General features: G+C 35.7%; 193 protein-coding genes and 11 pseudogenes (2 of these 204 running past the window's edge). 113 read left to right on the plus strand and 91 right to left on the minus strand.

The features are described 5' to 3' along the window. From J3D55_RS11445 to J3D55_RS11460, 4 genes are all read right to left on the minus strand, one after another. A protein-coding gene (locus tag J3D55_RS11445) for a hypothetical protein (protein ID WP_259131188.1) crosses the window boundary here: on the minus strand, positions 1–764 show its 5' portion. The gene continues 571 nt to the left of window position 1, outside the view; only the first 764 of its 1335 coding nucleotides appear in the window; its start codon is at positions 762–764; its stop codon lies off the left edge, out of view. Then, positions 736–2196: a DNA phosphorothioation-dependent restriction protein DptG gene (dptG, locus tag J3D55_RS11450; protein WP_259131191.1), complete on the minus strand. Its 1461-nt coding sequence runs from the start codon at positions 2194–2196 to the stop codon at positions 736–738. Before dptG ends, J3D55_RS11445 begins: the two co-directional genes overlap by 29 nt. Next, entirely contained in the window at positions 2193–3926 is a 1734-nt protein-coding gene (gene dptF / locus J3D55_RS11455; RefSeq protein WP_259131193.1) for a DNA phosphorothioation-dependent restriction protein DptF, read from the minus strand. Before dptF ends, dptG begins: the two co-directional genes overlap by 4 nt. 87 nt (positions 3927–4013) lie before the next feature. Beyond that, positions 4014–4271, minus strand: coding sequence for a helix-turn-helix domain-containing protein (locus J3D55_RS11460; protein ID WP_259131195.1), 258 nt, complete (start codon positions 4269–4271; stop codon positions 4014–4016). Positions 4272–5058: 787 nt separating this feature from the next. Here J3D55_RS11460 and J3D55_RS11465 point away from each other — a divergent pair. From J3D55_RS11465 to J3D55_RS11480, 4 genes are all read left to right on the plus strand, one after another. Continuing rightward, positions 5059–5553, plus strand: coding sequence for a carboxypeptidase-like regulatory domain-containing protein (locus J3D55_RS11465; RefSeq protein ID WP_259131197.1), 495 nt, complete (start codon positions 5059–5061; stop codon positions 5551–5553). 482 nt (positions 5554–6035) lie between these two features. Then, complete coding sequence (locus J3D55_RS11470) at positions 6036–9047, plus strand: SusC/RagA family TonB-linked outer membrane protein (protein WP_259131199.1); 3012 nt, start codon at positions 6036–6038, stop codon at positions 9045–9047. Positions 9048–9057: 10 nt separating this feature from the next. After that, complete coding sequence (locus J3D55_RS11475; protein ID WP_259131201.1) at positions 9058–10437, plus strand: RagB/SusD family nutrient uptake outer membrane protein; 1380 nt, start codon at positions 9058–9060, stop codon at positions 10435–10437. Next, positions 10427–12889 (plus strand): alpha/beta hydrolase family protein, encoded by a 2463-nt coding sequence (locus J3D55_RS11480; protein WP_259131203.1) that lies wholly within the window; start codon positions 10427–10429, stop codon positions 12887–12889. The genes J3D55_RS11475 and J3D55_RS11480 overlap by 11 nt, the downstream gene beginning before the upstream one ends. A 31-nt stretch (positions 12890–12920) precedes the next feature. Here J3D55_RS11480 and J3D55_RS11485 read toward each other — a convergent pair whose 3' ends face one another. From J3D55_RS11485 to J3D55_RS11495, 3 genes are all read right to left on the minus strand, one after another. Continuing rightward, positions 12921–13196 carry a DUF6520 family protein gene (locus J3D55_RS11485; RefSeq protein WP_259131205.1) on the minus strand — a complete coding sequence of 92 codons (276 nt, stop codon included), beginning with the start codon at positions 13194–13196 and terminating at the stop codon, positions 12921–12923. A gap of 28 nt (positions 13197–13224) precedes the next feature. After that, a complete protein-coding gene (locus J3D55_RS11490; protein WP_259131207.1) occupies positions 13225–13821 on the minus strand; it encodes a hypothetical protein in 597 nt (198 codons plus the stop codon). A gap of 88 nt (positions 13822–13909) precedes the next feature. Next, positions 13910–14758: a MauE/DoxX family redox-associated membrane protein gene (locus J3D55_RS11495; RefSeq protein ID WP_259131209.1), complete on the minus strand. Its 849-nt coding sequence runs from the start codon at positions 14756–14758 to the stop codon at positions 13910–13912. 818 nt (positions 14759–15576) lie between these two features. Here J3D55_RS11495 and J3D55_RS11500 point away from each other — a divergent pair. From J3D55_RS11500 to J3D55_RS11510, 3 genes and pseudogenes are all read left to right on the plus strand, one after another. Next, entirely contained in the window at positions 15577–17169 is a 1593-nt protein-coding gene (locus tag J3D55_RS11500) for a helix-turn-helix domain-containing protein (RefSeq protein ID WP_259131211.1), read from the plus strand. 46 nt (positions 17170–17215) lie between these two features. Then, positions 17216–18061 (plus strand): RteC domain-containing protein, encoded by an 846-nt coding sequence (locus J3D55_RS11505; protein WP_259131213.1) that lies wholly within the window; start codon positions 17216–17218, stop codon positions 18059–18061. Between the two features lie 164 nt (positions 18062–18225). Beyond that, a pseudogene (locus tag J3D55_RS11510) lies at positions 18226–19252 on the plus strand (rod shape-determining protein). Positions 19253–19558: 306 nt separating this feature from the next. On the opposite strand, the gene mobC reads toward J3D55_RS11510, so the two are convergent. The 4 genes from mobC to J3D55_RS11530 form a co-directional block, all read right to left on the minus strand. Beyond that, entirely contained in the window at positions 19559–21568 is a 2010-nt protein-coding gene (mobC, locus tag J3D55_RS11515; RefSeq protein WP_259131216.1) for a conjugal transfer protein MobC, read from the minus strand. Positions 21569–22340: 772 nt separating this feature from the next. Next, a complete protein-coding gene (locus tag J3D55_RS11520) occupies positions 22341–23138 on the minus strand; it encodes a T9SS type A sorting domain-containing protein (protein ID WP_259131218.1) in 798 nt (265 codons plus the stop codon). Continuing rightward, positions 23101–23904 (minus strand): fibronectin type III domain-containing protein, encoded by an 804-nt coding sequence (locus tag J3D55_RS11525; protein ID WP_259131220.1) that lies wholly within the window; start codon positions 23902–23904, stop codon positions 23101–23103. The genes J3D55_RS11520 and J3D55_RS11525 overlap by 38 nt, the downstream gene beginning before the upstream one ends. A gap of 19 nt (positions 23905–23923) precedes the next feature. After that, positions 23924–26566: a T9SS type B sorting domain-containing protein gene (locus J3D55_RS11530; RefSeq protein WP_259131222.1), complete on the minus strand. Its 2643-nt coding sequence runs from the start codon at positions 26564–26566 to the stop codon at positions 23924–23926. Between the two features lie 261 nt (positions 26567–26827). Between J3D55_RS11530 and J3D55_RS11535 the strand changes: the two genes are divergently transcribed. The 4 genes from J3D55_RS11535 to J3D55_RS11550 all read left to right on the plus strand — a co-directional run bounded on the left by J3D55_RS11535 (position 26828) and on the right by J3D55_RS11550 (position 30425). Next, entirely contained in the window at positions 26828–28468 is a 1641-nt protein-coding gene (locus J3D55_RS11535) for a helix-turn-helix domain-containing protein (protein WP_259131224.1), read from the plus strand. Beyond that, positions 28465–29145 carry a hypothetical protein gene (locus J3D55_RS11540; protein ID WP_259131225.1) on the plus strand — a complete coding sequence of 227 codons (681 nt, stop codon included), beginning with the start codon at positions 28465–28467 and terminating at the stop codon, positions 29143–29145. Before J3D55_RS11535 ends, J3D55_RS11540 begins: the two co-directional genes overlap by 4 nt. A gap of 46 nt (positions 29146–29191) precedes the next feature. Further along, the gene (locus J3D55_RS11545) at positions 29192–29596 is read left to right on the plus strand and encodes a hypothetical protein (RefSeq protein WP_259131227.1); all 405 of its coding nucleotides are present in this window, start codon (positions 29192–29194) and stop codon (positions 29594–29596) included. 211 nt (positions 29597–29807) lie between these two features. Beyond that, positions 29808–30425: an SDR family NAD(P)-dependent oxidoreductase gene (locus J3D55_RS11550; RefSeq protein ID WP_259135094.1), complete on the plus strand. Its 618-nt coding sequence runs from the start codon at positions 29808–29810 to the stop codon at positions 30423–30425. 109 nt (positions 30426–30534) lie between these two features. Here J3D55_RS11550 and mobB read toward each other — a convergent pair whose 3' ends face one another. After that, on the minus strand, positions 30535–31818 hold the full coding sequence (mobB, locus tag J3D55_RS11555; protein ID WP_259131230.1) for a conjugal transfer protein MobB: 1284 nt from the start codon (positions 31816–31818) through the stop codon (positions 30535–30537). Between the two features lies 1 nt (position 31819). Continuing rightward, a complete protein-coding gene (gene mobA, locus J3D55_RS11560) occupies positions 31820–32257 on the minus strand; it encodes a conjugal transfer protein MobA (protein WP_259131232.1) in 438 nt (145 codons plus the stop codon). 656 nt (positions 32258–32913) lie between these two features. On the opposite strand from mobA, the gene J3D55_RS11565 reads away from it, so the two are divergent. The 3 genes from J3D55_RS11565 to J3D55_RS11575 are packed head-to-tail and all read left to right on the plus strand — an operon-like array spanning position 32914 to position 34716. Continuing rightward, the gene (locus J3D55_RS11565) at positions 32914–33681 is read left to right on the plus strand and encodes a ParA family protein (protein WP_259131234.1); all 768 of its coding nucleotides are present in this window, start codon (positions 32914–32916) and stop codon (positions 33679–33681) included. A gap of 4 nt (positions 33682–33685) precedes the next feature. Then, a complete protein-coding gene (locus tag J3D55_RS11570; RefSeq protein ID WP_259131236.1) occupies positions 33686–34081 on the plus strand; it encodes a DUF3408 domain-containing protein in 396 nt (131 codons plus the stop codon). 11 nt (positions 34082–34092) lie between these two features. Further along, entirely contained in the window at positions 34093–34716 is a 624-nt protein-coding gene (locus J3D55_RS11575) for a hypothetical protein (RefSeq protein WP_259131238.1), read from the plus strand. A gap of 381 nt (positions 34717–35097) precedes the next feature. On the opposite strand, the gene J3D55_RS11580 is transcribed toward J3D55_RS11575, so the two are convergent. Continuing rightward, positions 35098–35976: an SDR family oxidoreductase gene (locus J3D55_RS11580; protein WP_259131240.1), complete on the minus strand. Its 879-nt coding sequence runs from the start codon at positions 35974–35976 to the stop codon at positions 35098–35100. Between the two features lie 31 nt (positions 35977–36007). Next, complete coding sequence (locus J3D55_RS11585) at positions 36008–36370, minus strand: DoxX family protein (protein WP_063970937.1); 363 nt, start codon at positions 36368–36370, stop codon at positions 36008–36010. A gap of 118 nt (positions 36371–36488) precedes the next feature. Here J3D55_RS11585 and J3D55_RS11590 point away from each other — a divergent pair, with 118 nt between their 5' ends. Beyond that, complete coding sequence (locus J3D55_RS11590; protein WP_063970936.1) at positions 36489–36851, plus strand: winged helix-turn-helix transcriptional regulator; 363 nt, start codon at positions 36489–36491, stop codon at positions 36849–36851. 73 nt (positions 36852–36924) lie between these two features. Here J3D55_RS11590 and J3D55_RS11595 read toward each other — a convergent pair whose 3' ends face one another. Both J3D55_RS11595 and J3D55_RS11605 read right to left on the minus strand, forming a co-directional pair. Continuing rightward, positions 36925–37467 (minus strand): PDDEXK nuclease domain-containing protein, encoded by a 543-nt coding sequence (locus tag J3D55_RS11595; RefSeq protein WP_259131244.1) that lies wholly within the window; start codon positions 37465–37467, stop codon positions 36925–36927. A gap of 245 nt (positions 37468–37712) precedes the next feature. Next, positions 37713–37901 carry a DUF1016 N-terminal domain-containing protein gene (locus J3D55_RS11605; RefSeq protein WP_259131247.1) on the minus strand — a complete coding sequence of 63 codons (189 nt, stop codon included), beginning with the start codon at positions 37899–37901 and terminating at the stop codon, positions 37713–37715. Positions 37902–38090: 189 nt separating this feature from the next. Here J3D55_RS11605 and J3D55_RS11610 point away from each other — a divergent pair, with 189 nt between their 5' ends. The 10 genes from J3D55_RS11610 to J3D55_RS11655 all read left to right on the plus strand — a co-directional run bounded on the left by J3D55_RS11610 (position 38091) and on the right by J3D55_RS11655 (position 47036). Then, a complete protein-coding gene (locus J3D55_RS11610) occupies positions 38091–38396 on the plus strand; it encodes a DUF4134 domain-containing protein (RefSeq protein WP_259131249.1) in 306 nt (101 codons plus the stop codon). 11 nt (positions 38397–38407) lie between these two features. Further along, positions 38408–38740, plus strand: coding sequence for a DUF4133 domain-containing protein (locus J3D55_RS11615; protein ID WP_259131251.1), 333 nt, complete (start codon positions 38408–38410; stop codon positions 38738–38740). After that, entirely contained in the window at positions 38737–41244 is a 2508-nt protein-coding gene (locus tag J3D55_RS11620) for a TraG family conjugative transposon ATPase (protein ID WP_259131253.1), read from the plus strand. The genes J3D55_RS11615 and J3D55_RS11620 overlap by 4 nt, the downstream gene beginning before the upstream one ends. Before the next feature lie 25 nt (positions 41245–41269). Continuing rightward, entirely contained in the window at positions 41270–41902 is a 633-nt protein-coding gene (locus tag J3D55_RS11625; protein ID WP_103231221.1) for a DUF4141 domain-containing protein, read from the plus strand. Between the two features lies 1 nt (position 41903). Next, positions 41904–42896, plus strand: a complete 993-nt coding sequence (gene traJ / locus J3D55_RS11630; RefSeq protein ID WP_259131254.1) for a conjugative transposon protein TraJ — start codon at positions 41904–41906, stop codon at positions 42894–42896. A gap of 12 nt (positions 42897–42908) precedes the next feature. After that, on the plus strand, positions 42909–43532 hold the full coding sequence (traK, locus tag J3D55_RS11635; protein ID WP_259131255.1) for a conjugative transposon protein TraK: 624 nt from the start codon (positions 42909–42911) through the stop codon (positions 43530–43532). Positions 43533–43817: 285 nt separating this feature from the next. After that, positions 43818–45101, plus strand: coding sequence for a conjugative transposon protein TraM (traM, locus tag J3D55_RS11640; protein ID WP_259131256.1), 1284 nt, complete (start codon positions 43818–43820; stop codon positions 45099–45101). An 18-nt stretch (positions 45102–45119) separates the two neighbouring features. Continuing rightward, positions 45120–46022 carry a conjugative transposon protein TraN gene (gene traN / locus J3D55_RS11645; RefSeq protein ID WP_259131257.1) on the plus strand — a complete coding sequence of 301 codons (903 nt, stop codon included), beginning with the start codon at positions 45120–45122 and terminating at the stop codon, positions 46020–46022. Between the two features lies 1 nt (position 46023). Further along, positions 46024–46584, plus strand: coding sequence for a conjugal transfer protein TraO (locus tag J3D55_RS11650; protein WP_259131259.1), 561 nt, complete (start codon positions 46024–46026; stop codon positions 46582–46584). Positions 46585–46595: 11 nt separating this feature from the next. Beyond that, positions 46596–47036, plus strand: coding sequence for a TraQ conjugal transfer family protein (locus J3D55_RS11655; RefSeq protein WP_259131261.1), 441 nt, complete (start codon positions 46596–46598; stop codon positions 47034–47036). Positions 47037–47138: 102 nt separating this feature from the next. Here the strand turns inward: J3D55_RS11655 and J3D55_RS11660 are convergent, their stop codons facing one another. Further along, the gene (locus J3D55_RS11660; RefSeq protein WP_259131262.1) at positions 47139–47492 is read right to left on the minus strand and encodes a winged helix-turn-helix transcriptional regulator; all 354 of its coding nucleotides are present in this window, start codon (positions 47490–47492) and stop codon (positions 47139–47141) included. 118 nt (positions 47493–47610) lie between these two features. On the opposite strand from J3D55_RS11660, the gene J3D55_RS11665 reads away from it, so the two are divergent. Beyond that, on the plus strand, positions 47611–48576 hold the full coding sequence (locus J3D55_RS11665) for an aldo/keto reductase (protein WP_259131263.1): 966 nt from the start codon (positions 47611–47613) through the stop codon (positions 48574–48576). A gap of 332 nt (positions 48577–48908) precedes the next feature. Here the strand turns inward: J3D55_RS11665 and J3D55_RS11670 are convergent, their stop codons facing one another. The 3 genes and pseudogenes from J3D55_RS11670 to J3D55_RS11680 form a co-directional block, all read right to left on the minus strand. Continuing rightward, positions 48909–49352 carry a JAB domain-containing protein gene (locus J3D55_RS11670; protein ID WP_259131264.1) on the minus strand — a complete coding sequence of 148 codons (444 nt, stop codon included), beginning with the start codon at positions 49350–49352 and terminating at the stop codon, positions 48909–48911. 59 nt (positions 49353–49411) lie between these two features. Beyond that, positions 49412–50486, minus strand: a pseudogene (locus J3D55_RS11675) (DUF932 domain-containing protein). Positions 50487–50528: 42 nt separating this feature from the next. Beyond that, on the minus strand, positions 50529–50939 hold the full coding sequence (locus J3D55_RS11680) for a single-stranded DNA-binding protein (protein WP_259131265.1): 411 nt from the start codon (positions 50937–50939) through the stop codon (positions 50529–50531). Between the two features lie 399 nt (positions 50940–51338). Here J3D55_RS11680 and J3D55_RS11685 point away from each other — a divergent pair, with 399 nt between their 5' ends. From J3D55_RS11685 to J3D55_RS11695, 3 genes are read left to right on the plus strand one after another with little or no spacing between them, the layout of a single operon-like run. Continuing rightward, positions 51339–51785: a DNA-processing protein DprA gene (locus J3D55_RS11685; RefSeq protein ID WP_259131266.1), complete on the plus strand. Its 447-nt coding sequence runs from the start codon at positions 51339–51341 to the stop codon at positions 51783–51785. Then, on the plus strand, positions 51769–52014 hold the full coding sequence (locus J3D55_RS11690) for a DNA-processing protein DprA (RefSeq protein ID WP_259131268.1): 246 nt from the start codon (positions 51769–51771) through the stop codon (positions 52012–52014). Before J3D55_RS11685 ends, J3D55_RS11690 begins: the two co-directional genes overlap by 17 nt. Next, entirely contained in the window at positions 52004–52612 is a 609-nt protein-coding gene (locus J3D55_RS11695; RefSeq protein WP_259131271.1) for a type I phosphoribosyltransferase, read from the plus strand. Before J3D55_RS11690 ends, J3D55_RS11695 begins: the two co-directional genes overlap by 11 nt. A gap of 813 nt (positions 52613–53425) precedes the next feature. On the opposite strand, the gene J3D55_RS11700 is transcribed toward J3D55_RS11695, so the two are convergent. Beyond that, positions 53426–54337 carry a helix-turn-helix domain-containing protein gene (locus J3D55_RS11700; protein ID WP_259131273.1) on the minus strand — a complete coding sequence of 304 codons (912 nt, stop codon included), beginning with the start codon at positions 54335–54337 and terminating at the stop codon, positions 53426–53428. Positions 54338–54374: 37 nt separating this feature from the next. Continuing rightward, positions 54375–55121 (minus strand): hypothetical protein, encoded by a 747-nt coding sequence (locus J3D55_RS11705; protein WP_259131274.1) that lies wholly within the window; start codon positions 55119–55121, stop codon positions 54375–54377. A 194-nt stretch (positions 55122–55315) separates the two neighbouring features. On the opposite strand from J3D55_RS11705, the gene J3D55_RS11710 reads away from it, so the two are divergent. The 7 genes and pseudogenes from J3D55_RS11710 to J3D55_RS11735 form a co-directional block, all read left to right on the plus strand. Further along, positions 55316–57634: an outer membrane beta-barrel family protein gene (locus J3D55_RS11710; RefSeq protein WP_259131275.1), complete on the plus strand. Its 2319-nt coding sequence runs from the start codon at positions 55316–55318 to the stop codon at positions 57632–57634. A 120-nt stretch (positions 57635–57754) separates the two neighbouring features. Further along, positions 57755–58054, plus strand: coding sequence for a zinc-binding dehydrogenase (locus J3D55_RS11715; RefSeq protein ID WP_259135096.1), 300 nt, complete (start codon positions 57755–57757; stop codon positions 58052–58054). 58 nt (positions 58055–58112) lie between these two features. Beyond that, complete coding sequence (locus J3D55_RS22540; RefSeq protein WP_374759521.1) at positions 58113–58421, plus strand: oxidoreductase; 309 nt, start codon at positions 58113–58115, stop codon at positions 58419–58421. Positions 58422–58774: 353 nt separating this feature from the next. Further along, positions 58775–59053 (plus strand): hypothetical protein, encoded by a 279-nt coding sequence (locus J3D55_RS11720; RefSeq protein ID WP_259131277.1) that lies wholly within the window; start codon positions 58775–58777, stop codon positions 59051–59053. A gap of 445 nt (positions 59054–59498) precedes the next feature. Next, entirely contained in the window at positions 59499–59759 is a 261-nt protein-coding gene (locus J3D55_RS11725; protein ID WP_259131280.1) for a helix-turn-helix domain-containing protein, read from the plus strand. A gap of 23 nt (positions 59760–59782) precedes the next feature. Beyond that, positions 59783–60115 carry a hypothetical protein gene (locus J3D55_RS11730; RefSeq protein WP_259131283.1) on the plus strand — a complete coding sequence of 111 codons (333 nt, stop codon included), beginning with the start codon at positions 59783–59785 and terminating at the stop codon, positions 60113–60115. Between the two features lie 838 nt (positions 60116–60953). Continuing rightward, positions 60954–61221: pseudogene (locus tag J3D55_RS11735) on the plus strand (IS982 family transposase); the annotation flags it as partial. 447 nt (positions 61222–61668) lie between these two features. Here the strand turns inward: J3D55_RS11735 and J3D55_RS11740 are convergent. Then, on the minus strand, positions 61669–62088 hold the full coding sequence (locus J3D55_RS11740) for a winged helix-turn-helix transcriptional regulator (protein ID WP_259131288.1): 420 nt from the start codon (positions 62086–62088) through the stop codon (positions 61669–61671). Positions 62089–62216: 128 nt separating this feature from the next. Between J3D55_RS11740 and J3D55_RS11745 the strand changes: the two genes are divergently transcribed. From J3D55_RS11745 to J3D55_RS11765, 5 genes are all read left to right on the plus strand, one after another. Beyond that, positions 62217–63329, plus strand: coding sequence for an alkene reductase (locus J3D55_RS11745; protein WP_259131290.1), 1113 nt, complete (start codon positions 62217–62219; stop codon positions 63327–63329). A 402-nt stretch (positions 63330–63731) separates the two neighbouring features. Next, a complete protein-coding gene (locus J3D55_RS11750) occupies positions 63732–65867 on the plus strand; it encodes a catalase (protein ID WP_259131292.1) in 2136 nt (711 codons plus the stop codon). Positions 65868–65973: 106 nt separating this feature from the next. After that, entirely contained in the window at positions 65974–66585 is a 612-nt protein-coding gene (locus J3D55_RS11755; RefSeq protein ID WP_259131295.1) for a hypothetical protein, read from the plus strand. 134 nt (positions 66586–66719) lie between these two features. After that, the gene (locus J3D55_RS11760) at positions 66720–67232 is read left to right on the plus strand and encodes a TetR/AcrR family transcriptional regulator (RefSeq protein WP_259131296.1); all 513 of its coding nucleotides are present in this window, start codon (positions 66720–66722) and stop codon (positions 67230–67232) included. Positions 67233–67285: 53 nt separating this feature from the next. Further along, complete coding sequence (locus tag J3D55_RS11765) at positions 67286–68725, plus strand: MFS transporter (protein WP_259131298.1); 1440 nt, start codon at positions 67286–67288, stop codon at positions 68723–68725. Positions 68726–68919: 194 nt separating this feature from the next. Here the strand turns inward: J3D55_RS11765 and J3D55_RS11770 are convergent, their stop codons facing one another. The 13 genes from J3D55_RS11770 to J3D55_RS11830 form a co-directional block, all read right to left on the minus strand. Next, positions 68920–70377 (minus strand): serine hydrolase domain-containing protein, encoded by a 1458-nt coding sequence (locus J3D55_RS11770; protein WP_259131299.1) that lies wholly within the window; start codon positions 70375–70377, stop codon positions 68920–68922. A 139-nt stretch (positions 70378–70516) separates the two neighbouring features. Then, on the minus strand, positions 70517–71260 hold the full coding sequence (locus J3D55_RS11775; RefSeq protein WP_259131300.1) for a helix-turn-helix domain-containing protein: 744 nt from the start codon (positions 71258–71260) through the stop codon (positions 70517–70519). A gap of 517 nt (positions 71261–71777) precedes the next feature. Beyond that, complete coding sequence (locus J3D55_RS11780; protein ID WP_259131301.1) at positions 71778–72374, minus strand: Crp/Fnr family transcriptional regulator; 597 nt, start codon at positions 72372–72374, stop codon at positions 71778–71780. Between the two features lie 341 nt (positions 72375–72715). Beyond that, positions 72716–73561, minus strand: a complete 846-nt coding sequence (locus J3D55_RS11785; protein WP_259131302.1) for an oxidoreductase — start codon at positions 73559–73561, stop codon at positions 72716–72718. 21 nt (positions 73562–73582) lie between these two features. Further along, complete coding sequence (locus J3D55_RS11790) at positions 73583–74170, minus strand: alpha/beta hydrolase (RefSeq protein ID WP_259131303.1); 588 nt, start codon at positions 74168–74170, stop codon at positions 73583–73585. A 258-nt stretch (positions 74171–74428) separates the two neighbouring features. Continuing rightward, a complete protein-coding gene (locus tag J3D55_RS11795) occupies positions 74429–75385 on the minus strand; it encodes a polysaccharide deacetylase family protein (protein WP_259131305.1) in 957 nt (318 codons plus the stop codon). A 70-nt stretch (positions 75386–75455) separates the two neighbouring features. Then, entirely contained in the window at positions 75456–75935 is a 480-nt protein-coding gene (locus J3D55_RS11800; protein WP_259131307.1) for a nuclear transport factor 2 family protein, read from the minus strand. A 402-nt stretch (positions 75936–76337) separates the two neighbouring features. Continuing rightward, a complete protein-coding gene (locus J3D55_RS11805; RefSeq protein WP_259131309.1) occupies positions 76338–77711 on the minus strand; it encodes an alginate export family protein in 1374 nt (457 codons plus the stop codon). Between the two features lie 34 nt (positions 77712–77745). After that, positions 77746–78108, minus strand: coding sequence for an MBL fold metallo-hydrolase (locus J3D55_RS11810; RefSeq protein WP_259131310.1), 363 nt, complete (start codon positions 78106–78108; stop codon positions 77746–77748). Then, positions 78080–78754 (minus strand): MBL fold metallo-hydrolase, encoded by a 675-nt coding sequence (locus J3D55_RS11815; RefSeq protein WP_259131311.1) that lies wholly within the window; start codon positions 78752–78754, stop codon positions 78080–78082. The genes J3D55_RS11810 and J3D55_RS11815 overlap by 29 nt, the downstream gene beginning before the upstream one ends. A gap of 25 nt (positions 78755–78779) precedes the next feature. Next, positions 78780–80549: an amidohydrolase gene (locus J3D55_RS11820; RefSeq protein ID WP_259131313.1), complete on the minus strand. Its 1770-nt coding sequence runs from the start codon at positions 80547–80549 to the stop codon at positions 78780–78782. Between the two features lie 275 nt (positions 80550–80824). Beyond that, complete coding sequence (locus tag J3D55_RS11825; RefSeq protein ID WP_259131315.1) at positions 80825–81835, minus strand: alpha/beta fold hydrolase; 1011 nt, start codon at positions 81833–81835, stop codon at positions 80825–80827. A 31-nt stretch (positions 81836–81866) separates the two neighbouring features. Continuing rightward, the gene (locus J3D55_RS11830; RefSeq protein WP_259131316.1) at positions 81867–82655 is read right to left on the minus strand and encodes an alpha/beta hydrolase; all 789 of its coding nucleotides are present in this window, start codon (positions 82653–82655) and stop codon (positions 81867–81869) included. Between the two features lie 234 nt (positions 82656–82889). Between J3D55_RS11830 and J3D55_RS11835 the strand changes: the two genes are divergently transcribed. The 6 genes from J3D55_RS11835 (at position 82890) to J3D55_RS11860 (ending at position 90414) form a co-directional block, all read left to right on the plus strand. Next, complete coding sequence (locus tag J3D55_RS11835) at positions 82890–85142, plus strand: tetratricopeptide repeat-containing sensor histidine kinase (RefSeq protein ID WP_259131318.1); 2253 nt, start codon at positions 82890–82892, stop codon at positions 85140–85142. A gap of 6 nt (positions 85143–85148) precedes the next feature. Then, a complete protein-coding gene (locus J3D55_RS11840; RefSeq protein ID WP_259131321.1) occupies positions 85149–87080 on the plus strand; it encodes a sigma 54-interacting response regulator in 1932 nt (643 codons plus the stop codon). Between the two features lie 180 nt (positions 87081–87260). Next, on the plus strand, positions 87261–88013 hold the full coding sequence (locus J3D55_RS11845) for an SDR family oxidoreductase (RefSeq protein ID WP_259131323.1): 753 nt from the start codon (positions 87261–87263) through the stop codon (positions 88011–88013). A 75-nt stretch (positions 88014–88088) separates the two neighbouring features. Beyond that, the gene (locus J3D55_RS11850; RefSeq protein ID WP_259131325.1) at positions 88089–88670 is read left to right on the plus strand and encodes a TetR/AcrR family transcriptional regulator; all 582 of its coding nucleotides are present in this window, start codon (positions 88089–88091) and stop codon (positions 88668–88670) included. A gap of 194 nt (positions 88671–88864) precedes the next feature. Then, positions 88865–89992, plus strand: coding sequence for a lysophospholipid acyltransferase family protein (locus J3D55_RS11855; protein ID WP_259131329.1), 1128 nt, complete (start codon positions 88865–88867; stop codon positions 89990–89992). Between the two features lie 98 nt (positions 89993–90090). Beyond that, positions 90091–90414, plus strand: a complete 324-nt coding sequence (locus J3D55_RS11860) for a hypothetical protein (RefSeq protein ID WP_259131331.1) — start codon at positions 90091–90093, stop codon at positions 90412–90414. A 298-nt stretch (positions 90415–90712) separates the two neighbouring features. On the opposite strand, the gene J3D55_RS11865 is transcribed toward J3D55_RS11860, so the two are convergent. The 11 genes from J3D55_RS11865 to J3D55_RS11915 form a co-directional block, all read right to left on the minus strand. Continuing rightward, entirely contained in the window at positions 90713–91534 is an 822-nt protein-coding gene (locus J3D55_RS11865) for an alpha/beta fold hydrolase (protein ID WP_259131333.1), read from the minus strand. Between the two features lie 180 nt (positions 91535–91714). Then, positions 91715–92098, minus strand: coding sequence for a DsbA family protein (locus tag J3D55_RS11870; protein WP_259131336.1), 384 nt, complete (start codon positions 92096–92098; stop codon positions 91715–91717). A gap of 7 nt (positions 92099–92105) precedes the next feature. Next, complete coding sequence (locus J3D55_RS11875; RefSeq protein ID WP_259131337.1) at positions 92106–92231, minus strand: thioredoxin domain-containing protein; 126 nt, start codon at positions 92229–92231, stop codon at positions 92106–92108. 281 nt (positions 92232–92512) lie between these two features. Next, positions 92513–93205: a YoaK family protein gene (locus J3D55_RS11880; protein ID WP_259131339.1), complete on the minus strand. Its 693-nt coding sequence runs from the start codon at positions 93203–93205 to the stop codon at positions 92513–92515. A gap of 5 nt (positions 93206–93210) precedes the next feature. Next, complete coding sequence (locus tag J3D55_RS11885; RefSeq protein ID WP_259131341.1) at positions 93211–94254, minus strand: cupin domain-containing protein; 1044 nt, start codon at positions 94252–94254, stop codon at positions 93211–93213. A gap of 769 nt (positions 94255–95023) precedes the next feature. Beyond that, positions 95024–95572, minus strand: coding sequence for a putative antibiotic biosynthesis monooxygenase (locus J3D55_RS11890; protein ID WP_259131343.1), 549 nt, complete (start codon positions 95570–95572; stop codon positions 95024–95026). Between the two features lie 41 nt (positions 95573–95613). Then, positions 95614–97821, minus strand: a complete 2208-nt coding sequence (locus tag J3D55_RS11895; RefSeq protein WP_259131345.1) for an ATP-binding protein — start codon at positions 97819–97821, stop codon at positions 95614–95616. Positions 97822–98215: 394 nt separating this feature from the next. Beyond that, on the minus strand, positions 98216–98911 hold the full coding sequence (locus J3D55_RS11900) for a LytR/AlgR family response regulator transcription factor (RefSeq protein WP_259131348.1): 696 nt from the start codon (positions 98909–98911) through the stop codon (positions 98216–98218). 69 nt (positions 98912–98980) lie between these two features. Further along, entirely contained in the window at positions 98981–99454 is a 474-nt protein-coding gene (locus J3D55_RS11905) for a Dps family protein (RefSeq protein WP_259131349.1), read from the minus strand. A gap of 379 nt (positions 99455–99833) precedes the next feature. Beyond that, positions 99834–100721 (minus strand): hypothetical protein, encoded by an 888-nt coding sequence (locus J3D55_RS11910; RefSeq protein WP_259131351.1) that lies wholly within the window; start codon positions 100719–100721, stop codon positions 99834–99836. Positions 100722–100737: 16 nt separating this feature from the next. Beyond that, entirely contained in the window at positions 100738–101985 is a 1248-nt protein-coding gene (locus J3D55_RS11915) for an NHL repeat-containing protein (protein ID WP_259131354.1), read from the minus strand. Between the two features lie 669 nt (positions 101986–102654). Between J3D55_RS11915 and J3D55_RS11920 the strand changes: the two genes are divergently transcribed. Genes J3D55_RS11920 through J3D55_RS11945 form a run of 6 tightly spaced genes read left to right on the plus strand, consistent with a single transcriptional unit; the run spans position 102655 to position 109949 of the window. Beyond that, positions 102655–104127 (plus strand): hybrid sensor histidine kinase/response regulator, encoded by a 1473-nt coding sequence (locus J3D55_RS11920; RefSeq protein WP_259131356.1) that lies wholly within the window; start codon positions 102655–102657, stop codon positions 104125–104127. 5 nt (positions 104128–104132) lie between these two features. Then, positions 104133–107744 (plus strand): response regulator, encoded by a 3612-nt coding sequence (locus tag J3D55_RS11925; RefSeq protein WP_259131357.1) that lies wholly within the window; start codon positions 104133–104135, stop codon positions 107742–107744. A gap of 15 nt (positions 107745–107759) precedes the next feature. Further along, positions 107760–108122, plus strand: a complete 363-nt coding sequence (locus tag J3D55_RS11930; RefSeq protein WP_259131359.1) for a response regulator — start codon at positions 107760–107762, stop codon at positions 108120–108122. A gap of 3 nt (positions 108123–108125) precedes the next feature. Beyond that, positions 108126–108956, plus strand: a complete 831-nt coding sequence (locus J3D55_RS11935) for a CheR family methyltransferase (protein WP_259131361.1) — start codon at positions 108126–108128, stop codon at positions 108954–108956. A gap of 12 nt (positions 108957–108968) precedes the next feature. Next, complete coding sequence (locus tag J3D55_RS11940) at positions 108969–109541, plus strand: chemotaxis protein CheB (protein ID WP_259131363.1); 573 nt, start codon at positions 108969–108971, stop codon at positions 109539–109541. Positions 109542–109577: 36 nt separating this feature from the next. After that, positions 109578–109949 (plus strand): response regulator, encoded by a 372-nt coding sequence (locus tag J3D55_RS11945; RefSeq protein ID WP_259131364.1) that lies wholly within the window; start codon positions 109578–109580, stop codon positions 109947–109949. Between the two features lie 261 nt (positions 109950–110210). Here the strand turns inward: J3D55_RS11945 and J3D55_RS11950 are convergent, their stop codons facing one another. Then, positions 110211–110429 carry a hypothetical protein gene (locus J3D55_RS11950; RefSeq protein ID WP_259131365.1) on the minus strand — a complete coding sequence of 73 codons (219 nt, stop codon included), beginning with the start codon at positions 110427–110429 and terminating at the stop codon, positions 110211–110213. 267 nt (positions 110430–110696) lie between these two features. Beyond that, complete coding sequence (locus J3D55_RS11955; protein WP_259131366.1) at positions 110697–110963, minus strand: hypothetical protein; 267 nt, start codon at positions 110961–110963, stop codon at positions 110697–110699. Between the two features lie 239 nt (positions 110964–111202). On the opposite strand from J3D55_RS11955, the gene J3D55_RS11960 reads away from it, so the two are divergent. Further along, the gene (locus tag J3D55_RS11960) at positions 111203–112426 is read left to right on the plus strand and encodes a PQQ-dependent sugar dehydrogenase (protein ID WP_259131367.1); all 1224 of its coding nucleotides are present in this window, start codon (positions 111203–111205) and stop codon (positions 112424–112426) included. A 243-nt stretch (positions 112427–112669) separates the two neighbouring features. Here the strand turns inward: J3D55_RS11960 and J3D55_RS11965 are convergent, their stop codons facing one another. The 6 genes from J3D55_RS11965 to J3D55_RS11990 all read right to left on the minus strand — a co-directional run bounded on the left by J3D55_RS11965 (position 112670) and on the right by J3D55_RS11990 (position 121879). Then, a complete protein-coding gene (locus tag J3D55_RS11965; RefSeq protein ID WP_259131368.1) occupies positions 112670–113575 on the minus strand; it encodes a helix-turn-helix domain-containing protein in 906 nt (301 codons plus the stop codon). 16 nt (positions 113576–113591) lie between these two features. Further along, positions 113592–114599, minus strand: coding sequence for an aldo/keto reductase (locus tag J3D55_RS11970; protein WP_259131370.1), 1008 nt, complete (start codon positions 114597–114599; stop codon positions 113592–113594). Positions 114600–114998: 399 nt separating this feature from the next. Further along, complete coding sequence (locus J3D55_RS11975) at positions 114999–117176, minus strand: TonB-dependent receptor domain-containing protein (RefSeq protein ID WP_259131371.1); 2178 nt, start codon at positions 117174–117176, stop codon at positions 114999–115001. 96 nt (positions 117177–117272) lie between these two features. Beyond that, the gene (locus tag J3D55_RS11980) at positions 117273–118322 is read right to left on the minus strand and encodes a serine hydrolase domain-containing protein (protein ID WP_259131372.1); all 1050 of its coding nucleotides are present in this window, start codon (positions 118320–118322) and stop codon (positions 117273–117275) included. Positions 118323–118732: 410 nt separating this feature from the next. Next, on the minus strand, positions 118733–119539 hold the full coding sequence (locus J3D55_RS11985) for a DUF4249 domain-containing protein (RefSeq protein ID WP_259131373.1): 807 nt from the start codon (positions 119537–119539) through the stop codon (positions 118733–118735). 3 nt (positions 119540–119542) lie between these two features. Next, entirely contained in the window at positions 119543–121879 is a 2337-nt protein-coding gene (locus tag J3D55_RS11990; RefSeq protein ID WP_259131374.1) for a TonB-dependent receptor, read from the minus strand. A 239-nt stretch (positions 121880–122118) separates the two neighbouring features. On the opposite strand from J3D55_RS11990, the gene J3D55_RS11995 reads away from it, so the two are divergent. Next, a complete protein-coding gene (locus J3D55_RS11995; protein WP_259131375.1) occupies positions 122119–123285 on the plus strand; it encodes a cytochrome-c peroxidase in 1167 nt (388 codons plus the stop codon). A gap of 383 nt (positions 123286–123668) precedes the next feature. On the opposite strand, the gene J3D55_RS12000 is transcribed toward J3D55_RS11995, so the two are convergent. Together J3D55_RS12000 and J3D55_RS12005 are read right to left on the minus strand one after the other, a co-directional pair. After that, complete coding sequence (locus tag J3D55_RS12000) at positions 123669–126251, minus strand: fibronectin type III domain-containing protein (RefSeq protein WP_259131376.1); 2583 nt, start codon at positions 126249–126251, stop codon at positions 123669–123671. A 25-nt stretch (positions 126252–126276) separates the two neighbouring features. Then, entirely contained in the window at positions 126277–128157 is a 1881-nt protein-coding gene (locus J3D55_RS12005) for an FIDD domain-containing protein (protein WP_259131378.1), read from the minus strand. 1111 nt (positions 128158–129268) lie between these two features. Between J3D55_RS12005 and J3D55_RS12010 the strand changes: the two genes are divergently transcribed. After that, positions 129269–129730 carry an Lrp/AsnC family transcriptional regulator gene (locus J3D55_RS12010; protein WP_259131381.1) on the plus strand — a complete coding sequence of 154 codons (462 nt, stop codon included), beginning with the start codon at positions 129269–129271 and terminating at the stop codon, positions 129728–129730. Positions 129731–130024: 294 nt separating this feature from the next. Here the strand turns inward: J3D55_RS12010 and J3D55_RS12015 are convergent, their stop codons facing one another. The 8 genes from J3D55_RS12015 to J3D55_RS12050 all read right to left on the minus strand — a co-directional run bounded on the left by J3D55_RS12015 (position 130025) and on the right by J3D55_RS12050 (position 141647). After that, on the minus strand, positions 130025–131053 hold the full coding sequence (locus tag J3D55_RS12015; protein WP_259131383.1) for a heme-binding protein: 1029 nt from the start codon (positions 131051–131053) through the stop codon (positions 130025–130027). Positions 131054–131287: 234 nt separating this feature from the next. Then, entirely contained in the window at positions 131288–132094 is an 807-nt protein-coding gene (locus J3D55_RS12020; protein ID WP_259131385.1) for a hypothetical protein, read from the minus strand. A 451-nt stretch (positions 132095–132545) separates the two neighbouring features. Further along, positions 132546–134096 (minus strand): peroxidase, FMP-type, encoded by a 1551-nt coding sequence (locus J3D55_RS12025; protein ID WP_259131386.1) that lies wholly within the window; start codon positions 134094–134096, stop codon positions 132546–132548. 29 nt (positions 134097–134125) lie between these two features. Further along, positions 134126–135613, minus strand: a complete 1488-nt coding sequence (locus J3D55_RS12030) for a ferritin-like domain-containing protein (RefSeq protein ID WP_259131387.1) — start codon at positions 135611–135613, stop codon at positions 134126–134128. Positions 135614–135618: 5 nt separating this feature from the next. Then, a complete protein-coding gene (locus tag J3D55_RS12035; protein WP_259131389.1) occupies positions 135619–137682 on the minus strand; it encodes a GMC oxidoreductase in 2064 nt (687 codons plus the stop codon). Then, entirely contained in the window at positions 137679–138125 is a 447-nt protein-coding gene (locus J3D55_RS12040; protein WP_259131390.1) for a sugar dehydrogenase complex small subunit, read from the minus strand. Before J3D55_RS12040 ends, J3D55_RS12035 begins: the two co-directional genes overlap by 4 nt. 438 nt (positions 138126–138563) lie before the next feature. Then, a complete protein-coding gene (locus tag J3D55_RS12045; RefSeq protein WP_259131392.1) occupies positions 138564–139931 on the minus strand; it encodes a T9SS type A sorting domain-containing protein in 1368 nt (455 codons plus the stop codon). Between the two features lie 360 nt (positions 139932–140291). Further along, positions 140292–141647, minus strand: a complete 1356-nt coding sequence (locus tag J3D55_RS12050; RefSeq protein WP_259131394.1) for a helix-turn-helix transcriptional regulator — start codon at positions 141645–141647, stop codon at positions 140292–140294. Between the two features lie 725 nt (positions 141648–142372). Here J3D55_RS12050 and J3D55_RS12055 point away from each other — a divergent pair. From J3D55_RS12055 to J3D55_RS22680, 17 genes are all read left to right on the plus strand, one after another. Next, a complete protein-coding gene (locus tag J3D55_RS12055) occupies positions 142373–143089 on the plus strand; it encodes an NUDIX hydrolase (RefSeq protein WP_259131395.1) in 717 nt (238 codons plus the stop codon). A 16-nt stretch (positions 143090–143105) separates the two neighbouring features. Continuing rightward, positions 143106–144590: a xylulokinase gene (locus J3D55_RS12060; RefSeq protein ID WP_259131397.1), complete on the plus strand. Its 1485-nt coding sequence runs from the start codon at positions 143106–143108 to the stop codon at positions 144588–144590. A gap of 115 nt (positions 144591–144705) precedes the next feature. Continuing rightward, positions 144706–146034, plus strand: a complete 1329-nt coding sequence (gene xylA / locus J3D55_RS12065; protein ID WP_259131399.1) for a xylose isomerase — start codon at positions 144706–144708, stop codon at positions 146032–146034. Between the two features lie 93 nt (positions 146035–146127). After that, the gene (locus J3D55_RS12070) at positions 146128–148998 is read left to right on the plus strand and encodes a SusC/RagA family TonB-linked outer membrane protein (protein WP_259131400.1); all 2871 of its coding nucleotides are present in this window, start codon (positions 146128–146130) and stop codon (positions 148996–148998) included. 12 nt (positions 148999–149010) lie between these two features. Then, positions 149011–150954 carry a RagB/SusD family nutrient uptake outer membrane protein gene (locus tag J3D55_RS12075; RefSeq protein ID WP_259131402.1) on the plus strand — a complete coding sequence of 648 codons (1944 nt, stop codon included), beginning with the start codon at positions 149011–149013 and terminating at the stop codon, positions 150952–150954. 103 nt (positions 150955–151057) lie between these two features. Next, complete coding sequence (gene uxuA / locus J3D55_RS12080; protein WP_259131404.1) at positions 151058–152236, plus strand: mannonate dehydratase; 1179 nt, start codon at positions 151058–151060, stop codon at positions 152234–152236. Between the two features lie 75 nt (positions 152237–152311). Next, positions 152312–153124, plus strand: a complete 813-nt coding sequence (locus J3D55_RS12085; RefSeq protein ID WP_259131405.1) for an SDR family oxidoreductase — start codon at positions 152312–152314, stop codon at positions 153122–153124. 180 nt (positions 153125–153304) lie between these two features. Further along, the gene (locus J3D55_RS12090; protein ID WP_259131407.1) at positions 153305–154996 is read left to right on the plus strand and encodes a glycoside hydrolase family 43 protein; all 1692 of its coding nucleotides are present in this window, start codon (positions 153305–153307) and stop codon (positions 154994–154996) included. Positions 154997–155019: 23 nt separating this feature from the next. Then, the gene (locus J3D55_RS12095) at positions 155020–157545 is read left to right on the plus strand and encodes a glycosyl hydrolase 115 family protein (RefSeq protein WP_259131409.1); all 2526 of its coding nucleotides are present in this window, start codon (positions 155020–155022) and stop codon (positions 157543–157545) included. Positions 157546–157587: 42 nt separating this feature from the next. Further along, on the plus strand, positions 157588–158637 hold the full coding sequence (locus J3D55_RS12100; protein WP_259131411.1) for an aldose epimerase family protein: 1050 nt from the start codon (positions 157588–157590) through the stop codon (positions 158635–158637). 12 nt (positions 158638–158649) lie between these two features. Next, on the plus strand, positions 158650–160359 hold the full coding sequence (locus tag J3D55_RS12105) for a GH35 family beta-galactosidase (RefSeq protein ID WP_259131414.1): 1710 nt from the start codon (positions 158650–158652) through the stop codon (positions 160357–160359). A gap of 77 nt (positions 160360–160436) precedes the next feature. Beyond that, positions 160437–162350: a sialate O-acetylesterase gene (locus tag J3D55_RS12110; RefSeq protein WP_259131417.1), complete on the plus strand. Its 1914-nt coding sequence runs from the start codon at positions 160437–160439 to the stop codon at positions 162348–162350. 104 nt (positions 162351–162454) lie between these two features. Next, complete coding sequence (locus J3D55_RS12115) at positions 162455–163897, plus strand: MFS transporter (protein WP_259131419.1); 1443 nt, start codon at positions 162455–162457, stop codon at positions 163895–163897. A 10-nt stretch (positions 163898–163907) separates the two neighbouring features. Further along, the gene (locus tag J3D55_RS12120; RefSeq protein WP_259131421.1) at positions 163908–165017 is read left to right on the plus strand and encodes an endo-1,4-beta-xylanase; all 1110 of its coding nucleotides are present in this window, start codon (positions 163908–163910) and stop codon (positions 165015–165017) included. 54 nt (positions 165018–165071) lie between these two features. Next, complete coding sequence (locus J3D55_RS12125; protein ID WP_259131422.1) at positions 165072–166037, plus strand: glycoside hydrolase family 43 protein; 966 nt, start codon at positions 165072–165074, stop codon at positions 166035–166037. Between the two features lie 109 nt (positions 166038–166146). Continuing rightward, the gene (locus tag J3D55_RS22675) at positions 166147–167430 is read left to right on the plus strand and encodes a hypothetical protein (protein WP_310466918.1); all 1284 of its coding nucleotides are present in this window, start codon (positions 166147–166149) and stop codon (positions 167428–167430) included. Further along, a complete protein-coding gene (locus J3D55_RS22680) occupies positions 167333–168184 on the plus strand; it encodes a hypothetical protein (RefSeq protein ID WP_310466920.1) in 852 nt (283 codons plus the stop codon). Before J3D55_RS22675 ends, J3D55_RS22680 begins: the two co-directional genes overlap by 98 nt. Positions 168185–168313: 129 nt before the next feature. Here the strand turns inward: J3D55_RS22680 and J3D55_RS12135 are convergent, their stop codons facing one another. Then, a complete protein-coding gene (locus J3D55_RS12135; protein ID WP_259131425.1) occupies positions 168314–168910 on the minus strand; it encodes a hypothetical protein in 597 nt (198 codons plus the stop codon). A 160-nt stretch (positions 168911–169070) separates the two neighbouring features. Between J3D55_RS12135 and J3D55_RS12140 the strand changes: the two genes are divergently transcribed. The 7 genes from J3D55_RS12140 to J3D55_RS12170 all read left to right on the plus strand — a co-directional run bounded on the left by J3D55_RS12140 (position 169071) and on the right by J3D55_RS12170 (position 174915). Next, complete coding sequence (locus J3D55_RS12140; RefSeq protein WP_259131428.1) at positions 169071–169943, plus strand: AraC family transcriptional regulator; 873 nt, start codon at positions 169071–169073, stop codon at positions 169941–169943. A 437-nt stretch (positions 169944–170380) separates the two neighbouring features. Then, complete coding sequence (locus J3D55_RS12145; RefSeq protein ID WP_259127825.1) at positions 170381–171139, plus strand: IS5 family transposase; 759 nt, start codon at positions 170381–170383, stop codon at positions 171137–171139. An 83-nt stretch (positions 171140–171222) separates the two neighbouring features. Further along, on the plus strand, positions 171223–172023 hold the full coding sequence (locus tag J3D55_RS12150; protein ID WP_259131430.1) for a Cof-type HAD-IIB family hydrolase: 801 nt from the start codon (positions 171223–171225) through the stop codon (positions 172021–172023). A 360-nt stretch (positions 172024–172383) separates the two neighbouring features. Then, positions 172384–172974, plus strand: coding sequence for a Crp/Fnr family transcriptional regulator (locus J3D55_RS12155; RefSeq protein ID WP_259131431.1), 591 nt, complete (start codon positions 172384–172386; stop codon positions 172972–172974). 74 nt (positions 172975–173048) lie between these two features. Beyond that, positions 173049–173234, plus strand: a complete 186-nt coding sequence (locus J3D55_RS12160) for an NAD(P)H-dependent oxidoreductase (protein WP_259131433.1) — start codon at positions 173049–173051, stop codon at positions 173232–173234. Further along, positions 173224–173634 carry an NAD(P)H-dependent oxidoreductase gene (locus J3D55_RS12165; RefSeq protein WP_259131435.1) on the plus strand — a complete coding sequence of 137 codons (411 nt, stop codon included), beginning with the start codon at positions 173224–173226 and terminating at the stop codon, positions 173632–173634. Before J3D55_RS12160 ends, J3D55_RS12165 begins: the two co-directional genes overlap by 11 nt. A 174-nt stretch (positions 173635–173808) precedes the next feature. Continuing rightward, complete coding sequence (locus tag J3D55_RS12170; protein ID WP_259131437.1) at positions 173809–174915, plus strand: alkene reductase; 1107 nt, start codon at positions 173809–173811, stop codon at positions 174913–174915. A 77-nt stretch (positions 174916–174992) separates the two neighbouring features. Here the strand turns inward: J3D55_RS12170 and J3D55_RS12175 are convergent, their stop codons facing one another. Beyond that, the gene (locus J3D55_RS12175; RefSeq protein WP_259131439.1) at positions 174993–175571 is read right to left on the minus strand and encodes a YciE/YciF ferroxidase family protein; all 579 of its coding nucleotides are present in this window, start codon (positions 175569–175571) and stop codon (positions 174993–174995) included. A gap of 646 nt (positions 175572–176217) precedes the next feature. Here J3D55_RS12175 and J3D55_RS12180 point away from each other — a divergent pair. From J3D55_RS12180 to J3D55_RS12195, 4 genes are all read left to right on the plus strand, one after another. Then, complete coding sequence (locus J3D55_RS12180; RefSeq protein WP_259131441.1) at positions 176218–176625, plus strand: hypothetical protein; 408 nt, start codon at positions 176218–176220, stop codon at positions 176623–176625. Then, a complete protein-coding gene (locus J3D55_RS12185) occupies positions 176516–176929 on the plus strand; it encodes a TNT domain-containing protein (RefSeq protein ID WP_259131443.1) in 414 nt (137 codons plus the stop codon). The genes J3D55_RS12180 and J3D55_RS12185 overlap by 110 nt, the downstream gene beginning before the upstream one ends. Before the next feature lie 9 nt (positions 176930–176938). After that, positions 176939–177358 carry a hypothetical protein gene (locus J3D55_RS12190; RefSeq protein ID WP_259131446.1) on the plus strand — a complete coding sequence of 140 codons (420 nt, stop codon included), beginning with the start codon at positions 176939–176941 and terminating at the stop codon, positions 177356–177358. Between the two features lie 236 nt (positions 177359–177594). Beyond that, entirely contained in the window at positions 177595–178878 is a 1284-nt protein-coding gene (locus J3D55_RS12195) for an epoxide hydrolase family protein (protein ID WP_259131449.1), read from the plus strand. Between the two features lie 69 nt (positions 178879–178947). On the opposite strand, the gene J3D55_RS12200 is transcribed toward J3D55_RS12195, so the two are convergent. Further along, entirely contained in the window at positions 178948–179364 is a 417-nt protein-coding gene (locus J3D55_RS12200) for a hypothetical protein (protein WP_259131450.1), read from the minus strand. A 583-nt stretch (positions 179365–179947) separates the two neighbouring features. On the opposite strand from J3D55_RS12200, the gene J3D55_RS12205 reads away from it, so the two are divergent. After that, complete coding sequence (locus J3D55_RS12205; RefSeq protein WP_259131452.1) at positions 179948–181531, plus strand: Na+/H+ antiporter; 1584 nt, start codon at positions 179948–179950, stop codon at positions 181529–181531. Here the strand turns inward: J3D55_RS12205 and J3D55_RS12210 are convergent. Further along, complete coding sequence (locus J3D55_RS12210; RefSeq protein WP_259131456.1) at positions 181517–181849, minus strand: hypothetical protein; 333 nt, start codon at positions 181847–181849, stop codon at positions 181517–181519. The genes J3D55_RS12205 and J3D55_RS12210 overlap by 15 nt on opposite strands. 576 nt (positions 181850–182425) lie before the next feature. Next, complete coding sequence (locus tag J3D55_RS12215) at positions 182426–183073, minus strand: DUF1349 domain-containing protein (protein ID WP_259131458.1); 648 nt, start codon at positions 183071–183073, stop codon at positions 182426–182428. A gap of 94 nt (positions 183074–183167) precedes the next feature. Here J3D55_RS12215 and J3D55_RS12220 point away from each other — a divergent pair, with 94 nt between their 5' ends. The 8 genes and pseudogenes from J3D55_RS12220 to J3D55_RS12255 all read left to right on the plus strand — a co-directional run bounded on the left by J3D55_RS12220 (position 183168) and on the right by J3D55_RS12255 (position 191260). Beyond that, on the plus strand, positions 183168–183929 hold the full coding sequence (locus tag J3D55_RS12220; RefSeq protein ID WP_259131461.1) for a response regulator transcription factor: 762 nt from the start codon (positions 183168–183170) through the stop codon (positions 183927–183929). Between the two features lie 220 nt (positions 183930–184149). Then, on the plus strand, positions 184150–185409 hold the full coding sequence (locus tag J3D55_RS12225) for an aminotransferase class I/II-fold pyridoxal phosphate-dependent enzyme (RefSeq protein ID WP_259131463.1): 1260 nt from the start codon (positions 184150–184152) through the stop codon (positions 185407–185409). Positions 185410–185420: 11 nt separating this feature from the next. After that, positions 185421–186050 (plus strand): TetR/AcrR family transcriptional regulator, encoded by a 630-nt coding sequence (locus tag J3D55_RS12230; RefSeq protein ID WP_259131464.1) that lies wholly within the window; start codon positions 185421–185423, stop codon positions 186048–186050. A 99-nt stretch (positions 186051–186149) separates the two neighbouring features. Then, positions 186150–187236: pseudogene (dnaX, locus tag J3D55_RS12235) on the plus strand (DNA polymerase III subunit gamma/tau). Between the two features lie 284 nt (positions 187237–187520). Next, entirely contained in the window at positions 187521–187859 is a 339-nt protein-coding gene (locus tag J3D55_RS12240) for a DUF8439 domain-containing protein (protein ID WP_510185689.1), read from the plus strand. Positions 187860–188384: 525 nt separating this feature from the next. Beyond that, a pseudogene (locus J3D55_RS12245) lies at positions 188385–189465 on the plus strand (chorismate mutase). Positions 189466–189600: 135 nt separating this feature from the next. Then, a complete protein-coding gene (rsgA, locus tag J3D55_RS12250; RefSeq protein ID WP_259131468.1) occupies positions 189601–190527 on the plus strand; it encodes a ribosome small subunit-dependent GTPase A in 927 nt (308 codons plus the stop codon). A 316-nt stretch (positions 190528–190843) separates the two neighbouring features. Then, positions 190844–191260: a nucleoside-diphosphate kinase gene (locus tag J3D55_RS12255; protein ID WP_259131470.1), complete on the plus strand. Its 417-nt coding sequence runs from the start codon at positions 190844–190846 to the stop codon at positions 191258–191260. Between the two features lie 102 nt (positions 191261–191362). Here the strand turns inward: J3D55_RS12255 and J3D55_RS12260 are convergent, their stop codons facing one another. Further along, complete coding sequence (locus J3D55_RS12260; RefSeq protein ID WP_259131472.1) at positions 191363–193108, minus strand: alpha-L-fucosidase; 1746 nt, start codon at positions 193106–193108, stop codon at positions 191363–191365. A gap of 595 nt (positions 193109–193703) precedes the next feature. Here J3D55_RS12260 and chrI point away from each other — a divergent pair. Then, complete coding sequence (gene chrI / locus J3D55_RS12265) at positions 193704–194189, plus strand: chryseobasin maturation helper ChrI (RefSeq protein ID WP_259131474.1); 486 nt, start codon at positions 193704–193706, stop codon at positions 194187–194189. A 229-nt stretch (positions 194190–194418) separates the two neighbouring features. Here chrI and rpe read toward each other — a convergent pair whose 3' ends face one another. Both rpe and chrP read right to left on the minus strand, forming a co-directional pair. Then, on the minus strand, positions 194419–195069 hold the full coding sequence (rpe, locus tag J3D55_RS12270) for a ribulose-phosphate 3-epimerase (protein ID WP_259131476.1): 651 nt from the start codon (positions 195067–195069) through the stop codon (positions 194419–194421). 114 nt (positions 195070–195183) lie between these two features. Further along, positions 195184–196261 (minus strand): annotated as a pseudogene (gene chrP, locus J3D55_RS12275) (chryseobasin maturation metalloprotease ChrP). 51 nt (positions 196262–196312) lie between these two features. On the opposite strand from chrP, the pseudogene J3D55_RS12280 reads away from it, so the two are divergent. Continuing rightward, positions 196313–197018, plus strand: a pseudogene (locus tag J3D55_RS12280) (DUF4294 domain-containing protein). 36 nt (positions 197019–197054) lie between these two features. On the opposite strand, the gene J3D55_RS12285 reads toward J3D55_RS12280, so the two are convergent. Both J3D55_RS12285 and mnmC2 read right to left on the minus strand, forming a co-directional pair. Beyond that, positions 197055–197471, minus strand: a complete 417-nt coding sequence (locus J3D55_RS12285; RefSeq protein ID WP_259131479.1) for an NUDIX domain-containing protein — start codon at positions 197469–197471, stop codon at positions 197055–197057. 125 nt (positions 197472–197596) lie between these two features. Then, on the minus strand, positions 197597–198271 hold the full coding sequence (mnmC2, locus tag J3D55_RS12290) for a tRNA (5-methylaminomethyl-2-thiouridine)(34)-methyltransferase MnmC2 (protein ID WP_259131481.1): 675 nt from the start codon (positions 198269–198271) through the stop codon (positions 197597–197599). An 84-nt stretch (positions 198272–198355) separates the two neighbouring features. Between mnmC2 and J3D55_RS12295 the strand changes: the two genes are divergently transcribed. The 8 genes and pseudogenes from J3D55_RS12295 to J3D55_RS12330 all read left to right on the plus strand — a co-directional run bounded on the left by J3D55_RS12295 (position 198356) and on the right by J3D55_RS12330 (position 206654). Then, the gene (locus tag J3D55_RS12295) at positions 198356–199426 is read left to right on the plus strand and encodes a branched-chain amino acid aminotransferase (protein WP_259131483.1); all 1071 of its coding nucleotides are present in this window, start codon (positions 198356–198358) and stop codon (positions 199424–199426) included. A gap of 728 nt (positions 199427–200154) precedes the next feature. Then, positions 200155–200664: an FKBP-type peptidyl-prolyl cis-trans isomerase gene (locus J3D55_RS12300; RefSeq protein WP_259131485.1), complete on the plus strand. Its 510-nt coding sequence runs from the start codon at positions 200155–200157 to the stop codon at positions 200662–200664. 81 nt (positions 200665–200745) lie between these two features. Beyond that, positions 200746–201784: pseudogene (locus J3D55_RS12305) on the plus strand (peptidylprolyl isomerase). Between the two features lie 178 nt (positions 201785–201962). Further along, positions 201963–202538, plus strand: coding sequence for a hypothetical protein (locus J3D55_RS12310; RefSeq protein ID WP_259131488.1), 576 nt, complete (start codon positions 201963–201965; stop codon positions 202536–202538). A 132-nt stretch (positions 202539–202670) separates the two neighbouring features. Further along, positions 202671–203375 (plus strand): hypothetical protein, encoded by a 705-nt coding sequence (locus tag J3D55_RS12315; RefSeq protein ID WP_259131490.1) that lies wholly within the window; start codon positions 202671–202673, stop codon positions 203373–203375. 7 nt (positions 203376–203382) lie between these two features. After that, on the plus strand, positions 203383–204993 hold the full coding sequence (locus J3D55_RS12320) for an ORC-CDC6 family AAA ATPase (RefSeq protein ID WP_259131491.1): 1611 nt from the start codon (positions 203383–203385) through the stop codon (positions 204991–204993). Positions 204994–205073: 80 nt separating this feature from the next. After that, positions 205074–206234, plus strand: a complete 1161-nt coding sequence (locus J3D55_RS12325; protein ID WP_259131493.1) for an aspartyl protease family protein — start codon at positions 205074–205076, stop codon at positions 206232–206234. A 3-nt stretch (positions 206235–206237) separates the two neighbouring features. Beyond that, positions 206238–206654 carry an NTF2 fold immunity protein gene (locus J3D55_RS12330; protein WP_259131494.1) on the plus strand — a complete coding sequence of 139 codons (417 nt, stop codon included), beginning with the start codon at positions 206238–206240 and terminating at the stop codon, positions 206652–206654. A gap of 111 nt (positions 206655–206765) precedes the next feature. On the opposite strand, the gene J3D55_RS12335 is transcribed toward J3D55_RS12330, so the two are convergent. The 7 genes from J3D55_RS12335 to J3D55_RS12365 form a co-directional block, all read right to left on the minus strand. After that, positions 206766–208121, minus strand: a complete 1356-nt coding sequence (locus tag J3D55_RS12335; protein ID WP_259131496.1) for a M20/M25/M40 family metallo-hydrolase — start codon at positions 208119–208121, stop codon at positions 206766–206768. A gap of 1 nt (position 208122) precedes the next feature. Beyond that, on the minus strand, positions 208123–208620 hold the full coding sequence (locus J3D55_RS12340) for a M28 family peptidase (RefSeq protein WP_259131499.1): 498 nt from the start codon (positions 208618–208620) through the stop codon (positions 208123–208125). Beyond that, positions 208556–209527 (minus strand): M28 family peptidase, encoded by a 972-nt coding sequence (locus J3D55_RS12345; RefSeq protein WP_259131502.1) that lies wholly within the window; start codon positions 209525–209527, stop codon positions 208556–208558. The genes J3D55_RS12340 and J3D55_RS12345 overlap by 65 nt, the downstream gene beginning before the upstream one ends. Before the next feature lie 52 nt (positions 209528–209579). After that, positions 209580–210824, minus strand: a complete 1245-nt coding sequence (locus J3D55_RS12350) for a DUF1015 domain-containing protein (protein ID WP_259131505.1) — start codon at positions 210822–210824, stop codon at positions 209580–209582. Positions 210825–210827: 3 nt separating this feature from the next. After that, complete coding sequence (locus tag J3D55_RS12355) at positions 210828–211793, minus strand: D-2-hydroxyacid dehydrogenase (RefSeq protein WP_259131508.1); 966 nt, start codon at positions 211791–211793, stop codon at positions 210828–210830. 123 nt (positions 211794–211916) lie between these two features. After that, positions 211917–212981 (minus strand): 3-phosphoserine/phosphohydroxythreonine transaminase, encoded by a 1065-nt coding sequence (gene serC / locus J3D55_RS12360; RefSeq protein ID WP_259131510.1) that lies wholly within the window; start codon positions 212979–212981, stop codon positions 211917–211919. A 126-nt stretch (positions 212982–213107) separates the two neighbouring features. Next, a complete protein-coding gene (locus J3D55_RS12365) occupies positions 213108–213458 on the minus strand; it encodes a 4Fe-4S binding protein (RefSeq protein ID WP_259131512.1) in 351 nt (116 codons plus the stop codon). Between the two features lie 59 nt (positions 213459–213517). On the opposite strand from J3D55_RS12365, the gene J3D55_RS12370 reads away from it, so the two are divergent. From J3D55_RS12370 to J3D55_RS12385, 4 genes are all read left to right on the plus strand, one after another. After that, positions 213518–214552 carry an aldehyde dehydrogenase family protein gene (locus J3D55_RS12370; RefSeq protein WP_259131513.1) on the plus strand — a complete coding sequence of 345 codons (1035 nt, stop codon included), beginning with the start codon at positions 213518–213520 and terminating at the stop codon, positions 214550–214552. A 42-nt stretch (positions 214553–214594) separates the two neighbouring features. After that, a complete protein-coding gene (locus J3D55_RS12375; protein ID WP_259131514.1) occupies positions 214595–215041 on the plus strand; it encodes a peptidylprolyl isomerase in 447 nt (148 codons plus the stop codon). 69 nt (positions 215042–215110) lie between these two features. Continuing rightward, positions 215111–215572 (plus strand): peptidylprolyl isomerase, encoded by a 462-nt coding sequence (locus J3D55_RS12380; RefSeq protein WP_259131515.1) that lies wholly within the window; start codon positions 215111–215113, stop codon positions 215570–215572. Between the two features lie 32 nt (positions 215573–215604). Next, positions 215605–216291, plus strand: a complete 687-nt coding sequence (locus tag J3D55_RS12385; RefSeq protein WP_259131517.1) for a Bax inhibitor-1/YccA family protein — start codon at positions 215605–215607, stop codon at positions 216289–216291. 208 nt (positions 216292–216499) lie between these two features. Here J3D55_RS12385 and J3D55_RS12390 read toward each other — a convergent pair whose 3' ends face one another. From J3D55_RS12390 to J3D55_RS12405, 4 genes are all read right to left on the minus strand, one after another. After that, a complete protein-coding gene (locus J3D55_RS12390) occupies positions 216500–216748 on the minus strand; it encodes a DUF6952 family protein (protein ID WP_027375263.1) in 249 nt (82 codons plus the stop codon). 2 nt (positions 216749–216750) lie between these two features. Further along, positions 216751–217056, minus strand: a complete 306-nt coding sequence (locus tag J3D55_RS12395) for a thioredoxin family protein (RefSeq protein ID WP_225686233.1) — start codon at positions 217054–217056, stop codon at positions 216751–216753. A 131-nt stretch (positions 217057–217187) separates the two neighbouring features. Next, positions 217188–217820, minus strand: coding sequence for a peroxiredoxin (locus J3D55_RS12400; protein WP_259131521.1), 633 nt, complete (start codon positions 217818–217820; stop codon positions 217188–217190). Between the two features lie 230 nt (positions 217821–218050). Beyond that, positions 218051–218296, minus strand: coding sequence for a bacteriocin-like protein (locus J3D55_RS12405; protein ID WP_259131523.1), 246 nt, complete (start codon positions 218294–218296; stop codon positions 218051–218053). Between the two features lie 345 nt (positions 218297–218641). Here J3D55_RS12405 and J3D55_RS12410 point away from each other — a divergent pair, with 345 nt between their 5' ends. Next, positions 218642–219463 carry a GLPGLI family protein gene (locus J3D55_RS12410; protein ID WP_259131524.1) on the plus strand — a complete coding sequence of 274 codons (822 nt, stop codon included), beginning with the start codon at positions 218642–218644 and terminating at the stop codon, positions 219461–219463. 32 nt (positions 219464–219495) lie between these two features. On the opposite strand, the pseudogene J3D55_RS12420 reads toward J3D55_RS12410, so the two are convergent. Both J3D55_RS12420 and J3D55_RS12425 read right to left on the minus strand, forming a co-directional pair. After that, positions 219496–222436: pseudogene (locus tag J3D55_RS12420) on the minus strand (M16 family metallopeptidase). A gap of 252 nt (positions 222437–222688) precedes the next feature. Then, on the minus strand, positions 222689–223882 hold the full coding sequence (locus J3D55_RS12425) for a pyridoxal phosphate-dependent aminotransferase (RefSeq protein ID WP_259131529.1): 1194 nt from the start codon (positions 223880–223882) through the stop codon (positions 222689–222691). Positions 223883–224029: 147 nt separating this feature from the next. Here J3D55_RS12425 and J3D55_RS12430 point away from each other — a divergent pair, with 147 nt between their 5' ends. The 5 genes and pseudogenes from J3D55_RS12430 to J3D55_RS12450 all read left to right on the plus strand — a co-directional run bounded on the left by J3D55_RS12430 (position 224030) and on the right by J3D55_RS12450 (position 229285). Further along, positions 224030–224848 (plus strand): GLPGLI family protein, encoded by an 819-nt coding sequence (locus tag J3D55_RS12430; RefSeq protein WP_259131530.1) that lies wholly within the window; start codon positions 224030–224032, stop codon positions 224846–224848. Positions 224849–224947: 99 nt separating this feature from the next. Further along, positions 224948–225584 (plus strand): annotated as a pseudogene (gene rsmG / locus J3D55_RS12435) (16S rRNA (guanine(527)-N(7))-methyltransferase RsmG). 61 nt (positions 225585–225645) lie between these two features. Further along, on the plus strand, positions 225646–226053 hold the full coding sequence (locus J3D55_RS12440) for a hypothetical protein (protein WP_259131531.1): 408 nt from the start codon (positions 225646–225648) through the stop codon (positions 226051–226053). Between the two features lie 4 nt (positions 226054–226057). Next, positions 226058–226594: a DUF922 domain-containing protein gene (locus J3D55_RS12445; protein WP_259131532.1), complete on the plus strand. Its 537-nt coding sequence runs from the start codon at positions 226058–226060 to the stop codon at positions 226592–226594. Beyond that, a pseudogene (locus J3D55_RS12450) lies at positions 226591–229285 on the plus strand (PD-(D/E)XK nuclease family protein). The gene J3D55_RS12445 and the pseudogene J3D55_RS12450 overlap by 4 nt, the downstream one beginning before the upstream one ends. Before the next feature lie 74 nt (positions 229286–229359). On the opposite strand, the gene J3D55_RS12455 reads toward J3D55_RS12450, so the two are convergent. Both J3D55_RS12455 and J3D55_RS12460 read right to left on the minus strand, forming a co-directional pair. Beyond that, on the minus strand, positions 229360–230538 hold the full coding sequence (locus J3D55_RS12455) for an acyl-CoA dehydrogenase family protein (protein WP_259131535.1): 1179 nt from the start codon (positions 230536–230538) through the stop codon (positions 229360–229362). A 120-nt stretch (positions 230539–230658) separates the two neighbouring features. Next, a protein-coding gene (locus tag J3D55_RS12460; protein WP_259131537.1) for an NUDIX hydrolase crosses the window boundary here: on the minus strand, positions 230659–230686 show its end. It continues 761 nt past the right edge of the window; only the last 28 of its 789 coding nucleotides appear in the window; its start codon lies beyond the right edge, outside the window; it ends in the stop codon at positions 230659–230661.

Genomic DNA, 230686 nt, shown 5'->3' on the forward strand with positions numbered 1-230686 from the left:
TCAGGCAATATCTCCTTAAGTTCCGTTTCCGGTTCGTCATCTTGAAAAATTGCTTCTATTCTTCCAAATAGTTTATAATTTTCCTGAATATCAACGTCTACCTTTGTCCCCTTTGTAGCTAGTTCTTCGTGAGGAAATAAACCGATAGTTTGAAAATCAACCGTATCAATTGTTCCTTTTTCTAAAATTTTTATAACAAATTCATAGTCGAAAACTGAATTGTTATCTTCTAATATGTTTTTCGTTTTATAACTGAGAACTGCTTTTAGAATTTCTTTTTCGTGGTGTTTTAAAGTTTTATTTGCATTAATATCTTTTTCAACTCGCTTGCGAAAACTTAGGTAATGAAGGGGCATTCCGTCTTTTTCCAAATTTTCACTTCCCCCGGATATACTTTCTAGTTTTTGACTGTAAATGATTAACATTGCAGTGTTTTCAAAACCTAAAGCTTGTTGGGAAACATTGTTTCTTAACATAGTGAAATAGTCTTCGGTCGCATTTTCACTTGAAACCACCAAAACCTTCGTATCGTTAATTTTAATTGTAAACGATATGAAAGGAACACTGCCCGATGGATGTTGATAAGAGAATAACTCTATATTCAAAGCATTAATCGACCGAAGAGCATCGAACAATTGTTGTACATAAGATTTTTCTTCAAGATATAAATTATATCTGTCTCCAGGCCTGATCTGTTGATCTATAAAAAATTCAACGATTAATTCTGATATATATTTATAAAGAGGATTTAATGTATTGTGCATCACCGCTGTCGCTTTTTTTCTCGATTAGATTAATTCGTTCAAATAACTTAATAACTTCCAATTTAGAAGTTTCATCAAATGTGATCCCTCGTTCCTGAAGTTTTTCCCAAAACAATTTTAAACGAATTTTTTCTCTGTTTCCCACACATAATTTGGTTAGGAAAAGTAAAATTTCTTGAGATAAGACCAATTTACTCCCCAAACGTCCTCCTGATTTTGTAAAATTTTCTTTACTGAAGCTGCTTAGCCACAAAGCATAATCCTTGTAGGGTTTATTACGTTTTCCGTTCTCAAATTGGTAACGTATTGTATACCATAATGAATAGATCAGTGTTGTAATCTCTTGATCAAAACTCTTTAAATTAAGATTACTCTGGCATTCTTCCCAGCTTGCAGGAGGATTTAGTGTCCTTACTTCATTTTTATAAAATTCGAGCAACTCTTCTAAACAAGTTTTAAATTCTTCTTTTTCTGATTCTTCAAAAGAGTTAAATAAGTTGGTAATCTCATCATAGTCGCCTATCAAATTATTGTCGACTTGGATGTAATTAATCAATTCTAATGCATTGGCGTGCGCAAAAACACGTTCATAATGTTTAGAAACCTCTTTCCATCCGGTCTTATGGAGCTGTAATCTTGATTCGGATAAGTTTTCCCAATCCATTGAAAAATAAATTGGTTTTATATTGTAATCCTGCTGTCCAAAATTATCTAGTTTAAAAGCTAGTTGTGTAAAGTAAAAGAAATAGTAATATTTGAAGAATAATTCAAAATTCTCCAAAAAATAATCTCTATTACTCATTAAAAAATCAAAATCTTTTTGAAATATTTCAGTAACAGTAGAAATCATATTTCTGAAAACCTGCTTGTCGCGTTTACCATCTTTTTTATCAATATGATTTGGCAAGCATTCTGAAATAAGTTGATTCAGAATGTTTTTACTTTCGTTTTCAGAAAAGAGAGCTTTAAACCTTTCATTATTTTGAATAAAAACGTCAGAAATAAAGACAGGAACATCCTTTATCGCATTATTGTTATTGATGAAGTTTTTGTAAGAGATTACATGGAAATCATACTTAAATAATGAGTTATCAGGTTCAAAATACATCTTATTGATAATATCTTCCAGTTGTTTTTTTTCACTAGTCTCAACTTTTTCAAGAACATTTTTGAGAATAGTTTGTTTTAATTCAGTTTTATAATTCGCAGTGTCCTTGAATTTATTTAATTCGGTGTTGTTGGATAAGCGAATAACTTCACCCAGAATGCCCTGAAAAGATAAAAAGTCATTTTTAAATACATGTCCTCCAGGTTGTGTTTTAAATGGAAATATGTTGATCTGGTAACCAGTGTGGTGCTGAAACGTATTTGCTTTTAAAAGTCTTCCTTCCAAGCCAGATTTTCCAGCCTTTAATAATTCTATTTTCCTCATGATACAAATTCAAATTTATAACCTCCAAAAGGATTTTTAGTCAATTTGTAGTCAATTGGTTTTCCTACATTTACTTCATCAATATATAAAGTGCTGTATTGATTTCCTTGAATTACTTCATTTATAAAATAGACAAAGTATATGAAATTGTTATTGTCTTTCTTGTTAGGGCGGTACCCCTTATTGATCATTTTCAGCGTTTTAAATAAACTGTAGTCTATTGCTATTCTAATATCTTGCTCGTTTGGAATTGGAGATGCATAACATACAGTGAATTCCTGCACAAATTGATATAAAACTTTATCTTCAGAATTATTTGGTATGTACGGTTTCGGAGTTAAGGAAAAATCTTGAAACGCCCGATATTTAGTTTGTCTCCTTCCTAGTCTTACAACAACTTTATCACCTTTCTTTGGATCACCATACCATTTTTTTACGGAATTTTCTACCAAGTTGTAGATTTTGTTTAGATAGGTTGGGTTGCCTTTATTAAAATGATAGAGCCACGTAATGTATTCTTGGAAGTTACTATTCTCTAAAACGTTTCTATATTGAAAGAAATTGAGTCTTAAGAAAAATCTTGAAACAAGATTTCTATCGACTTCATCCATTTTAATTTTTTTAAGCATTTCGCTATATAATTCTGGCTGAAGGTCAGTGGCAAATAATTCTGATGGGTTGTCAATACTTTGTAATTTCAGTAAATTCTCGTCTGTCTCATCACTTCGTACATTGCAGGGGTCCAATTCAGCAAGTCTTGCAAACAAATTCGATAAGTCTGCATGCTCAAAAATATAATTCGGAATTAGACAATTTAAAAGCTCAGAATCGGAAAAATTACGAACAGCCTTTAGTTGATCGATATCAGCTAACGAAGACAATTGTACAGGAACAATCAAGTCATAAATAAAATTGAGTAGGGATCGCACTGAAACTATCTCTTTATTTTGAGCAATAGATTGGATTAGTAGTTGCTCAATCAATTCTCTGTTTTCAGAACGAAATAGGAATTCATAGTTGTACTTTACCGGGCATCTTGATAGCTCAGCCACCTCTTTGATCTTTTCATATGCTTTGTGTATAAGATTACTTTCAGAAGGAGTAATAATTCTACACAACAATTCTTTAATTATATTAGATACGGGACCATTTTCTGTTAGCGAATATAGATGGTAATCTGTAAAATTTATTTGATGAAAATGGCTGTCAGGGTTAAAATCTTTAGAACTAACTAAGGTATTATCCAAAATGGATTCGTTCTGGATAAATGTTCCTAATTTCTGAAATTTAGAGCCACATTCTTCCATAAACTTGCTCAAAGTGCCCAGATTAATGGCAAGGATCAGTTTTGCATTAGATTGAGTAATATTTTCATCTGTAAAACTATTTAGAATTCGGAGTAGGGTATCGTTTGAAGATTCATTTGGGTTATGGGATTCTGTAGCATCATTATGGATTTGGAATTTCCCAATCTCATCTGGTATTTCATTATGCAAATAAGATAAGATGTGCGATTTTCCGTCTCCCACATTTCCACAAACGAGCACAAGTTGTGAAGTGGTTAGCTTGCTACTTGAAATTGTGATCTGCTTTAATTTATTCTCAACTTCTCTTTCAATATGTAGAAATTTCTTGAAATCATCAATATCATAGCTATTACCTTGTGCGATAGCATATCGAGAAGATTCCTTAAGTTTCTGCAGTTCATCAATTAATATATGATTTCTCATAATTTGCTTTTAAATAGTTCATGGTAGAGTTTTTTTTCAATGGATTTGCTGGTTTTTTTTGGTTAAAAAACCAACTCTTATAGGCTTTTAATCTGGAATATTTATTCCCTTAGCAATTTCAAATTCCTTAAAGAATCTTTCCAAGGAATATTGTTCGTGTCTAAGTATATTATAAATTGTTGACATTGGAATATTATAGCCTTCGGGTAATTTTAATTTTGAAATTGTAGAAGAAGTTATTCCACAGAATTTTGCATACTCATTTTGTGAAATTACTTCTCCTTGTTGGTTGCGATATTCACGTAAAAATTTGCTTTCAATAAAATTGCATAAATGCTTATTCACGAGCGTATTTTTTCTATTAAGAGTCTCCTTATCTGGCATTCTATTTTAATCTTTATCAAAAGAAAAGATTAAAATGAAAAATACTGTTCGTTATAGCGAATGATTTAAGTATTTTTATTATATTTGTAAGATAAGTTACAGAAATGTAATTTTGCGATACTTCAAAGAAATATTAGAAGCTATTGCTTAGAATCTCAATTCGAAAACTGGTAATTTTATGACACGAGATGATAAGCAGAAAGCTCACGACCTAGGCGTGGGCTCTCTTATCTGTGTCAAATGGTATACCAGTGCCTCGAATTGGATAATGTAGAGTTCCACGCTGTTTTTTTCCAATGTTGTCCGATATTCTCTCTACACCCTAAGCTGCTTTCTAAGAATATAATAACAGACTGCACGATACAATGGGGTGTACAACTCATTGCGGCTTTTAAGCTACACGGGACACAAATTTCATTCATATTAATTTTTTAAGATGTGCTGGGGCAGGAGGTCTTGCTATATCCTTACTGAGGCTTCCTACCGAGCATCATCGAAATACAGTATGTTAATGCTAAAGAAAATATTGATTTTTAAGAAACAGAGAGTATAAAGAATAACTAACCATAGAAACAAGAAAGCCCTCTTAGCACTATAAGTATTGTGGAATTTACGCAGTGCAGAAGAGAGCCTAAAATTTAACGAATTAAATCTTTTCAAAAGTATGAAAAAAAACTTTTGCAGCCTGAGTCATATCCAATTGGCTTTTGGCTTCACCTTGCTCGCCTCCGGCGTAGCAATAGGGCAGATGCGTGTGATCACAGGCACTGTTACAGATAATACTAATAATAAACCCATTTCAGGGGTAAGTATATTTCAGGAGGGCAGTGATACGGTTGCTACTACCAATAGTTCTGGTATTTATAGGGTTCAGGTGTCGGGTGAGAATCCTGTCCTTGTCTTTAAGCATCCTATTTATCCTGAACGAAAAGTTTCTTTAGGAGATAGAGTATCTGTTGATTTATCATTGGGTAATGAGAATGAGAATGAAAAACAGAATGGGAATGGGATTGGGAATGAGAGAAAGAATGAGAAAGCAATAGAGGAGGTTATTCTCAATGCAGGCTATTACAAGGTTCGGGATAAGGAGAGAACTGGTAGTATTTTTGGGGTGTCAGCAAAGGATATTGAAAACCAGCCTGTCACGAATGTCCTTGCTTCAGCGCAGGGGAGAATGAGTGGGGTTTCCATTACTCAGAATTCGGGAACACCGGGAGGTGGATTTGATATTCAGATCAGGTGAAAGAGCAGCATCCGTCGTGAAGGGAATGAGCCTTTGTATATTATTGACGGGGTGCCTATCCTTTCTGAATCGTCATCTTCTTATCTTGCGACAATCCTTCCGTATAGATAGATAAGTCTGCTCAATGCAATCAATCCTAATGATATTGAGATTTTTGAATATTGAAAGATGTCGATGCGATGTCGATTTACGGGAGTCGTGGAGCAAATGGGTCATTATTTACAAATCCTTACATGTGGCGCAGATTTCATTCATAGTATATTCTTTCCGGTGCCCTAAAAGTCACTGCTTACAGAACCTCACCAGTCTTTTTCATACCAAAGGGCATCAGGAAAGTTTTACCAAAACAAGATCAAAAAACTACTCAACTTAAAAATAGAAGAAAAAAGAAAGCCCCTCCCCATACAGTTTGCAGACCTAAGGGAAAGAGCGAAAATCAGAAATAAGTAATTAATAATAATATTAAAAACCTTTACAAATCTATGAAAAATTCCTATTACCATATAGGAGGCATTTTCTTTGGGCTTATGTTGACTGCGGTAAGCAGCAACACACAAGCCCAAACACGCACCATTTCCGGTACCGTTACTTCGTCCGGCAAACCTCTTTCAGGAGTAAACATCTCCGAAGAGGGCAGCGATCAGGTAACAACCACCAGCGAAAACGGAACCTACCGATTGGAGGTTACAGCAGAAAATCCTATCCTATTGTTCAGACACCCTGATTATGCCGAAGAAAAAGTTTCAGCCACTAATCAGACCGTCGTCAATATCAGCTTAGAACAACAAGTAAAGGGAATCGAAGAAGTTATTCTCAATGCCGGCTACTACAAGGTTAAAGACAAGGAAAGAACCGGTAGTATCGCCAAAGTTTCAGCAAAAGACATTGAAAACCAACCTGTCACCAACGTGCTCTCTGCATTACAGGGACGAATGGCAGGAGTGAATATTACCAGCACCAGCGGTAACAATTCCGGAGGCTTTGATATCCAGATCAGAGGCCGTAACAGTTTGCGCAATGTCACCAACAGCCTGATCAACGGCAATGAGCCGCTGTATGTCATCGACGGTATTCCTGTTGGGGGACAGCTCGCTACCGGTTATACGGTCGGCTTTGAGCCAATGCGTAACATCAACCCGCTCAATGCCATCAACCCCAACGATATTGAAAGCATAGAAGTCCTTAAAGATGCCGATGCGACAGCAATCTACGGTTCACGGGGCGGGAATGGTGTTATTCTCGTTACGACTAAAAAAGGGAGTGCGAAAGAGGTAAAGTTCAGCCTCAACACCAGCTACAGCCTCAGCAGGGTAGCCAACAGGCTGGAAATGATGAGCACCGAACAATATTTGCAGATGAGGCAGCAAGCCTTCGTGAATGACGGGATCGCCACATTACCTGCTACCGCGTACGATATGAATGGGCGATGGGACCGGTTCCGATACACCGACTGGCAGAAGACCCTTATCGGCACTACCTCAGAAAATTCACAAACACAAATGTCCATCAGTGGCGGTGGCAACCGTTCCTCCTTTCTGATCAGTGCCTCTCATCAGGAGCAGGGAACCGTTTATCCGGGGAGTTCCGGATACAAGACCAATGCTCTTAACAGCAATTACAGTTACAACAGTACTGACCGTCGCTTTTCGCTAACGGCGTCCAACTACCTTACTTTACAGTCCAACAATGTGATGAACAGTGATTTTACAAGACTGGCATTATCGCTTGCCCCCAATGCACCTGCATTATATGATGCTGAGGGAAACATCAATTGGCAGGAAAATACGTTCAGCAATCCTTTGGCAGCTCTCAACGGAACCTATGAAGCAAAAACCCTAAGATTGAATCAGGACATCAGTGCTGGATATGCCCTCTTAGATAATGTAAAGCTAAAGCTTAACGGCGGTTTCAATTACTGGAGCTTACAGGAAACCACGCTTTCCCCCAACACCATGTTTAATCCTGCATTTCCGGCAGGTGCGAGTCCGGCCAGTTCTACATCAGCCGTTAATAATTCAAACTTCATCTCTTACCTCTTGGAACCGCAGCTTACATGGAGCAGAAATATCAGCAAGTCCAAAGTAGAAGTATTGGCCGGAGCTTCCTATCAGGAAACCATTTCCAAATCATTGGCCGTCCGGGGGACGGGTTATTCCAGCAATGCCCTGCTTCATAATATGGCCGCTGCTTCAGTGATCAATATTGAAGGCCTGAATGAAAGCGAATACCGTTACGCAGCTGTGTTCGGAAGGATCAACTGGAACTACGATAAAAAGTATATCCTTAACATTACCGGCCGTCGGGATGGTTCCAGCAGGTTTGGCCCTAATAAGCGTTTTGCCAATTTTGGGGCATTGGGCGCTGCATGGATCATATCCGAAGAACGTTTCCTTAAAAATAAAAGCTGGCTGAGCTTCGCAAAGCTAAGGGCAAGTTATGGTATTACAGGAAGTGACAGGATAGGGGATTACCAATATTTGAATACCTATTCAGTCACCACGTCGCCTTACAATTCTGTTTCTGGCTTCGCTCCTTCCAAACTTTTCAATCCTGATTTTTCGTGGGAGAAAACAAAAAAGCTGGAAACCGCATTCGAAGCATCCTTACTGAAGAACCGCATTAACCTTACGGCATCATGGTACAGGAATCGCTCGTCCAATCAGCTGGTCGGCGTGCAATTGCCACTCATCACTGGTTTCTCTTCCGTACAGGCGAATCTGGATGCCACCGTAGAGAACAGCGGATGGGAGCTTGAACTCAACGCCCAGATCATAAGAAGTTCTCACTGGCAATGGAGTTCAGGATTCAATATCTCATTTCCGAAAAATAAGCTCATTTCATTTCCAGGTTTGGAAGGCTCCCCTTACGCCACAACGTATGCCATAGGACAGCCGACCACGATCCTCAAACTTTTGGAATACCAGGGCATTGATCCGGCAACAGGGCAGTACCGCTTTAAGGATGCCAATAATGACGGTAAGATCTCGATTCTTGACGATGCGCAGACGGTAGAGAATATAGGCGTAAAATTCTTCGGTGGCTGGCAGCATGAAATAAAATACCGCAATCTCTCATTTTCATTCTTGCTTCAGTTTGTCAAGCAAAGACAAACCAACTATTACAGGGATATGAGCGTACCGGGAACGCTTTCCAACCAACCCGCTGTGTTTACGAATGTGTGGTCAGCAGACAATCCCAACGGAATCATTATGCCTTATTCGTCAGGAAGCAACCCTGCGGCTGCCACCCTGACCACTTACCTCAAGTACAGTACTGCTGCTGTTAGCGATGCATCCTTTATCAGGCTAAAGAATATCCAGTTGAATTACAGTATTCCATTACAGGGAAAACTATTGTCGGAAGCTAAAATATTCCTGCAAGGGCAAAACCTCCTGACATGGACTAGTTATTTCGGAATCGATCCCGAATTCCTTCTGACCGGCTATACGCCGCCTTTAAAAACCTATTCTATAGGTGTTCAAATTACTTTTTAAAACAATTATTATGAAGAATAAAATAATAAAAAACACAATTCTTACCGTAACAGCATTGCTCTGTTATGGTTCTTGCGAAAAGATGGTGGAAGTTGATTTTCCGATCAACCAACTTACGACCAGCCAGGTATTCGAATCCACCAGTACCGCTGAAGGTGCGCTGTCGGCATTATATGCCGAAATGCAGTCCTTCTCTGTTATAGCGGGCGGTTCTACGGGCACAGGCGGCCTGTTGGGAAGCTATGCAGACGATTTGGACGGATACGATATATATTCCAACAATGCATCGATGGATTTGTTTAATAATATCCAAAACCCGTCCAACACCACGGTAAAGCTCGTATGGGGCAACGCTTACAGACAAATTTATATGGCTAATGCCATTGTCGAAGGGCTGGAAAAATCTTCAGGTATCGGAGAGAAAGATAAAAACAGGATCAAAGGTGAGGCTATTTTTATCCGCTCATTGATCTACTACTATCTTACTGAGATTTTTGGCGATGTCCCTTATGCAACCTCTACAGATTATTTTATCAATCAGTCGCTCTCCAAAACACCCTCTATTGAGGTTCTGCAGCATCTATCCCAAGACCTTTCAGCGGTAAGCCCTCTTTTAGACATGGACTATCGCAATACGGAACGGATTTATATCAACCGAAAAACAGTTGACTTATTGTCATCGCTCCTATATCTCAGGTTAAAACAATGGAACTTGGCAGAAGGGTTGCTTGGCGGGATCATCACATCGCCTTTATATGGTTTTCCTCTGGATCTTTCAAAAACCTTTAAGAAAGACGGAAAGCATATCTTATGGCAGCTCAAGCCTATGTACGCCAATACTGCTACCCCTGAGGCATCCCTGTACAATTTTTCGTCCGGCGTGCCAAGGTATTACGCCGCATCGGAAAATCTGCTTGCCGCCTTTTCAACGGCAGACCAAAGGAAAGCAGCCTGGCTGTCTCCGGTGGTGAGCGGTCAGAAAACCTATTATAAAATCAATAAATACAAAACCATTACCGCCAATACCGATGAGTATTCCATAGTATTCAGGCTTCAGGAAGCTTATCTGCTGATGGCGGAAGCCCTGGCACAGCAAAATAGGGTACAAGAGGCTGTCAATTACCTTAATGCCATCCGTCATTTAGCGGGATTAGCAGATATTTCGGGAAGTATTTCAAAAGAGGATTTACTCGAGGAGATCCTTGCAGAAAGCAGAAGGGAATTCTTCTCGGAAAGGGGCATCCGTTTCCTACACCTGAAGCGAAGCGGAAAACTGGACCTCTTACACCAATCCAAGCCTAACTGGAAAAACTACCATTCATTATGGCCGATCCCCCTATCCGAATTGGCACTTAACCCATCACTAAATCCTCAGAACAATGGTTACTAATCTCAATATAAATTTTTTTTTACTCCTGATACTTTTGCCATTGACAGTATGGGCTCAGGGAAATATGACAGCAAATCAAATTCCTGACGCCCTTAAAAACCATCAGTTTGGTATTTCTGCACTCCAGTTATCACCTGACGGCCGGTTTGTAATTTTCAATAAATCGTATGAACAGAATAGGGATACACTGGCAGTAGTTGATAGCAAGGATCCCAAAAACATTATACTTCAGGTGCCCAATAGCCATTCAGTCCGTTTTACGAAATCGGGTGACTTATTCTTTTGCAGCGGGGATGATGCAGAGCTGATGAAACTGCCATCTAAGAAGAGCAAAAAATGGAAAGGGGTGACTGCTGCACATTATTTAAGAAAGTTCAACCATCTGGCAATAGCAAGGAATGATTCATTGATTATCAATGATGAGCACGGCAATATGATACGGGTTATACCCTCAATTGTCAGTAGTAGATTGACAGATGGAGAAATTTTTTATATGTCCAAAGACAAAAACCTATACCGTCTTTGGTGCCTGGAGAAGGACGGTTCTTTGTTATTACACAGTTCGACTCAACCTTTACTAATTGGAAAGAGGATATCTAGAAACGCATTTATCATTTATGAGAAGCACCATTCAGGATTTAAGATCTTTTACCGGAATGCTTCTGGCCATACAACGAAAGAATTCAGGTATGACGATGCAAAAGGTATAAAGTCAGCAGCGATGACACCTGTTGAAATGGATGACAAAAATATTTTCCTTACCCTCAACTTCTTCTCAGAGCCAAGAGATAAAAGCCAAGTAGAATTATGGTATGGCAATGACAAGAAGATCGATCAAAGATTTTTTGATGATGCTGAAAATAAAGTACTTATTTGGAACCATGTTACCGGAAAGGTTACGGAAGTGCAGGATAAGGAACACAGTCATTTGGTATATGTGGGTAACCCGACGTACTTACTCTCGTTTGATCCTTATCAATATAAAGATTACATCAATGAAGCTTTCCCTATCGCAATTTTCAAATACGATATCGCTTTAAAAAAACATGAGTTTCTTGTAGAAGCGGGAGGGGCTATCTATACGGATCCTAAAGGGAAATTTCTTGTAACCCCTAAGAATGGGCAATGGATGATGTTAGATATAAGTAGCGGAGAGAAGAAAATGCTACCGGTAAATTCGTCCCGGCGCGTTTATTTTTCCCAGGACGCTGAAAAACTTCTCTTTGAGAATGAGGGAAGCCTTGATATATATGATATGGCATCAGGAAAACATCAAATTGTGAAGCTTCCTCCTGGTTTTAGAAGCAAACTGATCAATGGCGACCAACTTCCAATAAGCCCGGGTTTTCCTATTTACAAAGCCTCTTTTACCAATGAAAAAGATGTTTTGCTTCATCTTTGGAAAAAGGAAGATAATATGAATTCCATAGCTTCTTTCAATGGAAAAATACTTAAAACAATAATACCTCCTACGCAAGATTATATTTCTGAAATGTTCGATTATTCTTCAAGGTCACAATTTTTATTTGTATGCAGCAATATCAACAAACCACCAAGTATATGGCTGCAAGGGAAGGTTGAAAAAATGCTTTACAATAGTGTAGGTCAGGATATCAAAGCCTTGAAAATTAGATCAGAATGGATCACATCTCGAAATGAAAAAGGGGTTGAATTAAAAGGGGTACTGATGTATCCTTTACACTTTGATAAAAATAGGAAGTACCCCATGGTGGTTTCCATTTATGAAAGCCAGCGATCCGAAAGCAATCAGTATCTCGTTGATGGAATGTTTGGGAGCACGGAAGGAATTAACAGCAGGTATCTGATTGAAAACGGGTATTTTGTTTTCTTGCCTGAAATTGTCTATGATGATAGGGGTGCGGGACGATCAGCTTTGGACTGCGTTGAGAGTTCGTTTAAAGTATTGAAAAATAATATTTCTATTGATTTTTCAAAAGTCGGATTGGTCGGGCATTCCTACGGTGGCTATGAAAGTAATTTTATCGCTACACAATCTAAGTTGTTTGCAACCTATGTTGCAGGTGCAGGCAATAGTGATTTGGTAAGATCATACCATTCATACAATTATCTTTGGAATGGGCCTTTTTACTGGCAATTTGAAGGCGGTCAGTACAGAATGCCGGGTAGCTTTACAAACTATAAAAGCTTATACATTGACAATAGTCCTGTCTACCACGCCGATAAGGTCAATGACCCGATTCTTTTATGGGCAGGCAAAAAAGATGAAAATATTGATTGGCAGCAATCGATGGAATTTTATTTAGCATTGCGCAGGAATAATAAACAGGTTATTGCCCTTTTTTATCCTGATGATGACCATAGTTTAAAAAAATTGGAAAACAGGGTCGATTTGTACTCCAGGATTTATCAGTGGCTGGATTATCATCTTAAAGATAAGCAGGTGGAATGGATAACAAGAATGAAGAACTAAAAAAAGGATGCCTGTAGGCATCCTCTTTTTTTTAATTAGCTACGCTGTGCGTTAGTATATTAGGGCAGCTTGTGCCGTTAAAGATGCGCAAAGCCTCTGTTCCCGGTCCTGAAACCGTACAATCGAAAGCTCCATTATTGTCACAAAACTTTGATACGGGCTGACATTGTTCCACTTCATTGGGTCGGAACAGGTATCCTTGAATATCAACTGAATTGGTATTCTTTTTTGTTGTAGAGGCAAATGCACTTCCTACACCTACTGTAGCAATTACCAGTGGTAAAATTGCTGATCTTAGCTTTTTCATAATATTTTGATGTTTTAAAAATTTTTGCCTACTCTGTTTTATGGTTTTTCGGCTTACCCCCATTCATCCCATCAGTTAGTGGTTTTCTTATTTTGTAACGGATGAGATCATTTCCGACCAGAGCGAAGAAGTACTGATCGGTGACAAGCATATGAGACAGGGATTTACCGCCGCGGTGCTGTACATAAAAACTGCCCCAGTATTGATAAGGATTAATTTTGTAGACATCAATAATTGATGATGACTTCCAACTTTCTCTAAATTCATGTTTTCCCATTAAGCCTGATCTGTTAAATATAAGCCCATTATGTAAAGTTGTTGATTGATTAACTACTTGGGAGGGTTTACTCATTTTAATTGTACCGTCCTTTAACTTCACTGTTTCTATAGGGGAAACTGAAGTGGTATCAATGGTCTTTACTGTACCTATAAGATCAAGATCACTATTCATCCTTACGATTTGATTTCGGTAGAAATAGATATAATACAGCTCGTTCAAGTTATGGTCGAATAGAAGTTTTCCATCTGTATCAAAATTATTTTGGCTCTTGGACGAAAGAATATTTTTATTTAGTTTGACTTCCGGTCCATCTTGAATAGTCAATAGCCCTAAAACGTTATTCATGCTAGAACCTTCCTTTGTCCTTAAAGCAAAGTGTAGAGAGTCCAAAACGAGGATCTGGCTGAAGAAAGCATCCTGATGACTAATGGTTCTAAGTTTTATTTCGGAAGCTTTTACAGAAACCGCAATAAACAACAGGAACGCTACCGTCAAAACCAAATACCTTATCGCCGAATACCTCATAAGATAAAGACTTAAACGTAAAATGACCTTCCGGAATAATCTTAACCTGCTTGGCTGCTGTTAATCCTACATCAACCTTTAGAATTTGGAAAGGGGATGTCTTATTACCTAAATAGATTGAATCTCCATGATTTCCAGCAAAGTAATAGGAATCAACTCCAAGATGTAAGATATTTTCTTGAATGATAGGATGAGGTAAAAATCTCCTTGTAAAGTTATTTTCTTTCTTGATAATATATTCGGATGAAAAGAAAAGGTAGACTACTATTGCTGAACTGAAAATACCGCTACCTGCCATAAGCCACAGTCGGACAGATATTCTTTTAAATGCTATGTAATCAACTTTTGAATTTCTCATAATGAGAAGCGCGCATCCTGCTATTAAAACTGTGGTAATGTTGAAAATCAAATGTGTTGTCCAACCCATATTTTCCAATATACCACCACAAGAACATGGAACAAATTCGCTATAATAAAGAATTAGATAGATATAAACACTGAAAGCAATCATCAGGCTGAAAGATGCAAAGAGACCAAGCATTCTACTTTTATGTATGCTAAGCAATCCAGCGATTGTCAATTCCACGATAATAACGGTGTATGATATACTACTGGCATATGCACTGAGTAACGGAGACTGTGCTAATTGCACTTGAAATTCTTCAAACTCCAACAACTTACTTACACCTGCATAGATGAACAATAAGATGAAGAAATAAGATATCATGGTAACAAAAGTCGTTGTATAATCTTTCATGGTTCTGATTTGTAGTTTTTAACAGGTAATGAGTAGTTTCCAATGGGTCTTCCTTCCGCAATAGTCTGGCATCAGTTCGCCTTTACATAGGGTCACTGTTGTTCTGAAATTCCCCATACTTTCCCAAATGCCGCTTGCCGGACATGGTAAGCCTGTGACAGCTGATATGGTAGTACAGGGAATCATAGGTTATTTCTATCGGTCAATTATTTGAACTGGGCGCCAATTGTCTCCGTCTCTAACCGGAGGGTCAGGCTCAGGATCTGAAATCTGTTCCGGTGATTTTGTAGAATCCTGACGTATTAGTAAAGTTTTTTGTACGTCGTCAGGTCGATCATGACTTGACGTGATATCTTCATCTCGATTGCTGCAGCTTTGCATACAAACTGAAGCTATTGTTATACTAAAAATGGGGATAAACTTTCTCATTTTAATTTTTTTTAATTGGGTTATCCCGGCCGGATTGAATTAGAATTCTGAAGTCAAAGTTATCGGGCTGACGCCTTGAAAAAAACTGCTTAACGGCACAATTTTAAAATAGATACGTCTCAATTTTAAAATTGAGACACAGATAAAAACTCCTTATGGTATTATATATCAATGATTTGTGAGTTTTGCTCCCTGAAAGCTTCCCCTTCCTTGAAAACGGCTATATGTAGAGGTAAAAATGTTTAATTTTGATATGGTGAGGTTCTAATAATCAGTATATGAAAAAGTTAAATTACTTTCTCGTCCTATTTTCTGCATTTTCGCACCTGTTATTTTCGCAGCAAAAAAAGGAAAAGGATTTCAGTGAGATCAGAAAAAACTACGAAAAAATGACCATCGACGACATGGATGCGATGCCTTATGTGAAATTGTATATCCAAAAAGCGAAAAAGGAAAATAACATTCCCAAATTAATTCAGGGTTATAGGGACGGAAGGCAGTTTGATTACCGTAACAAGTGTAAATATGCTGACAGTGCCATAGCGATTAGCTTAAGGCATGGAACAAATGATGATATCAGCAAAGATTATTTAAGCAAGGGAATCATCTACTATTTCTATCAAAAAAAATATAAACTGGCGTTGGACGAGTACCTGAAAGCCTATGAATATTCAAAAGGATCGGAAGACGAGTACCACCATCATAAGGTCATTTATCATTTAGGCATTGTCAAAGAACATTTGGGATATTATGAGGAAGCCCTGGAACACTTTCAGGAATGTGTTGCTTTTTACGGCTTAAAATCAAAGCAGAAACTTCATGCGAATGAGCAGTTTAATTACAAGAAAGCGTATGTAAATAACCTTCATCAAATGACGGTCATTAACAGGTATCTTAAGAACTTCACCAAAAGTGACAGTCTTGGCAAACTAGGATATCAACTGACGTTAGATGATCATGATTTTACGCTTGAAAACAGCTATTTTCTTAAATGCATCGGCATTTCAAAATTTCTTAAGAAAGATTATCCTGGGGCAAAGAAAGATCTGGAAAGATCATTGCCTGTTATTTTAAAACGAAATGACTTCGCGTGGGCTTCCGTAATTTATTACTATTTAGGCAAGGTTTCCGAAGCTCAAAATGATTCAGGTCAAGCCATCCATTATTATAGTAAAATAGATACAATCTTCAAAAAGCATGAATTTATACTGCCGGAGGTTTACAGGAGTTACAATTATCTCATTGATTATTATAGGAATAAAGAGGTAAAAAAAGAACTTTACTATACTAATCAACTCCTTAAGGCTGATAGTCTGATCTCCAAAGACTATTCTTATCTGTCTTCTAAGCTTCATAAAGATTACGACCGTAGAACATTGATCGAGCAGAAGGAGGATCTTGAGAAAGCCAGCAAAAGAAAAATTAGGCTTGCCCAGATCCTGATATTCTCAGGAACCATTGTTCTTATTTTTTTTGCTGTACGTTATAGCCAGGACCGGAAAATAAAAAAACAGTATCGTTTACTTCAAAAAAGGATATCGGAAGGAACATATAATGTCAACGATATTATACATGAAGAATCTACTGAATACAACTTAAGAAAAACTTTTTTGACCCCGGAAATGACCCTGGAAATCCGGGAAAAGCTAGCCAAGTTCGAACAGGAAATGCAATTTAAAAAGAAAGGCCTTACCCAGAAGAGTATTGCCAACAAGTTGGGTACGAATTCCCACTATTTATCCATATACATTAATGAAAATAAAGGGATGAACTTTAACAAGTATATGGCAGAATTGAGGATCAACTACATTACTTATCTGCTCAATACCAATAACAAATACCTCCATTACACAATCGAAGCATTGGCAGAGGAGTGCGGGATAGCAGCCCGTCAAAATTTCTCCAACCTGTTCTTTGAGATCAATGGGATACGACCGACCGATTACATCAAGAAGCGGAAACAGGAACTGGGGATCAGTTGATTATGGTATCAATACGCGAATTTTTGTAAATTTCTAAAAAAAGGACATGGTAACAAAAACTATTTTTAGAAAAGTCACACAATTACATGACGACTTAGAGTTGAAGATCAATGAAGCGTACGACGATAATGGGGATATGATGAAAGTAGCAGAAAAATCCTTACTACTGATCGATGAATCCATTAGAACGTTAAAGGAAATGATATCAACGCACCATTTTGAGAATCTCGCTCAAGAGGTACATTTTTTTAAAAAACTCAAGCCTCAGTTTATTTCAAAATTTATTTACTATTCCACCATTTTGGATATCGAATCCCATAAGCCGAATGCAGGGAACAAGGCCTTAAAAAAGTACTATGAGGCCGAGCAGGAGAAACTGAAAGTCTTTTACCTCGAGCAGGCAGAGTTTTACAGTTATTACCGAAGAGAGGCGACGTACCTTGACCATAAAATATTTGTAAGGAATTCTTACGACCTGAAAATGAAATTATCATTCGGGTTCTACAATTTTGATACGAGCTTTACTACTTCGCACGATCATGTGATCGCACGATTCATTGCCAATCAGCAATTGGGACAATATTTAAAAAAGCAGATCGAAAATTTAACAGACAATATTACTGCAAAGGCTTTATCTCCTCTGGTTTGGTCTTCATCTAAAGTAGGCTTAATTGAATTGGTTTATGCGCTGTATCATATGCGTTGTTTTAATGGCGGAAATATTGAGTTAAGTGAAGTTATAAAATTTGTAGAGAAATCGTTGGATACTGATCTTGGGAACTTTCATAAAACCGTGTTTGAAATCAGAAACCGTAAACAGGGACCTACTAAGTTTTTACAGTTAGTCAGCGATAATCTTAACCAATTTTTTCAAAGTACTGAAAGCGAATGAAATAATGCAATGGCCCAGGTTTATTTTACTTTTTTGTTTAAAATCTCGATGTCTTTTGTTGGGGAACGATCCTTTTAACGAATGTTTAACTTTCTGACCAATTTATTTAGGACGATATATAAAAGTAATAGACGTACATTTATCACCTATTAAATTAATGAAAGATGGGGATATTTGATATGTTTACGCAAGAAATTGCAATTGATTTAGGAACTGCTAATACCCTGATAATACATAATAATAAAATCGTTATTGACGAGCCCTCGATTGTAGCTATTGACCGCTTGACAGGAAAAGCCATTGCAGTTGGGACACAGGCAAAACTGATGCAGGGTAAGACTCACGAAAATATTAAAGTAGTTCGGCCGCTAAAAGATGGTGTTATTGCAGATTTTCATGCGTCTGAGCATATGATAAAAGAATTTATCAAACAGATTCCTCAAATAAGAGGCAAATTTATACAGCCCACACTTAGAATCGTAATATGCATTCCCTCAGGAATAACAGAAGTTGAAAAAAGGGCAGTCAGAGATTCTGCTCAAAAAGTAAATGCAAAGGAAGTGATACTCATTTATGAACCTATGGCAGCAGCCATTGGGGCCGGTATTGATGTTGAAAGCCCGGAAGGGAATATGATTGTAGATATTGGAGGGGGAACCACTGAAATAGCTGTTATAGCATTAGGGGGAATCGTGGTCGACAGATCGTTAAAATTAGCGGGTGACGTTTTTACCAATGATATTTCTTACTTTATCAGATCCAATTATAATTTAGATATTGGTGAAAGAACAGCTGAGAGGATTAAAATTGAGATCGGTTCCGCATTGGAAGAATTAGATTTTACTTTGGATGATATTTCAGTTCAGGGAAAAGATCTTCTTACCGGCAAACCAAAAGAAATTATGGTCAGCTATAAGGAAATTTTTAAAGCCTTGGATAAATCCATTATGAGAATTGAAGACGCTGTTATGGAAACACTTTCCATTACTCCGCCGGAGCTTGCAACAGATATATATAAAACAGGTATTTTTCTTGCAGGAGGCGGTGCGCTTCTGAATGGATTAGCCGATCGAATTCATAGAAAAACAGGATTGCCGGTTTTTGTAGCAGAAGATCCTTTGAGAAACTGTTGTTCGTGGGACAGGCATTGCTCTTAAAAATATCAATAAGTTCAGGTTTCTTATGAAATAAAATGATGTGAAATAAGTGCTGACTTTAAATAAAATTGTGAAGAATCAAGATACATAATATTCATAGATAGATTAGGATCTTATTTTATTTGAGAAAATTTTGTACAGTCCGATCAAGTTTGTACATGCAATTAAATGACTGCATGAAATTATAAAGGGATTACATTGGTTTTACTCTTGAATAATCAGGTAAAAGTCAGCGGAATAAAAACCCATATAATAAGCGATTTCAGATACTGAAAGATTGATGCTTGATCATATATATTTTGCCGTTTCAATGAACCAGTTATGTTGTTGTGTATTAATATTAAAAATTATTGTTCTGATTGATTAAATGTTGCAGATCCGGATCGTTTTTAATGCGTCCCATTTCACTTTCAATAATCAAAACAATATCCTTCTTAACCTGTTTATAATTAACTTGGATTTCCTGCGTCGTCATGTCTTCTCCCTGCTCATCCTTAAAAGACAGAATCTCAGGGATCTTCTGATAATTTTTAGTTTCAGCAGTTACTTTTTTATTATCTACTACGATTTCGGCGTGAAACATTTTCTGTTTAATACGTTCGTCAAAATTATCTGAAACAGCACCTACGAAAAACCCTTGTGTTAGCGTTGATATCTTTGATGCCGGAATCAGGCTATCCAACTGCGTCGAAATGGAAGTTGAAGTATCATTTCGATTGATGGATATACTTTGCCTTCGCTGTAAAACTTTACCAAACCTTTCCGATAGCGCTTTTGCGGTTTCGCCAACAACTTGCCCGCTGAAAATGTTGCCGACCGTGTTTTGAATCACCTTGCTTTCTTTATCGCCATAGTCCCTTGCCAGTTGAGAAAAATCCTGGAATCCAAGACATACGGAAACCTTGTTGCTTCTGGCGGTTGCGATCAGATTATCCAATCCTCTGAAATAGATGGTGGGTAGCTCATCAATGATAATCGAACTTTTCAGCTGACCTTTTTTATTGATTAATTTGACAATTCTTGAATTATAAAGTCCCAATGCAGCAGAATATATATTTTGCCGATCAGGATTATTCCCAACACATAATATCTTGGGCTCCTTCGGATTGTTAATGTCCAAAGAGAAGTCATCTCCTGTCATCACCCAATAGAGTTGGGGAGAAATCATTCGTGACAAAGGAATTTTTGCCGAAGCGATCTGCCCCTGCAACTGATCCTGCGCGCCGCCCTTCCAAGCATCCATAAAAGGGGAGAGGTAGTTTTCCAGGTCGGAATAGGAAGTCAGGATGGTAAATACATCCTCATATTTTTTATTCAGCAGTTCGATGGCATGCGGAAAAGTACAGTATTTGCCGTCCCTATAGATCTTTAAAAACCAAATAATTGCCGCTAAAAGGATAATTGGGCTTTCCACAAAAAAGTCACCCTGCTTTTGTATCCAGCTTCGGTTAAGATTCAACATGATCGTGTAGGCTGCTTCATAGGCATCAGAAATGTCCGTCATAAAATCAGGATTTAACGGATTACAGCGATGGCTTTTTCGAGGATCATCAAAATTGATGATATAGAATCTGGGTTTTACAGTGTAACCCTCTGAATGATTTAGCAGATGGTTGTAAGCGATGGTAGAAAGGTCATCGAACTTGAAATCGTAGATATACATGGAGAACCCTTTCTCAATATGTTGTTTTATATAATTATTTACTACAGCGTATGATTTTCCTGATCCCGGAGTACCCAGGACAATGGTGGCGCGAAAAGGATTTACAACGTTGATCCATCCGTTATGCCATTTCCCTTGATAATAAAATTGGGTTGGCAGATTAACCGAATACTCGTTATAAAGTAGCTTTCTCTCTTGTTGAAAGCTTTCATTTTCATTGTTGAAGACATCATCCATCAAATTATGTTTTAGAAGCCGGCTCATCCAAACACCGGCCATCATCAAGAAAATATAACCCGAGCCTGTTGAAAGAATATAAAAAGTAGCTGCGAAATCTACTGACAGTTTTAATAAGGGTGTATTAAAAAAGAATAAGGCAACGCCAAAACCTAAAACAACAAGTATCTTCCGCCATGTAATCTTTTCATTTTTCACCCCTTTCGTTCCAAGACAGCTCAAACCGAGCAATACCCCTGCAAAAAATTTTGAATACAGCGGATTGCCAAATAATCCTGTTGTCCTGTTAAAGTTCTGTAGGATCTTATTGACAAGCTCTAAGCTCCATCCTCGCTCTGCGAAAACCCCATAACAAAACCAATATAAATGAGTGATAATCAGTATAACACTGACCGCTCTCATAAATGCCATTATTTTGGCAAGCCCCCTTAGGTCGTCTTCTCCCTGCATGCTGTGAATTTTTAATTCTCGACAGTGAATTTACGACCTGTAATGACGGACTAATTGAATGTGGCAGGTAAGCGCTCAAGGTGGCAGTGTTTTTCTTACGCTATTTTTTCAAGTTTCTTTTGGTCAAAAATGATTATCATTAATCCAAACCTTACTTCAATCGTTAGGAATTTGTAACTTGGTTTCGTTTATACTAATCAGTAAACAATAGAAGAATTTTACCATTAAAGCTGTTTAAACAAATAAAAACTTAACCGCAAAAGAGGCAAAAGCTATTAGTAATGTGTTATTATTTTACTTATTGAGAAAACAAAAGGTAATAAAAGAATAAAAATCAAAGATTTTTAAAAGCTATTGTGTTCTTATTTTACTGTTTAGTAATGAACTTAAATAACCGATGTGGTAATCTTTTGTGGTAAAAATAAAAGTTTAAACAAGTTTAATAATTAAATACAATATAACAATTAAAATTTGAAATATGAAAAACATTATCGAAGTGTGCTTTATACCGTCAAAAAATTGAAAGCTGGCTCATCTGGATAATTGTAATCTGTAAAACAACTGCTATTACTTAATTTAAATCTATTTTAATGATGTTTTTTATCTAGTATGCCAAATTTTGTAAATATCATAAAAAAACAGGCTTGTTTGAGCCTGTTTTCTAATTTTATTTTAAACTTCTTTCGAGCAAGGAAACTATTTTTGATACAAAATTAATATATTCTTATGCTACGTTTTATTTGCTTTTTATCGTATAATTCAACTCCAGTTTTTACTTTTTAAACATCTTAATACTCTGATTCTTTCCATTATAATATTTTACAATAAAAATATATAGTCCTAAGTTGAGATCAGAAAGGTCTATTTCTGTTGAGATCTTACGGATTTCTTTTACTATTTGCCCTGAAGCGGTAGTGATAATGATTGATTTTATATTACTTGTATCTGTTAGATTCACGACATTTGTGAAAGGATTAGGATACACTTTGAATAATGTGTTGGAAGAAACCTCATTGGCAGAAAGTACTGATGCTGTTTCCCAAAAGATATCGTCCAAATAATGTGATGCGTTTGTGGTACCATTATTTCTGATTGCCAATCTTGCGTTTGACGGAGCAGAGGCAGGTACAACTACTGTAAAGTCAGCATAAGTTGTAGAGGGAGTAATGGTTTGGATATTCACAAATGATGAAGCACTTGTAATATTTGTCACATATCCAATATCTAAGGATCCTGTACCTGTTGTCACTTTAGCTTTCATTCTTAACTGATTTGTTCCTGCACTTAGATTATTCAATTCTGGTAATATAGCAATTGAAAAATTGGCGGCACTTGAAGAGGTCATGGAAATGCTTCTTGATCCGGAGGCTGCGTTGGAATTGCTGATGGTTTGGGCGCCAGCCTGTGCCCCCATAATACGGTTCCAACATTTTGGGACGATATTTCCCGTAGTGTAACTATCAAAATTTTCAAATAAACCTGATATTGGTGCGCATTCTGTTGCAAAACTACCTAAAGCTGACCATGGGCTTTTATCTGTAGAAACTACACAAAGAACGAACCCAAACATTATATGTAGAGCTTGGCTGTAATAATGACAAGTTAGCTGAGGTTGTCGCAGATGATCCTGAAGGGGTTGCAGTACTTAATGGAGGCGTACTGTATAATGAATAATAATATTCATAACCGTCAGACGGCAATGAGGAGGGAGCCGTCCAATTGATGGTTGCCGTAGTAGTTGTAACTGCAGCAGACGTGATATTACTTGGCATATAGCATGTTGCTGTTTGGGTAAGATTAATGTCGTCAACTGTTAAATACCAATCGGCGGTTCCTGAGGGAGGTGTTGTTTTAGTTCCAGTAATTCTGAAACGGAAGTCAGAATCTAAAGGAACATCTCCCGCGGGTATTGTTGCGATAAATGCAGTACAATTAGTCTCTGAAGTGAAATTTATCTGATTTCCAATAGTATTCCATGTATTACCTCCGTTTACAGAATACTCCACAAGCATATTCCCGTAGGTGACATATACACTGTTTGATTTTTTTGCAGAATAATTGAAGCTTACAGAAATGGCGTTACCATTCGAGCTAGTATTGGAATACATCAGATAAGAGGTCATTGTGGAAGCAAGGGTTCCGTTCAGTTTTTTCCAAGCTGCCGCATTTCCGTTACAAGGATATCCTGCTGTAGTAGTTCGGGAAAATGGGCTGACGGCAGGATAAGACCATCCTGCAGAAGGAAATGTAGTAGATTCGAAACCCTCAGAAACTAAAATCTGTGCGTTTATAGCGATTGTAAAGAGGCTAAAACACCAAAATAAAGTCTTTTTCATTTTATTTATTTTTATTTAATTATTTGTTTTTCACCAGAACCCAACCTGAATATTTAACTTCGGTTCTTTTTAATTTTGATTCTGTCCAGCTTATAGAGTACCAGCATGTGCCGGTAGATAGTTTTCGTCCATTATAGCTACCGTCCCATTTATAACCGTTATTTTTAGAGGCATCAAAAACTTTTAATCCGTACCTGTCATAAACAGAGAACTTAAAGTTTTCTTTATGAGCTAAAGCACTGTAATCCAATATGTCATTGATTCCATCGTTATTGGGAGTAATTGCATTAATGAGGTTAGGAATCGTAATTTCTACAGATACGGAAGTACAATCATATGCATCTCTCACGTATACAATTCCGTTTCCTCTAGGTACTTTTGTAAAAACATTCGAATCTTGCCAGTTAATGTTATCAATAGAGTATTTGTATGGAACTGTTCCCCCTGTTGCATATACGGTAACTGTATTGGCATTAATCTCAATACTTGTGATTACCGGCTGTTCTGAAGAATATACTTTTACAGTTTGTTTTGTCCAGCATTCACCGGTTTTTAGTCTTACCCAATAAGTACCCACTGTTACATCAGATATTGTTTGTGCTGTCACTCCTGTACTCCATTGGTAACCATCAAAGGTCGGTCCTGCATCTAATGTGGTTTTGTCTTCCATGCAAATTACCTTATCTATTAATACTGGTGATGTAACAGGCGGAAATACAATAAGGGTAACCTGGGCAACTTTATAGCAGCCGTATGCATTTGTTACTTTTACATATGCTACACCGCTTGGTGCAATATAATTAGTTGGGTTTAAAATTTCATTCGTCCCGTTTATAGCATCAGTTGGTGAAGGATAGTATTTTTTTGTTGTACCTACTTGTGAAGACACAGGAGCTGTAGTAAGATTAAATAAACCTGTAACAATATTATTTTCGAGAAAACATGTTCTTAAAACAGCATCACTCACAATAGGACTTTCTATCATATTTAGGGTTAAAGTTACCTGCTCACAATCTGTAAAAATAGGATCATTTCCGCAAAACCTGTACACAATCGTATCTATACCCACATATCCTGAGTTTGCCATATAATTTATAACTCCTGTTACTGGGTCAATCGTTGCTGTTCCATACTGAGGTGGAGACGTAATTACTACAGAGTTTGGGAGATATGATTGGGTAGAATATGTAAAATCAGGAACAATAATTTGAGTATTATAGCAGACATCTATTGCTTTTGTAGATTCATATTGACATGAAGCATCTTCTGCATAATAACCACTGTACCCCAAAAATATACTTCCTCCTATGATTTCTGCACTTACAGGTTTATCTGAGTCTATTTTCACATTACCTGATAGTCCCATTAATGAGTAGGTTACCCAATAAGGATTTCCCGACACAGAATAAGGTCCTTCAATTACAGTCGGAATAATACCATTCACAGTCAAATTGGCGCCGGCCTGAGTTAAAACATTTAACTTTGTGCTTAATAATGGTAAAGGAACAGTGTTACTTACCCTTGGAAGATCGTCAACTTTAGGAATTTCATCAATTTTTTTTGACTGAATACATCCGATAGGAGGAACAAAGTTGAAACTGCCGGTTGCATTGCTGCCTGCAACGCCAGCAACGAGGTGGTAGACATATGCATTCTTACTCGTTCTGATATACATATTAAAGTGGTCATTCCCTTGGTTAATATAATTGGCTGCAGTAACTCTGTAGAACTGACCTTCGTTTAAAGTAACAACAGAAACAGTATTATTATTAATAAAAATCTGTGTATTATCTTCAGTTGCCACTATAATAGCTCCTTCTGTTTCTTTTGTAATATTTCCCATACCTTTTACAAGGACGTACTCCTTGCCCAAACGTTCTACAGGAACAGATTGGTCTAGGGTAATATCGGGTCCATCAAAAATCGTGTTGTTGGGTAATGAATATTGTCCCACAAAATTGCCATTGTTTAAAGATATAGGCTTGTCAGCAGTTATTTTGGCTCCTATGAATCCAGCTCTGTTCGCTGCGACATTAGAACGCCCTTCTATAATATACGATTGTCCTTTATTTAGAAAGAAAGTAATTGTGGGATTAGTTGCTCCTGTCATTCCATTGGAAAACTGCACAGAAGGGTCATAACCAGAAACTGTAACCGAAGTATTATCTTCCGTGGCTAATATACCACAAGTAAAATTATGCGTTGTCGTAGTTCCGCTACTGATATTTGTGATGGGAGCGTAAGCTGCATAAAATTTTTTGCCTATCCCCGATTTTCCTTTGGAAGTGATAATTTCTCCGTGTCCGACATCCGAAACCCTTAAATCTGCCATGAAAGGAACATCTGCCTTAGCATGAAGTCCTCGAGAAGTAACTTTGAATACTTCAGATTGTTGGTAAGCAATAATTAGATCTACAGGAACTACAAAAACACCTGGATTCCCATTACTGATCGTAATAGTACCAATAACAGCATTGTTGTTGTAAATCGTTACAGGAAAAGGGGTTGTTGAATCCGTAGAAAAGTATAAAGCCTGTCGGTTATTACTCGAAGATAAAGAGTTCCTGCTCATCATGGGAGCAAACCAATGTTCCTTATTTTTTTGTGCAAAAACACTATTAACGGTTAGAAAGAGTAAAAATAAAAGTAGACGTTTTATCATTATTATTATTTATCATCAAAGAATATTTAAGGTGAGATTTTGAAAAGCCAGTTATTGTTAATTTGTCTTCTCTTTTCATAAATTATTTCTTAATAATCTGAAATTATTTTCATACTATTGTGTTCAACAATATTAGTATTATATCAGACATAATTTTAGTTGTAGGCTTGCATTTTTATATAGATTCGTGTAAATTTACAAGAATTAATTTTTTAAATAACTGAAATACAATAGTTTGTAATTTAGTTTATATTAATTGAAATGGAATTACCCGTGCTTATATGTAAATCTTTTCCAAATATTTTTTTAAAAATTATTAAAAAAAGTAACTGTTTCTTACTTCTACTTTCCATTTGTCCTATTTTTTTTTTAGCACAAACCAATAAAGATTTTGAAATACTAAAAGACAAAGCTTTTCAAAAACTTTATGAAAATCCTGAAGATTGTATTCACTATACTCAAAGCTTGTTGTTAAGTGAAAAGGAAAAAGACAATAGGATTATCCTGCAAAAGATAATTTCACAAGCGTATATCTTAGAGGGAAATTATGTACAGGCAATATCTATATATAATCAAAGAGGAAATGAATATGAATCTGAAGGCTTAGCTTATTTCGTTCAACTTTTCGATAGTTACAACTTGGCAGATATTTATCAGGATCTGAAATTATATAGCCAATCGCAAAAAATTATTTCTCAGGTTTTAGAAGACCGAAATCTTTTAAAAACTACAGATGACAAAGTGAGATCAGTAGTTGCAAAACTCTATCAGCTTCAGGCAATAAATGCCGCTATCAGCAAAAACTATGAACTGGCAATTAAAAGTCTAAAGCAAAGTGATCAATATCTTGATATTAATACCAAGGAGGCAAGATTTCTAAAGCAAGAGAATGTAGTTTTCCTGAGTAGTTTTTTAATGCGTTTAAATAAACTAGATGAAGCCAAGCAATTTTTAGAAAAGATCATTCCGCAAATTGAGGTACATGATAAAAGTCCTTTCCTTCTGGCTTATGCGTATCAGAATTTATCAAAATGTTATTTTCAGAAAAAAGAATATACCATAGCGATAGAAAAACTAAAAATAGGTTTTCAAAAAATTGAGGAACTTCCATATAATGGAATGAAGCTGATTTTTTATGATTTATTTTCAAAAAATTATCTGGCTTTAAAAAACTATGAAAAATATGTTTACTACAATCATTTATATGACAGTACCAAAAAAATATTGGAAACCAACAGAAAAGAAGGAATACAATATAGTATAAAATTATTAGAAAGCCAACAGAAGGAAAATTATATATTCAAAGACCAGTTGCATAAAAGCACTTTCAAATCTTTAATCCAAATTTGTGTTTTTCTCATTTTAGGGTCGCTTATTTTTTGGTTTTATCAATTTAAAATAAGTAACAATCTAAAAAAACAGATTTTGTTTTTTCAAAAATTAGCAAAACAAGGCACAGTCTTTATTAAACAAAAAGCAACGAATGAAGATAAAAATTTAAAAGAGCAAATTTATGAGAAAGAGATCACAAACAGTTCAAAGGAAAGAGATTTAAAAATTCTAAAAAATATAGAAGAATGGGAGAAAACAGATAGTTTTTTAAATAAAAATATGTCTTTGACAGTTTTTTCACAACAGATAGGTATTAATAAACAATACTTGTCCGAATTTATCAATACTAATAAAGAAAAAAATTTCAATACTTATATTAATGAATTGAGAATCAGTCATATTGCGAATTTGTTAAAAAATGATCCTTCTTACCTAAATTATAAAGTGAGCTATCTTGCCGAATATGCAGGTTTTTCGTCACACGGCGCATTTTCTAACGTTTTTAAGTCAATAACAGGAATGTCACCAAACACTTATATACAACAAATTATTAAATCTAAATCTCAATGAAAAGGAACACACTTATTATCTTTTTTATGATGATATTGATTAATTTTTCTTGTTTTGCTCAGCAAATCAATGATGACAGTCTTTTTAAAAAAGCCAATCAGGAGTTTTACAATAATCCCAACGAATCGATCCAAATTGTGAAAGAACTCCTTAGAAAAGAGAAAAACAAAGATAAAATAATAAAACTATATCTTATAATTTCCTCCGCAGAACTCACAAAAGGAAACTCTGATGCCTCACTACAATATTTGTTAAAGGCACGTGAATTGGTACTAAGATCTAATGATCCCAAAGTACAAACAACTTTTTTTATTACTGTCGCCTTACAGTATGAGCAAATGGAGCTGGATTCAAAAACTTTGGAATCTCTCGACGAAGCTGAACAGTATTTAGCAAAAATTCCCGATGATACCTACTATAAATATTTTGAGATAGGCAGAGTAAATCTAGTAAGAGGGATGATTAGTAAAAAACAGAATAATCCAGAAATTGCACTTCAAAAATTTCAAATAGCAATAAAATCTTTCGAAAAAATTAAGGAAGCTCGCAAAACCTATTACAATCAAAGTATTTTATTTTTTTATATTGGTAATTGCTACTTAGATTTGGGAGTTCCCGAAAAAGCAGAAACCAGCTTTTATAAAAGCACACGATCTAGCAACTATTACAGCTTCTAACAGTTTAGAAGCTTTTGCTCTAAAAGGATTGTCGCAAATAAAAAAAATGAATCATCAAAATTATCAAGCATTACAATATTTAAAGAAAGCCGAAGAAAGAGGCAAAAAAACCGATGATTCTCTCCTTTTAGAAGAGATTTACAAGGAAATGGCCGATAATTATCTGGCTATGGGTGAACAAAATTACTATCAGTTATACAATAAAAAGCTCCAAGAATTGCAATTTAAAAGGGAACAGTTAGAATTAAGCTCTATAAATGAAACGATTAATATTCAAAATAAAAATTCTTCAATTAAAATACAGGAACTCGATTCTAAATACAAAAATCTAATTATTATTGTAGTTGTTTTTGCCTGCTGTATTTGTTTTAGTATTCTTTTTGCTGCATTTATATTGATGAAATACAATAAACAAAACACCAAAGAAATCCAAAATATATTAAGATATTAGAGTTTACAATGTTATGAGCTCAAAAAGACCTACAGAGATTTGACAATCGAGCTCTGATACTTTGTATTCTTTGATGCGAATTCTTCAATAAAACGCCAACTCTTCTTCAATTTTACAACGAGAGAATATCATGTAATGACTTGTCCAGATGAACTGAGCCTAGATTGGTTTTGCTTACAAACTCCCAGTATTTAATGTAACATGTCGACAAATTTCTTCGTTATCTGATATTATAAACAAAAACTTTCTGGTTCTGAAGGTTGATCTGACAGACGAAAGATCAATAGCAATATCCATGGAAGAAACCAATAATATGTTTGGAAGGATCGATGTGATCGTAAATAATGCAGGTTATGGGATTGGCGGAGCTATTGAAGAATTGTCAAAGCAAGAGATCAACGATAATTTCAATATCAATTTTTTTGCTGTCGTTAAAGTTATCCAACATGCATTACCTTATTTCAGGAACCAACATTCAGGGTACATCATCAATATTTCCTCTATTGCCGGTTTTGCATCAGGACTTGGTTGGAGCATTTATTGCGTTGCTAAATTTGCAGTCACAGGTTTGTCAGATGCTTTGTCCAATGATCTAAAGCCATTGGGAATCAATGTGAAAGCAATTTTGCCTGGCTGGTTTCGAACTAATTTTGCAAAACAAGATTCCATTGCTTTTAACAAAAAACAAATTGGCGATTACAGTTTTTTGAGAACGGCACATCAAAAAATGAATGAAATTGACGGCAAACAGCTAGATAACCTCAATAAGGTCGCTGACGCTTTCATTGAATTTGTGGACAGTCAAAATCCTCCTACACTTTTATTTTGAGGAAGCGATGCTCATCAAAGAGCCACGGAAAAAATGGCTCAGTTATCACAACAAATTGAAGAATGGGAAAATCTTTCAACCTCAAAAGATTTTGAACCATAAAGGAAGATTACTTTTTTATCTGCCTTCTTTTTTTCTTCATTCTGTCTGCAAAATTTTCTTCTTCGTGATCTTCACCTGATACCAATGGTAAGAAGCCACCAATGGATTCAATTAAACCATTTTCGTATTTATTAGATCTATTTACTAAGTCAAATAAAACCTCTGATCCTTTTGTAATAGAATCCCCATCATCTGCTCTGGATTTTTTTTGCTGTTGTGCAAAAGGTTCTTTAATCTCCTTTTTGATGTTATTATTCCAACAATCATTAAAAATATTTGCAGAACATTCTTTTCCCAACCGTGATCCGTTCCAGACCGTTTTAGATTGCTGATCAATAAAAGTTATTCCATAGATCCTACCGTTTTCATTTTTGCGGACTATAGTGTCAATTCCTTCTTTTTTCAATTTCTTTTTAAAAACCTGCTCATCTTTTGATGATTGAAGGGCTTCCGTAATCGATGTTCTTAGATGTTGTTTGAGTAGGGGATCATTATTTTTATGTATGTAGCCAGTAAAGTGGTTTTCGATAGCATTAATTCCTGCATTTTTCCCAAATAAGGATGCTTTAAAAGGATTTCCAGCTTTTTTGCCTTGACTATCTAGTGGAAAATATAGCAATCCTCTTTTTAATTGACCATGTAATTCTCCCTCCACTTTCTCCACAGTAATATTAAATAGTGAAAGCAGCGCATTGTACTCCCCAAGAGATTGAAATTGATAGTAGCTTGGAAGGCGCTTTATAACCGATCCAATCTGGCTTTTGATATTTCCATGTATGTAATCGACCGGTTGAAAGATCTTATGATTTTGCTGACCTTGTTTTTCTGTTGCCGAGATCAGTTTAAATTTCTTTTCCAGTTCCCGGCAGATTTTCATAGAACGGATCTTTTCATATGTATCGGAGATCTTCTTTCCATTTTCATCCACAGCAACTGAAACAATATGGATATGACTCCGGTCGATATCAGTATGTTTAAATACTACAAATGGCTGATCACCGTAACCCATCTGATCCATATAAATCTGTGCCATTTCTTGATACTGCTCATCAGAGACCTTGTCTTTAGGATCAGGATTCAGGGAGATATGCAAAGTGTGTTTTTCAGTCTTTCGGTTTGCCAAAAGATAAGGTTCAAATGATCTCGCCAATTGAGTAACAGAATACTTCCTGTCAGCTGTTTCAATAATTTTGTTGGTCATCAGAATTTCTCCTTTATCCTGTTCCATTTTTGAATTATTATAGGACAGTGTGCCAATAAGATTACTGCTTCTACCAATTTTTGCGATCATTTTATTCCTGATTTTTCAAATGCTTTTGATCAAATTCTTCTGTCAACTGCATTACTTTCTTGAAGATATCGACCATTTCTACGGTCTGTTTTTCCAATTTGTAGAGTATAGCTGCTGCTTTTTTCTCAGAAAAATTAATATATAACAGTTTAACCATCTGATTATAATTGACCCCAACAGCGCGAAACTGGCTGTGAAATGAGGTCAATCGCATATAAAAATCTACTGTTCCTTTGTCAACTTTTACGGTCTTAATCGTCTTTTCAAAAATGCACGATGTGATAAAATGTGCCTTCACTTTCATTTCCGACTGATCAAAAAGTTCGAGAAAGCGGGAATGCTCTACTTCATTAAATGAGATCGTATACCGAATCTTGGCCGGATCCGCCTTTGGACGGCGGCCTGTCTTTTTCTGTGGTTTACCATTATGTTCATTCATAATCCATCCATTTTAATTTACAAAACATCGACTTCGGAGATTGTTTCTGCCCCCTGCAAGGGCAAGTTGTTTTGAGCATCCGAAAACGTTTCGAGATGCTCAAAACACAACTTGCCCCTTTCGGGTGAAAGGTCAATCCCATTATACAGGAGATTTAGTCCGGAATACCGGAATCTCAAGATCTGAAAAGATCAAGATCTACGGCCTGGCAGTCTCGTTGAACAAAGTAAACCACAATGTTTCACAGATTCTCTGAAATTGAGAATGCCAAACAAGACCACCACAAGCCAAAGACAACCATTCAGATGCTGACTAGAAAAGGGTTTTATTTATTTGTGCAAGAAGGTCAGCAGGACTGATGTAAGGCAAAATTGTTTGACATCTTGAAGGCAAACATTCCTGCCTTTAGGAATTCAAGCTTTCAGGACATCCTGAATTCCCACAGGATTAAGATCAGTCAGGAATTATAACCTGACGGAATTACAGGATCCTTTCAAGAAAGACCAACTGAATGAGTGAAGTCTCGCCTTAAGGTTAGAAGGCAAAAGTGCTTTCAACGCATTCAGATTCCTGGAGAGCTGGATATAGTTCAAGACTGCTTGCCAACTGACATTACTGATGTACAACGACCAATGTTAAATAATAAAATCAAAAAAATGGAAACAAAAAAACAACCATCAATTATTGTCTTTTCCACTCAAAAGGGAGGGGTAGGAAAAAGTACTTTCACAGCACTTTTGGCAAGTATTCTTCATTATCGCTTAGGGTATCAAGTCGCAGTGTTTGACTGTGATTTCCCGCAGTACAGTTTGATACAGATGCGGGAGAGGGATCTTAAGACCGTGATGCAAAATGAGGTATTAAAAAAAATGGCGCATAAGCAGTTCACCAGCATCAATAAAAAAGCCTATCCTATTTTCCAGAGCAAGACCGATACGGTTTTGCACGAACTTGAAGAATATCTTGCTAATGACGATGTCCTACCGAGCGTCGTTTTTCTGGATCTGCCAGGTACGGTCAATACGCCAGGTATTTTAAGTACACTAGCAAATGTCCATCATATTTTTTCTCCTATCACGGCAGACCGGGTTGTTCTTGAAAGTACCTTGAGTTTCACGGATGTTCTTACCAATATATTGATGAAGAAAAAGCATACCGAGATCAAAAGTATTCATCTTTTCTGGAATCAGGTCGATGGCAGGGAGAAAACGTCATTATATAATAATTATGAAAAGGTCATCAAAGATCTTGGTCTTCAACTGATGAAAACTTCCATTACAGACAGCAAGAGATTTCGTAAAGAAGGGGAGACGGTCGCAAAAACCGTTTTCCGTTCGACATTATTGCCGGCAGACCCTAAGTTGATGACCTTATGCCGACTCGATCAGTTTATGGATGAGTTTTTAAATATTGTAAAATTGTAAAAAGATGGACAGTGATAAAAAGAACAACGAAGACAAAAGCATCGACGAACAATATCTGATGTCCATTATGGCGGGCAGCACAAAGAAAGAGCCTCCGAACCAGGAACCGGATTCCCCACAGGAAAAACCGGAGGTGAAGCAAAAAATAAAAAACAAAAAAAATGTGGAAATAACTTATGCCGAGCAGTTTCTGACCCATCACACGATGACCAAGCGTGGTGATAAGAGTATCTACATCCGTCCCGAATACCATGAGCGACTTTCCCGGATCATCCAGATCATTGCCGACGACCAGATCCCTCTGTACGCTTATCTCGACAATGTATTAGCGCATCACTTCGAAACTTTTGAAAAGGAGATCACCGATGATTTCAATAATAAATACCGTCCAATCTTTTAATCTATCATCTTATGGAACAATTTATCATTATAGGGCTATTACTAATTATCATCCTACTACTGTGGGATAGGAAGTTTATAAGTAAGAATCCTAAGCAAAAGAGTACTGAAGCTCAACTAGCTATACCCTCTGTTATGGGAAAAACAAAGATAGAAGAGAGAAGACCAGTGCCATCTGATGTCGATCAAGGCCAAGAAGAATCTATCGTGCCTAAAGCAGATAATTTTGATTCAGAAACCAAAGAGGAAGTAATTGAAAATACGACTTCAAACAAAGAACTTGACGAGATACTGGTCAAAAATAATGATGAGGAAGACGAGGAAGAAGACTGGCAGTATCAGGATGATTCTAAAATAGAAAGCGGGTTTGCCACAGGGGTTACCTTTCAGGAATTGAGTACTGCGGGACAGTTGCTTCAGCAAGATGTGCTGGAGCCTGACTTAGAACAACAAGCAGTTCACATCATTCAAAAAATTCACGGAACCGAGCTTTTTGACCTTTTAGAAAATTCGTTGGACGACGCTTCAAAGCGAGTTGCTAATTTGCTGAGCCAGAGTATTTCGAATGAAGATGGGGGAATTTCGTTTAAGCGTAAAAATGATGCAGATGGTTTCGATATTGGGGAATTTGTTTAGGTAAATTCCCCTTTAATATTTTGATAAGATAGAAAATAATTTTATAAGGATAATGATCCTCAATTAGATATATTTCATTACAACAAGTTTAAAACTCAAAACCATTCTTATTTCTCCAGTCTATTTCCTCCTGCGTTGCCGGTAGAAGCTTGTCCAGTATTTATACTGCGCCAGTCTGGACTTCTTCTATGAATGGTCTTAGATCTCTGTTATATTCTTCAAAAGCCAGTTAAAAATTACCATTGTTCTTTTCAAAATATCCGCCAAAGCTGTCGTCCCCGATGATAGCCAGCGAACCTCCCATTCCAGCTGCCGGCGCAGCGCAATAGTCGATCAAGTTAATATTACAACGACCCATTTTTAAAATTTAATTTGCGATAACTAACTGTAAACCTTTTCTATAAATTGACTTACAGAAGTTGGTTTTCTATCTAAAAAAGTTGACAAAGTATCATCTTCTTTGTCCATTGTCTGTTGCTTTAGAGCAGTACTCCACATCGTAAACATACCGATGTATATTTCTGGAACACCCGCCTTTTCCAGAGTAGTTTTAAACTCATTGATATCAGGGGATTTGTAGTCAATTTTTTCACCTAATACTTCCGAAATATTCTGAGCTATGGAAGTAAAATCAACAGATTCAGTATTGGTTAACGTATAGGTTTTGTTGATATGATCTTTTGTGATTAAAACGTGGGCAGCAGCTTCGGCCAATTCTTCACGTAGTACCCAGCTTGCTTTTCCTTCGCCTGCTGGAAACAGAATAGTTTTAGTATCAGCAACTTTATCACCCAGAAAAGCAAGTATCATTTCGGTATAAATACCATTTTGAAGAATCGTATAACTCACTCCACTTTCTTTCAAATACTTTTCCGTCTCAACGTGAGAATTTTGAAAATCTGCAATGGCTGAATCTTCATATCTTGGTTTTCTTACAAAGGAAGTATAAACAATATGGTTTACTCCCGATGCTTTTGCAGCTTTTATTGCGTTTTTGTGATGCTCTGTACGGTTCTCAATTGCTTCTCTATTATTACTTGAGACTAATAATAATTTATCTAAACCTTGAAAGGCTTGAACCATCGAACTATGGTCAGTATAATTGCCTTCCTTTATATGTACGCCTTGTTCCTTTAGACTTGTTGCTTTAGTGGCATCTCTAACCAAAACGGAAATCTCAGAAGGATTTACTCCTTTTTTTATTAAATGTTCAACTACTTTTGAGCCAAACTGACCGGTTGCACCTGTTATTAAAATCATAATTTTTATTTTTCAGATTTATTAATAATTACTATTTGCTTCTTTGAAGTTTGTCATTGCTAATATAAGATGCAATTAAAATTACAAGAAAAACCACTCCTGCTATAATTTTACCATCAGGATCGCCCACCATATAGTGAGCTAATGAAGCTGAAGCAAACATAATTGCGAAACCAATGTATGCTGTCTCTTTTAACATGCGTAAAGGCAGCCAAAGCAAAACTGCACCGATAAGCTTTGTTATTCCTAATTCAATTCTGAAATAATCTGGAAACCCAAGATGCGCCATCGATACTTTTACTTCAGGTTTTGTAAGGGTCTCAAACGCAATAAATACCATCATAGCGGAAATAATTCCTGTTGTAACATAATACGTTATTTTTATTGTTTTCATTTTATTTGTTTTAACAATTTGACATTGCGAAATTATGTATATTTACTAACCAAAATAGAGTAGTTACCGAAATGTAAGTAGTAACTTTTTGGTTAGTTGATTAGAACAAAACGAAGGTATGCCAACAAATAAATTAGAATATTCACCTGTACAATGCACAAATCGTCTATTAGCAACTGAAGACGCTTTATATGTTCTTGGCAGTAGGTGGACAATACGAGTGATGATTGGAATTCTAGGCGGACATAGAAGATTCAATGAATTGCAGCGAGCCGTAAAAGGTATTTCTGCAAAAATGTTGTCAAGCGAATTGAAAAAATTAGAAGAAAATCATTTAGTTGAAAGAACAGTGTTTGCCGACCAAATTCCCGTAATTGTAGAATATATTCCTACCGAATACAGTGAATCCTTGAAGGAAATTATTACTGCTTTGTCTAAATGGGGTGCAAATCACAGAAAGAAAATTACAACCGATAATTAGTATAGGGCAAAACCCAATTTTGATAAAATATGAATTAAATCATACAAAGCATTTAAAAAATATAAGGCATTAACTATTCTCTGTTATCAAACAACTGATGTAGTTTCTGTTGAAGAAGCGTTTTGTCGGGAAGCTCTGTCTTGTATTCAGAGACCATAGTTGGTGACAAGCTCCGGCTTAGTGCATATTCTACAACCTCACTGTCTTTGTCCTTGCAAAGCAATATCCCAATGCTTGGGTTTTCGTTCTGACGTTTGACATCTCTATCCAGCGCCTCCAGATAAAAGTTGAGCTGCCCCAAATGTTCAGGTTTGAATTTGTCTACTTTCAGTTCAAAAGCGACCAGGCATTGCAGACCATGATGGAAGAATAAAAGATCGATGAAGAAATCCGAATTGCCTACCTGAACTTTGTACTCTTCACTGATAAAAAGAAAATCTCTGCCCAATTCCAGGATGAAGTTTTTCATCTGCTGTATCAGACTTTTTTGGAGATCACTTTCATTGAACGTTTCAGGCAAATTCAAAAAGTCAAAGATATAGCTGTCTTTAAAGGTATTGGCAATATCTGCATTACTTTCTCTCAACGCTGTTGAGAGTTTTGAATTCCGGATCATGGTTCTTTCAAATTGGCTGCTCGATATTTGCCTGTCAAGTTCACGAAAGCTGTAATTCTCCTGCTTAGTCCGTTTGATGTAAAATTCCTGTTCTTCAATTGTTTTGCAACGTTAAAAGATAGCCAGATTGTGAGACCAGCTGATTTCTCTCAACAGTGTTGAGATTTTTTGGAAATGTTTTATAGGTTTCATAAAACTGTTTCATTCTCCACAGGTTTTTATCTGAAAACCCTTTAATATCAGGTTCATTGGTCTGGATATACAAAGAGAGTTTCTTTGACCACAGATTGTCCCCATTCACTTAATTCCACCTTTTTGCTGATATGTTCACCAATATTCCAATATAAATTGATCAATTCTGCATTGACTGTTTTTATAGCATTGTTATGAGATTGTTTGATGAGTACAATAATATCCGCAAACCTTTTATCCATAATATCCTTTTTTGAAGTTCCTTACAAATTTACCATTAATTACAAACGAACGTAATCCGATAGAATGTCAGTTCACAGCCAAAAGATTCCTGACGAGGCTATCAGCTTAAAAAGAGTCCGAGGCTCCGACATCTTTGTCTCATAGTTCCGCAAAGTGCGGCGCACCTAACAAATTGATGTGTTTCAATTATGAAAAAACAAAGAAAAAAACTACGGGTATTAGGTCTGACCCTTATCGCAGTAACAGGTGTCTATGCCCAAGGCAATGGTACCGCAGGAATCAACGAGGCTACCCAGATGGTCACCTCATATTTTGAACCTGCCACCCAGCTCATCTATGCCATCGGAGCAGTCGTTGGACTGATAGGTGGCGTAAAGGTTTATAACAAGTTCAGCAGCGGTGACCCCGACACCAGTAAGACCGCTGCCAGCTGGTTCGGAGCGTGTATATTTTTAATTGTCGCTGCTACGATCCTCCGATCATTCTTCCTTTAAAAATTATTGTTATGAATACTTATCATATCAACAAAGGAATCGGAAGAACGGTAGAGTTCAAAGGACTCAAGGCGCAGTATCTATTCATTTTTACAGGCGGATTATTGGGGATACTCGTATTTGTGATGGTCATGTATATGGCTGGTGTCAATACCTATCTCTGCCTTACGATTGGCGGAGCAAGTAGTGCCATTCTGATCTGGCAGACCTTCTCACTGAACGGAAAATACGGTGAACACGGCTTGATGAAATTAGGAGCTCAAAAGAAGCATCCCAAATACATCATCAGCCGTAAGTGCATTTATCGTTATCTGAAAAGTAACCGTCAAAAAGCTGCAGTATGAGAAATTCCTCTAGAGCCGCAACGCTGGAGAGTAAATTCCCACTGCTTGCGATTGAGAACGATTGCATTATTTCAAAAGATGCGGATGTCACGGTTTGCTTCAAGGTCAGACTTCCAGAATTATTTACGGTAGCATCGGCAGAATATGAAGCGATCCATTCAGCCTGGTTCAAGGCCATTAAAACCTTACCAGATTTTACCGTCGTCCACAAACAGGATTGGTTTATCAAAGAAAACTACAATCCTGATCTGTCCAGAGAAGACCAAAGTTTTTTATCAAAATCCTTTGAAAGACATTTCAATGAGAGACCATTCTTAAACCACTACTGTTACCTGTTCATTACAAAGACCAGTAAAGAAAGAATGCGGATGCAGAGCAACTTTTCGTCCCTCTGCAAAGGCAAACTGATCCCTAAGGAGATCAAAGACAAAGAGATGATCAGCCGCTTTATGGAAGCTGTTGACCAGTTCGAAAGAATTATGAATGACAGCGGTTATATTCATCTGGAAAGAATGACCGAAGATGAGATCTCAGGAACCGAAAGCCAGTCAGGAATATTGGAGCAGTATCTGACCCTGTCAAGAGAAGCCAATCCATCGCTACAAGATATCAAACTCGGATCAGAAGAAATGCGCATCGGCAACAACCGTATCAGTATGCATACTTTATCCGACACCGATGACCTGCCCGGGACTGTCTCATCACATAGTCGATATGAAAAGTTAAGTACCGACAGGAGTGACTGCCTATTGTCTTTCGCATCTCAGGTAGGACTTTTATTAAGCTGCAATCACATTTATAACCAATATCTGTTCATTGACAACAGCGATGAGAATCTATCCAAGTTTGAAAAGTCTGCCAGAAACATGCACTCGCTGGCAAGGTATAGCAGGGCGAACCAGATCAATAAGGAATGGATAGAAAAGTATCTGAATGAAGCTCACTCATACGGTCTGCCATCCATCCGTGCCCATTTCAATGTGATGTCATGGTCGGACAGTGCTTCTGAATTGAAACAAATAAAGAATGATACAGGCAGTGCTTTAGCCTTGATGGAATGCAAACCACGCCACAATACCACGGATACGGCAACATTATATTGGGCTGGGATTCCTGGCAATGCGGGTGACTTTCCAAGCGAAGAAAGCTTTTACACGTTCATCGAACCGGCTTTGTGTTTCTTCACCGAAGAAACCAATTATCAGGATTCACCATCACCGTTCGGGATCAAGATGGCGGATCGGCTGACCGGAAAACCCATTCATCTGGATATCTCCGATCTTCCGATGAAGCAGGGGATTATTACCAACCGGAACAAGTTTATTTTGGGACCTTCAGGAAGTGGTAAATCCTTTTTCACCAACCATATGGTCAGACAATATTATGAGCAGGGTGCTCATGTTCTATTGGTAGATACCGGAAATTCCTATCAGGGCTTGTGCGAACTGATCAAGGGCAAGACAAAAGGGGAGGACGGCGTGTATTTTACCTATACAGAAGACAATCCGATTGCTTTCAATCCATTCTATACCGATGACGGTGTCTTTGATATTGAAAAACGGGAAAGCATCAAGACCCTGATCCTTACTTTATGGAAAAGGGATGATGAACCACCAAGCCGTTCAGAGGAAGTGGCCTTGTCCAATGCCGTGAGCGGCTATATTGAACAGATCAAACACAGTGGTAAATTTCCATCATTCAATGGATTCTATGAGTACGTGAAAGATGACTATCAAAAAGTCCTTGAGCAGAAGAAGGTCAGGGAAAAGGACTTTGATATTGCCAATTTTCTGAATGTTCTCGAACCTTATTACAAAGGCGGCGAATACGATTATCTGTTGAATTCAGAAAAACAGCTTGACCTGTTGTCGAAACGTTTCATAGTATTCGAGATCGATGCGATCAAAGACCACAAGATCCTGTTCCCGATCGTGACCATAATCATTATGGAGGTCTTCATCAATAAGATGCGAAGACTGAAAGGAATCAGAAAACTCATCCTCATTGAAGAAGCCTGGAAAGCGATCGCTAAAGAAGGCATGGCAGAGTACATCAAATATCTTTTCAAGACAGTCAGGAAATTCTTCGGGGAAGCCATCGTGGTGACCCAGGAAGTGGATGACATCATCCAGTCACCGATCGTCAAAGAAAGCATCATCAATAATTCAGACTGCAAAATCCTGTTGGATCAGCGCAAGTATATGAACAAGTTCGATGATATCCAGGCGATGCTTGGCCTCACGGATAAGGAAAAATCACAGGTGCTTTCAATCAATATGAACAACGATCCGAGAAGATTGTACAAAGAGGTCTGGATCGGATTGGGCGGAACGCACTCTGCGGTCTATGCCACCGAAGTTTCCACCGAGGAATACCTCGCTTATACCACCGAAGAAACTGAAAAAATGGAAATCATGAATTTGGCTTCTGAACTTGACGGCAATATGGAACACGCCATCAAGAGGATCTCTCTCAGAAGAATCAAATCAACTAAGAACAATTAATTCAATCATTTAAAATTTTACAACAATGAAAAATTTGATCATTAAAACAGCAATGGTAGCCATTTTTGCTACCGCAACTTATGCGAAGGCTCAATTCGTAGTGACCGATCCGGCGAATCTCGCTTCAGGAATTCTGAACTCAGCCAATGAAATTGTGCAGACCTCATCAACCGTTTCCAATGTCGTCAAGAACTTCAACGAAGTCAAGAAGGTGTATGAACAGGGAAAAGAATATTATGACAAGCTGAAAGCCATCAACAATTTGGTCAAAGACGCCCGAAAGGTGCAGCAGACCGTTCTGATGGTAGGCGACGTATCAGAAATATACGTCACCAATTTCAGCAAGATGCTCAACGATCCCAACTTCAATGCGCAGGAGCTGACGGCCATTGCGAACGGCTATTCAGCACTACTGACCGAAAGTACGGAACTTTTAAAAGAACTGAAGGAGATCATCACAGCCAATGGGCTTTCGCTCAATGATAAAGAAAGAATGGATGTGATCGACCGTGTATATAAGGAGGTCAAAGAATACCATAATCTGGTGCGCTACTACACGAACAAGAATATTTCTGTCAGCTATCTCAGAGCGAAAAAACAGAACAATACAAAAAGGGTTCTAGATCTTTATGGTACTTCAAATCAAAAATACTGGTAAGATGGAACCTACTAATCTACACGAAGTACTTCGTTCGGTCTATGATGAGATGATGCCATTGTGTGCCGATATGGCTGCGGTAGCAAAAGGGGTTGCCGGATTGGGTGCACTGTTCTATGTAGCCATCAAGGTATGGCAATCGCTGAGCCGTGCCGAACCGATCGACCTGTTTCCGATGCTCAGACCTTTTGCCATTGGTATCTGTATTATGTTCTTTTCAACATTGGTATTAGGCAGTGTCAATGGCGTGTTAAGTCCGATCGTTCAGGGAAGTCATTCGATGTTGGAGGATCAGGTTCTGGATCTGAACGACCTCCAGCAAAAAAAAGATCTTCTGGAGCGGGAAGCCTTGCTCAGAAATCCCGAAATGGCCTATCTGATATCGGATGAGGAATTTGACAAGAAGCTTGATGAGCTTGGATGGTCTCCATCAGACTTGGTGACCATGTCCGGGATGTATATCGAAAGGGAGATGTTCGATATCAAAAAGCAGATCAGGGATGGATTCCGCGAGTTTCTGGAGATTCTATTCCAGTCAGCAGCTTTGGTCATTGATACAATAAGGACCTTTTTCCTCATCGTCCTTTCCATATTGGGACCTATCGCTTTTGCCATTTCAGTATGGGATGGTTTTCAGACCACACTAACCCAATGGCTGACGAGATACATCAGTGTCTATCTGTGGCTACCGGTTGCTGATATTTTCAGTTCAATCCTTGCAAAAATACAGTCGCTCATTCTGGAGCGGGATATTGAGATGCTGGCAGATCCGAACTTCATTCCTGATACTTCCAACACCGTGTACATCATCTATATGATCATCGGGATCATCGGATATTTTACGGTTCCAACCGTTACCGGATGGGTCATTCAGGCAGGAGGTGCCGGTAACTTTATGCGCAATGTCAACCAAACCGCTACAAAATCAGGAAATATTGCGGGAGCAGCAGCAGGCAGTGCAACGGGTAATATCTCAGGCAGATTATTAAAATAAAAATACAATTTAATGGAATTTAAAACTTTAAGAAATATTGAGAGCAGCTTTAAACAGATCCGCTTATTCACATTCGTCTTTGCAATACTCTGTTTTGCAGTGGTGGGCATTGTCGTTTTTAAGTCTTATCAGTTTGCAGAAGAACAACGACAGAAGATTTATGTACTGGATAACGGCAAATCGCTGATGGTGGCGCTGTCACAGGATATGTCGATCAACAGGCCTGTAGAAGCCAGGGAGCATGTAAGGCGTTTTCATGAGCTGTTCTTTACAGTGGCGCCGGATAAAAATGCCATTGAAAGCAATGTTAAAAGAGCTTTCAACCTGGCAGACCAGTCGGCGTTCGATTATTATAAAGACCTTCAGGAGAAAGGATATTATAACAGGATCATCTCAGGCAACATCCAGCAGAGGATAGAGGTTGATAGTGTTGTCGCCGACTTTAACAATTACCCATATCCGGTCAAGACCTTTGCAAGACAATTCATTATCCGGTCCAGTAATCTGACGATACGAAGTCTGATCACCAATTGTTCATTAGTGAACTCCGTTAGGTCAGACAGCAATCCCCAGGGATTTACCATTGAGAAATTCAATGTCATTGAAAATAAAGATGTTGAAACTGTTGAACGTTAAAATCAAAACAATGAAAAAAATAAGAGATAAAATAGAACACCATATTTTGTGTACAGACAGAAAATGGAAGGCGCTTCCAGAGAAGCGGCAAAGGTTCTTCACCAAGCTATTTTTTACATGCTATACGGTAATTACCATACTAGTACTGATCACCATCTGTATTTCGACTGGGAATAAAACCAATACGATGTCGATCGATCATATCAGCAGTATTTCAGACCGCCCTACAGTGGAAAAACTTGCGAATGACAGACCAGCAAATGTCCCTCTTAAAAAAATAACGCGATGAGAGGTTCAGATAAAATCAAGATCACTGAAAGTGAAGCACCCCCATTAGAACAGGAATCAAGGGGTCTTCAAAATTTGCAGTGGGAGCGAGTAAAGAGACCGATGATTTATTTTTTGATGACAGCGGTATGTGCGGGCTGTTTCTACCTCATCTTCAAACCAAAGGACAATAAGATTACTGAAGATACCGGATTTAATGCAGGAATACCACAGGCAAAGGACGGTCAGTTGCAATCTGATAAACAGAAAGCGTATGAGCAGCAGCTGTTGGAACAAAAAAATGAAGAGAAAAGAAATGCAATAACCACCTTGTCAGATTATTGGACTGACCAAAACAATCTGAACCAAAATTCGGGTCAAGACCAGTTAAGAAATGATACTAACGGTTTAGCCGAGTCCAATCAGAGTGCAGTCAACAGCTATCGAAATGCACAGCAAACCCTTGGCTCTTTCTACGGCAGGGATGAGCAGGAAGTGAATAACCTCAGGAAAGAAATATCCAGATTAAAGAACGAAGCTTTACCGAGCAATACTGCTCCTGCCGGGCTTGGAGTCAATGACCAATTGGAGCTGATGGAAAAATCTTACCAGATGGCTGCGAAATACCTTCCCCAAAATAATAAGCAGGAAGAACCTGTATCAAGAGAGGATGATGTGAGGCAGCCTTCTGGAAATAAAGTAGTGCTCACAGCAGTAGAACCAGCCCATTTAAATGTTGTTTCGTCATTGTACAGGGAGCTATCAGACAGTGCCTTTCTGGCTGGTCTGAATGATAGCAGAATGTTCGGGACTAAAACTACCGAGTATTCTAAAAATGCGATCAAAGGTATTGTACAGGAGACCAAGACGATGACTACTGAAAGTACATTGTCGATCAGACTCTCTGAAGGTATGCGGGTTGGTCGCACTGAAATCCCCTCTGGAACTTTACTTAAAGCTACTGGTAAATTTCAGAACGGGAGACTGCAGCTTGTCATTTCATCAATCGAATATAAGGGAAGTATCTATCCTGTAGAGGTCAATGTTCATGATAATGATGGGCAGCCGGGGCTATCGATTCCGTATTCACCGGAACAAAATGCAGTGACCGACATTGTGGGAAGTATGGGACAAACGTCAGGAACCAACATTATGATGACGCAGTCGGCAGGTCAGCAGATTGCGGCGGATTTAAGCAGAGGAGTGGTGCAGGGCTTGTCGGGCTATTTTCAAAAGCGGGTCAGACAACTAAAAGTAATAGTAAAGGCAGGTCATCAGGTGTTTCTTGTGCCCAAAAAGTAACCAATTAAATAATAAAAAATGAACAAAATAAAAAGCCATTATCTATTGATAATCGTGTTTATGCTTTCGGTGAGCAGACTGTCTGGTCAGGATTCTATTTTAACTTATTTACCACTTGAAGAGGCAAAGTTAGAACCTTACCAAATACAGGTGACCTACAATAAGACCTCACATTTACTGTTTCCCTCGCGTATTCGCTATGTTGACCTGGGGAGTGATCTGTTGATTGCTGGTAAAGCAGAACCTGTCGGGAATGTCCTTCGAATCAAATCGGCAGTTAGGGGTTTTGAGGAAGAAACCAATTTTTCGGTGATTACCGAAGACGGGAAATTTTACAACTTCGATGTGTATTACAGTGCTTATCCGTACATATTGAGTTATGATCTTTTACAGCAGCAAAGAAGAATGGAACAGCAATATTCTACGGATGTCTTGTTTGAAGACCTTAAAGGAAGTTCGTCTACTCTGACGGAACTTATTATGGAAAACCTATATGTAAAAAGCAACAGGACCATTAAACATATCTCATCGAAAAATTATGGGATACATTTTTCAGTCCGGGCTTTGCATGTGAATGACAACAAATTTTATTTCACCTTACAGGTTAGAAACAGCAGTAATGTGTCGTTCGATGTTGACCTGATCAATTTTAAAATTGTCGATAAAAAGAATTTAAAAAGAACCATTGTTCAGGACAAACTGTTGGAGCCGTTACGGGTCTATACTCCAGTGACAACAGTACCGTATCATTCCGACATAGTAGGGGTTTATCTATTGGATCAGTTCACCCTTCTGAAAGATCAGGTTTTGGAAATCGAAATTCTGGAAAAAAATGGCGGACGGCATCAGAAGGTTCAGCTTGAAAATAAAGACCTCCTCAATGCCAAACTAATTAGCGGTCTAAATATAAAAACGAAGTAAGATGAATAGGATATTTTTAACAACTGCGTTGCTGCTCCTAACGAGTAGTGCATCTTTTGCCCAGCAAATGATCCCTAAGCAAAAAGGTTTCGAAATTTTATATTCAGTATTTCCGCAGGCTCCTGAAAAATACAATTATGCTTTTAATGCAGGACTTATTTCATACGCTAGGAATGGTAATTATATTTTCGGAGTGGCTGAATACAGTAGAAAATATAATGAATATATCAATTATGATATTCCGATTGATACTTTCTTATTCAATGGGGGTTACAGTCTCTATCTGTGGGGAGATCTGATGCGAAATGTCAATATCAATCTGGGTATAGGCGGGCTAGTAGGCTATGAGCAGATCAATAGAGGAACTGAAATGATCTATGATGGCTCTATTATTAATGCAACCGGGAATTTTATTTATGGCGCTAATGGTAAACTATCCATAGAAAGTTATCTGACAGACCATTGGGTCTTTGTGGTCAACGGGCAGCTACGCTTTTTAAAAAACAGCCAAACTGGTCAGTTTCATTCGTTGTTTGGTTTGGGAATACGATATAATTTTTAAAAATATTTAAAATGAAAAATGGGATTAGCAATAAAGTCTTGGCATTACTCAAGTTTTCGATGGCAATTTTATTAATCAGCTTTGTATTTAATGCCTGTCAGGACAACAATCTGGAAATTCAGCAGGACTTTCCATTCGAGGTTGAAATAATGCCTGTTCCTGGAAAGATAGCAGAGTATGAAAAAATAGAAATTCGTATTTCTCTAATTACCCCTTCTAATTTTAACGGCACAACATACAATGTTCGTTATTTTCAATATGAAGGAGCTGGTCAACTTCAATATGACAACGAACCGCCATATCTACCGAATGACGAGTATCCATTGAAGCAAAAGCAATTCAGGCTTTACTATACATCTCAAGCTTCTGATTCCCATCAATTCAGTATCTGGATAAAGGATAGTTTTGGAAATGAAAGAAGGGTAGATTTTGAATTTGACAATGCATCTTAAAATTTGTCATTGACTTCGGCTTGGTTTTATACCAAGCCGCTTTCTCATAAGGACATTCTATGCTAGCATAGAACCATTGGTTTTTTTTGCAGAAACAAATTTTTAAATATTGATCTGAATTAATTTCTCCAGTTCTTCACGGTGGTCCTCACCCCATTGAGCAGTAGATTTAATTGTGGGAATTAATGATTTTCCCAATTCGGTCAATTCATATTCAACTTTTAGAGGACGTTCGTTATAGTTTATTTTAGTTAGAATTCCGTGATCTACCAACTGTTTTAATTGGGTGTCTAAAACCCGTCTGGATGCTTTTGGCATCTTACGCTGCAGTTCGCCAGGACGTTTTATACCAGAATAAACACACCATATCAGACTGATTTTCCATTTTCCATTGATGATCTCCATAAAAAGGTGCAGTCCGCAATCCAGTGAAACCGGTAATTTCTTCTTGTACATTATCTATTAATATGATTCAAATGTAAGTAATAAAAAAATAATTCTGATATGGGTAAATTTAGCCGTACTTGTATGTTATATCTGCTGCATTTAATTTTGTACAATAATTAGTAAGAATATGAAGTATAATTTATTTGGAACAACAACCGGATTGTATGCAAGCGAAATTATCTTGGGTGCAGCAAGTTTTGGAACAAGAAGCGGGTATGGAACCGAGCCAGAAAATGCTAAAGAAATATTAACTGCATATGCAGATGCTGGAGGTAATTTTATAGACACATCCGATGCTTATCAATTGGGTCAATCCGAAGAGATCGTAGGAGAATTTATAAAAGATCAACGCAGCAATTTTATCATTTGTACAAAGTATACGCGAAGCAGTGAGGCCAATGCTTCTATCAGTAACTTTGGCAATCATCGCAAGGCAATGAGACAGGGGATAGAATCCAGTCTCAAAAGATTGAAAACCGATTATATTGATATTTATATGCCACATTACGACGATGGTATCACACCGATTGATGAAATCACAAGAGGTCTGGAAGATCTGGTAAGCAGTGGCAAAGTTTTATATACAGGACTGACAAATTTTCCAGCCTGGAAAGCTTCTGCGATTGCATCTTCTATAAAATTATCCGCCATACAAATTGAATATAATTTGCTACAACGCACTGCAGATAGAGAGTTTATTGCGATGGCAAAACATTTTGGTCTCGGCACAATGATGTACTCTCCCTTAGCAGGAGGACAGCTTACAGGTAAATACAGAAAAGGAGAGACAGGCAGAATAAATCGCAATTCGAATGAAGATTATCAGGAAAATGAAACTGTAGAAAAAATTATTAACGAACTTTTTGTAATTGCAGCAGAACTGGAAGTTACAGCAGGACAAGTGGCTTTAGCATGGGTATTATCAAAGGGTGGTTTCCCTTTGATCGGAGCTCGGAGTATTGATAATTTTAATGATGCTTTAAAGTCAACCCCTATAAAATTGTCTGATGATCATATACAAAAATTGAATAGGCTAAGTGCAATTTCTTTAGGCTATCCTCACGACCTTCTTAAGAATGTTAGAGGATTTTAATCTTCACGTAAAATCATTGTCTTGGAGTGTAGACGAAGCTTTTATGATCAGGTATTATATCACTTAGCAAATGTTTCGTCAAATTTTTTAGTACCAGGAAAATGTGTTAACAATTACTAAATAGATTGATCATTTAATAAAACATTAAATCTACACAGGCTCACAACTTTTATGAAGCAGGGAGGTTTTGTGAGGCATAACATAAGAGTTGTATCCCTACTTTTTGCGAAAAGACGTTTTCGACCACCGGAAGGAATTGTCTTTTCGCCCGATTTTGAAAATACACGACAATAAAAATATTGCCGTGTATTTTGTTATTATTATGAATTCATTTATAAATGACCTTCGTCGGCAAATGATAAATGATCGGTTGATGTCAGAATGCAATGGTCCAGTAATTTAATGTTTAAAAGTTCTGATGCACTTTTAATGCTTTGCGTAATTTTCAGATCTTCCGCAGAGGGATTTAGATTCCCGGATGGATGATTGTGTGCCAATATTACAGCTGAAGCGTTACAAAGCAGTGCCGCCTGCATGATGATACGAACATCGACAACCGTGGAAGAAATTCCTGATTCAGAAATTTTCCTGATCCCTAAAACTTTGTGCGCCTGATTTAAATACAATGCAAAAAAAGATTCTCTGTAATCCATTTCATCATGGTCGAAATGCTGACGGAATACATCAACGGCATCCCTTGAACTACCGACTAGTTTTTCAGAATTTCCTTTTCTTGAATAGCTTAATTTTATCTCGTTGACAATATTATATTTCATAGGTATTGCTCTCGTACGGCAGAGACTTAAATTTCCCGTACATAGTTTTTAAGAAAGAGTTAATTCATGATCATAGTTTCTGCGCCAAATCGGGCAAAATTTTCACACAGATCAAAAGCCTTTTGAGCCTTTAAGTGTGCAGTTCCTCCCAAAACGATGGACTGTAGTTTTGCTTCATTATCCTTGTAACTTCTGACATTCTGAAAATATCCTGTAACAGCATTGTAAGCGCCAAACAAAGTTCCTTTGGTTGTATCCATTTGCTGACTTTCGCTGATCATTGCGTAGGCAAATGCATCATCAACGGTGTTTTTAAAAACTGTTGAAACGTCATCAAAATTTCCTTTCTGCAGATGTTGTAAGGTTTCTTTATTGGGACAAAGTGCCAACTGAATTAATTTTTTCATTTCATGATCACCCACCGTAATTTTTGCCCAATGATTAAAAGTGCTTTCCAATTCATTACTCAGTTTATTCGCTAATCCCATGGCCTTGTGGGCATCGTCCAAACGATGTTTTGCTCCTGCGGTATGTCTGATTCTTACAACATTGCTCATATTTTTGAGAGAGGCATTCAAAGTATTTTGACAGACAATACGAACAGGGGTAAATGCGGCGGTAATGCTTCCGCTCCCATCGTGGGAGGTGGTGAGAAATATATATTTCTCGGTAATATCGTCACCGTTTCCAACACGGATATATTCGGGTAGTTTGGCGGTAATAAAAATGCGTTCTCCATTTCCCAAAGCTCCTGCAGTCTCGTATAACATTCCATCTCCACCGCCTACAATAGAATCAAAAAATGAAAAGGCTTCACGGTTTTGTACGATCTGGTAATCTTTTCCCACTACGCCTAAGACTGTATTTGTTATCCGTTCGGATATTGGCAAAGTAGTTGGGAACTTCCAATTCTGAATCGATCATTTCTATTAGGTTGTTATTTTCGATAATGCCTGCACCTTTTGTAAATAGGGGAGACTTTTCGACCTCGTAGTCAAGCCCTGCAAATTTGATGGCTTCTTCACTTGTAGGGTATTCCTGTACGATCTGCCCCAAGTTGTGCCATGCTTTTTCCTTTACGCTGAAAAATGAATATTTTCCTGTTCTGTTGTTGAAATTTAAATTATGTGCCATGATATTGATATTTTGATTGTTGGAAAATTGCATTTGATGGTTTTAAAATGGGAGGTCATCATCCTTGTCGCTGGAATTAGGATTAGAATTAGAAATTTCTTTCTTAGCTGTTTTATTCGGCTCAGTATACTTGTTTTCAGTTCGCTTATTACTGCTGTGAACCTTAATCTGTGAGGTGTGGAAATTCAGACCTGCATGGGGTTCTCCATCTTTTCCTAACCATGCAGAGGTGTAGGCTCTTCCGCTTAATTCTACCAAAGTCCCTTTTGTTAAAAAGTCTGCAACTTTTGGAGAGATCCAATAGGCGCATTCAAAATAGGTGGTGTGTTCGATCCGTTCGCCCTGTTTGTTGCGATAATTGTCATTCGTAGCAATTGAAAAATTAACTACCTGTTTTTCATTTGGCAAGTTGCGCACTTCCGCATCCCTTGTCAGTCTTCCAATAATGTTCATAACCGTAGGTTTTTAAAGATTGTACATTTTGATCTGTTCTCAATCTCTTCTCCGTCCTTTCTCTGAAAGCCCTTTGGGCTTCGCTGAATATTTTTCAAAAGAAAAACCGGAAAAAAGAAAGCAGATAATTTTAGCGGGCAAAGGGGAAAGCCAAAAGGAAACGGAATAATTGGAGGGTACCTTCAGGGAGGAAACCGTTTATGCCGTAGTCTTTTGGTTGGACGTAGCGATGGATGACCGATATACCTTAGCTGCCTTTTTACCGGTTTTTTATGAAAAAGATCAGTTGTATGTAATATTTAATAATTCTCCCTGATGGTTAGTTTTAATGTTTTTCAATTTGTATTTTACACACTAAATACACTATATTTACATTATTCATTTAAATCTTGAAGACCTATGCAGATCAATGCTTTTAACGAATACTACGATAAGCTTACTACCGTTGAGAAGAAAAACAGTCCCAAAGAGTTATTTTATAATGGGGACTTTTCGTTATTGGAAAATGGAAGAAGGGTAGCCGTCGTTGGTTCCAGGAAGGTTTCTGAACTGGGTATAAGAAGAGCAAGAAAGATCGCGAAGCTTCTGGTTCAAAATGACATTACTGTGGTCAGTGGTTTAGCGGAAGGAGTTGACTCAATCGCCCATAAAACAGCCATTGAATTTCATGGCCGCACTATCGGAGTTATTGGAACACCTCTTGATAAATATTTCCCTGCTGAAAATAAAGACCTTCAGGATTTTATTGCTGAAAATCACCTGCTGATCTCGCAGTTTCCCGGAAAACTATCCCGTAACACCAAAAAGTTTCCCTATCAGAAACCGAACAATGGCATTGATAAGTGATGCGACGATCATTATTGAGGCCAGTGAGAAAAGCGGCACAAAACATCAAGGTTGGGAAGCGCTTCGTCTAGGGAGACAACTGCTGATCATGGAAAACGTCCTCAACGATAAGATCTCATGGGCAGAAGAAATGCTAAGCTATGGTGCACAGGTATTGACAAATGATAACTTTGAATTTTTAATTGAAAGTATTCCTTATCTAACAACAAAGAAAGAGTATGTCTTTTGAGTTCCTTACATTCTTGGCATATTCTCCAAGAGGCAAGTCCGAGATTGAAATTTCTTCTAGGACGGTTGCCGGTTCCTGTAAAAATGGAGATGTAAGCTTCAGTACGAGATTGAGCCAGAGAATAAAAGAAGCCGATCTATCGGAATATTTTGCAAACTCAGCTTTAGTCCCGGTACCAAGAAGTACACCTTTGGTTGAAGGAGCTGTTTTTCCTGCAAGGATCATTTGTGAAACACTTCTCAGTAATGGATTAGGCGAAAGTGTTGCCGATTGTCTTAAACGTAAGTACGCAATCCCCAAATCAAGTGGACAATTTCATGCCGATACCAGAAATACGGTGCAGGCACATCAAGACAGTTTAGTAGTAACTCCGGTACTAATCACCGAACCCACTATTATTGTAGTCGATGATATTCTAACGTTAGGCAGAACATCTATGGCCTCAGCATTAGAACTGCAAAAAGTTTATCCTGATAAGGAGATCAAAATCTTCTGCGCTATTAGAACGAGAGGTTGGAAAGAAGTTGATAACATAATTGATATGAGCAGAGGGATTATGCAACTGGCCGCAAATGGAGGTGTTCAATTACCTGATTAGAGATTACATCTATTTTTTCTATAATATTATTTAAATTCAAATCAATAACTCTTTTCAGTGTTTTTAATTACGGATTCCCGTAAATCACTTTCAATGTTATTATCTAAATTTGAGGACTAATTTTCGAAAGCAAAAAATACTTATGATAGCTCAAATATTTGAAGACAATAATCACGAATTACAAATATTTTGTTGATTTTGCATAATTCGTTAATTTTTTTTTTTAGACAAAATCAACAACCATATTTTACTATATTTCCGATTCTGCCTTTGGATCAATTGCAGGTTTTCTTTTTGAGTTTGAAAAGGCTCTTGTATTATTAGCCACCCTTGACAAAACTATGGACTATCTTATTCTTATGATGATTTTATTTCAATTTCCTTGTAATTATTTTGTAAATCCTAGCAAAAAATCACCCCAATATTATTTTTCAAGACTATTTTTTAGATGATCGATAATTATTGAATCAGCATCTGAAATTTCGCAATCATTTTTATCTTTTTAACGGATATCCATCTTTATGTAATTTATCTTTTAATAATTTTCTACCTCGGAAAAGAAAGATTTTTATTGTTCCTAAAAAATCTTTTGATTTTCTGAATTTCCTTAATATTCAGTTAAGCCAAGTGATATAGCATAACCTATTCTGTATTGCAAGGGAAGCTCACGAATTAGTTTATTTAGTTAGTCCTCATCTTTTTGCCAATCAGCTTAGACTCCAGTGTTTTTGTAGAGACTTGAAAATTAATCCCATTATATCCTAATTTAGGTCATTTACATTAAGAATCATTATTCAAAAGGTCGGTAGCACACTACACGATCTGATATTCCTGTTTAAGAGTACGGATTAAATCTGTTGGCCTTACACCATTGATATCAAAGAAAAGATCAGAGAAATTTTTTCTGGATGCAATGCCGCATTCCTGAGCCAGGGTTTCCACGCTATACTTTAAAAATACTTTATTGCTGTGCAGTTGTTCTGTGATATAGCGTATCCTCAAGGTCCCAAGGTATTTGTTGAAATTGCTACCCTTACGATCGTTGATCACCTGGGAAAGATAATTGACGTTGGTTTGTAATTGAGATGCCAGTTTATGTTGTGTCAGGCCTTTCTGTAGAAAACCTTTCTCTTTTTCAAATGCCTCCAGTCTCAGTAAGATATGTTCTGTAACTTCATTGGGGATCTGGGGTTTGGATTTTGTTTCAGGAGTTGAATCTTTAATAGAATGAAGTTCAATCTCTAACTTCTGCAACTGATTTTTTAATGTAAAATATTCCCGTTTAGCATTGCGATGCCCCAGCAATTTATAAATGCCAAATATGACTGAGATCACCAATAACGTGGCGGTAAAAACCAATATGTAAAATGTTCTTGCCTCTTTTTGTGACAACAACTGTTGCTGTACTTCCAGTGAATGTCTGTCGTATTCTTTGTGGATTTTACCTGAAAGGTATTGAAAATTTCCATTCAAATTTTCATCTACTTTTAACAACTGTCTTGTGTAATATAATTCTTTTTTCACATCGATATTATCCTTCTGTTCTTTCAAAAGATATTCGAAGGCAGGGCGGGTCTCGGGCAGAACAAACTGCTGTTTATTAAAAATGGAATCTATTTTTTTAAAGGATGCTAAAGCTAAGCTTTTTCGGTCTGTTTTCTCAAAAAGAAGACCTTGGTAAAAATGAATGATAGAAATATTGATGAAATCATCGTGCAATATCAATTCAGGAAGAGCTTCTTCGAAATAGTTCTGTGCTATTTTATAATGGCCTTCTTTCAGTTTCTGATATGCCTTTTGATTGAAAAAAGTAACTTTTTTGTAATTTCAGATCTGGTTGTTTTACTATGAGCTGAAGTGCTTTGTTGAGATAAATGTCAGCTTCTTTGAAGCGATCCAGTTTTTGAAGGCATACTATGGTCTGATGAAGGCTGTTAAGATAATCTTTTGAGGAATAGTACTTATTCTTATCATGGTTACCAAAGAAAGTCAGACATTTCTTGAACGTGAGCATTGCCTCTTCATTATATCCCAGATAAGCTTTCATCTCTGCGATATGATAAAAATTTTGGTAGGTCAGGGTTCTGTTTTTTGAAGTTTGCAAATATTTATAAGCCAGGAGATATTGGGTAAGGGCTTTTTTGAATTGTCTGAAGTTATAATAATAGACAACACCTTTCTTTAGATAAGCATTGCCTATAGTGTCCTTATTTTTAGAAATCAAGGCTGCCTTGATTGCTTTATTGGCAAAATATAATTTCTGGGTTTTATCATTGGTGAAAAATATGGCATCATCAAAGCCCTGCGCGAGCATTTCGTGATTCTTCTCTTTTGTGGCCTTTGTGATAAAAGCATCCAGACCATTCTCGAAAGCTGCACGGTCATTTTCCTGTAAATAACGATATTGTTGTCTCAAAGAGTTATAATCTTTTTCCGGAACTGCTTTTTCCCAAACCAAACCGAGGACTAAAAAGGAAAACAACACCAGGGACCTGTTGAGTAATTTCATCTTTTAAAAGTTAATTCACACAAAAATAAACTATTTTTTCAAGGAAGTTCATCTGCTATTTATAAAGCCATCTGTAACTATTCTACAAATTGATAAATCAGGACGTTAGAGTGGTATCAATTCATCAATTGGGACGTAGATTGTTTTAGAGATTTTCTATCCTGCGCTATTTTTGGCAAAAATTTAACGCTAACATGAAAAGCATCATTATCTTTATATGCCTGTTTTCGATTGGTCTCTCGGGGCAGAATCATTTCATTATTTTCGGTGAAATTGTAGATCAGAAAAATCAAAGCCTGCAGCTACTGTCTGAAGTTAATTTAATTGACGAACAGAATAATATTGTCAGAACCACTGTTTCAAAAGACGGTACATTTGAATTCAAAGACGTTGATACAAATACTTATCATATACAAATAGTCAGCCGTGCGAAGGTACAGAATGAACTGCCCTTTGCTTTAAATACAGATTACAGAATCAAAATAATTTTCAATTCCGATCTGACAGAGCTTGAAGAATTGAAGATCGTTAAAAACAGAAATGCGGTTAAGGTAGAAAATGGCAATCTAAGCATCAATATTGCTGATTCTGCTTTGAGCAAAGTAGCAAATCCTACCGATCTTTTGTCCAGGCTCCCTTTTGTGAGAATAGACCCTAATGGTGAAAATCTCTCTTTTGTCGGCAAAGGCACACCTTTGTTATATATAGATAATCAGCGGGTGGATTTTTCTGTCATGAGTGCGCTTTCCGTAGATGATATCAAGTCGGTAGAACTGATCAGAAATCCATCCATCAAATATGAAGCGGAAGGAAAAGCCGTTATAAAGATCAATCTAAAAAAAAGCAAAAAGGACAATCAAAAATTAATACTTACTGAAACTGGAATTTTTCAAAAAAAGTATAGCAATCATCTTTCTGCAAATTTCCAGTCGAAGAAAAATAAAACGGAATGGAAGCTAAATGCCTCCTACAATCAGATCAGTCATTGGGAAAGTAACGGCTTTGATTACAAGGTCGACACAAAATCAATAGCATCCGATTATGTTATAAAGTCTTTAACAAAGCGCCCACAATTGATCTTTGGGGCCAATTTTTATCGGGAAATTGATGAGGAGGGTGATTATATATCTCTGGCCGTCAACAGCAATTTAAGGCCGGACAAAGGGGATAACAACACAGTTACGAACTATTCAGAAAATACATTGCATACCAACGTACAAACTTTGAACAAGCAGGACAGAAGCCGGTCAACAGTGAATGCAGTATTCAATTTCAATAAAAATCTTCCAAAGTTGGAAGCCAATATTTTCACAGGCTTCCAATATAAAAGAGAAAATGATAATGTCACTTATGATTTTTACGATAATAAAGACTTTTCCGGTTACGAATTCAGTCAGTTCCGGTACCAACATTATTCCGGTAATATCTACTCCGGGAGGATAGATATAGAAAAAAAGTTATCAGAACCATTTAAGTTGGAGTTAGGAGGAAGTTTTAACAGTGCCGAAACGTTTACGGATAATACGATTCGGTTTGTCAATAGTCAGGAGCCGGACCTTTTGGAATATCTGTTCAAAGAATCAAATTTAGCAACATATGCCAATCTGGATCTCAATTTGAAAAAATTTGGCATAAAGGCGGGTGTGAGAATGGAGAGTACGAAAACGAAAGGCGATAACAAAACCTCCTCTGTTGACGATATATCACGGAATTACAATGATTGGTTTCCTTCTGCGCAATTGAGTTTCGAGCCCAATGAGCACTTCAACTACAGCCTTGATTACCGAAGAAGCATCACAAGACCCAGTTACAGCAATCTGGCATCAGGAGGCTTGTATGGAAGTCCATACGTTGAATACAAAGGGAATCCATTACTGCTGCCATCCTATTCAAACACATTAACACTGAGTGTCAAATTAAGGAAATTTTCACTTACGGCTTCTTATTATCAAGATAAGAACCCTATGGGCTATACTTTGGTATTTGACGAAGCAAAAAATATATCAACATTTACGATTGTCAATTTTGATAGGGAAATTGGAAGTAGTCTTGGCGTAGATCACGAGTTGATCTATAAAAAATGGACATCTCAGAATAACCTTAGTCTTAACTATAGCAAGATAGAAGATCCTTTGGCAACCTCCAAAAAAAGCACGCCGTACGTCTATTTTTCAACCAACAACAGTTACGCTTTCAGGAAAAATCTTAGTTTTTTACTTGATGCCTCGTACATCACCAATCGTTCTCAAGGTATTTTCAGGTACAATGGAATGTGTCTGGTAAACATTGGATTGAATGCAAGTTCCGGTAAATTTGATTTTACAGCAAGATATAATGATGTCTTCAAACAAATGGACTATATTCAGGAAGTGACCTATAAAAAGATTTCTTCTAAGGGAACTTTTTATGGCAATACACCAACTATTCTGCTGACTTTAAAATATAATATCGGGAATTTAACTAAATCAAGTTACAAGGAAAAAGTCGTCAATGAGAACTCGGATCGATTGTAAAAGGCAGAAAAGATTAGTAAATTTTTAATCTGATGGATTTTTACCTTGTTAAAATACTTAAAAAACGTAATAGACTTAAGGAGAAATAGTTAAAGGTTTGTATAGACAATAAATGCAGAAATCACTTTTACGAAGGATGAGCTCAAACAGGCCAAAGAATTAGGAGCCGATGTTACCGCAAATGCTAAAGAAAATGACCCGGAATCATTCCTAAAGAAAGAGACCGGCGGTATGCACGGAATGTTGGTGACAGCACCCTCGACAACTGCGTTCAATCAGGCGCTCAGTGCACTTCGACGCAAAGGCGTACTTTCCTTAAACGGGCTACCTTCAGGTACCTTTGACCTCTCTATATGTTCTTATCTTCTCCTGATGACTTCTTTTTACTTTCGGAGAATTCCTTCCACTCAGGTCTATTGAAGTTTTTAGCAGAGTAATCTTCACGATAAAGTCCCTTGACTTCGATATTGTTGCGTATATCCATTTATGTGAAGCCGATTGGGATGATGCACCCCAAATTCCGATAGATTTCAGAAAAGATCTGAGAGCAAATTTTAAAAATACCATTATTGCAACAGGAAATAAAGAACCGGAAGAAGGTGAGATACTTTTGCAAAATAATATGGTCGATATGATCGGGTTTGGAAGAAAATTCTTGACCAATCCTGATTATCCTGAACGGGTTAACAAAATGCACCTCTCAACGAAATCTCAGATAACCATACGCTGTTCTGCGGAGGTGACGCGAGAGGTTATACCGATTACCCCTTTATGGAGTAATAGTTGAAGTAAGATAGTAAACATTAGTAAGCAGTTTTTTAAACAATTGCTGATCTGATTTTTTCTATTCAAAGCATGTTTTGCCAAGAATTTATCGGTATCATAAATTTGATAAATTGTAGACCATATTAAAGCTAGGCCAAATCTGATTGCTAAAAAACCTAACTTTAACAGACTAAGATTGCATGTTATATAGAAAAAATCAAAATCAATTGGTCCAGGCCTTGTTAGCATACATTATTGAAATTTTATAAAAAATGTTTCTTATCTTCTAATCTTAAAATTAATAAAATGAAAAAATTACTTATCGCTACAGTTTTAATGTTCAGTGCATCGGCTTTTTCACAAATGTAGAAAGAATTGATCGGAAAATGGAAATTAGTAAAGCAGACACAAAACGGACAAGTTACAAATCCAAAAGATACCTATCAGGAGTTTATGCCGGGAAATATTTTTGAAGGTACCAGGGAAGGTAAAAGTAGAAAAGGCACTTGGAAACTTTCTGAGGATAACAAAACCCTGACAATAGGGGTAAGTGTCATAAAAGTTAAATATGACATTATTTATTTTGATGCGACCAAAAGAACCATTAGCAATCCAGAGCTAGGAACATTAGAATATGAAAAAGTAAATGAATAAAAGACTTTTGGCATATTTGTCAATATGCTCCATAACACTTCATACTATAAAGTCTGCATACTTAAAGCTTCTTATTAGTGCTTCTTAAATGTCTTTTTTAACCTTTATTTTTAGATGATCTATCAATCTGCATTATATATAGAAAGCTCTGCTAGTTTATTCAGATCCTCTAGAAAAGTGTTCGAAAACTGCACTTCTGGGGTCGGCTCGTGATATTGATCTCATCAAAATCACTGTCGGTTGAAATTAGGAAAGGAGAGTGTCCTAAATTGAATTAAGGAAGTGATTAACTATGAAGAGGACTGCCAAATTATTCCATTAATAGCTATGTCGTCCTATCAGAGATTTTCTGACTTATTTTTAAAGAAATTTCTTTATCGATCGTTAAAAATTAAATGTTGATATAGAATTTTATCCTTAAAAAGGTACAAATTAAAAATTAGTTATGGAAGTAAATATCATTACCCAGGAAGACCTTCATGAATTCAAATCCGAATTGCTTGAAGATATTAAAAATCTGTTTAATAGCAAAATTTCTGAACAGAAATTATGGTTACGCTCGTCAGAGGTGAAAGAACTTTTGAAAATCTCTTCCGGAACATTGCAAAACCTTCGTATCAATGGAACTCTATCTTATACTCGTGTCGGAGGAACTTTATATTACAATTACAGAGACATCGAGAAAATGTTAAATGGCAAAGTATAATTTATTAGTTCAAAATAATCAACATGAATTACATAAAACATCTCACAGGTTTTTATGAAAAGGTAGCTCAGGACAGTACACTTAATCCTACACACATCAGTCTATATTTAGCGTTATTCCAGTTTTGGAATTTCAACCGTTTTAGGAATCCGATTAGTATCTCCAGAGATGAAGTTATGCGGATAAGTAAAATATATTCAAGAGCGACATATCATAAATGCATCAAGAATCTACATTCATTAGGATATATTGTTTATCAACCATCTTATAATCCATTCACAGGAAGTCAAATTTTTATGCTGGATTTCACAGAGGAATTAAAACCTCATCTGAAGCAACAAAAAATAAAAAAATAGGTTGTACTATGCTTATTGAAATATGGATTTTGAGGCATTGATTATTATTTGAGTAAAATTTCATTTGATGCAAAAATCATTTTTAACAAATAACTTCAAATCGTAAATACAGATTTTCTTAAATATATAATTTATCAGGTCTTGCAGCTAAGTATTAAATTACGAAACACCGTCTCATAATTTAATACTTTGAGATGTTTGAAACTGAGTAATTTTTTTAAAAAAAATTGCAAATTCGAACAAAAATTTCTACTTTTACTACGTAAAATTTTTATAATGGATTTTACCGCTTTTTGCAAATGTCCTATTTAAGGCCCTTCACAAGATGCTACAGCGAAATGCTTATTAATAAAGGGATGAGGGGAGGTTACAAAATCCCTCTCTCTCCGCAACTATACAATAGGGAATCTCTCTAAAGCGTGGAAAAAGCTGATAAAGCCTGCAATTTGAAATTGCAGGCTTTTCTTTTTTTGCAGGAATCGCTAAGATTTATATAAGTATCCATAATTTTCCTGGCAGGATCGTGGCACTTTTATTTTTCAAAAAAAAAGCGCCACGGAATTCAATGTAAAGTGCTGTAGGTCAATATGGAGCACCGTTATACTGATTTGGATGAAGTCACTCATTAGGGCAGGACTTTGATATCTCTGTGAGATTTTATATTCTTTTAAACCAGACATAAAAAAAGCGACAATTATATTGCCTAATTCTGTTCTCATATTATTATCATAATTATTTGATAATGATATATCTGTTGTGCATTTAGTCAATAATGAAAAAAAGATTGCTCATTTGGATAAATAGATTTTATTTAATTAACTATCAGTATATTAAATATATGCACAATCTTATTCAAAACTATGAAATTATTTTAAAAGAATTGACAAAATCTTGTGGCGATATTCAATCTATAAAACAAATTAGAGTTCCAAAACGTTCTGATTTAGAACTTATTGCGTTTAATATCACTGCAGAGTACATGTCGATAAACTCTGAATTGCAATTGTTTAGATCTATTTCTGGAACTGATATGGATGATAAAGTTGAAAAAGCTTTTATAATACCAAAGAAGGAATCTTTTTCCTTTTATTGAAAAAATAAGAGATCATCCGAAAGAGCTGCTGACAATAATGAAATTAAATGCGTGAGACCTTTATCTTTAAAAAATAGTAATTCACGTCTGAATACTATCAGATTTTTAACTTAGAGCCTGTTTAAATTTTATATCATAAACTTTTGTAACTCTTGTTTGAAATATGATTTTTATATTTTCTTGAAACTGAAAGTTGTATCAAAACACTTAAGGTCACTTTCAAAAGGAATTTGTTATTCTTTTTAACGCAAAGATTATATTTACATTCCGCATTATTTTAGAAGGCAAAGGCAAATAAATTTGCTTCGCGAAGCGTGAAAACAAGACTTCATCAAATCAACTTGTTGATTCATCTTTGCTCACTTCAATTAAATAATATTGAATTAAAGCTTTGCGTTAAAAAAATTAGTAGTGTTTTTTTTAATTTTTAAATCAAATTTAAACAGGCTCTTAATAAAATTTATTTTTTTTGCTCATTATTATAATCGGATAAATTTTGACAGGCTGATTTTGAGGTTTGCGTAATCTTAGGATTCTGTGAGATAACATCCTCTAGAAAAGATCGGTTAGTATCGCCCCACAAATTCATTGCATCAATAATAGGCATCAATGACCAGCCGATTTCCGTCAAAGAATATTCTACTTTAGGCGGTAATTGATGGTAAATTTTCTTTTCTATCATCCCATGATCCTCGAGTTCTTTTAGCTGTACATTCAGTACGCGGCGTGTTGCATCGGGCAAAAGTCTTAGGATTTCGCTAGGACGCTTTACGTTCATAGAAATAGCATTAAGAAGCGCAGGCTTCCATTTACCATTGAGTACTTCTCTGGTCAGGTGCAGACCGCAATCAATAGTAAGAGGGATTTTCCTTTCGTACATAAGATTTTATTTATACAAAAATACGCATTTTGAAGAAAGTGTGTATAGGGATAAATTTATCCCTACGACATTAGTTTTCCCTATATTGTTTTCCTATGAAAGATGTCGGAAATTTGCATAAAAAAATAATGAAACATACAGCACAACCTTTATTAGAAAAATATCAATTAGGTGATTTACAGTTGAAAAACAAGATCGTGATGTCATCACTTACCCGCGGTCGTGCCACCAATGCAGAACTTATACCTACCCCTTTGATGGCTGAATATTATGCACAGCGAGCTTCCGCAGGATTAATTTTGAGCGAAGGCACATGGGTTAATTCCAAGTCTATAGGATTCATTAATGTTCCGGGAATTTACACGGAGCAACAGGTAGAAGGATGGAAACTGGTAACCAAAGCGGTACACGATAATGGCGGTTTGATTTTTTCACAGTTAGGTCACATTGGCTCGGCATCTCATCCGGATTTCTTTAATGGTGAATTGCCTGCAGGTCCATCGGCGATCAATCCGCAAACCCGTTCTTTTACTCCCGAAGGTTTTAAAGATTCTTTAACGCCGCGTGAGCTTACAATTGCTGAAATTAAACAAACAATACAAGATTATAAACACGCTGCAAAAAATGCTAAACAGGCAGGTTTTGACGGTGTTGAAGTACATGCGATTGTAGGAATGCTGATTCCGCAATTTCTAAGCCCTGCTACAAATCAACGTACCGATGAGTATGGTGGAAATATCGAAAACCGTTCCCGTATCGTATTTGAGATCTTAGATGCCATTATTGAAGTTTGGGGAAGCACGCGTGTTTCCATTAAGTTCACTCCGGTAGCATTGAGTAATGTAGGCATTATGACGCCGGATGAAGAAACCATTCCAACTTTCAAATATATTTTAAAGAGATTGAGTGAGTATAATCTGGCTTATCTGCACATTGTAGGACCGTCGGAAGATTTAAGCGGAACACCCGTAGCGGACTTGCAGGATAATTATTTCAGTCATTTCCGTCAAAACTATAGCGGCAGATTGATGGCTAATCTTGGTTTTACGCAGGAAAGCGGAAATGCAATATTGGAAGAAGGTACAGCCGATTTGGTATCTTTCGGGGCACCATTTATTGCTAATCCCGATTTGGCAGAGCGTTTTGCGTATAACATTCCATTATCAGAAAGCATCCAGGAAACCATCTATACCGGTGGTGAAAGCGGATACGCCGATTATCCGAAAGCTGAATTAGTATAATTTAAACAAGTTTTACATCATTTTTATTAAACTTTAATTAATTCGATTACGTCTTTTTAAAACAGGTAAGATATTAATATAGAATTAAATAAGGTTCGACATTTACCAATTGATGTAAATCTTCCATAAAAATTTCAAAAACTCTATTGCAAAGTCATACACAACGTCATTAGAATCTATTGGCGTTGTTTTTTTGTGTGCTAAATTGTTGTTTATTAAAATTTTATTTAAAAATAAAGAATCCTTTTTACAAACTTATTTTCAGATGGATTCAATCACAAGAATCTTTATCTTTTTTCTAATAAATAGTTGATTTTTCCAATGAAATCATTTCTCGCTTTCCTAATAAAATTTTGGTCATGTTATTGCATTAACTCTTTCACACCACAAAAATTATAAGATATGAAAAGCAAAGAAAATCAAAACGAAAAGTTAGATCAGTTAAATTCTTTAAGCACATCTAACGAAAACGAAAAACTGACGACCAATCAGGGCTTGAAAATCAATAATAATCAGGATTCTTTAAAATCAGGCGAAAGAGGTCCGAGTTTATTGGAAGACTTTATTTTAAGGGAAAAAATCACACATTTTGATCATGAAAGAATTCCGGAAAGAATCGTTCATGCCCGTGGTTCAGGCGCTCACGGAGTTTTTAAACTTAACAAAAGTCTTGAAAAATATACCAAAGCAAAATTTTTAAGCGAAGTTGGAAAAGAAACTCCTGTTTTCGTAAGATTTTCTACTGTTGCAGGAAGTAAAGGAAGTACCGATTTGGCAAGAGATGTAAGAGGTTTTGCTATTAAATTTTATACAGAAGAAGGCAATTATGACCTTGTAGGCAACAATATTCCTGTATTTTTTATTCAGGATGCCATGAAATTTCCTGATCTGATTCATGCCGTAAAACCGGAGCCGGACAACGAAATTCCGCAGGCTGCGTCTGCTCACGATACTTTTTGGGATTTTATTTCATTAATGCCCGAAAGCATGCACATGATTATGTGGGCGATGAGCGACAGAGCCATTCCTCGAAGTCTGAGAATGATGGAAGGTTTTGGAGTTCATTCATTTAAATTTATTAATGATGAAGGAGCGGTTCATTTTGTGAAATTTCATTTTAAGCCGAAATTAGGAGTTCATTCCGTAGCTTGGGACGAAGCGCAGAAAATTTCGGGTGTCGATTCTGATTTTCATAAAAGAGATCTTTGGGAAGCCATCGAAAGCGGCAATTTCCCTGAATGGGATTTTGGAGTACAAGTAATTCCTGAAGAAGATGAAAACAACTTTGATTTCGATCTTTTGGATCCTACCAAATTAGTTCCTGAAGAGCTTGTTCCTGTACAAATCGTCGGAACGTTAACTTTAAACAGAAATCCCGACAATTTCTTTGCAGAAACTGAGCAAGTAGCTTTTCATCCCGGTCATCTCGTTCCCGGAATAGATTTCAGCAACGACCCTTTGTTGCAGGGAAGATTATTTTCTTATACCGACACTCAATTATCAAGACTGGGTTCTCCTAATTTCCATGAAATACCGATCAACAGATCAATCAACACGGTTCATAATAATCAACGGGATGGACATATGAGACAGCAGATCGTGAAAGGAAAAGTGAGCTATGAGCCCAATTCCATCGGTGGTGGATGTCCTTTTCAGGCGATGATGAAGGATGGCGGATTTACGTCTCAGGAGGAAAGAGTTTCGGGTACAAAAATAAGAGCCAGAAGCGAGAGTTTTGTAGATCATTATTCTCAGGCAAAATTATTTTACAATAGCCAGTCAAACCCTGAAAAAGAGCATATTCAAAAGGCTTTAATTTTTGAATTATCTAAAGTTGACATTCCGGAAATCAGAGAAAAAGTAGTCGGTCAACTTGCTTTTATCGAAATGGATCTTGCTGAAAAGGTGGCAGAAAAATTAGGTTTAAAAGTTAAAAAACTTAAAGAACCGAATCAGAGTATTCCTGCAGATGCCAATCCTGCGAGTTTACAAAGCAAAGAAAGAGATCCGAAAGTAAAAATATCTGAAGCTTTAAGCATGAAAAATACGGTTAAAGATACTGTTGCAAGCCGAGTTATCGGATTTATTTTAGCAAATGGAGTCGACGCAAATGCCATCAATACTTTAAAAACAAAACTCGAAAAGCAAAAAGCAAGAGTAGATTTTATTGCTCCAAGTTTGGCACCCGTGAAAGCGAATGACGGAAGTTTAATAACTCCAAAACATACGTTGACGAATACTTCAAGTGTTTGTTTTGACGCACTTTATATTTGTTCAGGTGAAAAATCTGTTAAAGAACTTTTAAATCCAGAAAATAAATATACTGTTCTGAATTTTGTAAACGAAGCTTATAAACATTGCAAAGCCATCTATTTCGGAGCAGAAACAGATGCAATTTACAAGGCAAGTAATGTCAACAATAAAAAACATGAAGATCCTGCAATCATCACTTCTGACAATAAAAAAGGAGATGATGAGTTTATAAAAGCAGTCGCACAACACCGTGTTTGGGAACTTGAAAAAGAAAGAAATAGCTAGGCAAGAAATGCAGAAATCTGTGAAAAGGTATTAATTCTATCGGGCTTCGCGAGAAAAGTTCTCCGAAGCCTGAACCTTTTCATTCATGATGAAAATTAAAATAATTATGAAAGCGAAATCAATTCCCGGTGTTCCTAAGCAAATAAAAGGAGGTTTTCACGATACGGAAACCCGTAAAGATTGTAACGATCCTGAAATCACAATGCAACAATTTGCAATTTTAAAAGAAAGGTTTTTCTGCGTTAATGAGTGGATTAATTTCTGTGGTGAAGGCTTTGCAGATTTTAAGCTTTATGATTCACAGGGAAATTTTAAAAATGATACATTACAACCGAAAGATTTCATAAGAATTGATATTCCCGGTCCCGGAAATTTTGAAGCAAAAGGTTTTGACTGGGTTGAAATTATAAGTATTGAAGAACAACAATACGATGATATATTGGAGTCTTACGTAATGACTTGCCGACCTTCAAAAGATCCTTTCAACCAATCGAATTCTCATATCGCACACTTTTATTCTTACAAATCTACATCCACATTTATTATTTATCGAGGTAAAAATTTTATAAAAGCAGGAATTTACGGGCGAAATGAAATGCCGAATTTTAATGCGGGTTTCTTTGATAAAGTAAGGAATTATGTTACTTCAGTAGGCGGAATGATGGGTATTTCTAAAATCCAGTGGAAGAGGCTTACAGAGGGTTTATTAGATTTTTAACTAATGGGCGCTTAGAGAATGTCTAACGATTCAGAGGTAGAATTTCTAAATTAAAATATTTCTTTTCTTATCAATAAATAAAGTTTTAAAAAATAAATAGACAATTCTGTCTATTTATTTTTTATCTTTGCGTCATGAAGCAAAGAGGGCAGGTCGTATTCGACAAAATATTAGATACAGCTGATAAATTGTTTTATAAGCAAGGTTACAGTAATACAGGTATCAATCAGATCATTGAGGAAGCAGATATTGCAAAAGCATCTTTATATAAACATTTTGAAACAAAGACGGATTTATTGATTGCGTATGTTCAGCGAACGCACGAGCTATGGTTTACAAGATTGGAAGCTTCGGTAAATAAAGTTACGGATCCCAAAGAAAAAATATTGGCAATTTTCGATCATCATACACAACGGCAGGAAATCAGGCAATTTGGAGGTTGTCCTTTTATTAAAGTTAATGATGAAGCAGGAACTGATGATCCACGTTTTTTGAAAGAAATACAAGCAACGAAAATTCACAGCAAAGAATTTATAAAAATGTTGGTTGGAAATTCTGGTCATAAAAAAGTATTGTCCGATGAAGAATTAGCAGAAACAATTTATGTAATGCTGGAAGGTTTCTATCGTTACCGCTTCTGTTTTTAAGAGAGCCGACGAAATACAATCTGCAAAAAAAATCATCGAAAAACTTATCTGAAATGAAGGATTTAAAAAATAAATGGCTGGAGCTCATCATCGTATTATCCGCACCGTTGCTTTCTGTGATCGATGTATTTATCATTAATGTAGCCATCCCCACCATCAAAAAAGGAGTTCACGCTACAGATGGCGAAATGCAGCTGGTAATTGCGGGATATCTTCTTGGTTACGCCGCATTTCTCATAACGGGAGGTAGAGCTGGAGATCATTTCGGACGAAAAAAAGTCTTCTTTTGGGGAATGTTTGCCTTTACTCTCGCATCGTGTCTGTGTGGATTGTCACAAACCGCTTTCCAGCTAAATATTACCCGACTTTTCCAAGGATTAAGTGCCTCATTCATGGTTCCGCAGACTATTGCATTTATTCAGATTTTGTTTACCGATACAAAGGAACGAGCAAAAGCATTCGGCTTGTACGGGATTACATTGGGAACAGCAGCCGTAATCGGACAAGTTTTGGGTGGTTATTTATCTGATACGCATTGGTTTATAGAAGGTTGGAGATTGGTTTTCTTTATTAATTTACCAATAGGAATTGTAACGCTTTGGGCGACACACAAATATGTCACGGAAACAGCAAAACATCAAAGTACAAAATTTGATTATACAGGAACCTTGATCCTCACAACGGCTTTATTTTCTCTCATTTACCCATTAATTCAGGGGCGTGAAGCAGGATGGCCGTTATGGAGTTTTGGGTTGCTTATTTTGTCGGTCTTGCTTTTTGTATTTTTCATTTATAATCAAAAAATTAAACTTTCCGGAAACGGTAATCCTTTAATTGATGTCAGATTATTTAAAATAAAAGATTTTAATATAGGCTTGGTTGCGGTATTATTTCACTTCATGTTGCATACCGCTTATCTTTTACTGAGCGCGGTTTATCTTCAAAACGGGCTTGGAATTTCGGCATTGGATTCCGGATTGTATTTTATTGTTCCCGGAATATTATTTATTATTTCTTCTGTGATGGCTTCGAGATTAATTATTAAATTCGGGAAAAGAGTATTACAGGTCGGGGTTATCATTTTATTAGTGGCATTTTATCTTCAAATGACCCTTTGGAAACCGGGAATCAACACATTGTTAATCGTTGGATTAATGGGAGCTTGGGGATTCGGAAACGGATTGGTGCTTCCTTCATTATTAAATATAGCATTGAAAAACGTTCCTTCGCAATACGCAGGTGCGGCTGCAGGAATCTATTCAACCTTTCAGCAAACGGCTTCCGCATTGGGGGTAAGTATTATCGGTGGGGTATTTTTCTACTTTTCAAAAGATGGTTGGCAAACAGCGTATCATTTCGGAATTATTTGTTTATTAATTTGTGTCGTAATCGTAGGATTAATGCTGCAATTACTTCCAAAAACAAAAACAGCATCTGAAACGGCAACAAAATTATCAGAACAAAATGGAAAACCAGAAACGGTGGATATATAAAACATCTCGTCACCAGTCGGATTGTTCATGATTATTGCTTTTGGTATATAGTGAATTGAAATAAAGCTAAGCTGTCTGTAAAAGTAAGAGGGGATAAACATCTGATACTTTTACAGACAGAAAAGCAATTGAAATACGTAAGGAATAAAAGAAAGACATCTGAAATTCCTCTTGATTTTAAAGAGACTGTGAAGTTATTTTGCTTTATTAATGATTTGAATTGTGGTAGTCAAATCATCTCTTGTTAAGGTAACATAAGTTGGTTTTCCATCTTTGAAATCGAATTTCAAAAGGTTAGGATAATCAATAATTTTAAATGAACCATTTTTCAAATACACCAACTCATTGTCATTTTTTCCTTTAAAATGTTCCAAAATTTCAGATTCTACATACAGACGATTATTTTTTTCTACTATTTTCGTTTCCATTTTTTGTCCGTAAAGGAAATCATCATACGTTCCGATCAATTTTTCTTTTAAATCTGAAGGTATTTCCTGGTTTTTTTCATGATGAAAATCTCCTTGCCAATTCATCAATTTCAAAATTGTTTTCTGAGTTTGCCCCATCACAGGAAAGCGGTTTGGTTTTTCACCATTGGCAAGAAATGCAAATCCGTTCCCGTCTTTCATTGTTCCCATTACGTTTCCGCCAACTCCGGTGTTTGAGCCATTACACGCAAACCAATCATAATTATCATAGCCAAAAGACTTTTGCCATCCGTAGCTCCAACCACCCACAGCATTTTTTAAAGCCGTTACTTCGGTCACTTTTTTTGCCACATTGTGAGAAATCACTTTATTGTTTTTGTTGCGCAAAGCATTTTGAATTTCTATAGCAATCAGCGCTAATTCTTTCGGTGTAGACCACATTCCGGATGGACCAACTTGTGGCGTTATCGGCAAACCTGTTTTTATCACTTTTCCATCTTTATCATGAACCAACGCAACATTGGTAAGAAATCCTTTTTCATTAGGTTGAATCATCGTTGTATTCTTTAATCCCAGTGGAGAAAAAATATATTCTTTTGCCAATTCTGCAATAGGTCTATTAAAAGTGTCTTCTAATGCCATTTGGATGATTGTGTAACCGCCACCGCTGTATTGCCAACTCGTTCCCGGAGTGAAAAGGAATTCAATTTCTTTATCATATCTTGGGATTTTACCCAAAAGACTTTCTTTTAAAGTTGGGATTTTTTCGCCTTGATAATGATCTTCAAAACCGTCCTGAGTCGTTCCTGCCGTATGATTCAGAAATTGTCTCCAGGTTGGGTTGTTGTTTTCTGTGAATTTGCTTTTTGGTAAATGCCATCTTTTTAGAGATTGATCGATCGGATTATCTAAATTGATTAATCCTTTCTCTTCCAATAGGTAACAAAGTAAAGCCGTGATCGGTTTTGAAATAGATGCTGTAGAAAAAGCCGTGTTTTCATCAATCTTTTCCGGAGAATTTGCCGATTTTACTCCAAATTGATGAGAATAGACAATTTGGTAATTTTCAAATACAACGACACTGAATCCCGGAAGTTTGTATTTTTCTAATTGCTGTTCGATTTTCAGGCTGTCTGTAAGATAGCTGTAATCTTTTTTCTGTGCAAAAATCTGGCAGCTTGTCATTAATAAAAGAAAGTAGAGGGTGTTAAAAAAAGTTTTCATTGTATCGTTATTTAATGATTAATAAATATTTCGATACAAAGATGCGGATGCACTCCATCTTATGCGACCGAATAAGTGTATTCGGGCGAATTGGAGACAAATAATTGGTATGAATAATTAAAACAAGAAGTACGAGTAATTACAAAGTGTTGATTTGTAATGTTTTGCGGTATTCGGTCGGCGTGTTTCCGGTGTGTTTTTTAAAAGCAGTATTAAAGGAAGATTTTGAATTAAAACCGACTTCATACAAGATTTCCAGCACGGTAACCTTAGATTTTGATGAATCTTTCAAGATTTCCATTGCATTTTCGACTCTGTACGTATTTACGAAATCATAAAAATGCTGTCCTAATTGATGATTAATTAAAATCGATAATTCCCGAACCGGAACATTGATTTCTTTCGAAATATCCTGAATCGTCAAAGCCGGATCAAGAAATGGTTTTTCATCAGTCATATATTTTTTCAACTTCAAAAGATCTTCATTCAGAATTTCCGGCTCAATTTTTTTCTCCTCTAAAATTAAATCAGAAACGAGTTTTAATTTGGAGTCAATATTTCTGAAAAGCCCGGGATCGTTCAAAGCTTTATACAAATACCAACAAATGATGAAAGGTTGCAATATGAGAATTCCAAATTTTATCCAATCTGAAACGTAGACATAATCGGAAAATTTAAAAATATTTTTTACAATGGCACACGAATATAAAACAGTGAGTACAATGGTAAACTGAAACAACCAATTATAAGAATTGATACTTGTTGTACCTGCATTATTTTCAAGATAAAGCTTTTTCGCCTTTCTCAATAATAGAAAAACCGCCGTAAAATAAAATAAAATTTGAAGATGAAGAAGCCAATGAATGAATTTTAACTCGATCATATTCTGACGATTAACGATGAAATTAATCTTAGAACCTAAGTCGACCGAATAAAACCGAGGTATCAAAACAAGATTCGCCATCAAAAACGGAAGGAGATGAACGAGATATTTCGGTTTCCACTTAAAATCGGAATAACAAACCGACAATACATAAAGATAAAAAGCCGGAATTTGCAAAAAAGCAAGCGTAGTTCTAAATATGCCAAGATTTGATGGACCATCTGTAAATTGACTAATCAACGGTTTCGCTCGTATCAATCGCAGTAATGAGCAGGAAAAAAGCAAAAAGACGGTTGCTGAATTTGTGTTGTGTTTTAACAGTCAACAGGAAAAATGCCAAAAAAAATGAAATGAACAGGGAGATGACCGATACAATACTTAATAAATTATCCATTCAATTAATCTTCTTTTATTTTTATAGCTTTTTGTTCGGTAAAGATAAATGAATTAAGATTCTCTGCCAATTTCATTATTCAGGAAAGGACAAAAGAATACTTCTATTTTAAATGGAGTTTAACTAATAAAATATTTTACCATTTTCAATTTTTAAGACTTTTTCATTTTCTAATTTTTTTACATATCTGATTACAGTTTCTATCCGAAGTCCTGTAAGATTAGCCATCTGTTGACGGGTAAGAGGAAGCTGAAATGAGTAGGGTTCATTATGGATATTATAATCCTTAAGGTAGTTCATCAATGATTTAATTTTAAATAAAGGATCATTAGAGGATACATTAAAAAGCATCAGATACTTGTAATACAGCCTGTCTGATAAACATTTGAATAAATCAAATGACGTTTTGGGATTCTGGCTGAGTAAGCTTAAAAAATCATTTTTGGAGAGTTTCAGAACACTGCAACTCGTTTTGGCAACAGCACTCATTGGATAAGGTCTGTCGTTGAAAAGTAAAGATTCTCCCAAACTTTGTCCATTAGAAAGGATGTTTTGGGTAAATTCTTTTCCGTCTTCATGGTAATTGTTTAATTCTACAGTGCCGGTTACAATCTGAAAATAAAATCTAGGTAAACTGCCTTCATGAAAAATGATTTCGTTCGATTCATACATTTCATATTCGGCGCCATAGGCAAATAATAAATCTTCAGAAATTATCATAATATAAGTTTTATGGTTGAAAATAAATATTTAATAAATTGGCAAAAATTGGAATACAGAAAGCGTACCAGATTTACTTTTTACATACCACATAATTATAAAACTTTATTTATGCTTATTTAGCAATTCTAAAATAATGAATAGAAAGCGTTTTTAGAAATTAAAAACTTTTAAACAGACCCATCTGAAATTGGAATTTTTAATGTCCATCTGATCGTCAGAAAGAAAAATCAATCTGATAATAGTTTATTCACAAATACGAAATAACGCCACTGAACAATCATTGGCGTTATTTTTATTTAATATTTTGCTGTTACATAACGAAATGAACACCTCATCAATTACTCCTTAAAATCCGTTGAAAAAGTAAGTTCTTTATTGGCTTCGATTTCATTTTTCAGCGAATCGATCTTATAGTTTGCAAATCCATAAGCATCAGATCCCGTCAATAAGCGAAGAGGAGGTTCCGGATTCTGAGTCACTTGAAAAATGAGATCTGCCACTTTATCAGGATCTCCCAACTGTTTACCGGGAATATCATTTTGATGAGCGTCGACACCATCGCGAATACTGGTGTAAGAATCAATAGGATTGGCTGCGGCTATAAGCGACGTGCTGTTTAAGAAATTGGTTCGTACATAACCCGGTTCTATAATGGTAACATGAATTCCGAAAGGTTTAACCTCCTGAGAAAGGGCTTCCGAAAGTCCTTCTACGGCAAATTTGGTACCGCAGTAAATTCCCCAACCTGCTCCTGCAATTAAGCCAAAAACAGAGGAGAGATTAATGATATGACCAAATTCTGCCTTTCGCATATAAGGCAATACGGCTCGGGTTACGTTCAGTAATCCAAAGACATTCACGTCAAAATTAGCACGAACTTCAGTGTCTGAACTTTCTTCAATGCCTCCAATTAAGCCATATCCTGCATTATTTACTAAATATTCAATGGAACCAAATTGCGCAATTGTATTTTCTACAGCTTGTTTGACACTGTTTTCATCAATTAGATTAACTTCTAATGGAAGAAACTGCGGCGACGAAATTCCGACTGCCTTTTTTAATGTTTCAATATTTCGGGCGGTTGCGGCTACATTATATCCTTTTTCCAGTAATTGCTTTACCAGAACAAGTCCGATGCCTTGAGAAGTTCCTGTAATGAACCATGTTTTTTCCTGATTTTTCATTTTCTGATATTTATTTATAATTTATTTTAAAGCTGAATTTGCCGCATTCTCAATGACAGCTGCAACTGCCGCTGGTTGAGAAATAAACACGACATGACTTCCTTTAATTTCTGTAACCTTTGCATTGGCGCGTTTTGCCATAAAACGTTGACCGTCCGGTGGAATAGTCTGATCCTGTGAAGCCACAACGTACCAACTTGGTTTTGTTTTCCAGGCTGCTTTAGTAATGGTTGCCTGAAAAGCTGAAACCGCTACAGGAACTTGTGAGTCAAACATAAAGGCAGCTTTTTCGGCACTAAGATCGGCACAAAAACCTGAATGGAATTTTGCTTTATCATACCATAAAAATCCGCTTTGAGGAGGCAGAATACCCGAATTTGGAGACGGCGGTCCCGATTGTGCAAGCTGCATCAACGATTCTCCTGTATCAGGAACGAAAGCGGCAACAAAAACAAGTCCGACCACGTTTTTTTCTAAGCCTATTTCCGTAATGATCGCCCCTCCGTAAGAATGTCCTACCAAAATCGTAGGGCCGTCCTGACGTTCCAGAAACTCTTCTGGTTGCTTCAGCATCATCAGCAAGTCCGGTATCAGGGTTTCCGACAACACTTACATGATAACCTTTTTTTATGAGTATTTTATAGACACCTTCCCAACCGGATCCATCGGCAAAAGCACCATGTACCAAGACAATATTTTTAACTTTTTGCTGTGCATTTAATGGAGTAAATGAAGCAAAAAACACGATCATAATCAGAAAGGTAAGCCAATATGAACCGGTTGATTTTCTTGTTTTTAAAATGTTTTTCATAACTATAGTATTTAAATATTAATTTCTTATTTTTTTTGAATGCATTACAGCGATAATTATTCTCTGATAATGGTTTTATCACTTAATGTCATTTCTGCAATTTCATCTTTACGTTTAAAAGCAACTCCTTTATGCTCCTGAATATATTTTATTAAATCTGCCGTAACTTTCACCATTTGAGGAGTTCCGCCAATCCGGTCATGAAAGCTGATGGAGAGTTGTCTTCTTTTGCTTTCACTTTCTTTGTATAATTGATCAAATTCTGCTTTCACCTGATTAATAAACTGATCCACAGAAAAATTTTTACCTTCTATGAGCAGAATATCATTGCAACGCACTGTATAAGGCACAACTGCAAAGTCTTTATTGTTTACTTTGATAATAAATGGCTCATCCCGACTGAGATCATCAATATGATATTTGAAGCCGAGTTCCTGTAAAATTTTAATGGTATTTTTACCTCTGCGAAGCCAGTTTGCATTATATCCGACAGGAGTAAAACCTGTTGTCTTTTTAATGGCATCGGCGCCGTCTTTTATAAATTTCTTTTCTTTTTCGTAAGGTAAATTATATTGTGTGCTCCAGCTCATTCCGTGGGCAGCAGCTTCATGACCTCTGTCTACGATTTCCTTTGCCAGAGCGGGATTTTTCAATACTGCAGTTCCTACCATATGCGATGTTACTTTAATGCCAAGTTGATCCCAATTATCCAGCATACGCGGAATTCCTTCTTTGTATCCGTATTCGTACCAAGTGGAAGAGGGCAAATCTACATATCCTTTCTCCATATTTCTGGGAAACGGACTTTCTGCATTGTCAGGTTGACCACCGGCTTCAAACTGCATCGAAACAGAAACCACCAAACGAGATCCATCTGCCCATTTAGAGTTTTCTACTTCTGTCTTCGTATTTTGTTTTATCTGAAAAGGTGCTGCAAAGGTTGTGATCGGATTTACCAATCCTGCAATCCCGATTAAACTGCTTTTTTTAATGAAATCTCTTCTGTCACTCATCTTATTTAATTTTTTTTGAGTTGAGGTTATTTATGTAATGATTTGAAACAATGCAGTAGCAATTAAGAATTTATTGAAATGCTTTCTCTATAATTAAAGTCTCCTCATACATCGCAAACTGACTGATAAGTTGATCTTTAATCGTCATATGCATGGCAAATGGCATCTTAAAATGCTTTCCGGTTTTCTTTACCGTTCTTTCCACAAATCCGAAAACGGCTACTTCATTTCCTCGTAATAAGAAAGATTGGGCTTCGAATTTATCCGAACCTTCAACAAAATAAGTGAAGAGGGTTTTGAAAAGTTCTGCAATTTCTGCTCTCTTGCTACGATGTCCCGTCCACGGCATATATTTAGATTCGAAAATATACCAGTCTACTTTTTCAGCGATTACCGAAGAAATTTTTTCAGGATCTTTTGTTCCGACATATTCAAAAAACTTTTCTGCGGTTTGTTTGGTTTTGATTTCCTCTTCGGAATAATTTTGTGCCTGTATTTGTGCAGAAAAACCAAGAAATAAGAGGATGATAATTAATTGTATCGTTTTCATGACCGTTGGGTTTTAGTTTTAATTATTTTTATTGAATTAGAGCCTGTTTAAATTTTACATTACAAATTTTTGTATTGAAAGACTTGAAGCTTCTTTCAAATGGAATCCTTTATTATTTTTAACGCAAAGATATTTTTACATCCCGCTTTATTTTAGAAAGCAAAGGCAAATAAAATTTGCTTCGCAAAGCATGAAAACAGTGCTTCATCAAAATCAACTTGTTGATTCATCTTTGCTCACTTACATTAAATTAATAGTGAATTAAAGCTTTGCGTTTAAAAATCTTTAATTTTTGTTCTTTTATTACCTTTTGTTTTCTCAATAAGTAAAATAATAACACATTACTAATAGCTTTTGCCTCTTTTGCGGTTAAGTTTTTATTTGTTTAAACAGCTTTAATGTTTAAAAATGAAGCTGCATCGTAAGTCCCGTAAAGAATATATTTTTACCCATTCCTGAAGCTTTTATATAATTTTTAGCCTGAAACCATGTTCCTTCCAATCTGAAATAAAGAAACTGATTCGGTTCCCATATAATTTCGGTTTCAAACTGATTTCCGATTTTCTTATCTGTTGTCGTATTTCCGGGATAAATTAATGAGGTGTTCGGCGCATAAATTCCATCGTTGCTGCTGTATCTCCAAAACATATCGTAATCAAGTACCCAGTCGATGTTTTTCGTAATTTCAAAGCTTAATGAAGGATGAAAATCAATAAGATTTGAAGGTCCGATCACAGAAGCCAATCCAAAATAAGCGCCTCTCGGAAAAAGGGGATTAAAAGTCTGCAATTTCGAATCGCCTTGTGTTTTATCACCACTTATGACCTCCGTTTTAAAACCTATTTCCGGATGAAATTTTACCGAATTAAAACGGTATCCCGCATTAATAGAAGCGGTCCATGCACTGATATTTTTATCTGCAACATCCCCAAACTGATAAACAGCTTCTCCGTCGTAGCGCCAGTCTCCGGATTTTCCCCAAATTCTTGTTCCCAGCGAATGGCGGATTTCTTTTCCCGTCGCATCATCAAAATTAGCGTTGGCTCTTTTATATCCTAAATAATAAACATCAATATTTTTTATAAACGGTACTTTGTTAAATACCAAATAACTGCCCCAAAATTGACGATCCTGATTCGATTGATCGTCAAAAATACCATCACGTGCTACAACATAATGTGTATAAAACAAATCTGCGGTCATATTTTCTTTTCCGGTCATCACTTTTACCCCGTCAAAAGACTGTCTGTTGTTCGGGCCTTCTCTTACAGCCGCCAAACGCTGTGATCCGTAGGAAAGTTCTTGTCTTCCGGCTCTTACAATCAATTTTTTGCCGCCTTCATTAATGATAGTAAAATCTGCAAAAGCCTGATGCAGATCCAGCGAATTCTGATCTACAGGACTCGGATCGATTCTTCCGTCTGCCAAACTGCTTTGCGCCTGAACAAACGCTCTGAAATATTTTCCGGCATGAAAATCTGCATGAAATAAATATCGTGACAATATATAACCGTCACTATCTTGCGGTCCGTCGCCCCAGTTTTCATTGTTAGCATAGAAATATTGAAATCTTATATCGCCCCCGAAACTTAGATACGTGCTTTTTGACTCATTTAATGGCAAAAATTTCATGGTTTTGTACCAATTATCTTTTGTAGAATCTTTTTTAAGAAAACTGTAATCTTCATCATACCGAAGCGACTTAAAAGCCGGATATTCCTGTGCATAATATGATAATGAAATCAATAAAGGCAGTAATAACAGTTTATTTTTCATGATCGTTTTTTTAATAATTACCTATTACAGATACCTACTTGCTCTCATTTTGTTTAATGTCTTTATAGGCATTCGGAATATTAAAATTGAAATGCAGCCAGTTGAAAAGTTCATATCCTTTATCAAATTCTTTCATCGTTACAGCCGCTTTTGTTTGTTCCAAAGTGAGTCCTTTTTTTACGGCATTTTCTACATTAGTCTGCAAAGCTGTCACGTAATCAATGGTATATTTAATTCCTGCTTTGTTGGTAATTCTGCCGTGTCCGGGAACTACAATGTCTTTATCAGAAATCATGTTATAGATTTTGTTGAGGTTTTTTACGGGTTCTAAAAAATAACCGTCAAACAACCACGGAATAGCCGGACTTTCAGCAATAAAAGGATTTCCTGCCCACAAAACATTTCCCGAAGGCGATTTCAGATAGACAAAAAGATCGGCTGGAGATTGTGCAGTTTCCAACATTAATGACCTCCACGATATTTCCTTTTCCCATGTCAATTTTCATGGTCTGATTAATGGCAATCGTAAGATCTGCAGGACGATACACGCTTTCTTCTATTCCGCGTCCTTTGCCGAAAAGAGCGATCATAAACTGTTTGATATTATCGTAATTTTTAGCAAGATTTTCTTTGCAGAATTCATTCTGAATCACAATAGTTTCTTTCGGTAGCAAATAATTTCCAAAACAATGATCGCCGTGATCGCTTGTATTGATCGCATAAACAATAGGTTTTGGGGTGACAGATCGTATCAGTTTGTAAAGTTGATCGTACAATCCTTTGCTCAACATCGTTTCGATCAGTAAAACACCTTTATCCCCCACAATAAATCCGGCAGAAGTTGCCTGTGGAATTCCTTTTGTGGTTTCGGTTTCAGTTGTATTGGGTGAAACGGCGTAGACATTTTCTGAGATTTTATGCAATTTTAAAGTGACTTTATTGGCATCCCAAATCGGTACGTGATCGGGCATCGCAAACTGTGCGTAAGTTGTATTGCCGAAAAAAAACAAGATCAGTAGTAAAATTATATTTTGAGTTTTCATAAGGTATTTATTTTTGAATTTCTTCTTATTTTTTTGGAATATAACCGCCAAAGTATTTTACAGGCGACCATTCCGGAATTACAGGATCTATGGCTGGATCGAGTGATTTAAAATCTCTTGCGCCGTAAACAACTTTCCCATTCACAACCGTTAAATCAGATTCGATATTTCGGACTTTATCATTAGGAAGAGTGAAATAATCTTCCGATAAAATGGAGAAATCGGCATACATTCCTTTTATTAATTTGCCTTTGTCTTTTTCTTCACCAGAAAACCAAGCGCTTCCTGAAGTGTACAATTGAAGAGCTGTAAACTTATCCAAAATCTGATCTTTTGGCCAGAACTGCATTCCGCCTAATGTTTTTCCTGTAATCAGCCAGTGCATTGCCATCCACGGATTATAGGTGGAAATTCTGGTTGCATCGGTTCCCATTCCGACAGGAATTCCCATTTCCAGCATTTTTTTAATAGGAGGGAGCTGAGTTTTTGGCGCGCCATACATTTTTTCATACAATTCTCCCTGAAAATACATTCTGAATTGAACCGCAATTCCACCATTCAGAGCTTTTACTCTTTCTAATTCTTGAGGTGTAATGGTTTCGGCATGATCGAAAAACCATCGTAACCCATTAAATGGAATTTCTTTATTTACTTTTTCAAAAACATTCAGCATTCGGTCAATCGATTCGCCGTAAGTCGCATGAAGTCTGAACGGCCATCTGTTTTTAACAAGAAGTCTGATAATGGGTTCTAAATCTTTTTCCATATCATCGGAAAGAACAATTCTTGGCTCTAAAAAATTTTCAAAATCCGCAGCGGAAGCCACGATATTTTCTCCTGCGCCTTCTTCGGTATAACCATTCGCGACCAAAAGATTGTCATTTTTATTGATCACTGTTTCGGCAACCCATTTTTCGTAATCCTGAAGCTCTTTTCCTTTTTGTTGCGCAAATAAATAATAGGAAATTCTAAGATTCAGCTTCCCTTGTTTTGCCAATTCCATTGAAGTTGTATAATCTGCAGGGAAATTTTGAGAACCTCCTGCAGCATCAATCACAGAAGTCAATCCAAATCGATTGAGTTCACGATTAAACTGAAGCGAACTGTTAATTCTTTCTTCAGGAGTCAATTTTGTAGTTAATCCTAAAGTCGTATAAATGGCTTTCGGAGTTTCTTTCGCAAACATTAATCCGGTTAAATTTCCGTTTTTATCCTGCTCAAGAACACTACCTTCATAATGTGTGTCTTTGGTATAGCCCAAAACTTCGATTCCTTTTTTGTTTAAAAAAGCTTTACCATATAAATAGGTGATGAAAACAGGTTTGTCGGGAACTGCTGCATTTATTTCGGCGATTGTCGGTTGTCTTTTTTCCTCAAATCCGAATTCATTCCAGCCACCGATCACTTTAATCCAGACTCCTTTCGGCGTTCTTGCTGCCTGTTCTTTCAGCATTTCCATGGCTTTTTTTAAGGTTTTTACACCGTCCCAACGCAATTCGGAATTATAATTTAAGCCTTCACGAATCACATGAATATGACTGTCATTTAACCCAGGAACAACCGTTTTTCCTTTAGCATCAATGACTTTGGTTGTTGCAGTTTTATAAGTGTTTAAAATATTTTTTGAGGTTCCTGTTGCCAGAATAATTCCGTCTTTTGTGGCAATCGCCTGAACAAATTCGTCTGATTTTTGCATCGTTGCAATTTTTCCGTTGAAAACAATCAGATCTGCTTTTTCCTGAGACTGTATCAGCAGACCAAAGAAAAATAGTAGGAGTAGAGATATTCGTTTCATTTTTTTAGGTTTAACTGGTCTGTTTCTTTAAAGTTTTATTAAAGAATAAGAGAAGGTTTTTGTTGGGATCGCAAAGACGCAAATTTTTACTATTATTGAGCTTTTAAGGAGTTAGAACACTTCGACAGGCTCCATGTGACAAAAGATTTTCAGCTATTTTTTCGGGGCAAAATTTTAGCATACATACAATCTTTTGCTTTAAAAACAGTTTTAATAATTTACGCTTTGCGATTTCCAACGGTAAAAGGGGAGTGAATAATTTTTATATCGGGATCTTATTTTGCAAGGAAAAATGCCAATAAATCTTTTTGAACCTGAGGTGTATTTTCCTGAACCAACCAGTGACCGGAACCTGCAATTTTAGCCTCTGTTACATTTTCAGCCACCAATTTTGAATGGTCTTTAAGGAATGCTGCTGCAAAATATTCTCCGCCCATTGCCAGTAAAGGCATTTTAAGTTTTGTTTTTGCGAAAACCAGATTGTCTTTCCCGTCCTGTGGGAAATTTCCGAACCATTTGAAGCTTGATTTTGCAGCGTCTTTAACGGCATAAGCTCTTACGAATTCAGCTGTTTCTTCTGGTGTGAAAGGATCTTTTACGTGTCCTACCATTGGCCAGAAATTAGTTAAAAATTCTTTTTCTTTTCCTTTAACGATGTCTCCTGAAGCCGGCCATGCAAAAAATCCGAACCACCAAGCCGAAGCCGAAACTTTAGACCAAACGGGTTCTATACCCGGAAGTAAAGCATCCATTAAAGCTACTTTTTTTACTTCGGTTCCGTATTGTGCGGCGTACGCGTAAGCAACCATCAATCCGATGTCGTGTCCCGCAAGATTGATATTGTTGTAGCCTAATTTTTTTACCAATTCATGAATGTCTTTTGCCATGTTTTTCTTGTCGTAACCTCCTTCTGGTTTGTCAGATTCACCAACACCTCTTAAATCCGGTGCGATCACGGTGAAATGTTTTGAAAGCTCAGGAAGCAAACGATTCCACATATACCAGTTTTGCCCAAAACCGTGGATCAATACAAGAGGTTCGCCTTGTCCTCCGATTACATAATGGATATTTACACCATTAACTAAAGCCGTCTGATGTTTGAAATTTGCAGGCGGATCTGCCGGTTTTGTTTCAGATCCTACAACAGGCTGTTCCGTTGACTGGGCGTCAGATTTTGCAGGTTCTCCTTTTTTATCACATGCAGTCAGCATTAAAAATACCATTGCGAATAGGCTTACGAAAAGCATTCTGCTTTTTTGCCCGATTTTTTTTGAAATTGATTTCATAATTATTAATTTAAATATGTTATTGATTATATTAATTTTTCTGTTTTTGAAGCCATTCTAAAATGTAAACTGCGATTTCCTGCCATCCCGGCTGTCCTAAAACGAAGTGGTTTCTGCCGGGGAAAACTTTATAGTCGGTTACCGAATTTTTATCGGTGTATTTTTTATAGTTATCATGATTCAACTGAGACGGAATGGTATGGTCATTATCACCTGCAATCAATAATATCGGATTGTGCGGCGTAGTAAAATCTACTTTCGCAGCTGCCGTTATCGTGTCGCGAACAACAAGCTTGGATTCCGGAATTGCGAGTTGTTGATAGCCTTTTTCCTGCCACTCAACAGGGAGTCCATTCGCAAACGCATATTGCCACTGTGAAAAACTCATGAGAAACGTTTTCTTAGTCGAGGTAAAAAATCCGAGCGGTCCCCAACCAGCTTTAAAAAAAGAAAACTTAAAGGTCATGATCCCTTGCGGAGGAACAGAATGAATGGCAACAATGGCAGAAGCCAGTCCTTTTTGATTTAAGATTTGGGCAATAAGACCACCAATTGAATGACCGATGATAATGGGTTTTTCAGGCATCGATATTGCAATTTTTTCGTAATGTTCAATGAGCTGTGTTAGTCGGATAGAAGCCACTTCCGGATCTGGATGTCTTTTTCGGAGCACTTCGGGTGAAGCATCTTTAAAAGGCCAAGCCGGAGCAATGGTTTTGTATCCTTTATTGTCAAAAAAATCTCCCCATTCGTTCCAACAGTCGTTGCTGACGAACGCTCCGGTTATAAAAAGGATTGTTTTTCGGTTATCAGTTTGCATATTTGAGTGATTAGGTTGTTATGGATGATAACAGACAAAAATCGGGCGTAGTTTTTAATTCATTAATAATCAATTATTTGTATTAAATTCATAATATTTTAGCCAACTATATTTCGTCGTAAAACGAAAAAAAGTAATTGGTTTTCGTTGTATAAAAAATGTAATTTTTTTCTGATCAACAGATGTGTTGCAGAGGATTAAATCGTAAATTAGTCTAATATTTTACCCCTGAATATGGTACCTCAAAAACTAATACGACCATGCTTCTATGTAAGCAGATATATCCTTACGTATATTTTCGTTTTGGCTCCGTTATTTGTGGGTGCGCAAAGTATTTTTAAGACCAATGAAGAGGCTTTTTCTGCAGAGCGACGTTTGAAATCAGATGAAGATGATAAAGATAAAGTCGATTTGTTTTTGTCTTTAAGCAATTACTATTATGAAAGAGATAAATACAATATTGAGCCGGTTTCAAAATCAATAGTATACGCAAAACAAGCTTTTACATTAAGCAAAACACTTAAATATACAAAAGGTATAGGTGCATCTTATCTGATACTTTCTATGCTCGAACAGCATGATAATCATTTCAATAAAAGCTATTCATACGCGTCTGCTGCGATAAATATTCTGGATGGCAGTGAAGAATATGATCTGCTCGGAGAATCCTGGGTGATGATTTGGTCCAGCAAAACGCTGATGGGAATGAAGTATGAAGACCGTATTTTTTACCTGAAAAAAGCTGCTGAATATTTTGCGAAATCAAACAATAAAAGACGTCTGGGAGATTGTTATAAGGAAATGGGTGACATTTATCTTTTAATGGGAAACGGAAAGGAAGCATTAAACTGTTTAAAAAAAGCGTTACCCTTTTACCAGCAATCACATTATAAAAAATTAGATGGCATCTATGATCTTCTGGGAGCTACCTATATGTTTTTGGGAGATTACAAGGAAGGATTGAAGTATGGGTTTCTTGCTCTTGATACCGCTGAAAAAATAGGTGACAAAAAGACATTTTTATGTACAATTTACAATAGAATTGGCTTGGCTTATGAAGAAATGAATGATTATCAAAATGCATTACAGTATTACGAAAAATCATTAAAAGTGGCTGAAGATTTTAATAATATTAAAGACATTCGAGCTATCGTAGGTAATATTTCCCGTGCGTTGCTTAAAAATGGAGAGTATAACAAGGCTTTAACATTAATAACAGATATAAAAAAGGAATATCCGAAAATCGATACGACGAATTCCTTTAAGCTCGATTGTACATTAATCAGGATTTATGTTCATAAAAAGCAGTATGGAAAGGCGTTGCCGTACCAAACGAAAATAATTTCGAAGATTGAGGAAGTTCATGATTATGATATTTTGGTTTTTATTTATACGACTTTAATTGATTTAAATCTTGCTTTAAAAGACTATGAAAAGGCGGTTTATTATAATAAATTGCACCTGAATGTCTGCAAAAAACTCAATAAAGACAGTTATTATGCCGATTATAACCTTTGGGAATTTAAAATTGATTCAGCGAAAGGCTATCTAAAACCTGCATTGATGCATTATAAGGAATATGTGAGGTTTAATAAAAGATATTTTGACGAAAAAAAATCAAATGAAATCAATAAGCTGAATGTACTCTACGAAACCGAAAAAAAAGACAAATACATTACCAACCTAAAAAGCGAATCTATCATCCAGAATGGCAACCTTGAGAAAGCCTCTTTGATCCGGAATATCATGTTTGCAGGGTTTGTGATTCTTTTGGCTTCTATTTATTTTCTGTACAGAGCGTATCAGTCAAAGCAAAAAAATAATCTTATTCTTAAAGAACAGCAAGATCAAATCAGACAAAGTAATATTTCGTTAAAAAATGCCATTCATGAGAAGGAGTGGCTGTTGCGAGAGATTCATCACCGGGTAAAAAATAATCTGCACATGGTGGTAGGATTATTGGCAAGTCAAAACGAATATTTACAGGGTCATGAAGCGATTGATGCCAATTTGGAGAGCCAGAGAAGGGTAGAATCGATGTCGATGATTCATGATAAATTGTATCAGTCGGAAAACCTTTCGATGATCGATATGCCGTCGTATATTCTGGATCTTACGTATTATTTATCCGATTCATTCGATGTGAGAAAGCAAATCAGATTTTCGCTTGATATTGAAAAGGTCGATTTTCCGTTGTCACATTCTGTTCCTATTGGTTTAATTTTAAATGAAGCCGTTACCAATTCCATAAAATATGCTTTTCCCGAAAACAGACAAGGTGTTGTGACGATCATTTTGAAGAAAGAAGAAGAACGGTTTCATCTGACGGTTTGGGACGACGGAATAGGAATTCCCGAAACAATTAGCCCTGAAAACAGCAAATCTTTAGGCTTAAAACTAATGAAAGGACTGAGCGAAGATATTCTGGCGGATTTTAAAATCTGCAATGAATCGGGAACAAAAATCGAATTAATTTTTACAATTTAAAAAAAAATGGACACCAGTACGAAAATCCTAATCGTTGAAGATAATTTTGTGGAAGCCAATCATTTAAGATTAATGCTGAAAAATGCAGGCTACACAGTTTTAGGAATTGCGCGAAGTGTAAACGATGCCAAAGAAAACATTATCAAAGAAAAACCCGGTTTGGTGCTTCTGGATATTTTCCTGATGGGAAAAGAAACCGGGATTGATCTGGCAAAATTTTTAAAAGAAGAAAACATAGGCTTTATTTATTTGTCGGCAAACTCGAGTGAAGATATTCTGAGTGAGGCAAAAGCGTCTCATCCTTATGGGTTTCTTGTGAAGCCATTTCGGGAAAAAGACTTGCTGATCATGATGCAGATTGCAGGATATCATCAAAAATATAATATTGAATCTTCCGTCCGAAAAGAACAGCTTTTTCAGAGACAGCTTAAAAATCTGATTTCAAATTTCGGAACATGGGACGAATATCTGCATCAAATGTGCAATGCATTGCAGCCGATTATTCCGTTTGATCTGATGATTTCCAGCTATATGACCGACGAACGTACAGACAGCATACTTTTCGGTTTTTTGCGGACGGGTTTTAATGAATATCAGAAAATTACATTAGAAGGTTTTCAGGAACTGACTGATTTAAAGCTTCATGAATTGGAAGCTGTTTTAAAAAACACAACTACCGAAGACAACATCTGCATATACAATGGTAAAGATTTTCAAAAGAAAATAACGGAACCTGCACTGCATAAAATCACGGCAAATTATTTGGGTATGAAATCCAATCTTACCTTGCCGATACCTTTGTCTATCACTAAAAAAGGGAAATTTACATTTTCATTTTACAGCAAAAATCCATCGATATTTGATGAAGAACATCTTGAGATTTGCAAAAGATTGCAGGATAATTTTATTTATAATGTAGAAAATATCATTGCCAGACAAAATGATAATTTGAAGAAACCGGAACCTTTAAACTCCTCAGAAACCGGATTTGAAGGCATTATGGGTAAAAGTCCGTTATTGCTCAGCGTTTTTGATTTTATAAGTCAGGTTGCGCCTACCGATACTACTGTATTAATAACGGGTGAAAGCGGTACCGGTAAGGAAAAAATTGCCAATGCAATCCATACATTATCTTCAAGGAAAGATCAGTGTTTTATAAAAATAAACTGTGCTTCATTGCCTGCAAGCTTGATCGAAACCGAACTTTTCGGGCATGAAAAAGGATCTTTTACAGGAGCAATAAACCAACATATCGGGAAATTTGAACAGGCTCATAACGGAACTTTATTTCTGGATGAGATAGGAGAGATCCCTTTGGAAATTCAGGTTAAATTATTACGCGTTCTGCAGGAAAAGGAAATAGAACGCATCGGAAGCCACAAATCTATAAAGGTTGACATCCGTATTATCGCAGCAACCAACCGTAATCTGGAGAAAGAGGTTGCGGAAGGAAAATTTCGTCTTGATTTATATTACAGACTGTGTGTTTTTCCGTTGCAATTACCTGCTTTAAGAGATCGAAAAGAAGATATCGGAATTTTGGCTCAGCATTTTATCAAGAAATGTTGCGAAAAACTAAAAAAGAATGAGTTGCATTTATCCTCAGAATCACTGAAAAGTCTCCTCAATTACAATTGGCCCGGAAATATACGCGAACTGGAAAATCTTATCGAGCGAAGTGTCATTTTAACGAAAGACGATAACATCAATATCATCCCGTTGCCGGTTGCGGTGAATATAAAAAACAGCGATAAAGACGAAGATCTTCTGCAAGATAAAACCATTGAAGAGAACGAAAGAATGCATATTCTCAACGTTTTGAATAAATGTGGTGGCAGAATAAGAGGCGAAGATGGGGCTGCCAAAATTCTTGGAGTTCCGCCTACAACTCTTGCTTCCAAAATGCTGAAATTGGGGATTAAACGGAATCATTATTAAAATTATCTGCATTGTTACAAAAAATGAAACCTTCAAGGTTTTTAAAACCTTGAAGGTTTAGATAAATCACGAGTAAAAATTTAACGAAAAATTAACATTTATTATTTTGGAACGAACGTTCCGTTATTATATCTTTGCACTATAAAATTTCAATATCAATAATTTAAAACAATTTAAAAAATGAAAAATTTAGAAAACAAAGTAGCTATCGTAACAGGAGGAAATAGCGGAATCGGATTTGCAGCAGCAGCAGAATTATCAGCTCAAGGTGCAAAAGTAATCGTAACAGGAAGAAACAAAGAATCTCTGGAACAAGCCGAAACAGAATTAGGTGTAACAGGAATTCAGGCAGATCAGACCGATTTAAAATCAATCGACAGTTTTGTGGAGCAGGTTTCATCTCAGTTCGGGAAAGTAGACATCGTATTTTTAAATGCAGGAATCGCTGCTTTTGCACCGGTAGATTCAGCTTCAGAAGAACATTATGACAGCATTATGAATGTTAATGTAAAAGGAGTTTATTTCACAGTTCAAAAATTATTACCAATCCTGAACGACGGTGGTTCTATTATTTTTAATACTTCAGTAAATGCGCACCTTGCAATGCCAAATTCCAGTGTTTATGCGGCAAGCAAAGCAGCGTTATTATCTATAAACCGTGTTTTGGCTGTAGAATTAGCTTCAAGAAAAATCAGAGTAAATGCAGTTTCTCCCGGTCCTGTTGAAACACCGATTTATGGTAAATTAGGATTGGCGAAAGAAGAAGTAGACGGTTTTGGTGCAGCTTTAGGAGAGAAAATTTTATTAAAACGTTTCGGTCAAGCCAACGAAATTGCAAAAACAGTTGGTTTCCTTACTTCGGAGAATGCATCATTTATTACAGGAACAGAAATCATTGTTGATGGTGGTTTAACTGTTAATCCGGTAGTATAAAAATTTTTTCTCAAATTTCGGAATGAATGTTCCTGAATTTTATTATCTTTGTGTAGTAATCTAATTTTGAAAATCATGGCAAGAACAAAAGAATTTAATGAAGATAAAGCTTTAGATAAAGCGATGGAGATCTTTTGGCACAAAGGTTATAACGGCACCTCGGCGCAGGATCTGGTGACACATCTCGGGTTGAGCCGCTCTAGCCTGTATGATACTTTTGGGGATAAGCAAAAATTATTTGCACAATCTTTAAAAAAATATCAGAAACAATCACAAGATCAGGTGGTACATCTTTTTGAAACTTCTGAAAATATAAAAGAGACATTGCATGATATTTTTAAACAGGCAGTGATCGAAAGTTTAGAAGATCGAATCACAAAAGGATGTTTCATGGTTAATTCCTCCATCGAACTTGCCATGCATGATCAGGAAATCGCAAAGATTGTACAAAATAACGGACAAACGATGGAAGATGTTTTTACAAAAGCCGTTCAGAAAGGTCAGGATTTGGGACAGATTTCAAAAAAACTGGAAGCCAGAGTTTTGGCACGATTTATCTTTAACAATTACTCAGGAATCAGAGTATTGGCTCGAAGCGGCGAAAAAGATAAACAAGTATATGACGACATTGTGAAAACGATGCTGTCTGTACTATAAAATAAGATCATAATAAAAACCCTCAATTACATGCTAATTGAGGGTTTTTATGATTAGAACTGTTTAAACTTTAATTCTAAAAGTTTAAACGGTTCTTTTATTAATATGCACAAAAGAGCAATTATAACATCCATTATCAGATGTAATCAATAATTTTTTGTTCTTTTGCAAATCTTTTAATATTAAATAAGAATATGTCGAAGTTTGATGAGATCAGGCCTTTTTACGATCATGAAGTTAGGGATGCTTTGCAGAGTATAACGAAACATCCGATGATGAAGGCATTAATGCAGTTTACTTTTCCTGATCGTGACGAGGAATTTTGGCTTAATGAGTTTAAAAATGTCAATTCGATAAGCGATTTTCAGCATCGTTGTATTTCGCAGACCATCCGTCAGATTCTGAAACAGAGCTCTGAAGGCTTAACGACGTCGGGATTTGACGAACTCGATAAAAATACAGCTTACCTGTTCATTTCCAATCACAGAGATATTGTTTTAGATACTTCACTGCTTAATTTAGTGTTGCTGGATCGAGGATTTATCATGACTTCTTCCGCAATCGGAGATAATCTTGTTCATAAAACATTTCTGCACGTACTGGCGAAATTAAACCGTAACTTTTTAGTTCAGAGAGGATTGTCTCTTCGCGATCAGTTGAATAGCTCAAAAATTATGTCTGAGTATATTTATAGTTTATTACAGCAAGAAAACCGTTCTGTATGGATTGCGCAGCGTGAAGGTCGTACCAAAGACGGAAATGATGCCACACAACAAGGCGTTTTGAAGATGTTGGCGATGGCAGCAGGAGATCAGTCATTAACAGATTTTTTTAAGACGCTCAAAATAGTTCCCTTGTCCATTTCATATGAATATGATCCCACCGACGTTCTTAAAATGCCGCAGGTAATCGCAAAATCTAAAAATGAAGTGTACGTTAAAGATCAGGATGAAGATTTTAAAACAATGCTGAGTGGAGTATTGGGACAAAAAAAACGTATTCATTTGCATGCAGGTAAGGTCTTAGATATTGAGTTTGATGAAATTGCATCGAATATTGAAAACAAAAACAAACAATTACAGGCAATTGCACAGTTAATCGACGATTCTATTATTCAGAATTATAAGCTTTGGCCAACCAAGTTCATCGCTTATGATATATTGAATGAAACCAATAAATATTCCGAACATTATACAGAAGACGAAAAAATGCTGTTTGAAAGAAGAATGGAAATGCGTATCGATATTTCAGATGCCGTTTTAAAGCAGAGTTTTTTAGCCATGTACGCTAATCCGGTGATTAATAAAATGAAATACCAATAAACTTTTTTATTTAAAAATGTGGTACTGATAAGGTGCTTACAACGTTTATTCATTTTTTCGTGGCAAGCAATTTGTTTGTTTTAATCTAAATAAACGGTATGAATAATAAAGTAAAAGTAGCATTAGCTGTAATCGCAGGCGGGACTTTGATTCTTGCAGGTTTAAGAAGAAAAAAGCGTGAGAAACTAAAAACGTTTACCGCGCCCGATGGAAATACGTATAAAGAAAATCAGATTTATCGCACATTTGACAATAAGCTTTATAAAAACGGAAGACCCATCCATTTTGAGACACCGGAAACAGAGCCGGAAAATCATTCCTCCAATAATTATTACAATGGAAATACGGGAAATTTCTCTAAGAATAATCTGAACCATAATAAAAACGCCAGTTACCACCAAAAAGGCAGCCGACATCAATAAAATACAAAGGGCTGAAGCTTTTAATCCGGCTTTTACCTTTACACAAAAACAGCATCATTAGATTTCTAGTGATGCTGTTTTATTATATTTTTGATTAGCCTGTTGTGTAATTTGAATCTTTGCTTTTATTTTTTTTAACGCAAAGGCAAATAAAGTTTGCTTCGTGAAGCGTGAAAACAGTGCTTCATCAAATCAACTTGTTGATTCTTCTTTGCTTACTTCATAGTAAGTGACATTGAATTAAAGCTTTGCGTTAAAAAAATAAGCAGTGTTTTTTTATTTTTTTTTTGAATCAAATTTAAGCCTCAATAAACTCCAAAAGATCTTTATTAATCGTTTCCGCTTCCGTAGTCGGCATTCCGTGAGGGAAACCGGGATACGTAATTAGCTTACCGTTTTTCAATAATTTCGCAGATTTTACACCAGCATTTTGGTAAGGAACAATCTGATCATCTTCACCATGAAGAACCAAAACCGGAATATCAACCGCTTTCAGATCTTCTCTAAAATCAGTTTCAGAAAATGCTTTTATGCCCTCGTAATGAGCAACAATTCCACCCATCATTCCTTGTCTCCACCAGTTTCTCTGGATTCCTTCTCTCACATTCGCGCCTTCTCTGTTGTAGCCGTAGAAAGGAAAAGTCAGGTCGATATAAAACTGTTGTCTGTTGTTCAAAGTCTGGTCTCTGATGTTGTCAAAAACAGAAATCGGAACCCCATCCGGATTGCTTTCACTTTGCACCATAATCGGTGGAACAGAGCTTATTAAAACAGCTTTTTTGGCTCTGCCATTCGCATATTTATTCACGTATCTTATCACTTCACCGCCACCTGTCGAGTGTCCAATATGAATGACGTCTTTCAGATCAAGAAAATCTACCAATTCCGCAGCATCAGAAGCGTACGTTTCAATATTGTGACCGTAAATATCCTGACTCGATCTTCCGTGACCTCTTCTGTCATGCGTAACCACTCTGTATCCTTTTTGAAGGAAAAATATCACCTGTGCGTCCCAATCGTCCGATGATAAAGGCCATCCGTGGTGAAACATCAATGTTTGCCCTTTGCCCTGATCTTTGTAGAAAATTTCTGTTCCGTCTTTTAATTGTAGTGTACTCATTTTGTTCGATTTTAATTGTTATTAATTGTATGTTGTTGATTAATTTTTATTTTTTTGGCAGCTTTTTCCGTCTTCCGCTCCCAATCTTTTTTGCCAGCGCTTTTGCCTTCCCAAAAAAGGATTTCCGCTCAAGCCGGGCTGCAAAGGATTCCGTTGGTAAGATTTGTTTATTAAAGAAAATCAGACTGCATTTTGCTTTAAAAGCTGAAGCAGATCTTCCGCACCGCCGTTGAATTTCTTATCATTAATAAAGAAAGAAGGCGTTCCGTTTACTCCGCTGATAATCCCGCTTTTAAAATCGGAATCTATCTTTTCCGCCAATTCAGGTTTTTCAAGATCATCTTTAAATTGTGGAAGATTTAAGTTTAATTTTTCTGCCAGTTCGAAAAGAAATTTTTCATTCAGATATTCCTGATTTTCATAAATAGCATCGTGCATTTCCCAGAATTTCCCCTGTAAAGCTGCTGCTTCAGCTGCAAGCGCCGCTGGTTTTGCAAATTGGTGCATTTCAGAAAGTGGAAAATTTCTAAAAACAAATTTCACCTGACTTCCGAATTCGCTCATCAGTTCTTTAAGAAACCGGATAAGCCGCTCCACAATACGGACATTGATAATCTCCATATTCTACGATAACTAAATCGGCATCTAAGTTGCCTTCTGCGTGGTCAGTTTTGCTGACGTTGGGTTGTAGTGACATAATTATTTTGTTTTTTAATGTTATTTGATTTGAATATTTGTTAACTTCAGTTAGAGATAAGAAAGTCTCACACATCTTTTAAACGCTATGCGCGCAAAGTTTTTTTAATTAAACTTGAAAACATTTTCGTTCGCAAGGGCGTTTCACTCAGCTAAAATCGCAATGAGCCTTTGCTGAACAGAGTGCCTTTGCGACCGGAAAAATAAATAGTAACCATCAATAGAACTTTGCGTGCATTGCGTTTAAATTAATTTTTAGATATTAAAACAGGTAATCATATTTTAAATTTTAATAGACCAGATTTCCATCAATATGGCACCAATCAGTAATAAAGCTGCAGGAAAAATCAAAGTCCAGTTTCCTGAAAGATCGAGTAGGAAAGGAGCGATACATGCACCTGATAAAAACCCCGTCCACAATAATAAAAGATGAATTGCGTTGGATTTATATCCTTCTTTTTCTGCCTTATCATTGGTCATACTGTACATTGCGGTGTTTCTCGCCAAGCTGTTTAATGTTCCAGTTACAAAATCAGTATTTACTTTTTGGTTTCCGACCGAAGTCACAATTGTATTCATAATTCCCATTGAAAAACCGATGATGGCTATTGAGGAAATGGTATTAATGTTATAAAAATTAGATAGAACCGTATAAAAGATCAGTATTCCTGAAACGATGTAAAATGGTAAGGTTTTACGCTGTAATTTTTTCCATAATGACAAGCAAGTTCCCGCATAAATTCCGATTAAAAAAGAAGCAATTACTGTAACCGATGTAATGATAACACCTGATTTACCGGTAGAAAGAGCCGCTCCCAGTTGCGTGGTATTTCCACTCATAAAGGAAACGTAGGTTTTCCATTGGATAAGACCTGTTGCGTCGATATAACCTGCAATAAAAGCCAGAAATATCGCTAATCTTTCCTGTATTCTGATGTCATCAGACGATACAGAAAGTTTTGATTCCGATGGCAAAATGCTTATTTTTCAGGTTGAATAAATACTTTCTTCGCAGGGAATTTTTCTATTTCACCTTCTTTCAACCCAAAATTGGTTACGACCACATCTTTAGGATTTCCAGCCAACCATTCGCTTAAATCGATCGATTCATAAACTCCGTTATTAAATCCGATTAAAACTTTACAAACCGTATTTCCTGTATTTTTGATGTAATGTCCCGCTCCCATGGGAACATAACCGACATCACCTGCCTGAAACTGCTCTGTAACCACCGTTCCTTCGGCTAAGAAAACCGACATTTCTGCCTGTCCGGAAATAAAATACTGCCATTCGTCCGCATTCGGATGCCAATGCATTTCTCTTAAAGCTCCCGGTTGCAGCTCAAGAACAGAACCTGCCATTGTTTTGCTGATTGGGAATTCTTTGCTCGTCACCAATCGCTGCAAACCTCCTCCGGGAATGATTCTCGGCTGTTGAGAATGCAAAGGATAACGGTGAAAACTGGTTAATTCAATATCAGATTCTTCAGGACGGGCAGAAGCGGTAAATGATAATTCGTCCGGTACAACACCCGCTGCGAAATAGGCTTCTTTCTGCGGTAATGCAGCCACTTCTTCAAGCGTTAAGCCTAAATTCTGGGCAACAATTTCAGGAGGCATACTCGATACAAAATCGGTCACGCTGAATGTGTGATCTTCAGAAAAATTTCCGTTATCGAAAATCAAAATGAAATGACATTCTTCCGTTCCTGTTGCCTGAATTGAATGTCCGTAACCTTTTGGAAAATACCACACATCACCCGGTTCAAAATTATCTATATAGCTGTGTCCATCGGGATGAATGATCGTTGTTCTCACCGTTCCTGAAATCACGTAAGCCCATTCTGCGGCGTTCGCGTGCCAATGCAATTCTCTCATGCTTCCCGGCTGCAATCTCATAGAAACTCCCGCAATGCCTATGGAAGCTGGGAATTCTTTTACAGAAGCACCTCTTGTTGTTCCGCCGTCATTGGTGCGTGGTTCTTTTTTTTCTAACTCGTATTTAAAGCTTAATTCAGTTTTCATAATATTATTTTTTAAGGTTGATAGTAGGTTTTGTTTTTATTTCTATTGTAAAGCTACTTCAGAATCAGGGGTTTTTGAGGTGTCATTCGGTGAATGGGCAAAATGACTCGGTGAGTTTGAAAAAGGAATAGATGATAGGCTGAAACAGGTTGTTTTAATTCAAAGTAAAAGTTATTTTAATTCAAACAGTTTGTTTTAAACCAACGTAAAAATTATTTTATTCCAAACAAGTTGCCGGAAACAAAATGCAAAGTTGATTGGTCTCAAACAGATTGTTTTAAATCAACGTAAAAGTGGTTTTGTTTAGAACAAGTTGCGGGAAACAAAATACAAAGTTGATTGGTCTCAAACAGATTGTTTTAAATCAACGTAAAAGTTGTTTTGCTTAAAACAGGTTGTTTTGACGAAACTAAAGAAAGTAACAATGAATTTATGATATTTAAAATAAATCTCATACATAAAGTTTGTCATTCCGCAGGAATCTCAACGACGTATTTACAAGGATAACTTAGATTCCTACGGAACGACAAAAACTGAGAAATAAAGTTATTATAAACAAAAAAATCACTGAAATATTCCAGTGATATATAGTTTTTATATTATCCATTTTTTAAGCACGAAAGCGCTTCGATAGACTCAATGTGACAAAAGATTTTCAGCAAATTTTACGTTGTTAAATTTTATCACAGATAAAATCCTCGCGCCTTAAAAATCGTATTATAGATATTATTTTGCGCCTTTGCGATTTCCAACTATCTATAAATTCCAATCATTTATACAGCCATTTCCGAATCAGTTTGGTATAATTCGGCATTACGGCAAATACCATCAGAAAAACGATGAAACCTGAATTAATTAAGCCATCAAAATAATGATTGACAGGAATTTTTAAGAACCTTAAAAAAGGCAATACAAATAAAGGAATTAAAAGTGATAACGGATAAATTGCCGACCAAGTCACCAGAAATTGTTTCCAGCGAACGGGAACTTTGGTTTCACTCTCGGATTCGAAAAGAAAATCGAGACCGGATTTTATTTTATAATTATCATTTTTCCGGAATAAAGGATTTGCTTTTTCAATCATATTTCTTCTGTCGTCAGATTCCATCCAGTTTTTAAGATAAATAATGGTGTCGAATCGGATAATAACGGTATAAACAAAGGTTAAATCAGGAATCGGACGTACAATCTGCAGATCAATAAAACCTTCCGAATGTTTCGTGACAGGAACGATTTCGTTCAACCATTTTTCGTATTCCTGCTGTTTTCCATCCAAAATATGGTGTGTGATAACAACAGATGCGCCTTGATTTTCCATATTAATATTTGTTTTTTATTGATGAAAATGCGATGAATTTCTTAAAGTGATTTTAAAAATATTTCCGCTTCGGAAACCGCCTGTAAAATGATGTTTTTTACCTCTTCTAAGATTTTTTCTATTGTTGAATTCTCTTCAGTTGTCATTTCAAGGGCATCCAGTTTTTCTTGCAGCAACGGAAGCAGTCCCATGATCGCAACACTGGATTTGAGGTCATGTGCGCGTAATTTTACAGTGGTAAAATCTTTGTTTTGATAAGCCGTTATCAACTGTTGAAGATGTTCAGGAACATTATCAATAAACTGCTGACTGACAATTTTTTCAAAACTTGTATCACCGCCGCTTACAGATTGCATATAAGTAAGGTCGATGTACTGATAAACAGGAGCTTTCTCTTCTGTTTTTGTCTCTTTTTTATTGTCTTCTTTCAACCCGAAATTTGAAATCAGTTTGAATAATTCTTCCTCTTTTATCGGTTTCGAAATATATTCGTTCATTCCGCGGCTCAGGCATTTTTCTCTTTCTCCCGCCAAAGCGTGTGCAGTCATTGCGATAATGGGAATATTTAATTTTAATTCTTCGCGTATTTGTTGGGTTGCTGCATAACCGTCCATTTGTGGCATTTGTAAATCCATCAAAACGAGCTCACAATCGTTGTTTCTGAGATATTCTACAGCTTCTAAACCGTTGGAAGCCGTTTCAAAATTGATATTCCATTGTAACAGCAAATGTTTCATCAGACTTTGGTTAATCGCGTTGTCATCGACCACCAAAACACGCAAAGGCGTATTCGATTTATCTTTAAAATAATGAGTGTCAACAGCCGGAATTATATTAAGCTGTTCTTTCGCAATCCCGTAAGGAATGTAAAAATGGAAAGTCGTTCCTTTTCCCTGTTCGCTGGTAACTTCAATATTCCCGTTTTGCAGCAATATCAAGCTTTTTACGATGGATAAACCTAATCCCGTTCCGCCGTAATTTCTAGTGGTGGAATCTTCGCCCTGATTAAATCTTTCAAAAACTTCATTCAGTTTTTTTTTATCAATCCCGATTCCGGTATCTGAAACTTTGAAACCAATAGTGACTTCGTTTTCAAATTGTTGTTTGTTATAAATCTCAATACTGATATTTCCCTGATGTGTAAATTTGATCGCATTTCCGATGAGATTGACTAAAATTTGAGTTAATCTCGTCGCATCGCCCGTCAATGTATCTGGAATTGATGAATCTACTTGACTGGAAATCGTCAATCCTTTTTCTTTTGCACGTTCTACAAAAAATGTTTCTACAGAATTCAATAATCCATTGATACTGAATATTCCGGGTGTGATGCGCATCATTCCGGCTTCGATTTTTGATAAATCCAGAATGTCGTTGATAATTGCCATCAGATTTTCTCCCGACCGCTGAATTGAGGAAACAAATTCTGTGGAAGTTGCGTCCAAAGGTCTTTTTTGTAATAAATTCGTAAAGCCTAAAATTCCACTTAAAGGGGTGCGGATTTCGTGGCTCATATTGGCGAGGAAATTTTCTTTGGTTTGTGCAGCAACGGATGCTTTTTTTTCTGCAACATCCAATTCCTGTATCAATATTCGTTGACGTTTAAACTGACGTAGAATGTGATAACCGACAATAGCGCCGCTTAATATTAATAAAATCAGTAAAGAAATGTCGTATAATCTCGCTTTTTGTCCCATTTCCTCGCTTCTTTTGCTGAGACCAACCATATGCAATCGGCGGCTTTCATAGATTTTGGCGGTAATGGTGGTGATTTCGTTGGAGATCATTCTTGCCCGCGGATTTGCAATCGAAGTATTATCGTCCATATTTCCCAAAGAAAAATACCGGTTCAGTAGTTTTTCTTTTGTTGTTTTCTTTTCCATCGCAAGAACGCTGAGACGGTGTATCAATCGCTCTTCTTCGGCATCTGTATTGTCTTTGGAAAGAGAATCGAGAAAATTTTCTATTTGATTGATTTTTTGGTCGATACCTTCCAGGTGTGTGGTGTCGTTGGTGGCAATGGATGCTCTGATTCTGCTTTCAACACCCAGAATATCACGGTCGATTTCTCTTAAATGATTGCTGGAACGGAGCTCACTTAAAAGTCTGTTGTTGTTTTGGATAAGCTCTTTCGTGTTTTTAGCTGAATTGATCTGAACCGCGATCAACAGAAGAGAACCCGCAATAAAAGTGAGTATGATAAAATAACTGAATCGTTTGTTGCCCATTACTGAAGATATTTTTTTCATAAATGAATAGGTGCTTATTGTTACTGTTTTTTAACGCAAAATTCGCAAAGATTTTTATTCTTTATTGAGAATGTTTTTAATTTCGCAAAGGCGTTTGACTACGTCGAATCTGCGATTTCACTCAGCTAAGAATAGACATAAACTTTGTCATTCCGTAGGAATCTAGACCCATTTTTAGAGATTTGATTTTAAATCATTGCTTAGATTCCTACGGAATGACCAATATTATTTTTATGTTGTCGTTTCTTATCTGCCGAATATGCAGCCCGGCTTGAGTGGAGCTCTTTTTTGTTATTGCGATTGCTGAAAAGTTCAACGGATTGCCTTCCTTCGCTCGCAATGACAAAAAAAGCGGGAACGGAAGACGGATTAAGCTGCCCAAATCAATAATTACTTAAAAAACATTCATTCTGGTGTTGAGCGCCTTTCGATAAGCATCCGCAACGGGAATGAATTTTCCGTTAATCATAATTCCGCCGTCCTGCAACGTGTCGATCTTGCCTACAGAAACGATGTAAGAGCGATGAACTCTGATAAAATGGTCTTTCGGAAGACGTTCTTCGGCAGTTTTCATCTTTCCGTGGATGGCAAACATTTTTTCCCGTGTATAAAATTTCACATAATCGCCCATTGCTTCGGCGTAAAAAATATCGTCCAGCTTCAAACGCCTTGTAATATTGGAATCTCTGACGAATAAAAACTCATCTTTGGTGACTTCCACCTCTTCTTTTCTGCTTTCCAAAATCGACTGAGCTTTGCTCACTGCCTGTAAAAATCTTGCAGGCATCACCGGTTTCAGGATGTAATCTGCAATATTGAGTTCGAAAGCTTCGAGCGCATATTCTTTGTTGGAAGACGTGAAAATGATGATGATATCTTTTCCCGAGAGGTTTTTCGTGAGTTCGATTCCTGTCATTTCCGGCATTTCGATATCCAAAAATATCAGATCTACCTGATTGGTCTGCAAATGATTGTAAGCTTCTATCGCATTGGAATATTCGTTGACAATTGTAAGATTCGGAACCTGTTTTGCCAAATGTGCCAACGTTGTTCTTGCAATATCATTGTCATCAACGATTAGAGCTTTCATAGGGATAGTTATTTATGGTTGACACAAATATAATTATTCCTTTTTGTTTTTTTACGTTTTTAAAGTTGATTATCTGAAGTAAGAACGTATCATCCACGCCATTTCTTCGTGGGTTTCCATTAAGCCTGTAATGAAATCGCTGGTGCCGTAATCTTTGTATTTTTCTGCGAAAGGAGTGATATTTCCGCGTAGAAATTCGATGATGCTTTCGTGATCGGTAAGTAAGTCTTTCATAAAACCAAGACCATCGTTTGTTCTTTCGCTGTACTCGGTAAGGTGCGTTAATTCGAGATAAATCTTCATTGTTGCGGGTGCAAAATGCCCGATTTTACGCATACGTTCGGCAACGCTGTCGATTAATTCATCCAATTGTCTGTATTGTTCTTCGAAGAAAATATGATTGGCGTGGAAGTTATCACCAGTCACATTCCAGTGTGCATTTCTGGTTTTGGTGTACAATAAAAATTCGTCGGCTAATAATTTTGCTAATTGTTCTGCCACTGCCTCAGTGTTTTGTTCTGTGATTCCGATTTTTGCTTTCATAATGATAAGATTTTAGTTTTTAAGCATTATTGCTTTTTTCTGATGTAAAGGTCAGTAAGAATCCTATAAAATGAATTGAATTTTCGGTGAATGGGCAAAATGAATCGTTGAATGGGATGAAATTTTCTGGTTTCTTTTAAAATGGCTTTGAATTAATTTTAGACTTATTTACACTTTTATTTACCGCCAAAGAGGCAAAAGATTAACACATTAGATGTTTTTAAGATTATTATTACACTGCAAATAAGAATACATTAGATTTTAAAAATCTTATTTTTATTCTGTAAACTTTTGTTTAAACTAATAAAATAGGAGGGTATTTAAAATCAATAAATTCATTTTAAATACCCTCCTGATTATGATGGATGTAGAGTCTATTTTATTCCGGTTCTGCGATACCTAGAAAAATCACAACGCCATCTCCACCTGGATTGTCTAATACGTCTACAATCGCGGAAGGTTTCCAGTTATTCATACACCAAAGATTTCCCGCTCCGTCAATATTGGTTGATGTTAAGCGCATGATTGGTTGGTAACAATGCATCTGTACGGGTTCATGTTTAGATTCGTGTAATTTGGGTTTTGGTTGTGTGCCATAAAGAGGAAATCCGTTGGCTAAAGTTACCTCAGAACCTCCTGTCGGAACAGTAAGCAACATTGCCGTTTCAAGTTTTGAAGGGTCTCGAAGCATAGTTACTCCAAAAGGTCCTTGTTCATCCAATGGTAAGTTTTCGGAAAAATCGGTATCATGTCCGAAATTGGCTAGAAAAACGGTTTGTTTTTTATCGATTTTCACTCCCCACGGCGCATAAGTATTTACATTATAATAACCTTTAATTGTTGAAAGATCATTGCTAAGTATCGTTGCCTGATTGCTGCTTACACCAACCACAACTACATCGCCATCGCCGTTAATTGTTATTTGACGAAGAGATTCATAGCCTTCCTGACCATTCGCACTGCCGGAATAATTACTAAACCAACTGTTTTTTACCACTAATTTATTGTCTTCGATAGCAACTTTGTAAACCGCAGAAAATGCACAATTATCAATATTATCTTTATCATAATTTCCGATGCAGGAAACATAAGCATTCCCTTTATTATCGGGAGTAACATCAAATATTTTGAGGTAAGATGTTTTTGTAAGCTCTGGATCTGAATCTGGTGATTTTTTTACAGGAAATTCATTGCAAATTAAAGTAAGTTCGGGAGTCGGTCCTTTTTCTATATCTTCTTCTTTTTCAGGTTTTAAATAGACAACCACTGCGCTTGGTTCACTTTCAAAGGGATAAACACCGATTTGTGAAGGTGCAAATGGTTCCTGAGAAACCTACCGAAGCCATCCAAAGATTACCATCGTTATCATATTCCATACCTTGTACTCTCGATAATCCCAATGTATAACCGTTCGAAGGGCTTATCGGTCTTCCGTCTTTATAGTAAAATCGGGAAATACTGCCTTCCTGTGGATTATTAAGTTCCGGACCCCAACCAAAATTACCAAAGGATATATATTTTTTATCGGGACTCACCGCTACTCCAAAGGCAACACCGAGCAATCCACCACCTTGTATGGGAGAAAAATCTGCAGGTGTGGCATCATATTTATAAACCGGACAATGTGTTCCGGAAAGCGCCGAACCCGCACGGAAATTATTAGCAATCCATGCATTATCATCTGCATCAAAAACTACGAAGGCGAAACCACTGGGAATGAAATTTTTAGCTCCTGAAGAATTGCTTTTTAAAGTAAGCGTCCAGTTATTTGGTGCTCTTTGATCATCAGAGACATTTTTCATAGAAACTAGCGAATCTTTGTAAATCTCTTCCAGACCGACAAGCATCTGATAAATATTCCCGGCATTGGTAAAAGGATCGTGTAAAATATTACGAATTGCCTGTAGAAAATTATTATTGGGTTTATCTGCTTCATGCCAAACGTAATCTAAAAACTGGTCATAGAAAGGTTTTCCGGTGTTTGCAATAGGATTTGTTAAGCAGTAATAGTACAGGTTGCATAAAGAATTAAACATCGGATAACTATTGGTCTCAAAACCATTGGGCGATTTGCTGATCATATCTCCGATGCTTCCTTCAGTCTTGTAAAGATTCTGCTTCATCCCGTATGCAATTTTCATATTGCGCTCGGTTCCTTTCATATGTACTTTTCCATGATCTGATACTTCCGTCATTCTGGCAAACGTATAGATAGAAGCAATTGATGATTCCGGCGACACTTTTACCACGTCATTTGCATCAGGTAAATAAAGTGTAGCTAATAGATTTAACGGTTTTTCGTTAATGGTGTACGTAATTCCGTCAAGAATATATTCGTTAATAAAAACGGTGACGGAGTAGTACTGAGATTCATTTTCTTTAATTTCGGCACTGAAGGTGTTGTTCTGAAATGAAGTTTTGTTGTTCACTGCACCAACATATTTTTCAACGATACCAAAGACCTGAAAACTGCCCGAAGTGATCTGCATATTATTCACTTCTACACTGAATTGAACTGTTTTTGTAGACATAAAAATAAATTGAGTTTTGGTTATTAATAATATAATGAATACACCTAAAAACGAAAAAGACAATCGTGAAATCAAAATTATCAGGCTCTATTTTGTGTGGTGTATTCGGGGATTAAATATATAGATAATGTTTTATTCCTAAGTAGGGGAGAAATTATTTTTTTGATACTTAAAATTATACAGTATCGTAATCGTATTTAGATTATTTTACGAAAGTACTTTATTGTATTTCCCACAAAAAAATCCCCGACTTGCGACGGGGATTAAAAACTAATAACCATGAAAACTCAAATTAAATATGAGAAATTCGGTGCAAATATATAAACTATAAACGAAACCCCTGCAAAAAATAGGGGTTAAATTTTAAAATATATTTAAATGAAGAAATTGATGAGGCCTTTATATTCAAACACTGTACCGTGAATAATTTTGTAAAAAGAAAATTTTAACATAAAAAATAATTCATGATTAATTTTTTACTATTAAAGTCCTGAATTAGTGTAAGAAATTTGTAAAACCTTCAAAAGAAAATTTTTCCGGAAAAATAATTAATTAGTTCATAAATGTGGTATGTGCATCTATAATAGTTAAAAAATGACTGTTTTTCGAAATATTGTGAGTATTTTTGAACTTAAAGTAAGTATAATTAATTATTGATTTTACGTTTCTATGATCTTAATTGTTGATGATAACCAAAACAATCTTTATTCCTTAAAAAAATTATTGGAGTCTAAAGATTTTCAGGTAGATACGGCTGATTCCGGAGAAGAAGCTTTAGGAAAAGCATTGAAAAATGATTATGCCCTAATTATTTTGGATGTGCAAATGCCTGATATGGATGGTTTTGAAGTTGCCGAGACATTAGCTGGTTACAGCAAAACAAAGGAAGTTCCCATCATATTTTTGTCTGCCGTAAATACGGAAAAAAGATTCATAACGCGTGGTTATGCTTCCGGAGGGAAAGATTATGTCACAAAGCCTGTAGATCCCGAAATTCTTATGCTGAAGGTGAAAACTTTCTACAATCTTCAGGAACAGAATATTGCGATGAAAAAAACGCAGCAAAGTCTGGAACTTGAAGTAAAAGGAAGAAGAGAATCTCAGGTGACGATGAAATCTCAGATCGATCATTTTCATTTGATGCTGGAATCTTTGCCGCAAATCGCTTTTACATTAAATGAAGAAGGAATTGTAGACTTTGTCAATGTAAAATGGTTTCAATATTCAGATTCTGAGCAGGATTTTCCGGAAACTCATCCCGATGATCTTCATATTAAAGAAGAATTTGAACGTTGCAAGAAGAAAGGAAAAGCCCTTGAACTGGAAATCAGGATCAAAAATATTGAGACCGGAGATTACCGTTATCATTTGCTTCGGGTAACTCCCGTTCGTGAAGAAAATACGATTAAAAACTGGGTCGGAACTTTTACAGATATTGATGATCAGAAGAAAGTTGAAAAGGAAAAAGATGAATTTTTAAGCATTGCCAGTCATGAGCTGAAAACTCCTTTAACGAGTATTAAAGCTTATGTTCAACTACTTGAAAGAAAATTAAAGCTGAATAAAGAAAGTGCAGAAGCCGGATTTGTAACGAAAGTTCAGGATCAGATTGAAAAACTGAATACGTTGATCACAGATTTACTGGATGTTTCTAAAATTGAAAACGGTAAGCTGAAAATCAATAAAAAGCCAACCAACCTTGGAAATGTCATTAGCAATGCAATCGAAACCATATTGCAGACTCATGAGAATAAAGTAAAAATAAAACATGACGGAATTATATCTGATATTTTAATTCCGCTTGATGAAATCCGGATTGAGCAGGTTTTGATTAATTTTTTAACCAACGCGATCAAATATTCCCCTCAAAACAATCAGGTCATCGTAACGACTTTTGTAGACGAAGAAGAGCAGGAAGTAAAGGTAAATGTTACCGACTTCGGAATCGGAATTCCCGATTTTAAACAGGAAGCTGTATTCAATAAATTTTATCGTGTTGAAGAATCTTCTCTGCAGTTTCAGGGAATGGGAATCGGGTTGTTCATCTGTTCCGAAATCATCAAGCAACACCACGGAAACATTGGAGTTTCCAGCAAAGTAGACGAAGGTTCTACCTTTTATTTCACCTTACCTTTAAATTAATTTCTATGCCGAAAAAAATCATAAGAAATCTCCAGATTGGAGTAGGACTTTCGCTGTTGATCTTAATTGCAAGTTCAATTGCCTCTTATTTGAGCATTCAGAACCAGATGGAGCATCGCGAAAGCTTATCTCAAAGCCGACGTTCCATCACCGCTGTAAAAGATGTATTAATTTCCCTTTTGGATGCCGAAACAGGAAACAGAGGATATCAATTGACTGGGAAAGAAAGATTTCTTGAACCTTATAATCGCAGTTTAATCGAATATCCAAAAGTATTTGAAAGGGCAGAAGCGTTACATATTCAAGACAAAAATCAGGTCGAGCGTTTGAATGAGCTGAAGAAAAATGTTGATAGTAATATCAGCAATCTGAAGTATTTTGTAGAAAACAGACGAAACGGAATCGTCATGACGCAGCAGCAGGTTTTACTCAGTAAAACTTTCATGGATAAATGCCGACAGATTGTTCGCGATTTTGTGCAATACGAAGAAAGTCAGCTTGCTATAAAGAATAAAGATCTTAATCGCTCTTCCGATACAACGGTTTTATTTATCATTTTTTCGGCAATTGCAGCGATTGTTGTTACCACGTTTTTCTATATCAAATTAAGAGCAGATCTTATCCGAAGAGACAAACTGGAGAAAATGCTTAAGGCAAAAGATCTGGAAATCAGCAGACGTGTAAGTGCAATTCAGCAGATTGCAAACAGGGTGGCAAGTGGTGATTACAGCCAGAAAGTGATAGATAATTCAGAAGATGATCTTGGCGATTTGGTAGGTTCACTAAATCATATGACCGAATCCCTTAAAAATTCTTTTGATACCATTAATAAAAGCGATTGGCGCCAAAAAGGTCTTGCCATTTTGAATGAATCTTTAGTTGGAAACAAATCGGTGAAAGATGTTTCGGAAGAGTCTCTAAATCAATTGGTTGAATATGGGAATTGCATAAACGGATCATTATATCTTTATGACGATGGAGTTTTAAAATTAAATACCGCTTTTGGTCTGGAAAGTAATATGAAAAAGACTTTCGAACCGGGAGAAGGAATGGTTGGTCAGACTTTTATTAATGAAAAAATACAGGTTTACAATAATCTTCATGAAGATGATTTTGTGGTAACTTTTGCGAGCAGCACGATAAAAATTTACGGAATATTATTAATTCCGATCTTTTCTGATGGTCATAACATCGGTGTTTTAGAATTGGGATCTACTTCTAATTTTGAACAAGACAGAATTGATTATTTCGAAGAATGCAGCCGAAATATAGGAATCGCTTTAAGTGCAGCAAAAGGCCGTGAAAAAGAACAGCAATTGCTCGAAGAAACTCAGGCGCAATCGGAAGAATTACAGGTGCAACATGCTGAATTGGAGAACTTAAATACCGAACTGGAAGCGCAGACCCAAAAATTGCAGGCTTCTGAAGAAGAATTAAAAGTTCAGCAGGAAGAATTGATGCAGGCAAATGCCGAACTGGAAGAGCGTTCAAGATTATTGGAAGACAAAAACCACTTGATCGCTGAACGAAATAATGAGATTCAGAAAAAAGTAGAAGAATTGGCTTTAAGTACAAAATATAAGTCCGAATTTCTGGCAAATATGTCCCATGAATTGCGTACTCCATTAAATTCAATTCTTCTTTTATCCCGTTTGATGTCGGAAAATCCTGATGAAAATTTAAATGAAGATCAGGTAGAATCTGCAAAAGTGATTCAGAGTTCCGGAAGTAGTTTATTGACGCTAATTGATGAAATTTTAGATTTAGCTAAAATAGAATCAGGGAAAATGACGCTTGAATATCAGGATATTACCATTGATGAAATTGTAAAGGATTTGAAAAGCTTATTTAATCCTGTTATTCAGGAAAAAAGGCTTCAGTTGAATATTCAGATTGATGATGATGTTAAAAAATCGATTGAGACCGACAGACTTCGTGTAGATCAGGTATTGAGAAATTTATTGTCAAACGCGATTAAATTTACGGAAGAAGGAAGTATTAATTTAAATATTAAAAAAGATCCGAAAAAAGCTGATTTCATCGTGTTTTCAGTAAAAGATACGGGAATCGGAATTGCGGAAGATAAGCAGAGAATTATTTTCGAGGCGTTCCAGCAAGCAGATGGTTCTACACGAAGAAAATTCGGTGGAACAGGGTTAGGATTGTCGATAAGCCGTGAAATCGCAAGATTATTAGGTGGAGAATTAGTGCTGAAAAGTAAGGTGAATGAAGGAAGCGAATTCAGTTTAACGATTCCTGTTAATGCAATTTCCGAGATCGATCATATGGAAACAGATCAGGATTTGGTGGAAATTATTCGCGAAGATGTTGAAGAAATTCAGAACATTTTGGAAGATGGAGAAATTGAAATCTCCCGATCAACTAATACGTTGGAAATTCCGGAAAGTGTAGCCGATGACAGAAATTATATTAATGAAGGCGATAAAGTAATTTTAATCATTGAAGATGATACGAATTTTGCCAAAGCTTTGTTGAAATATGCTCATTTACAAAACTATAAAGCAGTTGTGGAAGTGAGAGGAGATTACGGTTTGCCTGCAGCGTTGAAATATCACCCGCAAGCCATTTTACTGGATGTTCAGTTACCGGTAAAAGACGGTTGGCAAGTAATGGATGAATTAAAATCCAATGCTGAAACGAAACATATTCCGGTTCACATGATGTCTGTTTTGCACGTGAAAAAGGAAAGTCTGATGAAAGGCGCGATCGATTTTATCAACAAACCTGTTGCTTTGGATCAAATGACCGATGTTTTCAGAAAGATTGAAGAAGCCTTAAAAAAAGGACCTCAAAAAGTCTTAATTGTTGAAGAAAACGCCAAACATGCGAGTGCATTATCTTATTTCTTAAGCAATTTTAATATCTCATTATCAGTTGAAAATAATGTGGAAGACAGTGTAAAAGCATTAACGACAGATCATGTAGATTGCGTAATCCTGGATATCGGAGCTTCAAAAGGTGATGAATATCAAGTAATTGAATCTATAAAAAGCAATGACGGGCTGGAAAATCTCCCAATCATTATTTTCACAGAACATAATTTATCTAAATCTGAAGAGCTGAAAATCAAGCAATACGCAGATTCTATCGTTGTGAAAACGGCGCATTCTTATCAGAGAATTTTGGATGAAGTGGGCTTATTTTTGCATTTGGTTGAGGAAAAAAATAATTCAATTGAAAATGTAAGAAGTAAAACGTTGGGGTCTTTAACGGAAGTTTTAAGTGGTAAAAAAATCTTAATTACCGATGATGATGTCCGTAATATTTTCTCTTTAACGAAAGCTTTAGAAAAATATAAAGTAGAAGTTGTGGTTGCGATGGATGGAAAACATGCGCTTCAGCAGATTAAAGAAAATCCTGATGTAGACGTTATTTTGATGGATATGATGATGCCGGAAATGGATGGCTACGAAACGATAAAGCAGATTAGAAAAATGCCGATGTTTACAAGGCTTCCAATTATTGCGATTACAGCAAAATCGATGATCGGAGAGCGTGAAAAATGCATTACGGCAGGAGCTTCGGATTACATTTCAAAACCTGTGGATATCGACCAATTATTGTCCTTACTTCGTGTTTGGTTATATGAAAGTTAAACAGCTAGAATTCTGATGAATAAGAAAATTTTAATAGTGGACGACGATCCACGTAATATATTTGCTCTAAAACTGACCTTAAAAGCCCGTGGTTATCAGATTGAAAGCAGCACAATGGCGCAGGAAGCGATTGATATTTTAAAGAAAGACAATCAGTTTACTGCCGTTTTGATGGATATGATGATGCCTGAAATGGATGGGTATGAAGCGATAAAAATTATAAGGAATACGCCGTCTATCAGCGGGATTCCTGTAATTGCGGTGACAGCACAGGCAATGCCGGAAGACCGACAGAAATGTCTGGATGCGGGAGCTCAGGATTATGTATCAAAACCGATAGATGTGGATCAATTAATTAATGCCATCGAAAAACTGTAGTGGATGCTGGAACCGAGTATTGTAAAGGATGAAGAGGTAGAATATTTAATCAAAGATGTTCATGAAATGTATGGCTATGATTTTTCCGAGTACAGCAGAGCGTCTTTTAAACGCAGGGTGAATCGTATCTGTCTGATTGACAGGTTTACGAGCTTTGCCGAGTTGCGATATACCATCCTCAATGATCCGGAATATCTGAAACGTTTCATCGAAGAAATTACAGTGAATGTAACGGAAATGTTCCGCGATCCGCAGTTTTTTAAAACGTTAAGAGACAAAATTTTGCCACAATTGGGCACTTATCCTTTGATCCGGATTTGGGTTGCAGGTTGTTCAACGGGTGAAGAAGCTTATTCGATAGCGATTTTATTGAAAGAAGCGAATTTGTATCATAAATCATTGATCTACGGAACAGATTTGAATCCGTCTGTTCTGGAAACGGCAAGAGCAGGAGTTTTTCCTCTCCAGCAAATGAAAATATACTCTGAAAATTATATGTTATCGGGTGGTAAAAAAGATTTTTCCGATTATTATACAGCGAATTATGACAGTGTAAGATTTGATAAAAGTCTTCAGGAAAAGCTTATTTTATCGACTCATAATCTGGTTTCAGACAGTTCTTTTAACAGTTTCCAGTTGATTATCTGTCGAAATGTTTTAATCTATTTTGACAGAGATTTGCAGGAAAGAGTTTTCCGTCTTTTTGATAACAGTCTGGAAAATTTAGGTTTTTTGGCTTTGGGTGCAAAAGAAACGTTAAGATTTTCTAAATTAGATAAAAATTTTCATCAGGTTGACGAACAGAAAATCTGGAAGAAAGTAGATCATCATTAAACTAATTTTGCCATGAAAATAAAAACCACAAATACAGAATTAATTGTGATAGGCGGCTCTGCGGGAAGCTTACAGGTAATTTTGGAGATGATAAAAAAATTAGATGATGGGCTCAACTTTGCTATTGTGTTGGTGGTGCATCGTAAAGCAAACTCTACCAATATTTTACAGACGTTGCTTCAGCAGTTTTCGCCGATGGAAGTGATTGAAATTGAGGATAAAGCGGAAATTAAGAATAATAAAATATATATTACTCCGGCAGATTATCATTTATTATTTGAGGACAAAAAAATAATGTCTCTCGACAGTTCGGAAAAGATGAATTATTCTCGTCCGTCAATTGATGTTACGTTCCGATCTGCGGCAGAAATTTATGGTGAAAATATGATCGGTGTATTATTATCCGGCGCCAATGCCGATGGAGTGGAAGGTTTAGCATACATCAAAAAAAATAAAGGAAAAGTATGGATTCAGGATCCCGAAACAGCGGAGGTGAATTATATGCCGAAACACGCTGTAAAAGAAATTGATTATGATTTAATCATTACACCTGATAATTTGGCGAATTATATTAATCAATTATAATAAAAATAAACCCCTAACTAAGTTAAATATACCTATATGAGCAAAAAGAAAATTTTGATTTTTGATGATGATACAGCTATTTTGGAAGTGATCAGCATCATTTTTGAAGAGAATGGTTATCAGGTCGAAATTTCAGAAACCTCGCATGATATTTTGGAAAGAGTAGAGCGGTACAGACCGGATGTTATTCTGATGGATAACTGGATTCCCAAAATCGGCGGTGTGGAAGCAACAAAGCTTCTGAAAAATCATGAGGAATTTAAAAATATTCCGGTGATTTATGTGACGGCAAATAACGATATCGTAGCTTTGGCAGAAGAAGCTCAAGCAGATGATTATGTGGCAAAACCATTTAATTTAGAAGATCTTGAAGACAAGGTTGCAAAGTATATGCAAGAGCAAATCTGAAATTAAAATATTCTTTTAGAGTAAAATCCCTGCAATATTGCGGGGATTTTTATTTTACTCTTTTGTAATTTTTGCTTTTTTAAAATAGGTTTAAATTTTATTTTGAATACATAGAAATCGAAAATGCTGGAATAATATTTATAACGATATTTTTATCATAGAATGTACCAGCGGGGGGGATTAATTTAGGTAACTACATACCACTTTACACAAAGGTTGGGAAGAGGAAAGAAAGCCTCATTATAAAGATGGGGATTCTTTTTAGAAAATAATAATTTCAGTCTCTTTGTCTTTAGCTAATTTGTAGTTTTTGAGAACTTCAGTACTAAATATCACTTCACTTTTTTCATCTTTTAAAGTAACAAATTCTATTTTGCCTTCAAGACAATAATTAATTTCTTGCCAAGCAGAATTAGCTTCTTCTTCATTTAATTTGAACGTGTGATTTTCTAAATCATTTTTAATTGTAATTAGGTACATTATTGTAATTTTTAATTGATTAATTACTTAAAGATAGTGAATATTAAATGTAATAAGAATTTTTGATGACTATTGGCAATGCGCTAAAAAATGAAAAATGCTGTAATTTAGCTATTATAATAAAACAAGAGCCCCCTTTGCTTGCGCGAGTATCTTGCTCGTGCACACAGTCATAATAATTCTATAATTACAAATTCAAATCTTAGAATCACGAGCTGGAAGCTCGCGTTAGTGTTGAATTTTGTGAAGGTAATAATTGTTTGATTTCTAAAGAGTTTTTAGTTGATTTTTTATAAAATCTGTATCACAATTTCCGTTATTAATTTGTGAAATAATTGAGGTGAGGAACATTTTGATAATTGGATGGGAAAGTATTTTATCCGAAAAAGTAGCAGCAATAATTGTTCTTTTGGAAACAAGATTTTCTGCAAAAGCATATTCGCCTTTCAAATCTATATTTAAGTTAAATTGTTTCTGAACACTTAAGCTTAAATAACTGTTTATTAATTCTTTATTTTCTAAAATATTTTCCATCTCAGTGTTTCAATACTTACATTAATATCTATGCCAAAACACGATTTATAGAAGACTATTTTAATTAAATTTCATGATATCCAAATCGCTATTAAACTAAGCTCTTAAATAAATACAAAATTAATGATTCGTGCAACCGATTGAAGAATACTTACAAAAAACACACAAAAGTGAATTATGGCAAATAATTTGTTGTAAAAACACTGACTTTAGTTATCAAATCACCAAAATTTTGAAATATGAAAATAAGAACTCATCATCTAATAATTGTATCGTCTATGCTTTTCGCGAGTTGTTCGGATACGATTGATGACAATGGAGGAAACAATACACTTCCTCCGGTTGAAAACAATGCTGCCAATACCAATTATCAACCTGCATTTCCTGGACAAACCAGAGCGAATGGTGTTAAAACATCAACACCTTATGTTTCCGAAGTGGTGACTTCAGCATTATCTGCGCCTTGGGGAATTACCAGTTTACCGGACGGAAGATTATTAATCACAGAAAGAATGGGAACAATGCGAATCGTAAGCAATACCGGAACTTTAAGCAATGCCATTACAGGAATTCCGGCTGTAAATTCGGGAGGACAAGGCGGATTGTTGGGAATTTGCGTCGATCCGCAATTTACATCCAACAGAATGATATATTGGGTTTTCTCTGAAAATGTAGCAGGAGGAAACGTAACTTCCGTGGCAAAAGGCAGACTTTCAAACTCTGAAACAACGGTAGAAAATCCGGGGGTCATTTACAGGGCAAATCCTTCTGCGAATGTTGGAAATCTGCATTATGGAGGACGAATTTTATTCGACAGCACAGGAAATCTATTTGTAAGCACAGGAGAACGCTCGGATCTTTCCACAAGACCTTTGGCGCAATCTGCAACAGCGGCTGTCGGGAAGATTTTAAGAATTACAACGAGCGGTCAACCGGCTCCGGGAAATCCAGCTTTCACGCAATCAGGAGCATTGCCGGAATTGTATAGTATGGGTCACAGAAATCCGCAGGGAATCGCGATTCATCCAATAACCGGAGAGTTGTGGCAAAGTGAGCATGGACCGAGAGGAGGTGATGAAATTAACCATGTTCAGGCAGGTCAAAATTACGGTTGGCCAACCATCACTTACGGAATTGAATACAACGGAGCGACAATCGGTGACGGAATTCAGCAAAAAGCAGGAATGGAGCAGCCGGTTTATTATTGGGATCCCGTAATTTCTCCAAGCGGAATTACATTCTACAAAGGAAACAGTATTCCGGAATGGCAAAACAATCTTTTCGTAGCCTCATTAAGCGGAATGCATATCGCAAGACTGGTTCTTGACAACAATAAAGTGATAGGAGAGGAAAGGCTTCTTGCCAGTGAAAACCAGCGTTTCAGAGATATTACGCAAGGTCTGGATAATGCGTTGTACGCAGTAACGGATGGCGGGAAATTATATCGTATTCGTAAACAGTAATTGAATAAATTTTATTTAAAACATAAAACCACCGTAATTTGGGTGGTTTTTTATTGATTTGAAGCTAATATTTTATTTTAAAACTGATTGAAATTTAAATCATTAAGGAAAATTAAGGAGTTAAGATTGATATAAGAACAACATTAAAAATGTTTATGAAGCATAATGTTTATTACTTGAAAAAATCAGACTTCTTAATTTTTCTTAACTCCTTAATTATATATCTTAATGGTTTAAAAAAAGCTAATTAAATTTAAACTTCGCCCTGAATTCCAGCGGAGCCATATTCGTTTTCTTTTTAAACAACGTACTGAAAGACTGTGCATGTTCAAAACCTAAAATATAAGCAATTTCACTTACAGATAACTGGGTTGATGAAAGCTTCTCTTTTGCTTTGCTGATGAGCTTTTCATGAATATGCTGTTGCGTATTTTGTCCGGTATGAACTCTTAAAAGATCACTTAAATAATTCGGTGAAAGATTCATCGCTTCGGCAATTTGGTGAACAGTTAAAAGTCCGTTTTTTGCAGCTTGTTCCTGATTAAAATAGTCATTTAAAAATTGCTCAAACTTCGCCAATAACTGATGATTATTGTTTTTTCTGGTGATAAACTGTCTTTCATAAAACCGTTTGGAATAATTTAGCAGCAAATCAATTTGTGACAAAATAATTTCCTGCGTATGTCGGTCGATATGTTGAGATTCTTTGTCGATTTTGTGTAAGATTTCAATTAAATCACGCTCTTCATCTTCGGATAAATGCAACGCTTCATTCACAGCATAAGAGAAAAACCCGAAGCTCGAAATGGTTTGCGCTAAAGGATGTTTTAATAAAAAATCTTCATGAAAAATCAAAAGATGACCTTTACTGTCACAATCCATCGTTCCTAAATCCAACGAATGCACCTGATTGGGAGCTGTAAAGCTTAAAACTCCTTTGTCATAATCATAATGTTGCTGTCCGTATCTTATTTTTCCTGTGGCTTCTCTTTTTAAGGCGACACAGTAAAATCTGTTCATAAAACCTTTCCAGACGTCGTCTTCCAGAAATATACTTTCTGATAAATTGATGACGCTTACCAAAGGATGTTTCGGCTCGGGCAGGGAAAGCAAACGGTGAAAAGCGGAAACAGACTGGATCGTATTCATACTGTAAATGTAAAATTTAATAATCTAAAAGTCCCATACTGAATTCGTCGTAAGGCGCTCCCGTATCGGTTCCTAAAGGTACGATACTTTCCAGTTTTTGAAGGTCGTTTTTGCTTAATTGAATGTTGGCTGATGCAATATTCTGTTCCACATATTTTCTACGTTTCGTCCCCGGAATCGGAACAATTCCCTTGCTCATAATCCAAGCCAAAGCCAATTGAGAAGACGTAACCTCTTTTTCTTTTGCCATATTTTCGATAGCTTCCACCAGTTCGATGTTTTTCTGAAAATAATCTCCCTGAAAACGCGGAATTCCTCTTCGGAAATCATTCTCCGGAAGATCATCGACTGAACGGATCTGTCCGGATAAAAATCCTCTTCCCAACGGTGAATACGCCACAAAACCAATTCCTAATTCGTTTAATGTTTTTAAGACTCCTTTTTCTTCAACTGTTCTTTCAAACAAAGAATATTCGCTTTGTACAGCTGTGATTGGGTGAACTTCATGCGCTCTTTTTACGGTTTCAGAAGACACTTCCGATAATCCGATGTATTTTACTTTTCCTTCTTTTACCAGATCGCTCATGGCGCTTACAGTTTCTTCGATCGGTGTATTTTTATCGAGACGATGCATGTAATAAAGGTCGATGTAGTCTGTTTTTAAGTTTTTCAGAGATCTTTCGACTGCTTTTTTTACATATTCTTTCGTTCCGTTGATTGCCCAGGTTACTTTGTTATTGTCATCGATTTCCCAACCGAATTTTGTTGCAATAATGTACTTGTCACGATCGTTTCCGATGGCTTTTGCGATGAGTTGTTCGTTTTTTAAAGGTCCGTATAAATCGGCAGTATCGAGAAAATTTCCTCCCAATTCGAATGAGCGGTGAATGGTTGCAATCGCTTCATTTTCATCGGCTTCTCCGTACATATTGGCTTCTTCAAAACCTGTCATTCCCATACAGCCCAAACCGATTTTTGGAATTTCTAATCCCTGACTTCCTAATGTAATGTGTTTAAAATTCATATTCTTGATTTTATTGATACAAAATTCAGCAGAAATAATGGAGTTGATGTATGCAAAACGATGAAGGTTGTATGTAAATTACGGATGGGTTTTATTACAAAAGTTTTTAAATTTAATTCTGATGGCTCCTTCTTTATGTTTAATTATTATATGATTATGATTTTCCACAAAGTTTGTCATCCTGAAAGGATCTAGGCACGAATCTTTCCAAACTATTTTCTAATACTACGCTTAGATCCTTCCAGGATGACAAACAGAGCGTTGAATTGATTGTGATAGGTTGAAAAAACGAGAAAAATTCTAACTACACCACGACTTTATTTTGTGAAATTTTAATAGCAAAAAAAACGGACAATGAAAATCAATCCATCATCCGCTTTCATATTTAACATCAAAAAATTATTTTCCGCCGCCGCCATTTTTCTCGACATCGGTTTTGGTATTTTCTTTTACTTTTTGGTTTCCGAAACGTTTTACGAATGAGATGGAAGCTCCGTACCAATCCCATTTTGAAGCACTTCTCACATATCCTCCTGTATTGTAAGTGGTGGCATCATAATTTGGTCTCTGGAAAATATTCATTAGTTGTAAGCTGACTTCCATTTGTGTTTTTGGGAATATTTTGGTAACAGAAATATTATGAAAAACATTCGCTTTATTGGTGGTAGAATTTCCGTTATTCTGATTGGAAACTTCAACCCATGCACTCAAATTAATATTTTTATTAAAAAGATTGGTATACGAAAGATTGGTGGAAGCGCTAAGATAACTGATATAACTACTGCCTTTAAGGTCATTCTTTTGATTGAAATCACTATTGTCGATATAATACCATCCAAGACCCATATTTACGGTAAATTTATTTTTGAAAAATGTCTGATTGGTATTTGCATAAAGATAGTATTTATGCACTTTTCCGCTAAAATTGGAAGGCTGCGTAATGGTGATTTTTTTAGTCGTTGTACCATCTGGAATTTCTCCCTGTATATAATCTGTCCAATAATCTTGATCCGTAAATGAATATCTTGCAGAAATAAAATATTTCTTCAGAATTCCCAGTTTCATGTACAGTCTGTCGCTTGGATTGGGCTCCAGATCGAGGTTTCCACGGCTGTAGATTCCGTCTGTATTAGGAGTCATAAAAGGGTTGAATTCTGCGTACCACGGTCTCCAGAGATTTCGGTTGTATGTTAAACTCAAATCATATTTGTCGGAAAAACTATATTTTAATAATAAATTGGGTAGGAAAGTCCCGTAAGAATCTTTTCTTGAAGTTCCGGCAACATCCTGACGCATTTTATAATCGATATACTCGTAACGGACACCGACTCTCGTCTCTAATTTCTTAAAGAAAGTTTTGCTGTAATTGGCGTACAACGAACTGATATTATCCTCATAATGAAAGGTGTCATTCGGACTTAGCCCGCTCAACATATTTCCGTATAAATTATTGGGAACAACGTTATTATTAAGGTTAATTTTTCCTCCGACTTCAAAAGTTGCGCCCGATTTCCCCAAAGGCTGAGTGTAGTCTACTTTTAAATAATAATTTCGGTTTTCTGTATCAGAAAGAACACCTATATCCTTTGTTGAAGCCCCATCAGTAGCGGAATTGATATTATTAACAAAATAACTGTCTTCCGACTGACCGTAATAATTTGTTCCTACATTTACATCCAGAATTTTATTCTTTTCCTTATCATACCATTTATAAAAAAGGTTGGTTCCCAAGTTACGGTTAAGCCCCGTTGAATTTTGATTTTGCTCAGAAGAGCTGTCGAAAATACTGTTGATATGGTCTATTCTGCTCGCTTCAGAGTTTGAGGTAGAATTGCTCTGGTAATATTCTAAAATAACCCCGAATGTATTTTTATTATTGATTTCAAATTCTGAAGTTGATGAAAAAGAAGGGCTCTTGCTTCTGCCTGTCACATAGCTGTCGATCTGGTTGGTAGAATTATCTTTATACCAATTGTACAAACTGGAGCTTCTCTGAACGTACGTGTTATCGCTGTAACTTCCGATGAATGTCTGTGTAAAGTTTTTCTTATGGTAATTGAGATTTAAATTCGTGTATTGCGAGTTTTTGGTATTTTGTCTGTTGTTAAAAGTCACGCTTCCTTTCATTCCTTCATCATCTCGCTTCTTTAAAACGATATTAATCACCGATCCTGTCGCTTCATAACGTGAAGACGGACTGGTAATTACCTCAATTTTCATCAGATTATCGGCAGGAATTGTTTTTAGATATTCTTTTAATTCTTTACCGGTAAAAACGGTTTTTCTGTCGTTGATATAAACGGTAACGGTTTCTCCTTCAGCTTTTATGGCATCATTGTTATCGATACTTACCAAAGGTGTCATTCTCAAAACATCCCAAGTTGTATTTCCGGCAAGGATCGAACTGTTGGAAACATTGAAAACCGTTCTGTCGGCTTTAGATTCCACGGTTGGTTTTCTTACCGTAACGGTAACTCCTTCAATTTCCTTTTCTTTTGATTTTATGGTGTCTTTTTCTGCTTGTGCAAAAGTAAAAATGCTCGCGAGTAAAGCGATGGGTATCAAAATATTTTTCATTTAAAAACTATGTTTCATATATAAGACACCGAACGGTGGGTTTTTGTTACATCAATAGAATTAATTCTATAAATAATTTTTTTTTCATGCTTCATATTATTTTCCGGTATTAATAAATTTATCCATTCTTACAGCGAATTCTCCCAGTTTGCATCCCGCCATAAAATAAACAAACCCGACTTTAGGTTCTTTATAAATTTGAAATAGAGAATTATAACAGTTTCCGTTGCTTCCGCCATGAGAATATTTTGCGCCATAAGGTGTATTTTCTACAAAAACACCTAATCCCATTGCGATTTTAAGATTAGGATCCATGTCCGCTTCGTGGATTTCTATCTGCGGTTTTGCCATCGTTTGGAAAATGCTGTTTTTGATCTGACTTTCTTTCATTAATTCGATCACAAATTTTGCATATTCTTGTGGTTCAGTATATAAAGAGGAAGCGACGTCGGGTTGTAAATAAGGTTCATTTCTGCCTCTTTCGCCATTGTCTCGTATTCCATCCAATAGATTTTTATTAACCTCTTCATTAAAAGACATGTATGAATTTTTCATTTTTAATGGTTTGAAAATATATTGCTGCATCACCTCGTCTATTTTTTTACCGGTAAGATGTTCAATAACTTTTGAAAGATATTCATAACCTTCACCCGAATAATCGAATTTCGTTCCCGGAGTAAAGTTGATAGTCAGTTTATTATTTTCTCTTCTGTTGGGAAAACCCGATGTGTGGTCGAGAATCATTTTTGCTGTAATCAGTTTGTAACGCTCGTCATCGGCAATATCTTTGTAGGGGAGGTATTTGTAAAGTGGAGTGTCTAATTCCAGAACTTTTTCTTTTACAAGCTGATGAACGGTATACGCAAACATAGGTTTTGTCATCGATGCCGCTTCAAAAAAAGTATGGTCATTTATCTTCTCCTGTTGAGAGTTTTTAGTTCCGAAAGCCTTTTGATAGACGACTTTGTTGTTGTTAATAATGGCAATTGATAAAGCCGGAATTTGCAGTGAATCCATTTGTTTCTGAAGAAATGCATCAATTTCTGCGGGAGATAAATTTCCTCCTTTCACGGTTTTTATTTGTGAATATACATTTTGACTGATGAAAATGCCTGTTAAGAATAAAACTAACTTTAATTTTTTCATTTTTATTTAAGATTTGGTTGAATATTTACATGCTGTTTTTAATAAAGACAATATTTGTTTTCATTTTGTTACAGTATTGAAAATTATTTTACTTAAAAAGCTTGTTCCTTTTTTCTTCTCAACTTGATTTAGGATTCCATAGAGGCAATCCAAGAGTTATAGTAGTCTATTTTACCTCATGATCTTCCACAAGGTTTGTCATCCTGGAATGATCTAAGTATAGTATTAGAATATTTGGGGGGAAGAGATTCGCATCTGAAGCCTTGTCAAGGTTCAAAAAACTTGACAAGGCTCTTTAGATTTTTAAAACCTATAAGGTTTTAATTATTAATCTGTAAATCAAAATGGTAAATAAAAAAAGCTATTCCGGATGTACCAAAATAGCTTTTCTTGTATGTTAAAATTTTCTTTTATTGAATCACTGTGGTTCTTGTTCTCACCGTATGCGCTGAGAAATATCCCAAAGCTCCGTTGCTGATATTACTCGGAGGATTTGTAGGAGTGACTCCGCCGCCGGGACCGCCGTCTGAAAGCTGCAGAAGGGCAGAGTAGTAGGTGTATACTTTGTCGTCTATACATTGCATTTCTACGTGAATCGCATCGCCCACAACTACTTTTATGTCATCTACATCTTCGTCATCATTAGGAAGTAATAAAGGTCTTTGGTTAGGCATTCCGTTATTTACATTATCCGAAAAGTCTGAAAAGAATTTCTTAGGATTATTATTCACGGTATAAACGAAAAGATAACGATTTCCTAAAGGCGATGGATCTGTAAAAACAGGTAAAAGCGTATAACTCGTTTCGCCTCCGACCATGAAAGAATCCTGATCCAAACCATCAAAAGAAACGGCATTTGGCATCGTGCTTTGTGCGGTGTATTGTTTGCCTTCCGCATTGATGTTCAACGTGTAGGTTCTTCCGGATTGTCCCACGAAAGTTGATGTTTTATATGTTCCGTTTCCTACATATTGAAGCGTTTCTGTCTGTCCAGTATTGTCAGTTAAAACTACTTGTGCATTTTCTATCGCAGGATATTGATTGGCTTCTGTAACAGCTACAGATTTTGTTATTTTCACAAAATAAGGTCCGGCTTGGTCGGTTACATTGGCTTCAATGACGATTTTCCCGCTTTGATCTTCCAAATCAAGATCAATTTCTTTTTCACAAGACGTTACTAAAAACAGCGATAATATGATTAAAAATATATTTTTCATGAGTTAAAATTTGAAATTATAAGTGATGTTGGGAACCCAACGGAAAAGTGAAGTCTGCATGGCTCGCGTCGTTCCCGGTTTGTCGGGATTGTCTTCAAATGTAATGGTGTAAGCATTTTCTCGTCCGTAAACATTGTAAATTCCGAATGACCAAGATCCTTTGAAACGCTTACTGGTAACCGGTTCATACGTTGCACTCAGATCCATTCTGTGATAAGCGGGCATTCTGTCGGCATTTCTGTTGCTGTACTGGAAAATGGTTTGCCCGTTCAGTTCATATTTCCCAGTCGGGAAAGTGACTGCATTTCCTGTGCTGTAAAGGAATAATCCTGAAAAAGACCATTTCGGATTCAACTGATACGTCGCAACAATCGATAGATCATGCGTTTTATCGACTCTTGAATCGTACCATTCGTTATCATTAATTCCGTTGATTTTTCTTTCTGTTTTAGACAAAGTATAAGAAATCCAGCCCGTCAGTTTTCCGCTTTTCTTTTTGGCGATTAATTCCAAACCATACGCTCTTCCTTTACCGAATAACAATTCACTTTCTACGTCTGCTGCAGTATCGAAGCTAATTTGTGCTCCGTTTTTATAATCAATCTGATTTTGCATTGATTTGTAATAAATCTCCGCATTCAGTTCATAATTATTATTGTTGAAATTTCTGCTGTAACCGACACTTACCTGATCTGCAATTTCCGGTTTTACGGTGTAACTGCTTCCAATCCATTGATCGGTAGGATTTCCGCTTCCACTGTTGCTTAATAAATGGAGATTTTGAGTGTTTCGTGAATATCCTCCTTTTACACTGCTCACTTCATTCAATCTATAATTGGCTGTAATTCTAGGTTCAAGATTGACATATGTTTTCCCGAATTTTCCTTTTTCTAAAAATTCAGAACCTACAAGATTTCCGTTTTCATAGCTGTTAAAGGTATCTCCGCCTAAAACGCTGAACATAGAAAGTCTTAAACCATAATTAATCGTCAGTTTTTCAGTGGCTTTAAAATCATCATTCATATAAACTGCATTTTCCCAGGAATCTCTGGAATTTCTCGGAAAACTGCTTACACTTGTTCCGGAAGCACTGCTTGGCGTAATCGTATGATAGATAGACTGTAAACCAAAACGGACAGAATGTTTATTTCCTGCAAACCATGTAAAATCCTGCTTCAGATTCCAGTCTTCAATTTTTGAATCTAATCCAAACGTATTATTGTTGCTGCTCAAGCTTACATTATAGTTGTAATTGCTGTAAATTAATGAAGTATTCGAGAATAATTTACTGCTGATAATGCTGTTCCAACGTAAAGTAGCCGTTGTATTTCCCCAATCTGTCGAGAAAGTATCGCCCAATCCCAAAACATCTCTCCCGAAATATCCCGATAAATATAAACGGTTATTATCGTTGATTTGATAATTGGCTTTTAAGTTTAAATCATAAAAATATAACTTACTGTCTTTGAAATCATCCGTTCCTTTTAAAAATAAATCGGCATACGTTCTTCTTCCTGAAACGATAAATGACGATTTCTCCTTTTGAATAGGGCCTTCCACACTCAACCTACTGCTGATTAAACCAATTCCTCCGTTGACGTTGTAATCTTTATTGTTTCCATCCTTCATTTTAACATCCAAAACAGAAGAAAGTCGACCGCCATATTGAGCCGGACTGTTTCCTTTGATGATGCTTGCATCTTTAAGGGCATCACTGTTGAAAGTACTGAAAAAACCAAGCAAATGCGATGCATTATAAACTGCCGCTTCATCGAGCAAAATAAGATTCTGGTCGGTTGCACCGCCTCTCACACTGAATCCGCTGCTTCCTTCACCGTTGCTTTTGATTCCGGGTAAAAGCTGAATCGTTTTCATCACATCTTTTTCACCGAATAAAACGGGAAGTTTTTCAATGTTTTTGATGCTCAACGTTTCCGTTCCCATTTGAGCGGAAGTAAGATTTTTATCTTTTTTAATTCCGGAAATCACAACTTCATCTATTTTTCCCGTTCTTTCTTCCGTTTCTCCTGAATCAAGCTGTAAATCCTGCTTAATATTATCTTCAACATTAATACTTTGCTGAAAATCTTTAAAACCGGGATTTGAAATGATGAGATTGTAAGTTCCTTTTGGAAGCGAAAGAGAATAGAAACCATATTCGTTGGCGGCTACCGAAATTGTAGGATCTTCAGCCACTCTTACTGTGACTCCGATTAATAATTCTCCGTTCTTCTTATCTTTTACAGTGCCGCTTACCGAGTATTTTTGTTGCGCAAAAACAAATGTGCTGAAACAAATTGCGGCTGCGGAAGTGGCAATTTTCAAGGATAATGTCTGCATTTAAGTTTGTTTATTATTTGAATATAAAAGTTTAAAGATAATTTATTAAATCCCAATTATTTGAAAAGAGCGTGAAATTTTGTGGTATGAAATGTCAAATTATAGCTATTCATCGTAATTAGGTCAATGTAGTAACGGGGTATGAAGATTTTTATTTGATTAAATATTTTTAATACAGAAAATTTCACGATTAATAAAAATTAAAAAATGTCATACTTTTGCTGAAACTCCGAATGACCATGAAGAATGTTTTAAGTTGGATTTTGGTTTTATTTCTTTTAGTTTCTATCTTAAACAACTGTTTAAGTAATTCGGTACAAAAGGAAGCCCGCCAAAAAGTTGCTTTTATAGAAAACCTGAGAAAATTGTATTCTTCAGGCGATTCTTCGAAGTGGCCAAAACCAATTTTAGACCCGGAATCTGCGCCGTCTTTTTTGGAAATCGGTCATTTGCCAAACGTTCAGTTTCCTGATGATAATCAATATTCTGCGGAAAAAGAATTGTTGGGAAAAACACTTTTTTTTGATCCGAGACTTTCAAAATCAAACCAAATTGCGTGTGCTTCCTGTCACGATCCGGAATTGGGTTGGTGCGACAACAGAACGTTTTCTTTCGGTCACGACCGACAAATAGGAACGCGAAACGCCATGAGTATTCTGAATGTTGCCTATGCGAAATCTTTATTCTGGGACGGTCGCGCCAAATCGTTGGAAGAGCAATCGCAAATGCCGATTCAGGATGAAAGGGAAATGAGTGAACATATCGACATCGCAGCCGGAAAAATTTCAAAAATAAAAGGCTATGAAATTTTATTTGAAAAAGCTTTTGGAGATAAATTGGTAACGAAAGACAGAATTTCTAAAGCTATTGCCACTTTTGAAAGAACGGTGAAAAGTTCTTCAAGCAAATTTGATAAGTTTATTGGCGGAAAATCAGACGCTTACACGAACGATGAATTGATGGGCCTTCATCTTTTCAGAACGAAAGCGCAATGTATTAATTGTCACAATTCGGGTTATTTTTCTAATAATAAATTTGAAAATGTAGGAACTTCTTTATTGGGTGAAAAAGGGGAGGATCTGGGAAAATATTTGGTTACGAAAAATCCTGAAGATGCCGGGAAATTCCGTGTGCCGAGTTTGCGTGAAGTATCACGAACAGGACCTTGGGAACACAACGGATCCATGATGACTTTAACGGAAGTTATTGAATTTTACAGCAAAGGAAACCCTGAATATTCTCAAAAAAGATCAACCGTTTACGAAGGAATTACTTTACATTCACAAAAATCCGGAATGGTAAGAATGCTGGAATTATCGGACGAAGAAATCTCGCAATTAGAAGCTTTCCTCCGAACTTTATCAACCAAACCGGAAAGAATTTCTCTTCCTGAATTACCGAAATAAAGCCTTTGAATATTTTTAGCCTTAAAATTTTAACCGCAAAAGATGCAAAAGCTTATTGTTGAATGATTTAAATCGTTTTTGAATACAAAAGCTAACAAAATATTGACTGAAAGCATTTTGTTTATATAAATTATTTTAAACACGATGTCTGCAACGTTTTATTGATGGAGAGTTTTTGTTTCTCGTTCGCAAAGGCACTCTGTTCAGCAAAGGCTGATTGCGACTTTAGCTGAGTGAAACGCCCTTGCGAACGAGAAATATTTTCAAGTTTAATTGAAAAAAACTTTGAGGACGTTGCGTTTAAAAGATGTATAAGTCTATAAAAAAATGGCAGCCGCATAAAATGCAGCTGCCGGTCAGCAAAATATAAATCTAATATAAAATTAGTTTTTAATGGCTTTTACAGTGAATTGAGTTCCATCTTTAAGACGAAGTGTCACTAGATATAATCCGGAATTTAAGAAACTTAAATTGATTTCTTTTGAAGGATTGTCTATTGTTTTCACCACTCTTCCTGAAACATCACTGATGGTTACTGATTTTACCTTTTCGATTTCAGAAATATTTAATACATCTTTGAAAGGATTAGGATAAATCTTGATATTATTTTTGGCTATTGAAACGTCACTTGTCGCTAAAACAGGATTTTGCTTCACTTCTACGTTATCAAGTAGTAAATCGTCGTAGAAATAACCATTACCATTCACATTTTTGTCAACAGTAAATCTTACCTGAATCGTAGCTCCGATGTAAGAAGATGCCAAAGGAACTCCTACCGTTCTCCATAGATTTGAGTTTGATGTATCCGACCAAACAGATACCCAACCGCTTCCGTCATTCACTTCTACTGTAAGTTTGTTATTGTCATACGTTGACGGGCTTACCGTTGTAGATGTTGATGTAGAATGATTTTTAAACCAATCAAATGAAATATATGGAGAAGTTAATCCTGTTAAATTGATGTATGGAGTTAGCAATTGTACAGTATTAGAACCCGCTCCGGTATATGGCGAACTTGCATCTACCCATGCATAAGTACCGGCTGGTCTTCCGTTATTGGCAAGATTTGCTCCGTAATCTGCACTTCCTGTAAACTTCCAAAGAAGAGTTGCACTTGTACTTCCAGGGTTTGTATTCGTCCAACAGTTAGGAATTGCTGCGTTATCAAATGTTTGTGCGAAAGGAGCTGCTAAAGTTGCACATGCAGTAGTAAATGTAACAGATCCGAACCAAGTACTTTTATCAGAAGTACTGCATGCTGATCTTATCCAAACATAATAAGTGGTAGCAGGAGTAAGCCCGTTTATAGTAGTTGATGTAGCTGTACTTGTTCCTAATGCTGCCGTTGCAGATGTAGGAGCAGTGCTGCTTGTAGAATAATAATATTCATAGCCGTTTGCAGGTGCTGAAGCAGGAGCTGTCCATGCAATATTTGCTGTATTTGCTAAAACATTAGATGAAGTTAATCCTGAAGGTGCAAAACAACTAGGAGTCGCTTCCCAATATACATCGTCCCAATAATAAGATTTTGCATCTGCTGTATTTCTAATTGCCAGTCTTGCATTTGCAGGGACAGAAGAAGGAATAATAACGGTGTACTCAGAACCTGCCGTTGCATATACCGTATTTGCGATGCTTACAGCCTGTAACTGAACAAAAGTTGAGCTATTCGCAGGGTCGGTTACATATCCTACATTTAATGTTCCTGTTGCAGTGCTTACTCTTGCTTTAAATCTTAACCAATTTGTTCCTGCATTGATGTTACTGAATTGAGGAAGAACAACAGTCGTAGGATTTTGTGTAGTTGAGCTATATTGATAAATTTGTCTTGTTCCTGAAGCTACCGGAGTCGCAGAAGAGATAGTCTGGCTTCCGTTTGTATCAATAATTCTTGCCCAGCAATCCGGTACGATACTACCCGTTGTATAAGAATCAAAATTCTCAGACAGAGAAGTCATAGGTCCGCATAAAGTCTTAAATGTACCAAAGAATGACCATGCACTCTGGCTTGTTCCTGAGCTACAGTTTGCTCTTACCCAGTAATAATAATTGGTATTTGGGTTCAAACTAGGAATTGTCGTAGAAGTTCCTGTAATTCCGGGAAAGTTAGGAGTTGTACTGCTTGTTGGAGCGGTGTTGGTTGTGCTGTAATATACATCATAACTTGCAGGAGTTGTTCCGCTTGGAGATGTCCATGAAATAGCTGCAGAGTTAGGAGTAAGTGTCCCTACCGCATTCAATGTCGGAGGTACACAATCTGAATAAGCGTCTGCTGAAAAAGCAAAAACATTCGTATAACCCTGAGCTGTTGAAGTCTTAGTAATGGTTACACTTTGAATTGGTTTTGCCTGATTAGCAGCATCAATATTTAATACAACTTGATACAATCTTGGGTTTGTTGCGTTTCCGGATTCAAGAGCGTTGGTATTTCTGTTGATTCTACCAAATCCCTGAATTGCAAATCCTGTAGCATCATACCAGTCTGCAACCGTTACTCCTGTAATAGTCTGCGAAGTATTGTCGGTGAAATTTACGGTTGCCGTTACTGTTGAAGCCCCACTTCCGCTTGTTGCAAGCATGTACAGTTTAAAAGCCGGAGTAGGTGTCGAAAAAACGATCGTTCCTGTATCATTCTGACTGGCTAATCTCAAAGAGTTATTAGAGTCATAACTTGCCAGTTTATAGGTTAATCCCGGTGTCGTTGCCACTACACTGTTTACAAGTCTGTCGATAGGCAAACCATAGGTAAGTGCTGTACTTGAGGAGGTTGCCTGAAAATCTTTTGAGATAAATGCATAGGAAACACCATCCACATCTATCGTTGTAGAAGCTAACGCAGATCCGACTCCGTTGGCAATTACATCTGCTGTAAGACCCGATGAAATAGGCATTTGCTGGAAGTTTTGTGCAGCTATCGAAGAAGCTGAAAGGAGAGCCATTGCTCCAAAAAATATTTTTACTTTCATATTTATAAGGGTTTATAATTAATACTTACTCTCTATTTTTCACAAGAATCCACCCTGAGTATTTTACAGGTGTATTTTTCTTATCATTTTCGTTCCATGAAACGGAGAACCAGTAGCTTCCGGTGGATATTTTTCTGCCGCCAACAGTTCCGTCCCATTTGTATTTGTTGGATTGGTCTGCCTGATGGATTTTCGCTCCGTATCTGTCGAATATATTGAATACAAGATTCTGTTTTCCTGCCAAAGCCGAATAATCGATGACATCATTGATTCCGTCGCCATTTGGCGTAATTACGTTGATCAAATTCGGAACGATCACAGTAATGATGATCGGTTCGCAGTCGTAATCGTCTTTCAGATATATTTTTGAATCTCCTCTCGGTACGTCTTTAAATTCGTTTGAATCCTGCCAGTGAACTCCATCCATCGAATATTGGTAAGCCGGAGTTCCGCCTACAGCATGCACTGTGATGGTGTTGTTTGAAATATCAATACTTGAAATGACAGGTTGCTCTGAAGCATATACTTTTACGTTTTGAGTCACAACGCATTCTCCTGTTTTAAGTTTTACCCAATACGTTCCGACTCCTACATTGTTGATTGCCTGTGTTGTCGCACCTGTGCTCCATTGGTAAGTTGTAAATCCGGGACCTGCATCTAAGGTTGTTTTATCTTCGATACAGATAATTTTATCTTCCAGAATATTAGAAAAAACCTGTGAAATCACCTGTAAAGTAACCTCAGCAATATCAAAACATCCGAAAGTATTGCTTACTCGGATGTAAACCACTCCTGTCGGTGCGATATAATTAGCAGGATCTGCAATGGCATTGGTTTGATTCTGAGCATCCGTTAAAGACGGATAATATTCTTTGGTAACTCCCGATGTACCGATTACCGAAGCTGTCGTCAGGTTAAATAATCCTGTTGAAGGTTTTGTTTCAATAGGGCAAGACCTTAACGAAGCATCTGTGGTGGTAACTGTCGGAGCAACTTTTAAAGTAATGGTAGCATCATTGTTATCACACAATACCTGTGTCGGATCTTTGATAATTACCGAAACCGTTGTATCGGTAGTGTATTGATAATTGGTAGGATTGGTAATCGGAGCTCCTCCTGTAAAATAAGTGAAGTTATAGTTAGTGGGAGTTGCCGTCAGTTGAGAATTTAATAAAGTTAAATCCACAGTTGCCATTCCCGTAAGATCTGGACAGATATTTTTTGTAATCGCACCCTGTAATAATGGGATTTTATCTACAAAAACTTTTACATTTTTAATGGAATGTCTTGATCTTGCTCCTCCTGTAGAAGCTGAAAATCCAAAATATCCTACTGTCATTGCCGCTGCTGCACCTGAAGGAGCAAAAGACTGGTTGCAGATCAATGCACCGTCGAGAGTGATTTTTATGATCCAGTTTGCGGGAGCTGCAGGATCTACTTCTGCTGTTACTTCAACGTGTTTGTAGGTCGTTCCCTGAAAAGGATGGGCAACATTGATATCCGGAGAGTGGAAAGAGCTTCCCGGAACATTGAAGAATTCTACGTTGTTGGTATCGGTGGTGTTGGCAATTTGCCCGTAACCGACATGCACTTTGCTCATTCCAGAGCTTCCTGAGGCGTTGTTGTAAGAGTCAAAACCTACAACCAAGCCGATTGCATTCTGGGAAACACCGATTCCTGAGCCCAAAACACTTGCAATTGGCGGATTTTGAAGATACCAAAAAGCGATTCCGTCACCGTTATACGTTTGGTTGGAATCCATTCTGAAATCGAATTCTACTCTCCATTTGTCACAATATTTTAGGTTGATGGGTTCATTCAAACGAATCGATCCGGAATTATCGTTAACATCGGGAGTCAATTGAATAAAATCTCCACCTGTTCCCACGACTGTAGGACCCACCATCGTCCAACCCGTCGTGTTGATGGGAAACTCCTGTAAGCTGATAAGTTTGTGAATAAAATCGAGTCGAGAGAGAGAGTAAAATAATGAAAAATAGAAAGGGGTAGTTTTTTTTCATGAGAGAAAGTTTAGTTTGAATCTTGTTTATTATAAATACTATTCGAAAAGATCCAGTCTAACATTTATTTTGCAGTAAAAACGGTAATCGTAAAATGACTGAGTAATTCAATTACAATCCAATACCTGTGTTTACAGACTCGCAGCTTCATTATTCGGCTACAGTAATCATGCTGCTTCTTGGTACAATTTTTATATTCAAGAAAATAAACTTTAACGATCAACTTTTTTATGAATATTATTTCAGTTGATAAAAGCTCCTACATTATTGCGAATAAATAATTCATAAAAATTATATCATGTCGCAAATACATTCATATATTTAACCAGAAATAATTAAGAAAACGTAATTAATATATGGTTATTTATTTTGCATAAAAATATATATAAAGAATAAATTAACGATAATTACTTAGTAAAAAAGTGAATTAAACTTTAAAATAATTCCAATAAAGGATATAATTCTTTAATGTTAATTAAATTTAACAATTCATAGAATAATATTCTGTTTGTGAACAGGAGATTAGAGAAGGATTCATTTAAATTTATCCAAAAAAAGACAAAAAAGAAGATAAAAACTCTTTAAATACTATTTTAAAAGTTGTTAACCAATACTGTCAAAGAGTGAAATGCTTAAAAACAAAAAGCAGCCATACATTTGTATAGCTGCTCTCCCTAAGATTATTTAATTAAGTAAAAACTTTTTTAAATTTATTTTTAACGAAAATATTTTTTGAATGTTTAAATACTTATTTTTAAGTTTAAAAATGAGACCACTCACTTGGAGTGATCCCGATATAAAATATTCCCTTTTACTTTATTTCAATTAATATAATTTGTATCATCTGTGTGTTTCGATTGATGTAAAAATAGAAATAAAGAATAAATAAACAATAATTTGGTTATAATTAGGTGAAATAAACTTTAAAACTATGTTTATGAAGAATAAAATTCTGTATCTTTGAGTAAATATTACTGCTTAAAAGAATATTATTCTATGGAACACCTCGACAATAAAGATTTGCAATTGCTAAGATTGCTTCAAACGGATGCAAAACTTACCGTAAAAGAACTTGCTAAAGAAATTAACCTTTCTCCATCTCCTGTTTTTGAAAGAGTTAAAAGGCTTGAACAAGAAGGATATGTTAAAAAATATGCGGCTATTCTTGATGCCGAAAAGCTTAATCTCGGATTTACCGTGTACTGTCAGCTAAAATTGAAAAGCAATGACAGCTATCTTGCGGTAGAATTTGAGCAGGAAATTATGGAAATTGAAGAAGTTGCAGAATGCTACAGTATTTCCGGAGATTTCGATTTTCTGCTGAAAGTCTATGTAAAAGATATGAAGCAATATCAGAATTTTGTTTTCAATATATTAGGTTCTGTACCTTCGATCGGAAGTACTCATAGTACATTTGTGATGGCGCAGGTGAAAAATATACATGGATTAACGATTTAAAGATATCAAATAGAATCCGTTATTATTTTTAACGCGAACATTGAATTTACATTCCGTATTATTTTAGAAAGGAAAGGTAAATGAAATTTGCTTCACAAAGCTTGAAAACAGCGCTTCATCAAATCAACTTGTTGATTCATCTTTGCTCAATTAAATTACTATTGAGTTAAAGCTTTGCGTTAAAAAATTAGCATTGTTTTTTAATATGTTTGAATTAAATTTAAACAAGCTCTCAATATATTGATAAAAAAATAAAACCTCCAAATTCAATCTGGAGGTTTTTGTATGTAAAAATTATATATCACTCGTTGTCAGTCCTTCTGTGGGATCTAAAGTATCTAAACTTTTAAACTGCATCTGAGTTTCCGGTCTTTTTCTCATCGTATTGATGGTAACGTGAGGCCAATTGATAGGTTGCGCCGATCCTGTCGCAGGGAAAACTAAATTAATAGTTTGTGAATACTGCAAGATCTGATCTGCGTTTCCGTTGCTGTCTATAAGGTCTTCAATCCAAAAAGTGGCATCCATTTTTGTGGCGTTCACATTGGTCTGGATAAACGGAATATTCAAAATTCCTGCGTTGGCATCAGGAGTGCTGGTCGACATTTCGATAACGGTCATATTGGTAACGCCGCCTGTAGTTCCGACTAAACTTTCTAATGTAGATTGAAGAAAAGCATTAGGATTTATCTGGTTGAATGCCGCAAACTGTGGATTCCCAATGATCTGATCCGAATATCCCAGTTGATTGATTCTGTCTCCATTCAACATGGTAGGAATTGAAGACGCGGGACTGAAAAAAGTTGTTCCTGGATTTTCTGTTTCAAGTGAACTTCCAAGAGCTAATAACGAGTTTCCGTGGGGAATTGTAGACATACGAGCGATTGTGTAACCGCCGTTTGGATTTCCGAGATTTAAAAATAATCCGGTTTCTACGTGAATAGTCGAACCTTGAGGAAAGCCACGTTCGTTGCAAAAATCGGTGGTACATTCGCTTACGATTTGCTGTTCATACAACAGACCAAAGATCATTTGTTCAACTTGCTGTCCGTTTACCACCGGTCCACGATTTCCCGCCTGTACGACAACAGGATTGAACGTTAATGTTTCTGAATAAGGAATTACTTCGAAAACAAATCCCTTATCCTGTCCCGGAACCGAAATGGTATTCCATCCGGATGGAGTTTCACTATCTGGAATTTGGATGTTTTCCCAAACGCCTACTAATGGTGCCAAAGCTCCAAGATCTGCTGCAGAGACTTTGCTTAGAGGAAGAACTTGGGCTCCAAGTGTTAATCCTCTCATTTTACTTTCTAAATTCATGGTTTTTAGTTTTTATGGTTAAAGTTTTTAGTTTTGTTTACTACAAAAGATTTAAAATATTAACACATTAGATATTTTAAGATCATCATGATACTGCAAATAAGAACACATTAGTTTTTAAAAATCTTTTATTTTTTTTCTTTTTATCAACTTTTGTCTTCATTAATGAGTAAAATCGGTATCAATAAATAATATCTTTTGCTTCTTTTGCGGTTAAGTTTTTATTTGTTTAAATTAAATATAATAAGCTCTCGTCTGAATCGCGGCCGGAGCAGACATACTTGTGCGAACAGCAAAAGCCGGAGTATCACCGATCAGGATTTCCATATCTGTCTTCATTTGATGATCGGAGTTTCCGTACGTCATTTTTACACGCTTCTTGCTTTGTTCTTTTGTTAAAAAATGAAGTTTTGTCGGTTGAAGAATATTCCAACGGCAGCCAATTAATTTATTATCAAATTGTCCGTATTCTGTGATAGGAGAGAAGGCAGACATTTCCGGGATAAGATCTGCAACATCCGCAACGCAAGTGAAAATTGATTCTTTGCTGTCTTTCGGATCGTTGCAGGTTATCGTCCATTTGTTTTGTCCGGGAACGTTTAAAGAAGGAAGATTGGTAGTGAAAGTTGTTTTAAATTTCGGTTCTCCGAATAATTCTATTCCTGCTTTTATGGCGGGATCTGCATCACAAGGAACGTGAACACGTTTGTGTCCCATTAATTTTGTCTGTTCTTCTCCGCGAAGATATTCTTCAGCGGTAACGAAAGCGATGTTATCTTTTTGAGATTCAGGATAACAGACGATGTTGAGTTCGATTTCCTGTGTGGTGCTTGCTCCGTCGGGAAACTGTCCTGTATAATTTTGAAAATTGAAGCTTACCAATGCTTTTCCTTTGAAATCTGAAGCGATAAGACCTGTATTTTCAAGGTATTTTAATACTTTTTTTCTGTCTGTTAAAAATGCGACCTCGATATTGAATAATGTTGCATAATAAAAGGGTAATCCAAATCCTTGCGGGATTGGAGGTAATTGATTTTTCATGGTAAATAGTTTTTAGTTTTTTAAATTATTTTTACTTGTTTAAGCTTTTTATATTTCAGTTATGTTTTTTCCAGTATGTTTGTCATGCTGAAATCATCTAGGCTCGAATCTTTTCAAACTTTTCTAATACTACATTTAGATTCTTACAGGATGACAAGCTTCATAGATATTTTCAAATGGTTAAATAAACGACTGAAATCCTAGCCCTGATTGAAACGACATCCTTTTTGGTTGCGGCCGGAGCGAAGCGTAGGCCGTAACTAAAAAGATAAAGTGGAAAGCAGGAAAAAGCTCCTTAAAAATAATAAAAAGCACATTTCAAGGAAGTTAAAAAGCTTAAAATAAGAAAAAAATAAAGTTAATTTTTTTGATTGAAAACCTTCCAGGTTTCTGAAGCCTAGAAGGTTTAGGAATGATATTATCACAATGTAATAATATCGTATTAATCATTTTAACCTTTGTGATAAGGGCAACCTGCAGGTGGATTTACGCTGTCACTAATTGAAGCAGGTGTTGTCATACTCATTGCAGAAGGCGCATTAAAGAACTGTTCTTCAATTATTTTTCTCTGATCTGCAGGAATATCCTCGATTTTACGAAGCGTATTTACCTGAATGTGAGGCCAGCTTGTCGTTCCACCATCATTTCCGAAATCAAATTCGAAAAATATAATCTGCTCGTACTGCAGCTGAAGAATTTCTTTTCCATCTTCAATGACGGTTTCGATCCAAAGACGGAAATCTACTTCAACGGTCGGTGCAAAACGGTTCACAAAAGGAACATTTAAAATTCCTCCCTGTGCACCGGTTTTCATTTTTGATGACATTTGAATAAGAACGTAATTCGCAACATTTTGTCCGCTCAATGTATCTCTTAATCTCATATCGGGACGTACGGAATACGGATACAAATCGTCTGCAAGGATTCTCTGCGTATAGATTTTGTTTGATCCGGGGTCATTTTGGTCATTTAATGTTTCGTGTACCCAAGCTGGAGCGGGTTCGTCAAGATTTATCGGATGTGCTACACTTGCTCCGGCTCCACCCATTGTAGGCGAGATGGCAAGGTAAGGAGGATTCCAAGTTGCATCACCATAAGGGAACTGTGGTGAACCGCTGATTAAATAATTAGATCCGCTTGGCGCAATATCTCCCAATAAAGTAATGGTGCTTCCGTGAGGAATAACGCCGCTTCTTGAGATAGAATAATCTGGAATGAAATAAGGTCCTGTAATTCCGTCCATTGGCTTTATTTCCTGTGCAGGAATGATTTCGTAATATGGCTGTCCTTCTTTTAATTGGCTTAAAAGAATGTATGAAGAAGTACCGTTTTCGTCTTTTACTTCTACCAACGGCTCGTTTCTGTATTCTCCTTTATAGCCGTAATCTTTGTAGTCTTCATCAGAAAAAGCGTGAATTCCACGGTCTCTTTTGATGGTTTGTTCAGTTGCAGCGTAATTGTAAACGTCACTTAGCCAAAGATACATTCCGTTTTCTTCGTGAATACCGGCGTATTGTAAATCAGGGTTTCCTTCTACTTTATTTACACTTTTAATGGTTTGATCATATTTTACAGCTCCACAAAATAATTCGGTTGCACCACCACGGTTACGGACACCACCGGGAACGATTTCGAAGGTTAATTTTTCAATATATTCTTCACTGTCAAAGGTAAATTTACCCGGAATTGTATTTTGATTAGTACCTGGAGAAGGCATAATCGTGGTATGGATTCCGCTTCCTAATGACGGTCTGTCTATGTTTTTATTGTAATTGGCATTGTAGCTTACCCAAGTTCCATTCAGTGCTGCTAAAACACCATAATCTACATTATTCGCTATATCGTTTAGATTCTCTTCTCTAAAAGGTCTTACCGGATCATCAATTAAAAGTTTTGAATAGCCATCCATCAATTGTGCTAAATAGCCTTTTTGTTCTTCAGGTGAAGCTTTTAATAATCTCGCATTAAGATCTTGAATGATTTCTTTTTTTCTTTTTAACATGGTAGATAGTTTTTATAAGTTTGTTTTTATTAATTAGCAGGATATTCAAAAGTTGGTCCTGCGTTTTGTTGTGCATTTAACGGTTGTTTCATCAGTTCCACGGCTTGTTCTTTCAAAGCGTACATGTACATGATCGATTTTTCCAGCTCTCTCGCATTTCCTTCTACTGCTGCCTGAATAGCATCCAATAAATTTTTATAAGTTTGATTAAATGCTTTTCCCTGAGCAAACAATTGCGGATTGGATTGATAATCTGCCATTTTCGGATTCGGTTTCATAGGATAAGCCGCGCTCCAGTCAACCGGAAGTGCTTTCCCAACCGGTGGAGTAGTGACAGGCATCATTCCGTTTTCATCCATAAAAGGTTCGTAGTTTCCGCCAACATAAAAATGCTCATGGAAAACTTCTTTAAATCTGAAATAATGCGCCAATTCCGCACCTTCTTCAAACTGCGAAGGATCAACATCAAAAATAGAATCATCTGCACCTTCACCTTGTCCTTTAATTTCCTGAAAAACCGCAATTACTCCCGCTAAAGCTTCTACAGCGTGTAGTTTTCCACCGCTTCCGTAATATTGTTCCGGACGGATCTGTTTTGCAGGATCTCCCGTAAAAATTCCTCCCGTATTTAATTCTTTGAAATTTTGAGGAAGAGTTCCGTGTTCTTTATAATAAGCAATGATTTGGAAAACAACGATATAGAAGAATAAAACATCATAATATTCACCGATGGTGTGAACATTCTGCATCATAAAATCTTTCATATTTTCTAAAGTCCAGAAGTTATTTTCCTGAACAGCGCTTTTTGAAAGCAATCCGGAAGAGGTAATTTCGTGATCGTATTTCGGAGCTTTTACCAAAGGACTGCTCGGACTTTCAATCGCAATAAAAGTAGCGATACTGTTGGAAGAAAATGTTTCTAAACCTACGAAGAAATCAACATTCATCGGAAGTTTCATCGGGTAACTCGGGTAATTCTGAGGTCTGTTTACCGATGGTTGAATACTTACCGCATTCATCACATTACAAACCATAATCATATGAAGCATTTCTTCTACAGCAACACTTCTTATGATTTGTGAAGCCAGAATATTGGTTCCGTCTTTAATGGAATATAAAGCCGTAAGATAAGGTGGAATCGTAGAATGCTCAATCAAAATTGCCGTTTGCAAAAGATCCTGTAAAATCGGACGGTAATCTAGATTTTCCAATCCGTTTTTTAAATCAGAAGTATTTTTTACAGATAGCTCTGAAATCGGCTTTATTTCTGAAATTTCAGCTTTGAATTGAGCGCTTAAATACTTGTTAAATTCTTCAATTTGATCATTTAATAATAAGCTCGTTAATGTTTTGCTGTGGTGTTTTAATCCTTCAATCCAGTCTTCTTTGCTGATTTTGGAATTAAATAATAATGACTGTAATGAAATGGCATCTTCAACGATTGTATTTTTAGCAAAAGCACTTCTTAATAAATTATTATCTTGAGGTTCTGCTTTATTGATAAGTCTTTGTCTCATTGGTTTTATTTTAAAATGGTTTCCAGATCCTGCAGAATAGATTCTACCGAACGAATTGTGAATGCTGATAAAGTTAATGTAGGATTCGAAGTTCCCAAAGTGGTCATATTTCCTGCTCCTACGATGTATAAATTCGGGTGATCCCAAGATTTACAATAGCTGTTCGTTACAGAATCGGCAGCGTCGTGTCCCATTCTGTGGGTTCCCACGATGTGTCCCGCTCCGTTGTAAGAATATCTTACATTGTTGTAAACGAAAGTGTTGTTGTCTGTCGCATTGTATTTCGTGAAATCTTCTATGCCTAATCTTTCAAACATCTGGTCAGAAGCCAGTTTAGCCTGTTCCATTGCTTTCATTTCGTATTCAGTCAGTTCATAATTAATAACAGGACGCGGAATTCCCAAAACATCCAGATATTCATTATTAATCGTCACTCGGTTGTTCGGATTGGGTAACTGTTCAACTTCAAAATGAAATAAAACCTGTCTCGAAAGTCTGTACGCCAAAGCTTCTTTTAATTCTTCACCAAAAAGACTCTGTCCTAAAAATTCTGAAAGATCTGATCCGGGAGAAAAAGTAGGCCAGCTCCATCCCCAATTGTCAAGTGGAGAAATCCATGCAGAAAATTCACTTCTGAAATTTCCGTCACGGAAAGACGAAATATTGGTGGTAGAACCGGGACCTCTGTAAGAATAAATCGGATCTGGGAACAATCCCCAAGTCAGCATTACCATATGATCCATCAAGTTTCTTCCTACCTGATCGCTGCTGTTGGCAACGGTTTTCTCTACTTTTTGTCCGTTTTCGATAACGGTATATTTTGAATTTAAAAGGATTTTAGGATTTTCAAAAGCGTTGGCTGCAAGAATCACCACTGAATCTTTTGTATCGATAACTTCTTCAACAAAATCCGTTTTTTCTTTAGAAATATATCTTCTCAAATGAACTTTTGAGATTTTATCTTTATCCGCCTCATCTACACTTAATCTGTAAACAACGCTCTGCGCCTGAACCTGAATGTGAGGATTTCTTTGCAGATTTTCGTTTTTATTAACTTTATAAAGTGCTTTTTTCAACGTTTTCAAGGCATTATATTTTGCCTGAACCGGACAAATCGGAACGCAAGAAGCATTTCCTTCGCAACGTTCTCCCATGTAAGGATTCCAGACTGCGCCCAATGCTTTGTATTCTTCGTTTTCGATATTATTTAATGATAATTTATATCCTGATTCTGAAGGTTCTGCCTTAATTAATTTTGCTTTTCCGTAAGCGATATTCGGCGTAGAATTTCTTCCTTGTGGCGAAGGAACCATCATCAATGGGAAATTTTCAAAATTTAACTGAACCGAAGTTCCCGTCAAGCCTTTAATAATTTGCTGATCCATATAACTTTGAGGAATTTCATCCATCGGAAAAACATAATCTTTCCCATAGTATTCTTCCATACTTTCCTTAATCGGATATTCCTGTGCGGCAACATTCCCTGAAACGCCGATTTCAAATTCAGCCATTTCATAATAAGGCTTCAGAGTATCGTAATCAACCGGCCAATCCATTCCTCTGCCGTATCTTTCCTTTAATCTGAAATCATTCGGAAGCATTCTCGGCGTCGTTCCCAACCAGTGAAGCGTCGTTCCGCCTCCAACTCTGATCGCGTCACTCGCAAAAGGCATCGGACCAAACTGTACCAAATATCCTTTTTTATCTGGAAACGGCGGAATAATAGGTTCCATATCCAACACATTCGGTGAAGGAGCTTGTTTCAGATTCGGATAAGGTGAGTTCGGAACTTTTGCTTCTTCCATATAGAACTTACGGATATATTCGTTGTAAGTTGTCATCGAAGTTGCAGAATCCAGCTCCAGTCCGGCTTCCAATCCGGCTTCGTACATTAATATAGATAATTCTTTATACGTTTTTGAGTCATCCATTTCGGTACGGTGGATCATTTTTCCTTTTTCCGTATCAAAAACGTGGTCTGTCAGTAGTTTTGCAATCAAAGATCCGGCAATTCCCGTTCCTACGATGATTACATCTTTTTTTGGCTGTAATTTGTCTGTCTGGTTCATGCGTTGCTGTTTACAGGTTTCACGCCCCAAGATTTAAAGCCCGGCTGTTTTGCTCCCGGTGGATGCGCGTGCATAACGGTCCAAACCAATCCTTCTTTGTAAGAAAGATCGTTTACGTAAGCGCCTTCCCAAGTTCCCAGATACCAAAGTGTGATAATGCTGTTCGCAATATCCTGAGTTGCGGCGTTGGCAAGAATATCGGCGGAAATAGCATTGTTTAATTGATCTTTGGTATAAGAATTTTCAAGAGCATTTTTAGAAACATTCAAGAATTCTGTGAAGGTTGCGGCTTCCATATGATCGAGGATATGCCTGTAAAAAATCTCGGCTAAGCCTGTAGATTGCAGTTCGTTCACGGAAAATCCGGTGAGGGATTCTGAGATCCCCATGAACACGTCGAAGTAGTAATCACTGACGTTGGTGATGATTTTGTTGATAATCATTTCGTTGAATTTTGATGGTTTAAAGTTTTTAGTTTTTCGGGGGTAGTTTTTAGTTTTTTATTTTGTCATGCTTTACTTGTTTGATTAATTGATGATAAAATTAGATATTTTTCACATTGGTTTGAATAAATATTATTTATTTAGAATCTTTCAAAAGAAAATGCTAAATCCAAAAATTATGATAAAAAAATACGTTTATTGTTTTGAATTTTTAATGATGTTTCAAAAAATGTGGTAGGTAAAACGCCAAAATATATTATTTGTTAATTTTTAATGAAGAAATGATGAACGGTAAAAAATTAACTAAGATTGTTAATCTCCAAAAAATTGTCGTAAACCATTACTAAAGCCTTTAAACAAAAAAGCTTGAGAACTTCAAATGAAATTCCCAAGCTTACCCTAACTTTACTAATGGACTCTATACTCTAATCAATCATTTTACTTTTTAATTATTTTTTTAACTGAATTTTTTCCGTTTTCGAAGGTCACTTTCACGAAATAAATGCCTTTTGGAGCATCCGTAATATCAATCTTCTGATCTGTCATTCTTGCATTAATGATTTGCCCGACTGCATTGGTAACTTCCGCCGATTTTATTTTTCTTTCATCTTTAAAATAAATGATTCCGCTTGTAGGATTTGGATAGACTCCGAAGCTGTTATTATTTTTAATATCATTTACAGAAAGCGTATTCAGAGAGATTCTTTTCACTCTTGTTCCGCTTTGAGTATAGGCAACGACAAGATAATTATTCACAGGATCAACTGCGATATCCGTAAAAGTGGTCGCTCCGTCTGCAACAAAATCTCCGCCTACTTTTGACCAGCTTCCGCTTCCTGAATTAAATTTATAGACAGAATTTTTCCCGTGATTGGCATTCGAACTGTCCCAAATACTCGCCACAACATAAGGAATTCCGTTCGCTCCAACGGTAATTGCGGTATTATTGACAACCGTATCAGAAAAATTAGCTGCCCCAATCTGAACCCATTTATTTCCGTCAAATTTTTTCACATTCAATTTTCTTCCTTCCGCCGTGCTTGAAACATAGACTACATAAGGATTATTACTGCTGTCCAAAGCAATATCTGTGAAGGAGTTATCAGAAGTATATCCGTTTCCTAAAGCTGCACCGCCAAGTAACGTCCATGAATCTGTACTTGATGCATTAGCGCTGATTTTATAGACTTTTACGCCACTCGCAATCTGACAAACGTAAATGGTATTATCCGAACCAATCACCATTTCCGCAAAAGTAGATCCACCCGCAAAACCGGCTGTTCCCACTTGTTCCCAAGCTCCGTTTACATATCTTCTCACCGTTCCGGATCCGTCCGATCCGTAAGCAAAAAGAGTATTGGAAGGTGAAACTGCGGTTGCCTGATAATTAACACTATTTGAGGTCGCATTCGGTAATAACGACCACGCTCCGGAACTGTATTTTCTGACCTCCATTCCCGTTCCCGGATAACCGATCTGGTTGCTGTAATAAATGCTTCCTTGTGTATCAATCGTCAAAGAATTGTAAGTCGCCGTTCCTGTTGTAATTCCTGCAGCACCTCCAAGATACGACCAGGAATTCCCGTCAAATTTCTGTACAGAACCTTTCGCGACAGAAACATCATAATAAGAAAGGAAATAATTTCCCGAAGCATCAACTGCTAAATTATTATAGCTTGTTCCTCCCGCCGAAACGATAGAAGAAGCACCTACATTGTCCCACTGTTGAGCGAAAGCAAAAACATTCAGACCAACTCCACAAACTACAAGAGCTTTTCTGACATTAAAAAAAGAGTTATTTTTCATAATAAAAGAATGTTTAAAAAAGGTTGAAATTTTTACGAATTTTCAGTTCTAATAAAGTGTGATTTTTGGTAGAATTCTTTTGGTGAAGAATTATCAACAAATTTATCAGTTACATGAAATAAACACGCTTTTAAGTTGGGAATTATCAAAAAATGACATACTCATTACATACTTTTTGATGTTTTTGAGTGTGAAATTTATGAATTTTATAAAATTGAGAAAAAGAATTCGGAATTTTTGAGAGAAAAAAACAGAGGTGTAATACCTGTTTGAATCGATATTTTTTATTGTATAATTAATACGTATTCAATGTGAATTTTAAAATATTAATAATTAAATTAAAATGTAAATTGCAGTAAATTAAAGACCATCAATCCAGTTATAAATGTCAACCGACTGCGGAATTTCAAACTTTTTTCGGAGTCTGTATTTTTTATTCTGAACGGTTCTTGTTTCTATAAATGTATATTTTGCGATTTCTTTGGTCGTTAATTTTAATTTCAAAAAGGCGCAAAATTCGATCTCCGATTGTTGAAGTTCAGGATTGAGTTTTAATAATTTATCGGAAAACTCAGGAAAAGCATTTTCAAAAGCAAACATAAAACTTGGATCATGGTTTTCAATAAGATTAATTAAAGTTTTATAGGTTTCATGAAGGTTTTGATTGATTTCTATAATCTTTTTCTTTCTAAATTTAAAATAGAGAAATAACGAAGCTCCAATGAATAAAACCAGAGAAATCCCCCAAAGAAGAAGGCTTCTGTCGGACAATTTGCTTTGTTCCTGTTTGTCTTTACTGATGACTTCCTGCAAAGAATTGTACTTGCTTTGAAGCATCTGCAAATCATACTGTTTTAGTTTGTTTTCATAGAAATCGGCGCTGTCTTTTTGATTGTTTTGCTGATAAATTTCTTTAAGAGATTTATAAATATTATTGATATTCAGTTCAATCCCAATCCGTTTGCTGATTTTTAATGCTTTGTGGAAATTTTTGACTGAATTTTCATCATCTTTTTGCTTCTTGTAATATTGCCCGATCACCGTATAATTGTCGATCATCGATTTGTCTTCCGAAATATCCGAAGGCTTTATATGAATTGATTTTTGAGCGTAATAATAGGCAGAATCTAAGTTGTATTGCGCATAAACATTAGAAATATTAGAATAGTTCAGGTATTGAAAACTTGCAAATTCTTTAGGATCTTTCAGCTCGTTTCCGCTTTTTATTTCTTCGAGAAGTTTTTTGGCTGCATTTTTTGGTTCGTTTTTATCTAAATAAATATTAGAAAAACTACTCAGAATATTGGCTTTAGCATAGAAAATTTTCTTGCTTTTCGATTGATCTCTCTGAAGGATTTCATAAGCTGTATTTAAATGAAAAATAGCTTTATCATAAAATTTATTCACCGAATACGTCTCTGCGATGTAGATATTTGCCATTGCTTCATAATACACATTATTATATTCACCGGAAACTTTTTGTAGCTGTTCAGAAGAAATAATAAGACTGTCGACCTGATTTTTATTATAAAAATACCGGCATTTTTTTTCCAGCAGTTTCATTTCCGAAACAGAATCTTTCAGTGTTTTTGATTCTTTGATAAGATTATTGAGCTGCGAATAGGCTTGGTCGATATTCGTATTAAAAAGTGCAGCGTTCGAAGAAACCTTATCTCTGAATTCTTTCCTATTTTCCTGTGATTGAGAAAATAGCAACGAACAAAAAAATAAGCTGGAAAAACACATCAATCGAGCAGCTCTTTCAATCATTAGCAAACGGTACGGCTTTGAAAATTAAATATGAATGGTGAATTATTACGTAAAATTAACAATATTATCAGTAATTGCTTGAATATTTAAAGATAAATGCATAAAAGTATTGAATGAAAATAATAATAACGAATATGGAATACTCAAATGAATTTCAATTTTAAATCAATCATTTTTCAAATAGCTGATTTTGAGTTTGTTTGAATAATATTCTTCTTCGTTTTATGGGAAACGGAACGATTTCTTCAAATCCATGAATTTTCCGCTACGTTTTTTCATATTTATTTTCTCTTTTTGATAAAATCGGTAACTGAGTATATAAAATGGTTAAAATTTCATCTTAATTTTATCGGTTTTTTTAACTAAAAACATTGTTTTTTTATATTATTTTAAAAAAAAATTAAGAAAGTTTCTGTTTTTTCTTATCATGTTTTTAATGATTAATAAAATTATTTTTTTTAATCTTTTTTTTTGCTGTAAATGTCTCTTTCTGAATCTTTTCAAAAAATAATATCATTGGTTTTACGATAACCTTATCATAATTTTAATGAAATAGTTATCATTAAAAATCGATATGTAATCTATTGATAAGCAGTGTGTAATGTTTATTTTATTTTTTTTATTCAACTGAATTTTTATATTTGTGATGTTACGTAAATGTTAACGCTGTAATGAGTCCGAATTTTATACATACCTATGTTTCTGTCGATTGTGTCGTTTTTGGTTTCGACTATGAAAACAGACTGAATATTTTATTGGTAGAGCGCCATCTTGATGCGGAAAGACAGATAAAGCTTCCCGGAAGTTTGATCTTGAGTGATGAAGATGTAGATGATGCCGCAGAAAGAGTACTTCATGAGCTTACAGGAATTAAGAAAATGGTTCTGAAGCAATTCAAGTGTTTTGCAGATCCGATGAGAGCAAGCGGTCAAGACGACATCAAATGGATGGGAATGGAGTACAAGCATCATATTGACAGGATCATTACGGTGGCTTACCTTTCGCTTTGTAAGATCGATCACAAGATCAACAGTACAAAGTACGACACGGTAGATTGGTGCCCTATTGATAAATTGCCATCGTTGCCGTTTGACCATAATAAGATTATCAATGAATCTTTGGTGGAGATCAGAAAATGGATAGAATCAGATTTTTCGATTATTTTCGAACTGCTTCCTAAAAGATTTACAATCAGGCAATTGTATCAATTATACGGTGCGTTAAGTGAAAAATATATTGATATTAAAAATTTTCATAAAAAAATATCTTCGTTCAACTATATTGTTCCGTTGGATGAGATTGAAAAAAATGTATCACACAGAGCAGCAAGATATTATAAGTTTGATGCTAAGATTTACAAGAAAAATAATACTAAACTAATCAAATAATACCCTTTTTTGAATTATGTACTTACTAGGCTATGATATTGGCAGTTCTTCTGTGAAAGTTTGTCTCATCGAGGCATCCAGCGGAAAAGTGATCGCATCAGAATTTTCTCCTAAAAAAGAGATGAAAATCACGGCGATAAATCCGGGTTGGGCAGAGCAAAATCCGGGTGATTGGTGGATCAACCTGAAACTGGCTCACGAAGCTGTCATGCATGAATCGGGGGTACATCCAGAAGACATCAAAGGAATTGGGATTACGTGGCAGATGCACGGTTTGATTTTGGTAGATAAAGATCAGAATTTATTGAGACCTTCGATTATTTGGTGCGATAGCCGCGCTGTTCCTTATGGAGAGAAGGCTTTTAAAGCAATCGGAGAAGAAAAATGTTTGTCACATTTATTGAATTCACCGGGAAATTTTACCGCTTCAAAATTAGCTTGGGTAAAAGAACACGAACCGGAAATTTTCGAAAAAATAGATAAAATAATGCTTCCGGGAGACTACATCGCCATGAGACTTTCAGGCGAGATCGGAATGACGATTGAAGGGTTGTCAGAAGGTATTTTCTGGGATTTTAAAAATAACTGCATTTCAGAAGATGTGATTAATTATTATGGAATTCCTAAAAGCTTTTTCCCTGAAATTGTACCAACGTTCGGAATTCAGTCGACAGTTTCTGCAACAGCAGCTCAGGAATTAGGCTTAAAAGAAGGAACTCCGATCTCTTACAGAGCAGGAGATCAACCCAATAATGCATTGTCATTAAATGTTTTCAATCCCGGAGAAATTGCTTCTACAGCAGGAACTTCAGGCGTTGTATACGGCGTTTTAGACAAGCTTGAATATGATAAATTATCAAGAGTAAATACTTTTGCCCACGTTAATTATACACCGGAATTAACAAGATTGGGAGTTTTACTTTGTATCAACGGAACAGGAATTTTAAATTCTTGGTTAAAGCACAATTTCGCTACTTCATTGTCTTCTTACGGAGATATGAACGATTTGGCATCACTTTCACCGGTTGGAGCAAAGGGTTTGAGCATCATTCCATTTGGAAACGGAGCAGAAAGAGTGCTGGAAAATAAAGAAACCAATTGTTCGATCCACGGAATTAATTTTAACATCCACTCAAAAGGAGACATCTTGCGTGCAGCGCAGGAAGGCATCGTGTTTTCTTACGAATACGGAATGAATATCATGAGAAATATCGGGATGGATATTCAGGTGATTCGTGCCGGAAATGCCAATATGTTTTTAAGTTCGATTTTCAGAAAATCACTTGCCGGAGTGAGCAATGCTGTGATTGAGCTTTATGATACCGACGGAGCGGTAGGAGCAGCGAGAGCAGCAGGAATGGGAATCGGTTTTTATGCAGATTCTAAAGAAGCTTTTGCTTCTCTTGAAAGAATTGCCGTGATAGAACCTCAATTAGAAAAACGAGAACAATATTTAGAAGCTTATTCAAGATGGAAAAGTCATCTTAACGAAATAATCTAAACCAATCCAATCTACAAAGGAGTTTTCCATTGTACTTATTGACCTTTCCAGATCAATGAGCAGGGAATTTTTACGCTAAATTTTAAAACAAATTAAAAAATTAAAACAGATAAATATGAACACTTTAACAGGTACAAAAGAGTTTTTTACAGGTATCGACAAGATTCAGTTTGAAGGAAAAGAAAGCAGAAACCCATTGGCTTTCAGATATTATGATGCAGAAAAAATCATCATGGGAAAACCGATGAAAGACTGGACGAAATTTGCAATGGCTTGGTGGCACACGCTTTGTGCAAACGGAAGCGATCCGTTTGGCGGACCTACAATTCATCATCCTTGGGATATCGGAAATGACGCAGTAACCAGAGCGATGCACAAAATGGATGCAGGTTTTGAATTTATGTCTAAAATGGGCTTCAATTACTACTGTTTCCACGATATCGACTTGGTAGATCCAGCCAACAACTGGAAAGATTATGAGAAAAATCTTCAGGCAGTTGTAGAATATGCAAAACAAAAGCAAGCTGAAACAGGAATTAAGCTTTTATGGGGAACAGCGAACGTTTTCACGCATGAAAGATACATGAACGGAGCTTCTACCAACCCGAATTTTGATGTGGTGGCTTGTGCAGGAACTCAGGTTAAAAATTCTATCGATGCAACCATCGCTCTTGGTGGTGAAAATTATGTTTTCTGGGGTGGAAGAGAAGGTTATATGAGCCTTTTAAACACAGACATGAAGCGTGAAAAAGATCATTTGGCACGTTTTCTTTCAATGTCCAGAGATTATGCGCGTCAACAAGGTTTCAAAGGAACTTTCCTGATCGAGCCAAAACCGATGGAACCTACAAAACACCAGTACGATTACGATTCTGAGACCGTTATTGGTTTCTTAAGACATTACGGATTAGACAAAGATTTTAAATTAAATATTGAAGTAAACCACGCTACTTTGGCTGGTCACACTTTTGAGCACGAACTTCAGGTTGCGGTTGACGCAGGACTTTTAGGAAGCATCGATGCAAATAGAGGAGATTACCAAAACGGTTGGGATACAGATCAGTTTCCGGTGGATTATTATGATATGGTTCAGGCTTGGTTGGTGCTTCTTCCGGCGGGAGGTTTAGGAAATGGTGGAGTTAATTTCGATGCTAAAATCAGAAGAAATTCTATCGATGCTGAAGATTTATTTATCTCTCACATTTCAGGAATGGATGTTTTTGCAAAAGGTCTTTTGGCTGCAGCAGATATTTTGGAGAATTCAGATTACAAAAAATTGAGAACAAACCGTTACGCTTCTTTCGACAACGGAAACGGAAAAGCTTACGAAGAAGGATCTCTTACTTTGGAAGATCTTCAGAGAATTGCCCACGAAATCGGCGAACCTCAACCAAAAAGCGGCAAGCAGGAATTGTTTGAAGCCATCGTAAACATGTATATCTAAAAAAATAAAAAGGCTGCTAAACACTAAGGATTTTTACAAATTATAATTATTAATAGCCTTTTATTCAACCCTAATATTTAAAAAATAATAATTATGAGCCGATTTTATTTTGGTAGTAATAAAGCTGCATTGTTCTTTGCAATGGCTTTGTTACCTTCAGGCATAGTTTATTCCCAGGTTAAAAAAGATACTGTAGAAAAAGAGAAGAAGATAGATGAGGTTGTGATAATAGGCTATGGAAAGCAGAGAAAAGAATCAGTAACGGGATCAGTAGCCTCTGTAAAAGGTGATGTGATAAGAGAAGTACCATCTTCAAACGTAAGTCAGGCTTTACAGGGCAGAGTTGCGGGTGTTGATATATCGCAGACTTCCAGTAAACCGGGCGCTCCGATGCAGATCAGAATCAGGGGAACACGTTCTTTAACGGCAGATAATGACCCGTTGATCGTATTAGACGGAATTCCTTTTCCGGGATCATTGGCGGATATCAGTCCGAACGATATTCAGAGTATGGATATCCTGAAAGATGCTTCAGCAACGGCAATTTACGGATCGAGAGGTGCAAATGGTGTTATTTTAATTACTACTAAAACAGGTAGAAAACGCCAAAGAGCAACATTCAGTTATAATACGTATACAGGCATTACCACGGTGTTTGCAAAATATCCCATGATGAGTTCCGACAAGTTTATCAAGCTTCGTCAGGATGCCGGACTTTTTGTAAATAACATCGATGAATCTAATAATGTAAATACAGATTGGCAGGATCTGATGTATAAAAACGGGATTCTTACCAACCATGACATTGGTCTTACAGGAGGTACAGATAAAGGTTCTTATAATTTTGGGATGAGCTATTACAATGAGCAATCGGTGCTTCCCGGACAAAATTTTGAAAGATTCAATATCAGAGGAAGTGTAGATCAGGAATTGGGACAGTATTTCAGAGTCGGAATTACCACAAACAATGCATATACGGTAAATAACGGGAGTAATTTAAGCCTTTATAATACCTTAAGCAATACGCCGATTGCCAATCCTTACAATGCAGACGGAAGCTGGAAACAGCGTGTTGTGATGGCTGCAGATACGCAATATGTGTATTCAAGAGATGTTATTAATAATTTGGGTGACGCTTGGGTGGATAAAGCAATTGCTTTCAGTTCTTATAATAATTTCTTTGGAGAATTTAAATTTCCTTGGGTAAAAGGCTTAAGTTTCAGAACGAATGTTGGTTTAAACTTTAAAACTACAAACACAGGAAGCTACACAGGAAAAGGTGTTTTCAGCTCAGAACCAAACAATTTATCTACCGCGGCTATAGGAAATTCTTTAACAACGCATTGGGTAAATGAAAATATTCTGACGTATGACAGAACTTTTGCAAGCAAGCATAAAGTAAATATAGTGGCTTTGCAGTCTCAGGAACAGAGAAAATTCAATAGCTCATATATTACGGCAAGAGACATTCCTTCGGATGCATTTCAGTTTTATAATTTAGGTCAGGCTCAAGGTGAAATTACGATTAATCCGGCAAGTCAGGGATATTATCAGAGAGGATTAAAATCTTGGATGGGACGTGTGATGTACGAATATGACGGACGTTATATGTTTACAGCTACCATCAGAGGAGACGCTTCTTCTGTTCTTGCTCCCGGATATCAATGGAATATTTATAACGCATTTTCTGCAGGTTGGAATATTTCAAAAGAGAAATTCCTTAGAGATTCTAAGGTCGTTAATAATTTGAAATTCCGTTTTGGATACGGAGAGACGTCTAATCAGGCTGTAGCACCTTATTCTACATTAGGTCTTTTGTCTACTTCTCCGTATAATTTTGGGAATCAGAATGCGATAGGATACTATGTGTCTAATCTTCCGAATCCAAAATTAGGCTGGGAATTTTCTGAAACATTAAATTACGGTTTAGACTTCGGATTTTTTAATAACAGATTAACAGGTACAGTAGAATATTACACAACAAATACTAAAAATCTACTTCTGAATGTAGGTTTACCTCCAACTTCCGGAGCAGACAGCTATTTGGGAAATGTAGGTTCTACGAACAATAAAGGGATTGAAATTTCATTAAATTCTTCAATTATCGACAATCCAAATGGTTTTTCATGGGATTTTGGAGTTAACTTTTATTCAAACAAAAATAAAATTACTTCTTTATCAGACGGAGCAACCAGAAATGCCGGAAACTGGTGGTTTGTCGGGCATTCTATTAATTCAATTTATGATTATCAGTATGTTGGATTATGGCAAGCCGGAGATCCTTACCAAAGTATTCTGGAGCCGGGAAATCCTAAAGATGTAGTAGGTTCGATAAAAGTTTTATATACAGGTGGTTATAATCCTGATGGAACTCCGGTAAGAGCAATTAATTCGGACGACAGACAGATTATGAATGCAGATCCTGATTTTCAGGGAGGTTTTAATACAAGATTGGCGTACAAAAATTTTGATCTGAGTATTGTCGGAGCTTTCAAAAGCGGAGGTATTTTAATCAGTACTTTATACGGAAATACAGGATATCTGAATATGTTAAGCGGAAGAAGAAATAACGTAGATGTAGATTACTGGACTCCGGAAAATACAGATGCTTATTATCCGAAACCGGGAAGTCTTCAAAGTAATAACAACCCAAAATACGGAAGTACATTAGCTTATTTTGATGCGTCTTATCTTAAAATCAGAACGATTACATTAGGATATAATTTTACGCAGGGCTTTTTCAAAAAAGCAGGGATTAGCAAGTTAAGAGTCTATACTACGGTTACCAATCCGTTTGTATTTTTCTCTCCATATCATAAGGCATCAGGAATGGATCCTGAAACGAATTCTTATGGTAACGAAAATCAGGCGGTATCAGACGTTTATCCGTCAAGATTTTTGACGATAGGTACCAATACGCCTTCTCTTAGAAATTATATGATTGGTTTAAACTTAACATTCTAAAAAATTATTCACATGAAAAAGTTCAGAATAAATACAACAGCAAAAATTTTGTTATGTACTGTAATGCTTTCCAGCTGTTCAAATCTTTTAGATGAAGAACCTCGCGGTACTTATACACCAGAATATTTTGAGACCGAGGCAGGAGTTTTAGGCGGGATTACGTCTATGTATGCGCATCTACGATACATTTACGGAAACGGATATTGGCTGAATGCCTGTGAAACAGGTACAGACGAATACACTTACGGTCATGCCGGTGACGGAAATTTTAAAGATATGGATATGTCCGGAGTTGGAAATCTAACAGCTTCCTCCAGTCGTGCCGATGTCCTTTGGAATAATGCTTTCCGAAATATTAATACCGCAAACGGAGTGATAGCAAAAGGTTCAGGAGTCGGTGTTTCTGATGCGATCATTGCAGAAGCAAGGTTTTTCAGAGCGTTCGATTATTTTATGTTGGCTCAGACATTTGGTGGTGTTCCGCTAGATTTGGGTTCAGGAGAATTACAGTTTAATATCAGTACATATAGAGGTTCTAAGAGAAATACAGTGACTGAGGTGTATTCTAAAGTTATATTTCCCGATTTGGTAAAAGCAGTTGCAGATTTACCGACAGCACCTCGTGTAACGGGAGGAATTACTAAGAATGTGGCAAAATTATTTTTAGCTAAAGCTTATCTTACCTACGGATGGTGGCTTCAGAATCCGAACAGTATTCCCACTTACCCTCAAACAGCAAGAGTAGATCCAAACGGACAAACCGCACAATGGTATTTTCAGCATGCTTATGATATTGCTTTAGAAGGTATCAACACTCCGGGAAGTTATGGATTACAAGCCACATATTATGATGTGAATCTTGCGCAGAATGACAGAAATAAAGAAATGATGCTGTATGCAGATCACACAGAATCAAGCGAATATTACGACGGATCAAGCCATTCTTACAACACGGGTTCATCCCCTGGAAATTTTGCGGTATGGATGACAACTTGGGATTATACCTTCCTTGAAAGTTCTCAAAATGCACAATGGACAGGCTCTCCAGTAAGAACCGTACAAAGAGAAGCAGCTCAGGCTTACGGAAGACCATGGAAAACGATGGCTCCGACCATTGAGGTTGTAAAGAATACATTTGCCGACAAAATAAACGATTCAAGATACGACGGAACTTTTGTAACGACTTTCCGCGGAAATTGGAACAAAGCAGGAATTACGACATCTACATTATACGGAGCAAACGGATTACCAATACAGGTAGGAAGTGCTATATTGACTTTCCTAAATGATGATCCGGCTCAGACAATAGATTATTCTAATGCTACTTATAAAAGCAACGTTGGAGCAGGAGTACTTCCCGGAAGAGCAGATTTTGTGATTTCTCCAAGTGGAATCAGCAGATATGCCTATCCGAATCTTTGGAAAATAGGAACCTACAGAACCGATAACGGAACAGGTCTCGGTCAGCCAAACGGAGGAATTACACGTCCTTTCCCGGTTGCCAAATTCTCAGAATTCTATTTCATTGCAGCAGAAGCGGCAGTAAAAGGGGCAACAGGAGCAATGACTGCGAGAGATTTGATTAACGTAATCCGAGGACGTGCCGGAAAATGGCGTTGGGACAACAACGGAAATGTAGCTAAAATTCAGGATAACAGTGCTGCGATGATTGCTTCGACTCCAACGGCGATTACTGTTGATTATATTTTGGCAGAAAGATCAAGAGAATATTATGGGGAAGGACAGAGATGGTTTGATTTGGTGAGAACCCAACGATGGACCGATCTTGCTAAAAATTACACAATTGGCGGAACAGTTGCCGGTGCTCATACACCGCAGACATTTACCAGAAATATTCCTAATTATTTATACTTGAGACCAATTCCTCAGGATCAAATAGATAAAATGCAGGGAACTCAGGCAGAATTAGCAGCCTATCAAAATCCGGGATATTAATCTTATTAAATAGTAATTGATTATTTTTCACATTCATATTTAAAAGATAAAGTGGGAGATTCAGCCCTCCCGCTTTATTTTAATTTAAAATTTTAAGAATATTATGGAAAAAACATGGCGTTGGTTTGGTAAAAAAGACAAGATTAAATTAGATATGCTTCGTCAGATCGGGGTTGAAGGCATCGTTTCAGCACTTCATGACGTTCCGAACGGAGAAATCTGGTCTTTGGAAGCCATTAATGAGTATAAAAATTATATCGAAAGTTTCGGACTTCGCTGGTCGGTTGTAGAAAGCCTTCCTGTAAGTGAAGCGATAAAATATGGTGGTGAAAATAGAGATCAGTTAATTGAAAACTATAGTAAAAGTCTCGAAAACCTAGGAAAAGCAGGAGTTACAACGGTTTGTTACAACTTTATGCCTGTTTTAGATTGGGCAAGAACAGATCTGTATTTTCAATGGAAAGACGGTTCGTCATCTTTATATTTTGATAAAGCAAAATTCGCGTATTTCGAAATTCATATTTTAGAAAGAAAAGGGGCGGAAAAAGATTATAATGATGAGGTTCTTACAAAAGTTGAAGAGCTTAAAAAGACCATTACCGAAGAGGAAAAGAATGATTTAATTGATTCTATTATTGTTAAAACCCAAGGTTTCGTTAATGGAAATATCAAAGAAGACGATCAAAATCCGGTAGCTATTTTTAAAAGTTTACTGGCTTTATATGATGGAATTGATAAAAATCAGCTTCGTCAGAACATGCAATATTTCCTCGAAAAAATAATGCCTGTCTGCGAAAAATGGAACATCCAAATGTGCGTTCATCCCGATGATCCGCCGTTTTCATTATTAGGCTTACCAAGAATTGTGACGAACGAAGAAGACATCGACTGGTTTTTGAATGCCGTAGACAATCCCCACAACGGACTGACTTTTTGTACAGGTTCGTTAAGCGCAGGATTACAAAACGACGTTCCAAAATTGGCTCAGAAATTTGCTTCCCGTACAAAATTTGTACATCTCAGAAGTACCAATGTTTTTGAAAACGGAGATTTTATCGAGGCTCATCATTTAGAAGGCAGAGGAAAAATTATCGAGGTTGTCCGAATATTCGAAAAAGAAAATCCAACCCTTCCGATGCGTATCGATCATGGTCGATTGTTGACGGATGATATTGATAAAGGCTACAATCCGGGATATTCATTTTTAGGAAGAATGCTCGCTCTCGGACAAATCGAAGGCGTAATGGCAACCATCCAAAACGAATTATCAAACAAAAAATAAAGTTCCGAAGGAACGACTTAAAACAATCAACCAAAAACAATCAACCAAAAACCATCAACCATCAACAAAAAACCAATGAACATATTCAGCATAAAAGATAAAGTAGCCGTCATTACAGGAGCTTCAGGCGTTTTAGGCGGAAGTTTAGCCAAAAGTTTCATCGAAGCAGGAGCAAAAGTGGTTGCTTTAGGAAGAAATCAACAAACTTTGGATGCCCGAATTAAGGAATTAACCGAGTCAGGAGGCGACGCATTTGCCGTTGAAGCCAATGTCATGAATATCGAAAGTCTGGAAGAAGCTTCCAAAAAGATCCTTGAAAAATATGGTAAAATTGATATTTTATTAAACATTGCAGGCGGAAATATCCCTTCTGCAATGCTTTCTCCAGAACAGTCTTTTCTTGATACGAATTTGGATGGATGGGATGAGGTGACCAATCTCAACATCAACGGAACGGTCTATCCAAGCTATGTTTTCGGAAAAGTAATGGCACAACAGGGAAGCGGAAGTATTGTAAATATTTCTTCAATGGCTGCTTATTCTGCGATCACAAGAGTGGCGGGTTATTCAGCGGCGAAATCGGCGATTACCAATTTTACCCAATGGCTCGCTTCAGATTTAGCTTTGAAATATGGTGATAAAATCCGTGTCAATGCCATTGCTCCAGGATTTTTCATTGGCGATCAAAACCGTGCAATTTTATTAAATCCGGATGGATCATTAACCGACAGAAGCAAAAAAGTTATTGCAAAAACACCGATGGGGCGTTTCGGTGACGCAGAAGAACTAAACGGAGCAGTGCAGTTCCTTTGTTCGGACGCAGCAAGTTTTATCACAGGTGCTTTACTTCCTATTGATGGTGGTTTTAGTGCATTTAGTGGTGTTTAAAAAGGTACAATCATTTTATATAGTTAGTCACAAGGTCTTTCATTATTTGCTTGACTAGACCTTGTTTTTTTAGTTTGAATTAAATCTACATCATAAAGTTTCTCTGTAAAAATGAAAGGTTATAGAAGAAATAAATATTTTTTAAATTAAAATTCCTTTACCCCAATCACAAAATATTATATGAGAAATACGATCAAAAAATCTTTATTTGCAGCAGCAGTTTTATTTTTATTTGAAAATAATTCGGCTCAGATTTTCTCAGATTTTAAATACAAAGGAAACGATAAGATCTATGCAGAAAATCCTCTGAAAGACGATGAATTCTACTCGCCGATTCTCCAGGGTTGCTATCCGGATCCGAGTATTACGAGAAAGGGAAATGACTATTATCTGGTAAATTCTTCCTTTGCGATGTTTCCCGGTGTTCCGATTTTTCATTCTAATGATTTGGTAAATTGGAAGCAGATCGGTCATGTGTTGGATAGACCTTCACAGCTTAAAGTCGATAAAGCCGGATTTTCAGAAGGAATTTATGCTCCCGATATTAAGTACAATAAGTTTAACGATACTTTTTATATGGTCACGACTCAGATTGCAGGTGGAATCGGAAATATGATCGTAAAAACCAAAGACCCGAAAAAGGGGTGGAGTGAAGTTCAGAAATTAAATTTTGAAGGAATCGATCCCTCAATTTTCTTTGATGATAACCGAAAAGCTTACATCGTTCACAACGACGCACCACCAAAAGGAACCGAACAATACAGCGGTCATCGCGTCATTAAAATCTGGGAGTACGATTTGGAAAAAGATCAGGTTGTTGCAGGTTCAGATCAAATTATTGTCAACGGTGGAGTAGATATTACGCAAAAACCAATTTGGATCGAAGGTCCGCATTTGTACAAAAAAGATGGGAAATATTTCCTAATGTGTGCGGAAGGCGGAACTGGAGGCAATCACAGCGAGGTTATTTTCATGTCCGATTCTCCGAAAGGTCCGTTTGTTCCGGCTGGAAATAACCCGATTCTCACGCAAAGATATTTTCCGAAAGACAGAAAAGATAAAGTAGATTGGGCAGGTCACGCCGATTTGGTGGAAACGCCCGACGGAAAGTATTACGGCGTGTTTCTGGCAATTCGTTCCAACGAAAAAAACAGAGTCAATACAGGTCGTGAAACGTTCATTCTTCCTGTGGATTGGAGTGGAACGTATCCTGTTTTCCAAAACGGATTGGTTCCAATGAAACCGAAATTAAAAATGCCGATGGGTGTTAAAAATCAAACCAACGAAAATGGCTTTTTCCCGAATGGAAATTTCACTTTTAATGATAATTTAAAGAATTCTCAGCTCGATTATCGATGGATTGCCATGAGAGGAGCAAGAGAAAATTTTATAACAACTACTAAAAACGGGTTAAAAATTAATCCTTTTTCAACCAATATTAAAGCAAAAGCGCCTGTTTCTGCATTATTTCAAAGACAGCAACATTCGTCTTTTGAAGCAATGGTTTCTTTAGATTTTAAACCAAAATCAAAAAAAGATTTAGCAGGAATTACTTGTTATCAAAGCGAAAATTTCAACTACGTTTTCGGAATTACCAAAAAAGACAAAGATTTCTACATTGTTTTGGAACGTACTGAAAAAGGAAGTTCAACAACAGTTTCAAGTGAAAAAATTTTAATGTCAAAAAATATACAGCTTCAGGTTGTGGCAAATGGAGATGAATATCAGTTTAATTATTCTATGGACGGAAAAGACTTCAACAATCTTGGCGGAAAAGTGTCCGGTGATATTTTGTCAACAGACGTTGCAGGCGGTTTTACAGGAAGTTTAATCGGATTATATGCCACTTCTTCAAACGATAGTAAATGGTAAACTAAAATTTTAAATCAGTACTAATGAATACTTTATTAAAGTCAGTTTTAATGGTCATTTTCATCTTCAGTTTCGGATTGAAGGTAAAATCTGCACAACCGTTCATCACGACTGAAAAAAGTTCTGATGTCCTTACTGTAAAGGAAAAATCGGTAAAAATTTCATTATTTATAGATCCGTCAATTGATAAAGGGATTTTAAGAGCCATTAGTAATCTTCAAACTGATTTTCAAAAAGTAACGGGCGAAATTCCGGCTATTTTAAACCAAATTCCAACTTCGAAATCACCATTAATCATCATCGGAACGATCGGAACAAATTCGATTATTGATGAATTGATTAAACAGAAAAAAATTAATGAAAAAGACTTAAAAGGTAAAAAAGAAAAATTCATCATTCGAAATATCAAGGATTTTAAAGGAATTTCAGATGTCATCATCATTGCAGGAAGCGACAAACGTGGAACAATTTACGGAATCTACGAATTTTCAAAGCAGATTGGCGTTTCTCCGTGGAATTATTGGGCAGATGTTCCCGTAAAAAAATCTGAAAATCTCTATTTCAAAAAAGGAATTTACACAGACAACGAACCAGCCGTAGAATACCGCGGAATTTTCCTGAACGATGAAGAACCTTCGCTGGGAAGTTGGGCAAGAGCAACTTTTGGAGGAATTAATTCTAAATTTTACGAAAGAGTTTTCGAACTGATTTTAAGATTAAAAGGAAACTATCTTTGGCCTGCAATGTGGGGAAAAGCTTTCTACGACGATGATCCTCAAAACGGAATTTTAGCCGATGAAATGGGAATTATTATGGGAACTTCTCATCACGAACCGATGGCTTTGGCGCAAACAGATTGGCATCGATATATCAAAAAGAATAATTTACCAAATATTTGGGATTATAATAAAAATTCTACCGTGCTTCAACAGTTCTGGAAATCAGGAATTGAAAGAAGCAAAAACTGGGAAAAACTCGTAACAGTCGGAATGCGCGGTGATGGCGATGAAGCGATGGGCGACAAAACCAATATCTCTCTATTAGAAAACGTTGTAAAAGATCAGCGAAAAATCATTCAAAATGTTACTGGGAAAAACCCAAACAAAACACCTCAGATTTGGGCTCTGTACAAAGAAGTTCAGGATTATTATGATGAAGGAATGAAAGTTCCGGGCGATATAATTTTGCTGTTCTGCGATGATAATTGGGGCAATGTACGCAAGCTTCCGGATTTGTCGAAACCGTGGCACAAAGGCGGATACGGGATGTATTATCATTTCGATTATGTGGGTGGACCGAGGAATTCTAAATGGATCAACATAAGTCCGATTCAGCGGGTTTGGGAACAGATGAATCTGACGTATGAACACGGCGTTGACAAAGTTTGGATAGTAAATGTTGGTGATCTAAAACCGATGGAATTTCCAATAAATTTCTTCATGGATATGGCTTGGAATCCAAAACAATTTAATACGGATAATCTCTTAGAATACACAGAAAATTGGGCTTCTCAACAATTTGGACAGCAATATTCAAAGGAAATTGCGAGAATGATTAATCTGTATGCAAAATACAATCGAAGAGTTACGCCCGAAACATTAAATAGTAAAACTTACAGTCTTGAAAATTACAACGAATTTGAAACCGTTGTGAACGATTACAGAAAATTATCTCTTGATGCAAATAGGCTCTACAACGAGATTCCAGAAGAATATAAAGATGCGTATTTTCAATTGGTTTTGTATCCGATTGATGCGTGCAGCAATTTGTATGAACTGTATTTTAATGTGGCAAAAAATCATCAATTAGCAGCAAAAAAAGATTTGAAAGCCAATGAATATGCCGATAATGCAAAGGAAAATTTTGAATATGATTCCATTCTACAGAATAAATATAATAATGAAATTTCCGGTGGAAAATGGCAACATATGATGGATCAGACAAGAATCGGCTATGAAAACTGGCAACAACCGGAGAAAAATATAATGCCTGAATTGATGTATGTAAAAGAAAATAAAGCTTCAAAAACCAGAATTTTTAAAGAAAAAGACGGCTATATTTCCATCGAAGCAGAACATTTTTCACGCAAAAATAATTCAGATAAAATGGAATGGAAAATCGTTCCCGATTTGGGAAAAACTTTATCGGGAATCACCACTTTTCCGCAAAATATTTCTCCCAAAGACAATGAAAATGTATCTCTTGAATATGATGTTGATTTCACTTCTACAGGCAAATTCGAAGTTCAGTTATTGTTGGCTCCAACGTTGAATTTTAATTCTAATAAAGGGCTGCGATATGAAATTTATTTTGATGGTGAAAAACCACAGATTGTCAATTTTAATGGGAATTATCGTGGAGAATTGGGACAATGGCAATCCGAACATATTATTAAATCCAATACAAAACATACGATTTCAAAAACCGGAAAACATACGTTGCGTTTCCGTGTTTTGGATGCGGGAATTGTTTTAGAAAAAATATTGATTAATACAGGTGGGCTCAAAGATTCATATCTCGGAGCTCCCGAAAGTGATTTTGAAAATTAACCTGATATTTTTGAATAATTAAAAAAAGACCAATACAAAAAAATGAAAAATACTCAGATTTCTGATTTTGGAATAACGGCAAATGGCGATCGAATCAGAAAATATACACTCATCAATAAAAACGGAATGAAGGTTGAGATCATCAACTTTGGCGGAATTGTGACCTCATTGACAGCTCCAGACCGCAATGGTAAGTATGAGGATATTGTATTGGGATTTCCAAAATCTAAGGATTATTTTGAATCAAATTCATATTTTTTCGGAGCAATTATTGGAAGATTTGCCAACAGAATTGCGGAGGGAAAATTTAGTTTAAATGAGAAAAATTTTCATGTAAATAAGAATAATGGCGAAAATCATCTTCACGGCGGAAATGAAGGTTTTCATACAAAAGTATGGGATTCAGAATTGCTGAATCCTCAAAAAATAAAACTTTCATACGTCAGTAAAGATAATGAGGAAGGGTATCCCGGAGAATTGGCAGTGACGGTTTTTTATACTTTAACAGATGAAAATGCTTTGGAAATTTCTTATGAAGCAACGACAGATCAGCCAACGATTATTAATTTGACGCACCATTCTTATTTCAATCTTTCCGGAAATTTTTCACAGGAGATTACCGATCATGAGCTTCAGTTGAACGCCGATCAGTTTATTCCGATCAATGAATTTTCTATTCCGAAAGAGGATTTTGAAAATGTGGAAAAAACACCTTTTGATTTTAGAAATTTAAAAACTATTGGAAAAGATATTAATGAAGAAAATGAACAGTTAAAAATTTCAAATGGCTACGATCATTGCTGGGTTTTGAAAGGAAACGGATTGAGAACTGTCGGAGAATTACAGCACCGTAAAAGCGGACGAAAAATAGAAGTAATAACAGATCAACCGGGAATTCAGGTTTATACAGGAAATCATCTGGATGGGAAATTTGATACTAAAACAGGTGAAAAAAATATAGCAAGAACCGGAATTTGCCTTGAAACACAACATTTTCCCGATTCTCCCAACCGACCGGATTTTCCTTCAGTCGAGTTGAAACCGGGAGGAAAATATGAGACGAAAACAATTTATAAATTTTCTGTGATTTAATAAAAACTAATTATGATTATCAATAAAGCAATATTTATTTCAGGTTTTTTTCTGTCGATTTTTTCTCAGGCACAGCAAATTCCTCATTTGCAGAAAAAAGGAACGGCGACACAACTTATCGTAGATCAGAAACCTTTTTTGATTTTAGGTGGTGAATTGGGAAATTCCTCAGCTTCATCATTTCAGGATATCGAAAGAGATTTTCCAAAACTTCAAAAGATGGGATTAAATACGGTTTTAGTTCCTGCGTACTGGGATTTGATTGAGCCCGAAGAAGGGAGTTTTGATTTTAGTTTAATTGATAAATCGATCGATCAGGCAAGAAAAAATAGCCTTAAAATTGTTTTTTTATGGTTCGGAGCATGGAAAAATTCAATGACGTGTTATGCGCCGCTTTGGTTAAAAAAAGATTATAAAAAATATCCGAGAGCCTATTCAAAACTGGGAAAACCTTTAGAAATTGCAAGTTCATTTTCTGATAATGTTTTAAATGCCGATAATAAAGTTTTCGGAAAATTAATAAAACATATTTCCGATATTGATAAAACACAGGGAACGGTTGTCATGATTCAGGTTGAAAACGAAATCGGAATGTTAGAAGGAGCCCGTGATTATTCTAAAGAAGCCAATAAAGCTTTTAACAGTCAGGTTTCAGAAGGTTTAATGAATTTTTTAAATAAAAATAAAAAAGAACTTCATCCTTCATTGCTTGAAAAATGGGGAAAGCAAGGTTTCAAAACGAAAGGAAACTGGCAGGAAATTTTTGGAAATGATTTGTATACAGACGAATTATTTACTGCTTATTCATATGCTCAATATGTTGAAAAACTGGCAAAAACCGCGCGTTCGATTCACAATATTCCGTTGTATGTAAATGCTGCGATGAACAGCAGAAACAGGCAGCCCGGAGAATATCCTGCAGGTGGACCTTTGGCTCATCTGATTGATATTTGGCACGCCGGAGCGCCGAATATTGATATGCTGTCACCGGATTTGTACGACGGAGATTTTACAACTTGGTCGGCAAAATATAGGCTTCACAATAATCCATTGTTTGTTCCGGAAATTAAAATGACTCAGAATAATGGAGTTCAGGCTTTTTATGCTTTTGGTGAACATGATGCGATAGGTTACAGTCCGTTTTCTATTGAAAATAATTCTGAAGAGGGAAGTAAAAGATTGTCTGAAGCATATTCTAAATTGAATGAATTGATGCCTCTTCTTACAAAATATCAAGGAGAAGGACAATCGAAAGGTTTATTGTTTGATCAGAAAAATTCTGAACGAATGATCAGTTTTGATGATTTAAAAATAACAGCAAGACATTTTTTCTTGCTTCCATGGGATCCGCGTGCAAAAGATGGAAGTATTTGGCCGGAAGGTGGCGGATTAATTTTACGTTTAGCAAAAGACGAATATATCATTGCCGGAAGCGGAATTGTAGTGGAATTTGAAAAGGAAAATGAAAAGAAAGAAGTTCAGGCAAAAGATTTAGGCGAAGATGGTTTTGCAGCTCAAGGCGGAAAATCCCAGACTCAAAATAACTGGAACGGCGGAAAAAGAGCAGGAATCGGTCCTGTAGATGAAGTCAGCATTGATGAAAACGGAAAAATCAATTACATCAGAAGATTAAACGGCGATCAGACGCATCAGGGAAGACACGTCCGAATCGGCGTTGATGATTTCCAGATTCTTCATGTGAAATTGTATGAATATCAATAAAATAATCAATAGGAGTGGGCTTTAGCCCGCTTACAAAAAATAAATATTCATTAAGGCTTTAGCCAAAACTTATTAAGATGAATACAACTAAATTTTTTAAAGTACTATTTTTCGCCATCACTTTTTGTTTTGCAGGTTTAGTTAATGCAAAAATTAAACTTCCAAAACTGGTTTCTGACGGAATGGTTTTACAACGCGACCAAAAACTGAAAATCTGGGGACAAGCTGATTTTGGAGAAAAAATTGAAGTTCAGTTTCAAAATAAAAAATACAATACAGTTGCCGACAATTCTGGGAATTGGAAAATCATGCTTCCTGAAATGAAATCTGGAGGTCCTTTTAGAATGATGATCAACGAAATTACACTGAAAAATATTCTCATTGGTGATGTGTATCTATGTTCCGGTCAGTCGAATATGGAGCTTCCGATGCGAAGAGTGAAAACCCTGTATCCGCAGGAATTAACGAATGCCAATAATAGCAATATCCGTTTTTTTACCGTTCCTCAAAAATATGATTTTAAAAAAGCTCAAAACAATTTGGAAAACGGAAGCTGGGAAGAAACCAATCCTCAGAATATTCAAAATTTTTCCGCGGTTGCTTACTTTTTTGCGAAGGAAATGTATCAGTACAATAAAATTCCGGTGGGAATTATCAATTCAAGTTTAGGGGGTTCTCCGGTTCAGGCTTGGATGGATGAAAATTCCTTGAAAAAATATCCGGAATATCTTGCTGAAGCTGAAAAATGGAGAAATGATGAGTTAATTGCTCAAACAGAATCTTCCGAAAAAGCTTTGAGTAAAGCTTGGTATGCAGAATTAGACAAATTGGATATAGGAGTTTCTAATCATTGGGAAAAGTCCGATTTAAATGATTCTGACTGGAAAAAAATGAACGTTCCCGGTTCTTGGGAAGATGTGGAAAAATCATTTGACGGTTCTGTCTGGTTCAGAAAAGAAATTTTTCTTCCAAAAGGCACTGAAAAAAATACAGCATTTCTAAATTTAGGAAGAATTAAAGATGCCGATGTTACTTATATTAACGGTCAAAAAGTTGGAAATGTCACCTACGAATATCCTCCGCGTTGGTACGATATTCCTGCGGGAATTTTAAAAGAGGGCAAAAATATCATTGCTGTAAGAATTACGAATGGAAGCGGAAAAGGAGAATTTATAAAAGATAAAGACTACTTTCTGAAAATAAGTTCTGAAAAGTTTGACTTAAAAGGTGAATGGAAATATAAAATAGGAGCAATCATGAACAGACCCGCTCCCGGACAAACTTTCATCCGATGGAAACCTACAGGATTATACAACGCCATGCTGAATCCTTTGACGCAATATCCGATAAAGGCGATTCTTTGGTATCAAGGCGAAAGCAACACCGCAAAACCTCAGGAATACGGGGATTTATTATCAACCATGATTTTGGATTGGCGCAACAAGTGGAATCAGAAAGATTTGCCTTTTTTTATCGTTCAGCTTGCTAATTTTATGGAAGCAAAATCTCAACCTACAGAAAGCAATTGGGCAGAATTGAGAGAGCAGCAAAGAAAGGTTTCTCAGACCGTTCAAAATACCGGACTTGCCGTCACCATTGACATTGGAGAGTGGAACGACATTCATCCTTTAAACAAGAAAGAAGTGGGAAAAAGATTGTCGTTACAGGCTCAGAAAGCTCTTTTCGATAAAAATATTATTGCAGACGGACCCGTTTATGAATCCATGAAAATTGATGGAAACAAAATTATTCTTTCATTTAAAAAAGGAACAGATGATTTTTCTAAAGTTTCAGAATTGAAAGGTTTTGCAATAAAAGGAAACGATGGAGTTTTCAAATGGGCAAAAGCAAAGATAGAAGGCAATAAAATCATCGTCTGGAATGATGAGATTAAAAATCCGATTGCCGTTCGATATGATTGGGCAGATAATCCGGATGGAAATTTGAAAAACAAAAACAATTTACCGGCATCACCTTTCACTACAGAATAGTAGAAATAAAATTGAATCAATAAATATTAAACAAATACACCTTAATTTCAGCAGACCGTTTTTAGTCTAATATCTAACTTCTATTATCTAACATCTAAATTTATATGAATAATTCTCAAAAAATATCAGTCGTTGAAAAAGTGGGCTACAGCTTGGGAGATTTGGCGGCGAATCTCGTTTTTCAGACACTGGTTACTTATCTCGCGTACTTTTACACCGATATTTATGGCTTAAAAGCTGAAGATGCTTCTATCATTACCTTGATTGTCGGATTGGTTGCCGGTTTCGGATTTAATCCTGTGATTGGTGCTTTGGCAGACCGAACGCAGACAAAATGGGGGAAATTCCGTCCGTGGATTTTATTTTCGGCAGTTCCGTTGGGAATTGCAGCGTTATTGGCTTTCAGTACACCTGATTTTTCTTATAAAGGAAAAGTGATTTATGCGGCGATCACGTATTCGTTTTTATTATTACTTTACGCTTCAAATAATTTACCGTATTCTGCGTTAAGTGGCGTGATTACAGGAGATATGAGCGAAAGAAACAGCATTTCTTCCTATCGTTTTGTAGCGGTCATGTTTTCACAGTTTTTTGTACAGGTTTTCATGTTGCCGATCATTTTATCCGTAGGAAACGGTGATAAAGCAGTCGGAATCGAGATCGTGATGACTTGGTTGGCAATCATAGGTTCTGTGATGTTATTGATTACTTTTTTCACGACAAAAGAAAGAATTATTCCTAAACCCGAACAAAAATCAAGCGTAAAAGAAGATTTAAAAGATTTATTTAAAAATAAGCCTTGGGTAATTATGCTTTCTGTTACTGCTTTGATATTCATTACATTGGCAATGAAAGGCGGTTCTTATGTGTATTATTTTAATAATTATGTAGATGAAGCTTCTTTGAAAAGTTTTATCTCTCCCATCACCGGATTTTTTGATTCTATCGGAATGAATTTCTTTGGTGAAAATGTAAAATCTGCAGGTTTCGGATTATTTAATGCAGGCGGAATTATCATGATGATCGTCGGAATTACTTTTTCTAAAAGATTCGCCGATAAATACGGGAAAAGAGATGTGTTTATGGCATCACTTTTTATCTCGACATTATTTATTATTCTGTTCATTTTTTATCCTCCAAAATCTGTTGGTTTAATGTTTCTATCTCAAATCTGTCACGGCTTTTTCTACGGAATAAGCACTCCGATTTTATGGGCGATGATTGCCGATGTAGCCGACTATTCCGAATGGAAAAACAACCGCAGAGCAACGGCAATTATTTTCTCCGCCATGATGGTGGGTTTAAAAGTGGGATTAAGTATTGGAAGTTCTTTAGTTGCTTTAATTATTGGGAAATACGGATATATTTCTTCAGGTGAAATTCACAATGCTATTCAGCCCGAAACGGTTGCAAAAGGGGCAAAAATGCTGGTCAGTATTTTTCCGGCGATTCCGTTTCTTGCAGCTTGCGGACTGTTGTATTTCTATAAAATTGATAAAAAACTAGAAGTACAGATTGAAAATGATTTAGCAGAAAGAAGAAAATAAAAGCATGAATATGAAACGTATTATTTTACTTGGTTTAATGGCTTTGGCAGTTTCAAATGTAGCTGCTCAAAAATCTAATTCTTTAAAAAAAGCTTTTCAAAATAAATTCTACATCGGCACCGCGATGAATCTTGAGCAAATTCACGGAACCGATACAAAATCTGTAGAAATTATAAAAAAACAATTCAGTTCGATTGTTTCGGAAAACTGCATGAAATCGATGTATCTGCAACCTCAGGAAGGAAAATTTTTCTTCGATGATGCAGACAAATTTGTAGAGTTTGGTGAAAAAAATAAAATGTTCATCATTGGGCATACTTTGATTTGGCATTCTCAAGCTCCGGATTGGTTTTTCGTGGATAAAGACGGCAAAAATGTCTCTCCTGGAGTCTTAAAGCAGAGAATGAAAAATCACATTACAACGGTGGTTTCAAGATATAAAGGAAGAGTAAAAGGTTGGGATGTTGTGAATGAAGCCATCATGGAAGACGGTTCTTACCGAAAATCTAAGTTTTATGAAATTTTGGGTGAAGAATTTATTCCTTTAGCCTTCAAATACGCTCAGGAAGCGGATCCTAATGCTGAATTATATTACAATGATTACAATGAATGGCATCCCGGAAAAGTGAAAACGGTGACTCAATTGGTTAAAGATTTAAAATCAAAAGGAATCCGGATCGATGGAGTAGGAATGCAGGCTCACGTCGGAATGGATACCCCTTCAATCAATGAATACGAAAAAGCAATTCTTGCTTATGCAAAAACCGGAGTGAAAGTAAATATCACCGAATTGGAGATCAGTGCGCTTCCTTCACCTTGGGGAACTTCCGCAAATGTTTCTGATAAAGTAGCGTATGACGAAAAAATGAATCCTTACAAAAACGGACTTCCAAAAGATGTTCAAACTCAATGGGAAAACCGTTATCAGGATTTTTTTAAATTATTTTTAAAACAGAAAAACAACATCCGAAGAGTCACCTTATGGGGCGTAACCGATAATCAGTCCTGGAAAAATGATTTCCCGATCAAAGGCAGAACAGATTATCCGTTATTATTTGACCGTCAATTCAATGCAAAACCTGTCGTCGAAAAACTTATAAAACTCGCAGAAACAAAATAATTTCAATTATAAAAGTCTAATATCTAGTATCTAAAATCTAACATCTAAATTATAATGAACAAATCAAAATATCTATTCCCGAAAGACTTCATGGCAGATCCATCCGTTCACGTTTTTGAAGGAAAACTCTACATTTATCCCTCTCACGACAGAGAAAGTGGTATTGAAGAAAACGATAACGGCGATCATTTTGATATGAACGATTACCACGTTTTTTCATTAGATGATGTTGAAAACGGAGAAATTACAGATCATGGAGTGGCACTTTCTGTGAAAGATATTCCTTGGTCGGGAAGACAGCTTTGGGATTGTGATGTTGCCTATAAAAACGGGAAATATTATATGTATTTTCCGCTAAAAGATAAAAATGATATTTTCAGAATCGGCGTTGCGGTAAGTGATAAACCTTATGGTCCTTTCATTCCTGAAAAGCATCCGATAATGGGAAGTTACAGCATCGATCCCTGTATTTTTGAGGAAGACGGAAAACATTATATGTATTTCGGCGGAATTTGGGGCGGACAATTGCAACGTTACAGAAATAATAAAGCACTGGAATCTGCGGTAATTCCTGAAAATGATGAACCAGCAATTCCTTCCAAAGTAGCTTTGTTAAACGATGATATGCTTGAATTTGCAGAAGAACCGAAAGATCTTTTAATTCTCGATGAAAACGGAAATCCTTTACTTCACGGCAACGAAAAGCGTTTCTTCGAAGCATCATGGATGCACAAATACAACGGAAAATATTATTTCTCTTATTCTACAGGTGATACGCATCTTTTGTGCTATGCCATTGGTGACAATCCTTATGGACCTTTCACATATCAAGGGGTGATTTTAACTCCGGTTGTGGGTTGGACAACCCATCACAGCATTGTTAAATTTAAAGGAAAATGGTATTTATTCTTCCATGATTCCGTTCCAAGTGGCGGAAGAACGTGGCTTCGAAGCATGAAAGTTGTTGAATTAGAATATAATGAAGACGGAACTTTCAAAACGATCGAAGGACTGGAATAATCATCAATTCCACAGAACCCGAAAGGTTCAATATCAATAGCCTTAGGTGAAACCTATGGTGTAAAATATGAATTAACGTAGGGAAAACCTACAGATAAAACCATTTCAAATGCGAAGTTTCCGAGCCTACATCCTAATATTTTTATTAATTCCATTCTCAATTTTCGCAGAAGACGGAAGCAAACTCTGGCTTCGTTTTCCCAACGTAAAAAATGGGATTTCCGCCGATAAAATCATTTCAAAAGGTAAAAATCCTACCCTTGAAATTGCGAAAAAAGAATTAATAAATTATTGGCAGGGTCAGACGGTAGAATTGCGGACAGAAAAATCGTTGAAGAATCTGAAAGACGGTTATACCATCAAATCAAATTCAGAAAAAATCATTATTTCTGCGGCAAAAGAAAACGGTTTGTTGTATGGAGTATATCATATTTTGAGATTGCAACAAACAAAATGTGATGTTAACAATTTAAATATCACAGAAAAACCTTCTTACGATATCAGAATTCTCAATCATTGGGATAATTTGGATGGAAGTATAGAAAGAGGTTACGCCGGAAAATCACTTTGGAAATGGGAAGATTTGCCGAATAAAATTTCTCCACGATACGAAGAATATGCACGAGCAAATGCGTCGATCGGGATTAATTCCGTTGTTTTAAATAATGTGAATGCCTCACCCAATATGCTTCGAACAGATTATCTTCAAAAGGTAAAAGTTCTGGCAGATCTATTCAGACCTTACGGAATTAAGGTGTATTTGTCGGTGAATTTTTCTTCACCTAAAGTTATCGGTGGAGTAGAAAATTCAGATCCGTTGAATAAAAATGTTCAGCAATGGTGGAAAACCAAAGCTTCTGAGATTTATAAATTAATTCCTGATTTTGGAGGATTTTTAGTAAAAGCCAATTCAGAAGGTCAACCAGGACCGCAGGATTACGGAAGAACTCACGCCGATGGTGCAAATTTGATGGCAGACGTGTTGAAACCTTATGGCGGAATCGTTATGTGGAGAGCTTTTGTGTACAGTCCGAGTAAAGAAGATCGCGCAAAACAAGCGCATTTGGAATTTGTTCCTTTGGATGGGAAATTCAGGGATAATGTGATTATTCAGATCAAAAACGGACCGGTTGATTTTCAGCCGCGTGAAGCGTTCAATCCGTTATTTGGAGCTTTAAAGAAGACTCCAGAAATGGTTGAATTTCAGATTACTCAGGAATATCTTGGGTTTTCAAATCATTTGGTTTATCTGGCGCCATTATTTAAAGAAACCTTGAAAAGCGATACCTATTCATATGGAAAAGGTTTCTACGATTGCAAAAATTACGGACGGAACATTAAGACCATCAAAAATCACCGCAATTTCAGGAGTTGCGAATATCGGAGAAGATGAAAATTGGACGGGCCATCATTTCGCACAAGCCAATTGGTACGCCTTCGGAAGATTAGCCTGGAATCATGAATTAACCTCCGAACAGATCGCGGATGAATGGATTAAAATGACTTTTACAGACAATAAAGAATTTGTAAATCCCGTGAAAGAAATGATGCTCACTTCAAGAGAAACGGCTGTAGACTATATGATGCCTTTGGGACTTCATCATATTTTCGCTTCCGGACATCATTACGGACCCGAACCGTGGGGAGATTATCAAGGCGGAAGACCCGATTGGTCGCCGGTTTACTATCACAAAGCCGATGCAAATGGAGTAGGATTTGACAGAACAAAAACAGGAAGCAACGCCGTTTCTCAATATTTTTCTCCGTTAAATAATATTTATGGAAACATCGAAACCTGTCCGGAAAATCTGATCCTTTGGTTTCATCATGTTCCGTGGAATTATCAAATGAAAGATGGCAAAACCTTGTGGGAAGAATTGTGTTTTAAATATGATACAGGCGTAAAAAATGTTCGTGAATATCAGAAAACATGGGATAAAATGGAAGGTTATGTTGATGCTGAAAGATTTCAGCAGGTTCAGTCTAAATTAAAAATCCAGTCAAAAGACGCAGTTTGGTGGAAAGATGCTTGTTTATTGTATTTCCAGACGTTTTCAAAGATGCCGATTCCTTACGAAATTGAAAGACCGATTCATGAGTTGGAAGATCTTAAAAAAATTAAGCTTGATCTGAAACATCATAATTAAAAGACATTCTAATTTTTAAACATAAAAAAGGCAACCATTCTCCGTGATTAAAAGAGAAAAGTTGCCTTTGAAAACTAATTGTACGTGAAATTTTAATTCCGATATAATCCGGAAATGTATATGAATCTCTTAGTTAAGAGTAATGATTTTGTTGAAAACGTTTCCGCCTTCTTCCACGCTGATAATGTATTTATCAGAGGTTTTAAGACTAAGGTCGAAAGTAAGATCAAGCTCTCCATTAGCAGCTTTTTTTGTTGCGTTGTAATAAATAGTATCCGAAAAATCAGTTACAGAAATATTGGCGCTGCTTTTTACACCCGAAAGATGAAGTTTTACCATATTCCCCGAAATCGTGTATTCCGGTTTATTAATTTCAGCAAAAGGAGTTTTTTCGATGTCCAAAGTGTTGTTAAGACCTATGTTTATTTTATATTTTTCAATCTTCTGATCAGACTCTGCAACCAGGTAATACGTTCCTGCAGCCAGATTTTCCAGATTATAAGATTTCGTTACAGAATTTTCCGTTCCTACTTTTTCAGAAAATACTTCTCCGTAAGTTTCATTATAGATTACCAAAGATATATTTTGTGCATTAAGGACTTCAAAATTTACAGTTTTTGCTGTTGACGTTCCGATAGAAAGAGAAAAATCTCTGTCTTTACTCATCAAACTTGCGGAGATAAATAGGAATCCCACAAGAAAAGCGGATTTTAATAATTTAATCATAATGATAAAGGTTTTGTTATCAGTTATTTGTATTGCAAATGTATAACAGTATATTATCTTAATCTACAATGCAATTTTCATATTTATGTGCTATATTAACCTTTAAATTATCTTATTTAAAATTAATTGTTAATTTTGTGTATTAATTTATGGGTTTAAAATGAAACATTCACATCCTGCCTTCGAAGCTGTAAAACCTAATATTGGAAGCAGTTTCACCAGTTTAAAATTTCTTCGGAACGAAAATATCAAATCGCATGTTTGGCATTATCATCCCGAAGTTGAACTTATTTTTGTCTGCGGCGGCTCAGGAAAAAGACAGATCGGGAGTAATATTTCCTATTTTACGGAAGGAGATCTTGTGTTAATGGGAAGTAATCTGCCGCATTGTGGAATGACGAACGAAAACACGAAAAATGACTACGAAATGGTGATTCAGTTCAAGCCTGATTTTTTGGGCGAAACGATCTGGGAATTGCCTGAAATGCAAAGAATTGCCAATTTATTGGAGAAGTCAAAAGCTGGAATTGTTTTTTCTGAAAATGTAAAGAAAATCATAGGTAAAAAGATCGTCGAAATGCACGAATCTTCATCTTTGGAAAGGCTTGTCAAGTTTATAAAGATATTAGATGCATTGGCTTCTACACAGGATTACAGGATTTTAAATGCCGGAAAATATTATTTACAAACGCAGGTTGAAGATAATGAAAGAATCAATATTATTTTTAATTATGTGAAAGATCATTTTAAAGAACAGATTACGCTGGAAGAAATCGCTGATCTTGCGAATATGAAAGTGCCGTCTTTCTGTCGTTATTTTAAGAAAATAACCAATAAAACTTTTACGCAATTTGTGAATGAATACAGAATTACGCATTCTCTGAAACTGCTTGCAGAAAAGCCTTTGAGCATTACGGAGGTTTGTTTTGAGTCGGGGTTTAATAATTTTAGTTATTTCAATAAAACCTTTAAAGAATATATTAAGAAAACGCCTTCTCAGTACAGAAAAGAGTTTAATTATTTTATGGAATAATGACGTTTTTACTATTGAATTTGTTTAGATTTTCTCCCACGGATTTCACAGATTTCCACAGATGTTTGTGTTTTATTTTTATTTAAAATTTAGAGTCTATTTAAATTTGATTAAAACATTTTTTATTAGTAAAAAGTTAGATTTTAATGATTTTACGTTTGAAAAAACGCGAATATCCGTTTTTCAATCTAAAATGGATAAGTAATAAAAACTTTGTGATCTTTTTTAAGTAGAACGCCTTTGTGTAACTTAAAAACAGTTAGTAGTCAAAAAATCTTTGTGAACTTTGTGGTTAAATTTTTTTGATTTGAATATGTCTATTAAAACTACTTTTAATTTAAATTAAGAGCCTGTTTAAAAAATTAATAAAAAAAAAGAGTAAGGGTAAGAAGTTGAATAAAAATTGTCATTTTAGAGTTGCAAAACAAAAAACTTCAATGTATCCAACAGACTTAACCCAAACTCAGTGGCAATTTATAAAAAAAGCATTAGATTTTGATGACAGAAAACGAAAATATGATTTGATTATCATTTGGAATGCTATTAATTATTTGGTAAAAACAGGCTGCCAATGGAGACTTTTGCCTCATGATTTTCCAAAATGGCAATTGGTTTATTACTATTATTCAAAATGGTCAAATCTGGAGATTTTCGATTTATTATTATCAAAATTAAGAGAGAAAGTACGTCGGGATAGAGGCCAGAAATCGCAGGCAAGTTTAGGAATTATGGACAGCCAGAGTGTTCGTTGGGGAAATAACCGTTCACTCAATGGCTTTGACGGAGCCAAAAAAGTAAAAGGAATCAAAAGACACGTCGTGGTAGATAAAAACGGGTTTTTGTTAGCCGTAATGGTAAGTGTAGCCAATATTCATGACAGTAAAGCGGCATTATTGCTGATGAAAACATTGCGATATTTACTAATTCCGCTTCAGGTAATCTTAGCGGACGGAGGTTACAGAGGGGGTATTATTGAGGAAATAAAAACTAAATTAGGCTATATCATTCAAATCGTTATGCGGAGTGACAAAAAAGAAAAAGGATTTGAGCCACTCCATAAAAGATGGATTGTTGAACGTACTTTTTCATGGTTTGATAATGATAGAAGGCTATGCAGAAATTATGAACTCCTAATGGAAACTTCCGAAAATATGGTCAAATTATCCGCTATAAAATTATTACTTAATAAAATTTAAACAGGCTCTAAGAGTAATTCATGTTTAAAATAATATGCAATATCTTTGCAAATGAAAATCAAGAACACTGAAAAAATATTTTTATGAATGATATTAAGCTGATTGTAACGGATATGGACGGAACTTTTCTGAACTCAGAACATCAAGTAAGTCCGGATTTTCCTGCAGTCTATGAAGAACTGAAAAAGAGAAATATTTTGTTTGTGCCTGCAAGCGGAAGACAGATGTTGGGAATCACCAAATATTTTGGAGATATTGAAAACGAAATGGCTTTCATCGCAGAAAACGGAGGGTATGTTATTTATAAAAACGAAGAACTTTTCGCAGACGAATTAGATCAGAAATACATCGCCGAAATTATCACCGCAATCCGAAAAATTCCCGGTGCTACAGCCGTTTTATCAGGGAAGAAAAAGGCTTATGTAGAGACAGATAATCAGGATTTTATCGATTATATTTCACAGTTTTATACAGATAACGAAAGAAGAGAAGATCTTACGGAAAGAGTTGATGACAGTATTTTTAAAATCGCAATCTATCATCCGGAAGGTTCAGAACTGAATGTATATCCTGTTTTGAAGGAGTTCGAAAAATACGATTTAGAAATTGTTGTTTCCGGGCAATATTGGCTGGATATTATGAATAAAAATATCAATAAAGGCGTTGCTTTAGAAAAACTGCAAAAAGCTTTGAATATTACGCCACAGCAAACCATGGCTTTCGGAGATTATATGAATGACATCCAAATGCTGGAAAATTCAAAATATTCTTATGCGATGAAAAACGCGCATCCTTCCGTAAAAAAGGCGGCGAGTTTTGAAGCCTGTTCTAATGATAATTTTGGTGTACTGAAAATTATTAAGGATTATTTGAATATGAATTAAGAGCTTGTTTAAATTTGATCTAAACATTTAAAAATCACTGCTCATGTTTTGACGCAAAGCTTAATTCAATGGTACTTAATAGAAAGCGAGCAAAGATGAATCAACAAGTTGATTTGATGAAGCTATATTTTCAAGCTTCGCGAAACAAATTTCATTTGCCTTTGTCTTCTAAATAATGCAGAATGTAAATAATCTTTGCGTTAAAAGAATAACGAATTCCGTTTGAAAGAGCCTTTAAACCTTTCAGTACAAAACTTTTACTTTCAGGAAAATTTTAAACAATTTAAAAAAAATACAACCCTTCATATCTTTTGATTTGAAGGTTTTTTGTTATCTTTAGAGAAGAAATTTTTAAAGAAAATGCAATCAGGTATAGAAGCATATTTACAATCTGTCAAAGCAATTTGCTGTGATCTGACTGATGATGAACTTTCCTATTTCGTTGCAAAAGTGACTGTTCAGGAGCTTAATAAAAAAGATTATTTTCTCGAATCCGGAAAAATTCAGAAATCGATTGGCTTCATTGCAAAAGGGTTGGTTCGTTCGTTTTTTATCGATAAAGACGGCAACGAAATCACGGTCGGTTTCTATCCTGAAGGAGAATATGCGACGCATTATCCTGCTTTTATTACAAGACAACCCAGCAAATATTTTATACAATGTCTCGAACCGACAACTTTTGTCAATCTTTCGTTTGAAGATATGCAATGGATGTATAGTCAGGCTCCGATCGTTGAAAGATACGGAAGGCTGATTGCAGAAGTAGTTTTAAAACAGCAACAATCGCGGATTGAAAGCTTTATTTTTCAGACTGCCGAAGAGCGTTATCTTGATTTTACTAAAAAGCACGCTTCTTTATTCAACAGAATTTCCTTGTCGCATCTTTGCAGTTTTTTAGGGATTGAAAGACAAACCCTCACAAGAATCAGACAAAAAATCGCACATAAATAACTTTTGACACATTTGTGTCAGGTAACACTTTGCTTTCTAGCGCAACTTTGTAGTACAAAATAAAACGTACTGCAATGAAAAATATATTACTTATCCTCGGACATCCTTCTAAAGATTCTTTCTCTAATGCCTTGCTTGAAGCCTATAAAAAAGGTGCGGAAAGTGAAGGCGCAACTGTTAAAACAATTTATATTTCAGACCTTGATTTTAATGTAAATCTTTCAGACGGCTACAGAAACCGGAGACGGAATGGAGCTTGAAGAAGATCTTGTAAAATCTCAGGAGCTGATTTTGTGGGCAGATCATGTGGTCTTGGCTTTTCCCAATTGGTGGGGTTTTATGCCTGCAATTACCAAAGGTTTTATCGACAGAATTTTCCTTCCCGGTTTTGCATTCAAACATCAATCCGGAAAAATTTTCCCTGAAAAATTATTAAAAGGTAAAAGTATACGTGTCTTAGTAACGATGGACACCCCAAAGTTCTGGTTTTATCTTGTCTATCGTGCGTCTCAATATCAGATTCTTAAAAACATTGTTTTCGGCTATGTAGGATTCGATCGTGTGAAGTTTTCAACTTTTGGATTTATGAGAAAATCTACGGATAAACAAAGACAAAACTGGCTTCAAAAGGTGATGAATTTGGGAAAACAATTCAAATAAAAATAATTAACATCAAAGATTTCTTACTTAAATTAATGGACAAAGTGATTTCGATCACACTTTTTTAGTGACTCATTTCCTTTCTGTGAGGGCTTTTGTTGAACTAATTTTGTCTCAGAAAAAGTAAGCAATTACCATCTTAAAATTAAAATTTAACAATAAAAATAAAAAATTATGGCAACAAATATTTTTGAAGAAGTACAAATTGGCAACCTTCAATTAAAAAACAGAATTTCTATGGCTCCAATGACAAGAGCAAGAAACTTTGACGGAATTCCTAACGACGAAAATGCTTTGTATTACGCACAACGTTCCGGAGCAGGATTAATTATCACGGAAGGAACAGCGATTTCAAATACGGCAAAAGGGGTTTTACATATTCCTGGTTTATATACGAAAGAACAAGTTGAAGGCTGGAAAAAAGTGACAAAAGCAGTGCATGAAAAAGGAAGCTTGATTTTCACTCAATTGTGGCACGTGGGAAGAGTTTCTCATACTTCAAATCAGCCGGAAGGAAAAGCTCCGGTGGGAGTTTCGGATATTCAGGCAGCAAATTCTTACGCTTGGGGATACGATGAAAACGGAAAAGAAGGTTTCGTAATTTCTTCAAAACCGAGAGCATTATCTACTGATGAAGTGAAAGAGGTGGTAAATGATTTCGCAAATGCCGCTAAAAACGCAATAGAAGCAGGTTTCGATGGTGTGGAAATTCACGGGGCAAACGGATATTTAATTGAACAATTCTTGAATCCTTTTGTAAACAACAGAATTGATGAATATGGAGGAAATATCGAGAGCCGTTCAAGATTTTTGCTGGAAGTTGTCGATGCAACAATTGCAGCGGTTGGTCATGAAAAAGTTGGGATTCGATTGACGCCTTACGGTGGTTTAAACGAGCTTCCTCATTATGATGAAATTGAAGAAACGTATGAGTATTTAGCGAAAGAATTAAAGAAAAGGAACGTTGTTTATATTCATTTGATGGATCAGAAAACAAAAGGGAGCCACGCTTTACCGGAAGGATTTTTAGAACGTTTCCGTTCTTGGTATGATGGCGTAATTATTCTTGCAGGCGGAATGGACAGAGAAAAATCTGAAGACCTGATTAACGCCGGAACGATTGATATTGCCGGATTCGGAGAACCGTTTATCTCAAATCCTGATTTGGTGGAGCGTTTGCAGAACAATTGGGAACTTACGCCTCCTGATCGAGATCTGCATTACGGTTTAGGTTCACACGGATATACAGACTGGAAAAAATATGATGAAGTCTTAGTTTAAATAATTGATTGATAAAACCCCTTAAAAGCATTGTTTTAAGGGGTTTTTTAATAATAATCTGAAATTAACCGAATTAATTATTTTGATTTGCTGTTCAGCGTTGTATCAGCAATTTTAGTTAATAATTGATCGCATTTTTTCTCTTCTTCCAGCGTTTGCAACAGAAGTTTCAGGCATTCCTTTTGTTCCAGAACTTTTGCGTATGCGGCAAGCGTTCCGTAGGTTGCTATTTCGTAATGCTCTACTTTTTGTGAAGCGGCGATAATTCCTGCATCTCTCACAGCGCCGGGTTCTGTTTCTTCCATGATGCTTTTTCCTTCATCCAGAAGTCCCTGCATGGCATCACATTTTTTGGCTTGAGCTTTTTTACCCAGTTTTGCAAAACATTTTTCCAGTCTTGAGACATGTTCTTTGGTTTCAATAAGGTGAGATCCGATTGCTTTTTGTAATTTTTCGTCAGTTGCATTTTTCTGCATTTTCGGAAGCGTTTTCGTCAAAGCTTTTTCAGCCCAGTAAATATCTTTCAGAGCATCTTCAAAGAGATCATTCAGGTTTTTTGCAGCATCCTTTTTTGCCGGAATTTTGGCAGAAGCTTTAGCTGTTGTTTTCCCTGCTGATTTTGTGGTAGACTTCTTTGTTCTCGTTTTAGTTTCCATAATAATTATAATTGGTGATTGTGACGAAAGTATTACAACAATAAGACCAATTCTCTTCTATTTCTTTCCGATAAATACCACATTTTTAGGAAAATACAAGTTTTAATTTATGTTAAATATTGATTATAAAGTGTTTATTATTATCGTTAAAACATAGTTTTTTGATTTATTTGCTAAATATTCACTAATATTTGAATTTTTTATTTTAAATTTATCATCGTAAGATTCGTCTTCAAATTGTACCGTTTACCCAAAGTGAAAATAGAATTCATTTAATGATTTTTTCTGTCATTTTGAATATCTGTTTTTCAACCTAAAATATAGAAGTAAAGAAAAACTTTGCGTTTAAATTCATTTTAGGCATTAAAACGGACAATCAATATTTTTAATTCAGATACTTTCATCATTAAATTTTAAAACGAATTATAATAAGGCGGAACCGAAAAGCCAATAGAGTAGGCAAACAAAAAACTAAACCATGAATTTATCACTTCACCCATCAATAGGTGTTGCCCGATTAGGGAATCGTACTTCTGGCATTTCTCTATCTCGCGTTACAATCGCAGAACTTTTATGACTGTTTTTTTCAAATATTTCTTACCCTTAAAATCAATCATTAATTTAAATATAAACTAAAAAAATAGCTATGAAAAATTTGTTTAAGTACATTTTATTATTAACAATCCCGTTTTTATCAGTTGCCTGTAACTCGGATGACGAAGTTTTAGATAATAAGATACCTCCTGTTATGACCTTGTTTTACCAAAACGCGGATGCACTTGCTAAAACATACGATCCCAACGGAACGGTAAATCAGGGGCTTAGAAATGAAGCATTTAATTTGTATAAGCAAGGGAAATGGAGTGAGCTGGAAGTTTTCTTCAAAAATAATAATTTGAATGGAGGATGGCCTCCTGCAAATGGCGGATATAATGTCATCGACGATGTTTCATTCACTGCAGGACAAAAATTTGACAGATACAGTGGCGCAATTGCCTATACCGGAAACCGGAATTCCTACGTTGGGAGGAAGTTTTACGAGCCCGATTGTTGATGGGTATACGTATACTTTCAGCCAAAGAGCTTTAAATCTGCCTGAAACATCTTATGATTTTTACTATCACATAGATGTTTTGAACAATTTATTACCTTTTACAGGGCAAATTGCAGATGTTATTCCTTGGTTTAATCAAGTTGGAGGCGGAACTCAGACCATGTGGAAAATCCCGATCGATCCTATGACAGGTTATCAAAAAACATGGAACAAACTGGCTCAGGAAGGGTATATAAAAGTGACGATCATAAAAAGTCCGAGCGGAAAATATAATAACTTAGCGGGAACAGTGATCCAGAAATAAATAATTTAGATGTATTCAATCTCAAAAAAAATAAGCATTGGTAAGCAAGCTTCTGTCGCAAAAAGCACTTTCAGTAATGATGAAATTGCCCCATCTGCAGAAGTAAAATTCACTTGTTGTAACTGTGGTCACGAAAATGCAGTTGAAATAATACCTTATGAATCCGGATTTCCGATTTTTCAAATTTATAATAAAGATAAAGTCTTATCTAAAAATGAATTAATAAAAAATGGATTCGTTACCGAAACAATGAAAAATATGCTTCATTTTGGAGAATTGACGGTAAATAATTTACCCACTCTATATTTCGGCACCAATTGCCAGTCTTGTGATTCAAAATACATCTGCGTATTCAGTTATGGAGAAAAACAGCCGGGATTGACATTGCTTACAATTTCAGGCGTTTGGAAATATGAGGAAGGAGAATAATATTTACAGATTTTATAAAAATATTTCAAAAAAGTTTCGGCTTCAAATCTTTGATTTGAAGCCGAAACTTTTTATTAATTAAACTGAAAAAACAACCAAAAAACTTTCAGCTTTTAAAATGGCCGTTTCGCGGTTTTGTTTGTCCGACTCGACTATTTATTCATTGATTGCCTTTTTCCTGCCCTATACATTTGCATCATAAATTTTAAAAATAATAACAATTTAAATTAAAAAGTATGAAAACAATTCGCAATCAAAAAACAAAATTAGTAACAGGAATTCTGGCGTTTATGGCAATTTCAGGATTTGCACAGATCTCAAACCAAAATATCAAAAATGAAATCATAAAGCCTTTTCATGCAAGTGTTTCTAATGACGCTTTAAAAGATCTTCGTCAGAGAATCAGCATGACAAGATGGCCTTCGAAAGAAACGGTTACAGATCAGTCTCAAGGCGTGAAACTGGATCAGATTCAGAGAATTGTAAAATATTGGGGAACAGATTACGATTGGCATAAAGCCGAAGCGAAATTAAATTCATTTCCACAGTTTACAACCAATATCGATGGTTTGGATATTCATTTTATTCACGTCCGTTCAAAACATAAAAACGCAATGCCTTTAATTATTACTCACGGTTGGCCGGGTTCGATTTTTGAGGTTTTAAAAGCCATCGATCCGCTTACAAATCCCACCAAATACGGCGGAAAAGCTGAAGATGCTTTTGATGTGGTAATTCCTTCAATGCCGGGTTACGGATTTTCAGGAAAGCCGACAGAAGCTGGTTGGGGTGTTGAAAAAATGGGACAAGCTTGGGATGTTTTAATGAAACGTTTGGGATATCATCATTATGTTTCTCAAGGTGGAGATTGGGGAGCGGTAGTTGCCGATGCAATGGGGCGTCAAGCTCCGGAAGGTCTGTTGGGAATTCATGTGAATATGCCTGCAACGGTACCCGCAGAAGTTGCCGATATTTTAAAATCTGGAGGAAGTGCTCCTGAAAATTTAACGGAAAAAGAAAAAGCAGCTTTCAATTCTTTGAATAAATTGTACACAAAAGGTGGCGGTTATGCAGGAATGATGGTCACTCGTCCTCAAACTTTAGGATATGGTCTTACAGATTCTCCGGTTGCTTTGGCTTCGTTTTTCTTAGATAAATTTAATGACTGGACGTACAGCGGAGGAAATGCCGAAAAATCTTTAACCAAAGATGAAATGCTGGATGATATTACGTTGTATTGGCTGACGAATACTGCAAATTCTTCAGCGCAATTATATTGGGAAAACAACAATAATAATTTTAATGTAGTGGAGCAGAGAACGCAGGAAATTAAAGTGCCTGTCGCGATTACAGTATTTCCGGGAGAGATTTATCAGGCTCCGAAATCTTGGGCAGAAAAGGCATATCCGACTTTACAATATTTTAATGAAGTAAAAAAAGGCGGTCATTTTGCATCTTGGGAAGAACCACAGCTTTTTGCGGAAGAGCTTCGTGCTGCATTCAGATCTTTAAGAAAATAAATTAATTATCATAAAAAATAAAAGAGCCACAATGTATAATTGTGGCTCTTTCTGAAAGAATATATTATATTAAGATTCGGTGTGTAGTAATCCGTAGTTCATTACAGCAGGTTCTTTCCCGAAAAGACAAGAGAAAATATTCTGAAATTCATGAATATATTTACATTTTATTGAATTTCCGTAAATCTTCAGCCCTTCAACAATTTTTCTCGAACTTAAGTCGATATCATACTTAATGAATGTTTCCGGTCTTTCGTATCTAATGCGTTGTTCGGAGGTGTAAGTTCTTGAAAATCCAAATTTTTCCAGCCATTCTTCAGTAATGTCGATGGGCATTATTGCCTTTGCAGGAACTGAAAAGCTGTGAATATCATTTTCAATTTTTACAAAATAATCTTTCTCATTATCCTGGAATATTTCGATAATATTATAAATCTCATTTCTGTATTCCACTAAATTTTTAATTTTTAGATCTGCAACGTTCATAATATTTTGTTTTTGTTAAGGTTATTATTCTAAAGTGAGTGAATGTTTGGTATTGAAATGTTTGCAAATACTATGCCTTATGGAGTGAATAATATTTAAACTAATGTTAATTTTGACACAGAAAATCGGTGTAAATGTGTAATAGTCCGTTAAAATAGGAGTTTGGTGGAATTTAAACAGAATTATAGGGATTGGAAATGTGGTACTTGTGTGGTATGTAAATGATTTATTTTAATCAATTTTTTGTGATTTATTATTAATTGTCAACAAAAAGAAAGTAAAATAACTCCAACAAAATTAAAATAAAAATATTCCAGGAAATCGCATGAAGTAAATATCCTGTCCCATTTTCAGCAAATACTCTACGGTAAAACAGTAAAAATTTTATCACATATAAAATCCTTGCGCCTTAAAAACAATTTATTTTAAAATTTTGCGTCTTTGCGATTTCCAACCATTAAAATTTGTAATCAAATAAGCAACATCAATATTTATTTAAAAACTTGAAGCATTTGCTTTTAACAATGAAAATTATTTTCTGTTTATGTGTATATTTAGATTTCAAAAATAAAATCATTACGCAATGATAGAAAACTTCCCATTTTATTTATCTCTCATTATTGCCATTGTATTATTAATTATGTTGGCGAATAAAATAAAAGTGGCATATCCTGTTTTGCTTGTCGTTGCAGGATTATTAATCAGTTTTATTCCCAATATTCCGGTGATAAGAATCGATCCGGAACTGATATTTATTATTTTTCTTCCGCCTTTATTATATGAAGCAGCTTGGGCAATTTCGTGGAAAGAACTTTGGAAGTGGCGCCGTATTATAAGCAGTTTTGCGTTTGTGGTGGTATTTCTTACGGCAACAACGGTAGCTTTTATCGCAAATCATTTTATTCCAGGATTTTCTCTGGCATTAGGATTTTTGTTGGGAGGAATCGTTTCTCCGCCCGATGCAGTGAGTGCAGGAGCGATTTTGAAATTTGTGAAAGTTCCGAAAAGAATGACCTCAATTCTGGAAGGTGAAAGTCTTCTGAATGATGCTTCATCACTGATTATTTTTCGTTTTGCCATGATTGCTGTAGCGACCGGACAATTCATTTGGCACGATGCGGTTTTAAGTTTTTCATGGATGTTAATTGGCGGAATCGGAATCGGATTGCTAATTGGCTGGCTTTTTATGAAAGGGCAAAAAATCCTTCCTACCGATGCGAATATGGATACGATTCTTACGATCGTTGCGCCTTATGTCATGTATATTACTGCGGAAGAATTTCACAGTTCGGGAGTTTTGGCGGTAGTAAGTGGGGCACTGCTTTTGTCGACTAACAGGAATAATTTTTTAAGCACCTCTTCACGGCTTCGAGGGATCAATGTTTGGGAAAGTCTGGCTTTTGTTCTGAACGGATTGGTCTTTATTTTAATAGGACTCGATCTTCCGGAAATTACAGCAGATCTGGAAGGAGTAAGTATTTCTGCTGCGATCGGTTACGGATTATTAATTACTTTGGTTTTAGTCGTTGTGAGGCTTGTTTCGGCTTATGGAGCAGTGATTATTACATTAATTGCGAGAAATTATATTCCGGTTGCAGACACCAGAAATCCTGGATATAAAATCCCTGCTCTTCTGGGTTGGACGGGAATGAGGGGAGTGGTTTCTCTGGCTGCAGCATTGTCCATTCCTGTGAAATTATATGAAGGTGGTCCGGATTTTCCTCAACGAAATTTAATTCTATTTATCACATTTATAGTCATTCTTACTACGTTGCTGGTTCAGGGTCTTACGTTGCCTTATCTCATCAAAAAAATGAATATGCCTTCTTTCAACGATCACCTTCCTGATGATGAAGCAGAAGATATGATCCGTCATGAGATGGCAAAACTTACTTTGCAGCATTTGACGGATAATTATAGTGAATTGCTGGAAAAAAGCTCGTTTTTACAGCAAATTCACGAAAAATGGAGAGGGAAAATGGATGAAGATTCGGATGTGAAGCTTTCCTCCGAAACCAAAACAGCTTATCTTGATATTCTGAATGCGCAACGAGCTTGGCTTATAGCACAAAATCACGATAAAAAGCAGCATTTCGATGAAGATCTTATCAGAAAGCATCTCATGAAAATCGATCTGGAGGAGGAAAGAATCTTATTGGTTCATTAAAAAAGTTAAAACTTTCTGCAGATACTCATCTTCTTTTACCACTTTATTGTATGACTGTCGCGCATAGACAGGCGAAAGTTCATAGTTTTCCGGTTTAGAATTAATATCATCATTTTCAATATATTGATTCAAATGATGCGTGTATTCTTTGATGAGTTTGTTGATTGTTTTTCTTTTTATTTTACAGATCGTATTATTCTTTATCTTTTGTAAAGAATTTAAAATAAACGATTTATCTCCGTGGAAATTAATAATATTTTTCGTAAACGAAAGATTGTGGTTATCCTGTAATACAGAATGGTCATCTTCAAAAATCATGATCGTAAAGGTTTTAATGGTTTAAGAATAGTTTCAAAACACTAATTATGATAATTTCAGATCAATTGACGGGAATCGAAAACGACTTTCTCGAAAACCTCAGAAGTTTGTCTTTCGGAGAAGTAAAATAGGTTGACATATTCATTTATTTTAAGTGGTTGGTGGTGTGAAATTTTTCTAAAAATATTTTTGTTTTGATTTAATTTCTCTACTTCAAATATCTAACCAAAAATTATATTTTTTTTAAATGTATCGAAAATTTGTAATAAAAAGTACTGAAAATGTAATATTTTGCCTTAATTATAAGTTATCATTGTCAATTTTGTGGTATCTCTTCATTATCATTTAATATATAACATCTTAAGATTAGCGTTTTGTTGCGTCTTTTGTTATTTCATTTCAAAACGATGGACCGATTCTAAAAGAGTAATAGGTAAGGTTGAAATTACCACTGTTTCCCTTTAGAGACTTCAACCTTTCTTTGGCTAATCCGAAAATTAATTTAACTAAAAAATAAAACCTCCCTGATCAGGGGAGGCAAATAAAAATTGACTTTATATTGAGTTTAACTTCAATCTATTTGTGGCTTTCAAGCCATTTAAGGCGACGCTCGTCAGGTAAATGCTTTACATTGAAATTTTCAAAAGTAGCATTAAAACCTGTTCCATCGGGACAAGCTGCCATTAAACCGACCATTACAGGAGAATTATCCTGAAGATGGGCATTTCGCATCATGATGTAATTTTTATCATCAAAAGAATAAAAAAGTTCTACTGCATCCAGTCTTCTTATTGCTTTTATCCAGATTGAAGCAGGAGTTTTATCTAAAGTAATCACACTCCAATCGCTGGTTGTATGGGTAACAACTGTGCTTACATTATATTTTCCGTCTACAAATTCAATCCCGGCTTTGATGTAATTTTCTTTGTCGATTCTCAACATCAAACCCATTTGGTCGAATCTTGCCTTATAATTTCCTGTGATTTTCACTTTCGCTTCAAATTCTCCACCGTAAGTGGTGTACAAAAACGGAGCATCGTCCACGGTAAAACCATAATGTGAGATTCTCCAGTAGTCACTTTGCGGGGTTACAAACATCGATAAACTGTTGTTTTTGATCTCCCATTTTTCAGGCTCATTGAACCACGTCATTTTCTCTAACGTCTGTGCAAAGTTTTTATTCATTATAAATAAGGCACAGAAACTTAAAAATATTCTCTTCATTGCTTTTTTGATGGATATGGCTTGCTGTAATTTGTTAATTTAGCAAAAGTAAAATTAAAAGAGATTTTCATCAATACTTATAAATAACCATTTTATGGAAATCGTAGAAACGCTGAACAAGACCTTGCTTTTAAAGAATCGCGGACAAAACAAAATTTGTTCGCTGGATATTGAAGTGTATAAGAATATTGCGCTTTCTTATTCTCAGGTGGAGAATTCGGTGGCTGTTTTGAGTGATATGCAGTGTAATAAGAGTTATATTTTTACTTCAAAAACGGCTGTAGAATTAGGTTTGAATTTTAAAGAAAACCCCACCGTCATTCATTCGATTTGGGAAGAAGAGATTCTGAAAAAGATTCATCCGGACGATAAAATTAAAAAATACGTCCACGAAATGCGGTTTTTTAAGCTGTTGGAAGCAATGGAACCCGAAGAACGTTCAGGTTTCAGTGTGGTATCGAAGATGAGAATAAAAGATAAGGACGGAATTTATAAATTTATTCAGCATCGAATGTTCTATTTTTATTCGCCTTATAATAACAAGTTGAGATTTGCACTTTGTCTCTATAATATTGCTGTAGATCAGTCGCAACTCTTGTCTTCAGAGTTTTTAATTATCAATTCCATAAAAGGTGAAATATTGGTAGAAGATAAGCTTAATTATAAAAATATTTTGTCTCAAAGAGAGCTTGAAGTATTGAAATTTGTAGGGGAAGGTTTTACCAGTAAAGAAATTGCAGATTTTCTTTCGATAAGCATCAATACAGTAAGCAGACATCGGCAGAATATTTTAGAAAAACTCAAAGTAAAGAATTCTATTAAGGCTTTTAATGACAGTTTTTCAAAGGCAATCTAATGTCTCAAAATGATTATTAAATGATTAATTATTAGTGGATTATGTGAAAAATTGATTTTTGTTTTTCGCTAAAATATTTCATATCTGTTGTGAATGTTAATTGTATTTATGATTTTTTAATAAAAATGTTTAATACATAATAATTTTTGTTAAAAAATAAGAATATTGTCTTTTAAAATAATCTTATATTTGTTATAATTAACAGCTAACAAAATTAAGGATGAACATTAACTTTTCAACAGCAACTTTTAAGGATTTTGAGAATATTCCGGAGCACGATATGATGGAGCGTGCAGATGTCTATTATGACTTTCTGGAATACATGAAAAAAAACGGACACCATCATTACAGACTACAAAATAATACAGGATGCAGCTCTGTAATGAATGTTGGTTTGGAAAACATAACGAAAGAATTTGTAAGTTTTGTGACGAGCGATTATTTGGGTTTTACACAGCACCCAAAAGTAAAACAGGCGGCAATTGAAGGTGTAGAAAAGTATGGAACAGGTACAGCGGCAACACCGCTTATTGGAGGATATTATTCTTACCACAACGAACTGGAAGCAAAGATTGCTTCTTTTTTTGGCCGTACTCAGGATGAAGCCGTAATTTTTACGACGGGGTATACTGCAAATAGCGCGACTTTGCAGATTCTGCTTCAGAAAGAAGATATCGCAATTATAGATATGGCGGTACATGCAAGTGTTTATGAAGGATGTATTCTTACCAACAGAAAGACCTTTCCTCATAATAACTTAGAAGCTTTAGAACATATATTAAAAACGTCGGAAAGTCAATATCGTACTAAATTAGTTGTTATTGATGGTGTATATTCTCAGGATGGAGATACTGCACCTATCGAAGAAATTTATAAATTAGTAAAGAAATACAATGGCTACTTAATGATCGATGATGTACATGGAGTAGGTATTTTAGGAAAAACAGGAAGAGGAACAATTGAAGACACAGGATTGTTGGATAAAGTTGATATCATTACCGGAACGTTCAGCAAGACATTTGGTAATTTGGGAGGATATGTAATTGCGAATAAAAGTCTTACCAATTTTATAAGATTCCAGTCTCGTCAGCAAATATTCTCGGCAACAACGCCTCCTTCCACGGCTACAGGAATTATTAAAGCCATTGAATTAATAGATGAAGAGCCACACTGGCGATCAAAACTATGGGATAATATTAATTATTTCAAAAAAGGATTGGATGATTTAGGATTAGATACAGGAACTACCCGTTCTGCTGTGGTACCGGTGAAAATCGGGGATCCTCACATTACGGGAGATGTAGGCAGGCTGCTTATGGATCACGGTATTTATACCAATCCTATAATATATCCCGCAGTGGCGAGAAAAGACGCGCGTATCAGGATGAGTGTTACTGCGACACACGAAAGGGAGCATCTTGATAAAACACTCAATGCATTTGAGGATATCAATAAAAAGTTGCATATTGCAAAAAAATAATAGAAAACCACATGCCTAGAAAAGTTGTACAAGGCCCAATAAGGGATAAGGAAAAAACCAAATTAAAGCTGCTTGGTGCAGTCGGTAGAATTTTAAGAACAAAGGGCTATTCAGGATTAAAAGTAAGTAAAATAGCCGCTGTTGCGGGTTTTGATAAAAAGCTTATCTATGAGTATTTCGGGAGCACCGAGAAACTCATAGATGAGTATATCAGATCTCAGGATTATTGGAGTAAAATGAATCAGGACAGCCTGCATATCGATTTCTCCGATGGCGGTAAAGAACTTTCTAAAGTTGCCATTCTTAACCAGTTCGAGCACATTAAGAAAAATAAAGAGCTACAGAAAATTATCCTTTGGGGACTTTCTGAAAGCAAACCTATTTTGAAAAAAGTGGCGGATGAAAGAGAAGAAATGGGAGAACAGCTTTTTACCAATATTGTAGATCCACATTTTAAAGATAAATCTACGAGATACCGTGCAATAGCTGCACTTCTTGTTTCAGGAGCCTATTACCTGAATCTTTACACAGCATACAATGCAAGTGTATTTTGTGGGATAGATTTGAAAAGCGAGGACGGAAGAAAGGAAATCGAAAAAGCGATCACAGAGATTATTGATTTCGCATACGAAGAAAAATAATGATGAAAAAGTTTTCCTATTGACCAATACATAAATTTTTATTGATAATTTGAAAACTTTTAACTTTCAGATTAGAACTATATTTCTTACTTTTGGCCAATGGAAAATTTTATCGTATCTGCACGGAAGTATCGTCCACAGCAATTTGACACTGTTGTTGGGCAATCTCATATTACGGATACTTTAGAACATGCGATTGAAGAAAATCAGCTAGCTCAGGCTTTATTGTTCTGCGGACCGAGAGGTGTCGGAAAAACTACGTGTGCCAGAATTTTGGCAAGAAAGATTAATGAAAAAGATGGTTCAGTTTCAGAAGACGGTTTCGCCTACAATATCTATGAACTAGATGCTGCATCCAACAATTCCGTAGATGATATCAGAGAATTGATAGATCAGGTGCGCTTTGCGCCTCAGGTTGGTAAATACAAAGTATATATCATAGACGAGGTTCACATGCTGTCTTCTGCAGCCTTCAACGCTTTTCTTAAAACACTTGAAGAGCCGCCCGCTCATGCCATTTTTATTTTGGCAACGACGGAAAAGCACAAAATCATCCCGACAATTTTATCACGTTGTCAGATCTACGATTTCAAAAGAATCGTTATTGAAGATATTCAAAGTCATCTTAGAGGTATTGCTCAGAAAGAGAATATCCAGTATGAAGATGATGCGTTATATTTAATCGCTCAGAAAGCCGACGGTGCATTGCGAGATGCTTTGTCTATTTTCGACAGGCTTTCTACCTTTTCCCAAAAGAATATTACGTTGGCAAAAGCTGCTGAAGTGTTGAATATACTGGATTACGATCAGTATTTGAAAATAGTAGATTTAGCCAAAGAAAGCAAAATTCCCGAAGTCCTTTTTGCATTTAATGAAATCGTGAAAAAAGGTTTCGATCCCCATATTTTTATTGCAGGATTAGGAAATCATTTCAGAGATTTAATGATGGCTCAAAATGCTTCTACCATAGAATTAATCGAAGTAGGAGAGCAGACGAAAGCCAAGTTTGTGCAGCAAGCCCAGAAACTGGAATGCACAACAATTAATTGATGCCATCGAGATCTGTAATCATGCAGACATCAATTATAAAAATTCTAAAAATCCTCGACTGACAGTAGAAATTGCGTTGATGCAATTATCTTCTCTTACGACTTCTCAAGACGTTTCTAAAAAAAAAAGTTCTTAATCCTAGCTCCGTTTCTTAACGAAAAACAGGAAATAAAACTCCCAGCAAAACCTCAAGAGGAAAAAGTAGAGAAAGTAGAACAAAGCAAACCTGTAGAACTTAATAAACCTCAGGAAGTTGAGATTACAAAAACCTCAAAACCATTATCCAGATCAGGAATTTCTTCCGGTTTCAGTATTAATTCCTTCTTAAATAAAGAAGAAAAACCTCAAGTAGAAGAAGAAAAGACTGTTGTTAAGACAGAAACTCTTCCACAAAATCATTTTACAGAAACAGATCTGCAGATAGAATGGAACTTACTCTTGAAGCAGCTTCAACAAAGGAAGGAAAATGTTATTTTTAATGCGATTAAGCCTTTTAAATTAGTGAAATCAGATGAGAACCAAATTACAGTTAAGTTTTCTTCTGATACAGCCAAAGTAGAATTTGATAAGATAAGTAGAGAGTTTTTTAATCATTTTAAAACAAAAGTACATAACTTTTCTATTGAAATTCTGTATCAAAGAGACTCTGAAAATCAAAAGCAAGAGGTAAAGACCAAAAGAAAAATTTTCGAAAAATTCATCGAGAAAAATCCTTTGCTGAAAGATCTTGATGATTTAATGAGATTTGATTTAACGTAAAATTAATACTCAATATGTGCGCATTTTACTGAATGGAATGCCATTTGAAACGAAAATAATCAGTAAAAAAATAAAAAAACTTTGAAACTTCAAAGTTGAAAATTAATTTCATCAAAAAGCTGATATTTAAATAAATTTTATATATTTGTCAAATATTTGAGCGAAAAATCATTTTTCGACAAAAGCAAATTACAACAGAAAAGCTAGAAATAGACGATCAACATTGGAAAATATAGTAAAACCATACGTGTCTACTTTTACACCCGCTAATCACATCTTTAGCGGCTATTTTAGTTTTTCATTCTCTTATTTTAGAAATTTAAGAAACTATTATCGATTTTATTATTGGTACAGTTATCTGAATTTCTTTCCAAAAAATAACTAGGATTATTGAGTTTTCTCAATTCCTTTTCCCATTAATTAAATAATTTTTAACGGCATTTTTTTGAAAGAATTATAAAGTAAATTTATAATCAAAATTGCTATTGCCCTAAATCAAAATACGAATAAAATAAATTAACGATAATGAATTTAAAAGATTTAAAAAACGACTGGATCAATGAGTTTCTCACAACCCATGATGATTGCAGGACCATGTAGTGCGGAAAGTGAAACCCAGATGTTGGAGACAGCGAAAAGAATCAGGGAAACCAATGCAAATGTCCCGATTTTCCGTGCAGGAATCTGGAAACCACGTACAAAACCAAACGGATTTGAAGGAGTAGGAGTAATTGGTTTAAACTGGTTGAAAAAAGTAAAAGAAGAGTACGGTTTCAAAACGGCGACCGAAGTTGCCAATGCTCACCACGTTTTTGCAGCTTTGGAAGCTGATGTCGATATTCTTTGGATTGGCGCCCGTTCTACGGTGAATCCGTTTACTGTTCAGGAAATTGCAATGGCTTTGAGAGGAACAGATAAAATTGTCTTGGTAAAAAATCCTGTAAATCCCGATTTGGCTTTATGGATCGGCGCTTTGGAAAGACTTTTAGGGCAAGGAATTACCAACTTAGGCGTGATTCACAGAGGTTTTTCTACGTACCAGAAAACAAAATACAGAAATAACCCGAACTGGCAGATCGCTTTGGATTTCAAAAGTCAGTTTCCGAATATTCCAATGTTGATCGATCCTTCGCACATCTGCGGAAACAGAACAGGTTTAGCAGATATAACTCAGGAAGCGTTAAATGTTGGTTACCAAGGTGCTATCATCGAAACGCACAGCAATCCCGATGAAGCGTGGAGTGATGCTGCTCAACAGATTACCCCTGAAGTTTTGGCAGAATTAATTGGTAATCTGAAAGTAAGAAGCGCTGATTTAGCAGGATTTGAAGGCGATATGGGAAGACACCGAACATTGATTTCCGATATCGATTTTCAATTGATCGAATTGCTTTCTCAAAGAATGAAAATTTCTGAGAAGATCGGAACGTTAAAAAAAGAGAATGATATCGCCATTTTCCAGCCGGAACGCTGGAAAGTAATTACAGAATACGCAACCCAAAAAGCATCTGAAACTGGGATGTCTCAGGAATTTATCGAGAAAGTTTTCAAAATGATTCACGAAGAATCTATTGAAGTTCAGAACAGTATTATGATCAACAGATAATTAAGTTGGAGTGTTTGAGGGATTTAGAGTTTGGGAATAAACGTTTTAAATACTACGCCAATAAACTCTGAAACTCTAAGTCTCTAAAACTCCCAAACATAGGCTTAATTGCTTATATTTGCATCATCTTAATATATGAAAGGAAAAATCATTAAATCTACGGGAAGTTGGTATCAGGTTTTGGAAATGGAAACCAATAGAATTTTCGAAGCCAGAATTCGCGGGAAATTTAAATTAATTAAAACAAGATTAACCAATCCTCTTGCTGTAGGAGATTTTGTGGAATTTCAGCTGGAGCAGGATGATATCGCATGGATTACGAAAATTGATTCGCGCAGAAATTACCTGATCAGAAAATCCGTCAACCTTTCAAAAGAAGCACACATTATTGCATCCAATATCGATTTGGCATGCTTTATTTTTACGTTAAAACATCCTGAAACATCACTTGGTTTTCTAGACCGATTTTTGGCATGTTGTGAAGCGTACAATATTTTGCCGTTAATTTTATTCAATAAGATTGATGTTTTGCATGAAGAAGAAATTGAAATCGTAAAAGACATCGAGTTTCTTTATCAGGAAATCGGCTATGATTCTTTGGAAATATCTTCTTATTCAAAATTAAACTTTAACGAGCTAGAAGAGCTTCTTAAAGATAAAACCTCTGTGTTTTTCGGGCATTCCGGTTGTGGAAAATCTACGTTGGTGAATGCTCTACAGCCAGGATTAAATTTAAAAACTTCTGAAATTTCCGACACGCATTTAAAAGGAAAGCATACAACTACTTTTGCGCAGATGCACTTTTGGCATTTTGGCGGAAATGTAATTGATACTCCCGGAGTTCGAGAATTTGCAATGATCGATATTCAAAAAGAAGAAGTTCAGCATTACTTTCCTGAGATTTTCAGAAAGAGAAAAGAATGCAAATTTCACAATTGTATGCATATTAACGAACCGAAATGTGCCGTACTCGACGCATTGGAAACCGGAGAAATTCAACATTCGAGATATGCTACCTACATCAAATTGATGGAAGAGGCGGAAGAAGAAGCTCAAAAATAATCTGTAATTTTTTATGTGAACGAATTGTAATATACTCTGTTTAAAATTTAAACAGGGGTTTAATTGTTTCGTTATGGACGAGCTAGGTCGTAAATTTGGGGAAAATAGGGCAATAAAAAACCCAGCCGAGGCTGGGTAAAAACTAATAACCATGAAAACTCAAATTAAACATGAGAATCGGAATAAAATTAACAATTACTGTGCCAAAGTTGAGTTCATGATTTCTTAATAAAAGTTATTTTTTTGTTAAAAATATTTTAAAATTAAAATCAGAAATATTTTTTGTATTTTTGCGCCATTAAAAAAATATACATTTATGTCTAACATTACATTCACTATGATTAAGCCTGATGCTGTTGCTGACGGACATATCGGTGCTATATTAGGTAAAATTTCAGAAGGAGGATTCAAGATCAAAGCTTTGAAATTAACTCAACTTACTCTTGCTGATGCAAAAAAATTCTATGAAGTACACGCTGAAAGACCTTTCTACGGAGAATTGGTAGACTTCATGAGCTCTGGACCAATCGTTGCTGCTGTTCTTGAAAAAGACAATGCTGTTGAAGATTTCAGAACTTTGATCGGTGCTACAAACCCGGCTGAAGCTGCTGAAGGTACAATCAGAAAAATGTTTGCAAGAAGCATTGGAGAAAATGCTGTTCACGGTTCAGATTCTGACGAGAACGCTCTTATCGAAGCACAATTCCATTTTTCTGGAAGAGAGATTTTCTAAGAAAAATTACTTCAAAATAAAAATCCGGAGAATCATATTCTTCGGATTTTGCTTTTTATATGACATAATGTATTAAAATGTGACAAGTTAGGGATTTGAAACTTATAAATTATTTTCAAGAGCTTCCACTTTTTCACGATACAATTCGATGGGTTTGTCCAGTAAAATCGCAATTACCGTCATATTTTTGTCTAATCTTTCTTTTGGAACATCGATGTAAATAATTCCCGGAATCTGGCTCCAATATAATTTATTGTAAATTCTGTGAGAGATCATCGAACCTTCACCAACGATTCTGATTCTTGCAATTTCGTTTTTGATTCCTTTTAAAGCAATCGATCCGGTCGGAATTCCTTCTACGAAAAGATAGAGTGTTTTTTTATCTTTCGAAAGTACCGAATTTCCTGAGAAATGTCCGTTGGGTAAACCTTTTTCTGTTTCAAAAAGAGCTTCAGCATGTTTGCTGATCCATTGTAGCGTTTCAGGATTTGTTTTGTCTGTTCTTTGAATCTTCATATCCAATCCATCAATCGTTAATCCTGAATTATCAAAAATGTTTTTCCCTGAATGTAATTGTTCTGCAATCTCGTAAGCTGCTACTTTTGAATTTTTGTTTTCTAAGATCTCATTAAATGTAGGTTGGTCTTTATTAATATCTTTTAGAATTAAAATTTGCTCTACATCTAATTCTACAACGGTAACATCCTGATCGAACTTCACGTTCGAAAGATCAAACGTAATGTTTTGATTTTTTTCTATTGTGAAATTTATTTTTTGATTAGTTCCAACAATTTTCGCTGATTTTGGCATTGATAATAATCCATAAATCTTTACAAAGTCTTTTGCTTCTTCAAGGTAAAAGAATATTTTTTTTCCGTCTTTTGAAAACGCAGATTTTCCTTTATAGTTTTCGAAAGGTAAGCCTCCTCTTGTTCCATAGATGGCATCAGAATTTTTTGAAGTCCATCTTGCTAGATTTTTTAAGATCTCAACCTGTTGTTCCGGAAGTGTTCCGTCTGCTTTCGGACCGATATCCAATAATAAATTTCCTCCCATACTGATGACGTCTGCCAAAGTTCTTACAATCATATTGGGCGTTTTGTAATTGTTGTCAAAAGGCTGAAATCCCCAAGAATCGTTCATTGTATAACACAATTCCCAATATTTGTTTTGTGGTTTTACGACAGGAATTCCCTGTTCCGGAGTTTCGTAATCTCCATGATTATTCAATCTTGAATTAACAATAATATTCGGATTGTATTTTCTTAAATTTTTCAGCGTTTCAGGGGCTTTCCATTCATCGGAAGTGTGTTCCCAATCGCCGTCAAACCATAAAAGATCGGGTTTATATTGAGTGGAAAGTTCATTCAGTTGAGTTTGATAATACGTGATGAAATTTTGCCATCTTTGAGGATCATTCTTAATTTCATACCGCTTTTTTGTTCTTGTATTAATATCATAATAAGGATGGCTCCAGTCGGGAAGCGAGTAGTAGAGCCCGGTTTTTAAGCCTGATTTTTTCAGTTCGGAAACGAAAGGTGTTAAAACATCTTTTTGAGCTAAAGAATTTTTAGGAATCGTCGTCGCTTTTTCTGCTTTTGAATCCCAAAGAGAAACGCCATCGTGATGTTTTGTGGTAATTACGGCATATTTTGCACCTGAATCTTTGATCAGTTTTACCCATTCATCGGGTTTGTAATGGGAAGCAGAAAATCCGTTCAGCTGTTTCATATAATTTTCATGGTTGATGTAATTATTGAAAAAAGCCCAGGATTCTGAAATTCCGTCGACCGAATAAATTCCCCAATGAATAAAAATCCCAAGTTTGGCTTCCTGAAACCATTCCATTTTTTTGTGATCGGAAGTGGAGTTTCTGAGCATTGATTTTTCCTGTTATTAAAATCAATCCCAATGATAATATGCTGATGAATTTGCCTTTCATTTTTTTTCTTTAGATCACTAAAATAAGGAAAGCTGCGACAAAATCTGTATTTAATAATGATTTGACTTAATAAACATGAAAATATCTTTTATAATTTAATGATTTTCAGGATAGAATTGATTTAATTTAATAAACTTTTTATTTGAAGGTTTTCCTGCTTTCACAACTCGCTATTTTCATAGCTAGAAATCTTGTTGTTCTTTCAATATTTGGAAATAAACAGGTCGTTTGTCATTCCGGTAGGAATCTAAGCAAGGTTTTTAAAAAATAGTATGGAAAGATTCGCGCTTAGATTCCTGCGGAATGACAAACCTTGTGAAAAATTATAATTTAGAATAGTAGTAATATACCGCTTCATATACGTCTTGGATTATTTCTATGGAATTCTCTAAATTTCGAAGAAAAAAATAAAAACCTGCTAAAAATAAAAGTTTAAACAAGCGTAATGTATTATTTTTATAAACCCACAAATTCAGAACTATCAAAATAAAATATATGAAAATGACAACCCTACTTCTTATCGTCACAGCAACGCTCACTGCTTTAATAGCAGGACTTTTTTACGCCTATTCGTGTTCAGTCGTTTTGGGATTGGGAAAATTATCAGACACCGAATATTTGAAATCTATGCAATCCATCAATCGGGAAATCCTGAATCCGGTGTTTTTTATGAGTTTTATGGGAACGGCATTTCTGCTTCCGATATCAACTTTCATTTATCGCGGTCAACATCCTGTTTTTCTTCTTCTTTTATTGGCAACTTTGGCTTATTTGCTCGGAGTTTTTGCAGTGACCATGTTTGGAAATGTTCCTCTCAATGATCAGTTAGACAAATTTGATATGGCAAATTCAACGGCACAGAAGATCAAAGAAATGCGTGATACATTTGAAAACAGATGGAATTTTTTAAACAACATCAGAACCATTTTTTCTGTAATAACAATAGTTTTAACGGTTTGCGCCTGTATCTGGAACAAGGTGGATTGAGTGGGAAGTTTTAAACAAAATTTCAATTAAGTAAAAATACGTAAGCTAAAATTCCGTGTTTTTACGGATGGTTTATATCCGATTTTATTGTCATCTTTACATCAGTATTAGAAAAGGAAATTTAAGCATCAAAGTCTTCAAAAACTAATAACCATTAAAGGCTCAGATTTTCATTAAGAAGAAAGGCAACTCATTGAGTTGCCCTTTTTTGTTTTATATTGTTAAAGAATTAAATCTTCAATAATTCAATGGTTCTTTCCGGGTTTTCTGCTGAAAATACTGCGTTTCCTGCAACCAAAACATCTGCTCCGGCTTCGAAAAGTTTTGCTGCATTGTCCAAGTTTACTCCTCCATCAATTTCGATTAATGCGGTAGAATTGTTGCTTAAAATCAAATCTTTGGTTTCAGCAATTTTCTTGTATGTATTTTCAATGAATTTCTGTCCTCCGAACCCCGGATTTACACTCATTAACAATACCAAATCTACATCAGCAATGATATCTTCCAACATCAAAACCGGAGTGGAAGGATTTAAAACAACTCCTGCTTTTGCACCTAAACTCTGAATATGATGAATTGTTCTGTGAAGATGCGTACAAGCTTCATAATGAATGGAAATAAGATCTGCACCGTGATTGATGAACTCTTCAACATATTTCTCAGGCTCTACGATCATTAAATGCACATCTACAAACTTCTTTGCATGTTGCTGAACCGTTTTCATTACCGGAAAACCGAAAGAGATATTCGGAACAAATCTTCCGTCCATCACGTCGATATGAAACCAGTCTGCCTGCGAATTGTTCAGCATTTCAATGTCTCTTTGCAGATTCCCGAAGTCTGCAGATAAAAGGGAAGGAGCAATAAGCTTCGTTTTCATTTTTACTTTTTATACTTAATATTAGATTTCAGATTAAAGATTTCAGAATTCAGACTTAAAAATTTACGTAATAATTTAGTCTAATATCTAATGTCTTGCATCTGATGTCTCTTCTTAATGATACTTCAATTTCATTTCCGGTGTTATCTTCAGAAGCGTTTCGTAGATCAGTTTTATCACATTTCCTACATCTTCTTTAGACACCATTTCCACCGTTGTGTGCATGTAACGCAAAGGTAGAGAAATTAATGCACTCGGAAACTCCGCCGTTTGAGTGGGCAAAAGCATCGGTATCAGTTCCCGTTGCTCTGCTTGCAGCTGCTCTTTGGAAAGGGATTTCTTTGTTTTTTGCCGTATCAATAATCAATTCTCTGATCGTGTGATGAACGCTTGGTGCAAAGAAAACAACCGGTCCGGCTCCGCATTTCTGGTCACCTTCTTTTTTCTTTTCGATCATTGGAGTTGTCGTGTCGTGCGTAACATCGGTAACGATGGCGATATTGGGTTTAATCGTATCTGCAATCATATCGGCTCCGTATAAACCTACTTCTTCCTGCACGGAATTCGTGATATATAAACCAAAAGGAATTGTTTTTTTATTTTCCTTTAAAAGTCTTGCTACTTCCGCAATCATAAATCCGCCGATTCTGTTGTCTAAAGCACGGCAAACAAAATAACGGTCGTTCATTTCGAAGAATTCATCGGGATACGTAATCATGCATCCGACGTAGATTCCCATATTTTCAACTTCTTCTTTGGTCGTTGCTCCACAATCGATAAAAATATTTTCGATTTTCGGAATCGGTTCATTTTGATTGGCACCTCTTGTGTGAATTGCAGGCCATCCGAAGACACCTTTCACGATACCTTTTTCGCCATGAATGTGAACGACCTTTGAAGGCGCAATCGTCTGATCTGAACCTCCGTTTCGGATTACATAGATCAAACCGTCGTCTGTAATGTAATTCACGTACCAAGAGATTTCATCGGCATGAGCTTCAATAACTACTTTAAATTCCGCCTCCGGATTAATTATCCCATAGCAAGTTCCGTAATGATCTACTTCAATTTTGTCGACATAAGGTCTGATGTAATCCATCCAGATTTTTTGACCCGCATGTTCGTAACCTGTTGGCGATGATGTGTTTAAATATTTTTCTAAAAATTTTAAAGATTTCTTCTCAAATTTCATAAAAAGGAATGATTTTTGCGTTTAATTTTCGTTGTAATAAGCGTAAAAATAATGAATTTTAGCAAGATTATTTATCTTTTTCTTTTCTTTTTCGGAGTCTGTGTTTTTGGTCAGAAGGATTCTGTGATCGCAATTCCTTTGAGCCAGTATCCACAGGATTTACTGAAAACTGATGAATTCGGAAAAAAATACTATTATGACGAAAGGCAGAAGATGCGAGTGTATGATATCAACGGCGAAACCGTGGTTGTAATGGATGAATTGGTGTTAATCAATAAACCGAAATTCAACAATCAGCTCGACAGAAATTATTATTATTTCCTTAATAAAAAATTATACAGAGTATATCCTTTATTTCTGACAGCTTTGCAACAATATAGAGATATACAGGAAGAAATGACTAATCTTGACAGTAAAGCCAAAAGAAAATACATTAGAGACAGGCAAAATATATTGGCAGATCAGTATGAAAAGCAATTAAGAGATTTAACAACAACAGAAGGTCAGATTTTTGGAAAATTATTAAACAGGGCAACCGGAAAAAATGTCTACGAAATCATTAAAGAATTAAGAGGAGGATGGAGCGCTTTCTGGTGGAATGTAAAAGGGAAAATGGCAGATATTGATCTTAAGGATAAATATGATCCGCATGCTAACAGAAACCGATGAATATCTGGAATCACTGCTTCAATCTAACTGGAATTCGGGGTATTTGCAGCCTTATCCGGGAGCGGAAAAATTTAAAGTATATAAATAGAATACAAACATAAATAAGAAATTCCTGTAAAATAGTTTACAGGAATTTTTCTTTTAATTTATCGAAAACGATTTTATCTATTGGTAAAGGAAACAGATTGTCGGGAGTATTCAGATCAATCCATTCTGTTTTTTCGATGCAGGGATCGAGGATAAGGAAATCTTCTTCATTGACAATATTTACAAGGTAATATATAGTAAGCAATTGTTCGTTTTCTCTAAAACGCGAAACAAGAAAATCTTCCTGCGTATAAAAATGTTCTACAATTTCAATTTTCACATTCAGCTCTTCATCGAATTCGCGGTGCAGGCAGTCTATTACTCCTTCGCCAAACTCCAATCCGCCACCCGGAAATTTCATTAAAGGTTCGCCCACATATTCTTCAAATAAAGTCAAAACTTTTTTATCCTTCACCGCACAAGCATATACTCTAATGTTGATCTTATCTATCATATATAATAATTTGGATAGCTAATTTATGAATTTTTGCCGGAAGTTGGAAGCTCGAAGATGAAGGATTTTGCAAGGCGTTAAACAGTTAGTTATAAACTTCTATCACCCACCTTCCGACTTCCAGCCTACAATTTAATAGCATTAATCATCTCTCTCTTTCCGGGAGGTCCCGCTTTCTTTTCTACTTTAAAATCGAGCTCTTGCAAAATTCTTCTTACGCTTCCTTTTGAAGAGTAAGTTGTTAAAAGTCCGTTAACCGCCATTTTGTCTGAGACCAATTCAAAAAGAGGTTTCTCCCAAAGGTCGGGTTGTACTCTTGCTCCGAAGCAATCAAAATAAACAAGGTTAATTTTTGGTAAGTCTATGTCTTTCAGGTCAAAGAAGTCGCATTGTATCTTTTTTAAATTAAATCCTTTAAGGATTTCAACTGGTTTTTCCCAATCTGCCTGATGAATTTTTTGATAAATATTTTTGAATTCCGGGTTATCGAAGAGCTCAAAATAGGCCAAATCGTTAATTTCGGATTCATTTATGGGATACTTTTCGAGTGAAAAATAGTTGATGATATGATTTTTGTCAGTTTTTAAATATTCATTAATTGTTACCAAAACATTCAAACCTGTTCCAAAACCGAGTTCTAAAATATTAATTTCATAATCATTTACCAGATTTAATCCGTTTTTGATAAACACATGTTCGGCTTCCTGAAGAGCACCATGATGGGAATGGTAGTTTTCATTTAATTCATTGATAAACAATGTTTTACTTCCGTCGTTTGTGGTTTTGATTTCTCTTTTCAAGCTATTTTTTTACAAATTTACTCTAAAATTTTTATATTTAGAAAATTATGTTAAATTTGTAGAACATCATAAAAAATTTTAGAAATGATAATTCAAAAAACTGAGAACTCCAGAATTTCTACATTCGACCCAACTAATTTTTCATTTGGAAATACTTTTATAGATCATATGGTAATATGTGAGTATGAAGATGGAAAATGGGGGGATGTGAAACTGGTTCCTTATGGTCCTATGGCATTTACGCCTGCAATGATGGGGGTAAATTACGGACAGGCTTGTTTTGAAGGTATGAAAGCCTACAAAGACAAAGACGGACAGGTTTTCCTTTTCAGACCTGAAAAGAATTTTGAACGTATCAACAAGTCGGCGACGCGTCTTGCAATGCCTGAAGTAACTGAAGAGATGTTTTTAGAAGGTTTAAAAGCATTAGTTGACATCGACAGAGACTGGATTCCTCAGGGAGAAGGTAATTCTTTGTATATCAGACCTTTGATTTTCGCTACGGAAGAAGCATTGAAAGCAAGAGTGTCTAATAAATATATGTTTGCAATCGTTGCAACACCTGCAAAAATGTATTATACAGAGCCTGTTTCTGTGAAAATTTCAGACCATTATTCAAGAGCGGCAAGCGGTGGAGTAGGTTCTGCTAAAGCGGCAGGAAACTATGCTGCATCTTTCTACCCGACTCAGTTGGCTATCGATGAAGGATATGACCAGATTATCTGGACAGATGATGCCACTCACGAATATTTTGAAGAAAGTGGAACAATGAATGTTTTCGTAAGAATCAACGATACGATTTTTACTCCACCAACTTCAGAAAAAATCTTAGACGGTGTTACAAGAGACAGTTTTATTACTTTGGCTAAGAAAAGAGGATTTGAAGTAAAAGTAGAGCCTATTAAAGTAAAAGATGTTGTAGAAGCTCAGAAAAACGGAACTTTGAAAGAAGTTTGGGGAGTAGGAACTGCGGTTGTTACAACTGTTTTCCAAGCTTTGGGTTACAATGGGGAGAAATTAGAATTACCAAGATTATCAGACGAAGAAAGCTTTGCAGTTATTTTAAAAAGCGACTTGGTAGATTTACAGACTAATCTTACGGAAGATCCTTTCGGATGGAGAGTATTGGTTGATCACGTTTTGGAAACGGTTTAATTAAACTTAAAATTAAATATAAAGTCGGGAATTTTCCCGGCTTTTTTGTTTTAAGATCCATTTAATATCAACGCTGTCATCCTGAGGTTCTCGAAGGATTATGCAGGAGAATTTGCACATTTAAAAAAAAAGGCTTCGAGGATTTGAGCCTCACAAAGAGAACTTTAAAAATCAATATAATTTTCTTAATGAAGCTCAACTCCTTAAAAAAAATCTTAGAGTCTGTTTAAATTTGATTCAAACATTTTAAAATTTACTGCTGATTTTTTAACGCAAAGATTTATTCAATATTAATTTAATTAAGTGAGCAAAGATGAATCAACAAGTTGATTTGATGAAGCGTTGTTTTCACGCTTTGCGAAGCAAATATTATTTGCCTTTGCCTTCTAAAAATAATGCGTAATGTAATTAGAATCTTTGCGTTAAAAAGAATAACAGATTTTGTTTGAAAAGATCTTAAGTCTTTCAATGTAAAAACTTTCACTTTCAAAAAAATATATTTTCAAACAGGTTACAAAATTTGTAATATAAAATTTAAACGGGCTCTTAATGCTTTAAATTTTTCAACGCAAAGATTATATTTAAAACATCCACAGGAATAAATAGGTCTTTATTTTAAAAACGATGATTTAAAACCCATTTATTTTTAAAAATGGTCAAAATTTTATTTCAATAAGTTCTTCAAGTTTTGTAAGTGATTCACGAAATGTGTATTTTCGCAAAAGTTTATGAAAAAAATACTCTTCATATCGATCTTAGGTTTACTGAGCTGCAGCAAAAATGCGCAGACTCATCCTCCTATTGGCGGTGTTCTTAGCAAAGATGATCTTAATGTTTCCAGAGAGAGAATGAAAAATCTCAACACTCAGGAAAGAATGCACATGCAGGAATGGATCAACAATCAGCCGGTGAAATATTATTCCACTCAGCTTAATTACTGGGTAAGCACACAGGGATTCGACCAAAGACAGAGAAGGCAGGATAATACTTTAATTTCCTATTCTTATGATCTTTATGATTTTGACGAAACCAAGCTTTACGACGAGCCGATCGGAAGAAGAGATGCCAAATTCGGACACTTTGATGAATTAAAAGCGGTAGAAGATGCTTTGCGTTTTATACATGATGGTGAGGAAGTTACGCTTTTGGTGCCGTCTTCTCTGGCATACGGAACTTATGGAGACGAAAAGAAAATAGACAACGACATCCCTTTAATCATAAAATTAAAAGCATTATAATCAATGAAATTGTTTAACAAGAATATAATTCTGGCGGCGGCAAGTATCTCGCTGATGAGTTGTACACCAATTTATAAAAAAATGAACGTAGACAAAGAAACTTACGAAGGTCTTAATGACGGACTTTATGCGAATCTTCAAACGACAAAAGGTAACTTAATCGTAAAACTTGAAGACAAAAAAGCGCCTGTAACTGTGGCTAACTTTGTTGGTCTTGCAGAAGGAAAAATCGATAACAAAGCGAAAGCAAAAGGAGTTCCTTTCTATGACGGAACGATTTTCCACAGAGTGATCAAAGATTTCATGATTCAGGGGGGAGATCCTCAAGGAACAGGAATGGGAGATCCTGGATATAAATTCGAGGACGAAAGAAACGACCTTCATCATACAGGAAAAGGAATCCTTTCTATGGCGAATTCAGGACCAAATACCAACGGTTTCTCAGTTCTTCATCACAGAAGTGGCTACTCCTTGGTTAGACGGAAAACACACGATTTTCGGAAAAGTGGTAAAAGGAGATGATGTGATCGATGCTATTGCCAACGTAGAAAAAGGAGCTCAGGACAAGCCTAAAACTGATATCGTTTTAGAAAAAGTTTCTGTTTTCAGCAAAGGTGACGAGTACAAAAACTACGATCCTGCAAAAACTTTCACAGAAGGAAAAGCTAAAATCGCAGAAAATAACAGAGCTGCTATCGCTAAAGAAGAAGCTGATAAAAAGAAAAAAGAAGAAGAATTCGCTGCAAACCAATTGAAAATGGTAGAAGACCTGAAAGCAGGTATGCAAAAAACTGAATCTGGTCTTTACTATAAAATCACGAAAACAACTGACGGAAAAGCTCCAAAATCAGGTGATAATATTTCTGTACACTACGCTGGAAAGTTGGTAGACGGAACTGAGTTCGATTCTTCATTCAAAAGAAACGAACCGATCGAAATTCCTATCGGAATGGGAAGAGTAATCAAAGGTTGGGACGAAGGTATCCTTTTATTAAAAGAAGGGGAAACTGCTACTTTATTGATTCCACCAGCAATGGGTTATGGAGAAAGAGGTGCAGGAGGAGTGATCCCACCAAATGCATGGTTAGTTTTCGATGTTGAGCTTGTAAAAGTGAAATAATTGAATCTTAAAAATATTTTGAAAAGCCGTCCGAAAGGATGGCTTTTTTTATGCAACTGAAATATATTTTGTAACGATTTGCCTAAATGCTGCGACAGATTTGATAATATAATGTATCTGGAAAGTTCAATTACTTTCTATTAAAAAGCAATCTTAAAATTTGTAACAACCTTAAATAATGAAAACCAAATCACTTCTCTTTCTGTTCGTTCTGTTGTCGTTCGTGACTTTTGCGCAGACCAAGGCAAATCCTGACGATGCAGCAATTAAAAAATCGCTTACCTATTTTGTGAACAGTATTAAATCTAAACAGATCGATCAGGCGGTAAGCTGTATCTATCCCAAATTTTTCACCATCGTTTCGAAAGAACAGATGACCCAGATTTTGAATATGACGTACAACAATCCGTTCATGAAAATTGAAGTACAGAATTTACAGTTCGGGAATATTGAAAAACCGGAACTCATCAGTGGCGAATATTTTTCCATTACCAATTATTTTCTGAAACTGAAATGCAATGTCAGTTCACTGAATGACGATATGAAAAAGAAAATGAGCAACGCCTTAACAGCTAAATACGGCGCGAATAATGTGAAATATTTAGCCAATGAAGGTTCATATCTCATCAACGCCAATATGAAAGCCTGTGCCGTTTCAAAAGATAAAAAATCATGGAAGTTTGTCATTCTTGAAAAGGAATATAAACCTCAATTGGTAAAAGTGTTGCCGAAGAAAGTTCTTGATAAATTTTAGAAGTTGATTTTAAAATATTTTGAAGCTATCCGAGAGGGTGGCTTTTTTTGTGAAAATTTCAGGGAAAATACGGATAACTTTAATATTATGTATAGTTATATTGCATATTTTAAATAAAACTAAATATTTAATATGACCACAATAGAATATTATAAAGAGGCTGGATCAACAGTTACTAATATTTTGCATGAAAGTTTAAGCAATACTGATTTAGAATTATTCAATAGTAATCATAGCTTTTTAGCTGACTTTGAAAGTTGGTTAGAAATTTTGAAAGATAGACCTGAAATTAGTATATTTAAAAATGCAATAAAAGAATATCAAATCTCACAACTAAGTTGTTCATTGGGATTGTATCAACAAGCTTTCATGGGACTTCGTTTTTTTTTAGAAAGAACGTTGGTGGCAATAATGTTTTCAGCAAAAGAAATAGAATTGAATCTATGGAAAATAGGAGAAAGAGATACCTATTGGTCTGAATTAATGGATGATGAAAAAGGTGTTTTTTCTAAAAAATTTTGTAGAGCTTTTTTTTCTGAATTAGATTCAGAAATATCACACTTTAAAGCTATAACAAAAAAAGTGTATCGAGAGTGTTCAGAATATGTGCATGGAAACTTATCTGTAATTGATAAAATTCCGGAAGGTTTGGAATATTCTGAAGAGCTGTTCATTGAATGGAACACACTTGCAAACATTATTAAAAGAATAGTTTTATTTTCAATATGTTTGAGATACTTAAAATTTTTAAAAACTGAAGATTACAAGGAAATTGAAGCATCTATATCTGAAGAATTTACTTCAATTAGTGTAATAATGCAATATATAAATCAATAAAATAAATATGTCAGATTTACTTTTTAGAACAGAGGATATACCCAATGAAGATATATTAAGATTATTTGTTGAAACAAGACAGGATAGAGAAATAATTGACAAATTGAAATCAATTACTCCAACAATTCTAGTTGGTAGTCGTGGAGTAGGAAAGTCATTTCTCATGAAAGTTGCAGAAGAAGAATTAAATAAGAATTTTAATAATGATAATGTCCTACCAGTTTATCTTACTTTTAACAAAAGTTCATTAATTCATTCAAAAGATGAAAATCAATTTTTTCATTGGATGTTAGCTTTGATTTGTTCCAAAGTTATTAGACAGTTACGAAAAAGAGGGTTGTTAGCAAATTTATCTCAATCAATTAATATATTAAGTGGTGGTGAATACTCTGAAAATAGTCTTAAAATTGAAGATATAAAAAACGAATATGAAAATTCTTGGAAAAGTTCGGATGTTGATATTGCATATGAATCCATTCCATCAATTGACGATTTTAAAGATGCAATTCAAGAAATTTGTGAAGATTTAAATATAAAGCGTATTGTTTTGTTAATAGATGAAGCTGCACATATTTTTAGACCTGAACAGCAAAGACAATTTTTTACATTGTTTAGAGATCTGAGGACACCTTATTTGTCTTGTAATGCTGCTGTTTATCCTGGGGTTACATCATATGGTGAGATTTTTCAACCAACACAAGATGCAACATTTATTAATGTCAATAGAGATATTTTTTCTCCGACTTATATAGATAATATGCGTGAGATTGTAGAAAAACAATCAGATGCTGATAGTAAATTATTAAATGAAATTTCTAAGAATAGAAATAATTTTGCAATACTCGCATATGCAGCATCGGGTAATCCAAGATTTTTATTGAAAACAATAGCGAGAGCACCAAAATTAAATTCTACGCAAATAAATGAAATTATAAGAGAATTTTATAGGATTGAATTATTAGCTGAACATACTAACTTAAGTGAAAAGTATCCAGGGCATAAAGGATTAATTGATTGGGGAAGAAGGTTTATTGAAATTATAGTTCTGCCTGAAATTCAGAAAAAAAATAATTCTTATTTGGAAGATGATAAGCAAACAACTTGTTTCATATGGGTTCACAAAGATGCACCACAAACAATTAAAGAATCATTAAGGCTTTTAGAATATACAGGAATTATTCAAGAAAATAGTAAAGGAATAAAAGCTACAAATTCTGAAATTGGAAATAGAATTTTAGTCAATTTAGGTTGTGTTTTTTCTTCTGAGTCAGCACCTTCTAGTACAGCACTTCAAATTGCTAGAAGTATTACGCTTAAAAGAATGACTGAGTTTGGAATGAATAACTCAAATTTTAGAGATTTGACTGATGTAATTCCTAATTTTGAGGAAAATGATATTTCTGAAATTCTTGATAAAGAATTAAGTAAATCTATTAATGTACTTGATTTAACACCTTGGATTAAACAAACTTTAAGAAGTATTCAAATTAATACAATAAAAGATATTCTAATAACAACAGAAACTCAATTAAAATCGGTCTATTATGTAGGAGATAAGAGAGCTAGGCTTGTAAAAAGTGCTGCAATTGCTTCTGTATATGAATATTTAAATGGATAAATAGCCAGACCGTCCCCACAAGGACGGTTTATAATTTCCCTAAACCCTCAAAAAACCTTATTTTCGTGTAAAATAACTCCATGAAAAAAATCCTCTACACGCTCCTCATATTTTCCACTCTTACTATTTCCGCGCAGGGAAGAAGATTTTTTGAGAATGGGGAAGTGCAGCTTCAGAATCCTGTTGAGAAAATTAATCTGAGATATGAAAATGAACTTCCTTTTGTAAAGGTGAGTATCAATGGGAAAATGTACAATTTTCTGTTTGATTCCGGGGCGCCGACTGTGATTTCCACTGCCATTTACAGCGAACTGAATCTTAATAAAAAGCATAAAAGCAAAGTAAAAGATTCACAGAAAAATAAACAGGAACAGATCTTTACGGAACTTCCTGAAATGACGGTTGACAAAGTAGTTTTCAAGAAAATAGGGGCGATTGTTCTGGATATGAATTCGGGGGAATTGGCGTGTTTTAAAGTCGATGGAATTCTTGGAGCGAATCAGATGGCAAAATTGTTCTGGAGGATAAATTATTCCGAAAACTCTCTGGAAACAACGAAAGATTTATCGCTTTTTGATCTCAATGGTTATGATTTTATTGTTCCGTTTGACGCTCAACCGCAAAAAACGCCGATCGTTGAAACCAACATTTTAGATAAAAAAATTGACCTTACTTTTGATACCGGATTTTCCGGAAGGCTGAAAATTTTGGATAAAAATTTTGATTCTAAAAAAGTAAAACAAAGTATCGAAACTTTCGGGACAAATTCTGTAGGAGCTTACGGAGCGGGAAAAGCTATTCCCGGATATATTTTCAAGGCAGATTTGGGATTGGGAAATAAAAGCTTTCAAAACGAGCTGATTTCAACAGGAAAATCAAACCTTATCGGAAACGAATTTTTTAAAGATTTTACCTTTATTTTCGACTGGAAAAACAGCAAAATCTACATGAAACGCATCAAAACAACTTCTGTAAAATTAGAATCTTTCGGGTTTAGTTATCGTTTTATAGATACAAAACCGATGGTTGCTTTTGTCTTTCAGCAGGAAAATTTTCCGTTAAAAATAGGGGATTCCATTATCAGTATTAATAATGTAAATCTGGATCAGCTGGATCAGGATTCTGCGTGTCATTATTTCACCAACAGAGTGGAAAAAGACCAGAAAACTATTGATGTTAAAATAAAAAGAGACGGAAAGATTCTGGATTTTAAACTGGAGAAAAAAGAGTATTTAAATTAAACCATGAAGAACTATAACAAAATCATTTGTTTTTTTGCCTTACTTCTGATCATGAGCTGTACTAAAAAATACAATGTCAGTCCTGATTTGGGTTCTTATACAGTAGCAAGCGGCAGTGGCAAAGAATATGCAGAAAAAACACTTAATGAAGTGTTAACGACCAATAAAGAACATAATGTTATCCAGCCCAACAATGTTATTATAGAAACTCCTGAAACAGCGATTAGAGTTGCTGAACCTATTCTTTTTGGTATATACGGAGAGAAAAATATAACCGAGCAACGCCCCTATAAAGTAAGTGATTTTAAAGATTATTATGTTATAGAAGGAACATTGGATCGTCACTCGATGGGAGGAACATTTCTGATTATTATCAAGAAAAATAACGGCGAAATTATTAAAATTACTCACGGAAAATAATAACTTTTAAGAAAGAAATTCAATTATGAGATTCTCCTTAAACTCTTAATTTTCGCAATGCTGAAATTTTAAAAATAAAAAACCGCCCACAACAGGCGGTTTCATTATATCTTACCAATTCTTATCAATCAAATAAATAATCTGCGTCAACGTACTTGCTCCGAGCAGCAATTCTCTTCGGTTCACCTTTTCGAAAGTATCTTCTTCCGTGTGATGAATATCGAAATAACGTTGAGAATCGGGAACCAATTCCGCAGTCGGAACTCCCATGTCATGAAGCGGATAAAGATCTGTCCCGGAATACGTGTTTTTAAAATCATAAACTCCGTAAGGTAAAAACAGATTTGCCCAACTTTGGATCTGCTTTCTCTTTTCGTTATCCATTTCCAGAGAAATTCCTCTTGGGGTAAAACCTCCCGCGTCGGTTTCGATGGCAAAAAGGTGCTTTTCGTTATTTTCTTTGGCTGTTTTTCCGTACTGAACACCGCCTTTTACACCGTTTTCTTCATTGGCAAAGCAAACAACTCTGATGGTATGATTATTTTTAATTCCAAGATTTTTGAACGTTCTCAACACCTCAATGCTCTGAACAATTCCTGTTCCGTCGTCATGTGCCCCTTCACCCACATCCCATGAATCCAGATGTCCGCCGACAACGATCACACTTTTATCTTTTTTACCCGTGATTTCTCCGATCACAGAATGGGAGAGCTTCTCGCCTTTCATTCCGCAGTTGGAGTTTAGTTTTACGATAATTTTTTGTGATTTTAAGAGTTCTGCCAATTCATCGGCAGTCGTATTTCCAACTGCAACGGCAGGGATTTTCTTATCGTCTTGATAACGCATTGCTCCTGTGTGCGGAACATCATCAAAAGCAGAAGAAAGCGAACGAATAATCGCAAACTTTCCACCTTTTTTAGCCGTTAATGAAGCGGCTGTCGTTCTGTATTTCGCAGCATCGCTATATCCTCTGAAAGTTTCTATATAAGACTGACTGAAAGGATAATTAAAGAAAACGATCTTGTCTTTTACCTGTTCCGGCGAGAGTTTTTCGTATTCTTCCATAGATTTTACCATGATAATTTCTCCGGAAACGTCTTTTCCGCCTGTTCCTTCAGAATTTCCTAAAGAAAGCATTTTTAGGTTTTTCCATTTTCCATTGGCGGTTTTGATCTGTAAAGATTCTTTTCCTCTTACCCAAACCGGAACCATCACTTCCTGAAGCCAGACTTTGTCAGCTCCAGCATCGTGAAGCTTTTGCTCTGCCCATTTTACGGCCTTTTCATAGGATTCTGAACCGCTTAATCGATGACCGATGTTCTTCGTTAAATCTCTTAATTCAGTATAACCTTTTCCGTTATTTAATATTTCCGTAGAAATTTTTGCAAATTGTATGGAGTCTTCTTTTGCCTGACCAAAAACTGCCATGCTCAGAAGCAATAATGATGTTCCTAGTATCTTTTTCATTTTACCAATTTTTATCGATCATTAAGATCATTTGTGTCATTGCAACCGCACCGAGAAGAAGTTCTCTTTTGTTCACTTTATCGAAGGTATCTTCCACAGAATGATGGTAATCAAAATATCTTTGAGTATCTACAACAAGCTCTGCCAAAGGAATATCCAACTTTTTTAAAGGAGAAATATCCTGAATAGCATCGGTTTGATCAAAATCATAGATACCGTATGGAAGGAAATAGTTTTTCCATTCAAAAACCTGTCTTCTTCTTTGCGGAGACATATCCAATGAAAAACCTCTCGGAGAATAACCTCCTGCATCTGTTCCCAGTGCGAAAACATGTTTCTCATCTTTCTTTTTTACATAAGCAGCGTACATTTCACGCCCTTGTCCGCCGTTTTCACTGTTGGCATAAAGTACAACTCTTATGGTGTGATTATTTTCATACCCTAAAGCTTTCAGCGTTCTCAGAACTTCGATACATTGAGCGACTCCGGTTTCCGTCATCAATAGCGCCTTCGCCAAAATCCCAGGAATCCAGCTGAGCTCCCAAAACAATGACTTTAGAATCTTTTTTACCCGGAATTTCAGCGATGATATTCGGATTGGTGGTTTCACCTTTTGATTCGGCGGTCATGTTGAGTTTGGCGGTGACTTTTTGTTTTTTTAATAATTTTTCAAGTTCGTCAGCAGATTTTACACCGATAGACAAAGCAGGAATTTTTGCTTTATCATCCGGTTCGTAATAGATCATTTTGGCATGTGGTGTATCATCTGTTGCTGTCGTTAAAGATCTTATAATTAAAGCTTTCGCTCCCGTTTTAGCAATAACAGAAGCTGAAATTAATTTTGATTTTGCGGTCAGTAAGTAAGAATCACTGGTGTTAATGATTCTTGGATCCATCGGAAGATTAACGAAGACGATTTTGTCTTTTAGCTGTCCTACAGACATGGCGTTAAGTTCAGAAGTCGTATTAATTAAAATAATTTCTCCTGTCAAATCTTTTCCGCCTGTTCCTTCAGAATTCCCGAAAGAGAGCATTCTGATGTTTTTCCAGTCTCCATTTCCTGCTTTTATCTGCAGAGATTCTCTTCCTCTTATCCAAACCGGAGCTTTGGCTTCCATTCTCCAGATCATCTCAATACCGATGCTTTTAAGCTTTTTTTCTGCCCATTCTACTGCTTTCATGTAACCGGGAGTTGCACTGAAACGGGAACCGATACCTTTCGTAAGTTCTCCGAGGTTGTCGTAGGCAGTTCCGTTGGTCATGATCTCGTCTGAGATCTTTTTAAACTCGTCCTGATAATTGAATTTAGCAGTGGTCGTTTTTACAGACCTTTTTTTCTGAGGTTTTTTTTGAGAAAATAAAAATCCACCCAAAAAGAGTGGAATTATAATGAATATTTTTTTCATTTTTTATTTACCTTTTTTCCATTGCTAAAAGTAAGGAAAAATTGGTTATTTTTTACTGTTTCATATCGTACATTAACAATGCTGTAACCAATTTAGGCTCAATAAATGTACATTTCGGAGGCATGCTTAGTTTTAAATCTGAAATTTTAATCATATCATTAAAACTTACCGGGAAAATTCCGAATCCGACTTTTCCTCCTCCATTGTCTATTTTTTCTTTGATCTCAGCAATCCCTTCGATATTTGAAGTTCCTTTAATATAAGAAATCTTATCGGAACTGTCTGATTCTTCGATTTTTAAAATATTCTTAAAGATATATTTATCCAAAAGATGATGATCCAGATTATCTAAAGACATTTCTATAGAACGAAGGTCGTGCTTTACGTGAAGAGAATAAAATTTTCCTCCCAAATACATAGACATGTGGAATTTTTGTGAAGGATAATATGCCGTTTCTCCTTTTTCATGAATCAAGAAATATTTTTCTAATTCTGCCAAAAACTCTTCATCCGACAATCCGTTAAGATCCGTTACAATCCTGTTGTAATCATGAATCTTAATAGACTGGTTAGAAACAATGAAACTATAGACGAAATTGTAAAGTTCCGTACCGTTATGTCTTTTATTTTTGTCTTTCTGATGCTTTGCATTCAGCGCTGTAGAACCGATTCTGTGGTGTCCGTCTGCGATGTAGAAAGAATCGATCTGATCAATAACTTCTTTAAACTGCTGTAGTTTCAGACGGTTATCAATTCTCCAGATTTTGTGTCTGATTCCTTTTGTATCCACATGATTGAAAATCGGAACGTTTTTCTCCTCATGGTTCATTAGCAATTCGATCTTAGAATTGGCAGGATAGGTTAACAACACCGGTTCAGCCTGAATGTTTACTTTTTCAAGATAATGAGCCAGTTTCTCTTTCTTCTGAGGAATGGTGCTTTCATGTCTCTTGATTTTTCCGCTCCAGAAATCTTCAATACTCGTTAATCCCAAAAGTCCTCTGAAAACCTGTTTGTTAGGATATATTTGCTCATAAAGATAATAGGAAGAACTATCCTGGATGAGTTTTTTCTCTTCCACAAGTTCTTCAAATGTCGATCGGATTTTCCTTAAATTCCTATCAATATCTTTTGATTTACTTACAACATAAGGTTTTATCATGTTGATATAAGTATTTTCAACTTGAGCTTTCTCCGCTATCTCTTCCTGTGTAAAATTATCCAAAGGATGGGTAGGGAAAGTGCTCTCATGGTCTTTATGAGGTCTTATTCCACGAAAAGGTTTAAAAACAGGCATATTTTAGTGTATAGTTTCTTTTTGTAGCTTAATAATTTGTTCTGCAAGTTCGACTCCGATTTTCTCCTGAGCATCCACTGTATTTCCGCCAACGTGCGGAGATAATGATAGAGCAGGATTCATCAAAAGAAGTACTTCAGGATTGGGTTCTTTTTCAAAAACATCCAAAGCAGCTCCCGCCACTTTTCCGGATTCGATAAAATCAATCATGGCAACTTCATTCATGACGCCGCCTCTTGCAGTATTTACGATGTAGACGCCGTCTTTCATTTTTTCAAACTGAGGCGTGTCTATGATATATTCGTTCGTTTTAGGAGTATTGATACTAATGAAATCTGCATCTTTCAGGAATTCATCCATATCATTGACAGAAGTAATTTCAAAATTCACCGACTGTCCGTCGAAAAAACTTAAAGTAAGAGCTTTCGTTTTAGGCTTTCTCGTTAAGACTTTAACTTTCATTCCTAAAGAAATTCCTATTTTCAAAACTTCCTGACCGATACTTCCAAAACCGATCACTCCTAATGTTTTTCCTGAAAGTTCATAGGCATTGCTGAAGGATTTTTTCATGGCATTGAAGTGAGTTTCCCCTTCCAACGGCATTAATCTGTTGGATTCGTGAAGAAATCTTGCCAATGAAAAGAAATGTCCGAAAACCAATTCCGCTACCGATTTTGAAGAGGCAGTCGGCGTATTGATTACTTTTATTCCTTTGCTTTTAGCGTATTCAACATCGATGTTGTCCATTCCGATACCGCCTCTTCCGATGATTTTCAGACCAGGACAGGCGTCGATAAGATCTTGTCTTACTTTCGTAACACTTCTTACCAAAAGAACATCTACGTTATTCTCATTGATGAAATTGATGACGTGGTCTTGTGCAACTTTGTTGTCCAAAACTTCAATCCCTGCATTTTTCAATGCTTCTTCACCTGCTTTCGAAATTCCGTCGTTAGCTAAAACTTTCATGTTTTTTTATTTAATTTAAATCGTTAAAGGTTGAATTATTAAAAATTTAAATGTTGCGCAATATTAAGAAAAATTAAAATAACAATTAATAATATTTAAATGTTTGAATTTTAAATATTTAAGTTATTTAACAGACTTCATGACATCCACCAAAACTTGCACACTTTCAATCGGCAACGCATTGTATAAACTTGCTCTGTAACCTCCCAAACTTCTGTGTCCGTTTAATCCGCTGATTCCGGCTGCTTTCCATGCATTATCAAACGCTTCTTTTTTGCTTTCGTCTTTTAATTTGAAAGAAACATTCATTAGCGAACGGTCTTCTTTCACGCAGAACGTTTCAAATAAAGGATTGCTGTCGATTTCGTCATACAATAATTTTGCTTTTGCTTCATTTCTTGCTTCAGCAGCTGCAATTCCTCCGTTGTTTTCCAAATATTGTAAAGTCAGTAAAGACGCATAAACAGGGAAAACCGGCGGTGTATTGTACATCGATTCTTTGGCAATATGCTGAGAATAATCCAAGATTGAGAACATGTTTTCTCTTCCTGTTTTACCTAAAATTTCTTTTTTAATAACCACTAAAGTTACTCCTGCAGGTCCCATATTTTTCTGAGCTCCTGCATAAATTAGATCAAATTTTGAAAAATCTAATTGTCTTGAGAAAATATCAGAACTCATGTCGCAAACCATCAAAGTATCAACTTCCGGGAAAGACTTCATCTGAGTTCCAAAGATCGTATTATTTGAAGTACAATGGAAATAATCGTATTCTGAACCCACCGTATAATCTTTCGGAATAAAAGAGTAGTTTTCTTCTTTTGAAGAACCTACAACATCTACAGTTCCTACTTTTTTAGCTTCTTTAATAGCTCCAGAAGCCCAAGTTCCCGTATCTGTATATGCTGCTTTTCCGCCAACTTTCATTAAATTGTAAGGAACCATCGCGAACTGCAGACTTGCACCACCTCCTAAATATAAAACTTCATAATCATCACCAAGGTTCATCAATCTTTTTACAATTGCGCGCGCTTCATCCATCACAGCCACAAAATCCTTACTTCTGTGAGAAATTTCAAGAAGTGAAAGTCCGATTCCGTTGAAATCTAAAATCGCCTGTGCTGATTTTTCGAAAACTTCCTGAGGTAAGATACATGGTCCTGCGCTAAAGTTGTGCTTTTTGCTCATAGTATTTATTTTTTGGATTTTCTGTAAAAACTTTTGCTCTTACAGCTTCATTTTTAGTTTCTTATTAAAAATTTCTGACTTTTTGTATATAAAAAACCGCCTCATAATAAATGAGACGGCAGTTTTTTATTCTCCGTGTAAGAATGCTTTTTTATTAAGCAATGTTTCTTCAGATTCTACATGATCTTCGTCCGGAACACAGCAATCTACCGGGCAAACCGCTGCACACTGTGGTTCTTCATGGAAGCCTTTGCATTCTGTACATTTGTCTGTAACGATGAAATATACATCATCACTTACGGGCTCTTGAGGATCGTCTGCATTCATTGTGGTTCCCGATGGCATCGTTACCGTGCCCTTAAGTTCAGTACCTTCTGAAGCTTTCCAATCCACTGCTCCTTCATAAATTGCATTATTTGGGCATTCTGGTTCGCAGGCTCCGCAATTAATACATTCATCAGTTATTTTAATAGCCATCGCTAATTTTTTTTAAATTTGCACAAAATTACAAAATATTCCCCAATTTTACAGTAATTATGAATATCGAAAATCAAGTTTTAGGACTTACAAAGGTAAGTGAATATATTAAAGAGTTTTTAGCAAAGAATAAAGATTATTACAATGATAATGATTCTGATTTTGAATTATTGTTAGAAAAATCAAAAATAGAAAATCAGTGGTTTACTATTGAAAACCAGAAATTTGCTTTACAACAGTGGGCAGATTTGCTTTCAGAGGAAAATATTAACAATTGGCTTAAAGAATATTCGATCTCAAAAATCTCAAAAAGAGTAGGGTTGATTATGGCCGGAAATATTCCTTTGGTAGGTTTGCATGACGTTATTTCTGTGGTGTTGAGCAATCATATTCCTGTCATCAAATTATCTTCAAAAGACAGATACATTATTCCTTTTTTATTAAAGAAATGGAACGAGTTTTCGGAAGGAAACGTGCAGTTTGAATTTGTAGAAAGGTTAGAGAATTTTGATGCCGTCATCGCTACAGGAAGCAATAATACAGCAAGATATCTGGAATATTATTTTAAAAATCATTTAAATATTATCAGAAAAAACAGGACTTCTGTTGCTGTTTTGAAAGGTGATGAAACGGAAGAAGAATTACAGCTTTTGGCGAATGATATTTTCCAGTATTTTGGATTGGGTTGCAGAAATGTAACGAGACTTTTTATTCCGCAGGATTTTTTAATCGACAGGTTATTTGAGAGTTTTATAGGTTTTCAGGATATCATCAATCATAATAAATATGCAAATAATTACGATTACAACAGAGCGGTTTATCTTTTAAATCAGGACAAATTCTGGGATAATAATTTTGTGATGCTGAAAGAAGACGAAAAACTTTTCAGCCCGCTTTCTGTGATTAATTTCAGCAGATATTCTTCTTTGGATGAAGTGAAAAATTTTATTGCTGAAAATGAAGAAAATATTCAGTGTATTGCAGCAAAAGATGAATTGGGTTTTGACTCAATTAAATTTGGTGAAGCGCAAAATCCGGGTTTAAATACGTATGCGGATAATGTAGATACAATGAAATTTTTATCGTTAATATAAATCTTCGTATCTTACATCAATCAACCAATCAACAAGAATATTATGAAAAAGTTACTGCTTATTGTTACCGTTTTAGCTTTTCAATTAGGGTTTTCTCAAAGCAGCAAAATAACAGTTGTGGAGAGCAAGAAAATTGAACTGACTTCGGGATTAAGTAAAGATAAAATCGAGTTTTACAATAAAATATTTCTAAAATTCGTAGCAGCTTTGAAAGCTTCTGATAAGCAGACAATCAATACTTTAATCTCTGATAAGGTAAAAGATATTGTTACAGATAATATAATTGAGAAATTGTCCGGAGGAATCAGTTTTGAAAAGAAAACGGAGGTGTATAAATCGGGGTATCAAAAATTGTTGGATAATGAAACGTATCCTGCGATTCAATACAAATACATCGGAGATAATGAAACTCCGCCGAGAGATATTATCACGGTAATTTTTGAAAATGACGGCAAAATTCTTGGCGTAAAACCGGAATACAGCAAGTAATTTGTGAGTAATAAATAATAGGAAATAAGTAATTTCGTTTATTGTTTATTAGAAAATAATGAGAGCATAATGAAAAAAATATTTTTAATTCTTTCTGTTTTATCTGTACAATTTTTTCTTTCGCAAAAAACGGGTGCGAAAGCTGAAAACGACAAGAGTACCAACATAAACAGTAAAGCATCTTTAAATTTAAGCAAAGAAGAAATCGATCTTTATAACGGGAAATTTCTGAAATTTATCGAAGCTCTGAAGATTTCTGATCGCGCTGCAATGGATGCATTATTGTCTGAACAAGCCAGAAAAATGGTTACAGATGTGGTGTATCAAAAATTGGCGAAAGATATTAAGACCAATAAAACGTTTAAAATCATTAAAACAGGCAATAAGCCTTTAATTGACGGAAGCAGTTACCCGATGATTCAGTACAAATATTCTGATGATAAGGATGCAGAGCCAAAAGAAGTGATTACGGCCATGTTTGAAACTGATGGGAAAATATTGGGGATTAAACCGTATAAGATTACTAAGTGAAATTATTTAAAAATTAAAATTAAAAAATAACTATGATGACAGATGTTTTAGTCGCACACGCTAAAGACGTGGAAAAAGCTAGTTTTTACAGGAAAACATATTTGCACGTTGCATTATCTATTCTTGCATTTATCGGTGTTGAAACGGTGTTAATCCAAACCGTTCCGGAGCAGTTGATTGCTGCCATGTTTGCACAGAGATTTGCTTGGTTATTGATTATCGGAGTATTTTGGCTGGCTTCTGTTTTGGCTACAAAATGGTCGCTTTCTCAAAGTAAATCAACGCAGTATTTTGGACTTGGATTTTATATTTTATTGGAAGCGGTAATTTTTTTACCTCTAATTTATATAGCAATTAAGTATTCGGGAGCACAGGTAATTTATCAGGCTGCAATGTTAACGATTGCTATGTTTGCAGGGATTTCTGCAGTAGCTTTCACTTCAAAAAGAGATTTTTCATTCCTTAGAAATATTATCGTTATCGGAGGATTTATTTCGCTTGGATTAATTGTTGGCGGAATGCTTTTCGGTTTCAACCTTGGACTTTGGTTCTCTGTAGGAATGGTAATTTTGGCTTCTGCAACTATTTTATATCAAACGAGCAAGCTGAAAGATTCTTATGGAACAAATCAATATGTAGGAGCAGCTTTACAATTGTTTGCTTCAATTATGCTTTTGTTCTGGTACATTTTGAGTATCTTGATGAACAGAAGAAGCTAAGAATAATGATGAATTATAAATTATGAATTTTTCAAAAATTATAATTTATTTTTATAAACCCAAAAAATCCTGATGTCTTTTCATCGGGATTTTATTTTTGGTATTTAAACACAAATTGGCACTATTTTTATCACAAATAACACAATTTTTAGAGAAAATAATTTGTGCAAATTCGTGAAAAATATTCGTGGAAATTAGTGTTTAAGTTTTATTTATCAATCGATCCTAAAACCTTTTGAGCAAATGAATTTAAAGCATCTTTTTCGCTCATTCCGTTTTGTACGTTGGCGTGAACTTCCAAAGCTCCGCAGATATTTGTAATTAATTCTCCTGCAACGTTTAAATCCTCTTCACTTGTTCCTCTGAACTCGCTGAAACTTTCTAAAACTTCTAATGTTTTTTCAAGATTTTCGGGAGTCTGGTTTTGGTAAAACTGTCTGATTACGGGTAACTTCATAATTACAATTCGTTAAATAAATTAATTAAACTTTCCGCCTGATTAGACTGAACCTGATTCACCAATTCTCCGTTTTTAAAGATCGCAAAAGTAGGTAAATTATCAACTTTAGCTAATTTTCTGCTTTCCGGTAATTTTTCTGCATCTACATAAAGAAAAGGAATACTGTCGTTTTCAGATGCTAATTTCTTGAATTTCGGCTTCATGATTCTGCAGTTTCCACACCATGTTGCGCCGTATTGTACAACTACTTTTTCATTGTCTGTTACGATATTTTGTAACGTATCTTCTGTTAATTCTGTATACATAAGTTAAATTTGAAAAATTTAACAATGTAGCAATCTAATAATTTACCCATGTAACAATTATTGGTAAACTGTTACATTCTTATATTGGTACATTTATATTTTGCTACATTGTTATATTAAAAATTAAGATATTAATTTTTTGCTAAATATTCAGCAGTAGAAGTTCTGTCAGCTTTCATAGCATCTTTTCCTTCTTCCCAGTTTGCAGGGCAAACTTCACCGTGCTTCTGAACGTGCGTGTAAGCGTCGATTAATCTTAAATATTCTTTTACGTTTCTTCCTAAAGGCATATCGTTTACAGACTCGTGGAAGATTTTTCCTGTTTCGTCGATAAGATAAGTCGCTCTGTATGTTACGTTAGAACCTGTGAAAACTTCTTCACCTTCGTCATTATATTCGAAATCCTGATCTACAATTCCCAACATATTTGCCAATTGTCTGTGTGTATCAGCCAAAAGAGGGTAAGTTACTCCTTCGATACCTCCGTTATCTTTTGATACGTTCAACCAAGCGAAGTGTACTTCGTTTGTGTCGCAAGAAGCACCGATTACTTTTGTATTTCTTTTTTCGAACTCACCTAAAGCCTCCTGAAAAGCGTGAAGTTCAGTCGGGCAAACAAAAGTAAAATCTTTTGGATACCAGAACAAAATAACTTTTTGTTGGTTTGTTGTTGCTTCTTCAAAGATGTTGATTTTCAAATCGTCACCCATTTCAGACATTGCGTCTACTGCTACATTGGGGAATTTTTTTCCTACTAAAGACATAATTTCCTTGTTTTTATATTTAAATTTCTACTGCAAATATATAAATATTTCGTCTATCGGTCAAGTTGATATTGATAAATAAAATCTATAATTGTTTTTGACATGAATGCAAATAAAAAAGCCCTGAATTCAGGGCTTTTAGTTTATTTTAATAAAGTTAATGTACTTTATAATTAAGATATCATCATAAATAAAACGTAGGTTTTATTTATTTAATTCTTTGATCTGTTTTATGGATTTAAGTCCCAACTTGATGAAGCGTGACCATTTCCTCCTACATTTCCGCAGGTTTCAGTAATCATATCTCCCATACTATGACCACTTCCCACTTCCATATCGCTTACTTCATATGAATAATGATATTCTGCTTGTTTTCCATTGTTACAAGTAATATAAGCTGTTTCATAAACTGTTCTATTACCTCCTCCCGATATGTTTTTTAAATTTTCTCGGTTTAGTTTCTTAAAGTTCTTCATAATGTAAATAGTTTTTATTTATTCCAAATGTAGTGATTAATATTTATTTAATAATAACGATACAAGTAAATTAATAAAATTGTTTCACTTTTGCTTTTTAAGTATAAGAAAACCTTCAGATTAAGAATTTCACAAATAAAAAAGACTATTTCAAAAAACAGACTTTTACTTTATTTTAGTAACCAAATATTTCAGTTAGGTTTAATTTTTTCACTTCACCGAGTTTCTGCATATCGGCTTCGTTTATTTTATCCTGCGAAAGTATAGATGTAAATAGAAATTTATAAAGAAATCCTCAGTTTATATTGATAATTTCTTTATAAATTGGTGTGATAAAATCACAAAATGAAACTAAAATATAATTTAACAGCCTTGTTGTTGATACTTTCTTTAGGTATTGTATACGCTCAAAATCTAACTTTATCTTATGAACTTACGTATCATCCTTTTGATGGCGATAAGAAAGAAACCCAAACACAGAATTATATATTGGATGTTGTAGATGGAAAATCAATTTTCCGAACGGAAATGAGAAGAACATCAGATTCACTTTTAGCGAATGGTAAATTTGGTATGGGATATAATATAAATACACTTCACGAACTTTATCTAACCAAAAATATAAAAGAATCAAAAATAAATAAGGTCTATGTGTCACCATTAAGCAGGGATCGTTTTTTTATCAGTGATTTTAAAAAGTTGGATTGGAAAATTAGTCCTGAAACGGTTCGGATTGGAGAGTATAATTGTCAGAAAGCAGAAGTTGAATATGGAGGTCGACATTGGATTGCTTGGTTTACCAAAGATATTCCTATCTCAGAAGGTCCATACTTATTTCATGGGTTACCTGGTTTAATCATTCAAATAAAAGATGATGCAACTGATTTTGATTTCAAGCTCGCTCAATTAAGAAAAAACATCAATAACTCATTATACGAAGCTGAAGAAGGTAAAGAGATAAGCTGGGTTCAGTTTAATAATTTGTTACTTGATTATTTTAACAATCCTATGAACATGTCTGCTCTTGGTGGCAAAAAAGTAATGACAGACGATGGAGTCGGGGGTTACAAGCCTGTTAATGAAAGAGAATTCACTAAGAAAATACAAGATAATCTGATCAAAAATAACAATCCGATAGAACTTACTCATAAAATTAATTACAAATAAAAAAGCCCTGAATTCAGGGCTTTTACTTTGTTTTAATAACCAAATATCTCAGTTAAGTTCAATTTTTTTACTTCACCGAGTTTCTGCATATCGGCTTCGTTTACTTTATCCTGTGAAGCGACAAGACAATAGGTGTAATTTTTACCTTTCATTTCCTTATCGTGGAAATTATTGATGTCAGCAAAAGTTAGTTTCGGAGCTTGCTCGTACGTGTTTTTTCTGATGTCAGAACTGTTTCCAAGCTTCTGCGCTCTTAAATAACTGAAGATAATGCCGTCCTGAGTAATTCTTTCAGAAGCAATAGATTTCTTCAATCCGCTTTTTGCTGTTTCAAATAATTGATCAGACTTTGGAAGCGTTGTCAAAAGCTCATTCATTGCGATTGTAGATTCGTTGAATTTATCCGCCTGAGTTCCTACATACGCCATAATCATATCTTTATCCTCCTTTTTACCAGGAAGAGAGAAGTATGAATACGTAGAATACGCTAAAGCTTTAGATTCTCTAATCGTCTGGAAAACCACAGAACCCATTCCGCCACCGAAATAATTGTTGAATAAACTAACAGTAGGAGTGATGCTTGCGTTATAAGCTTCACCATTTCTTACCCAGAAAACCTCTGCCTGAACCATATCGTAATGTGCAAACAAGACTTTGTTTTTATCCGTTGGGATTTGTACAAAAGTTTTAGACTTCGGCATATCTTTCAACGAATTTGGAAGTTTATGAATCAATGTTAAAGAAGACGCAACTTCATTTGCTGATTTTGGACCATAATGAAGAATTTTATGTTTAAAATTAAATAAATCATGAAGCAAATTCACCAGATCTTCCGCTTTCAAAGCATCTAATTCTGCATCACTTAAAACATTATTAAACGGATTTTGAGCACCATATTGAGCGTAACTTCTCAATCCGCTCATGATGGTTTCCTTTGTTCTGTTTTGCGTTCGCTCTGGCTTTTTTCAATCTGATTTTATAAGAATCTAAAGCGCTTTGATCTGCCTGACAGTTTTTAATTAAGTCTTCAAATAAAGCCGCAGTTTTATCGAAATTTTCATTTAAACCTTCCAAAGTGACATACGTTTCTTCATTTCCTGCACTTACATCAAAGCTTGAAGCCAGTTTATAAAATTCTTTACTGATCGCTTCCGAAGATTTATTTTTCGTACCTAAATATTGTAAATATTCTGCCGCCAAAGGAAGCATTTTGTTATTATATTTCCCTGAATCGAAGTAATAATACAATCGAAAAAGCTCATTATCCGTATTTTTTACAGAAAGAACATCTACGCTTTTTACTTTACTTTTTGCAATATCTTTGTCAAAATTCAGCCAAACCGGAGAAATCGGATTTTCCGGCATTTCAGTGATCTTTTTAAGGAATGGCGATTGGTCATCTCTGTTTACAGAAACCGGAGTAATCGTGGGTTTATCAACTTTTACAATGTTTTTATCTTCACCTTTTCTCTTGTAAACCGCAACATAATTGTTATCCTTAAGATATCTTGAAGCGAAATCCATGATGTCTTTTTTCGTCAGTTTCGAAATTTCCTCAATATATTCAAGCTGCGTTTTGTGATCAACTTCAGAAGTGAATTCATCCATCAGAGATTCAGCTCTTGAATTGTATTTTTCGTACTTCTGAATGATGTTTTTCTTCTCATTATTAACGATTGACTGAATAAGATCATCAGAAAATTCCCCTTTTCTTAATTTATCAATTTCCTGAAGCAATAGCGTTTTTACTTCATCCAAAGACTGTCCTTCCGTTGGATTTCCCTGTAACAAAAGAGCTGAATAATCTTTCAAAACATAGGGGAAAGCATAAGCGCTCAGCAATTTTTGTTTTTTCACAAGATCAAGATCGATCAATCCGGCTTGTCCGTTTGTCAACAAACTTCCGATGAAATTCAGCATTCTTGCATCTTTCGTCGTTGCTCCCGGAAATCTAAAACCGATCATTACATTTTCAGGATTCGGACCGAAAACTTCTTTAGTAATTGGAGCCGTGATCGGACTTTCCTGTCCCGGTTTGTATTCAGGAACGGTTTTGTTTTTCATATAAGAAAAATCCTTGTCGATCTTTGCAATCATTTCATCAGGATCAAAATCTCCCGACATGATAATTCCCATGTTGTTCGGAACATAGTAATTGTCAAAATATTCTCTGATTGCTTTTAATGAAGGGTTTTTCAAATGTTCTATGGTTCCAATCGTCGTTTGTTTTCCATAATTGTTATTAGGAAACATGGCGGCAAACATGGCTTCAAAAACTTTTCTTCCGTCATTATCAAGACCTCTGTTTTTTTCTTCATAAACAGCTTCTAATTCAGTATGGAAAAGCCTTAAAACCGGCTGTCTGAATCTTTCTGCCTGAACTGCAAGAAATTTATCCGTTACATTCGCAGGAATGTCTTCCGTGTAAACCGTCTGTTCGTAAGAAGTGAAGGCATTTGTTCCGTCTGCGCCCATTCCCGACATCATTTTGTCGTATTCGTTGGCAATAGCATATTTTGCAGCTTCACCGGAAACTTTATCAATTTCTTTGTAAATTTCCTTTCTTTTTGCTTCGTCTTTGGTTGAATTATATTTTTCGTAAAGACCGTCAATCTGATCCAAAAGCGGTTTTTCTTTTGCCCAATCCTTAGAACCGAATTTATCAGTTCCTTTGAAAAGCATATGCTCAAGATAATGCGCCAAACCAGTGTGATCTGCAGGATCGGTTTTACTTCCTGCTTTTGTAGCAATAAAAGTCTGGATTCTCGGATCTTTTTTTGTGGGACTTAAAATAACCGTTAATCCGTTTTTTAAGGTATAATATCTCGCTGAAGTAGGGTCGTTGGTTACATATTTATAGGTGTATCCATTCGATTGTGCTTCTTTCCATTGGAAATCCTGTCCGTAAGCATATCCGCAGAAACTGGCTGCTGCAATGCTCGTTGCAATTGTGATTCTCTTTAAAAAATTCATGTTAAAGTGTTTTTTTTGTTTTTAAGGTTTATTATTAATTTTTTTTAAGCTTTTTTAAATTTTTATTTTAACCGCAAAAGAATCAAAAGAGTAACACTTTAGCTATTTTAAGTTATTATTAAACTTCAAATTAAGAACACATAAGTTTGAAAAATTTTTGATTTTTCTTCTTTTTTAAACTTTTGTATTCTCAAAGATGCAATAAGATCTTTTGTTTCTTTTGTGGTTAAGATTATTTTGATTTAAATATTTTTAATTGAATTTCTCCAATAATTCCTTAATTCTTCTCATTGCTTCTCTTAAATCTTCCTCAGAAGCCGCATAAGAAAATCTGATACATTCCGGGCTTCCGAAAGAAACTCCGCCAACGCAGCCAACGTGAGCTTTTTCTAAAATAAGCATCGCAAAATCATCAGAATCTTTAATTTCAACGCCGTCCAACGTTTTTCCGATATAATGAGAAATATCCGGGAAGAAATAAAATGCAGCTTTCGGCAACAATACTTTAAATCCTGGGATTTCTTTCATTAAATCATACACAAGATCTCTTCTGATTTTGAAAGCATCGATCATGTATTTATATTCTGAGGGATCTGTTTTTAAAGCAACAATTGAAGCTCTTTGAGCCACCGTATTTGCTCCGCTCGTCATTTGTCCCTGAACTTTTTCACATGCTTTTGCCAACCATTCCGGACACGCAGAATATCCGATTCTCCAACCTGTCATAGCGAATGCTTTTGACATTCCGTTGATTACTGCAGTTTGCTCATAAACTTCAGGAAACTGCGCGATAGAAGTTGTTTTCGTTTCGTAGTTGATGTATTCGTAGATTTCGTCTGAAATTATCGTTACGTGAGGATATTTAGCAATAACTTTAGCGATAGATTTTAATTCATCATACGTATAATATCCGCCGGAAGGATTACATGGCGAACTGAAAAGTACCGCTTTTGTTTTATCGGTAATCGCTTCTTCCAGTTGCTCTGCAGTGATTTTAAAATCAGTAACATACGAAGTCGGAAGCATGACAGAATTTCCCCCCATCATTTTTACCATTTCATCATAGCTTACCCAATAAGGATTCGGAAGAATCACTTCATCTCCGTCATTGATAATTGCTGCTAAAACATTAATAATCGCTTGTTTTGCACCGTTTGAAACACAAATTTGTGATGATTTATATTCTAAATTGTTATCTCTTTTAAGTTTGTGGGAAATTGCTTCACGAAGTTCTAAGAATCCGGGAACAGGAGAGTAGTGACTGTAGTTTTCGTTGATGGCATCGAAAGCCGCTTGTTTTATATTGTCCGGAACATCGAAATCGGGTTCGCCCAAAGTAAGGCTTATGACATCTATTCCGCTGGCTTTCATTTCTCTAGCCTTATTCGACATTACAAAAGTTTGTGAGTAACCAAGTCTTTTTACTCTATCTGAAAGTTTATCCATTTAATTTTTTCTGTTTTAACAAATATATAATAAAAACCATTTGTCGGAAAATTAAAATAAGACTAGTTTATGGGTTTTTTGTTCAGGTTAAAGTTTATCACTATGTTTGTAGTTATTCAAGAAGTTTTTAACACCAAACATAAAACAATGTACAAATTACTTTTCTTATTCATTATTTCTTTTACTTCAGCCCAGAATTACCGTTTTGTTTACGAATACAAGATGAAACCTGATGTCAATAAAAAAGATTCCATTATCACCGATTATATGAATCTTGATACAGATGGAAAAAAATCATATTTCTACAATTCTGCAAAATATGAAAGAGATTCGGCTTACAGTGCGAGTAAAAGTTATAAGGATTTGCTTTCTGCGAAATCTTACGATCAGAATCTGAGTTATATTATAGAAAAAGATTATTCAAAAAAGACGATGAATTTTTATGATAAATTCAAGACAGTCAATTTATTAGTCGTTGATAATGAAGCTCCGAAATGGAAAATTGAGAAAGAGTTTTCAAAGATCAATAATATCAATTGTCAGAAAGCTACAGCAAATTATAAAGGTAGAATTTGGGAAGCGTGGTTCAGTAAAGAATATCCTGTGAGCGACGGTCCGTACAAGTTTTCGGGACTTCCGGGTCTTGTTGTAAGTCTTAAGGATTCTGAAAATAATCATGTTTTTAATTTAATCCAGATCAAAAAAATCAACAATATTTTTTCTTTTTTACCCAAATCAAATAAGCAAATGACCTTTGCGGAATATAAGAAAACAATGAATGGTTTTACTTTCAGCAGCGACGATATTGAAAGTATAAGCATCAATAAACAAGTCGGAAAAGCCGATATTCAGTTGAAAGACGGCTACATTGCCAAGCTTGGAACGGATGATATGAAATCCGGAAAACTCGATGATAAAATTTCAAAATTGTTAAAAAGAACCAATAATTATATTGAAAGGGATTAAAAACGAAAGACTGCGAATGGGCGGTCTTTTATTTTGTATGTAAAACAGATTTGAATAAAGCTAATAAAAAACTTATTTTTGCTTTTTATAATATTTCTTATGTCTACAACGTTACTATTAAAATACTTTCCCGATCTTACAGAAACACAGATAGAACAATTCAATAAATTGGAAGATTTATACAATGAATGGAACGAAAAAATCAATGTGATTTCAAGAAAAGATATGGAATCTCTGTATGAAAAACATATTCTGCACTCTTTGGGAATCGCAAAAGTGATGGCATTTGCACCGGGAACCAAAGTTCTGGATATCGGAAACTGGCGGTGGTTTTCCGGGAATTCCTTTGGCGATTTTGTTTCCGGAATCAGAATTTACATTAATTGATTCTATCGGAAAAAAGATAACGGTAGTAAATGCTGTTGCAGAAGGAATAGGATTAAAAAACGTAACCGGAATCCACGGAAGAGCGGAAAAATTAAAGGAAAAATTCCATTTTGTAGTAAGTCGTGCAGTAACACAAATGCCGGAATTTTTGAGATGGCTGAAAGGGAAATTTGAAAAAGAACAGTTCAATCCCAAACACAACGGAATTTTATATCTAAAAGGCGGAGATCTTGCAGAAGAACTTGCCGGACTGAAATGTGAAATTTTCAGTCTTAAAAACTATTTTGATGAAGAATTTTATGATACCAAGAAAGTGGTGTATCTGTCAAAAGGTAATTTTAATTCTTAAATTAACATAATTAAGGAATAATTTTTGCTAAAATTTTACTAATAATCAAAATTTTGTAGTTATGAGAAAGTTTTTCCATATTGGGTTTTCTGCACTGGTTTTAGGATTATTGTTTACCTCATGTAACGACGATGACGACTATGAGACGATAGAATCTATCGACAAAATTAAGATCGACAGTGTAAAAATTATCAATGATACAATGGACGTTTTTACGGTTCAGAGTATCAAAACCTATTCTACGTATTCGTCTCATTGTGAGGGTTTTTACGGATATGATTATGTTCATACAGACAATTCCACAAGAACGGTTACCGCTTATAAATACATTACCAACGGACCTTGTACACAAGAAAGTTACACGGCACCGAGTCAGATCAATTTTAGTCCGCAACAAACCGGTACCTATACTTTTAAATTCTGGAACGGCGGAACCAGCTGGATCACCAAAACAATTGTAGTTGAGTAAATAAATGAAAGGGATTTTTGTAGCTTGTTTTCTGATTTCCAATGTCTTATTCGGTCAAAAAATATATTGGACGGAAACAAGAAAATTAAAATGGAGCAATTTTAAAAGCAAAATAAATAATCAGCGCGGGGAAAATGTAGTAGCCTATACCAACTGCGGCTGGATCTATTCTTACGTAAGATCTTCAAACCCAAAATCTGCGATTAAAATTAAAATTGAAACAGTTTTCAATGAAGATAAATCTTGGAAAGACGTAAAAAAAATCAACGATTATGTCTTACTGCATGAGCAAAAACATTTTGATGTAGCCGAAGTTTTTTCAAGAAAACTGAGAAAAGAAGTTGCCGAAAAAGTAAAGACAGGAGCGGATTTTGATAAATATTTCAAAGAAATTTACAATAGAATTCTCAAAGAGTATCAGGATTTTCAAAGAGCTTATGACGGTGAAACCAAGAATGGCATTATCGAGGAGAAACAATCAGAATATAATCGTATTATTGCTGAAGAATTAGAAAATTATAAAAGCTATAAAGCGTCTTGAAATTCCTCAATAAAATAATCAACGAATTATTAAGCCAAAACACGGATCTTTCTGAGTTTAACATCGTTCTGCCCGGAAAACGTCCCATCGTTTTTATCCGCAGGATTTTAGAAGAAAATAAGTATTCGGGATTTCTTCCCAACTTTTTTACCATTGAAGAATTAATCGACAGAATTGCCGACAAACAGCCTATTCAGGGGATTTCTTTGTGGCTTTTTGCCTTCGATATTTACAAAAGCCTGAATCTTATTCCCAATGATGATTTTTCTGATTTTTTAAAATGGTTCCCGACTTTGCAGAAAGATTGGGATGATATTTTAAAATTTTCGGATAGCGATGAAGCGGTTTTGCAATACATGTTTGATGAAGAAAGGATTAAAGAATGGGCGCAGGATTTGGGAGAAGACGATGATGTTTCCGAGGAAAAAGTTCCTTAATTTCTGGAAAAATATGACTGTTTTTCTTCCTGTTTTAAAGGAGAAATTAAAGGCAAAAAATTGGGCAACTTCAGGAATGATTCACGAAACGGCGAAAGCTAAGATTGTTGATTTTGCTAAAACTACGAAAGAAAAATTCGTTTTTTGTGGGTTTAATGCCTTTACTCCGGTTGAAGAAAAATTGGTCAGAAGTCTTTTGCAATGGGATAAAGGGCAATGTTTTTTTCAGGCAGATCATTATTATTTTGATGATGAAAGACAGGAAGCCGGAAAATTTCTCAGAAACCATAAAACATGGAAAGAATTTGATGATCATCGTGCTTTTCAATGGATTGAGGATGATTTTAACCAGCCTAAAAATATAAAAGTCTACGAAGTTTCAGGAAACGTTGCGCAAACGAAAATCTTACCCGAAATCTTTAAAGGGATAGAAAATAAAACCTATTCCAACACGGCTGTTGTTTTGTTGGACGAAAATCTTCTTCCTGCAAGTCTGGATGTGATGTACGGTGTTCAGAATCTGAATATTACGATGGGATTTCCGTTGAAGAATCTCTCGTTTTCCAATGCTGTAAAACAGCTTTTTTATCTTCAGAAACAATTAGAAAAGAATAAATCGTCTTATTATTACAGAGATGTATTTCCTATTCTTGAAGAGCTTCCGAAATCCGTTGAAGATGAGTTGGTTATCACTCAATTTAGAACGAAAATAGAGGAGAGGAATATTGTTTATATTTCCAGAAAATTATTTCATGAACTTTTGGGCGAACTGTCTTATTTTAATTTACTTCAAAAAGCGGATTCTACGAGTATTTATTTAGATTCATTAATAGCGTTTTGCAAGAAAGTAAAATGGCTGGAAATAGATGATATTCAATACGAAAACGTATCTCACTTCGAGAATTCATTTAGGGTAATTAAAAACCAATTATCACCGTATCAGTTTGAGATCAAAATGGAAACCTTGGAAATTTTGATTAATCAGCATATTAATTCTGAAAGCATTGATTTTCAGGGCGAACCATTGCAAGGGTTACAAATTATGGGTTTGTTGGAAACCCGTCTTTTGAATTTTGAAAATGTGATTCTGCTTTCTGTAAACGAAGGAAAATTACCCCTCGGAAATTCGCAAAATACCTATATTCCTTTTGATATCAGAAGATTTTTTGATCTTCATACTTTCCTTGAAAATGACAGTATTTATGCTTACCATTTTTACCGTTTGATTCAGGATTCTACGAATGTTCACTTGTTGTTTAATGCCTTAAGTTCAGGCGTAAATACAGGGGAAAAAAGCAGATTTATTACCCAAATCGAAATGGAAAGTTCTCACCATATCGAACATTTGATTATCGAGAATTCTTCCGAGCCGATTATTACGCAGCCGATCGAAATCTCGAAGACAGATATTGTGTTGGAAAGGCTTCAAAAATGGAAAGAAAAAGTTTCCGCTTCACACCTTACAAGTTATCTTTATAATCCGATCGATTTTTATCTTTCTAAGATTTTAAAGACTTCGGAAAATGATGAAATTGAAGAGGAATTATCGGTTAAAAATTATGGAAATTTGGTTCACTATTCACTTCAAGAAGTTTATGAAGTTTTAAAGAGTAAAATATTAAAAGAAAATGACTTAAAGGATTCAATTAAAGCAATTGATAAGTATATTGATGTGGCAATAGAAAAGCTGAAACATCAACCTGAATTCTATGAAAAAGGGATGAACTTTATTCATAAAGCGATTGCCAAAAAGGTGATTGAAAGTGTTTTAAATGTTGATCTTGAATTAGTAAAAAGTGGAAATAAATTAGAAATTCTTGACATCGAAAAACGATTTGAAAATGTAGATTTTTATTTTGATAAAGATGATAAAATTTCTTTCTTCGGCTTCATCGACAGAATCGACAGACTAAATGGAACGTTGAGAATTATCGATTATAAAACCGCAAAAATCAAAAATCTTACCGTAAAAATCGATGAAAATAATGTTGATGAATATTTTCATAACAGCGAGAGAAAACAAGCCCTCCAATTGTGTATTTATCAATATGTTGTCCAGAATCTTCCTGAATTTTGGGGACTTCCCATCGAAACCGGAATCTGGAGTTTTGCGGAAGCCAGAAAAGGAGTGGTTTCTCTGCAATTCGAGAAAGGAAATATTGATGACGCGATGAGATCTATTAAAAGTTTAATTGAAGAAATCCTGAATCCGGATATTAATTTTATTGAAGAAATTAAATCTTATTCAATTTAATCTATTGATTTTAAATAAAATAAAAAGAGCCTGATTATTCATCAAGCTCTTTTTTTTATTTCAATTTTCTAAGTTTAGAAAGCATTAATTCCGGTAATATCAAGACCTGTAATTAATAAGTGAACATCGTGAGTTCCTTCATAAGTGATTACAGATTCAAGGTTTGCGGCGTGTCTCATCATCGGAAATTCACCCATAATTCCCATTCCTCCAAGGATTTGACGAGATTCTCTTGCAATATCAATAGCCATTTTTACATTATTTCTTTTCGCCATTGAAATTTGCGCAGGAGTTGCTTTATGATCGTTTTTAAGTGTTCCTAACTGTAGGCAAAGTAATTGAGCTTTAGTGATTTCCGTTAAAAATTCTGCTAATTTTTTCTGTTGCAACTGGAACGAACCGATTGGTTTTCCGAACTGTTTTCTTTCTTTAGAATACTGAACAGCAGTACAATAACAATCAATTGCAGCACCGATTACGCCCCAAGAAATTCCATATCTCGCTGAATTTAAACAAGATAAAGGTCCTTTCAAACCTGTGACTCCCGGAAGTAAATTTTCCTTTGGAACTTTCACATCATTGAAAACCAATTCACCTGTTTTTGAAGCTCTTAAGCTCCATTTATTGTGAGTTTCCGGAGTTGTGAAACCTTCCATTCCTCTTTCAACGATCAATCCCTGCACTTTTCCTTCTTCATTTTTTGCCCAGATAACGGCAATATCGCAAAGCGGAGAGTTGGTGATCCACATTTTGGCACCATTCAAAAGATAATGATCTCCCATATCTTTAAAATGCGTTTCCATAGAACTTGGATCAGAACCATGATTTGGCTCGGTAAGCCCGAAAGAACCGATCATTTCTCCGGATGCTAATTTTGGTAAATATTTTTTCTTCTGCTCCTCAGAACCGAATTCATTAATAGGAAACATCACCAAAGAACTTTGTACAGAAGCCGCAGAACGTACCGCAGAATCGCCTCTTTCCAGCTCCTGCATAATCAAGCCGTAAGAAATCTGATCAAGTCCGGAACCGCCGTATTCAACAGGAATATATGGACCTAAAGCTCCGATTTGCCCCAGCTCTTTCATTAAATTCGGTATATCTGTATGATTTTGTGCAGCCTGATCTATTTGAGGCATCACAAAACTCTCAACCCAATCTCTTACAGATTGGCGGATAAGTTTATGTTCTTCAGTAAGTAAAGCATCGATCCCGTAATAGTCGGGAATGCTTGTAAGGGAATAATATGACATTATATTTTAATTTTCCTAAAAATAACACTTTTCGGTATTTCAGAGAAATTTTTTTTGAATGTCTTTTATCAATTGATTTTTAATGCTTTAAAGCAAATCTTACGATAAAAAAGATTAAAATTAATTCCCGTCTTCGTTGGAAATAGGG

Source organism: Chryseobacterium ginsenosidimutans, assembly GCF_024807225.1.
Classification (GTDB): domain Bacteria; phylum Bacteroidota; class Bacteroidia; order Flavobacteriales; family Weeksellaceae; genus Chryseobacterium; species Chryseobacterium ginsenosidimutans.

What these genes read in the sequence shown, in the direction of transcription:
- J3D55_RS11590 (WP_063970936.1), top strand. Translation starts at nt 36,489, where the DNA reads ATGCCAACAAATAAATTAGAATATTCACCTGTACAATGCACAAATCGT.
- J3D55_RS12075 (WP_259131402.1), top strand. Translation starts at nt 149,011, where the DNA reads ATGAAAAAGTTCAGAATAAATACAACAGCAAAAATTTTGTTATGTACT.
- J3D55_RS11855 (WP_259131329.1), top strand. Translation starts at nt 88,865, where the DNA reads ATGTCGAAGTTTGATGAGATCAGGCCTTTTTACGATCATGAAGTTAGG.
- traN (WP_259131257.1), top strand. Translation starts at nt 45,120, where the DNA reads ATGAACAAAATAAAAAGCCATTATCTATTGATAATCGTGTTTATGCTT.
- J3D55_RS11935 (WP_259131361.1), top strand. Translation starts at nt 108,126, where the DNA reads ATGCTGGAACCGAGTATTGTAAAGGATGAAGAGGTAGAATATTTAATC.
- J3D55_RS11835 (WP_259131318.1), top strand. Translation starts at nt 82,890, where the DNA reads ATGGTACCTCAAAAACTAATACGACCATGCTTCTATGTAAGCAGATAT.
- chrI (WP_259131474.1), top strand. Translation starts at nt 193,704, where the DNA reads ATGACAACCCTACTTCTTATCGTCACAGCAACGCTCACTGCTTTAATA.
- J3D55_RS11890 (WP_259131343.1), bottom strand. Translation starts at nt 95,572, where the DNA reads ATGGAAAATCAAGGCGCATCTGTTGTTATCACACACCATATTTTGGAT.
- J3D55_RS11685 (WP_259131266.1), top strand. Translation starts at nt 51,339, where the DNA reads ATGCAGATCAATGCTTTTAACGAATACTACGATAAGCTTACTACCGTT.
- J3D55_RS12335 (WP_259131496.1), bottom strand. Translation starts at nt 208,121, where the DNA reads ATGAAAAAGATACTAGGAACATCATTATTGCTTCTGAGCATGGCAGTT.
- J3D55_RS11615 (WP_259131251.1), top strand. Translation starts at nt 38,408, where the DNA reads ATGAATACTTATCATATCAACAAAGGAATCGGAAGAACGGTAGAGTTC.
- J3D55_RS12040 (WP_259131390.1), bottom strand. Translation starts at nt 138,125, where the DNA reads ATGATTATCAACAAAATCATCACCAACGTCAGTGATTACTACTTCGAC.
- J3D55_RS11705 (WP_259131274.1), bottom strand. Translation starts at nt 55,121, where the DNA reads ATGAAATTACTCAACAGGTCCCTGGTGTTGTTTTCCTTTTTAGTCCTC.
- xylA (WP_259131399.1), top strand. Translation starts at nt 144,706, where the DNA reads ATGAACACTTTAACAGGTACAAAAGAGTTTTTTACAGGTATCGACAAG.
- J3D55_RS11905 (WP_259131349.1), bottom strand. Translation starts at nt 99,454, where the DNA reads ATGAAAGCAAAAATCGGAATCACAGAACAAAACACTGAGGCAGTGGCA.
- J3D55_RS12105 (WP_259131414.1), top strand. Translation starts at nt 158,650, where the DNA reads ATGATTATCAATAAAGCAATATTTATTTCAGGTTTTTTTCTGTCGATT.
- J3D55_RS12370 (WP_259131513.1), top strand. Translation starts at nt 213,518, where the DNA reads ATGAATATCGAAAATCAAGTTTTAGGACTTACAAAGGTAAGTGAATAT.
- J3D55_RS11730 (WP_259131283.1), top strand. Translation starts at nt 59,783, where the DNA reads ATGAATTACATAAAACATCTCACAGGTTTTTATGAAAAGGTAGCTCAG.
- J3D55_RS11965 (WP_259131368.1), bottom strand. Translation starts at nt 113,575, where the DNA reads ATGAATACGATCCAGTCTGTTTCCGCTTTTCACCGTTTGCTTTCCCTG.
- J3D55_RS12155 (WP_259131431.1), top strand. Translation starts at nt 172,384, where the DNA reads ATGCAATCAGGTATAGAAGCATATTTACAATCTGTCAAAGCAATTTGC.
- J3D55_RS12340 (WP_259131499.1), bottom strand. Translation starts at nt 208,620, where the DNA reads ATGACGGAAACCGGAGTCGCTCAATGTATCGAAGTTCTGAGAACGCTG.
- J3D55_RS12115 (WP_259131419.1), top strand. Translation starts at nt 162,455, where the DNA reads ATGAATAATTCTCAAAAAATATCAGTCGTTGAAAAAGTGGGCTACAGC.
- J3D55_RS12285 (WP_259131479.1), bottom strand. Translation starts at nt 197,471, where the DNA reads ATGATAGATAAGATCAACATTAGAGTATATGCTTGTGCGGTGAAGGAT.
- J3D55_RS12110 (WP_259131417.1), top strand. Translation starts at nt 160,437, where the DNA reads ATGAATACAACTAAATTTTTTAAAGTACTATTTTTCGCCATCACTTTT.
- J3D55_RS11860 (WP_259131331.1), top strand. Translation starts at nt 90,091, where the DNA reads ATGAATAATAAAGTAAAAGTAGCATTAGCTGTAATCGCAGGCGGGACT.
- J3D55_RS11900 (WP_259131348.1), bottom strand. Translation starts at nt 98,911, where the DNA reads ATGAAAGCTCTAATCGTTGATGACAATGATATTGCAAGAACAACGTTG.
- J3D55_RS12055 (WP_259131395.1), top strand. Translation starts at nt 142,373, where the DNA reads ATGAGTCCGAATTTTATACATACCTATGTTTCTGTCGATTGTGTCGTT.
- J3D55_RS11805 (WP_259131309.1), bottom strand. Translation starts at nt 77,711, where the DNA reads ATGAAAAATAAACTGTTATTACTGCCTTTATTGATTTCATTATCATAT.
- J3D55_RS11970 (WP_259131370.1), bottom strand. Translation starts at nt 114,599, where the DNA reads ATGAATTTTAAACACATTACATTAGGAAGTCAGGGATTAGAAATTCCA.
- J3D55_RS11725 (WP_259131280.1), top strand. Translation starts at nt 59,499, where the DNA reads ATGGAAGTAAATATCATTACCCAGGAAGACCTTCATGAATTCAAATCC.
- J3D55_RS12030 (WP_259131387.1), bottom strand. Translation starts at nt 135,613, where the DNA reads ATGAGACAAAGACTTATCAATAAAGCAGAACCTCAAGATAATAATTTA.
- mobB (WP_259131230.1), bottom strand. Translation starts at nt 31,818, where the DNA reads ATGATCGCAAAAATTGGTAGAAGCAGTAATCTTATTGGCACACTGTCC.
- J3D55_RS12175 (WP_259131439.1), bottom strand. Translation starts at nt 175,571, where the DNA reads ATGGAAACTAAAACGAGAACAAAGAAGTCTACCACAAAATCAGCAGGG.
- J3D55_RS12445 (WP_259131532.1), top strand. Translation starts at nt 226,058, where the DNA reads ATGAAAGGGATTTTTGTAGCTTGTTTTCTGATTTCCAATGTCTTATTC.
- J3D55_RS11915 (WP_259131354.1), bottom strand. Translation starts at nt 101,985, where the DNA reads ATGTCTACAAAAACAGTTCAATTCAGTGTAGAAGTGAATAATATGCAG.
- J3D55_RS11665 (WP_259131263.1), top strand. Translation starts at nt 47,611, where the DNA reads ATGAAGTATAATTTATTTGGAACAACAACCGGATTGTATGCAAGCGAA.
- J3D55_RS12400 (WP_259131521.1), bottom strand. Translation starts at nt 217,820, where the DNA reads ATGTCTTTAGTAGGAAAAAAATTCCCCAATGTAGCAGTAGACGCAATG.
- J3D55_RS11495 (WP_259131209.1), bottom strand. Translation starts at nt 14,758, where the DNA reads ATGAAAGATTATACAACGACTTTTGTTACCATGATATCTTATTTCTTC.
- J3D55_RS12170 (WP_259131437.1), top strand. Translation starts at nt 173,809, where the DNA reads ATGGCAACAAATATTTTTGAAGAAGTACAAATTGGCAACCTTCAATTA.
- serC (WP_259131510.1), bottom strand. Translation starts at nt 212,981, where the DNA reads ATGAGCAAAAAGCACAACTTTAGCGCAGGACCATGTATCTTACCTCAG.
- J3D55_RS11480 (WP_259131203.1), top strand. Translation starts at nt 10,427, where the DNA reads ATGGTTACTAATCTCAATATAAATTTTTTTTTACTCCTGATACTTTTG.
- J3D55_RS11680 (WP_259131265.1), bottom strand. Translation starts at nt 50,939, where the DNA reads ATGAACATTATTGGAAGACTGACAAGGGATGCGGAAGTGCGCAACTTG.
- J3D55_RS12140 (WP_259131428.1), top strand. Translation starts at nt 169,071, where the DNA reads ATGAAACATTCACATCCTGCCTTCGAAGCTGTAAAACCTAATATTGGA.
- J3D55_RS11830 (WP_259131316.1), bottom strand. Translation starts at nt 82,655, where the DNA reads ATGCAAACTGATAACCGAAAAACAATCCTTTTTATAACCGGAGCGTTC.
- J3D55_RS12205 (WP_259131452.1), top strand. Translation starts at nt 179,948, where the DNA reads ATGATAGAAAACTTCCCATTTTATTTATCTCTCATTATTGCCATTGTA.
- J3D55_RS12100 (WP_259131411.1), top strand. Translation starts at nt 157,588, where the DNA reads ATGAAAAATACTCAGATTTCTGATTTTGGAATAACGGCAAATGGCGAT.
- J3D55_RS11925 (WP_259131357.1), top strand. Translation starts at nt 104,133, where the DNA reads ATGCCGAAAAAAATCATAAGAAATCTCCAGATTGGAGTAGGACTTTCG.
- J3D55_RS12395 (WP_225686233.1), bottom strand. Translation starts at nt 217,056, where the DNA reads ATGTATACAGAATTAACAGAAGATACGTTACAAAATATCGTAACAGAC.
- J3D55_RS11620 (WP_259131253.1), top strand. Translation starts at nt 38,737, where the DNA reads ATGAGAAATTCCTCTAGAGCCGCAACGCTGGAGAGTAAATTCCCACTG.
- J3D55_RS11470 (WP_259131199.1), top strand. Translation starts at nt 6,036, where the DNA reads ATGAAAAATTCCTATTACCATATAGGAGGCATTTTCTTTGGGCTTATG.
- J3D55_RS11585 (WP_063970937.1), bottom strand. Translation starts at nt 36,370, where the DNA reads ATGAAAACAATAAAAATAACGTATTATGTTACAACAGGAATTATTTCC.
- J3D55_RS11950 (WP_259131365.1), bottom strand. Translation starts at nt 110,429, where the DNA reads ATGTACCTAATTACAATTAAAAATGATTTAGAAAATCACACGTTCAAA.
- J3D55_RS11540 (WP_259131225.1), top strand. Translation starts at nt 28,465, where the DNA reads ATGAAAAGGAACACACTTATTATCTTTTTTATGATGATATTGATTAAT.
- J3D55_RS12260 (WP_259131472.1), bottom strand. Translation starts at nt 193,108, where the DNA reads ATGGAATGGTTTCAGGAAGCCAAACTTGGGATTTTTATTCATTGGGGA.
- J3D55_RS12000 (WP_259131376.1), bottom strand. Translation starts at nt 126,251, where the DNA reads ATGAAAGTAAAAATATTTTTTGGAGCAATGGCTCTCCTTTCAGCTTCT.
- rpe (WP_259131476.1), bottom strand. Translation starts at nt 195,069, where the DNA reads ATGAAAACGAAGCTTATTGCTCCTTCCCTTTTATCTGCAGACTTCGGG.
- J3D55_RS12135 (WP_259131425.1), bottom strand. Translation starts at nt 168,910, where the DNA reads ATGATTAAATTATTAAAATCCGCTTTTCTTGTGGGATTCCTATTTATC.
- J3D55_RS12380 (WP_259131515.1), top strand. Translation starts at nt 215,111, where the DNA reads ATGAAAAAAATATTTTTAATTCTTTCTGTTTTATCTGTACAATTTTTT.
- J3D55_RS11575 (WP_259131238.1), top strand. Translation starts at nt 34,093, where the DNA reads ATGGAACAATTTATCATTATAGGGCTATTACTAATTATCATCCTACTA.
- J3D55_RS12125 (WP_259131422.1), top strand. Translation starts at nt 165,072, where the DNA reads ATGAACAAATCAAAATATCTATTCCCGAAAGACTTCATGGCAGATCCA.
- J3D55_RS11840 (WP_259131321.1), top strand. Translation starts at nt 85,149, where the DNA reads ATGGACACCAGTACGAAAATCCTAATCGTTGAAGATAATTTTGTGGAA.
- J3D55_RS12375 (WP_259131514.1), top strand. Translation starts at nt 214,595, where the DNA reads ATGAAAAAGTTACTGCTTATTGTTACCGTTTTAGCTTTTCAATTAGGG.
- J3D55_RS12230 (WP_259131464.1), top strand. Translation starts at nt 185,421, where the DNA reads ATGCCTAGAAAAGTTGTACAAGGCCCAATAAGGGATAAGGAAAAAACC.
- J3D55_RS11800 (WP_259131307.1), bottom strand. Translation starts at nt 75,935, where the DNA reads ATGAAAACGATACAATTAATTATCATCCTCTTATTTCTTGGTTTTTCT.
- J3D55_RS11975 (WP_259131371.1), bottom strand. Translation starts at nt 117,176, where the DNA reads ATGAAAAATATTTTGATACCCATCGCTTTACTCGCGAGCATTTTTACT.
- J3D55_RS12195 (WP_259131449.1), top strand. Translation starts at nt 177,595, where the DNA reads ATGAAAACAATTCGCAATCAAAAAACAAAATTAGTAACAGGAATTCTG.
- J3D55_RS12120 (WP_259131421.1), top strand. Translation starts at nt 163,908, where the DNA reads ATGAAACGTATTATTTTACTTGGTTTAATGGCTTTGGCAGTTTCAAAT.
- J3D55_RS12315 (WP_259131490.1), top strand. Translation starts at nt 202,671, where the DNA reads ATGACCACAATAGAATATTATAAAGAGGCTGGATCAACAGTTACTAAT.
- J3D55_RS11595 (WP_259131244.1), bottom strand. Translation starts at nt 37,467, where the DNA reads ATGATCCGGAATTCAAAACTCTCAACAGCGTTGAGAGAAAGTAATGCA.
- J3D55_RS11670 (WP_259131264.1), bottom strand. Translation starts at nt 49,352, where the DNA reads ATGAAATATAATATTGTCAACGAGATAAAATTAAGCTATTCAAGAAAA.
- traK (WP_259131255.1), top strand. Translation starts at nt 42,909, where the DNA reads ATGGAATTTAAAACTTTAAGAAATATTGAGAGCAGCTTTAAACAGATC.
- J3D55_RS11955 (WP_259131366.1), bottom strand. Translation starts at nt 110,963, where the DNA reads ATGGAAAATATTTTAGAAAATAAAGAATTAATAAACAGTTATTTAAGC.
- J3D55_RS12035 (WP_259131389.1), bottom strand. Translation starts at nt 137,682, where the DNA reads ATGAACCAGACAGACAAATTACAGCCAAAAAAAGATGTAATCATCGTA.
- J3D55_RS11695 (WP_259131271.1), top strand. Translation starts at nt 52,004, where the DNA reads ATGTCTTTTGAGTTCCTTACATTCTTGGCATATTCTCCAAGAGGCAAG.
- J3D55_RS11490 (WP_259131207.1), bottom strand. Translation starts at nt 13,821, where the DNA reads ATGAATAACGTTTTAGGGCTATTGACTATTCAAGATGGACCGGAAGTC.
- J3D55_RS11570 (WP_259131236.1), top strand. Translation starts at nt 33,686, where the DNA reads ATGGACAGTGATAAAAAGAACAACGAAGACAAAAGCATCGACGAACAA.
- J3D55_RS11770 (WP_259131299.1), bottom strand. Translation starts at nt 70,377, where the DNA reads ATGAAAACTTTTTTTAACACCCTCTACTTTCTTTTATTAATGACAAGC.
- J3D55_RS11660 (WP_259131262.1), bottom strand. Translation starts at nt 47,492, where the DNA reads ATGTACAAGAAGAAATTACCGGTTTCACTGGATTGCGGACTGCACCTT.
- J3D55_RS12210 (WP_259131456.1), bottom strand. Translation starts at nt 181,849, where the DNA reads ATGATTTTTGAAGATGACCATTCTGTATTACAGGATAACCACAATCTT.
- J3D55_RS12095 (WP_259131409.1), top strand. Translation starts at nt 155,020, where the DNA reads ATGAATACTTTATTAAAGTCAGTTTTAATGGTCATTTTCATCTTCAGT.
- J3D55_RS12440 (WP_259131531.1), top strand. Translation starts at nt 225,646, where the DNA reads ATGAGAAAGTTTTTCCATATTGGGTTTTCTGCACTGGTTTTAGGATTA.
- J3D55_RS11690 (WP_259131268.1), top strand. Translation starts at nt 51,769, where the DNA reads ATGGCATTGATAAGTGATGCGACGATCATTATTGAGGCCAGTGAGAAA.
- J3D55_RS12060 (WP_259131397.1), top strand. Translation starts at nt 143,106, where the DNA reads ATGTACTTACTAGGCTATGATATTGGCAGTTCTTCTGTGAAAGTTTGT.
- J3D55_RS12385 (WP_259131517.1), top strand. Translation starts at nt 215,605, where the DNA reads ATGATGACAGATGTTTTAGTCGCACACGCTAAAGACGTGGAAAAAGCT.
- mobC (WP_259131216.1), bottom strand. Translation starts at nt 21,568, where the DNA reads ATGCAGGGAGAAGACGACCTAAGGGGGCTTGCCAAAATAATGGCATTT.
- J3D55_RS11780 (WP_259131301.1), bottom strand. Translation starts at nt 72,374, where the DNA reads ATGATAATTTCTGAAGATTTATTATTTGCCTATGGCGCCGAATATGAA.
- J3D55_RS12005 (WP_259131378.1), bottom strand. Translation starts at nt 128,157, where the DNA reads ATGGTGGGTCCTACAGTCGTGGGAACAGGTGGAGATTTTATTCAATTG.
- J3D55_RS12300 (WP_259131485.1), top strand. Translation starts at nt 200,155, where the DNA reads ATGAAAAAAATACTCTTCATATCGATCTTAGGTTTACTGAGCTGCAGC.
- J3D55_RS11990 (WP_259131374.1), bottom strand. Translation starts at nt 121,879, where the DNA reads ATGCAGACATTATCCTTGAAAATTGCCACTTCCGCAGCCGCAATTTGT.
- J3D55_RS11655 (WP_259131261.1), top strand. Translation starts at nt 46,596, where the DNA reads ATGAAAAATGGGATTAGCAATAAAGTCTTGGCATTACTCAAGTTTTCG.
- J3D55_RS11930 (WP_259131359.1), top strand. Translation starts at nt 107,760, where the DNA reads ATGAATAAGAAAATTTTAATAGTGGACGACGATCCACGTAATATATTT.
- J3D55_RS12145 (WP_259127825.1), top strand. Translation starts at nt 170,381, where the DNA reads ATGTATCCAACAGACTTAACCCAAACTCAGTGGCAATTTATAAAAAAA.
- J3D55_RS11710 (WP_259131275.1), top strand. Translation starts at nt 55,316, where the DNA reads ATGAAAAGCATCATTATCTTTATATGCCTGTTTTCGATTGGTCTCTCG.
- J3D55_RS12200 (WP_259131450.1), bottom strand. Translation starts at nt 179,364, where the DNA reads ATGAACGTTGCAGATCTAAAAATTAAAAATTTAGTGGAATACAGAAAT.
- J3D55_RS11755 (WP_259131295.1), top strand. Translation starts at nt 65,974, where the DNA reads ATGAAAGCGAAATCAATTCCCGGTGTTCCTAAGCAAATAAAAGGAGGT.
- J3D55_RS11760 (WP_259131296.1), top strand. Translation starts at nt 66,720, where the DNA reads ATGAAGCAAAGAGGGCAGGTCGTATTCGACAAAATATTAGATACAGCT.
- J3D55_RS12160 (WP_259131433.1), top strand. Translation starts at nt 173,049, where the DNA reads ATGAAAAATATATTACTTATCCTCGGACATCCTTCTAAAGATTCTTTC.
- J3D55_RS22680 (WP_310466920.1), top strand. Translation starts at nt 167,333, where the DNA reads ATGGAAAAGGTTTCTACGATTGCAAAAATTACGGACGGAACATTAAGA.
- J3D55_RS11995 (WP_259131375.1), top strand. Translation starts at nt 122,119, where the DNA reads ATGAAGAATGTTTTAAGTTGGATTTTGGTTTTATTTCTTTTAGTTTCT.
- J3D55_RS12180 (WP_259131441.1), top strand. Translation starts at nt 176,218, where the DNA reads ATGAAAAATTTGTTTAAGTACATTTTATTATTAACAATCCCGTTTTTA.
- J3D55_RS12355 (WP_259131508.1), bottom strand. Translation starts at nt 211,793, where the DNA reads ATGAAAGTTTTAGCTAACGACGGAATTTCGAAAGCAGGTGAAGAAGCA.
- J3D55_RS12085 (WP_259131405.1), top strand. Translation starts at nt 152,312, where the DNA reads ATGAACATATTCAGCATAAAAGATAAAGTAGCCGTCATTACAGGAGCT.
- J3D55_RS12220 (WP_259131461.1), top strand. Translation starts at nt 183,168, where the DNA reads ATGGAAATCGTAGAAACGCTGAACAAGACCTTGCTTTTAAAGAATCGC.
- J3D55_RS11465 (WP_259131197.1), top strand. Translation starts at nt 5,059, where the DNA reads ATGCGTGTGATCACAGGCACTGTTACAGATAATACTAATAATAAACCC.
- J3D55_RS11605 (WP_259131247.1), bottom strand. Translation starts at nt 37,901, where the DNA reads ATGGATAAAAGGTTTGCGGATATTATTGTACTCATCAAACAATCTCAT.
- J3D55_RS12025 (WP_259131386.1), bottom strand. Translation starts at nt 134,096, where the DNA reads ATGTTAAAAAGAAAAAAAGAAATCATTCAAGATCTTAATGCGAGATTA.
- traJ (WP_259131254.1), top strand. Translation starts at nt 41,904, where the DNA reads ATGGAACCTACTAATCTACACGAAGTACTTCGTTCGGTCTATGATGAG.
- J3D55_RS11745 (WP_259131290.1), top strand. Translation starts at nt 62,217, where the DNA reads ATGAAACATACAGCACAACCTTTATTAGAAAAATATCAATTAGGTGAT.
- J3D55_RS11565 (WP_259131234.1), top strand. Translation starts at nt 32,914, where the DNA reads ATGGAAACAAAAAAACAACCATCAATTATTGTCTTTTCCACTCAAAAG.
- J3D55_RS12215 (WP_259131458.1), bottom strand. Translation starts at nt 183,073, where the DNA reads ATGAAGAGAATATTTTTAAGTTTCTGTGCCTTATTTATAATGAATAAA.
- J3D55_RS12325 (WP_259131493.1), top strand. Translation starts at nt 205,074, where the DNA reads ATGAAAAAAATCCTCTACACGCTCCTCATATTTTCCACTCTTACTATT.
- J3D55_RS22675 (WP_310466918.1), top strand. Translation starts at nt 166,147, where the DNA reads ATGCGAAGTTTCCGAGCCTACATCCTAATATTTTTATTAATTCCATTC.
- J3D55_RS11820 (WP_259131313.1), bottom strand. Translation starts at nt 80,549, where the DNA reads ATGAAACGAATATCTCTACTCCTACTATTTTTCTTTGGTCTGCTGATA.
- J3D55_RS11865 (WP_259131333.1), bottom strand. Translation starts at nt 91,534, where the DNA reads ATGAGTACACTACAATTAAAAGACGGAACAGAAATTTTCTACAAAGAT.
- J3D55_RS12185 (WP_259131443.1), top strand. Translation starts at nt 176,516, where the DNA reads ATGTTTCATTCACTGCAGGACAAAAATTTGACAGATACAGTGGCGCAA.
- J3D55_RS11610 (WP_259131249.1), top strand. Translation starts at nt 38,091, where the DNA reads ATGAAAAAACAAAGAAAAAAACTACGGGTATTAGGTCTGACCCTTATC.
- J3D55_RS11650 (WP_259131259.1), top strand. Translation starts at nt 46,024, where the DNA reads ATGAATAGGATATTTTTAACAACTGCGTTGCTGCTCCTAACGAGTAGT.
- J3D55_RS12045 (WP_259131392.1), bottom strand. Translation starts at nt 139,931, where the DNA reads ATGAAAAATAACTCTTTTTTTAATGTCAGAAAAGCTCTTGTAGTTTGT.
- J3D55_RS12190 (WP_259131446.1), top strand. Translation starts at nt 176,939, where the DNA reads ATGTATTCAATCTCAAAAAAAATAAGCATTGGTAAGCAAGCTTCTGTC.
- J3D55_RS11785 (WP_259131302.1), bottom strand. Translation starts at nt 73,561, where the DNA reads ATGAAAAATCAGGAAAAAACATGGTTCATTACAGGAACTTCTCAAGGC.
- J3D55_RS11740 (WP_259131288.1), bottom strand. Translation starts at nt 62,088, where the DNA reads ATGTACGAAAGGAAAATCCCTCTTACTATTGATTGCGGTCTGCACCTG.
- J3D55_RS11765 (WP_259131298.1), top strand. Translation starts at nt 67,286, where the DNA reads ATGAAGGATTTAAAAAATAAATGGCTGGAGCTCATCATCGTATTATCC.
- J3D55_RS11875 (WP_259131337.1), bottom strand. Translation starts at nt 92,231, where the DNA reads ATGTCACTACAACCCAACGTCAGCAAAACTGACCACGCAGAAGGCAAC.
- J3D55_RS11815 (WP_259131311.1), bottom strand. Translation starts at nt 78,754, where the DNA reads ATGAAAACTCAAAATATAATTTTACTACTGATCTTGTTTTTTTTCGGC.
- J3D55_RS12150 (WP_259131430.1), top strand. Translation starts at nt 171,223, where the DNA reads ATGAATGATATTAAGCTGATTGTAACGGATATGGACGGAACTTTTCTG.
- J3D55_RS11795 (WP_259131305.1), bottom strand. Translation starts at nt 75,385, where the DNA reads ATGAGTGACAGAAGAGATTTCATTAAAAAAAGCAGTTTAATCGGGATT.
- dptG (WP_259131191.1), bottom strand. Translation starts at nt 2,196, where the DNA reads ATGAGGAAAATAGAATTATTAAAGGCTGGAAAATCTGGCTTGGAAGGA.
- J3D55_RS12165 (WP_259131435.1), top strand. Translation starts at nt 173,224, where the DNA reads ATGGAGCTTGAAGAAGATCTTGTAAAATCTCAGGAGCTGATTTTGTGG.
- J3D55_RS11485 (WP_259131205.1), bottom strand. Translation starts at nt 13,196, where the DNA reads ATGAAAAAGCTAAGATCAGCAATTTTACCACTGGTAATTGCTACAGTA.
- J3D55_RS11625 (WP_103231221.1), top strand. Translation starts at nt 41,270, where the DNA reads ATGAAAAATTTGATCATTAAAACAGCAATGGTAGCCATTTTTGCTACC.
- J3D55_RS12410 (WP_259131524.1), top strand. Translation starts at nt 218,642, where the DNA reads ATGAAACTAAAATATAATTTAACAGCCTTGTTGTTGATACTTTCTTTA.
- dptF (WP_259131193.1), bottom strand. Translation starts at nt 3,926, where the DNA reads ATGAGAAATCATATATTAATTGATGAACTGCAGAAACTTAAGGAATCT.
- J3D55_RS11985 (WP_259131373.1), bottom strand. Translation starts at nt 119,539, where the DNA reads ATGAAAAATATATTTTTAATCATATTATCGCTGTTTTTAGTAACGTCT.
- J3D55_RS11525 (WP_259131220.1), bottom strand. Translation starts at nt 23,904, where the DNA reads ATGAAAAAGACTTTATTTTGGTGTTTTAGCCTCTTTACAATCGCTATA.
- J3D55_RS11775 (WP_259131300.1), bottom strand. Translation starts at nt 71,260, where the DNA reads ATGATCGAGTTAAAATTCATTCATTGGCTTCTTCATCTTCAAATTTTA.
- J3D55_RS11845 (WP_259131323.1), top strand. Translation starts at nt 87,261, where the DNA reads ATGAAAAATTTAGAAAACAAAGTAGCTATCGTAACAGGAGGAAATAGC.
- mobA (WP_259131232.1), bottom strand. Translation starts at nt 32,257, where the DNA reads ATGAATGAACATAATGGTAAACCACAGAAAAAGACAGGCCGCCGTCCA.
- J3D55_RS11980 (WP_259131372.1), bottom strand. Translation starts at nt 118,322, where the DNA reads ATGAAAAAATTAAAGTTAGTTTTATTCTTAACAGGCATTTTCATCAGT.
- J3D55_RS11520 (WP_259131218.1), bottom strand. Translation starts at nt 23,138, where the DNA reads ATGTTTGGGTTCGTTCTTTGTGTAGTTTCTACAGATAAAAGCCCATGG.
- J3D55_RS12010 (WP_259131381.1), top strand. Translation starts at nt 129,269, where the DNA reads ATGGAACACCTCGACAATAAAGATTTGCAATTGCTAAGATTGCTTCAA.
- J3D55_RS12295 (WP_259131483.1), top strand. Translation starts at nt 198,356, where the DNA reads ATGATAATTCAAAAAACTGAGAACTCCAGAATTTCTACATTCGACCCA.
- J3D55_RS12365 (WP_259131512.1), bottom strand. Translation starts at nt 213,458, where the DNA reads ATGGCTATTAAAATAACTGATGAATGTATTAATTGCGGAGCCTGCGAA.
- J3D55_RS12015 (WP_259131383.1), bottom strand. Translation starts at nt 131,053, where the DNA reads ATGAATTTAGAAAGTAAAATGAGAGGATTAACACTTGGAGCCCAAGTT.
- J3D55_RS12405 (WP_259131523.1), bottom strand. Translation starts at nt 218,296, where the DNA reads ATGAAGAACTTTAAGAAACTAAACCGAGAAAATTTAAAAAACATATCG.
- J3D55_RS12330 (WP_259131494.1), top strand. Translation starts at nt 206,238, where the DNA reads ATGAAGAACTATAACAAAATCATTTGTTTTTTTGCCTTACTTCTGATC.
- J3D55_RS12070 (WP_259131400.1), top strand. Translation starts at nt 146,128, where the DNA reads ATGAGCCGATTTTATTTTGGTAGTAATAAAGCTGCATTGTTCTTTGCA.
- J3D55_RS11825 (WP_259131315.1), bottom strand. Translation starts at nt 81,835, where the DNA reads ATGAAATCAATTTCAAAAAAAATCGGGCAAAAAAGCAGAATGCTTTTC.
- J3D55_RS11940 (WP_259131363.1), top strand. Translation starts at nt 108,969, where the DNA reads ATGAAAATAAAAACCACAAATACAGAATTAATTGTGATAGGCGGCTCT.
- J3D55_RS12350 (WP_259131505.1), bottom strand. Translation starts at nt 210,824, where the DNA reads ATGCCTGTTTTTAAACCTTTTCGTGGAATAAGACCTCATAAAGACCAT.
- J3D55_RS11960 (WP_259131367.1), top strand. Translation starts at nt 111,203, where the DNA reads ATGAAAATAAGAACTCATCATCTAATAATTGTATCGTCTATGCTTTTC.
- uxuA (WP_259131404.1), top strand. Translation starts at nt 151,058, where the DNA reads ATGGAAAAAACATGGCGTTGGTTTGGTAAAAAAGACAAGATTAAATTA.
- J3D55_RS11580 (WP_259131240.1), bottom strand. Translation starts at nt 35,976, where the DNA reads ATGATTTTAATAACAGGTGCAACCGGTCAGTTTGGCTCAAAAGTAGTT.
- J3D55_RS12430 (WP_259131530.1), top strand. Translation starts at nt 224,030, where the DNA reads ATGTACAAATTACTTTTCTTATTCATTATTTCTTTTACTTCAGCCCAG.
- J3D55_RS11850 (WP_259131325.1), top strand. Translation starts at nt 88,089, where the DNA reads ATGGCAAGAACAAAAGAATTTAATGAAGATAAAGCTTTAGATAAAGCG.
- J3D55_RS12310 (WP_259131488.1), top strand. Translation starts at nt 201,963, where the DNA reads ATGAAAACCAAATCACTTCTCTTTCTGTTCGTTCTGTTGTCGTTCGTG.
- J3D55_RS12225 (WP_259131463.1), top strand. Translation starts at nt 184,150, where the DNA reads ATGAACATTAACTTTTCAACAGCAACTTTTAAGGATTTTGAGAATATT.
- J3D55_RS11945 (WP_259131364.1), top strand. Translation starts at nt 109,578, where the DNA reads ATGAGCAAAAAGAAAATTTTGATTTTTGATGATGATACAGCTATTTTG.
- traM (WP_259131256.1), top strand. Translation starts at nt 43,818, where the DNA reads ATGAGAGGTTCAGATAAAATCAAGATCACTGAAAGTGAAGCACCCCCA.
- J3D55_RS11885 (WP_259131341.1), bottom strand. Translation starts at nt 94,254, where the DNA reads ATGAAAACTGAATTAAGCTTTAAATACGAGTTAGAAAAAAAAGAACCA.
- J3D55_RS12320 (WP_259131491.1), top strand. Translation starts at nt 203,383, where the DNA reads ATGTCAGATTTACTTTTTAGAACAGAGGATATACCCAATGAAGATATA.
- J3D55_RS12425 (WP_259131529.1), bottom strand. Translation starts at nt 223,882, where the DNA reads ATGGATAAACTTTCAGATAGAGTAAAAAGACTTGGTTACTCACAAACT.
- rsgA (WP_259131468.1), top strand. Translation starts at nt 189,601, where the DNA reads ATGAAAGGAAAAATCATTAAATCTACGGGAAGTTGGTATCAGGTTTTG.
- J3D55_RS12455 (WP_259131535.1), bottom strand. Translation starts at nt 230,538, where the DNA reads ATGTCATATTATTCCCTTACAAGCATTCCCGACTATTACGGGATCGAT.
- J3D55_RS12390 (WP_027375263.1), bottom strand. Translation starts at nt 216,748, where the DNA reads ATGAAGTTACCCGTAATCAGACAGTTTTACCAAAACCAGACTCCCGAA.
- J3D55_RS11870 (WP_259131336.1), bottom strand. Translation starts at nt 92,098, where the DNA reads ATGAGCGAATTCGGAAGTCAGGTGAAATTTGTTTTTAGAAATTTTCCA.
- J3D55_RS12090 (WP_259131407.1), top strand. Translation starts at nt 153,305, where the DNA reads ATGAGAAATACGATCAAAAAATCTTTATTTGCAGCAGCAGTTTTATTT.
- J3D55_RS11920 (WP_259131356.1), top strand. Translation starts at nt 102,655, where the DNA reads ATGATCTTAATTGTTGATGATAACCAAAACAATCTTTATTCCTTAAAA.
- J3D55_RS12345 (WP_259131502.1), bottom strand. Translation starts at nt 209,527, where the DNA reads ATGAAAAAAATATTCATTATAATTCCACTCTTTTTGGGTGGATTTTTA.
- J3D55_RS11475 (WP_259131201.1), top strand. Translation starts at nt 9,058, where the DNA reads ATGAAGAATAAAATAATAAAAAACACAATTCTTACCGTAACAGCATTG.
- J3D55_RS11505 (WP_259131213.1), top strand. Translation starts at nt 17,216, where the DNA reads ATGGTAACAAAAACTATTTTTAGAAAAGTCACACAATTACATGACGAC.
- J3D55_RS11545 (WP_259131227.1), top strand. Translation starts at nt 29,192, where the DNA reads ATGAATCATCAAAATTATCAAGCATTACAATATTTAAAGAAAGCCGAA.
- J3D55_RS11535 (WP_259131224.1), top strand. Translation starts at nt 26,828, where the DNA reads ATGGAATTACCCGTGCTTATATGTAAATCTTTTCCAAATATTTTTTTA.
- J3D55_RS11530 (WP_259131222.1), bottom strand. Translation starts at nt 26,566, where the DNA reads ATGATAAAACGTCTACTTTTATTTTTACTCTTTCTAACCGTTAATAGT.
- J3D55_RS12255 (WP_259131470.1), top strand. Translation starts at nt 190,844, where the DNA reads ATGTCTAACATTACATTCACTATGATTAAGCCTGATGCTGTTGCTGAC.
- J3D55_RS12020 (WP_259131385.1), bottom strand. Translation starts at nt 132,094, where the DNA reads ATGAAAAATCAATTACCTCCAATCCCGCAAGGATTTGGATTACCCTTT.
- J3D55_RS11750 (WP_259131292.1), top strand. Translation starts at nt 63,732, where the DNA reads ATGAAAAGCAAAGAAAATCAAAACGAAAAGTTAGATCAGTTAAATTCT.
- J3D55_RS11500 (WP_259131211.1), top strand. Translation starts at nt 15,577, where the DNA reads ATGACCATCGACGACATGGATGCGATGCCTTATGTGAAATTGTATATC.
- J3D55_RS11895 (WP_259131345.1), bottom strand. Translation starts at nt 97,821, where the DNA reads ATGAAAAAAATATCTTCAGTAATGGGCAACAAACGATTCAGTTATTTT.